Here is a 176,981-nt window from a genome sequence, read left to right on the forward strand (position 1 = left end):
GAGTAGCGAGTGACCGTATGCTGGCTTTACAAGGTCAATTCAAGTGTGGTTTCAACCCACACTCGCGCGTAGCGAGTGACAATCATCTCGAATATCTTGATAAGTCGGCATATGGTTTCAATCCACACTCGCGCGTAGCGAGTGACTCAGGTCAGCATCTGTGAGCCCGTTTAATTTTTGTTTCAATCCACACTCGCGCGTAGCGAGTGACGGTGCCGACCTTATGATCATTGACGACCCGATCAAGTTTCAATCCACACTCGCGCGTAACGAGTGACTAGAAAAGCTGCAGCTCAATGCGGATGGTGTCTGGGTTTCAATCCACACTCGCGCATAGCGAGTGACCTGCTCGATCAAGGCCGAATCATACAGTAATGTTGTTTCAATCCACACTCGCGCATAGCGAGTGACCATAAAGACGCTCTCACACCTCATCATTCAGCAGTTTCAATCCACACTCGCGCATAGCGAGTGACCAGTAGTCGCTCCTGGTTCAAACTTGCCGATATCGTTTCAATCCACACTCGCGCATAGCGAGTGACTTCTTCCGGAACATCGGGAAATGTATCTACAGGTGTTTCAATCCACACTCGCGCATAGCGAGTGACCGGGTCAACGAACCCCGCTGCTGTCTTTCCAGCGTTTCAATCCACACTCGCGCATAGCGAGTGACGTGTCAGAAATAACCTGGATACTTATAGATGGTGTTTCAATCCACACTCGCGCATAGCGAGTGACGTTGTCGCCCAGCTCCTGCAGGCGACTTGTTCCGTTTCAATCCACACTCGCGCATAGCGAGTGACTTAGTAACTAATTCCTTCGGCTCTCTAACAGGAGTTTCAATCCACACTCGCGCATAGCGAGTGACCCTATCATTCAGTGGGCTACGTGGCTATGGGGTGTTTCAATCCACACTCGCGCATAGCGAGTGACCGACAGCGTCTTGATAGATAAATATGGATCGAAAATGTTTCAATCCACACTCGCGCATAGCGAGTGACAGTTCACGAGATTTGTTCTAGGGGTACAGATGATGTTTCAATCCACACTCGCGCATAGCGAGTGACGATAAGTCATTGAGCGTATCTCTGATACCTAGTGTTTCAATCCACACTCGCGCATAGCGAGTGACAAAATCCTCTTGGGTCTGTCACAAGTGCAGAACTGTTTCAATCCACACTCGCGCATAGCGAGTGACTGTTGGACGAGGCTTACCACACGTTCGATTCCCGGTTTCAATCCACACTCGCGCATAGCGAGTGACTGACTAAATTTGTGGCTGAACTAACGAGGGAAAAGAGGTTTCAATCCACACTCGCGCATAGCGAGTGACTGCACAACCAATAAATGCTTACCACACTTGTGTTTTTTCTATCGAATCCGCGAACCTAATAAAGATGCGCTTACATATCTTCAAATATTCGAGCAAATCCAATCGTAATACTAGTGGGATCACGTTTGCGAACCACACCGGGATCAAATGTTCACTTGGGGTTCGCAGTCCTTAAATCATAATAAAGCCCTCTGGATCGTAATTTTGATTTGCACCAATATGCTCTACTTTGCCTTTCCACTTTGCCCCCAAATGATAAAATCGCAAACTATCTGTTGCAGGATCAATAGTTCTTTGCAATTCAAATTGTAATTCTGTGAATTGTTGAGGATCGATCAGACATTCAAAGACAGAATTTTGTACCCTTTGTCCATAATTTTCGCACAAACGAGCAACCTGGCGTAGCCTTTTCTGACCCGATGCTGTCTTTGTACTCACATCATAGGTTATTAGGACCATCATGACTCATCACCTACTACTTCCAAAAAAACGGAGGATAATCATCCAAATCACCTCGTAAATATCTGGCTAATAACATTGCTTGAGAATACGGCAATAGTCCTATCGGAATCCTCTCATCAAAAAAAGGATGACGTATCTCATCTCTTTTACGCTGTTGCCATTCAGTCAGTACGGTTTTTCGCGCATCATCGGTTAAAAGAATAGCTCCTGATTCCTTTTCAATGAAGCTGTCAGGTGACAATTGCTGCCGATTAATTAGCGTTAAGGCTATTCGATCAGCTAAATATACCCGAAATTCCTCCATAAGGTCTAAGGCTAAACTATTTCTTCCTGAGCGATCTCGATGTAAAAAACCAACTTGGGGGTCTAACCCTACTGATTCAATAGCATGTGTTACATCATTGGCAAGTAACGTATACAAGAATGAAAGTAACGCATTCATCCGATCAGTTGGCGGTCTCTTTACTCTGCCCGGAAATGGGAAGTACTCTTTATTTACCAGAACCTGTTCTGAAATGATTGAGAAATAATCTCGAGCCGCAAGCCCCTCAGTTCCACGTAATTGATCAAGTGTTTTACTTTTCCTGACCTCTTTTATTTGTCGTTCAAGGCTGCCGATTACCGCTGTACATTTTTCCTTGTCTATACGATCCGGGTAATCTCGTAGCGTCCTTTGAATAGATGTTTTTGCATTTGCTATTTTCGCGTACAAGAAACGTTGGGCCAGCAATAGCGATTTGTCATCCTGATCACTCCATCGATACTGTGTACGTCGCAAGTGTACATTACCTTTTGTTTCTCCTGTCATACGTGCTTTAAACTGACCATAAGGTGTCAAAAATACAAGAGAGACATTGTTATCCATGCAAAGTTGCATCGCATCTGGACTAACCCCCTTGTATCCGAATACGATAACAGATTCCAGATTTAAAATCGGCACTTGTAGCTCTTTCACACCATTTGCCCGTACAACCAGTGTTTCACCTTTTGCGCCGATACTCGCATCCTGCAAAGTCACGTATAATGTGTTTAATAGACGTCTTATTTTTCATCCCCTCCAATGTGCTGCCTGATATAGGCAGCGGCTGATTTTGCCCCAGAAGTACTTAACTTTGGTTGACAAATGGTTAAAAGCGAGCACTGTTGGCAGTGTTTCTTGTACACAGCGCGAGGCGTAATCGTTTTATCGAAATAATGGCGCATTTCCGTAACGAGCTCCTCTACACGTTGACGATGCTGGTTAGTTAGCTCGATACTCTCTCTTCTACGTTTCTCCGCGTAATAAATATTTCCAACTGGAATCTTTACATGAAGCATTTCTTCCAAACAGATCGCTTGCGCACATAATTGGACAATATCCCAATCCTCAGACTTGGGCTTACCTCTTTTATATTCAATGGGAACAACTTTCCAATATCCTTCTCGTCCGTCTAATACAACAGTCTCTTCTGATTCCTCATTGACACGCCTGAACTCTACCATATCCGCGATGCCTCGGATCTTCAATTGCTCCGACAGGACTGGCATAGAACGGACAATCCGTAAGTTCCCTCTCGTTTCGTCAAAGCCATCCTCATCGACGCGTCGATGCACATGTTGTCCTTGTGTAGTCAATACATTTTCCTGCCATTGCTGTTCAATGTGAATCAATGCCCATTGCCGCTGACAAAAAGCAAAATGTTGTATACCGGAAATCATTAAGAAATCGTCTTCAGCCTTCCACATTTACCTTACCCCAGCAATCTACAGCTTTTCGTCAATCGTTACTCCAGAAGGAGCTTGTCCAATTACAACCTCATAATCGTCAAAAGAACGGGCAAGATCAACGTCAGGTTTGCGAGAAACCTTCACCAATTGAAACAGTTTATGTGCCGGAGCATTCCCTAAAGCAGTCGCATGTTCAAAGACAGTCAGCTTTTGCGCTGCCATTTTGCCCCTGGAGGCGGATCGATCATGATCAAACATATTCACAAGCGCGATCCACAGTTCATTTAAATCTTCCTCGCTAAAATTGGTCTGATTTGCCAATGGTGCAGATACATACCCTTCCATACGATAAAGCCCATAGGGAACGATGCTCTTCCTTCCCATCGTACGCTCTTTATCCGCATCTTTTTCGTTTGTAACAGACATCCGGGTAATTGTTACTTCTTGTGGAGAAATTGGATCGATGCTTTTCGAAAAACTAAACTGGACAGGTCCACGTACTTGGCCGCAGTTCACTCCTGTAGTCATTACGGCTCCAAACGTTCGGATATCATAATATTTGTCACACATCCAACGTGTAAGTGTAAGCTGGTCACTCTTTTTCTTTGCTTCCATTTTATCTTGTTTATTTTCTTTCAACTCGATATCCGGATTGTTTAAAAAGGCTTCTTTATTTAAGTTGTTTAATACGGCTGATTCCTTTACATAAATTTCAAATGACGGTTCTCCGCCTTTGGCTAACTCTATATAATTTCTGACTTTTCTTTTCAAACACACATCAGTGACCAGACCACAACCCGTTTCAGCATCCAACCGCGGCATATTTCCGGCATCTGGATCACCATTCGGATTCCCATTCTCAACATCAAACAGCAATACAAATTCATAGCGTTTTGTCAGTGCTTTTTTTTCAGTCATTTTATCGTCCTACTTTCCTTTATATTTTGGATTATTGGTCTGCTTTTGGGGTGTACATTTCTTGACGTTGATGATAATAACCAAGCGCAAACATTCCTTGTTCCTCGAGTGTCAATCGCTTCGGAAATTGTTCAGGTAAAGCGTTCATTACTTCTGCAATGCGCTGGTCATTATTTCTCCCCCATTTTTCGTCTTTGGTTATATGGTGCTGAGACAATTTAAGTAATCGCGGAAAAACGTTTGCCGGGGTAGCTGTTGCTGCTCCCCAATATCGATCACGGATGGTAGCATTGATCCCTTGCCCTAAAGCACTCACCTGTGTTTTCTCCAGACATGCGAATAACCTGCCCAAATGATATGGAACACTCGTTGATTGTGGATTCAGAGTCATTGTCAGTTCCCCTTCCCTATTAATTTTACGAGCGCGATAATAGCGAATTAAGTAAGCCTTGATCATGGCTGCGCGAACAGTACCAATTTTGTATAATCCTTTTTTGGGATCATCGGATTCGGAACGAATACGATTCATTAATTGAGCAAATATTGATCGTGAATAAGGTTGACCAAGGATAATCGCTCGAAACATTTGGCCTTCCATGTTTGGAGGAATATTACCCCACTCGTGACCGACAGCAATTTCTCTTAGAAGTTCTTTGATAGTTGGGCTACGATCTAATCCATCAATGGACAAATCATGATAATGCCGCCACATCCTTTCACCAATTTCCCCAAGAGATCCTGTGTACCAAAAACGAACCGATAATCTGGCCGCATTTGGAGAAAGCCCTAACACATAAAATGTCGTGTTTATATCTAGATCATGAAATGTATCTCGAAATTGTTGACCTTGTCGTATTCGAACAACTGCACTTTTTACCCTTTCTCTGATACTTTCTTCATCTGCTTGTGAATGGTAAGCTTCCTCTTTGAATTCCTGAAATAAACTGGAAAGCAAATCCTGCTCATTCATTTTTGCTGATTCCGTCCAAAAGACAACTGTCGTATCATTGATCCGGACTTTATGGTTTGGGTCTGCCAAAAATCGATTGAGCACATATCCGTATGCGTCTGCTGCCTTTTGAGAGGTAGGGGCGTTATATGATTGTTCTCGTCCAAAGGAGCAAAATGACGGAATATTGAATGAAACAATGGCTGCACCAGACGATTGAGCACCTGTAACATTTTTTATGCTTGGGTGAAGGCGAGCAATTTGGTCTGTAGAAATTTGTTCTCCAGTCAGTAAACACATCTGAATTTTTGCACTATCGTCATTTACTCGTAAACCTGTGTAATAGTTTTCCCACGCTTGTTGAATCATTGGATCATCGTGAAAGAATTTCCCCGTTGGAGCAAACTTCAACACACACAAGCCGCCTGTCTTCAAAGAATCTTGTAATTCCGGGTCAGATATTAGCTGAAGTTGCTCCACTAGTTGTTCGGTAGAGAGTTCCAAAAAAGCATGCAACGCTAGAGCCTCATCTGATTCTGTCCCAGTATTCGCCAATACGTCACTCCATAATTGCTTCAGGCCATCCCGACACACTTCCCGTAAAGATATAGCAGAGCCAAACAAATACTCAGCCTTTTCACATAAAAAGTAGGGATTTACTCCAGAGCCAGCTCTTTTGTCCTGTTTCGGTACGTTGTATGTCTGTTTGTCTACCTTCCCTTTTTCATTTACATATGGAATGATCGAAACAACATGCCCCCGCTCGTCCAACTGAATCTCGAATGATACAGTCGCAGACGTATACTCATCCCGCGGCATACTGTCTCCTTCTCTTTCCAGCAGCAATTGATAATATCGATGCAACGCCTGTAAGATCATCGACTCACCTCTCTTCCAATTTTGGTATCTCAATGACACTGTCTACCATACGTGCACGGAAGAAATGCGGAACTACTTCTTTCGTCTCTCCTTTTGCATTTACGTGAAAGACTTGGTCGAGCAGTATATACCCCAAATCCTTCACACCTGGATGTACATTTTCGTATGAAACCAGACCGCCTTCCAATAATTCAAAATGTGCCTGAAATTCCCTGCATCCTAAATAGGGACGGTGGAAACATTGTCCTTGTCTCGCCCTTCGCAAGAAAACGTTATAATGCTTTTCTGGTGTATCTTCTGCACCTCTTTGCTCCGTCATTTCAAAGTGAGCTTCGATAATATACTCCACATTCTTCAATACCATGGAAGCACGCTGTTGACGCTCTTCTGTTACATAGATGGACGCTTTTTTTACAGAAGCTTTCGACTCTACTTCATTCCTGCGAATATTTTCAAAACAGATTGGATTAACCACATGAATGCGATCAATTACCCAACGAATCGCCGGCTTCCAGTGAATCGCTTCCACAATTCCACGAGCAGCAGAGGGAGTTATCACGTCATAACTTACACGCTCCACCTTCATCTCCGGACGCGTAAAGCATGCGTACTCTCCCCAAACCCGTAATCTTATGCCATAGCCCATTGAATCCACTCCTAACTAAAATAGCAAGACGTCCATTTCTGGTTCATCAGTGGCTGCCAACAGTCCCGTCTGGGGATGGTAATACCCATTTTCTAACAGAACCAAAACACCTTCCACGTTCATAAGCAATTGCTTGTTTAGGAACTCTCTATATTCATGTTGATAAATTTGAACGGTATAAGACTGTAATTGACGCATCACCTGCAACGGATAGGGACTAGTCCTTAACTGCTCAATCAATTGCAGAGCATGGGAATCATAAGGAACGACTATTGCTTTCATTTGTCCGTCAATGAACGTAAAATCTTCAGCAATGTCCCCGAATGGAATTTCCAAATTGGTATTCTTACTTCTCAGCAACTGCATAATTCGTTTCGAATCCGTTACCTGTTCCACTCTACCGTCACATATTCCGTGAATTCGTTCAAAATAATTCCGGATACTGGATAAAGACAGCGGTGATCCCTTATGGAATTTGATCGTATTCTGTGCTTCTATCACCGTTTCTTTCAGCCATCCTCTTGAGGGCATGCCGTGTTTTTCAGGATAAAATACGATTACTCTTCCAGACTCACGACGACCTTCTCGATTACAGCGACCAGCCGCCTGCGCAATGGAATCCAATCCAGCATAGGCACGTAGTACTTTAGGAAAATCAAGATCGACTCCTGCCTCTATCAACTGTGTGGATACTAATCGACAAGGCTCCTGATTTTTCAAGCGTTCAGAGACTTCTGCAATGATTGTGGAACGATGTCTTGCACAAAGTCTCCCGCTCAAATGATAGAGTCCTTCTACATTGCGTTCCGATAGTTGTTCAAACAATACCTTGGCATGTTTGCGCGTATTCACTATGCAAAGAGCTTGCTCAGCTTCCAACATCCACTCTACAATTTTGTCATCAGCAGTCACCTGATTATCGCTACCTCTTACTTCAACCTCAACGCGTTTAAATACTTCCACTAACTCAGCAGGTGTTGGCGTGTCCATTATTTCTGTTGCTTGTATTCCTAACCCAGACCAAGAAGGCTGAGTGGCTGTACAGAGAACTACAGAACATCCATACGCCGCAATCAATTCTTGTAATGCCTTCATGCAAGGCCTCATGTAACCCCGTGGGAGACTCTGAGCTTCATCAATGATAATCACAGAGTCCGCGATATTGTGAAGTTTTCGCAACTTACTGCGTTTATTGGAAAACAGTGATTCAAAAAATTGTACAGAAGTGGTTACAACGACAGGTGCGTCCCAATTTTCCGAACTAATTTTCAATCGCTGCACTTCATCTCTTCCATAGTTTTCTTCATATTCTTCCTGGTTAAAGTTGCTATGATGCTCCAACACAGAATCCTTGCCAAGAGCTGTTCGAAATTGCTCTGCGTTTTGTTCAATGATACTTGTAAAGGGGATGACGTATATGATTCTACGCTTGTCGTATGTAACCGCATGCCGCAGAGCAAAGGCAAGTGATGATAGCGTTTTACCGCCTCCTGTTGGGACCGTTAGTGAAAACAATCTTGGGGCAGTTTCTGCCTGACGCGCACATGTAGCTAATATTTGCTGTCTCATTTGGTTGATTCTTGTATTCTGGATATTTTGAAGCTTTTCGGACATATATTTTTTAAATCTTCCGTTCATCTCGGTCATAGAAATCGCTTGTCTCATATTAAGCAATTCACGGTCTTCCCGATTACAGTAATCTCTGGTGTCAATCGAATCGGCGTCAACTAAACAAGAATAAAGCATTCTTCCTAAAAAACTATAATTCCAAGCCAAATCCTCTTTACTCCACCCGGAAACAAGATTAGCTTTTTCATTAGACCAATCCCGCTCATTAATTTCTATTTCCCTCCATGAGTAAGACCAGTCCGGAATATTCTCTATTCCCAAACGGTACTTTAAGGTTCCTGCTTCATCCATTGTCCCGTAGTTTTGTAATCCACCATGATGGCCAGCTATAATATGTGCAAGTAACCTAGCCATCCTATGATCAAACTGAGTCTCCCCCAAATATTTGCGTATCACTTCACTCTGTACAATCCATTTCGCTCCTGCTGTTGAATGATCGACCCGAATATTGGCACCACGAATACGTTTTTGAAACTCGGATGAATATTTGCCAATGTCATGCAATATTCCGACTAGATAGCCCAAATACCCTGCTCCAAAAACTTCGGCCGCATGCATACTTTGTTCAGCAACACCTTCAAGATGGACCTTCAACAATTGAAATTGTTGATCATCTCTAGAGTGAGCGTAGAATTTCACTAATATCGCTCCTTTACAACCATGAAATATGCTTTACCAGTAACAACCGCATTTTTCCCTTATTTTCCCTATTTTTCTACATTATCAACTAGCTGTGTAAAAGAGTCAAACTAGGAAAGTGACAGCAGATTGAATTAAAATGAACATCCTCAAAAAAGAGACCTTCCTCAATGGAAGATCCCTTAATCGGTCAGATTGCCCTTATTAACAAGATACAACGCATACTCCAACGGCCGTCGAACCGCCGTCGCATATCGCTTGTGCTGACGCATCTGCTTGAAGATTTCTCTCCCTGGCTTCGGATTGATTTCGATAATCCAAACCCTGCCATGAACATCAATCCCCAGATCAAAGCCAAACTCCATCATCAGGCCGAAATGCTCTTCAATGCGTGTAACCGTCTTAATCGCGAGCTCCTTGCATTCCTGCACAATCCGCTCTGCCATTTCCTGACCAAATCGTGTGACCAAGAACGAAACAGCAGGCAAAGCTGTTCCTCCTCCATGCAAATTCGAGGTGGATGATTGGATCGGCCCAACCCGAATGCCCATCCCGGTCAAACACCACTGACCCTTCCCGTCCTTTTGCACAAGCATGCGAGCATCTACTGTTCGCTTGGGAACCAGTGACAATTGTAGCCCCTGTTGAAGAAAAAACTGCTCGTTTCCGCTCTTCTCATTCTTCATCCAATGCTCCAGCCGCTCGCACACCTCTGTGAGCGTCGCCAGTTTTTCACAGCTTTTGGCTTGCTGCTTGGTCCTGCCATGCAAAAGGTAACGACCTGAGCGTTTCTCCACACGCAGTATGCTTCTGCCACCTGTGCCGTTTGTCGGCTTGAGATAAACCAGACGATGATCGGCAAGCATCGTGGCAAGCGTTTTTCTGTCGTAGGGGAGTGTTTCGGGTAGCCAGCGCTGTAGCTGTGGATCTTGTATCAAAATCTGATGAACGACATATTTGTTCGAGAAGCGGTTATTCGCATAACGGAACCAGTTTTGCTTGCGAAATGGCAAATAGGCACGATGCTTGGGCAATGGATAGTAGCGATAACGGTCGATGACGATATCGGGCCAGGGAAAAGTCTCTCGTCTCCACTTCTTGCCATCTGGTACAAAACCGTTGATCCGCTTTTCTGCAAAACGGACATCTTGTGGGCTAAACAAAAAAACCTCTGCCCCCATTTCTCTTCCTGCCTCAACCAGCCTTCGCAAATAGCCGGGCTCGACAAAGCCTGATTCTCCTCGGTAGGTCAGTACGCCTATCCGTTTTCTCACCGAAAGGCCCCTCCCTCCCTTATTCGATTTTCTAGCTAGCCTCGTATAGCTTATGGTTGAAAGCAAAAAAAAGCGCCTTTGTCCTATGTAGGCAAAAGCGCATCTTTCATGCATTTTCTTATCGTTGCTATGTTTCCAAATAGTGCAGCGCTGTTCGTCCCAAGAGCTCGCCTGCGATGAGCATGGCATCCTCGTCGATATCGAAGCGGGGATGGTGGTGGGGATATGTTGCCAGTTTTTCCGGATTGCCTGCCCCTACGAACAAGTAAGCGCCGGGCACCTTTTCCAAATAGTACGAAAAGTCCTCGCCCCCCATCAACGGCTTCATCGACTCCACACGGCCAGCTCCAAACGCTGCAATGGCTGCTTCCCGTGCGATCGCTGTTTCCTTTTCATGGTTAATGACGGCTGGATATCCTCGCTCGTAGACAACTGTAGCGCTTCCTCCCATCATGGCAGCCGTCCCCTCCGCAATTTCTGTCAGGCGCTGCTCCGCACGATCGCGGACGTCTGGCAAAAAGGAGCGGACAGTCCCAGTCAAACGACAGCTATCTGCGATGATGTTCGTACTGTCTCCGCCGTGGAACGTCCCCACGGTCACGACCACACTTTCTAACGGGCTAACGTTGCGGCTGGCAATCGTTTGCAGATGACCGACGATTTGTGAACCGATCACAATAGAGTCGACAGTTTCTTCCGGAACAGCACCGTGTCCCCCTTTTCCTTTGATCTCGATGGAAAAGTCGTCCGTATTCGCCATGAGTGGACCCGCACTAATGAATACCTTTCCTACAGGGAACATCGACCAGAGATGAACACCAAAAATCGCATCGACGCCATCTACAGCACCATCCTGAACCATTTGGATAGCTCCGCCCGGATTTTCCTCCTCCGCATGCTGAAAAACAAAGCGAATTTCACCGGCAAACTGCTCACGATGTGCTGCCAAAACAGAAGCGAGTCCTAGTAGCTGGGAAGTGTGCGCATCATGCCCACACGCATGCATGACGCCAGGTACAGTCGATTTATACGGTACATCTTTTTGATCTTGAATCGGCAGCGCGTCAAAATCCGCTCGCAACGCGACGACCTTACCCGGGCGCCCACCGCGCAAAACGCCGATGACTCCTCTACCGCCAACTCCTGTGCGAACCTCATCGAAGTGAAGTCCTCTCAATATTTCGGCAATAAGGGCTGGAGTCTTCTCCTCTTGAAAGGAAAGCTCGGGATGCTGGTGCAGATGACGCCTCCAGCTAATGATTTGTGGTTCCATCTCTTTTAGCAGCTCTTTTAATTGTTCCTGCAAGGCCATGGTTCTTACTCCTCCCCCTGGATTCATCATTCTTGTCCCATCATAGCAGAATCATGGGTCAAATGGGGAGCTTGACTAATCCAGAGCGAGCATGCTACGTTTTCGCTTTTCAAAAACCGCAAAGCTCGTATAGCCTACCCGTTTCAACTGCGCTCGAGCCTCGTCCAAATGCTGACCGACTTGATCAGGCGCAGTAGCGTTAGACGCCAAGGTGATGGGCACCTCATTCTGGAACAAAATTTCCAGAAAACGATAGCTGGGCGAAAATTCACGGAGCTGACTCGCCAAACCGTAGCCTGTATTGATTTCCGTCGCAATCCCCATCCGTCCAAGAGCCCGGGCCACACGCTGATAATATGGCAATAGGGCAGTTTCATCCGGTCGCATACCAAACGCTTTGATGCCATCGATATGGGCGATAACATCGAATAATTGCGATTCGATCGCCTGCTCCAGCTTATCAAAATAAAGGCTGTACAATCCGATTAGCTCCTGTCTTCCAAAGCGTTCTTGTGCACCCTGGATCGAATAGCCCCAGCCTTCCAGAAAATGCACGGCCCCTATGCACACATCCCACGGATATTGATTGATGATAGGCCGCAGTGTCTCTTCTCCACCCGAAAAATAATCCAATTCAATCCCGACACGCAGCTCAATTCCATCCTCCGCCCAGCGAAGCCGCTCTTTTTGCAGGAAAACAACAAAGCTGTCCAGTGAATCGTTTGCGACCTGGCTTAGCCATTTGCGTTGCGCTGTTCCCAAACGATCAGAGCCGATGTGCACATGCTGTTCGTAGTACGACCGATACTCATGAAAACGATATAAGTGCTCGACCACGCAAACTTGTTGAATCCCAGCCTGTTTGGCACGTAATCGATACAATTCAAGCCAATCTCGTGAATACGGGCCTTGTTGTAGGCGTTCTGCCAACCCATTGGTCAGCATACTTGCCCATTTTCGGCTCCCCATCACTTCGGCATGCTCCACGAGGGGGCGCAATGATTCCGCTTGCTTGAGCAACCAGTCCAGCGAATACGGCCCTTCCTCCAAATGGACGTGAAAGTCTACCTTCACCCGATCACCTCCTTGGGTTTGTCCCTGCTATTTTCTATCGTTATATATGCGTTTGGTTCCATACATATGTCGAGTATTCATGGACTCAATACCTATATGCAAAGTGTAACTATTAAACATATATGTTTTGAATATTCTTCCTCAAGGAATCTACTAGTTCACTGGATATAGGTTTTGAAGTAAATACAGTAACTTCATTGGAGAATCTATTGGGTTTACTGAGTGTGAGTATTGGGAAACCTCCTTTTTATTCAAATAATTACTTTTTTATGATTCAGTTTATCCCTACCGCTTGGCAAACGAAAAACTCATACCTTTCGGTACGAGTTTTTTAGACACTCTCTCATTTATCCCCTTAAACATCTTCAATCAATAAGAATATCATTTCCCTACGAAGAACAATTACCTTAATAGTAGACTTCCTGCGGATAGTTAGAATAGAAAATGCTTAGTATACCCGCTTTTTACTATTATAAATTTCTTTTTGTGAACTAGATAAACACTCCCAAATCGTTTTTACTTTCCAATCCTCCATTTCAAATAATTGTTGTTTATTATTACTTCTTTTCAAGGATAGTTTAAAATTGCTTTTCTTAAACTCGACCTTATATTTACCTAGTCTCCAGATAAGAGTAAATAGTTGTTTTGGTGTGAAAGCACCATTTTCTTTAAAATATTTTATGAAACTATCTATTTCAAAGTTTTCGTCAACTTTTGATAACTGTACTAGTGAGTTTATCACCCCCCTAATTTTAGCGTCTGTCACCAGTTTATTTCTATCCTGGTTAACTTTTTTCTTAGCTTCTTCGTTTGATAATTTGTTTCCAGTTTTATCGATAACGCTTATTTTAAATTTGTTAATACACTCTGAGCCAATAAGTAACTTATTTTTGTTATGAATGTTGATTATTTCAAACTGATATCTAATATTAGAATGGTCACATAATTCACAAACTTCTTCAGCTATTTCTATGTCGTACATATTGCCTTCATAAATCCACTCATCTAAAGCTTTACGAAGATCATTTCGCTCTACACTTACAGAAAAGATGTTATGCCTTACTCTATGCATCCATTTCATTTAATCACCTGATTCTTTAAACTGCGCATCTAATCAATCTGAAGAATACCATTCTTCCGGAATTAATTTATTTCCATTTCTCCATTCAACTACCTCATGAACGCCTTCAATATCTCCATATATTTCGCTGTCAGCATGATCAAGTATGATACACTGCCAAGCTCCTTCGCTCTCAACAATAGCATTCGCTAATGTTTTAAATATACTTTTCACCGCAATTACATCCTCATCATCGTATTTAGGATCATATTCACTGCTTGTATCGTTTCTCTTAAGCTTTGGAAAATAGACTTGGCTTGGTTGATCAAAAATAACAAAACTAGGAACACAAGATGATTCAAGCGTTTGAAAATAATCATGCAAAGAGCACATTAATGCTATATGGAAAGATACCCAGTTAGACGCACTACCGACTTCAGCGAGAAAGTGCCAATTATTATCATTACTTAAGATAGAGATGTTTAAATCTTTAATGCTAAATTTTGGAGCTACTTTTTTATATTTATCCTCAACATCGAGTGTTTGTAAATGCTTAAGAATTCCTTTAGAGATTAAATTAATTGCTGTTTCAAGTCTTCGTTGAACAAATTCCCGATCAACTGTCTTTAGTAGTTCAAAATACTCCTCTTCAAGATCTGATATTTCCTTATGCAAATCCCCTCCATCAACAAGTTTTTCAAATGTTTCAATCGATGCTTTTAAATGCCCAAGAAAAAGAAACATATTTTTCCTACGTTGAAATTCTTCTTGTGCATTTTTATCACGAGCTACCAATAAATCAAAGCGTTTCTGTAACTTTTCTTTTTCGTCAATGAGTTTCTGTAATTCTAATTTAATTCTCTCTTCTTCCCTTGAAAATGACGTAGGCACTTCAGCTAACTTTCTCGATTGATCCTCATATTTTTTAAAAGCAGCAATAACCTTAGACATCTCCAACGTCGATTTTGGATGTTCAGAACTTCCACAAGAAGGGCAAGCAAAAGACTCAGATGTTACATTTTCTAGCCATTGCGATATATGTAATCTTTCTGCCCGTTTACGCTGAGAGTTTCCGTATTGTACAAAACCAGATTTTAAACGTTTCACATCATTCAATCTTTTTTTTGTTTGACCAATTTGTACACTTATTTGATCTTCGAGAATTTCAAGTTCTGCAATTTCACGGTTTGCAAGCTCTATATTTTCAAGTTGTGTCATGGAATATTCGGGGATATTATCAAATATTCGCTTTGCAACAGCCAATAATTCGTCAGAACTCGTCTCATCTGAAACTTCTGCTCTTAGGATTCCATATTCATTCGCCACTTTTAAATGACCAAGCATGTTAGCCATCCATGAAGCAGACACATTCTTAATCTTTTCATACTCTTTTCTCAATAAATTGAGCCTTTTTTCTACAAATTGAATACGTTGTCTTGCTGATAAAACATCAACATCTTCAGCTCCTAAAATAAATGGAAACCAATTTCTAAGTCTCTCCCTATGCTCATGTGCATGTGTTTTATAAAAGAGTATATTTTGATTAGCCACAATATCCTGGTTTTGAAAAACTAATGCCATCAAATCTCGAAATCCTAATCGAGCTTGATAACTTTCTTTGTCATCCTCACTTCCTGTTAAACTGAAATATGGAACCGATGCAATACAATTCAAAATGTTCTTAACACCATCAAGCTTTTCGTTAGGTTCGTCAATTACTGGAGGAATACTGACAATCGAACCTCGGGAAAAGTAAAAATCATTAGAAACTTTACTACCTATTGGTACCCGCCGAGCTATTAAAATCTGCTCTGATTCTGTTTGGATTACAACCCCGTACCATGATACATAATCTCGAATTACATCAATGGGAATAAAACAATCACTAGCTGCAAGACAATAATCAATAATAGGAATAATGGCAGATTTTCCTGTTCGTGATGCTCCTGTGATAACATTTACTTTTCCTAATTCAAAATGCACAATTTTTGGTGCAAATTCTTTAGATTTCGGCCAAATGATTAACTTTTGAAATTGAAATAGCATTAAAATACCACCTTAAGATAAGCTTCAATAGTAAGTAAATCATGTTTAGAAAACCAACTACCAAGTAGTTCTGCCTTTTCTCCCTCACGCTTTATTGCACTTTTAAGTGCTTTCCCTCGACCAGTTGGGATCCTTATATCACGGGGATACAATTTGCCGCTCTCCATATCCCACATTAGTAACCCCATTGAGATTGCGATATCAATTGCAGCTAGTGTATATTCACTTTTTTCTTTCACACGTTGCTGAATAGATAACAGAACATCTGTGTCTTTTGACTTTTCAAAACTTCGGGCATACGATTGCAAATCATCTCTTTTTTTGTTAATAGGTTTTAGTAAATCCTTATTAGTTAATATAGCGATTGCCAAAAAATGCAAAAGACCTATAGGGGCATCCCCGTGAGGATGACCCTTACAATAACCTTGTGTGAATCTCCAAAGTAGATAAGCACCAATTATAGGAGTATTCCATAGCTTAACCTCTTCAACTAATTTTCCCAATCTCAATTCACTCCTTATTTAGGAAATATTTTTTCCCAATTTGGATGCCACCCTAGTAATGGCTCATCTGCAAGTGCATGATAAGTACCGGGTATTGTTGATAGAGGTGGGGTCATATCCCTTATGGTTTCCAACCTTGAATTACAGTCAATCAAAAGTAATTGCCCTTGCTCAGTTTCTCCTAATCTCTTTTCTGTAATTTTGATTCTTTTTCTTTGATTTTCCCAAAATTTCATAAGTCTATCTTCAAAGTCGGAGGCTATATTTTCATCGATTATTTCATTTTCGATCCATTTTTCAAGATTTACATCTGCTCTTAGATAATCAGAAACTGCCTCAAGTATTTCCTCTTCAGAAAGTTCAATTGCTTCCAGTTGTTTTAGGTATAGTGGGCGTAATTCAACTTGTTTCTGAACTTTATCATGTTCTTTAGAATAATGCATAGTAAAGTCAATAAGCTCCCTACACCTTGAACGATCAAATAGCACTTTAAATTGCCTATCAAAATCTTCCCAACTAATAATTGATTTTTTACGGGCCGCTATATTTTCAATTATTACTTTTTGTATCCATCCATTAAGACTATCCATAATAAATTCGATTTGACCATCAGGGACATGCTTTCGTTGGATTTCAGCTCTGACTTGATCAAATCCGGCACCGTTCCCGATTTGCAATTCAAATCTTTGTATTATTTTACATAGCAACGACTCATTTTTATTTACAACGAAGTCATAATATTTCCATATTTCATGTTCCGACTTTAAATTTCCTAGTGTTTTCTTTGTGTAGTCAAGGGCCCTTTGAACTTCTGATTTATCTTGTGCTGAACTAAACTTATGAACAATACCTTGTTTTCCAGACTGATTGGAATATAAAACAAACTTAGTCCTATCTACATCAATGTCCTTACTATTAATTGCTTCCATCCAATTAAATAATGTTTTCCATAAATCTGTTGATCTATTTGTCAATGGATTACTAACTATTGATGATTTATCTTCCTCTGCTAGTAATTCTCCATTTGATTTCAATGTAGCAACATCTCCCAAAACCTCAATGCAGACAACATCCTTTGGACCACTCATAAGAAGATGATATAGTGCTCGTGGAAACTGTATTGAATAACCTAATAATTGCCCCGGTGCGTTTGATTTCATATGTTATCCTCCGTCAACCAACACAATTGATAACTTTTTTTATAATACTAACCAACTTTTCCCACATAAGTACTTCTGCAAATTAGGACTAATTCCTCTATATAACTCCATAAAAACTCCACGGCTATAGGATCTTCGAATCGTAAATCGCCCTTATTTCGGGATTTATTAGTTTTCAAACAGGCACTTGAACTTCTTATTATCTGATACCAACCTTTAACTCAATCCAATCGTCTCTTAAATTTTAAATATTCTTTCAATTTAATTCTCAATACCCCCCCTCCTCAGGGGATACCTCTGTACTCCATATCACTTAAAATTCATAGATCCATTCATATGTCACTCACCTGCAGGAAATCTGCTTTCATCTGCCACAACATTTCCAAATCTCGAGTCTATACTAGCACTAATTGAAATTGCTTAGACCGAACTTCTTTCCATTCTACAATTGCCTTACTGTGTGATAATATTCAAACGATTCACACAGCATCTCCAAGGACTTTCATAATACCTCGCTCTTTAACGTTGATGATTGTTTTTGTGTCAATAAAGAGCATGTGTAAACGCTAATCAAAAAGTTGACCATTTTGGGGCAGATGCTCATCTTCGAGTTGACCACCTAGGATGCTTCATTTCACACAAAATAGTATTTTATTTCCTGCACCAATGCTCGTCAAGGATAAATTAAACCCCTTGCTACGCAAGTCCTTGACGATCCTCGGCTCAGCAAAAACATTTGCTAATAGGTGTGAAAGTGATGAGGTGTGTTCAGTCTTCCAGGTGGGTAACTTTATGTTGAGCAAAGTGGTCAACATTTTGGCGAGCGTTCACAAGCATGTTATAAAGCTTGATTTCGTGTAATGAATTCTAACAAAGCACTGATTAAATTATCGTCATCAGAGGTGTTTTGTGCTATCTAATAAAAGCACGAACTTCCCAATCTATTCAGGAGAATTCATGCTTTTTCAAATAACATTGTATTCACTTTTAATAACCTGTTCATATGAGATATTTTTGTGAACCTGTGATAACTATTCCGTACAAACATGCTTGTTTTCACATACTCCTTTGTAAACTATAAATTTCTCTCATGGAAACCAATCAACAGATTAACTAGGTGTTGGAGAATATTTGCCTAGGGCTACTTCAAATCATCTAAAAGTTTTTGCATGGGATTATATTTCTTTATATCTGTATCAAACCATATTCCTTGTTTCGCAAGTTCACTTGTAATTAGTTTCCAAACATTACAAATGTATTCGTAAACGGTAAGATAGTCATCGATCGCTCTCTTTAATTCAAGCAACGGTGCATCTGGCATCATTACCCCTTGTTGTGCATAATTAAGTGAAGAAAAATCATGTGGATTATCTCTATGTGTAAATTGATTTCGGATATTTTTCAAATATCTATGATTCCCAGTCCATTGTCCGTTTACATATTCATTTTTCTGTCTAATATAGTGACATATCTCAATAAATTTTTGTTCAATAAAATACACACAATTATCATTAGGTTTGGTGACAATTTCATCAATTTTACATTGTACCTTACCCATAAAAGTTCGTTTGTAATCTAAGTTAAAAATTTGAAAATAATGTATCTTCTCTGTCTCAAAATCAAGTTCATAATAAAAATGATACAGATGAGCTAGAGTATCCCAAAGTGAAAATAAACGATATATACCATTTTCAATGAAATAGTAAACTGTTCGATCGTCTTGAGTAATACGAAATGGTACGAATAGTTTTTCGTTTTGATCAATAAAATCAACAGCTATTAAAAAACTCTTGCTAATACCTTCAAATAAATAATTGCATTTTTTCACCCATGTATTTGCATCATTCATTCTACTTAATACATCTAGTGACCTCACCCCATGTGGTCTTCCTATAAATTTTATTGCATCATTTAGATACAACGGAAAAGGTATTATCAACTTTAAATTTTTTCGGAGTGTAGACAATTCGATTTGGTCAATATGTATTGATCTCAAATATTCCTTTTTAGATTTTTCTTCATTTTTCATTCATTTACTCCTAACTTATAATTAATATTCTATATAATGGAATCTTATACTTTGATAAATTTAAATATTTTTAATAAATATATATTATTTTCCTGCGGTAATTACAAGTAATATTTCAGCTATAAAATATTATCAATCATTATTTTTCGAATCTTTGTTAACGTCCATTCTGCAGTTTGTCCAAACTTATTTACATTAGAGGATATGGCAGCGTAAACAAAATCATTTTCAGCGAGCATTATTTTCTTGATCTCTTCAATATTTTTAGTAGATAAATCAATAATTACAGGAAATTGGCTTGATACATCTATCAAAGTAATTTCATTCATTGGGAAATCAATTTCATCCACAAAATAAACTCCTTGTTTTGACACCAATTCTGTTCCTGGCTTCACTGTAATATCCAAATCAAACAATTGTGAAAGGGCGTTTCTTTGTTTCAAAGTCATATCATCAAAGTTTTTAACATGCTTATTTTCGGAATCATTCAATTCACTCATCGCTTTAAGTAATACCTCGTTGTACTTATCGAAAGTTATGTCTTCCTTAAAACCGAGAAATAGTTTTAGTATATCCTTAAAGGTATTCATTACATTTAAAGCTTCTATCTTCAAAAGTCCGTTGTCTTTATTTTTAAAATTATCATTAAAATGTAAGCAGTCATTACGAGTCTTACGGATATCATCCATAAGAGCAAAAGTCTCTCCCGAAATTAGTTGAAATTCATACATTAGCTTCAATCTCTCATGTTGTGTTTTTGATACCCATTGGGGCTTTCCACATTTATTTGCAAGAAACTTTGTAAAATCTTCGACAGATATTACTATCAAAGCAATGCAACTTGTGTAGAACCCAAACTCATAAAGAGATTCAGCTTCTTTCAATAACTTAATGAAATCGCTATTCTCCTCAATGAATAAAATCTCTTCAATTTCCCACTTTCTCTCAATAATTTCATTTACATTACAATCTAACCACAATTGTATTATGTTCCTGTAAGCTTCTTTATCTCTTTTTATGTATGCTAGTCTTTCATCATCCGGAAACAATTCATAATTGAATTTATTGAAATCAATATACACAGACTACACTCCTTTTCATCTTCCTAACCTTTTTGGGTTGTGAAGACTGTATTTTTACTATCTCATAAACTTTTGTATAGGAACATGGTGAAACTATGGCGAAATAAAAAGGCCACTATGGTCATTTTTGTCACGAACTCTCACCAATGCTATTTTCCAGAACCGAATTTTAATAAAAACATCCAAGATCGTAACATTGACGTGCCCCCGAAATAGATCGTCTTCTTCAGTTAAACTCTGCTATCTATCCAACAAAAAAATGCCTCAGCATCGAGGCATTTTTGTTTATCAGCTATTTTTCCGCTCATACACGTAAAACGCATGCGGATGAACGTTCTTCTCATCCACGATACCCTCACGCTTGTCCACCAAGGTGTAAGCATCGCGATCCCATGCCGGGAAAAACGTATCGCCCTCTGTTTCCAAATCGATCTCTGTAATGTACAGACGATCAACGACATCGAGGAACTGGCGATAAATTTCCGAGCCGCCAAAGATGATGACATCACCCATGGCGAGCACCTCTTCCTTCGTATGAACGACATCTACACCTTCAGGGTGAAAGTCCTGACTGCGTGTCAGAACGACATTTCTGCGGTTAGGCAGCGGCTTGCCGATCGATTCGAACGTTTTGCGTCCCATTACAATCGTTTTTCCTGTCGTTAATTCCTTCACATTTTTCAAGTCGGCAGGAAGGTGCCACGGCATGTCGCCATCTTTTCCGATGACTTGGTTGCGGGCATAGGCAACAATCAGGCTGATCATACGGCCACCTCGCCTTTGATGTGCGGGTGGGATTCGTAGCCAACGATTTCTATATCTTCGTATTTGAAGTCAAAAATCGAAGTCACATCTGGATTGAGCACGAGCTTTGGCAGTGGTTTCGGCTCGCGAGTGAGCTGTAGCTTGACCTGCTCGATATGGTTGAGATACAAATGAGCGTCCCCGATCGTATGAACAAAATCGCCCACTTCAAGCCCTGTGACATGCGCCACCATATGCGTCAGCAACGCGTAGGAAGCGATATTAAACGGCACACCCAAAAACGTGTCGCCACTGCGTTGATACAGCTGGCAGGACAGCTTGCCATTCGCTACGTAAAACTGGAACAGCAGGTGACAAGGCGGCAATGCCATCTTGTCCAATTCAGCCGGATTCCACGCGCTAACAATCAAGCGGCGGGAGTCCGGATTGCGTTTGATCTCATCAATGACCCATTGAATCTGGTCCACTGTTTTGCCGTCTCGTCCAGTAAAGGAACGCCATTGGCTTCCGTATACCGGGCCTAAATCTCCGTTTTCATCGGCCCATTCGTTCCAGATCCGTACCCCATTTTCCTGCAAGTAGCGGACATTGGTATCGCCTGATAAAAACCAGAGCAATTCGTGGATGATCGATTTCATATGCAGCTTTTTCGTCGTGACCATGGGAAAGCCTTCACTCAGGTCAAAACGCATCTGATGCCCAAAAACACTGGTCGTTCCGGTGCCTGTCCGATCCTCTTTTGTGACACCCTCATCCAAAATGCGCTGGCACAAATCCAGGTATTGTTTCATCGTCCATCTCTCCTTCCATCTCATCTATTTTACCTGACCCAGACGAAAAGGAAAGATCGGAATGTCATGATTTGACACTCCCCATGCCTAAAGGCGGGGGATTCTTGGGTAGTCACTCCTAACGGAGTGAATATTACCAAGCTATCCCTGTGTGTCCCACAGTTTAGTTGACTACGCCAACAATCGAAGTCCTTCTTGCTCAATATTGATCGCAGCGTTTTGGTCACGATCATGTTGTACGCCACAGTGCGGGCATATCCAACTGCGCAAGTTGAGACTTTTCACTTCTTTGTTGCGGTATCCACAGTTTGGAGTTGAGCAGAGCTGGCTTGAAGGAAATTGTTTTCCCACAATGGAGACCTTTCTTCCATACCATTCTGCCTTATACTCCAGCATCGCACGAAACATCGACCACGAAGCATCTGCAATGGATTTGGCTAACTTGTGATTTTTGACCATATTTTCCACTTGCAAGTCCTCCAAACAGATTACTTGGCTTTCGTTAATCAGCTTGGTTGACAGCTTATGTAGGAAATCGTTACGGGTATTTGCAATTTTTTCGTGGAGTCGAGCTACTTTGGTACGCGCCTTGTTCCGGTTGTTGCTGCCTTTTTGTCTACGAGATTGAATCCGTTGCCACTTCACCAGTTGCTTTTCATACTTGCGATAGTATTTGGGATTTGCTACCCTCTCACCAGTAGAGAGAATGGCGAAATCCTTGATTCCAAGGTCAATCCCAACTGTTCGTTCTACTTTTGGGAGTAATTTACTCTCCGTTTCACACAATACGGATACCAAGTATTTACCTGAAGGATTGCATCTAATCGTAGCCGATAGGATTCGCCCTTCCACTTCTCTGGATTTAGCAAACGATACCCATCCCAACTTAGGCAGTTTGATGCGATTCCTTTCTATTTTGATGTTCATCTTGCATGTATAGGATTGCTTTGGGTTCTTCTTGCTCTTGAATTTGGGATAGCCTTTTTTCTCTTTGAAAAACTTTTTGTAGGAGGAATCCAAATCTTTTAAGGTTGATTGCAGGGCAGTGGAGTCCACTTCTTTCAACCATTTGATTTCTTTTTTAAGTTGCGTGAGCAAAGCAGAGCAGTCGTTGTAATTCAGCGTTTTGTTTTCTTGTTCGTAAGCATCTTTTCGCTTCGCAAGAAAGTGATTGAATACAAAGCGAGTACATCCGATTGTCTTGTTGATGAGTGTTGTTTGTTCTTTGTTTGGATACAATCGGAATTTGTAGGCTCTATGCAAGTTCAATCATTCCTTTCTTTTTGAGACTCAATGTAGTTCTGAATCACATCGAGTTGCACCGTGCCAACCGTTGCTACAAAGTAGGAGTTTGTCCATAGCGAGGGAAGTCTACTTTTGAGAGAATGTTTTACGACTCGGTGGATTCCGAAATGCGGATCGCATTTAATGAGCAAATGAACATGATCAGGCATGATTTCCATTTCAACAACTTCACGTAGTTCCACTGCCTTTTCAAGAAACAACTCTTTTAATCGAATGTCTACTGGCTCTTTCAAAACCTTTTTACGATACTTCGGACAGAAAACAACGTGATATTTACAGTCAAATACGACATTGTGGTTACTTTCCACTGATCTACTCAAAACCATCACCCATGGTTAATTATACCACTTCCTTAGCACCCCCTACAGAGGATGCAGAGCAAAGTACCTTATATCCCCATAGCTAAAGCAAGGGGTTTTACGGCACGAGTAATAAATATAGAAAGCGGGATTCGTGATGGATGGCAAATCTTCTGTTCCTACAAAGCCTTTATATAAACAAATAGCAGAGCAAATCGAGCAAAGAATCAGCAGTGGTGAATTCGGTCCTGGCAGCTATTTGCCCTCGGAGCGCACACTGGCCAAAGAACTGAACGTCAACCGCTCGACCGTCGTCGCTGCGTACGATGAGCTGCAAGCAGCAGGTATGATCGAGCGCATACAAGGAAGTGGCACCATCGTCAGCCAAGATATTTGGGGACTGGCACGGACCCGCGTTCCGAACTGGCGTCATTTGACGGAATCAGGTTCGTTTCGTCCGAATTTACCGCTGATTCGCAAAATCCGTCGTGAAACACAGGAAAATGACTTGATCGATTTGGCGAGTGGTGAGCTCTCGACCGATCTCGTCCCCAATCAAACGCTCCAGCAGCTCATGACCCCCGATGACTTCCCGGCTCACCTCGGCTATGAGCACCCGCAGGGCAATTGGGCTTTGCGAGAAACATTGAGTCTCCATATGAAAACATGGCGAAGCATCGAAGCACCTGCTACCTCGATCATGATTACGTCAGGCGCGCAGCAAGCCCTTCATCTCGTCGTTCAATGCTTGTTAAAACCAGGGGATGCGGTTGCCATTGAGGAGCCGTCTTATTGTTATTCCTTGCCGCTTTTTCATTCTGCTGGCTTGCGTACGTTTTCGCTGCCTGTCGACCGGGATGGAATCGACCCGAAGCACTTGGCCCAGCTCCACCGCCAGCACCGCATCAAAATGGTTTTTCTCAATCCGAATTATCAAAACCCGACAGGGACGCTACTTTCATTGGAGCGGCGCCAGGAATTGCTCGGGTTCTCCTATGAAAAAGGGATTCCGATCATCGAGGATGATCCATACAGCCTGACCAGTTTTTCGAGAGAGCCCGTCCCAACCTTAAAATCACTGGATCAACACGGAACCGTACTCTATATCAGCTCCTTGACCAAAATCGTAGCCTCAGGTCTGCGAATCGCCTGGATCGTCGGGCCCCCTACCGTCATGGAAAGATTGGCAGATGCGAAACAACAGTTTGATTTTGGGCACAGCATTTTTCCGCAATGGCTGGCGAATCGCTTTCTCGGATCGCCTCAGTTTGCGAGTCACATCGATCTTTTGCGAACAGAGCTATCCTTGCGGCACGATCAGCTTGTCTCCTCGCTCCAAGACAAGTTCGGTGATCAAGTAGAAATGGTCGGGTCAGAGGGAGGCATTCACCTGTGGTGTAAATTTAAAGGGGAATGGAGCGGCGAACATTTTCTCACAGAATCAGTCAAACGGGGAGTAGTTTTCGTTCCGGGACATCTGTTCGGCGCAGAACAAGGGTATGTCCGCTTCACCTTTGGCAGAGCTACCCTGGTTCAGATCACGGAGGCGGTCTCACGCTTAGCAGATGCATTCACAGCAAGTGGATGGTCAAAATAATCCCCAAGTGGATGGCAACATTTTTGTGCGGTCGGTATATGATCGAAGTAAGCTACCGTATGCATCCTCGTGTATATCCGGCAGGATGACTGGGCCATACAGAAAGGACTGGCTGTTATGAGTATTTTGCCTTTCATTATTGCTATTATTGTACTTGTTCTCATAGGTCTCGTCGTTACCATAAAAATCGGTATGAACCCATCCGAATCCAAAGTGCGGGACTTTAAACAACGCTCCCGCAATCTGTTGATCATTTATGGCATGATTACCATCGCCTTGGTGATTGCATTGTCAGTCTTTCTCTACAACAACCTTTGATCCATCCCGAACGATACGTGACATAAATAAGACGCCGTCTGCCTTGTACAGGTATGACGGCGTTTTTGAATCGAAGGAGGTCCTTCGTCATGTGTTTTTAGAAGATGATACCTCTTTTACACGACTTTCCTCGCCACATTGGCGGCTTGCAGCCCACGCTGTCCATTCACGATTTCAAAAACCACCTGCTCGCCTTCCTCCAAGTTCCGGTAACCTGCCCCCGTGATCGCAGAGTAGTGTACGAATACATCAGGTCCTCCATCACGCTCAATAAACCCATAGCCCTTTTCTTTGCTGAACCATTTTACTTTCCCTTGAATCATTGTGTTTCCTCCCTGTAATCAGTGCAGCTCTTACGCTTACCCCATCATATGCGGATGCGAAGTCAGTGGATATACGGTAAAATAAATAAAGTATGAATCGTCACGCCAGAAAGGAGTGAATCACATGAAAAAAGTATGGATGATCGCATGCGCGTTGCTGCTCACTGCCTGCTCCGATCTATCAGAAGGGGTCCAAACCGCCCAGCAAGCAGTAGAAACAGGTCAACAAGCGATTGAGACAGGAAAACAGGCTGTCGAAGCGGGCAAGCAACTGGCTGAGTCTGAAGTCGCCAAACAGCTGCAAACATACCTCCAGCAAAAATACGAATCCTCTGAGGCATTGCGTAATGCCATGTTCACTGGAGATGGTCAGTTGCTCGTGAATGAATTGCAAAAAACCGAGCTTGCGAACTTCAGCTTTTATAAATCTGACATGTTTGGTGTTGAATATACAGGCACACTCTCTGCCGATGGTACTTTCAAAGTGCTCAAGCATGATTTGAACAACCAAGGTGCGGAGCCTACTGTCGTAAAGGAATTCAAAGTAACACTCGACGGAAACGGTCAGGTTCAAGTTCAGTAATTAGGAAAATATTTCAAGAAAAGCCTGCGATCCATCATCGCGGGCTTTTTCGTGTTATTAAAAAACTTTTTATTGGGTTTCTACAAAATTTTCTGTGTTTCCTTATAGATTTTTATAATTGGGCATGATAATGTGTAAGATGTTCATATAATTTTCACAAATACTAAACACAACGAGGTGATGCCAATGAATATGCTACTCGCATCTATTATTGTGTACATGGCAGGTATGCTCCTGATCGGCTATTATGCCTACAAACGTACCTCCAATCTGACAGACTACATGCTCGGCGGTCGGTCGCTCGGTCCAACTGTAACCGCTCTCAGCGCGGGTGCATCCGACATGAGTGGCTGGTTGATGATGGGCTTGCCTGGCGCCATGTTTGCCCAAGGTCTTAGCGCATCCTGGATTGCCATCGGTCTGACTCTCGGGGCTTATGCCAACTGGCTGTATGTCGCTCCCCGTCTACGTTCGTATACAGAGGTTGCCAACAACTCGATTACGATTCCTGCTTTTTTGGAAAATCGTTTCGGGGACGGGTCTCGGATGCTTCGTCTTGTCTCAGCCCTTGTTATTATGATCTTTTTTACCTTTTACGTCTCATCCGGTCTCGTCTCTGGAGGCGTGTTGTTTGAAAACACCTTCCACCTGAGCTATCAAACGGGGCTATGGATTGTTGGATTGGTCACCATTGCCTACACATTATTTGGCGGCTTCCTCGCTGTAAGCTGGACGGACGCTGTACAAGGACTCATCATGGTCATTGCGCTCATTCTCGTTCCGCTTGTGACCGTTCTTACAGCAGGCGGATTGGGAGAAACATTTACCGAGATTCACGCTGTCGATCCCTCTTTGCTCGATATTTTTAAAGGGACGAGCCTGCTCGGCATCATTTCTTTGTTTGCATGGGGTCTCGGCTATTTCGGACAACCGCACATTATCGTTCGCTTTATGGCAATCACGTCGACGAGTGAGATCAAAAAAGCGCGCAGCATCGGTATGGGCTGGATGATTTTCTCCGTCGCTGGCGCCATGCTGACAGGTCTGGTCGGTATTGCCCTATACTCCAAGCAAGGCTGGACGTTGAACGATCCTGAGACGATCTTTATCCAGCTCGGTACGATCCTGTTCCATCCACTCATTACCGGCTTTTTGCTGGCGGCGATTTTGGCGGCGATCATGAGTACGATTTCCTCTCAGCTGCTCGTCACCTCCAGCTCCTTGACCGAGGATATTTACAAAACCTTTTTCAAGCGTTCTGCAACCGACAAAGAGTTGGTCACGATTGGCCGCTTGTCCGTCTTGCTTGTATCTGTCGTCGCCTTTTTGCTCGCCTTGAATAAAAATGACACGATCCTCGATCTCGTTGGATATGCGTGGGCCGGATTCGGCGCTTCGTTTGGGCCTGTCATTCTGCTCTCCCTCTATTGGAAGCGCATGAATAAATGGGGCGCTCTCGCCGGTATGGTCGCTGGCGCACTTACCGTTATCATCTGGACTCGTTTTGATGTGCTGAAGGACTTCCTCTACGAGATGGTTCCCGGCTTTGCCATTAGTCTGCTCGCCATCGTGGTTGTCAGCCATTTGACCAGCAAGCCTTCGAATGAGGTCAGCGCTCAGTTTGATGAGTACCAAAAAAGCATGAAATAATCCTTGCCGAAAAAAGCCAAGCAGCCTATGCGCTGGACAATTGCCCTGTCCCACGCCATAGGCTGCTTTTTTCTGTTGAAACTATTTGGGACCCTCATCGGAACGAGAAGATCCGGCAAAAGCGCCAATCATAAAGAAAACCAAGCTTCTGCTAGACGACTGATTCCTTCTGCAATATCTTGTTCCTCCACTCCACCAAATCCAACGATGATTCGCGGACGTACATTCGTCGGATCATTGGCCCAGTTATGGCCGCTCGGATAAACGCGAACATCGGACGCACGTGCTAGCTCGATCAGCTCCTTTTCCGTTCGGGAAGTATCTACCTCTAGCAAAATATGCAGCCCCGCTGACTGTCCCAAAACTCGTACTTCCCGAGGCATGTAGGTCTGTATCGACCGAAGCAATGCATCGTGCTTGCGGTGATAGACGGTGCGCATTTTTCGGACATGCTTTTCCCAGTAGCCCTTTTGCATGAACAACTGCATACTCCGCTGCAAATGGCGGGAAACCGGAGAAGGATACGCCTGGAATGCTTCCAAATATCGCCCGAGCAATTGCCGCGGAAGTACCGTGTAATCCAAGCGAAGTGCTGGAGAAAATGCTTTGGAAAAATTCCCGATATAAACCACACACCCGTCCCGATCCATCCCTTGCAAGGAGGGCGTAGGGTGTACATTGTAGCGGAATTCGCCATCGTAATCATTTTCGATGATGATTCCGTTCCTTTTCTTTGCCCATTGCAACAATTGCTGGCGCTGACCGACTGGCATGACCATCCCATACGGAAATTGATGGGCAGGCGTCGTGTACACGACAGTTGCCTTGCTTTTTTCCAAGGCTTCAATGGACAGCCCGTCTTCCGCTAAAGGGATAGGCACGACCTTATAGCCGTGCTGGGAAAAGACGATTCGTGCATCTGCATAGCCAGGCTCCTCGATCGCAACCACACGATGTCGATCTGCCAAGAGCAGACATAAAAAGCTGAGAGCCTGCTGTAATCCGGTGCCGATGATGATTTGCTCAGGTCTACAAATGAGCGTGCGCGCTCTGCGCAAATATTTACTGAGCTCTTCTCGGAGCTCCCACTCTCCTTGATCATCCCCGTAAAAAGAAAAGTCCTCCGGATAGACATCCAGCGCTTCCAGCATACAAGAGCGCCATGCAGCGTAAGGAAACGACTTCGTATCGATGACAGAACCGTGAAAATTGTAGCGACAGGTGAGATGCTCCCCTTTTTTCTTTTTCAAGAGAGATGAGTACAAGGCAATCTCCTCATCCTGCTCCACTGGCTCTGACCATCTCTCGATCTCGGCAGCATAAAAGCCACTTCGCTCCCGGCTCACGATGTAGCCTTCTGCCAGTAGTTGCTGATAGGCAGCCTCAATCGTATTTTTTCCGACGCCGCTTGCTTTCATCAACTGACGGATCGACGGCATCTTGGTTCCGGACGGTATCTCTCCTGATGCAATCCGTTTGCTCAATTGCTTGTATAGCTGCTGATACAGAGGTTCCTTGCTCTGTGCATCCATGACCGGCATGTACTCCATCAGCTGCCCTCCATTCTGTTCCTATCTAACTCTTCCAAACTGTCACTATGTATAGGAGCAGTTTTCTTTTACAATGATTGTACCAGATTCACCCAAACGAAAGGAGAACAAGTCATGCGTATTCATTTGCAAGGAGAAAAGGTCGTTCTACGAGATATTCGAGCAGAAGATTTGGATACGATTTACTATTGGAAATACGAAGCAGAGGATCGGGAACATCTCGATTGGAATGGCCCCTATAAACCGCTTGATCCGTACACAAAAGAAGAGTATCGTGCCCTCCCACGCTACCAGGAGTCTCTCGCTCTTGTCGGGACAGATGCACCAAGAACCGAGCTGATCATTGAGATTGACGGCGAGCTAAAAGGCAGTGTCGGTCGCTACTGGATATCTGAGGAGACGAACTGGTGCGAAATCGGAATCGTCATTTACGACTCCCGCTACTGGCAGAATGGTTATGGTCGGGAAGCGTTTCGGATGTGGATCGACTACTTGTTTACCCACATGGATACGGTCCGTTTAGGCATTGGCACGTGGTCCGGCAACGAACGGATGATCAAGCTGGCTGCTCACATGGGAATGGTGGAAGAAGCGCGGGTACGCAAAGCAAGGATTGTTCGCGGTGAATATTACGATGCGATTAAGATGGGGATATTACGCGAGGAATGGGAGAATCGGGAATAAAAAAAGGAGGAACCATGAGGCTGGACATATGTAAACTCGACGAAGTGATCGTCATTGGGGTCCCAGAGGATTTGGATTTTGATTCTCACGACGATGATTACGCACAATTTTACAATCCTCGGCTCACTGAGATCCAGCATGTACTTGAGCCAGAAAAAATATTTGAGGTGTGGGATTCAGATGGCACGATCATCGGGAAAAGAGTCAGCCATATTGAACACATTCCAGATGGGTGCTTTGTGAAAACAATACCAGCAGGAGAATTTGCAAAGCTTCATAAAAGTCAATTGCAGTACTCACTAGATATGTTTGCTCGGACAAATTATCTCGAAGAAATGAGCTATGGATTCTCTACCAAAGTGACGAAAAAATATGGCGATAAACAAGAATTTTCCTATCGGCCGGTTCAGTATCGTCCTGATGTCGTGAATACACGTACGATTCCATCTTTAGAGAAAGAACGTTCTAAGTCGTTAAAAGAACGCTATGTTTCCATCTTTTTTGATACGGAAAGCTGTAGCTTTCGTCGATTTTTATATAAGCGATATGTTTCACAGGACAGAGGTTGTCTCTGGGAATTAGCGAGGTTCAAAAACAATGATAAGGGTATCGTCAGAGAAGGTCTTTCAAAAAATGAAGCTGCAACATTTTTACTCCAAAAAGGCGAGGTTCTCGTATTTTGGGAAGGGTACAGTACGTTTGGTAAAGAGATGATTCGTGACAAAGTAATGAAGATGGACGCAAAGCATCTGCTAGAAAACTACACGCGATTCACCTCTGACATGTACATTTTTGATGAGTCATTGACGTGGACAGTTATTTTTCAGCACGAACGAGATGAAGATGGATTCAAGCATATTTTGCTACGGGTAGAGTGATGAATGGGCTGACTCTCTATGCACTCCCCACACTTTTACCGAAAAAAGGGCAGTCCCTGGTCTGAACAAGACATAGGGACTGCCCTTTATTACTTTTAGAAAATTAATTACTCCAACTCAGCCGCTACACGACTCACTTTTGCAGCCAGCTCGTCGAGATCGACGTTCATCTCAAGAGCCGCAAACAGACCTGTGAAGTACTCGTTGATCTGATCGATGACGCGATTGCGCTCACTTGCCACCAGCTCTTGGAACAGCGTAGAAAACTGCTCATCCAATTGCTTGTTTCCGATTTCTACGTACGCGCTCACTGGTTCTTGCATGCGCTTCTCAAGCTCGTCACGCATTTTTGCTTTGCCATCCTGCTCGAAAAAGTCTTTCGTGTTTTTGAACAAGGAAACCGCTGAAGCAAATGCTGATTCGGCTACTGGCAGCTCGTTCGCAAAGGACAGTGTTTCTACCTGTCTCTGCTGATACGGTGCCAAGGTCAAACCTGCTGCGTAGCCTTGTACATCCTGTTGCCATGCCGCAACAAGTGTTGTCCCCTGCTTGTTCGTGAATTTCTCCAAGCGAAGGGTAGTGGCACGCAGCTCCTGGGCCAAGTCGTAGCTGATCGAACGCAGAAGATCAGTCAAGCATCCTTGCAGTGCTTGCTTCATGTTGCGTCCATCGTCCTTGATGACAGCCGGGTTAAATGCGAGATTAAACAGCTCATTAAAACGGAAGAACAAGCGCTGGCGAACGTAGTAGAGCAGCTCCTCGCGCTCTTTTGCCAAGTCGCGTTCGAACGAAGCGGTAGACAGCGCTTCAACAGCTGACAGAGCCTGTGTCTTGGCGTTGCTTGCTGCTTCTTTGCGCAACAGACGCTCGTCTTCCCCGGACTGTGCCATACGCATGAATTCTGTCAAGGTATCATGAGCGCGACGGATTTCACCGATTGCAGCATTCACAGCAATTTGCGTCAGCTCTTCAATCGTAAAGCGGAGGAACTCTGCTTCAAACGACGCCATTCCCGAAAACTTGAATGCTTCATCTGCTGGCATTAACGACTCGCCTTCAGCCGTATTCGTGCGCTGGCGGTATACTTTCTCCGCAGAAGCTGCCAGCTTGCCTTTTTCATGCATCCGTGCCAACAGAGCAGTCTGGCTCGATACCGGATAAATACGTGGGAGGCGAATTCCGCACGAGAGGAGGTTTTTCTCCACGTGGGTAATCACACCCTGCAATTCCTCATCGTTTGCTGCGAGGTCACAAGCATTGACGATAAAGAACATTTTGTCCATTTCAAACGTATCCTTGACCCGTCCCATTTGTAGCAAAAACTCGCGGTCAGCCTGTGAAAAGGCGTGGTTGTAATAGGTTACAAACAACACAGCATCCGCGTTTTTCATGTATTCAAACGCCACACCTGTGTGACGCGCATTGATGGAATCTGCACCAGGCGTATCAACGAGAACGATGCCCTGGTCTGTCAGCGGGCAGGAATAGAACAGCTCGATGTATTCCGCAAAACAAGCTTTTTCTTCCTTGGCTACAAAGCCTTTGAATGCCTGCATATCCACAAGCAGTTCTCCACCCAGATGAGCAGCCATTTCTGGCAAACCTTTTGTTACAGCTTTCAAAAAGGTGTAGTGAGGTTTTGCCGTAGGCGGGATTTGGGCTACGTCGATCTTGCCCAGCTCAGCTAATGCGCCATCCAGATCAGAGGCAACCAGTCCAAACACAGCGAGTGAACGGATAACATCCTGCTCAATTGCTTCGCGCTCCTTCAAGACGACACGCACAGTTCCATGCGGATGCTCATCCGTAGGCGGCATAATTTTGTTGATCGCTGCTGTCGTCGGATTCGGCGATACAGGCAACACGAGATCGCCCATCAAGGCGTTGGCAAATGAGGATTTTCCTGCGCTAAAAGCGCCAAACAGTGCAACGGTAAAACGATTGGCGGTTAGTCGATCTGCTCGATCCAGCATCGCCTGTGCCTGCGCTTGCATCCCTGGTACGGAAACGACTTCTTCACTTGCGCGTCGCAGACGCTCTGCTGCCGCAATTAGTTTGTCTCGTAGTTGATTCATGCTACTTATTCTCCTCCACGCATAATCGCCAACAGACGACCCTTGGTTTCTTCTTCTCTCGCTGCCAGTCCCGCCAGCTTTTGATGCAGCGCTGCCAATTCACGCAATGCGCCAAGACGCTCGCCTTGAGCTGCACTTTCTACGCGCACTTTCTCCTTTATCATCTCAACCACTTGTGCAATGAAGGAGAGACCCACTCGTCTGTACTCCAGCTTCATCCCGCTGGAAATATCCGCACAGTAGTTCAGGACGTACTCACTCGAAGCAGCACCCTCTTTGATGTGCTTGCTCAGGAACTCACCTGTAATCTCGATCTTGGTCGCGTGCACGCTAGCGTGATATTCTTCGTTCCGCAAATCAAACACTTGCGGCTGCTTGCCAAGCCATTCTTTGAAATGGAAGTCGAGATTTCCCGCCACTTTTTCGCGGAACTCGACGAGAAGCGCTTCTTCGCGGCGTTCGCGCTCTTCTTCTGTCTTCTTGCCTGCAAACAATAACCCCACCTTGAAGCCCGGTTTACGACTCTCCAAGTAGCTTCGTGCTGCTTCGTTCGTACTGAAATACGTCAAACGAGCATTGTCCAAAAGTACACTCAGCTCTTTTTCCATCTGCACTCGGGCATCCTCAGCACGCTGCTCTAGAGCCGCCGCTGTTGCTTCCTCCTGCTCAAGCGCTTCCTGCACAGCCGCTGCATTACGACTATCGATGCCTTCTACTTCCAGACCATCCAGCTGGGCTTCCCACTGCTGGCGTTGATCTGCCTGGCTTGTTCTTACTACTTGGATGTGTTCATCGATCAAATGCTCGGCAGCACTGCGAACGCTCGTGCCAACCAGCTTTTCACGATCAGCGATCAATTGCGAAAGCATGCCCTTAAATTCTTCATACATGTTCTCAGAATGATCTGGTTCCGCGAGCGACGTGTAAAAAATACCATCCGGATGAATGTTCCAGGTCGCGAATGCCTCCTCGACACTTTCCTTATAGCTATCGAAATCTAATTCAAAATCAATATGCTTATCAATCATGTTCACAACCAGATAAACTGGCTTGCCACGGTCCTTCAACGTCTTCGTAAAGTTGAAGTTCTCTTCGGCTTGAACATGGTTATAATCCATCATATAAATGACGACGTCAGCCAAATGCAGAGCAGATTCTGTAGCGATTTTGTGTGCAGCATCTGTTGAATCAATGCCCGGTGTATCGAGCAAGCTGGCGTATTCGTCAAGGAATGTTCCCGGATAAGAGACCTCTACGGATTCAACCGTATCTCCGTCAACAGCAAACTGCTTGAGCTTCTCCATCTCCGTATCTGGATCAAATGTAAGGACTCCGCTGTTCATGGTGAAGACGCGAGCCGCTTTTTCTCCGCCACGAATCTTCACGACATTCGCACTTGTCGGAATCGGATTGGAAGGCAACAAATTAACACCCAGAAGCGTGTTAATCATCGTTGATTTTCCTGCGGAAAAATGTCCGCAAAACGCAATATTCAGCTCAGCGTTCTTTGTTTTCGCGGCCAGTTGAATGAGCTTGAGGGGCGTGTTTTCGTCTCCCTGCGACTTCATTACTTCTGCGAGTTCTTCCCATGTATGTGCCAGTCGGGAAAAGTCCGTTTCCCGGATCAATACTTGACTGTCAAGCACTTCTATTCCACCCTTCTCCATCGTTCCTACTCTCTCTACTAATACCTGTTCATGAACTTCCTTTTTACTTCACTCTATTCTACCATGCCGAATGTATCACAGGTCACAAATGAGTTCAATTCAAAACTATGAAAGATTTAGCATTCGCCTATTCTTCCGCATAATTTTCCTCTCATCTGGAAAAAATCGCACTAACATGATATTCGCAATCTGAACGGGAGGAAACTTCAAATGATGCGCAGATTTTTGTCACAGCGTCGCAAAAAGAAAACTCCCTCTCTTATCACACAGCGCTTGCAGCAGCGAGATGATCCTGCGCTTGTACTAACGACCAGTTTGCAGCAAAACATGGAGACGTTTAAGACCGTGCTGGGCAGCCCACACGATTTATTACTTCGTTCCTTTACGATCGGCAACACCAATCATTCCTGTGCCGTGATTGCGATTGATGGATTGGCGAACTGCGATATGCTGGATACGCAAGTTCTCAGACAAATCCAGTTGATGATCTCAACTGCTTCCAAAGTAGTACCGACTGAACCAGACGAGATTGTCCGGATGCTTTATGAGGAAGTCCTTACTGTCGTTGAAATATCGAAAGCAACGGATTTGACAAAAGTACTCGAAGGCGTTCTTTCCGGGGATACAGCCATTTTTGTAGATGGAGCGACCGAAGTCATTATTGTCGACAGCAAGGGATGGAAAACTCGTGCCATAGAGGAGCCGGTCTCCGAAGGATTGGTGCGTGGTCCGCGGGATGGCTTTACGGAGAGTATCCGGGACAACACCGTTCATATACGCAGACGTATCAAAGACCCGAACTTGCGCTTTGAAGGGTCGATCATAGGCAGACGCAGCCGAACAGATGTGATCATCGCCTACATTGAAAACATCGTTGATCCAGAACTACTGAATGAAGTGAGACGGCGAATCTCTACGATCGATGTGGACGAGATAGAAGAGTCCGGTTTTATCGAGCAATGGATTGAAGATGATTTTTTATCGCCTTTTCCGCAGATTCATAACACGGAGCGTCCCGATAAAGTGAGTGGAGCGTTGTTTCAAGGTCGCATTGCGATATTGGTGGACGGGACTCCGATGGTGCTCATTTTGCCTGTGACGATTGGCTTGCTCCTGCATTCACCAGAGGATTACTACGAACGTTGGATTGTCGGTTCATTGGCTAGGCTGTTGCGGTATTTGGCAGCATTTCTGGCCGTCTATTCGCCCGCTTTCTATATCGCTCTCGTCACCTTCCACCCTGGCTTGATTCCGTCTGATCTCGCCTTCTCGATCGCGGCCACACGTGATGGGGTTCCGTTTCCGGCATTCGTAGAAGCGATCATGATGGTGACGACGATGGAGCTGCTGCAGGAAGCCGGAATACGCTTGCCGAAGCCGATCGGCCAGACTATCGGGATTGTCGGCGGTCTTGTCATCGGTGACGCAGCGGTTTCTGCGGGCATCGTCAGTCCTGTCATGGTCATCGTCGTCGCCCTCACTGCCATCGCTTCTTTTGCCATCCCTTCTTATCACCTTGCCATCGCCTTTCGGATGATTCGTTTTTTCGCCATGTTTATGGCGGCCATTTTTGGTATTTATGGTGTGGTGCTTAGCTTTATTGCCATCATGATTCATTTATCCAATCTGACCAGCATCGGGTACCCTTATTTGGCGCCTCTTGCTCCACATATGCCAAGGGATTGGAAGGATATGATTTTGCGCGCACCTGTTACCTTCTTGAAAACCCGACCAGATGCCCTTCACACGAAAGATGAAAACAGAATGAGTACAGGAGGGTCGTAAGTGAGTGCAGAAACCTTGGCGGAGAAGTTGATCAGCAAAAATCATATGGGGATTAACATTGCCTCAGTCACAATCGGCGTCGGCATCCTGACCTTTCCCCGCTCCTTAGCCAAGGCAACCGGAGCATTCGATGGATGGATTTCCGTCGTGATTAGCGGTCTTTGTGCGTGTCTGGTTGGCTGGCTGCTCGCCAAGCTCGCTGCTCGGTTTCCGAGACAAAGCTTTTTTGAATACAGCTCGATGATCGCAAGCAAACCGATCGCCTACATCTTGACCTTTCTCGTCTGTATTTACACGATGCTATTTGTCTCGTTTGAAATCAGGGCAATCGGAAACATCGCTAAGCAGTACCTGTTCTACAATACCCCGGTGGAAATGATCACGCTCTCTTTTCTCTTGATCGTTCAATATTCCGTGATTGGATCACGTATTGCCATGCTGCGGCTCAACTTGCTGTTTTTGCCTGTGGTTCTTGTCGTCATGTTCGTCGTCCTGCTGTTTACTACCCAGTTGTTTGACATCCAAAATGTTCGTCCCTTCTTTTCATCAGACTGGCGCTCACTCTTGGAAGGCTCCAGAGTAGTCGGATTGTCTTATTCCGGCTTTGAGATTATCCTTTTTTACACCATGCTGATGAAAAAGCCTCAGGAAGGGGCAAAGGCCGTGACGTTAGGTCTCTCGATCCCCATTCTGCTCTACATGACCATCTACATGTTCGCCATCGGAGTATTCTCTGCGGAGGTTGCGACGAACTTGACCTATCCAACCATCGAGTTGGCAAAAGAGGTCGAAATCCCCGGCGGCTTTTTTGAACGGGTGGAGTCCGTTTTCTTCACCATCTGGATCATGACGATCTTCAACACCTGTGCGATGTGGCTCGATATTACCGTGCTCAACTTGTCGTCCATGTTCCACAAGGTACACAAAACGATTTTGGTGCTCATTCTTTCTCCCATGATTTATTTTGTCGCGATGCTCCCACAAAACTTGGTTGATTTCTTCGCGTTTGCAGACAGCATCACTTATTTCGGAATGATCCTCGTCTATTTATGTCCGATTTTACTGCTCCTCATCGCCGTCATACGAGGTGTAAAGGGTCATGAATAGACAGCTCACTGCTTTCTGCATCTTCCTGCTTCTATCGACTTTGCTGGCTGGATGCTGGGATCAGGTTCAAATTGAGGAACGAGGATTTGTGGTAGGCGTAGCGGTTGATAAACCACGTACAAAAGAAGCCGAGCAGCAAGCCAAACAAGAGGCACCAGACAAACCTCAAGTAAAAGAGCGCTTTCTCGTCACTCATCAATTCGTCGTCCCCGGTGGTTTGATCTCCGGCGGCCAAGGAAAAGGCGGTGGTCAAAACACAGCCAATGAGGCTTACCTCAACCTCATATCCGAGGGGGATTCTCTTTTCGAGATTTCCCGGGAATTGGCTACCCGGACCAGCAGAACTCCGTTTTATCAGCATATGAAGATCCTGATCGTCTCCGAAGACGTTGCCCGTACGAAAAACGGTTTTGCCAGAGCACTCGATTTCTATCTGCGTGATCCAGATTCCAGACGAAGCAGCAAGGTATTTATCTCAAATGGCCCCGCTAAAGAAGTACTGGAAGTCAAACCGAAAACAGAGAAGCTGCCCGCTATTTACGTCAACTCGATTGGAGAAAACGTTAATAAAAATTCCCGCATGCTTCCAGAGGCTCGATTGGGCGATGTCCACGAGGACCTTCTCAGTTCGTACAGTTTTGTGGTTCCGCGTATCAGAGCCGAAGAGCAGGAGGTAAAATTAGCAGGCGCCTCTGTTTTTACCCGTGACAATCAATTGATTGGTTTTCTGGGGGAAGAAGAGACGGAGGGGCTGAATTTTCTCACGGGAAAAGTTAAGGGAGGTATGGTAAAAGGCAAGGTAAAAAACGGTCTTGTCTCGATGAACATCCAAGGGATCAAGCATACCATTGAAGTAGATTTACGTGATCGGCAACACATGAAATTTACAATAACGATCGAATGTGAAGGCACATTGGCTGAGTCTTACGCCACAATGGATTCACTGAATAACACTGCGATGAAAAAGCTTGAACAAGTGTTTGCCGAAGAAATCGAGCGAATGAGTAATGATACCATCAGGAAGGTCCATAAGCAGATGAAAGTGGATGTCATCAAGCTTGGCAACTATCTGAAGCAGAATTATTTTTCGCTATGGAAAAAGATTCGGCAGGATTGGGAATCAGGGCAGCATCTGTATGAAAAAAGCGAAATAAAAGTTCAAGCAAAAGTCTATTTACGCAATATCGGTGCAATCAACCGTACCGAACGTCAAAACAACAGGTGATCCCATGCTCAAATTTTTAGGCGTAGTTCCTCCTTATTTGACCTTCGCAGGGACGATCATGGCGTTTTTGATTCCCTATCTTTTTTTTAAAATCAATAACAAAATTCATGAGTTAGGCGATCCGCCGTGGAAGAAACGGAATAACTCCGGTTCATAAAACACCAAGCCGAAATGTACCATGTTTCGGCTTGGTGTTTCTCTCATTCTGTATCAATTGTGCGCAAATCGATTTTGTCTTTCAAAAATCCGTCAAATGTCTCAACTCGCCTGCAACTGTTTTTGTTCCACTCGAAGTCTCGTAAATTTTTTTCATCACTCACCGTTTTTCTGCTTTTCTTCTTCAAGATTTTAAATCTTTCATGCGCGGCAATCGATTTTTTGACCGACCTTTCCCATTTTCTTTTATAGATGGGACGTGTTTTTTTGACGATCTTTGAATACGCCATTCTTTCCCGTCTATGATTGAGGATGACTCGTATAACGCGGCTTTGCTTTTGGAGCATGGCTTTGCATTCCTTCAGCAGGTCTGGGCTTATATCTTTTGCGTTCATTTTTGTTTCGATGTCTTTCAGATGATCCTTTTCAAGCTGCAAGCTTTTCAAGTCATCATCCTTCATAGAAAAAGATTCCAAATAATTTTCATTTGCATATTTCAGCTCATCGTATTGCTTACCAATCTTTGCATCCCGCAACTCTTTGATAAAACAACTTCTATATTCTTCGTCAACCATTTTGTCCATCACAACAGCGGGAACTAGCTCAAAGTCCTCTGGTTGATCTGCATCCTCCATGGCTTCAAACTCGAGAAAATCTTGTCTGTTTTTCTCATACATGATGTCAATCGCTTTTCGAATACCCGCAGACTCTGCCACCAATCCGTCTTGTACACTCCCGTAGTCCGCTACCCTTTCCCTTCCTTTCCATGCTATCGGGTCTTTATTTTTCGCATGATCTGACATCAAGGCTTGATGCATGGAAAAACGAACACCTGTAACGCCCTTCGTATCCTCCAAATCACCGGGCGTATAATCTTTGTCTTCTCCTCGATTGACGGAATACCATAAATGGTATCTCGCCGTATAGTCGCTCTCCGTATAATCTAGATTACCTTCGTCCATATTTTCTGAATATTGATCATAGGACGAATCTCCTGCCGTCGGACGACCAAATTGCCCATTGTTGAGCATCTCTGCCTTGGCCTCCCATTTGAACGGTATTCTGACAGGTAGCTGAATTTCCCATGGTTTATCCGCGTCTATTTTTTTCAAGATCCCCAATTTCAAGAGCTGATCCTGGTCTACACTGAAGTTCAATTGATCGTATTTTACTTCTACCGTGTACTCGTACTTTGTTCCAATTCTCGCTTCACGAAGCATTTCCTCGATTGTATTATTGTAGGATTCTTTATTATTTTTTGTATCCTGCGGGGCTACATTCCATTCTTGATCGCCTCCTTGTCCTCTGAGGATCTGATAGCCAACCAAATGACCTCCCTCGTAGCTGGCCAATAACCCGCTAATCGCGCCTTCCCGTATGAAAATCTCTTCTTTTCCAAGATTTCCGATGGCTGTTACCACCTTTAAGCCTTCACGGTCATTTTTAGAGGCACTTTTTGTAATAAGAGCGGTAACAGAATGAGGACGGTCGCATGTATCTCCCAATTCGTTTTTTGTTTTGGCAAATATCTCTGCATTCAAATTTTTTTCCCCGAATACTTCCTTTAACATCCCCCAAAAAGTAGGAAGTCCTTTGTCTGCTTGCACATCCGTAAACTTCCCGTCATCTCCAACGGCTTCTTCAAAATCTTTTTGTTGGTATGCATCTGGATGATCCGCTTTCATTTTATTGAGATTCTCTTGTTTGAGTTTTCTTTGGATGAGTGGCATTCGAGGTTGCTTTTGATTTTGCAGGAGTTGCGTCATTGCCTTGTTTCCTACTTTTTTGGCGAGTTGTAAAACGGGTGGCATGTTTCGGTGGGAATTTTGTGGGGGAAGCACATTGTCAGATAGATTTTTGCTGCTTGGCCTCTGATTTTGATTTTCTTTTGGGAGTAACTCCCGATTATTGAACACCCTATCACCCCCTACTAGGTTAGCGTTTCTTTCATGAAAGGACTTACCCGTCAATCCGAGCAAGCCCTTTTCATCATTTCCTATTGTAGTGCCAGCAAATCAGCAAATGCTTTGGCGTACGCAGGGAGGTCAGGCGGTCTACGGGAACCTACAATGTGACCGTCTACCACGACCTCTTCATCTACCCAAATCGCTCCTGCATTCTCCATATCATCTTTAATGCCTGGCGTCGATGTCGTCGTTACCCCGCGCAAAATTTTTGCGGAGGCAAGCACCCAACCCGCATGGCAAATGTGTCCAATCGGTTTTTTCGCCTCGTGCATCGCAACCACAAACGACAGCACTTCCGGATAGCGGCGCAGCTTGTCAGGTGCCCACCCTCCTGGAACGAGTACGCCTGCATAGTCGGCAGGATTGACCTCTCCCATCGCTTTGTCAGCCTCACATGGTACACCGTACTTCCCTATATAGACGTGATTCGCCTTCGGACCGACGAAATGGACGGTAGCGCCTTCCTCTCGCAGTCTCATCACCGGATACCAGAGCTCGAGATCCTCAAATTCACTTTCGACGAAGCAAACCACTTGTTTTCCTGCAAGTCTCAACGTTCTCGCCTCCATTTCCTTCTATACTACGCTATTGTAGCAGGTACAAAAGGAAAAGACAGCAGGTACATGGATCAAGCATGCTGCCTATCTATCCTCGGTATAATAAAAAAAGTGAGAAACAGGCCTACTCACTGTTCCCCACCTTATAACGAAAACCATATGTATAGATTGCTGGTGCCGGTAGAGGGACTTGAACCCCCACGGTTTCCCTCACGATTTTGAGTCGCGCGCGTCTGCCAATTCCGCCATACCGGCCTATTCAAAAGAAAACATGGTCGGGAAGACAGGATTCGAACCTGCGACCCCTTGGTCCCAAGCCAAGTACTCTACCAAGCTGAGCTACTTCCCGATTGCCAACCATATCGGACCTTCTCTCATTCGACAATTTCCGATAAGTATCGCAACACTTACATACTATACAGGCAAATTGAACCAATAGCAATACCGGATTTTTTTGGAATATAGTCATTTTTTCCTAGTGTTTCATTTCCCTCTCCATGATGCACAGGCTTTTCCACAAGGTATTTGTCGTTTCAAGAAATCCTGCGGTAGATTAAACGGATAGTCCAGCGGATGACGCCCTACAACAATCCAGCGCCCATTCGAAAGCTTTTTCAACTGGTACACACGGAAAAATCGATCGCTTGGATCGAAGGCAAACCATACCACAAGCGTCGCACACCTGCTGCCCGAGGACAGGACCTGTGATTTTACAATTGGTGGAGCCCCTATCGTATCCCCTACCGGGATCGCGAGTCGTCCGTTTATTCGCCGCAAATCAAGATTGCCGATCACTCGATTTGCCAGACAAGGGGTCATGAATTTTTGCAGGAAACGGCGAATTTTCACCTTGGAATTGAACCGTTTTGGCAAAATGATTCCGCGATCCCCCACTCGCTTATGCGCTGAAAAGATAATCGTAAAGAATGCTTGCTCTGCCAATCGAATGACCTGCACCCATTGCTTTTTCATCTGACGTCCCTCCCCCTGTCAGATTATGCATCACGGGAAGAAAATGGTTGGACGCTTACCTATATACATAAACCGTTGCGTGCAGGGCAAATTAATACGGTGTTCTGATCACCCAAAACCGCAGGAGGTATAGCAATGCCTAGCCAAATTAACACGGACTCGCTTAAAAAAGCAGAGGTAGCCACCACGCTGGCAAAAAATATGATTACGCAAGCAATCGAGCAATCTGCTGCCAATCCACAGCTCGCCGAAGAAGCCTTGAAGCAAGCGTCTCAGGAAATTGCCCAAGCGCAAACAATGGTGTCCCAGGTCCAATCCACGCTGCAAACCCAAGCGCAAGCTCAACAAAGTCAATCCTAACCAAATGGCAGGCAGACCCGGATTAGACTGGTGGTTTGCCTGTTTTCCCCATACAATAGCAATTGAGATGATTGCTAAAAAGGTGGGGGAAATATTGCCGCAACTTCAAGGATTGAATCATTTGCTTTTCTCTGTCTCAGATCTGGAGAAATCTTTTTGTTTTTACCGGGATGTCCTGCACGCCAAACCACTAGTACGAGGTCGCAAGCTGGCTTACTTTGACTTAAATGGCTACTGGTTGGCACTGAATGAGGAACCCGACATCCCACGCAATGAAATTGCTCACTCCTATACACACATGGCCTTCACTATTACAGAAGAGTCATTTGATGAGTGGTATGCTCACTTGGAAAAGCATGGCGTGACCATTTTGCATGGACGGGATCGCTCAGAGCGGGATAAGCGCTCCATTTATTTCACCGACCCTGATGGGCATAAGTTCGAATTACATACAGGCACTCTCCAGGACCGTCTCGCTTACTACCGGGACGAAAAGCATCACATGACCTTTTTTGAATAATCGATGACATTGACCATTTCTTAATATACTTTTCACAAAATCACAATAGTTCTAAAGATTCAACTCCATACGTGAATGCTATAATCGATAAAACACTTATGGCCTATTCCCTTATGAATAGGCCCGTTTTTCGTAAACATTATGGAGGGATTTTATGTTTGGTAAGCGTGGCGCCCAAACCGTTACTGCCTCAATTCAAAAAAGCGATGTCCAAATGTCCGATCAGCTAACGGGGAAAATTCATTTTTTGCAAATGAATCAAACAGACCTTGATCGGCTGAAACAAATTGAACCACTCCTAACAGAACACCTAGAGGCCATTACAGAGCGTCATTACCACATGCTTCGCCAATACTCCCATCTTATGCAGATCGTCGAAACGCATACGACGGTTGATGGATTGGCCGTATCCTTTCGTCACTATTTGCAATCGCTTCCACACGCCAAGCTAGACGATGCCTATGTAGCCGGGCGCAAGAAAATCGGAGAGGTCCATAGCAAAATTGGACTTGCGCCAGAATGGTATACGGGCTCTTACTTGCGGGTCTATGAATATTTGATTCCCGCTATCGTCAATACCTATTCGAAACGTCCCCAGGAATTATCTTCTGTCCTGTTGGCGCTCATGAAGATCATCACGCTTGATTCGCAAATCGTCCTCCAATCGTATCAGGAGGACAATGATTACAAAGTCATTGATCGCCTGGGCGAAGTTCTGGAATTGGTGATTCAGATCGATAAATTCAAGCATGTGCTGGACACGCTTGAGGATACAACTGAGGAAGCTGGCAATGTGGGGTCTGCTGCTGAGCAGCTAAGCGAATCTGTGCAAAAAGTGGCTCAATCTGCCGTCTCTGTCGCAGAGAGTGCTTCCACGACAATCGAGCAAGCAACAATGGGCAAGGATATTATCCAAGATTCATTAACCAGCTTTCTTTCCATGGCAGATGAATTCCAAGAGATGCAAGCAAAAACCTCGCAATTAATGACATCCATTGCAGAAGTTTCTCAGGTCGTCCAAGTCATCCGCAATATTGCCGATCAAACCAATCTTCTTGCATTGAATGCGTCGATTGAGGCAGCGCGTGCCAACGAACACGGGAGAGGCTTTGCTATCGTGGCAGATGAAGTACGAAAGCTCGCCGAGCAGACCAAGCAATCCGTTCAAAGCATTACTGCCACAATCAACAATGTTCAGAATGAAGCTGTCCAGGTAAAAGAAACGGCCACTCTCATGAGCGACCATTTTAACGATAAAGTGATTCAGACACGCGATGCCATTGGGATATTAGGAGATATTGTGCAAAATATTGAGACTGTCGGGCATTCCACCGGACACATCGCCGCATTGGCACAAGAGCAGTCTGCTGCCACAGATGACATTTCAATGCGCATATCGCAAGTCCTGACGAATATGGAGCAGGTCTCTTCGCACGTCTCGAATGTGGGTAAAAACGTCTATAATGTTGGGGCTGGCATTAACAGCCTACACAAGCTGAGCATCACACAAACGAGCCACTTTAAGACCAAGCATTACTTGCGAATCGTCAAAACCGACCATCTCTTATGGAAATGGTGGCTGTACAACTTCATGCTTGGGTATCACCACATTGATGAAAAAGAACTCGTGGACCATCATCAATGCCGCTTGGGGATTTGGTATGACGAGGCCCTGAACAATCCATCCTTGAGCACCTTGCCCTCTTTCAAGCAATTAGAAGCGCCTCATCGCCAGTTCCACGAAACGGTTCGGCGGATTTACCACCTCGTCAAGCAAGGAAAACTAGAGGAAGCAGAAGCTACGTTTGATACGCTAGAAGATATCTCACAACGCATTCTCAGCGTACTGGATCAGCTCGCAAAAGAAGTATCCTAATGCTATTATCTACTTTTCTTTCGCTTGCCCGGCTGCCTTTTGGAGGCAGCTTTTTTTGTTTGGACACGATTTAACTCTGCGGGAGATAGCGGTCTAGTACGTGTGTTGGTTCGCCCGACCCTTTTTGCTTTGGCAACTGACCTGCCTGCTCTCTCTGTTGCTCTTGCTATCCCCACGCCAAACGCTTGCAATGCCCAGACAACCGGATACGAAATGGAGAGCCTCCCATTGGCTGAACCAGCAAAATTCACAGCTGCCGCGTAATTGCTCGCAGTCAGCCAAACAGAGCCGGAATCTCCCGGCAAGGAGATGGGAACCGTACTTCTGATGACTGTCTGGTTCTGAAAACGAATGGTCCCCAGTCCTCCGTAGTTCCCGTAACTGACATCAATATCGGTGTGAATCGATTCGACCGTTCCCCATGCCAGCCCCGATGAACGGCCCACCTTTTTCAATCTGCGCCCGATACCATACGAGCGAATCACACCTGGTACTCTGCCCACGGTTGCATAACGAGGGGCAAGGAGTCGATTGGAAGTAGGGATGCTAAGCGCTGCATCCATTCGATTACCTGCATTTCTCCGAAGTCGAACATACCGATACAGGCGTCCGATTCGATCTCTTCCCGAACGGCCACCGTCGGCTCCACCTGGCTGGATGGTCTCGGTATAGCCGCTCGTATTGTTACGATTCAAGACGTGATTGTTGCTCAACACGAACCGTTGGCCTCCTCGGGCAACGATTAACCCAGCCGTTCCGGATGCCCCTTGGTAACCGATGCTATATCCAGCGATCACAGGTCTGATTCTACTGCGATAATTCGTTGCAGAAGGACGTACAGCAGGATGACAATGGCACCGTCCAGAGGTTACGGTGCGAACAGGAACGGATACATGGGCTGTCGCCACTTGTCTTTTGACAAGGACGCAACTCGGGCAGCTCTTCTTCACGGCGGCACTTGCATTGACGGTATACATCACAATACAGGCGCCGCCTTTTTTGTTTTTACCGTTTGCGTAGCCAATCCCGATGCCAATTACGCCCGGCATCCGCTTCCACCTTTTGACCAAATGCTTCTTGGCCAGGAGCGCTTCCTGAAAGGTTGCCATGGCACCCCTTCCTTTCTGGAGGTAAGTTTGTTTTACATGGTCATCGTATGTAAAACTTGGCCAGCACTGTTGGACGCTTGTCATTGCGGGGAAGCCTTTTTTGCGTATTTGAAAAAGCACGTTATTCCAGCTGTAGTGCTGGGAGGAAACAGGAGAAAACGCTCAGATTCTAGGGCCACCCGCTGTGGAATTGACTGCCCGGCTCCATGAAAAAAAGCGAAACCCGCGTCCAAAGTGGTCCATTCAGGGGGTGTCTCAGAGGTGGACGCTAAGGGCTTGTTTCTCTTTTTTTCATTGCGCCTCGGTCGGCGTCCCTAAGATCTTCGCTTTTTTCTCCTGTTTCCTCTACGAGCTTTCCGTGTTTACCGATCTTTTCACGACTTAAAAGATTGAAGAATGTGATCAGTTACGACAGAGAAGAATATTTCCAGACGTAGCGACTTGTGGAGTCCTACTTAGCGGAGAAGGGATTCGCGGGCAACAGAAACGCAACCGTGCCCGTGCTACGTAGCGACTACCACTTTTGCGTTTCCCCGCGAATCCCTTCGGAGCGGACAGTCCCAACCCTCAGCGGGACGGAGCACTGAGCTTAGACTGGGAATATTCTTCTCCCCACCGCAGCTGCATATTTAGAGAGCTTGAGTTGTTGCTGTAGTGCCGGGGAGGAAACAGGAGAAAACGCTCAGATTCTAGGGCCACCCGCTGGGGGATTGACTGTCCGGCTCCATGAAAAAAAGCGAAACCCGCGTCCAAAGTCGTCCATTCAGGAGGTGTCTCAGAGGTGGACGCTAAGGGCTTGTTTCTCTTTTTTTCATTGCGCCTCGGTCGGCTTCCCTAAGATCTTTGCTTTTTTCTCCTGTTTCCTCTACGAGCTTTTCGTGTTTACCGATCTTTTCACGACTTAAAAGATTGAAGAATGTAAGAAGTTACGACAGAGAAGAATATTTCCAGACGTAGCGACTTGTGGAGTCCTACCGAGCGGAGAAGGGATTCGCGGGCAAAAGAAACGCAACCGTGTCCGTGCTACGAAGCGGCTACCACTTTTGCGTTTCCCCGCGAATCCCTTCGGAGCGGACAGTCTCACCCCCCCAGCGGGACGGAGCCTGGAGCCTAGACTGGAAATATTCTTCTCCCCACCGCAGCCACGATAAAAGAAAACCGCCACCTCCTGTCTAACCAGGAAACGACGGTTCATTATCTGATGATGTTAAGACGCTTCCGAAACAGTTACATTTGTTGGAGCAGTCTGAGATGCTTTTTTATTCGTATGAACAAGCAAGATATTCAAGATGACTGCCGTCAAGGAACCTGTCACGATACCATTTTGCAGCATCATTTTTGCCAACGTAGGCAGTTGATCGAACATCGTCGGAACCGCAGCAGAGCCTAGTCCAACAGCGATACTGCAAGCAGCGATCAGCAGATTTTCGTTTTTGCTCAGGTCAACCTGGGATAGAATATTGATACCTGATGCAACAACCATCCCGAACATAGCGATCATGGCCCCACCCAATACCGCGTTAGGAATGACCGTTGTCAAAGCAGCCAGCTTTGGCAGTAATCCGAGAACGACCAGGATTCCACCGGCACCAATCATCACATCGCGCGATTTAATGCCAGTCAAGGAAACCAGACCGACGTTTTGCGAAAAAGCCGTGTAAGGGAATGCGTTGAAAATGCCACCCAGTACGATTGCGACACCTTCTCCGCGCAATCCTTTGACAACATCATGATCCGTCACTTTTGTATTGGTCACTTTACCGAGTGCAAAGTAAACACCAGTGGACTCAGCCATACTGATGATATTGACGAGAATCATGGTAACAATGGCAACAATACTGAACTGTGGTGTACCGAAGTAAAACGGTTCAACCACGCTAAACCAAGAGGCTTCCGCAACATTCGCGAAGCTGACCATCCCCATCGTGTAAGCGACAGCCGTACCGACAATCAAGCCGAGCAGAACAGAAATCGCACGAATAAATCCGGTAAAGAAACGATTAATAAGCAAAATGATAACCAACGTTCCTAAAGCCAAAAGCAAATTGTGCGGTTGTCCAAAGTCCGGCATGCCTTGTCCGCCAGCCGCGTTGTTCATCGCAACGGGAATGAGCGACAGTCCAATGATCGTAACAACTGAACCTTGTACCACGGTTGGGAAAAAGCGCAGCAGCTTGCCAAACAGTGGAGCTGCCAAGACAACGAATATACCCGATATGATGATGGCACCGTAAGCGGTCGCTAGATTACTCGTAGACGCAATCGCAATGATCGGTCCTACTGCTGTGAACGTACAGCCTAGCACAACAGGAAGGCGAATCCCCGTATAACGTGTACCAAGAACTTGCAAGAGCGTCGCGATTCCGCATGTGAAAAGGTCAGCAGCAATCAAATAAGCGATTTGCATAGGAGTCAGATTCAAAGCACCACCGATAATCAACGGTACGACGACGGCTCCTGCATACATGGCAAGAATGTGCTGTAAGCCCAAAGTAACAATTTTATGTTTGGCTAGCATGAGTGAACCCTTACCTCCTATTGATTTTTTGATTATACGCGAGCAGGCTCTTCTTCAATAAAATGAATGCCTTCTGGTGACATCGATTCAATACGTGCCAATGATTCGATTCGTACGCCAGCTTGCTCCAAGAGACCGCGGCCCTCCTGGAAGCTTTTTTCAATAACAGCGCCCACTCCAACGAGATGAGCACCGGCATCTTTGACAATATTCGTAAGCCCTACCAGAGCAGCTCCCGTAGCCAAGAAGTCATCGACAATCAATACGCGGTCTTCTTTGGACAAATACTGACGGGAAACACTGATTTGGTACGTTTCCTGACGGGTAAAGGAATGAACAGGAGCAGAATATACTTCCTCTGTCAGCGTGACAGCTTTTTTCTTTTTCGCATAGATAAAGGGAACACCCAAAGCAAAGGAAGTTGCCATAGCAAAATGAATTCCACTTGCCTCAATCGTCACGACTTTTGTAATGTTTTCACCAGCGAACAACTCGGCAAAGCGTTGCCCGATCTTCATCGTCAATTGCGGATCTACCTGGTGGTTCAAAAACGCATCCACCTTCAAAACGGATGCCGACAGTACCTTGCCATCCTGTACGATGCGCTCTTGTAATTCTTTCATCAGTTCTTCCTCCTCAGATATCGTTCCGGCCATTTTTACTTGCGGCCTGCTGAAATATAGAAAGCCCAGAGTGGACAGTGTCACAAGCGGGCTACGTAACGAACCAACGCCAAGTGAAACTGTCCCTCTGGGCTTTTATCCCTTAGGTGTGACACATCATTCGTGCCTGCGCCGCTCGGACCAGCTTTCTTTCAACCCTATGATTGAAATAGGAAAGAAAGAGACGGAACCCTAGACGCACTTTCACTCGTAGTCAGGTGATTTACGGTCACCTGGTAGAAACGGTTGGGCCTTATTCCCAAAATTATACGAGCTACCTATCTTTTTCGAAGTGTAACAACGAGTATTGACCAAATCTATCATAACTCTCGCGTTGGTAGCAAGCGTTAATTTTTGAAAGAAAAAGGAAGCGCTTACTTGCCCGATTAAAGGAAAGAGCCCTGATTTCTCAAGGGCTCACGTACTTATCTCTTTGGTTTTTTCTCCCGCATTTGAACGTTGAGCTTCTTCCATTTATCCCTTTCAGCAGCAGCAAGCCTTGCGTCTTCTTTGCGTGCCAGATGTGCCAATTCGCGTTGGAGCTTTAGGTAACTGTCAAAGCGTGCCTTTTCCAATGACCCATCATTGATAGCAGCTTGAACAGCACAGCCGGGCTCGCGCATATGCTTGCAGTCATTGAAACGGCATGTTTCCGCAATGGACTCGATATCGTCAAAGGCACCGCGGAAGCCCTCATCTGCCTCCCAGAGCTGAAGTTCCCTCATACCCGGTGTATCGATCATGAGAGCACCACTCGGCAATCGGAACAGTTCGCGATGAGTCGTCGTATGGCGGCCACGGTCATCACCTTCACGCACGCCACTGACTTTTTGCATCTCCGCTCCGCTCAATTTATTGATCAACGTGGATTTGCCAACACCAGAGGAACCCATCAAGGCAATCGTCTGGCCCTCGCCCAAATACGGTGCGAGCTGATCCAGTCCTTCTCCCTGCTCAGCACTGACTACGTGAACAGGTACTCCGATCGCGATTGATTCTATCTCTGTCATACATGCATCCAGATCGTCACACAAATCTGCTTTGGATAGCACAATCACCGGATTGGCTCCACTTTCCCACGCAAGAATGAGATAGCGTTCAATCCTGCGCAGATTTAAATCATTGTTTAAGGAATTCACAAGGAAAACCGTATCGACGTTCGCAGCCACAATCTGCTCTTCCACTGTATCCCCAGCTACCTTGCGGGAAAACTTGCTCTTACGTGGAAGAAGTCCGTGGATCGAGGCTTTCTTTTCCTCTGGGCGGGCACTGATCACTACCCAGTCCCCGACAGCCGGAAAATCTTCTCGTCCGGTTGCCTCATAACGAAGCTTACCTGTTACCTCGCCTAGGAGCTCGCCATGCTCACTCCACAGACGATAAATACGTTTATGTTCAAGTGTGATACGTCCCACACTGAAGCCTTGCTCAGCATAAGGGGTAAAATGATTAGCAAAATACTCATTCCAGCCCATAGATTGCAATACTTGTTGATTGGTTGTTTGATTCACTGCGGATTCCCCCTGCAATTGGTTAGATATATGGCTATCAGCCAGAACCAGTCACAGTCGAATCCTCATTTGGTGAACGATATTACTGTTCGCTTGAAAGGAGGATTCCCGTGACCCCGACTACGACACTCTGAACAAATTTGATGACTACCATAAAACATCTCTCCTTTAGCAAACCTACCATTCAGGTTTGGAATCATATTTCCCAATTATTGTACCATAATGAAACAAAATGCAACAGCGTCAATCTCCCCCGCCGCCGCCTCCGCTATCTCCGCCACCACCGCTATCGCTTCCGCTGTCATAGCTATCCCAACGATCATTTGAATCATGACTTCGATGATGGTGATTGTGAGAGCTGTCTACATAGAAGGCTCCGCCCCCGCTGTCTGAAGAGGAATGAGAGCGCCCACTTCCGCCTTTTGCAGCTTTGGACGCTAAGACAAACACTACGATCAAGAACATGATGACAATGACAATGAAGAACTCCATTGTTGTCCCCGCCCTTCCTCTTTTTTGAAGTTGTTTACCTATTTAGTATAACATAGTATGGCTGGAATAGGCTGGGGGCGTGGAGGATGATTCCTTTTCATCCGGCAAAATACCCTGACACAGGTGCGATCGCCAAAATGTTTTCCAACACAAATACACGATACGCCTTCCTCCTATAACAGTATGCTTTCAAGCTCCCTTTGTTCCCATCAATATGAACCACACGAATCGTACGCCTGCTAGCCTCCCCATCCTTCTTCAAATAGATGATCTCCACTGCTTGCTGCCTCGCTGCGTACCTTCTCAACTCCTGAATCATCAGGTTCTCACCACCACAAAATGTGTCTTCTTATTGTTGAAATCATCATATCAAAAGAGAACGTCTGTTCGCAAGTTTTGATTACAAAAACCAACGATTGCCTCAACAAAAAAGCATGCGCCCTAAAAAATGGACACATGCCTTATGCTTGTTACACTTTGTATGTGACTCAGCGCCTTCTAAGCGCACGTCCGAACACAATCAGAATCGGTGCCAACAAGATAGCCGCTGCAACGAGCGAAGCGCGAATCGAAAAACGCGTCCCAATCCATCCGACAGCAGGACCACCTGCCGTTTGTCCCAAAGCATTGGACTGGCCCATCATCGACAAAACCGTCGCTCGCACATTGCTTTCAATGTTTACATTCAGCCACGTATCATACAGCGGGCTGCTCAATGACTGGATCACACCGATCAACAGCAATGCAACTAATGCCCAGCTAAAGCTAGGAGAAAAGGCAAAAGCTATCATCGCTGCAATTTTGAGCCCCGTCAACGTGAACATGCCTACAAGGACAACCCGCTCATTGTTCACATCCAGCCTTTTTTCCACAACGCCTACGACGATGAGGCCGAGCAAGCTTGCGAGTGCGGCAATGATCCCGAACCACATGGGCATCGAAATAGCAGCAAACTCTGGAAAACCAATTTCTGCGATCAAATGCGCTTCCCACAAACGGTCATACCCTTCTGAGGCTGCACCCGTAAATAGCGTCACGAACAAGATCAGCATGAGAATCGGCTGACTGCGAATCACTTTGGCACCCGAAGTCCACGTCTGAATCATTTCCTTCACGTGGGAAGCACCTTGCTCACGTTCACGAGGAATAAATCCGGTCTCCTTCATGAACAGAATCAGAAAGACGCCAAGCCCCAGATACATGAGGCCACCTATGAGGTAAGGCAAATTGGGAGCGAGTGTTGCCAATGCCACACTAAGTGCAATCCCGAGCAGATTCCCAAACAAGGAGTAGCGCTTGGCCTTCATGAAAATCGTACCGATCTTCTCTTCCCCGACCTCATCTACAATCCATGCAGTATCCGCTCCACTGATAAACGTATACCCAAGACCACTGACGACTTGCGAAAACAGCACCAAGCCGAAGACAGAAATCATCGGTATCCAAGTATCAAGCGCGGGAACGATCCCCTGCATCGCAAATCCGATTCCCAGAAAAAACATCCCGAGAATGACGGAGCGACGGCGACTGTACGTATCAGCCACTACTCCTGTTATCCCTTCAAGCACCAACACGGATAACTCCAATACCGTCCCGATCACTAGCAATTCAAACGGGTTAAAGCCCAGTGTCACAATGTAGTAAAGCGCATAGGTCGTGAACATGGTCGTATTAGCCAGGGAAGTCAAAAAACTTTTGATCATATATACTTTTGTCGCATTCATGAACATGGAAGCAGTATCCACCTTTTTTTAGGCAGATGACGCGTTCCGTTTTCACATACTGATCGTACCTCTACTGTGCAAAATGCGTCCGCGTCATGCTGCCGTTCGTATTTTTCCTTCCGTGTACTTGCTTGCTCTGAATAGTGTTTTTAACATGTGATATACACCTCCGAAAGTAATTACAGCTATTATAGAATGTTTTTAATTCCCATACAATGGAAAAAGCCGTGCAGTATGATTGGACACACTGCACAGCTTCATTAGGAAGTACTTACGCTTTTTTTCTAAACAGGCCAACGATGGAGATCAGCAACGCCAAACCAGAAAGTACCAATGGCAAGGTATTGTTGCTGCCTGCACCAGCCGCTTCCCCAGCAGGAGCGGTTGTCGGCTTTTGTACTTGTCCATGCTCATGCCCTGCTTCGCCTACACCAGCCTTAATGGTAGTGACAGACGCTGGCGAGTTGGAATCCTTGTCTCCTGTCCATTCCACAACCTCGCCGTTTGCATAGGTCTGATAAGCCTTCCAAGCCAATTGGCCCTCTTCTTTTGGGTTTGCCCCGACAAACGTGAACTCTTGGAACTCATGCGCCTTGATTCCGCCTGCTGTGGCTGTCCATACAAGCGCTGTGTTCACACCGTCTTTATCTTTTTCGAACTCGTAGGACCAGCCCGGAATCGGTTGTACGGAATTTACCTTCACACCAGCCGGGAATTCCACCTTTACTTTTGTCGTGTTGACGTCTTTTTCTACTGGGACACGCACGGTGTATTTTTCATAGGAGCCTGTAGTAGTCTCTTTCGGATAGACGTTCACATGTGCTTGTGCTGCTGTCGCCAACGTCAAAACTGCACCTGCTACCAGTACACTACTCATCCATTTTTTCATTTTCATCGTATAAATCCTCCCTAGTTTGAATCTGTTTGAATTACGGCTTGATTATTTGTCACCGCAGTTGGGTAGTTGATTTGGCTCATCCAAAGTCCGGCCAGAATAGCGATAATCCCGAATACAATCTCCCAACGCAAGTAAACGGGCTTCAAGGAATTTTTCGTCCGCCAGCGTCTGGTTTGCCTAAAGGCCAGAAGAAGCATGAGGCAGACACTTGCTATTTTTCCGTATAACAGATAACTCCATGCTGTTGCACTCTGGATAATATTCATGACATCCGTCTGCACGATGAGCATGAGAACGCCCGTCACGACGGCAAGCACTGCTGCCACCGCAACTGTCTGCAAAAAGAACTTCTTGAACGACTCCTGTCCTCGTTCAACCGCTTTAACTGTAAGTAACAAGTAGACAAGTGCCCCCATCCACACGGCGACCGTCAAAACATGCAACAGTCTCAGCAAAATCGACAGCCAGACAGGAGCAATGCCCCATGCATGACCCCCAAAAGCTTGCGCGCTGATCAATAGAACCCAAATTCCCACATACCAGCCAGACACCATATTGGGGATCGCAATCAATAACAATAGGGCAAAGGACACCAGCAGCATAATCGCAAATGGAGACTGACTGAGCAAGTTCCCATCCATCTGCCACAGTGCTTGCGTGAGTGATACAGTGGCTAACGATTCGTCATACAGGAACCACAAAAATATAAGTCCGATGATCGCCAAACTCCAGCCGATTTGTCTGCCAATCCCGATGAGCTGGGCAAGCGAAGGCAAACCATGACGCTGTGCTGCCCACGCTACCAGATACAAGCCGCCACCGACGAGAATAATTCCTTGCGCCAAATAGCGGTACATGATCAAGTAGCTTGAATCTGCTTTTTGCTCATTGGGCGGAACCACGACTGCACTTTTTTGTCCTATCGAAAACGTGAGCTTCTCTGAGATCGGATGTCCGTCCTCGGAAACGACCGTCACGATAACCGAATACGTTCCCTCAGCCAAATCGCTCGGCAGATTCGCATTCAACTGCGAGGCATCACCCGGCTGCAATGTCGGCCGCTCCAGTTTTATTTCCTTGCCATTCCAATCAAATAAACGCACGTTAACAAGATCGGGCTCCAAAGTTTCGGTAAACCGCGCAGATATTTGTCCTGGATTCGCCTTCAGTACCTCACCATTTTGTGGGGAGCTGCTCATCAAGCCAGCATGGGCGTAAGCAGTTGTCATACCCGTTGTCAGTACAAGTAAGAAGGCGAGCAAAAACACAACCGTATATTGTCTGATGTTGTATGTCACCCTGTCACCTGCTTCCTTATTTCGTCCTTAATCCTATCAGATTAGTACGAGAATCTATATGGCTCCATCGGGCTATCTGTTGTGGCAAAGTGTTGAAAACAAAAAAAGGCATGAACGGAAATTCTGTCCGATCCGTGCCTTTTCAAACTGTATTAGGATGATTTTACAATGTTTTGTGCGAGAAATTCCAGGACAAGCTTGTTGAATACCTCTGGTTGATCCATCGGTGGGATATGCGCTGAATCAGGCAGGATGACTTTTTTTGCGCCTGTAATCCGCTCACCTAACACATCGGCGATCTGTAAAAAATCAGGATAATCCCGCCCTCCTGCAATAACGAGTGTCGGGGCTTTGATTTCTTCCAAGCGCTCGATTGGTGATGGGGATAAAGTTTCCAATCCAACTCCAAACTCCGGCAGTGAAAAGGCGTGTCTGTTTATTTCTTTAAAGCGGTTACGTGCTTCGCGAGCTTGCTCATTTACCGGCTGTCCAGGACCATCAAACCACATTTGTGTCGTCATTTCCAACGCTTCCTCTGTCGTGCCACGCTGACATACTTGATTGAAGCGCTCTACATCGTAAAGCCTTTGTTCACTTCTTGGGTGACCAAACAAGCCGGATGCAACCAGAATCAAGCTGCTCACCATCTGCGGATAAGCAAGGGCGAACTCCTGCGCGACCATTCCCCCAAACGAAAGCCCAGCCACATGCGCTTTTTCGATACCAAGCCCTTGCAGAACTACTTTCACATCATCGTACAAGGTATAAGGAACGTCAGTCGCCAGTGTTTTACCGAACCCGCGGATATCAAAGCGAACGACCTTATATGTCTGTGCAAATGCTTGAAGCTGGGCATCCCAAAGCCTTGTATCCAGATTGAAGCCGTGGATCAATAAGAGCGGTTCGCCTTCCCCTGCTACTTCATAGTAAATGCGTGCGCCATTTGCTTCGAGAAAGCCGGTTTGTACAGACTGCCTGTTTTCCATTTTTTCTCACCTCCCCCTCACTATCTCACCCGGGGTTGTAGCTTGTCTATGTATTTTTGTTCCGATTACCCAATGACGCCTGTACGTAAAATCTTGATCTTTACATCGACATCAAATTTCGCCCTTTTCATGATTTCTCGCCATTCATCCTTACTCATTTTCTTTTTCCCGCTTCTTTGACTGGCTATATTGTAGATTTCCCCAAATCCTACCGGGTCTACATCTTGCTTTCTAAACTTTTCCAGTAAATGCTCCGTCTCTTTTTTAACCGCCAGCTCGATTGCTTTTTGTACCTTTTTCAACTGCTCAGGCTTGGATAAATCGATTTTTTCAGCCATTTCCTGAATCTGCGCGGACATATCGACTTTCACAGAAAATCTCGGTTTCTCCAAATCCAACACTTTTATTTTCTTTTTGCTTGAGATATGTTCAATGACAGTAAAAAGACGCTTTTTATCGAGGGAAATGTTTATTTCCAATTCCCCCTTATTGTAACGCTCCCGTAATATCTTGAGGAAAAATCCCTCCCTTGCTGTAATTTCTGCCACCAGTTTTTGATCTCGAAATAAACCAATTTGATTAATATGCAATTCATTCTCTACTCTTTCGATATAAGGCATCACGGGATCTTTCCCGATTGCATAATAATCTTTCATGAACTCATGAAGTTTCGAGGAGATCATATTCTCTCCTTCGACGTTCTGCCGTATGGCTTGATAGAGGTAAATTCCAATGTTGCTGTTCTCGGGATAGCGATGTGTCAAAATATCATACGCTCTTCCTTTGGCTACCGTTAAATAGACATTGCTTCCAATGGAGGCATCACGCGTTAAGTTTTCCACAAGAGCCAGGATTCCTTTCCGCGCTAACTCATCGTGGTAGACCACGACGCGAATTTGACCTCCTACAATGTTTTTGGAAGACTCCCTGTTCTGTGAAACGGTAAGTCCTTTGCTCGTATGCGCTGTGCCCGAAATGACAGTGACCAACTCACGTGCCTCCGGGTCAATTTGATAAAATACCGTGGTACCCAACAGCTTTCCGTCTTTACTAAGATCGTACCCTACTGCAACTGCCAGTCCCAATTTTTCTAATACGTGCTGCTCCCCACAGCCGTTCAATAACACGACCACTGCTAAGTAGTAAACGAGCAACCGTAACCTTTTCATGTCCGGACCGCCCCCTTCCGAAACAGCCGAATCACTACATAAAGCACGATGGGATAAATAAAAATGATATAGAAACCTACTCCACCGAAAATATCCGTGATGAGATTAATCGACTGGCGTGTTTCCAAAAAATTGCTAGCAAAAAACATAACACCAACAATCCCGATAAGAGCCATTCTCTCCTTGACCCCACTAATATGATGGACCCCCCGCATGGCTACCCACAGGTTCATCAGCAAATTATCCAGCATGATGAGCATCCACAGTGAGATCGACACAAACTCAAAACGCTCCAAAAACGGAAACTCTACAATTTTCATCATCATTAGCGTTGCCCAGATAAGATGCTGAAGCTGTTCCCCTTGAAAGTACAAGAGTGTAACCAGCATGACTGCCACATACAAGAAGGTGGTCATAAACAGGCCACCATGTACATATCGCGGTAGCAATTCTTTTTCCTTCACAAACGGATAGATGAACAAAATAATCTCAAATCCGATGATGGAAAAAGACATCTTCTTCGCACCGTCCATAAGCTCTACAAGATCATGATGAAAGACTGGCTGCAATAAATGAAAATCGGCGTATTGCATGGGGTAAACCAAGAGCAGTAACTGCCAAACCGTCAACCCGACAGAAAAGAGGCTAATCCCAGCCAACACCCGAATGCCACCCGTCACTCCATAAATGGCCAGGCAAAGCAAGGAGGCATTTAATATCCAGGAAGGCACTTCTGGAAACATCCATGACTGAATGATCTCGATGTACCCTCTCAAGATCGTTAAGGCAGAGCCCATGATATATACGATAAAGATGAAATTAAGAACGCGTGCTGGCCATTTTCCAAATACCGTTTGATGAATGTCATACAAATCCATGTCTTTGTATTTCGCTAAGATTTTTAGCATGAACCATGCTGCTATATGGGTCATAATGCCTGCTATAATGACCGAAATCCAGGCGTCTTGCTGCACCCTATCATAAATAAAGCGTTGGACACCCGCTATGCCGATTCCAACCTGATTGCTATGGACCATAAATAGCGCAAGCGATACGCTGATAGCCATATGGGTATTCCGACGAAAAGTGGACCGTGACATTGACATTCACATTCAACACCTAACTACTGAACTGGTCTTTTTTTCCCGGCCTCATCAGGCACACGGGTATCGTCAGGAGAACGTGTCATAGCCGGACGCTTGCCGAGAGAGTAAAAAGGGAACCTGATCAGACTGTTTTTAATATCCTGCAAGCGAAAAGGAAAAAAGGGAAGAAAAAACGGACGTCCCAGACTTGATTGACGCAGGATGTGTATCAAGAGAAAAGACGCGCCAAGCATAATACCAAAACCTCCCCATATCCCAGCTAACACGATAATCGGAAAGCGGAGGATGCGTACTGCCGTACTCATCATGTAGGAAGGAAAAGTAAAGGAAGCTAATGCACTGAGCGCCACAATCATGATCAATATGTTACTGGTAAAACCCGCTGCAACGGCTGCCTGTCCAATTACGATACCGCCGACAATCCCTATCGTTTGTCCAACTTTAAAAGGAAGTCTCGCTCCAGCCTCCCGCAAGAATTCAATAATCATCTCAAGCAGCAAAGCTTCAAACAAGGGGGGAAAAGGTACCTTGGAACGAGACTTTACGAGCGATACAAGGAGAGCAGATGGAATCATTTCATAATGGAACGTAAGTGCAGCCACATAAGTAGCAGTAAAAAACAAAGAGACAAAAAGGGCCGAGAAACGTAACAATCGAATGAAGGAAGCCATTTGCCACCGGATATAAAGATCTTCATTCGACTTAAAAAAGTCCACGAAGGAACTGGGACCGACGATAGCAAACGGGCTTCCCTCCACAAACACGGCAACCTTTCCTTCTAACAGGGCTTCACTTACATGATCAGGTCGTTCGGTTAGGATTAACTGCGGAAAAATAGAGAACGTATTGTCATCAATCAGTTGAACCAATTTTCCGCTGTCAACCACACCGTCTATATCTAGATCGCGTAAACGCTGAATGACGGTCTGAACATTTTCAGGAGCCGCCAGTTCCTCCATGTAGCATACTTCCACATTCGTCCTGCTACGTTTCCCAATCGTAATAGTTACGTTGGTAAGCAAATCGGTTGAAAGATATCCCTGTAGAACCCCTAAATTGGTTTCCAAGTCTTCTGTAAAAGAAACTTGAGGACCGAAAATCTGGGTTTCGACCTGAGCCTCTCCCAAAGAACGACTCGGTATTCTTGCTACGTAGAGAAGAAGCCCGCACGCCATTCCCTCTATTTGAAGGTAAATCCATCCCCTCACCAGATAATCGCAGACTTGTCTGTAATCCATGGTTTTGGTGACATGAGCAACAGGAACATTCCCCAAAATCGTATCAGGATCGATCTTTTCGTCAGGTAACCTTTCGAAATAAGGAAGCAAAACCTGCTGAAGAATGACCGTATCGACTAGATAGGGTAGGTAGGCTAGTAACAAGCTATTGGTTCCACAAGAAAGGGTACGAAACACCATTCGCGGATTTCGCATGTGATCCCATAATTTTTCTCGCGTCTCGCTAACGGATTCAGGAATCATGTTGGTTGTCATCTTATGTCTACCCCAATATATGGTGTCCCCTTATTATTTTTCCAATGCCCTCGCTCTATTCCCCTTTCAGGCCGAAGAGTAGCCTCGCAAACAAAATAAAAACAAAAAAACCGAGACGGAAATACTCCATCTCGGTTCGTTCACCACTATTTATCTGCCGCTCTTCATTTCAGTCCAGTAGCGGTCGTATTGCTGCAAGGTTTCTCCTACATCCACCAGCCACTCCGCACGGGCAATGTCTGCTGTATCCAGGAAGACCATCTTGTTGGCACGGTATTCTTCACTGTGCAGTGGGTATGCTTTTTCGTTCGGGTTACTGTAGCCGATAGACTCGTAGTTTTTCACACTGACCTCTGGGTCCATCAGGTAGTTGATGAACTTCTCAGCCATTTCCTTGTTCTTAGCGCCCTTTGGAATTGCCATCGTGTCTGCCCAGATCGTTGCGCCCTCTTTCGGAATGACGTACTCTACATCTGGATTTTGTGCGTGAATGAAAGCCGCGTCACCGGACCAAACCGTTCCGATCCATGCTTCTTCCGCAATCATCTTTTGCTTGATGTTGTCTGTATCGAAAGCAACAACATTCGGTACGACTTTTTTCAAATCAGCAAAGGACTTTTCCAGTTCCTCTTTGTTCGTCGTGCTATTGGAGAAGCCATTTTTGATCAGTGCCATTCCCATAACCTCACGAGGGTCATTCAGCATGATGACACGGCCCTTGTAAGCTTCGTTCCACAGATCATTCCAGCTTGTCGGGGTTTCTTTTACATATTTCTTGTTGTAAGCGATCCCGGTAATTCCCCATGTATATACGAGTGAATACTTGTTTTCTTTATCAAAAGGAGGTGTCTTGAACGTAGACACGATATTGCCCATGTTCGGGATGTTCGCTTTGTTCAGTTCTTCCAGGAGACCCAGCTGAATCATGGTACCTACCATGTAGTCGGAAGGTTGGATCAGGTCGTAACCAGATGCACCCGCTTGAATTTTTGCCAGCATTTCTTCGTTGCTGCCGTATACATCATAGTTGACCTTCACGTTGAATTTTTGCTCAAAACCTTTGATGACGTCTGGGTCGAAGTTGTCTGCCCAGCTGTAAATATTCAATACTTGTTGCTCTTGCTCAGATGACGATGAGCAGCCTACAGCAGTCACCGCAAGTACGGCGGTCAGAGCGCCGATCATCAAGGACTTGAAACGTTTCATTTTTTCCTCTCAACCTCCAAATCAGTTATGGGATTGCCTTATGAAAACTCCATGACGGTTCTAAAAGATGGATTGATTATTTTTCGAGTCTTTGCGGCGGAAAATCTCTGCCACCACAACCAACAGCACGGTGCTCACGATCAAAAGTGTCGAGAGTGCATTCACTTCTGGCGAGACGCCTCGTTTTACCAACCCATAAATGTAGAGTGGCAATGTAGTCGAATTCGGACCAGCCACGAAGAACGAAATAATGAAATCGTCCAGCGACAGGGTAAACGACATCAGGAAGCCTGCGATGATCCCTGGCATGATCAGGGGCAGCGTCACATAGCGCAATGTCTCCCATGGAGTTGCTCCCAAATCTTGAGACGCTTCTTCTAGTTCTTTGCCCATATCAGCCAAACGTCCAGAAATAATAACCATCACATAGGGCATGCTAAACGTAACATGCGCCAGGATCAGGGTCACTTTCCCCAGCTCCATCTGTACCTGACTAAATAGCACGAGCATAGCCAACCCCATCATGATCTCCGGGATGACAATCGGCAAGTACATTAACCCGTTGAAGATATTGCTCCAACGCAGGGAAAAGTGCTTGACCGCCAGAGAAGCAGCCGTACCCAATACCGTTGCAATGACGCTACTGATAACCCCAATCGTCAAACTGTTCATCAGCGCTTGCATGACCTGTCTGTTTTCAAACAAAGAAACGTACCACTTCCACGTAAAACCAGTCCACGTAGCGTTGATCCGTGAATCATTGAACGAATAAAGGACAAGGATCAAGATTGGCAGATACAAAAAGACCAACATCAGCCATGAGTATCCAGATAGTGCGTTTCGACGTAATGTTTTCATGCTGATCCCTCCTTTGTCTCGCTCGCTTTGGTAGCGCGGAAATAAAGAAGAATCAATAGCATGGATAATAGCATCAGCACGATGGACAAGGCAGATCCAAACGGCCAGTCACGGGCAGACAAAAATTGATTTTGAATGACGTTTCCGATCAGAGCCGATTTCGCTCCTCCCATGACATCCGGAACGACGAACATCCCGATGGAAGAAACAAATACGAGGATCGATCCAGTTACGACACCTGTCTTGGTCATTGGCAAAGTCACGTGCCAGAAAGCCTTCCAAGGTGTTGCACCCAGATCATACGCTGCTTCCAGCTTGCGGCGATCCATCTGCTCCAGTGACACATAAATCGGCAGTACCATGAACGGCATAAGCGTGTACACCATCCCGAGCAGAACAGAACCCGAATTGTACAGAAGCGGCAGCGGCTCCGAAATAATGCCCAGCGACTCCAGGAACGTATTGATTACGCCTTGCGAACGCAGGATGATTACCCACGCATAGGAACGGACCAAGAAATTGATCCAAAACGGAATCATCACGAGCAACAGCCATATTTGCTGAGTCGATTTTTCCAGCCGTGAAATGTAATACGCCAACGGATAACCGCACAAAATCGAAAATACAGTTGTTAAAACCGCTACGACCAACGTATCCCAAAAAATTTGGCCATACAGCGGATCGAAAATACGGATGTAATTGTTCAGCGTAAACTCATAGACAACTTGCCCGTACGTGCCTCTTTTGAGGAAAGACAGTATGGCGATCATAAGCATAGGCAGGACGAAAAGCGCACCCATCCACAAAAGGGCGGGAAGCGCGAGCAGTTTTACCGGCTTCTTGTTTAACAAGGAAGGATCACCTCGTCCGTCTGTGCCCAGCCAATGGCCACTTTATCTCCCACCTGCCAGTCCAGACCGTCACCTGCGTACTGGTGTGCCATTACGGTCATATCCTGCCCCTCAAGGCGGATAAATACCTTGCGCAAATTGCCGAGGAACACCGCGTCAGCAATGATGCCCAGCTTCTTGTGCTTGTCCTTGTCGCAGTCAACCGGGTACAACTTGATCTTTTCCGGACGTACAGCTGCATTCGTTCCGTTTTCCCGGAAAATGTTGTTTTCCCCAATAAAGGTAGCCACAAACAAGGTTTGCGGGGAGTTGTAAATCTCTGCTGGAGAAGCAATCTGTTCAATTCGTCCCTTGTTCATGACCGCGATTCGATCGGACATCGCCATCGCTTCTTCTTGGTCATGGGTAACGTAAATGAACGTTATCCCTAGGTTTTTCTGCAAGTTTTTCAGTTCAAGCTGCAAGCTTTTTCGCAATTGGTAGTCTAAAGCACCTAAAGGCTCGTCCAGAAGCAGAACGCGTGGGTTGTTAATAATCGCCCGTGCGATTGCTACACGTTGCTGTTGTCCGCCAGATAGCTGCTTTGGCGTACGTTTACGCAATTCTGTCAGTTGGACGTACTGAAGTACTTCCTCCAAACGCTTTTGTTGTTCAGCTGCGTTCACTTTTTTCATTTTCAAGCCAAACAGGATGTTTTGCTCCACGGTCATGTGTGGAAACAAAGCATATTGCTGGAACACCATGTTCATATCGCGCTGATATGGCGGCACATGGCTGAGGGGCTTTTCGTCTAGGAAAATTTCCCCGGTCGTTGGCTGCTCAAAGCCAGCAATCATTCGCAGCAGTGTCGTTTTCCCACAGCCGCTGGGGCCGAGTAACGTCAAAAACTCCCCTTCTTCAATGGAGAGAGAAAAAGAGGGGACGACGACAGTATCTGCAAATCTCTTTTCAATCGAATCCAGATGTATAATTTTTTTCATTCCGTCATCTCACCATATGTCATTATACTCACAATCTAGGTAACTATATCGTGTATGATACGATTTGTAAACAGTTTCACGAACGATTCCTCCTCAAAAACAAACAGAGCCAATGAATAAACATTCGCTCTGTTGCGTATCCTTTCTCTTTTTCTCACACAGATGTAGATTTCGATTGAGGCGTGTGCTTCTGTTTTTTAAATTTTGCCCCTAGGAAATTCGCCCCAATCACCCCGATAATAATCATCACTGCGCCAATGAGATGGTAGTATGCCAGCTGTTCCTGCAAAAAGATAACGCCTGCCACGATCGTAACCAACGTAGACAAATTGTTAAACACGCTGAGTTTGGATGCCTCCATCTTGGACAAGGCAAAGTTGGTCATAAAAGACGTCATGAGCGAGGACAGAATCCCCAAAAATACAATCGAGATGATAAATGTCGAACTGGCGAAAGGAACAAAATAGGTCGATAAAGTCCCCTCCGCACTATGGCGAATGACTGACCAGCCGTTAAAAAACAAAAATCCGAGTAACGCCACCATATACGTCATGTCTATATAATGAAAGGACTTTGTCATTTTCCTCGCCAGAACACTATACCCCGCCAAAGAAAACGCGGATAACAGGATGAGAATGGTACCGATGCTGCTCCCTGAGCCTGAGCTTACACCCAGCCCCTTCATTGCAAAAATGTACACGACACCTCCGACGGATAAAAGAGTGGACAGCTTTTGCAGCCACGTAGAAGACTCTCCCAAAAAGAATGCCGCCATGACCATGGTAAAAATCGGAACGGTTGCTTGAATAATCCCCGCTTCAGACGAAGTGGTATACACCAATCCAAACGCCTGAAGGGTAAAGAACAGAATGGGGTACAGCATGGCGAGCGGAATAATCGTGAGCATGTCTTTTGGTTTGATGGACAGCTTGATCCACCCAAACAGGATCGGGATAGAAGCAACGATAAATGCCACGGTAAAACGGTGTGCCAAAGTATCAACCGGATTGGTTACAGCGAGTGCCATTTTCAGAAACAAAAACGACAAGCCGGTAATCCCCGCATTCAGTAATGCTGCAAGAATCGCTTTTTGTTGGTCTTTCATCGTATGTATCTCTCCTACTGGGGACTTTTTACAGACGGCCGTCTTAGGTTAATAGTAATGGGGGATCAATCGTGCTACAATGCAAAAAAGGAGTAACTGTACCGATACAAATTCGGCGTAAGGGAATGTTTTTGGATGCACAAATATTTGCAGCTTCAAAATGAACTCGAAACGTTGATTGAAAGCCTCTCCTATCAAGACGGAGACCGGCTTCCCTCCATTCGGGAGCTCGCCACTCGCTACCAATGCAGCAAGAGTACCGTGATCCGCACCTTGGATGAACTCGAAAAGCGTCATCTCATCTATTCGGTCGACCGAAGCGGCTATTACGTCGTGAAAAAGCAAAGGAAGATACAGCCCGCAGATACGTCGATAATCGATTTTGCGACCTCTGCTCCCGATCCTGACCTCTTTCCTTATGTCGACTTTCAACACTGCATCAATAAAGCGATTGAAACCTATAAAAACGATCTTTTCATATACGGAACCACACAAGGCTTGCCATCACTCATTGCCGTCGTCGCCAAGCTACTTGGGAACCATCAGGTTTTTACAGACCCGGGCAATATTTTCATTACCTCCGGTGTCCAACAAGCTCTAACCTTGCTGTGCAGCCTTCCTTTTCCAAATGGCAAAAAAACGATTCTGATTGAGCAGCCCAGCTACCACCTTTTCATTGAAAGCTTGCAAGTACGCAAGCATCCTGTTGTGGGGATCAAGCGGACTGCCCAAGGAATCGATTTAGAAGAGCTAGAGTCTATTTTCCGAACGGGAGAAATCAAGTTTTTCTATACGATGCCTCGCTATCATAGCCCGCTCGGGACGTCATACAGCCGAAAGGATAAGCAGCGCATTGTGGAGCTTGCCCAGCGGTACGACGTCTATCTCGTGGAAGACGATTACATGGCAGACCTTGAGCATGACAGCAAAGCAGATCCCCTCTTTGCCTATGACCGTTTTTCTCGCACGATTTATGTAAAAAGCTATTCCAAGATTATTTTTCCCGGGCTCCGCCTGGGTGTAGCTGTTATACCTGATGCACTAAAGGATTCCTTCAACCAGTACAAACGACTCATGGATATCGACAGCTCCATGCTATCTCAAGCTGCGCTGGAAATTTACCTAAAAAGCGGAATGTTCGAGCGACACAAGCAAAAGATACGCAGTTCCTATCACCGGCGATCTAACCTGCTGATGGCGTCCTTGAACCAGTTTGCGGTGAATGAAGAGCATCTGTTCACCTTTCAGCCCCTTGCGTATCCGGGGATTCATACGCATATTGTGTTGAACGATTCTATTCCGGTCCCTGCTGTTATCAGCCAGCTCAAAAAACGCTCGATCCTTGTGGATGCTACTGACAAAAATTACTTGCTGGGCTTTCCGCAAGAAAATATGTTAAAGCTGAATGTGTCCTATGCCAAGGAAACAGTGATTGAGCAAGGGATTAACATGTTGATGGATGTGCTACGCCGCATGCACCGTTAACCTATCCGCCTTAAGTCGTAGATAAAATCCGGCGGGGGTGCGTTTTTGGACAACAATAAAATCTCGATAATGGAACAGTAACCAGAAAACGATCTACATCGTATTATCAGATACAAGGAACATGGTTTACCCGAAAGATTCTCTGGTATAAATTGTTTCAAGATGCAGGGATTGGGGTATTTCATTGTATAATTAGTGAATCCATATCAAAAAAAATTCGTTCCATAGTCGGCCAGTTTGAAGTAGAATCGCATCTATACACATACTTAATTGAGTTGATGACTGGCAGTTAACGATAGAATGACAAAGGAGAAATAGATGCTTCAGAACATTTTAGATTTCTTAATGGAATACGGCTATTTAGGAATGTTCATCCATTCTTTTGCAGACGCAGTCATCTTTCCCGTTCCTGCCTTCTTTCTTCAAGTGCCACTCAGCCTCGTTGACCCTTCGCAGGCATTGTGGATTGCTACGGTAGGCTACATCGCTTGTCTCATAGGGACTCCCGTCGGTTATTTTATCGGTAAAGTACTAGGCAAATCCGTTCTGTACAAACTCCTCAAGAAGGAATGGATTGACTCTGCCACAGAGATGTTTCAAAAGAAGGGCGAAGTCGCGATCTTCATCGGTTCGTTTACACCGATTCCATTTAAAGTATTTACAATCATGTCGGGTTGCTTGAAATTCCCATTATGGAAATTGCTCGGGTATGCCGCAATTGGACGGGCAGTCAAATTTTACGCAGTTGGACTCTTGTTCTATTTTTACGGTAAAATGGCGGAAAATATGGTCCATAACGTTTCTCTCTATATCTTTCTCACCGTGGTGCCGCTCATCTTGGTCGGGTTATGGGTGAAGAAAATTGTCGCCAAGCGCCGCCAGCTGAAAATGGAAAGTACTGGCGTCAGCAATGGCATCAATGAGAAACTCATGAATAAATAAAGAAGATCTTAAAAAGCAAAGAAACCCCAATCGGGGTTTCTTTTTTTACAACTGTTAACCTTTTTTCACTCGAATTACATCATCCTCGACATCAATGACCATTGCTGTCACATTGTCTTCTTCCATCACCAGATCCGCAATGCCATCCTCAACATATTGCTGAATCACGCGGCGCAATGGACGTGCCCCGAAGGCAGGGTTGTAGCCCAGCTCAGCCAGCTTTTCTTTTGCGGCATCTGTCACGCTGATCTCCATTCCTTGCTCAGACAGATTGCCCATGACATCTTGCAGCAGCAGATCGACGATTTTGACCAAATCCTGTTTTTCCAGATGAGCAAAGGAAATGATTGAGTCGAAGCGGTTCAGGAACTCCGGCTTGAAGTACGCTCCCAGAGAATCCAGCACGGTGGCAGGCTCGGGCGCTTGTGCTCCAAAACCAACGGAGATTTTACGCTCGATCACACCGGCATTGCTCGTCGCAATGATGACCGTCTCCTTAAAATTCACCGTACGGCCTTGACTATCTGTCAGACGGCCATCCTCCAGAATTTGCAGGAACATGTGCATTACATCCGGATGTGCTTTTTCGATCTCATCCAGCAGGATAATGCTGTATGGATTGCGGCGTACGCGCTCAGTCAGCTGACCTGCTTCCTCATGACCGACGTAGCCAGGAGGAGACCCGATCAATTTGGATACCGAGTGCTTCTCCATGTACTCGCTCATATCGAGACGGATCATGGAATCACGGGTACCAAACAGCTCTTCTGCCAGCGCTTTGGACAGCTCTGTTTTCCCTACGCCAGTTGGACCGACGAACAGGAAGGAAGCAATCGGTCTGTTTTTCGGTTTCAGACCTGCCCGACTGCGTCGAATCGCCTTCGCTACTTGTGTGACCGCCTCGGACTGGCCAATGACTTTTGCTTCCAAATGAGCTGCCAGGTTTTTCATTTTCATCTGCTCATCACTTTGCAGCTTGGTAACAGGAATCCCGGTCTTTTGCTCGATCAAGGCTTGGATGTCTGTGACGTCAACCTTAACGCGTTGTTCCTTGCCCTCGATTTGATCCAGCTTCTCTAAAATGCCCGCTTCCTCGTCTCGCAGACGGGCAGCTCGTTCGTAAGCTTCTTGCTCCGTCGCTTCCTTTTTCTCCTGATTAATTTGCGCCAGACGCTCATGTAACTCTGACGTATCCACCACGGAGGATCTCAGGTTCAAACGCGAGCCTACTTCATCCATGAGATCAATCGCCTTGTCAGGCAAGAATCGATCCTGGATGTAACGATGGGAGTATTCCACGGAGGCACGGATGACATCATCCGAGTAAGCGACTTGGTGGAATGCTTCGTATTTCGGGCGCAAACCTTTCAAAATCTCGATGGCTTGTTCTACGGTTGGTTCCTTGACCATGACTGGCTGCAGGCGGCGCTCCAGAGCAGCGTCTTTTTCAATCACGCGATACTCTTTTAATGTAGTTGCCCCAATCAGCTGCAACTCACCGCGAGCAAGAGCTGGCTTCAGGATGTTCCCTGCATCCATGGAACCTTCCGCAGAGCCTGCCCCCACCAGTAGATGAATCTCATCCACAAACAGGATGACGTTTTTGCGTTTTTGCAGCTCGGCAATCACTTGCTTCATTTTTTCCTCGAACTGTCCGCGAATTCCCGTTCCTGCAACTAGAGAGGCGACATCTAAAATGTACACCTGCTTGTTTTTCAGCTTGGTCGGTACTTGCCCTTCCGTAATGCGCAGAGCGAGGCCTTCCGCAATCGCCGTCTTCCCGACCCCTGGCTCCCCGATCAGAACCGGATTGTTTTTGTTGCGACGGTTCAAAATCTCAATGACACGCTCGATTTCTTGTTCGCGTCCAATCACAGGGTCAATCAGTCCGGCACGTGCCGCATCGTTTAGATTACGGCCCAGGTCATCGAGGATGCCCCCACCGCGTTCTGGCGCTTGTCGCTGCGGTTGACCGGAAGCTTTGCCCGGATTCATCTGGCCTTGAGCAAAGCCTTGCAGGAACTCATCCAGTCCAGAGAAGGAGGAGAAAGGACTAAAGCCCATGCCCACTCCCATTTTGTTGGTCAGCTTTGTTTTGCAATCCTGGCACAGATCGTATTTTTGTTGCTGATTTTGTACACGTATATGAACAGTCACAGTTGCTTCTCGTTGTTTGCAGATTTCACAATGCATATTCAATCCCCCCAAAAGCGTTGTTTTGGAATCCAGAAGACCTTTGACCTTTTCTGACCTTCGTTGACTTCATTATAGTTTGACCTTTTTTGACTTTCAAGAGGGATTGTATGGTTTTTTACACTTTGCTCTTTTGCAAGTAAGGAACGATTGAAAGTAACCCGATAACGGCAAAGCAAGCCCCTACCCACAATGGTGAAACAAGTCCATAGCCACTGCTGATCCCGATCCCGCCTAAGAAAGATCCAATGGCAACACCCAATGTAATAAAGGAAGTATGCACCGTGTTTACCATCGTCCCACTGCCTGCTGTATTCATGACGCGTGCAATCATGGCCGGATTCATCGCTACACCCGTCAACCCAATCAGAACAATGGACAGCACCGCGATCCATTTATTTTCGGCACCTGCGGCAAACAGAACCAATGTCGCTAGGAGTATGCTTAATCCCGTTACAAGGATTCGCATGGTAAAACGATCAGCAAGTCTGCCAATCACGATATTTCCGATCAAGGTCGCGATGCCGTAAAGGGCAAGCAAATACGGGATGCTCGCATCCGAAAATTCCGTTACTTCCGTAAGAATCGGAGTAAAATAACTAAACGCTGCGAAGGTACCGCCAATGATCAGCATACTGGTTGCATACGCGGCCCAAAGGTGTGGATTTTGAAAACTGGCAAGCTCATCCTTTGCGTTCATCCGATCTTTTTGTGTGGAAGAAGGGAGCAACCATTGAATCAAAATCCCTGATAGCAATACAACGATAGCAACAGCCCAAAAGCTCATTCTCCAGCCGAAATATTGTGCAATCACGGTTGTCAGCGGGAGTCCTACGACAGTAGCAATCATTAAGCCTGCCAAAACAATCGAAGCGGCCTTTCCCCGTGAATGAGGGGGAACCAAGCCGGCTGAAATACTGACAGAGATGCCAAACGCAGCGGATGAGGCAATACCTGTTAAGATACGCGCAAGCATCATTGACTCGTAATTCCAAGCCATTGCTCCTAACGTTTGACCAATAAAGAAGACGGCAATCAATGATAGCAACGCTTGTTTTCGGCGAATGTGCAGGAGCGTTGCCGTTAGTATCGGGCCCCCTATCACCATTGCACCCGCATACGCCGTAATGAAATACCCGATGGATGAGATCGATACGCCGAAATCATCGGCAAGGTCATTCATCATCCCTGCCACCATAAATTCAGAAGTCGTCATTGCAAAAATCGCTACCGCTAACAAATAAATCATCGACGGCATAAAGAAACCCTCCCTACTTATTATTGTAACAATCGGTACAAAAATCACTCAAAAAAAGAGCGCATTACGCGCCGAAGATAGATTCCATGGTCCCCTTCATAATTTGTTCAGCCAATGTCCGATTCTGTGTGGAAGTATTCAATACACGAAAGCCGTAGTAACTGCTTAAAAATAGGCTTGCCAAATCCACCGCAGATCGTTTTTGAGAGATTTCACCCGTTCGCAAGCCTTCCTCCATCACTTTTTCCATGGTATCCTTCAGAAGTTCAACATGCCTGGAGACGATTTCTTCAATCTTGGGATCGTCTTTTGCCCGTTCCAATCCCGCATTGATCAGCAAACATCCCTTTGGATTCGTTGATTCAAAGTCTTCCACGAATGCCCACGCTAAAAAATTTTGCAACCGTTCTTTCAAAGAATCCGGACCTTCCAATAACGCCCGCTGTTCACGAATCCCGGTATCGTGATAGTGTTCCACCACTGCAAGATACAGGTCTTGTTTGCTGCCAAACGTATTGTACAAGCTGCCTTTCCCTAGTCCAGTATCACTGCATAAATCATGCGTAGAGCAACCATTGTAGCCTTTTGACCAAAATGTTTTCATGGCCACATCTACGATGGATGTGTAATCAAAATCACGTGGTCTGCCGCGTTTGCTCACCGGAATCCTCCTTTCGTCTCCAACTGTTATGGAAATCTTACACATTATGTACCGTTTGGTCAACAAATGAAATGGTTGCAACTGTACAAAACCATGCCTATAGAAAAAGCCCATTTTGAAAATCATCTTTCAAAATAGGCTCGATCATTGATTATATCGTCTCTAAATCTGTTACTGTTTTTTCGTTTACTTGATCACCAGTATTCAGCGTCGTCTTTGGTTCAAGCAATAATACATGAACCTCTTCCTCTGCAACTGGCATATGCTCTACACCTTTTGGAACAATGAGAAATTCCCCTTCGTTTAACCAAACATCTTTATCGCGAAACTTAATAAGCAGTTTCCCTTTCACTACGAAAAACATCTCATCCTCATTTTCATGCTGATGCCAGACAAACTCTCCTTTCAATTTCACCAGCTTTACATAGGAGTCATTGATTTCGCCTGCAATTTTGGGATTCCAATACTCATGGAATAACGTAAACTTTTCAGCTACATTGACCTTCTCCATCATTTTCCCCCATTAAAAAGAATATGCTTGTACTTCATCGAAAGTAGGCAGGGATGGTTGAGCACCGTTCCTAGTAACGACAATCGCTGCTACTTTGCTAGCGAAAGTGGCCGCTTCGGTTTCGGTCATTCCTTGTGTGATCCCAACCGCAAAAGCAGCTGTAAAGGAATCGCCTGCCGCAGTTGTATCCACTGGCTCTACGCGGAACGCCGGGATATGGGTCGCTTCATCAGCGGTTATTAAGAGAGCGCCCTTTTCTCCCAACGTCACGATGACGCGCTTTGGTCCACCAGACAAAAGCTTTTTGGCTGCGGCATGCACCTCGTCTATCGTGGATACAGGCATTCCTGTGAGAATGGAAAGCTCTGTTTCATTCGGGGTTAGGGTATGTACATGGGTTAATAGCTCACTGGATAGCTCGCGTGCAGGTGCCGGATTTAAAATGACCAGCTTGCCGAGTCGGGCTGCCTCTTTGACTGTATATTCCACGACAGGCATCGGGATTTCCAGTTGAAGCAATACGACGTCACTGTCCTTTAAAATAGACAGATTGTCAGCAATATGCTCGGTGCTGACGAGTGCATTCGCTCCTGGAACAAGCACGATGTTGTTTTCCCCATCATCACTTACATTGATAAAAGCCATGCCTGTTGTACCCGAGCATTTAATCCCCTCTATGTGAACCTGCGCATCTGTTAGTCCTCCCAGCATGACCCGGCCGTTCTCATCTTCTCCTACCATTCCAATCATGGAGACATGCGCACCCAGACGAGACGCTGCTACTGCCTGATTCGCTCCCTTTCCACCCGGGATCAGCTCGAAGTGATGGCTTGCGATCGTTTCTCCTGCTTTAGGCAAATGTTGTACATGGGTTACGAGATCCATATTGATGCTTCCTACTACTGCGATTTTCACGACGAGCCCTCCTCGTTCCATCTCGAACATGATCATTCTGTCGGTTACAAAATAGTGCTTTTCATCCGAGAAGTCAACGTATTTTCTCGGAATTGTTCCTAAGACTTGGAGCATAGCACATCCATTGGATATAATGAACAAATCTTCTATCATCCGGAGGTAACCAGATGGAGCCGATTATCCAGCATCCTTGGAACATGAATGAGCAAGAGGCAATCAACTTACAGCGCCAGCTAGCCCAGCAAGTAAAAGAAGAAGATCAACTAACGGACGTATGCTATATCGCCGGGGTAGATGTCGCCTATCATGCCGAGTCTGATTTGTTAGTCGCTGGTGTCGTGATCCTCGACGCCAATTCCCTGCAAGTCGTCGAGTCTGTCGTCATTCAAGACACCGTCGAATTCCCGTATATTCCTGGCTTGTTCTCTTTTCGAGAGCTGCCTCCGTTGGTACGTGCATTCAAGGAACTCAAAACAACACCGCAGCTCGTCGTCTGCGATGGGCAAGGAATCGCTCACCCGCGAAGATTCGGACTAGCCAGTCATTTGGGCGTCCTGTTTGACATTCCTACCATTGGCTGTGGAAAGACGAGACTACTAGGTGAATACGAAGAGCCAGCACACGAAAGAGGTGCGTATTCCCCGTTGATCGATCAGGGTGAGATCATCGGTGGAGTCTTGCGCACACAACCGAATATCAAACCAATCTTCGTCTCGATCGGACACGGAATCTCTTTGCCAACTGCATGCACGTGGATCACCAAGCTCTCACCCAAATACCGTTTGCCCGAAACGACGCGGCAAGCGGATCAGCTCGTGAATAAAGTATCGGCGGAGTTAAATCGGAGCCGCTAATGAAGTGTCGGCCATACATTAACATCGTGCTCGTCCAAGACTGCTTCAATCTGATCTCCTTGGAAAACGACAATGTAGCCTCGTGGCAGAGCCATCGCTTGCAAAAGAGACGGACGTAGCTTTAGCAGTTGGAAAACGTAGTATGACTCTAGCTGGTCACTGTCTACTTCGCCTTCCACTGGCCCAAGATACCACCCGGAGTCTCCTTTTCGAACATCTTCTGCACGCTGCAAATAGACGTGTTCTTGTTCAAATGCACCTTTTGCCACCACAATTTTATCTTGGAACAAAGCAGCTTCCCCTTCTGCTCGCACGGTTTGCAAGCAGTTGTTTTGCGCCATTTGCACGACCAAGGACACAGACAGGTCAGAAGTTGTTTCGGAAAAAGGATTCGCGTCGTAGTCGGGTGCCACGATCTCCATACACCCATCCCGTTCGAAAACCAGTAGAATGGTCCAGCCTACCTGAATTTTCGCACCGTTCTTGATAGGACCCATCTCGTCTTCTACATCAGAGAATACGTCCAATAGAAAGTCTGCTTGCTTCACCAAAAACTCTCGGCAGGTCACGACAAACGTGCGGTTATGAATCTGTTTGGAGCGTTGGCAGAGTCGGTTCTCTTTCTCAGCTGACATGGACCTCTTCCTTTCTGCGTGATCGATTGCAACTATCTTCAGGATAACATGAATAGGGGAAAAGCTCCGTGTAAAAAACAAGGCATATTCCTCCTCGGTGATTCGAGTTGGAATATGCCTTGTAGACATCTTAGTATCGCTCCTTATTGCCCTTCCATGCCGATTAAAATAAACGTGATAATTGCGGTTATCGTACCAAAGACGAAATATAACCCCATAAGAATGGCCATTAACAACAAACCGGCTTTTGCCCAATTTTTACGATTCAGATTCCCATCTGAACCAAAAGCCCAGACAAACAACAAAACAATATTCGCGATCGGAATCATCATGAACAACGAGACGACTATCCAATCTTTCATTGTCATGACTTTTTCGTTTTCCGCTACGCTTCCTTCCACATACGCTTGGTGATCCATTCTATACCCTCCACGTTTTTTGCCAATCCACCGTTCTCGCTATTGTTCAACCGATGCTCCAATGAATGCCAAGATCAGAACAAAAAAGAATACGCATAAGTACAACCCGATGCAAACGCCCATAATCAGCAAGTTCGCTTTTGCCCAGTTCTTTCTATTTAGATTGCCTTCACTGCCAAATGCCCAAACAAAATACATCACAAGATTGACCACGGGCACCATCATAATTAAAAAAGTAATTAACCACTCTTTGACCGACATGACCCGCTCATTTTCAGGCACGCTCACTTGCCATTGCTGTTGATGTTGCTGCTGTTCCAATTGGAAACCTCCTTGTTCTGTCTTGATCAAATGTTCTCTACCCGCAGCGTGCGAATCAGCGCATGGGCCAAAGGTTGCCACACGAGCACTTCCTCAGACTCAAAATGAAAACTCCCGAGTAGTGCCCGCCCGTTTAGTGATGTCGCGAACAAGATTTGGTAGTAAGTTTTGTCCTCGACCGGGACGATGAATTCGCTGTAGGCAATCCTGCATCCATCCAGCTCGATAAGCTCATGATGTACGACCTGCAAGCCTGCCTGCGCCTTTTTGACTTGCGCTGTCATCGCCTGCACAAACGGTTCTACGCCGCTCATCGGCAACTGATGTGCCATATGATTCATGCCGAGCATGACCGCGCTCTCTTCCTCTTTATAGGAAATCTGCTCATGCTGAGAATTCCCTCCGCTATTTGACCCGCGTCCCCTCGGCATGAGCTGCATCGAACGGGGCAGCTGAATGCCAAGCTGCCCGTCAAAGAGGATATTCTCCGCGAATTCGAACCTGCGCCCTTCGTACTCCAGGTAGCCTTTTCGCACGCCATCCAGACACTCCTCAAGCGTCAATTGCACCTGTTGTTCTTCCATTTCAGCGAGTTGACGCCGTGTCTGGATGCTGTTCCATACATCCAAAATCTTTTCATCCCAATAGATCGTCATAGCTCCCTCCGCAGTACCTGCTCTACTTTTTGTAAAACAAATCCGTTCAAGCTTCTGCGAAGGAAGCTTTCCGCAGCATCCAGACTCACCACGATATACGGCTCCAAGATCCCTTGAACTTTAAAGAAATGATGTGCCTTTATCTTATCGGTATCTAATACAAGTCTCTTTACCGTTCCATTCAAATGAAAATCAGTCTCCATAGAAAGACAATCTACAGCAGGTACCTGCATGGCCCAGTAAACGTTGCGCAGATTGGTTTCGCTGTCAATCAAATCGACGCGCTTCCATTGTATGCTCGGATTGTATTTGGCAGTAATGGTTTTCATCCGCTCCGAAATCATCGGCAGTGGCTTTTCCAACCAATCTGTGTAGGCTTGGGCCCCATCCGTGTTGACCTCAAGAACGGATATCGGCGGGAGTTGATCAAATGTGTTTTCCTTTTGCAGCCCCAGCCCCGATGGCACGACCTTTTGAGCCATTCGACCGTCATCTGCTAGCAAATAATAATCGCGCATGTCATCCCGCCTCCTTTATTCCGTTCTCCACTCAATCTGCTGTATCTGTGTTTCACTCAATGCAAAGCGCTCACGATCCTTCTCCAAAAAAACAGCATTCCGCATATTCGCTCTATGAAAATTCGCATGATACAGACGAGAATGGCGAAAATCCGCTCCTTGCAAATCAGCATATGCAAATTGGACACCGAGTAAGCCCGGTACACGATGCAGCTCGTCCGCACTGACTCCTTGTCCCTCGGCATATGAGAAGATGGCTCCGCTCAAGTCAGCATGACGAAAATCGGCATCACAAAGAAGCGAATGGCTGAAATCAGTGCGTGGAAGCTTGCTACTGACCCACCTTGTTCCGAATAGGATACACGCACGGAACTGACTGTCTGCAAAATTACTGCCACTAAAATCGCAATAGCGCAAATCTAATGCGTCTACATTGGTTCGCGGCAAATCCATATGGGCGAATGTTTCATGGGTGCAAAACGTTCCTTTCGGTTGCCCAAGCAGGCTTCTGCTTTCCTTCTCCTCCCGCTTGATTCTCTCTTCTATGTACACCACTTCGCTGATGTCTTTGAATTCGCCCACTCGTATGTACAGACGATCCGCTTTCCTGATCTGTTGGTACTCAGGCAGCTGAATGGCCTCCGGAATCGCCACTCGGGCAAGCGCTGTGACAAACTGACCGAAAAGCTCCATTTCCTTTAGCACCATAAACTCCACATCAGTAGCTTGTATGATCCCCATGTACATTTTCCGGCGTTCGTCCAGTAGCGAAATGAGCTTGGAAGCCTCTTGCAATGCCCATGCTGCCTCGTACCGTGCATAGCATTCCACTGGCTCCCAGTACCATTGCTCCGTATAACCCTCTATCAAAAATGTGTGCGTGCCATCCAATACGGTTGTCCGAAGCAATGAGAAGTGAATAAAACCGACAGGGGGAAGCTCCTGGTTGTTCTGCATAAACTCAACATGCAGGAGCATTTGCCGAAAGGACTCCACGAACTCCCGGACGAGCTGATCCTTGTTTTGCTGGAAATAGCGCTCGAGTGCCGCTACGCTTTCAGCCAATGCTGGTAGAAAGGTGTTATCATGCAGATGCTGGAGCGCTTCCTCTTTCTTCATCGATGTAAGTGCCCCCTCTAGTTCATCTTGATTTCCGAGCCTTTCAGCTCGATCCTGTCTTCCAGTTTGATCGTATTTCCTTTTCCACTCAGCTCGATTTTATCCGCACTAATATGAAGAGAAGAAGCTGATAGCTTCATGTCCTTATCCGCTGTTATATTCACGTTCTGGCTACTCTTGATATCGATTCCACTCGTATCACTGATCGTGATTGACATATCTCCTGTCGTGATCACAATTTTGTCAGGAGCTAGCACGATTTCCTTGCCATATTTGGTACGAAACGTCTTTACAGCAGGGTCCTTCATCCTGTCTCCACCGCCACCGCCACCGCCACCTCCACCACCTGCATTGCTTTTCGGTGTGGCTTTCTTTTTGGGAGCTGGCTTGTCGTCGTCTGGGATTTCCTTGAGAACAGAGCTGATCGCGATACCGTCCTCTTCTTTTTTGCTCGGGAAATAAATCCGAATCTGGTCGTTCAGCTCTGGCATGACATACCATCCGGTTTGATCCTCGGAAGCATAAATGGTGGAATAAGGGAACCAATATGCCGTGCTCTGATCCTGCTGATCATCCATGTCCAGCTTGGCCCGCACATTATCCTTCTGGACTTGCAACACCCGGCCCTGGATGGATGCCCCGATGATGGCATGGTTATACTGCTTTTTACGCGCCAGACCTAGCCGTGGATAAAGCTTGTATGTGTGCGTGACAATACCTTCCTTCACCTCCGTGACCGCTTCTCCGACGACAAGTGGTCTGGACTTGAAGTTCACCTCATTGCCGACCTCCAGCACTCGTTCACTCTGCACTTCATAAACGGTATAGTCCTGGTCATCGATTCCCGGAACCTTGTTCTCCGCATCACTCTGGTAATCCCCGACACGCTTGTGCACCGTATAATGACTAACCGCAAGCTTTCCTTTATCTTGACCTTTTGGCAAACCGAAATAAAACTTGGGAATGTCAAAAGCCGTTGTCGGGATCAAACCTGTATAAAAACGCGATGCCATCCTCTTCAGGAACTGCCAATCGGTTTCTTCATACTGCATCACAAACGTATTCAAAGCTTTTCCGTTGGTAACTGAGTCAATAAAGTCAGCTTTGCCGTACCCGGACAGCACCGTTTTCACGAGCCCCGCATAAGTCATCGCCGGGTTTTGAAACGAACGCTTTCTCGTTTTGACATCCAACAAATACGTATGAGAAATTGCCTCCAGCGACAAGTAATAAATACCGCGAACCGCTTTGACATGGACGCGCAAAACGATGCCCTGGAACCATGTTTTCGGCTTGCCCGATTCATCCGCCAGTGCCACTCTAATCAGTGTTTGGGCATTTGTCTGGTTCACGTAGCTATCTTTTCGCTCTTCAGAAATAATCCCTGTGAGCGTCAGTCGAGCATGCTCGTTCATCTTTTTCACGACTTTCATCGTTTGCAAATGCGTAAATTCATAGGGTGAAACTTGTATATCTCCATAAGTGAGTGTTCGATTGCTCATGGTATCCCCTCCCTGCCAGATGAACCCCCTCCCCTCCGATGCTTCTAGGGAAATGGATTCACCCTTCCAAATAAGACCATTATTTTACACACAATCTTACAATCGGTATTATTTGGGATTTTTTGAATGGGTCGTTAGTCCTGAATGATAGGATTTTGAGGCAAGGAGAGGGGCTTTGTACCTTTAATACCCCTTAAAATCGTCGCAGACCCTTGAATTCGATTCCTATTTACTCATAACGGCTTCCTGCAATTAAAATGGTAGCAAACAAATTCCAGTCTACACCTTCAAGATCAGCTAACATATTATCACAATCTTCAATCCATGATTCCATCCCACTTAGAAACTCTTCAAGTGATATATTCGCCCACTCTTTTTTATTTTGCTGATAATCCTTAATCAAATGAGAAATGAATTGAACCATATCCTCTCTACTCTCAACCGTACCCGCTCTCTCTAGAATATCCATGCGAAACTCATCCTCTCCTATGTCTTTATCTTCCATTTTAGTATAGGTGCTTCAAAGGAGTTTGACGAATCGGGGAATGACAAAAAGCCCGCTGGCATGCAACGGGCTTCCTGTCTCTTATGTGAGGGGGAACATCTGTCTCGTCAATAACAGAATTCGGGCTGTCACTATTCTCGTAGACGTTCCTTATTGAATAATCTCCGAAATTGCTTGCTTCTGCTCCAAAATTTCGCTCTGTACCTGGGTCAGTTCTTTCAACAGATCAGCAGCCTCTTGCAAGGATGTCGCTGCTTGCTCCTTGTCACCAGCCTTGAATACTTCTTTTGCTTCTTTCACTGTGTTCTTCTCTTTTGCTTTCAGTTCTTTTGCTTGCTCTTTGTTCTCTTTCTTTTCTGTACGGATTGGCTTCAATTGTTGGTTCATCTCTTTAAAGGACGCTTTTTTCTCTTTTACCTGAGTCAATTCTGTTTGGATATGCGCCAGTTTTTCTTCGATGGCGGTGTGGTTTGCGGCGATTTCAGCCTTGATGCTCGCCACCTTTTCTTTATCCTTTGCTTTCTTCGCTTCTTTCAGTTCAGCAGATAGCGTCTTGTTCTCTTCGCGGAGTGGCTTTGTCTCTGCCAACGCGCTTTTCACGGTTTCACGTACTTCTGGCGTCACGTCGTCCCAAAGAATATCCCATGCTTGTTTGTTGGTCTGGGTTTGGGCTTTTCGTTTATCTTGGAGAGCTTTTTGCTCCACTTGCAATGCTTTTAGCGCTTGAACTTCAGGCAAGCTGCTCCACCCTGCTCCTTTTCCTTCTTTCTCCGCCGCAAAAGCTCCTACCGCACTCGTTGCCAACAAGCACGCTGCGATTATAGATACGGAAAGCATTTTTTTCATGTGTGAACACTCCCTGTCTCCTATTGTTTCTTGCAAACAAATCGTACCGTACGAGCGCCGGGAATGTTCGGGATAACCTCGTGAAAAGTAAGGGGAAAGTGTGGGATTTGGGGAAAACGCAAAAAGCCTGGGAAAGTCCTAGGCGGGTCTGGATTGTCACTCAGAGAAAGCTATTTGATATAACCGTTCTTGGTGTAATCTTATTTCCAGCGTTTCCAAAACAAGAAGCATGGTACAAGCCTTCCAAAATATGCTCTTTATGAAATTCCCCAACAAATATGTGGTCTTCATTCTTTTGTTCATGAGCGTATCGAACAAGGATTACTGTGGCATTCTGCACATGCTTGTTTTGCATGAACAATTGAATATTTCGGCTGAAACTTAAAATATCAACTGGTACTTTCTCTCTTTCCAACCACTCGTCAAACTCTCCAATGAATTCTTGATTCACCATTTCAAAAACGCTTGAATGTAGTGACATCAGCTTCATTATCGGAATCAAATGAAATAAACTGTATACAATCAAACGTTACATATGACATAGCCGCACCTCATACTGCTCAATTAAAATGATGAAAAGTTTACGCTATTCTTCATGATTTTATCTAAAAACTGAGCAAACGAAGATGCGATTTGTCCAACTTCTTCAAATTCAGGTTCATAACCGCATACGATTGAACCAAATTCACTCCCGAGATCTATTGCATAAACGGTATAACCATTTCTTACAGATAAGGCTAAGGGCAAATACATGTCCCAAAATTTTGTAATCTCTTGTTTCCACGAGTCATCGTCGCACGCCGATTCTAAACTTACTGTCATTATTAATCTAAATCGGTACCATCATAAGCATCTCCAAGAGACTCAAAATCCTCTTCATACCAATACCATGTTGTGCCTTCACCTTTTGACTTTATAAGTCTATTCAGTAAGTCCGTAAATGATTTGGCTATAATCGCACAACTACCTGCAATAGCATGACAATCCCAATGACTGTCATAACATTTACCTAATCTATCTTTATGAAGATCAATTGTTAGATAGTCTCCATTTCTATCATCGGCTATGATAAACCAATTAGAAGAGATATCATATTCACATAACTCTTTTACTATAACGGGATTTGCTAATTCGAATTTTTTGGGAGATACAATGTCTACACCAAAATCTTCATCTTTAAAGAATTCAATTCCCCCGCAAAGTTCATAGAACTCTTTCACGTCATCTGGTAATATGTGCGGGTATTCAATCTTAGGTAAACCTAGAGATGGATGTATAATGCAATTATCAAAACCTTTTATTTCATCGATAATTTCTTTGATATTCATTCATTACTCCCTCCATTTTTGGTCTAAATCATATAATGATTTTCTAAATTTATCTGAATAGTCTCCTTACAATGGTTTTAAAGGAAAGTTCTTCTACAATATCTCCTATTACAAGATTGAACGGATTCTCTTAAGCACCCTTCTCATAATCACTAGTTTTGTCGTCTTACCATTCTAGGTCGATGAGGTGTCCCCTATTCTACTTCATAGGTGTACATAGCTTGTAATAAATTTCCCACAAATTATGTGTGATCAATGTGAATTCTATGTTGTCCGCATGTAAGACACTGAAACAAATGTATTCCTGAATCCTCACTTACTTGGTCCAAAGTATCAATACCATAGTTTTCCTTTATTGCAAACAATTCTTCATCTCGTAAATCTATCTTCATTGCTGATAGCTCACTTTTATTCACGTATCCAATATAAGCACAAAATTCATCGCAGTGGCTTAGCCATTGTGGTTCCTGCCATGAAATGTAACCAGGGGTACGAAAAAGTAACTCCTCTAGTTTATCATCTTGAAACTGTTCGACTTCATCGTATCCTATAAAATACAAATACTCATTCGATTCATCATCATAAGTCACAGACAACAACTTATCCTTATATTCTACTGCTGCCTGTAGGACACCATTATATTGCTTAGTAACAGTTCCTTCATAAATGCACCAGGGACAAACATTGTCGACTTCGTCTATTGAATAAAATGGTCCCGTGTAAATATAATCTGTTTCTTTATTACAAATACTGCAATTTTGTGCAGGTACCTTTTTGAAGACTCCAACATCGTACGCTTTTGGTTGATACTTAAATATTGGTAGGTTATTCATATAAAATATTCCTCCCATGTAGAAAAAGGCTTATCCATCCTCATCTTTTAAGATGGGTAAGCCTTTGTAAGTTCATCAAATGAAAATAATTTTTGAGTTGTATTGAAAGGCTCTTACTGCGTTAACAAACCATTCTCTTCTAACATTTTATACCATTCATCCTCTTTTGAACCAACGGTATTTATACTTCCTCCAGATTCAACAAGCTTCAATCCAATTTCTCCATATTGTTCCCCTAGAAAATAGTTAAGTAAGAAGTTATTGAAGTCTCCATACGACTCTAAAACATAATTTTGATCTAATGGATCTCCAAATAAACACGTTACTTGACCATTTTCCTTATTAATAAACAAGGGGTACATTTCAATTTTTCCTATACAAATCCAGTCACCATCAAACCTTTGCATTTCCTCTACATAAAACTGAATATCGGCAAATTTGCGTTGACTAGAAATATTGATAACTCCTCCAATTAATCTTTCATATCGATTTGTAATTAAATAATAATCTTTTAAATGACTATTCTCGGAATTTGTGAATTGTTCTTCATTAGTATTTTTAGTAATGTCCATAAAGGTCAGACTAAATGGGTCGTCACTTAATATTTCACTAATTTTATCTATTTTTCCGATTAATAATTCGATCATATTCCTCACCTTTCGGAACATCTTTTACCTGTACTCCCAATACTCCCACCTAATCTTCTATGAGGAAACTCCCTATGAATACTTTTTCAACAAGAATCATTATTGTTCCAACTTCATGATGATGCCATATATAACCTTTAGGTGCTTTATCAGGCGTCGGTACTGGTGGATCCGAATCCTTATTCAATTTCGCTGCTGTATTTGCTCCCCTGTAATCTCTTGATCGTTTAGTAGGTGATGGAATTTTTATTGTAACTAAATCACCTGTCGCTTTTTCGAATTTGGTAAATTATTTTATCCTACCTTTTTATAGAGATTCTTTTTAATTGGTGTAAAGCATTCTTTTTAATTTCTTTTTCCTTTGATTTACTTAAGAGTTCTAATTTCACTTTAGACTCTGGCGTATTTATATCACCTAGAGCCCAAATACATTTTACGGCAAGTGCATTTGTGTAATGAAGATACTCAAATTTTGTTATTGCTGCTTTATAAAGACTTTCTACCGATGAATTTGATTGAAAATATTGAAGCAAGCCAGCAATATCCTCATGTGCCTTATGCCAAGCCTCAGTAATTAACTGGTTTAATATTTCCAAATGTCTTTCATCAAATAAATCAAATGTAAATCCTATATAAAATAGTAATCCTAGGTCATCTTTATTTTTTTCTCTACAAGTAGCTTCTAATAGTTTGTCAAAGTAGCTCGTTATTTCTATATTTCCCTTGAACAAATCCAAAAATTCTAAATCTGTTATTTCACCGCCAATAAGTTTTTTGATTAAAATTCTTAGTTCTTGATTCATTTTTCTATCCTCTCAAAACTAGTAATAAGATCATTAAAAATATCCTGCCGCGCGTATCCGTGTGATAGGACAAATAATTCTTTATTGGTTGGATGGTTATTTCTTTCGTCACCGACCACCAAAAAAATGAAACCTTGAAAGGCAAGCAGCCAATCAAGGTTCTGGATATTTCACTCAAAACAATAGAACAACCTTCATTTTAGGCAAAAAAGCTAATCCTAATCCCATTCATTAAGTGGAAATTTTAGTAACTCATTACTACATTTCGGGCATTTTTGTTTCGAAAAATCTCTTGTCCAAATCCTGCAATAAATACACCTTTTGCCGTATAATTCCGGGTGTTGTTTATTTTCCTCATCCGCTTCTGGTTCCAGTATAGCAAATACTTTTTGTCTGGTTTTTTCATATAAATGCATAATTTCGGGGGAAACATCATACGAATTGGTAGTCGAATCCCATTCACACCCTTCTATTATTTCAACTGGTCTTTCCAAATCCTCTTCTAATCTTTCAATAGATGTTTCAGGCCATTCATCAGTATGAAAAATATCTTTCTTAATCCTATCCCAATCTTTCCAACAAGTTATATTTTTTAAATCACTTTCTAATTGATGGATGTCAATTTTAATATAAAACATAATAATCACCTACCTTGGTGTTGGTGGTTCCTTAGTTCCTTCATTAGGAAGGTCGTTATTTCTTAATCTCTTTGTTAAATCTCTAAAACTTTCAATATCTTTTTCAATTCTCACTTTGATCTTCTCTGCTTTAGTTTTTACTGCAACATACAAACGGCTATTACCATCTCTAGCGACAAGTTGACCTTTAACATTTACTACACTAATTGGTGGGAAATTTTTCACCTGATCTGGCCCTTGTTTTACAACTTTGGTAATTGGGACCTTACCGTTCGGGGTGTCAAATGACTTGTTTATTGAAATTTGTGCAAAATTTACATCTTTAGGGTTAACCTCAATTACGTCATCATCAGATTTACGAGGTGCCCATTTTCCAGTCTTATTCTTATAATCATTGATTCTTTGCTGCTTTCTTCCGTAGTATCCGCCATGCGCAATTTCGTCATGCCTTTGTGAAATATTCGGGAGATTCGAACACTTCATCAACCCCAACGGATCAATGAACCCAATCGGATCCCCATTGACATAAGCAAAACGGTTAAACGTCTGCCCGTCCGTCATATCCCCTTGGAGCACATCTCGATTCAGGAACCGCTTCAACCCTGGATGGTAGTACCGCGCCCGCATGTAATACAACCCATTCGGATCGGTCATGACTCCATCTCGACCGTTGTAGCAAAACGGTTGTTTTGTCCTGCCCTCGTGTGCTTCCAGTTCCCCATACAATCCGTAGGTATAACGGTCTGTGACTCGACCATGCTCGTCGGTCAACAGAGTCGTGCTTCCGCGCGTATCCGCGTGATAGGACAAATAGTCGCCTTGCGCATCCTCACGACCAATGAGCCCCAGTCCATATACATAATACGCTTTGGCTACTCCATTTTCCTCCAGTTCCATAAGAACCTGAGTCAGGTCAGCGTTTTGATCGACCACATACCGCGTCGTCTTTCCGTTCCAAGTCATGGAGGTACGGACGTATTCGGCATCATAGGTGTAGCGAGCTTGTCCGGCACGGACGAGACGATTGCGGGCATCGTACGCATACGTTTCTGGCTGTTGCTTACCTGGGAGCAGCAGAAGGTTACCGTCCTCATCATACTGAACGTGTTGACCATCTACCGTATCCAACCGATTGTCCTTGGCGTACGTCATCGCCGTAGCAAGACTCGAACCTGAATCCCCAATCGCGGTAATATTCCCGCCCTGGTCATAGGTATAGAGAATCTTTCGTCCTGCCATAGCTCCGCTCGTCAGGCGCCGCAGGGCATCATAGGTGTACTGCTTTTCTTCCTCTTGGATGATCAGCCCGAGCTCGTTGTATACAAACCGATATTGCTGGAGCATGACACCTTGCGCATTTTGATCCCAAAGACGCAAAAGCTGTCCGGCTGCGTCATAGTGACGTTGCTCTACCGTACCGTTCGGTCGCTCTGTACGGATGAGGCGGTAATTTTCATCGTACGTATACCTTGTAATACGACCTGCCCAGTCTGTGACCGTGGTCAATTGACCTGCGAGATCGTAGGAATAGCGAACCGTCTTGCCATCTGGATAGACGAGCGTTGCCAGTCTGCCTCCCGCATCGTAGGTGTACTGGAGCGTATTCCCATACTGATCTGTGCTGGAGACGATTCGTCCCAAAAGATCGTAGGTACGTCGCTTGGTGTCTTTTCCATCTTCTTTGACACTTACAACGCGACCCTCGGCGTCGAAAGTCCTGCGAACAGTCCCCGCTTCGTCCTGCTGCTCAATGAGCTGTCCGGCTGCATCGTAGCGATAGTGCGTTTCCTGACCGCGCGCATTGGTCTTGTCGGTCAGCCATCCGCGTTTGTCATAGCGGTAGGTCGTTCCTTCTCCAGTAGCATTCCGCTCAGCTAAAAGCAAACCACTCGCATCGTAGGCGAGGGTGGTGGAATTGCCATTGGCATCCGTATAGCTCGTTAGGCGGCCTTCTCCGTCGTATTGCTGCTTGTAGACGGCTGCTTCGTTTTCCAATACCTCTGTCAGACGTGCGGCTGCATCATAGGAGAACTTGGTTTTCTGTCCAGCCGCATTCGTTGTGGCAATAACTTGATGGAGCTTGTTAAATTGGTATTGGGTTGATCGTCCGAGTCCGTCTATATGGGCAAGAATGTTTCCTGCGCCATCATAGGTGAGCCCGCTCACCTTCTGTCCGGTTGCATCATAGACAGCCGTTAAGCGCCCGGCAGCATCGTATTCATAGCGCTGGGTGTTCCCCAAAGGGTCGGTGACTGATGTCACTCTGCCCATGGCATCGCGTTCGAGACTGGTCTTCGCCCCAGTTGGATCTACCACCCCAACTATCTGCCATTCCTTGTCATACTCATAATGAGTGACTTCACCAAAGACGTTCGTGATAGATTCTACTTTTTCTGTAATCGTATATCCGATCTTCGTCGATGCTCCGCTCGGCGTAGTCTCCTCTACTCGACAATCCTGTGTATCGTAGGTGAAGGAATGCATCCTTCCGAGAGGATCTATGACACCAACAAGATTATCATTGGCATCGAATACCTGACGCAGCGAGCCCCCAAAAGCATCTGTAAAGGTTGTCATCCTACCTGTAGGGTCGAAGCCAACACGGAAGATACGCCCTTCTGGGTCTTGAGCGGAAACGAGCATTCCCTGTCCATCGTAATGATAAGTAGTTTTTGCTCCCGTAAAATCAATATAAGTGCTTCTTTGCCCGTGCTCGTTATACCCGATGGAAGAGGTGCAGCCGTCTGGTCTTGTCATGCTGACCAGTCGCTCGTGTTCATCATATTCGTAAGTCGTGACTCCGCCTTCCGCGTCTTCTTCTGTTACCATGAGGTCATTCTCGTTGTACGTATACGTCGTTGTATTGCCAAGAGGATCTGTCTCTTTTACCAGATTCCCGCGATGGTCATACGTGTAAGTGGTTGTTTCGCCCGCTCCGTTTGTTTCAGAAGTCGTTTGTCCCCACTCATTATAGGAGTATTTGGTGACCGTTCCATCCTTCTCAGTCTTCTCCAGCAACTGACCATTGTCGTCATGGACCATGACCTCGACATGCCCATTGCCGTCTGTGAAGGTCGTGACCATCATGTCAGGGCGGCTCTCGGTGTCGTAGTGAATATAACCAGGGATGCCTGCCGCGTCTGTCTGGCAGATGATGCGTCCTTCTTCGTCAAACGTATTCGTGTAGACGATGACGCCATCGGATACCAGAGATTCCAGTTGGTCATCTCCTGTATAGGACAAGTCAGTGACAACACCATTAGGATTGGTGTAGCGTGTCATCCTGCGGTCGGCATCATACGAAAAGCGAAGGGAACGAGTCCCATCGGACAATGCTGACACCAAGCCATCCGTCCCATACTCCAGTGAAAACGCTCGACGACTCCGCTCTTCTGTCAATCGATTCAGCCTGCCATGCTGATCATAGCTAAAGAGCAGCGACATCCCGGCAGCCACCGTATGGCGAAGTGCTTGTCCATTTCTGGCAAAATCGTACGTCTCTCTCGTTTCCTTGACCCACAGCGTATAGCCGTCTTGTCTTTCCCTCAGTTCGTCAAAAAAGACGTCCGCATCGCTGGACCGATATAAACCGTCCTGAACACGAGTAAAGGTATTGGCGCGGCCAGCATTCCACCAAACCGTAATTTCTTCGCGTGTCTCATCCAGGAATTCCAAGCGCATTTCGTAGTTGTGTGTCCATGCTTTGCCCAGTGCTCCCTCTTGCAAAAGCAAGGAGTTGTAATGCAGCTCAAATGTCCACGTCTCGCCTCATACAGCTTGAGGGCAGGATGAACGATAAACTGCGCTCCAGTACCGCCATGGACCGGGTCTTTGATGCAGCTTTTCGGTTTTACTTTTTTGACGTTCATCTTTCTTACCTTGCCTGGTTTCTTGTGCTTCCCTTTTTTTCTTTTCCGACCCCCGGCCATTCCCGCTACGGTTGAGAAAACATCATCCGTCGCATAATCCAATGCCTCAGATCCCGCTTCCTTGAGCACTTCTTTCACAACAGGCTTTTGCATGAACTTGCCGACCATGCTCTTCTTCAGCTTCTGCACAGCAGCAAGCTTGTCCATACTCTCCTGAATGTTCCGCGCAGCAGTAACGACCTTGCCTTTCACTGCACTTGCTGCTTTGGCAGTCGCCTTGACCGCTTTTGATACACCCAGCGCTTTGTCCGCTGCCTTGACCGCTTTCGTTGCCTTGGTCATTGCTTTTGTTGCCTTCACTGCTTTCGTCGTCAGCTTGGCCGCAGTCACTGCCGTACCCGCACCTGGAATCGCGGCTGCAAGGGACATAGCGGCACCCGCATAATCGCCACGCGCGACAGATATCCCCGCATTGACGACGTCTGCTACTTCCCCGATGACAGGGATCATCCCTACGATATCGAGTCCAAGCTGTAAGCTATCGAGGAAGCCCCATCCAGAATCCTCTTCCTCCTGCTCCTCTTCGACGACTTCCTCTTCTTCCTCCTCCTGCGGCAAATCCTCTACAACCACAGGTGCCTTCGTCAGCCCAACCATCTCAATCTTCGGCGCTTGAAGATCGACTTCCCCGTCCAAAATCATGCTGCTGGTGCTGCACATGAGGTAGATCGCTTCCTTGGCCTTGATCTCAACCTTGGTATCTGATGTAATCTCCATATCCTTTTCCGAAGAAAAAACAATGGGATGCATACTGTGAATCTCAATACCATCCTCTTCATGCAGCTTGATAAAAATATTGCCTTCCTTGCTCTCCTTCGCAGTAAGAACGAGCTCCTTGCCGCCCATCATCAGCTCTTTGCCAAAGTTGGTTCCCCAGTACTTGATGCCGGGATTGCCTGTCTTCGCCGTGCTGCCTCCCCCTTTTCGCACGGAGCTGACTGCCATGGCGCCTTCTTCATCTGGTGTGGAGAAGTACAGCTTGACGGAGTCACCCATTTGCGGCATGCAGTGAAAGCCGCTGTTGCCCTCTGCTGAATAAACCGTAGCATACGGGAACCAGCTCGCCTCTGCCTTGGGCTGCTTCGGATCAATGTCGAGATGGATTTTGACGGTATCCTTCTGGATGTCGATGATCTTGCCTTCCAGGGCAGCACCGCATATGTCATCGTTGCGGATAGGGTTTTGCCGGATGCCTGCTTCGGGCATGAGCTGATAGGTGTGAATGAGAAGGGCATGATCGATCCTCGTTGTTGACCCGGCGACGACCAGCTCTTTACCTTGGTAGTTCACGCGGTCCCCGAGCTGGAGGACCTGTCCGCTTTCTACTTCATAGGTGAGAAAATCATTTTCCGACATACCTGCTGCGTAGCCGTTTTCTGTCGTTTCCATATAGGGCGACAGCCTTTTGCTGATGGTGTAGCTCGTGTCTGTTAGTTGCTGGAAAGAAAAGTTACAAAAAAAACAGGTCAATCATGTTAGTAAATGCACATGATTGACCTATCTACCAAAATAATTTTCTTTTGTTAAAAAATTCCCGTCTTCACGTAGTCACTGCCGCTTTTGAATCATGGATCAGCGGTTTTCCCCATCTTAGGAATAATACTTTATATATCTTTCTTTTAAAGGAATCCTTTCGTCAGCAAGTAGCTCTACTTCCAGTAATCTTGTTTTATTCTCCAGCTGGGCGATGAATAATGCATAAAAGTCACCAGAAGTCGGATAAGTAAATAATCCATATCCCCTTTGTGACAGTATCCTATTTGCTTCCCTTATCTTTTCAGGTACATATTCATACTCAAAATTCCCGAGCTCTTCAAGTTCTTCTTGTGAAGCTAATTCATTTTGAAGATTGAATTCATAATCCAAAATATAATTGACGATCTCCTGATACTGCTCACCTTTATAATCAAGAAACAAAAATTTCTTTGTGGACAGTCCATATTTTAATAAGCTTTCGTGTAAATCCAGCTCTTCATGATCCCTAATAAATTCTTCTAAATCTTTGCTATCTGGGAATATCAGCTGTGCTATACCTTGACCATACATATTGACGTCCCCCGTATATTATTTATCGAAACAATACTCCATGTTTGTTCGGGATATATTCTGGGTAATTTTTACGATAAAAATTATCTATCTGGAGCAACAAAGGGTCCCATTCAGGGTATGGTTCAGGGTCTCCAAACACCATCTTCGCTTCTGGGGTATTCATCAATAGTTCTTCAAATTGTTTTGGAGCATACAAATCCATTTGTTTCCTCACATAAAGCAAGAACAAAATTTCAAAAGGATAGAATCCGTATCTGAAGTCACCAAATTCACCTAGTTGTCCTATTTCTGAGGCTAATTGTGAATGATACAACACCATTTTCCCGACCAAATTTTCGATTTCTTCCGAACTAGGTGTTGGCCATTTTTCCAACACTTCACTATAAACATCTAGATCTTCAGGTATTAAACCGCATTGTAGCCCAGCTTTCTTATACTTTTCTTTAACAGTTAAATGTAATTTTTGATTTGTTCCCATAATTGTTTTATTTCTATATTTCAAGTATAACTCAAGTAAAAACCAAGTATGCTTGTTGTCATCATTAACCTCCATTAAAGGCCCGCCGAAATGATCAACAATAAAATCAAATAATATATTTTCTTCTTTCTCCCACCCAAACATCGTGAAATGAATTAAAGATGTTAAAACTCCCTTAAAAGAGTATTCTACTATCATTTGAGGATACCGGATTTTATAAAGATCTTGCCCCATGCACTGATAAAATACTACCATTTGCATGTTTTTTAATCCTTCCACTTGACTTCCGCCATTAGCCAGCACATCGTTTTTCCATTTTGACAAGTGATATGAATAAATTGAGGCTAAATTTATTAGTAAAATATGATCCTTTTCTATGGTATTGTATTCCACTATATCAGTGATTTCACTCTTGCTATCATCATATTCCTCTTTTATATCTTCATATCGGATACCCTCTGTAAAATTTTCCTTGTATCTTTTATACGCCATTTCTAATTTTTTTGGGTTGAGCATTTTAATTCTCCTTATGGTTACTCGATTTCTTTACTCCAATCTTTTACTTTTAATTCATCTACTCCGAATCCAGTTTTGGTTATCTTAATATCTGTTTCTACTCTAATAAAATCATATTGAAGTCCTGGATTTTCTTTTTTTAATTTTTTAAATTTCCGCGCAAAATCTGCATACCTTGCATCACCACTATCAATCATATTTTGGAAATATTTTTCTCCGCCCAATTTTTGTTTATCGGAATAACTAAAGCTAGCTGAATCTGATGCTTTTGATTCAATCATTGTTAACTTAGGTGGCGGCCCTTTTGATAGGAATGCAGCATCTATACCGTTTCTCCCGACTTGGAACATTTCTGAAACGTCATCACCTAAGCCATTATCTTTCGCTACAATCTTTGTTACTTCTTCTCCAAAATCACCTTTATCATGAGGGAAATGTTTTGAATTATCGATTTTTCGCTCATACTCCTTCGCAGACTTTAAGTCGAAATTCTTACTAATATCATCTTTAGTATCTAGTTTATTGGCCAATTTGTTTCTTTTTCGGGTTAATCTCTTGAGTTCATCTTCATTTCCTTGTTTTTTCAATTTCGCTATTTCTTCATCTAAATCCTTAATTTCTTTTTCGATATCTTCAGCCTTTTTACCACCTAAACCACCTTTACTCGTCCCATCGGTTTCAGGCGGCTTTTGATTCGGCTTCTGCCCATTCGGTCCCCCATAAGTTTCGCGCCACTTCAGTTGGTTCTCCGTAGGGGCAAGCTCTACCACATCTTTTTTATTCGAGAATTTTATTGGAAACCCTTCCGCCGATTGTAACTGAGGGCCTAAACTATCCGCTAAATTCTGTAAGCCTTCTTGCATATCATCGCGCAGCTTCCTAGCCTTTTGTTTGAGCTGTTCTTTCATCTGTGTTGCCTTGTTGATGACAGCATCTTTTGCATCCATGATGCTAGCGTACAACTGCTCCTTGATTCGCTGGACGGCTTGCATCACATCCATCTCGTCTAGTGTTTTGCGGGCTGCCGTCCAGACCTTCCCTACGGTACTTTCGACGGCATTTGCTACCGTCTTCACTACATCCGCCGCTGAGTCTGCTACCTCAAGCACTTTCTGTCCCACTTTCGTTCCCTTTAGTGCTTTATGCGCTTTGGCTCCCAGCTTGGCTCCGGTTGCCGCCCAGCCTGCAAAAGGGATACACGCCGCCAGAGATAGCGCCGCTCCTGCATAGTCTCCACGTGCGAGCGAGATTCCTGCATTCGCTAAGTCCGCTATTTCTCCCAAACCCGGAATAAGTCCCACAACATCCAGCGCTAACTGTACACCATCCAGAAATCCACCCCAGCCAGACTCTTCCTCTTCCTGCTGCTCCTCTTCCTCTTCTTCCTCCTCCTGCGGCAAATCCTCCACAACCACAGGCGCCTTCGTCAGCCCCACCATCTCAATCTTCGGCGCTTGGAGATCCACTTCCCCGTCCAAAATCATGCTGCTGGTGCTGCACATAAGGTAGATCGCTTCCTTGGCCTTGATCTCAACCTTGGTGTCTGACGTAATCTCCATATCCTTTTCCGAGGAAAATACGATCGGATGCATACTGTGAATCTCGATGCCGTCCTCTTCATGCAGCTTGATAAAAATATTGCCTTCCTTGCTCTCCTTGGCAGTAAGAACGAGCTCCTTGCCGAAGTTCGCCTGTTATTTTAAACATGCAAAAAGGCTTATTCCTCCTCTATAGTTCAAGTGGAATAAGCCTTTGAAAGTTGCTAAGCGTGTTTGTCAGGTTTTTTAGTGTTTGGTTTGTTGGTTGTATTGTACGATTTTGTTGCTGGGATTGAAATCTGATTACACAAAATTTTAGGCAGACCCTGACAGACCTAGCTAACCCTAGAAATATTAAATTGAGATTTAGTTTGTCAAATCTATTAAAACGTCATTAATAAACCTCGCTTCGCTTCTGTTGCATCTTTATAGAGGATTACGAGTTCGTCATAAGCCTCTATTAATTCTGAAAAAGATGCATGATATACTAAATCATTTGACGGCAAACCATTACTTATTAGGTTTCGTTTTAATTCGAGTAGTTCGTTATACATACTAGGTACGTCTTCAGCGTATACAAATCCCAGTCCCATTCCTCCTGGATCAAGAATAAACATTTCTGATTCTAATGGACGCCCGAGAATATAATAATTAGGATCAAATTTAGTAGGTAGCTTAACTAGTGCTTCAATCAGTGCATCCCACAAATAAGATAATCCCTGTTCTTCATCTGGAGAATAGTAACATGTCATAGCAAAATCAGCTAGTTCTTGAACCTCACCATTTTCTAATTCTTGTTCCCACTCTTTATCTAGCAGTTCCCCTGTGTATACAGATCTAACAATTCCCAAATGGTTAAAAATAAACTCCTTCAATAATTTAATATTATTCGTAGTACCCGAAGTAATGATAGTCTCACTTAATTCTTTCATAAAACCATTTGTATCAAATAAATAAGCTTTATGTTCCATACCCATTTTCTATTCGATTCCCCTTTCATTTTGGCGGAGAATCTGAATTGATTTTTCTAGTTCCTTTTTGACATCACCCTTTGCGCGTCCATTCATAATAGGCTCTAACATTAAATAGGCATACTCGGGTGACAATGCTTTTGCAAATATTGCAATGATTTCTTTTGCATAAGAATCTATCTTCATTTTCAACACGTGAGTCCCTACTTCAACTAACTTTTCATTGTATTCAGGACCTAAATTCCTTAACAAGGAACTATCTTCGGCTGCTGTCCAAAGTGCCTCTAATCCTTTAATTATCACATCTTCATATTCATCTTTTTTCATTTTTGCCATCCAGAATTCACTCTTATGAACATACGCTTTCAGTGCATTAATGATAAATTGCACATCATTCATAGTTAAAACTAAGTTGCTAGAATAATTATATAACAACCCTGTCTTAACAAGAGGAAGGATATCTCCCTTGAAAAATGCTTCTTCAGTGCCATTTGGCCCTTTTTCAAGACGTATGAGAACGGACTGGAGAATTGCCTTTTCACTTATCGGAGCTTTAAAATCATCCTCTAAGATCGCTTTCTCCTTTTCTGAAAGTATAGAGACACAGCCAATATCATTAAGACTTAGCAAACTATACATTGCCTCAATTCGTATCCGTTGTGTTTGATGAGAGAGAGCTTCAAGTAGTCTCGGAATATACTTTGTATCGTGTGAAGCACCCATAGCAATTATTATCTCAACAGGTAACTCTACCCCGTTTTTATGAAAAGCTTCATTCAATTGTTCATCTGTAACAATGACCTTATAATTGTTTTCGTTATAAACCTGATACTCCATAAATTCCTCCTATACTTTATGGGATCTTAAAATCATTAGGATCATAGGTTTCACGACCAGCTGGAGCTCCTGTTTTTGGATCATATCGTTCTATTATTATCTGTTTAGGTGGTTCACCATACTTGATCTTATACGCATCAATAAACCTTCTTATTTCTTGCTTGTCTTTAGAAATTGGTCTACCCAGTGGCTTATCATCAATGATATTTCCTTTTGGTGGTCCTTGTACAGCATCGGGTATAGCTTTTTGAGTTTTCTTCGAAGGTCTGCCCTGCTTGTCTATTCTTTTTGGTACTTCAATTGTTTTTCCATCTTTATCTTTTAAAGGTTCATTAACCAAATCGTAATCGCCAGTAGCACGACGCTCATCTGCCTTTTGCTTATGGACCTTCTTACCGGTTTTAGTGCTACTAGTTTCACCAGTTATGCTTTTCTTCTCTTCACCCGTCCCCTCACCTTCTGGAGGCTTACTAGGTGGTTTCTCCGTATCTTGACCATTTCCTCCTCCCGACTTCTTATTTGTATCCCCTTTTTTCGGAACTTCCCCGGAATAATCTGAATCTCCATTTGCCACTTTCCGTAACTTCTGTTCATTCGCTTGATCCTTGTCGGGTGACCGATCCTTATGGGTTGCTTGTGGTTCTGATCTACCCGTGCCAGACCCGCTTGCAGAACCGCCAGTCTTCCTCCCCCTACGCGATCCTGCGACTCCAAATGCCACCGAAGCCACGCCACCTGTTGCCTCGTCCAGAAGTTCCATGCCCACTTCCAGCGCAACTTCTTTTCCAATCTCTATCGATTTCTGTACCGCAGGTTTTTGCATCGCCTTAGCCAGCATGCCGTCCTTCATCTTCTGGACAGCCTCCAGCTCGCTCATGTCCTCTTTTGCATTGCGCGCTGCGGTTCTTACTTTTCCTCTGCCATTTCCCGGAGATTTATTCTTCACGATCGCTTTTGCCTTTTTCGTAGAGCTTGTCGCATTTTCCGTAGCCTTGGCGACTTTCTTACCTTTCGTGATGGCCTTTTGAGCCTTCATTCCCAGCTTTGCACCCGTTGCTCCCCAACCAGCAAAAGGAATACACGCAGCCAGAGATAACGCTGCTCCTGCATAGTCTCCACGTGCAAGCGAAATACCCGCATTCGCCAAATCCGCTATTTCTCCCAGACCCGGAATGAGTCCCACCAGATCCAGTCCAAGCTGCAAGCCATCCAAAAATCCACCCCAGCCAGACTCTTCCTCTTCCTGCTGCTCCTCTTCCTCTTCTTCCTCCTCCTGCGGCAAATCCTCCACAACCACAGGCGCCTTCGTCAGCCCGACCATCTCAATCTTCGGCGCTTGAAGATCCACTTCCCCGTCCAAAATCATGCTGCTGGTGCTACACATGAGGTAGATCGCTTCCTTGGCCTTGATCTCAACCTTGGTGTCTGACGTAATCTCCATATCCTTTTCCGAGGAAAATACGATCGGATGCATACTGTGAATCTCAATGCCGTCCTCTTCATGCAGCTTGATAAAAATATTGCCTTCCTTGCTCTCCTTGGCAGTAAGAACAAGCTCCTTGCCGCCCATCATCAGCTCTTTGCCAAAGTTGGTTCCCCAGTACTTGATGCCGGGATTGCCTGTCTTCGCCGTGCTGCCCCCGCCTTTTCGCACGGAGCTGACTGCCATGGCCCCTTCTTCATCTGGTGTGGAGAAGTACAGCTTGACGGAGTCACCCATTTGCGGCATGCAGTGAAAACCGCTGTTACCCTCTGCTGAATAGACCGTAGCATACGGGAACCAGCTCGCCTCTGCCTTGGGCTGCTTCGGATCGATGTCGAGGTGGATTTTGACGGTGTCCTTCTGGATGTCGATAATCTTGCCTTCCAGGGCAGCGCCGCATATGTCATCGTTGCGGATAGGGTTTTGACGGATGCCTGCTTCGGGCATGAGTTGATAGGTGTGAATGAGAAGGGCATGTTCGATCCTCGTTGTTGACCCGGCGACGACCAGCTCTTTGCCTTGATAGTTCACGCGGTCTCCGAGCTGGAGAACCTGTCCGCTTTCTACTTCATAGGTGAGAAAATCGTTTTCCGACATACCTGCTGCGTAGCCGTTTTCTGTCGTTTCCATATAGGGAGACAGCCTTTTGCTGATGGTGTAGCTCGCGTCTGTCAGTTGAGCAGTACGTCCCTCGGGTAAGCCAAACCAGAACTTTGGCTTATCCGCGACAGCCTCGGCGACGAGAATAGAGCCGAAGCGGGAGGCCAGTCGCTTTAAAAACTCCCAATCTGTCTCCTGATACTGGATGGCAATGGTCCCAAGCGGTGCTCCGTTCGAAGCATGATCCAAATAATCCGAGCCAGGATAGTCCTTTGTGATTTCATCCAGCAGACTGGCATACGTCATTTGTTTATGCTGAAAAGAGCGCATCTTGCGCTGTCCGTCCATTCGCTGTGTGTGCGAGACCGCTTCCAGCTCCAAATGATACACGCCGTGAACAAAATTGACACTGACGGAATCCACGAGTCCTTTAAACAGCGTCTTTGTAAGCGAACCGTTTTCCACCAAATTCAGCGCGACTGTATCCTCACTCGTCGCCATCTCAATGTAGCGGTCGCTTTTTTCCTCCGGGATGATACCGGTGACGAACAGTCTGGCGTGCTCATTGACTTTCTTCACGATTCTGACATCTTGTAGGCTTTGGATTTCAAAGGGTGAGACCAACTGAATATTCTCGTATCCAGCCAGCTTCTCTGTCGTATTCATACAATCCCCCTCACTATTGCTCCTGTCCGTCGTCTTCGATGCGAATGCAGCCTCCATATATGCACATGTTCGTGCTGGTGTTTAACAGGGCGGGATGATTTTCGACGAGTACATCTGCCTTGCCATCGATCCAGGGCATGGTGACCACAGGAATGCATGGCATCGGCTTGAGTACACCGTTGTTAGCAGCAGTTGCCGCTGCAACGGTTGGATTTTTCTCGCATTTGCATTTGCCGAACGGCATGATGTTCACTTGCGGCATATAGTCATTCACGTTCATTTGTGCCTGATTGCGAATGTACACGCCATGACTGAACGGCGTTTTCAGCTTGTTCTTCTGGCTCCCGTAGTCGCACGTGAGAATTGCTCCTGCCACGACGTAGCTTTTCTTCGGAGCCGACGACGGTACAACATCGACATCTTCAATCATGGGCATGACTCATTCTCCTCCCTGCTTGCTCTGCTTTTTTCAAGCGGATACCGAAAAAGTCCCTGCGCAGCAAAGCTTCCGCCAGCCGCAAATCGATGAGGATATACGGTTCGCGAATCCCTTCGATTTGAAAGATCGTATGGCGTCCAATCTTGTCTGGATCGAGAACCAGCCTTTTGAGTGAGCCGTCCCTGTGAAACTCGCTTTGCTCGGACAGGCAGTTCACGCGCGGCAGGATCATCAGCCAGTACAAATCCTGCTTGATCCGCTCCCTGTCTACCAGCACGACGGATTTGACAAACAGCTTCGGTGCGAACTTGTGGATGATTGTCTTTAAGCGGTTGGAATAGAGCGGGATCGGTCTGTCGAGAAAATCCAGATAGTCATTTTCTTTCTTTTGCTTGATGTCGAACTGGATGACGGCCTCGTCCAACTCGTCCTGATATTCTGTGGTGAGCCACTCCTGCCGGATGACGTCAAAAACGCCCGTTGGCTCTACTGCACTCGCGATTCGCTCGTCCTGTGACAAGATGAAATAATTCATACTTTACTCCCCTCTCGCCAAATGACATGTCGCTCCTGAAGCTCATCCAACAGAATAGAATCCCTTGCCTCCTCCGAGAATACGGCTCTCTCCAGAAGCGCGCCGCTAAAATTCGCTCCGGTCAAAATCGCATCTGTAAAGTCTGCTCCGCGCAGATCGGCTCCAGTAAAATCAGTCCCGGTCAAGTCCGCCCCGACGAACAAGACACCATCAAAGCCGGGCGTCTCCCACGCATCTGGTTCCAACAAACCCCTTGGCCCGGATGCTTCACGAAAGCTAGCGCCTAGCAGATTCGCTCCGGTAAAATCCGCTCCATGAATGAGACTGTCTCCGAAATCAACCGCTTTTAGCTGGGCACGATGCCATCTCGTCCCGACCAAAACACTTTCGCGAAGGCTTGCTTTCGTTAGCTGACTGTCAGAGAGGTCCGAATAACGAAGATCAAGACCATCGAATTGCCCTTGCCCCAGATCGAGGCCAGCCAAAACCTTGTAGCCGTATTCCAGCTCTTGCTTTTCTTCCAGCCAAGCACGGATCATCCCTGAATCTTTGTGGCGAGTGTCCAGACAATACACGATCTCGCTTTGATCCAGATATTCTCCGACACGCACCTCCAACTCCGGCTCCTTGTCCACCTGTTGAAAAACTTCCAGCTGAACAGCCTGCACCATGGCATAACGGATCAGGTGAACGACATATTGATGAAACTTCTCTGCCTCCACGAGCTTGATCCGTTCGATATCGGGAAGTCTTACGTGTCCGGCATACGCTCTGGCAGCCTCGTTCCATTCGTCTGCGAGCCGATCCAAAAAGCGGAAAGCCCAGCTCGCATCATAGCTGGTTTGACACTCTACCGGATCGAAAAACCAACTGCTGTCCGTAGCTTCCAGCAAATAATGACTGCTTCCAAGAAGAAGCTCCGTCCGCAGCATGGAATAGGTCAAGTGCGCCAGTTTGCCCTTTGTCCCTTGCTCCTGCTTATCAACCACGCGTCGGCATATGGCTTCAAATGAATGAAGAAATTCTTTTGCGAGCCTCTCTTTATTCGCCTGATAGTAAGCATCCAAGGCATGCAGGCTGGCAATGGTTCTCTTCGGCACCTCGTGCTCCTTGAAATGCTGCAAGGCTTCCTCTCTCTCCATGCCAATCCCCCCTTCTTCTCACCGTTTTTGCATACACCAAACACACGGTTACCCGCGTGGCAACCATGTGTGTCAATTGGTTTTGAGCTCCTGCCCGACGATGCTTGTATTTCCGTCCATCTTGATGTTGCTCTCTTTGCAGGTGAGACTAATCTCCTCTTTCGCCGAGATAATCACCTTCGTGGCAGAGTCCATCAAAATATCCTTTTCGGAGACAACCTTGATATTTTTTTTGCTAAAAATCTGGATGCCGTCCGCGTCGGTCATTCGAATGAGGATTTCCCCGTCCTTTGCGCTAAGCAATACCTCCGACGGGCTGAACATCAGTTCTTTTCCGTTGGCTGTGCGGAAGTATTTGATATCGGGATTCCCGAGCTTGTTCGTTTCGCCCTCGTCTGAATTTTTCCGGACAGAGCTGATCGCAATCCCGTCACTTTCCTTGTTGCTCGGAAAATAGACGCGGACGTAGTCATCGAGCTCCGGCATGCAATACCAACCGCTGTTTCCTTCGGCCGTATAAACGGAAGAGTACGGGAACCAGTGCGCCTCGCTCTTGCTCTGGCTCTCATCGATATCGAGGTGGATTTTGACGTTGTCTTTTGAGACCTCAATAACTTTCCCCTGCACCGATGCCCCTACGATGAGCGAATTGTGGAGCGGCTTTTGGCTCATTCCTTTTTTGTACGCGAGCAAATACTTGTGCTTGAGCAAGCCTTTCTTCATCTCGGTATGGGCTTCATACACATACAGACTCTTCCCTTTGAAATCCACACCGTTGCCCAAATCGAGCACGCGATCCGTCTCTACCTCGTAAAAGATGTAGTCATTTTCATCCACGCCCTTGACCCCGTTTTCCGAGGAATGGCGGAATTCATTCAAATTTTTGCGCACCCGGTAGTGAAAATCGTCGAGCTTACCCTTAGAAGCACCCTCTGGCACACCGAAGCTGAACTTCGGCTTTTCAAAAACGGATGCTGGCATTAGTCCAGTCTGAAAACGCGAAGCAAGCCGCTTGAGAAATTGCCAATCCGTCTCCTGATACTGCATGGTAAAGGAGCCCAGCTTCCCACCATTAGAGGCCATGTCCATAATGTCCATGCCTGGGTATTCTCCTGCGATTGTCTTCAAAAGGGCACCGTAGGTCATGGCTTGGTTTTGAAACGAACGGCTCTTGCGTTTCACGTCGAGATTGTACGTAGGCGAGACAGCTTCGACGTACAAATAATACACGTCTCGTACGGCCTTGATGCCTATCTCCAGAACGATCCCCGCAAAAAGCGGCGTGGCGTTGCCGTCGTTATCCACCTGACTGATTTCGATCGGGGTCTGTGCTTCTGTCATTTCTACATAGCTGTCCTTCAATTCTTCTGGTACGATCCCCGTAAATGTCAGGCGAGCGTGCTCATTAATCTTTTTCGTAATCGTCAGTTCTACCAGATGCGTCAATTGATAAGGAGAGATTTGCAAATTGTTGTAGGCAATGACAGGAAGACTCATATTTTCCCTTCTCCCTTCCCATTTTCATCCGAATTGGTGGATACGAGCGACAAGGAATCCATGATTCCCCAGCCTACTGGCTTCCAATCTGACAGCTCCTGCTCCGTGCAATTGAACGTGCAGAGAAGAGCGCGTCCCTGTAGCGAGACAAAGCTGATCAGGTTGTAAATGTCTGTATCCAATGCTGGTGCAACAAATTCGAAAAATCCGACGCTGGTCCCGGCAATCTCACGTATTCCTTCCTCCTGCCAACGAGCGAGCGGCTGTGTTCTCCGCAAAACCTGCTTCATGACATCCATGAAGGCTTTTAGCTGCGCAGGAGAATCCGTCAGCTTGCTCTCGGTATAGGTAAAAGCCAGGTTAATTGAAGCTGTTTCGTTCGTAAAAATCAGGGAAGGCCTACGTTCCGATGGATACTTCAGAGCTGCTACTTCTGGACTCATGATGGAAAATGTCTTCGGGATTCGAATCTGTACGAGATCGTCGAGGACGCGCTTGTCCTCCATGGGAATTTTCTCTTCACCGACTGTAATAAATGATTTGTTCACCACATCCAGTCGATTTTTGCCCTTGGGACCAAAACGTATTGCTGCTGGCTGTGCATCCTCATCGGAAAGCTCATTTAACATGCCGATAATGCTTTCATCCATGCGCGCCATTTCCATTCACCATCCTTTCGTTAATCAACAATAACCCGCTGACGCCCGCCTGTTTTCCACTCTGTTTTTGAGGACCTTCCGCCGCTCTTGGCGTCATCCAAGATGCGTGCGAGGTATTTGAGGATCTGCAGGTTCGTGTACTCGCGGTAACCCGTCCCCATTCTGTTGCCTATATAATGAAGAACGAGCCCCCGCTCTACTCTGTCCGCATTCAAGCACTGCATGGCAAAGGCGAGATCATACGGGTGATTGGTGACCGTTTTTAGCATTTCATTCGCAAAATACCGCAGGATGTAGGGAGCAAGCGTTGGCTCGTTTCTCCCGGCATGTTCGACATGAACGACATTCCACGTATTGAATTCGGTCGCCATATCGGCTAAATCCTGATAATCACCGCGAAGCCTTGCTCCTTGCTTGAGCTTGAAGCGCCCCAACTCCCTTTCATCAGGGCGTGACTCTAACTCCGTATCGAGAGCATACGACGTCTCGTAAACGTAATAGTCGGTCAGCGAAGTCTCTTCCTGAAAGCGAATCTTGAGCACCGTCTCCATACCTGTGGCCTCATAAGTGATACGCTCTTCGCGTTCAAACAAGTAAATCCGTCCTTGATGCTTGACGATCCCTCTGCCGACAGTGAGGTGCCCCTCGCCTATCGTTACATCCATCCCGGAAATAATGCCGTCTGTATAATCTTGAAAGTATAAATCGACAAAATGTCGCGGGTAATCACGCAGATTCTCAAGCATCTCTCGCTTGAGAATTCGACCTTTATGAAAATTGGGGTAGAGATGGGAAAACACCGCTGTTCCCCCTTCCTGTTCATTTAAGCTGCCTGGTTATTTGCTCATTTCATCCCGTCAAAGAAATCCAGCTCGGACAAGTCACTCTCAAAAGCAAAGAAAACCTTTTTCCCCAATGCAAGCTGTTCATTCAGACGAGCTACTGGCACGACATGGAATCCCCACTCACTGCCGCTCGCAAAAACGAAGTATTTCGACTCCCCATTTTGAATCGAGTCAGTCTCGTCCTGCGGGATATGCGTACCGTACTTACTCGCGATGTCCTCATACAATACGGTTTTGTATTGAGCGGGTTCATCCATGTACAAGTACCGCTGGCGCAGCTGGCCGTCATTTTCCTTGAGATAAAATTCAACCTCGCTCACGCCGTAGGGACGCGAGATAGAGCCATGCACGAGACTCAGCTTTTCCTGACTGTGAATGAGCACTCTCTCTTGCTTGTTATGCGTGAAGGCGGTCACGGAATACGGGACGATCGGTGCATGATTCGTAATCTGCGCTTCGATGAAACCTGCCTTTTTGGCACTTTGATAGCGCAGTGCTCCACGCAAGCAAGACAGCTTCAGGTCTGGCACCTTGCCTGCATCCTCCGACTTTTGCCGGAACTCGATGCTGCGTCCAGGGACAAACTCTTTGAGCGCTTCACGGAAAACATCAATCCGGCACGACTGCCCAGTCAGCTTGATGATCGAGAAGTCAGCCAACCTTCCTTGTTGGTAAAAATCGTCCAAGAAGACGCGCAAAATCTCGTAAATATCGGCCTTGATCAGGTGATTGATCTCTTTGGCGTTGAAAACGACATCAGGAAAATCAAACACATCCCGGAAGCGACCATCCTCCCGTATCGACAACACCCATCGCTCGACTGCCGTCAGCTTTAGATCGGGCTCTTGACGATTTTCTGTATCGGATGTGAAGCGATTGCGCAGAATGCCGGTCTGACGGAAAAACTCTTTTTTCATATGGTCAGCGAGGTCCCACAAAAAATGAAAATTGTTGCGGACACGCTGATACTCGTCCCGGCTCTTGTTCTCGTACTCCTTGTAGCGAGTCGGCAAAATCGCCTCGGCTTCCCGATATCTCGCCTCGAAGCGTTCATAGATGGAGTCGACGCCGTATTCATCCACGTACCGGAATATTTCCGATCCAGGGATGTCGATGATCTGGTCGATGTCGGTCACTTGCCGCCCTTTTCCGTAATAGTCGGCGAAGACGATTTTCATAAATTGCATGATGCGATACGTAATGTTGTTGCCGCCAAAATTGGTGTCGCCGTTTTCATAGGTCGTATCGATATCGATGCGATAGGAGATATGTCCGTCCTCAATCCGGAAATGGCAGGATGACAGATCCGTCGTGCCTCCGCCGCAATCGATGACGAGCGCTTGATAGATTTCCCCGTCCATAAAGCTGTTTTTGTCAATTTGATCGGCAATCGTGTTAAACAGGACGGCCATTCCTTCATCGAGAGCGTGCTCTGATTCAATCCGATACTCAGGCAAAATCTCGGTGAACATCTCAAGAAACTGCGTTTTCAGTTTGACCGGACTTGTGATATGCAGATGACGAAAGCGGCATTTGAATTGATGCTCGGCCATTTGTATGACGTGAAGAAGGTACTGGCGCAGGATGTCGCTTCGTTTCACAGTCGCGGTATTTCCTTGGCTGTCCATGACCTCTTCGATCTTGTGATAGCTGTTCACCCAGCGCTTAATGCCTTGAAATACGGTCGCGTTCGTGCTGTATCCATTCTTTTTCATGTGTCGAAGTGCTTCATAGCCGATGTGAAAGCGAACGTCATGCGGGGAGGAGCAATCCGCCACGCTGACAGCCGTCGGCAGCACCTCGATCCATTCCTCGTTTTTTTGCGTCGTATCAGGGAAGGAGACGTAATTGATCGCATTCAAACGTATACGTCCATTCAACAAGTCGTTGCTGGAAGGGGAGCTGACATATTGATGGTCGAGAAAAGCACCCGCTGTCGTCGAGGAGGTACCAAAATCAATCGCGAGAATGGCATCTGTTTCTTCCAATTCCCTGATCTCGAGGTCAGTCACCGGTACTTTGTAGTAGTGGAGATTGACAGGCGGTAACGGATGGTCCTGATGATACGCCTTGTACAAATACTCCGAATCCTGCTTGCGGAAAAAGAGCAGGCTGTAGTTCTGATTGACCGTTTTTCTCAGTTGAGCATCTTGGCAAGCGTGCAGCGTAAAATGCCCGGCTCTCCTATCATCTTTTTCCTTGCGCAGATGCAGAATACCGCATAGCTCCATATGGTCATTCACCAAAAGCACATTGGATTCGGACAAGCCTTTGGAGGACTCGACGTGATAGTTGTCCAGCCTGCCAATGGCAAGACCCATGTACAAGCACATCTTCGCTGGAATTTTGATCACATCTACACCTGGCATCGGTGTGTTTAAATATTTGTGGAGTACGGCTTCGAGGCGTTCAACACCACCTGGTACAGTACTTTCAATCAGGAGGTTTTCTTCTGCACCGCGGAAACGCAGAATCGTATGCAGCAGTCCCTCCCGATCGAGATTGTTCACGACAGAGCCGACCAGCTTCTCCTTGTAACAAATATTGCGGAGCTGAAAGGTCGTCATCTCCATCAGCTCGTCCCGTGTATAGGTCGCTTCGCCTGGATGATTGCGTTGATTTCCATCCCCGCTGCTGCCCTTTTGGAGATGAAGCTTATATGAATAGGTAGACATCCCAACTCTCCTCTCTCCCGACCTTTTGTTGGGGTCAATCGGTCAAAAACCTCTAGTAAAGTGCAACATTGTCGATTTGCATCGTTTCCTCGACATCCAAAATGCCAAAATGGTTTCGCCAATAAATCTCTGTATGGAACCGAACCGGTAGAAAAATATCCTTGATTAAAGCGAGCTTGGCTTGTGCGGTTTCACTCTCCGACTGCCCGACGTAAATCAGCAGCTCATCTTTTTCTTCGCAATTGGCGTAAATGGTAGAGTGAGAGAATATTTTTCGCATCGTATCCTTGAGCAGGTACACCGCTTCACCAGTCTCATACAAGCGCAAAATATTGCCCGCGATAATCTCTCGCTCCTCTTTGGTAAAAAGTCGAATATTTTCCTGTACCCGACTGCCGAACAGCCCCGCTTCCAAGTCGCGCAATACAAAACGAATGTGGTATTCACGCTTGTTCATCCCTTGCGACAGATCAATCTCGGCCAGCAGATGGATGATGATATCAAACAAGGTATGCCGAAGCTCTGCATCGTCGGAGTAATTGGCGTCAAAAAGGTCACGGAAAATATCGTCGAAGCGATAGTACGGATTCACCTCTACCGTTTTTTCCACCGCTTTGGCGTTGATGGCCTCATGACTCAGCTCCATGTAGGGCGAATACACTTTGGCCGCTTTGAACTGGATGTCTTTATTGGCGATCCCGGCGCGTTTTGCACGAATAACCAAATCCCAGATGTAATTCAAGCCCATTCTCCTTCACACTTGTATTCCGGAAAATACATCTGCACCTCGGAAACGAGGAAGCTCATCATGTCTTGGAGAATAAAGCTGTTCGCCACGCGTCTCCGAAAGCCGAGAGCCATGATCTTTTTGTCATTTTCTACGCGCACATTATCGCTAATGAACGGATTCAAACCGTATGTAGCGGGAGGACGATTGTTTTTATCCCGAATCTCAACATTCACTAGCTCCAGCTGTTCAGCGGCTTCAAAGGAATGGACGATCCGTATAATCTCTCCTTTGGCCCGTACGGTCATCGCCTGCTTCCGCGCATAGCTCCCAATGAAGCTGTTTTTGCGACGATTGGACACTAATTCGTAATCCAGTCTTCCGATACGGGTCGTGACAGGCTGCGTAATTTTGCATACATTCCAAACTCCCGACTTCTCTTGAGGCGAGACGATCGTCAGCTCTTCCGGTGATCGCTTGATATAGCGAATCAGCTCTTCATCTCCATCCACCAAATACCCGTGCTCGCTACCCGTCTTACGTAACGACAGGACATGCTCGAAGTTCACCCGGTCAATGGCAGGTACGGGAAAGCCGATGTTTTTTAAAGCCAAGCGCTCGATGTTCCACAACGGGATGACATCCAGCTTTTTGTAAGGCTCCCACTCATCGAGGGTAATCGACATTTCCAGTATCTCTTCGTCTTCTGTAAACGTGCCCTCACAGGCAACCAGAATGACATCGAAAAACTTGCTCGCGTAAGGATGATTCACTGTTTTCCACGGCATCCCGTTCTTTTGAAACATGTTGTACAGCTTTTCCAGCTCATCCATATACACGCGACTTTGTTGGAGGCGCACCTCGATTGGATAGTGATTGCCTGCCGTGTTCAGACGACCCTTGAAGGTTCGCTTGCTCATCATCAGCTCCTGAACCTTGTCGTACTCACACTCCAAAAAGATCGTCATCATGACCGCTTCTTCCTGGTTGCTGAGCTTGACCGCCAACTCTTTGCGATCACATACCTTCTTTTCCTCATCGCCAGGAATCATCGGGTATAAATACTCGTGGATTGGGTCAAAGTCATCGCGGTGGCAGAGGGTCACATAGATGTCATGCTTATCTTCCTTGTCCTCGATCTCGGAAAAAACACGCTCCTCCAGCTTCTTCTGCATCTCCTCCTGATACTCGACCAGATTGAGGAAGACACCGTTCATGATCTGCTTGAGCAATCTGCGCTGCTCCAGCTCCTCCATTTTGTTTAAACGATCCAGTACGATCTCTTTCATGGCGTTTTCGCTGCCTCCTCCTGTGTCGGGTTGGCTGTAGCTGGTGGATTAGCTTGCGGTGGCTGAACTGGCTGAGTCGCCGGAGCTGTCGCGGCTGGCGGAGCTGCTTGATTGGTCGGCACTACTGGGGGCACCGGAACTAGCTGGTACGTTGGAGCCACTGGATTGACTGGGACTGCCTGATTGATCGGAGCTGTTTGGTTCGTCGGTGCCGTTTGATTCACCGGAGCTGTTTGATTTACCGGTGCGGTCTGATTTGCAGGAGCTGTCTGATTAACTGGTGCCCCTTGATTCAACTGAACTACCGGAGGTTGACTCCCAGCACCCGTCCCTTGCACAGGAGGCTGACCTGCTGGCGCACCTGCCGAAGACGGAGCAGCAGGAGGATTCAGCTTCTCCTCTGCTTTTGTCACCTTGCGCTCCATCGCCAAAACCTTCTCCAGCACACCAATCTCCTGATAAATTTCCTGCGCCATCGTATATGATTGGATCGCTCCCTCGAAGTCTTGTGCTGCATAGCTCTCGTCGCCTTGCTTCTCCAGCTTGTCGCCGTCGAGCGTCTTCTTTTCCTTATCGATACCCGTCTTTTTGGAAGCTACCTCGTCCAGCTTGGTACGCAGCTCCTTTTCTCCTGTTACAAAGGAAGTTTCCAACGCCAGCTTGCGCGCCTTTTGGTAGTAGGCTTCCGCACCAGCGTAATCCTGCCCCTCAAACAAGAGATCGCCTTCCTTTTTCCACTGCATGACGAGCACATACGATTGCGTCTTTTCTTTTTTCTCCAAAATCTCCGATTCGTTAAAATCATCGCGCCCTTTCATTTCTTTGAGCGCCTTGTCGTACTTATCCAATGCTTTGGTATACTGCTCATCCTTTACAGCCGTATCTCCATCCACGATCAACTGTGTGATGCGGATCTTTTTGGCCAAGAGAGTAGCCTGAATTTTGTTTTTCACGATATTTGCAGCATTTCGGGCATCGCTGTACGCCTTGAGTGCCTTCGGATAATCGCCCTCCGCAATGAAAGCGTCTCCGGCTGTTTCATGCTCAAACATCCCTGTCGCAGCATCCGCGATGCGCTCCGCTTCCTTCATCTTGAACAGCAGAGCGCCGCCACCAGCCAAGGCAAGCACGAGAAGGATGAGTGCCACCCTTTTGACGATCCGCCACTTTTTTTGCGGGTCTGTCTTGAAAATTTTGTTCGCAAAAATAGCAGCTGCCGTGTAGTTTTGAACGACATGCTCCTGCTTGCTCAAAAGCACGTCCTCCAGCGTATCGATCCAGGCTTCTGGATCTTTCGCCTCTTGTAGACCGTCCTGCATTTCGGCCGGATTCACCTTTTCCCACAGACCAGGGGTAGCAAGTAGAAAAACATCACCGTCATAGAGCGGGAGCTTCTTGGAGACAAACGGACGAAATTCATTGGGTGTCCCCAAATAGCTCAAGAGATTATGGCGCTCCTCGTGCTGATCAAGCGCGTCCTCTGCAATTTCCTCCCCGTCCACCATCTGCTGGGCAAGACTCTGATCCTTGCTCTGCCATTGCAGTCGGCCATTGCGAAACTGATACAGCCGAGTGTTACCAGCGATCCCGTACCTCACTCTGGCATAGTCCGTTACGATTACGGTCAGGCTCGCTTTTAGTCTGACGCGATGGCTCTCAGCTTGCAGGACACGATGCGCCTCCTGCAAATAGCGGCGAATGCGATAACGCGAAATGGACGGCTTCTGCAAAAAGTAGCCCAGAACGCTTTTGGCCGCCAACTCTGCACTCTCTACTTCCTGATCGTTATCCAATCCACGGGCGATTACCCAGCACGCGATATCATCCAGCTGTGCGTAGGCAAAGTAATCCTTGTTGCGAACGAAGCTGCCTGATTCGGATAGAAACCCGGTAATGAATTCACTGTTGTCCTTTCTCATTCGTACTACCCGCTCCCCCGTTACCAGCCTTTTTCCAGGATGAGAATGGTTGCGTTGTCCTGATTGGCTTTTTGCTTGCTTTCCACCGCTTCAATGATTTGGTCAGCCGCGTCATGGGCAGCGATATTTTGGAACAAAATCTGCTCCAGCTCCATCTCGGTTAACGTATCGTAAACCCCGTCACTACAGAGAATGACCTTGTCTCCCTTTTCAAGCGGAAACGGCTCACGACCAATTTCGATATTTTGAAAGTTATCGTAGCCCAAGTAGTTGATTAACTGTTTTTTCTGCGGATGCTCCAACGCCTCGTCCTTCGTAATCTCACCGGACAGAAAACGCGCCTCCAGCACCGACTCATAAATGTCTTTTTGATTGATCGGAATGAATTCTCCATTCCGGAAAACGGTAATGATACTGTCTCCAACCGCTCCCCAATACAGCTTGTCCTCAACGATTACGCCAGCGACCAGTGTTGTCCCACCCCGACTTCCTCTTAAGGCCTGCAAAATCTCCGAATTGGCAAGAAAAGCAGCCCGGGAAAAGAAGAGGGAGATATGCTTCGGGTTGTCCAGCTTAGTAAATTCACGGATAAATGTAGTCACGGCAAGCGTTGAAGCAAGTCTTCCGTTAGCCAGTCCACTGATTCCATCAGCCAAGACCGCAATCGTCCCATGAGACGATGTTGCTGTCGAAAAGTAATCATCCTGTTCTTCTCGCCTGCCGATCGTCTGTCCATTTCCGATCTGGATGACGGGATTCATTTCTTCCCGGATCAAAGCTGCACGCAGACGAAACAAAAGAGTAATGGCAATGATCACGCCAAGGACGACCAGATACGGGATTGCGCCCTGTTGAAACATGCTCATCATTCCTTGCCTTTGTTGGAGTTGTCCCACTCGAAGTGAACACCGCACAGCGGGATGAAAATAAAGGTACTCTTTCCGAGCTGGAGCACATCGTACGCAGTAAGCTCGACTGGTGTGTACACCGCTTCATTGTTATGATAGGCAAGCCCCGACGCATCACCTGGGAGCAAGTAAAAGTTGCGTTTTTTCGGATCGTAGACAATTACCGCATGATTGCGGCGAGAGATCGCGTTGTCTCCGACGATTCGGATATGCATATCCTCTGCGCGACCGATGAAGTTCTTTTCCGCCATAATGCGGTAATCTTGACCTTGTTGTGGCCCCTCAATACATACCAGCCATCCGGTAACAGGTTCAATCCCTTCTGTTTCCCCCAGATATGGCATCGTCTTATCGTCGTCCGCCACTCTCGCCAGTGCTTTGTTGTCCGGTTTCGCCCCAGGCTCGACGACCATACTACAATAAGGGCAGGTGCTTCCGTGTTTTCTGGTGCTAAACATGTGACCATTCGCGCATCTTGTCAAACTCATTCTTCTGCTCCCCCGTTTCGTTCCGTGCAAGGACGATATGTATGTGTAAAAGCGATGTTTCCCCCGTTGTTATTTCAGCAACAAGCGGGTATTGGCTATGTAAATGATGTCGCCAGCCTTCACTTTATGCGGCTGTTCAATCTCTAGCTTGCTCTTGTCACGTTTGTTCGGCTGCTTGATGCCCGTGCCGTTTTTGGAATGAATATCCTCGATGAACCAGTCCCCGGACGCTTGATTCAGAACCGCATGCTGCTTACTGATCAAGGCTGCGTATTCCGCGTCCGCCAAGTCGATGTCAACCTCGTTTTGCGCGGAGCTTTTGCCGATCAAAAGGGAGGTCTCCCCTTGGATCAACCACTCCTTCACGCTCTCTCCCTCTTCATCTAATAGAACCAGTTTGGTGACGCCATCCTCTTTCTTTGGCTCCGGTTCGTCGGGGCTTCCGAATCTGACGATAATGACCCCGAACAAAAAGAGTCCGAAGGCGATTCCTGTAAAAATTTTCAGAGCGTTGCTATCCGTATAACCAAAGACATAAATGAGTGCACTAATCACAAGAATGGAAATCAACAGCTCTATGAGCTTCACTCTGATGGACTTTTGGTACCCTTTTCTCTTCGCCACGTCTTAACCCCCAATCAACTACCTCAAAATGCTCTTGTTCAAAAATTTGTCTTTTCAGCACCGAGAAAGTTACGTGAACCTGAAGAAGGAGGAGCGCAGTGTAGGGGACCTACATGAGCACCGGACTTCAAAGGTGAACGTAAATTTCGATGCCGAATGAACTTCGAGAATGACTTCGTGATCAAAAGACGAATTTTTGAACTTCCTTGTAAGAAAAATGCTCCGAGCTTTGGGAGAATGGTGTATGTATGGACATCCATCCAAAGACAGGAGCAGGTTGCTACTACCTCTATGTCATGAAAGAGCTGTCATCCAAGCCCGATTTTTCCCTCTTATTTTTTCTTCATGCGAAAAAACTGTTCAAACATATCTGTTGTATCCAGTGGATTTTTCTTTTCGGATTTCATGGTGTTTGGGTTAACCTCACCCGTCTTCGGATGAAAACCAAAAAATCGTTCAAAGGTGCTCCCCAAATCTTCGAAGTTCACACCTGGTGCAGACTGCGCTTGCTGTTTGCTTTGTCCTTGTTTTGTGCTGCTTGTATGACTGGTCTGCTGTTGCTTCTTCTGCTGAAAAGCTTCGTAACGCGCGTCGTACGCCTCGCGCAAGGCCGGGTCTTGCAATGTCTGATAGGCCTCGGTAATTTCTTTAAAGATTCGCTCTGACTCCATGCTCCCGGCATTGACATCCGGATGATGCTGCTTTGCCAGTTGACGGTATGCTTTTTTGATGTCATTCGTGGAAGCTTGTTTGGTTAGCCCCAGAATCTCGTAATAATTTTTCATGTGCGCACCCTCTGTCTGGCAATGATTTTCGTTATTTTGTAGAGCCGTACCTCGAACACGGCTTTCGAGGTACGGCTCTTCCTACCTTACTTCTCTCAAAACCTAAACAGCGTAGCCGCCTTCGATTTTGGTGAATTCGGTTTTGTCTTTCTTTTGCTTGATGAAGATGCTGAATGTTCCTACACCCTCGGTATCGCCGAAGCTCTCGTTGTAATCTACTACGAATGCGTTCGGGAAGTAGATTTTGCGGATCACTTGATCAGCAGCGATTACTTCCAGTGTTACTTTGCGGTAGCAATCCGCTTTTTCTGCTGGTACCAAAGACCAGAGAGCCAGCTTCATGGTGTCATCCGCACTGTCACCATCTGTTGCAGTGATGATTTTGCCAGTCAGTCTCAGTGTTGCACCCACATCTGTGGAGCGCGCGTTGGAATCGTCTGGCGTGTCAGTGTCGTACTTTACTGTCTGAATGTTGTCCATGCCCAGCTCAATTGTTTCAGAACCTTCTACTTTAAGTCGAAAACCCATGGATAAAACCTCCTTGAAATGAGATCTTGCTCTCGAAATACCTGATTGGCTTCGAGGCTTATGTGTAAGGGTGCGTTTTGGGAAACACACCTCTAACCACCTGCGTAAAGTGTCAAAAAGTTTCATAAACAGCTCTCCAGGGGATCAATGCTATGCTTTGACCGGAGTCGTTCCTTTGGTGATGGTGACCTCCAGGTTTTTCACATTGCCGTTGAACACCAGATCGATATGGCACAGATTGCTCTTGTCATCGATGATGTAGCTCATGTCATCGCCGTCGTGAATAATGGAGTTCACGAAGCCTCGTGTGCCCAGCCATTTGCTTTTTTGGCTGCTCGGATTGTTACTGAAGAACTTCACGATGTTATCGTGTTTGAAATCACCTGTCTGGAAGCGGAGAATCCGCTCGATATAGGTGCTGACAAGTGTCTTGTAGATGGAATCAAAGCCGTCCTCTGCCATAGCGAGGCTGCGTGCCTTGTACACCGTAATGCGCTTGATATCTTTGCCTTGGATTTGTGCATTTTCCGAAGAGAAAACGAATCCAAAGTTTTTGCGGTTGATGGAATCTTTGATGTTGTTGGTGAAGCCGGAGATTTCTTTGGCCATTGTGGTAACGGCACGCAATCCATTTTCACCTGCTTCGATGTCAAAGCGCACACCCGGATATTCGCGGCTAACCACTTTGAAGGCTTCGCGCAAGTATTCTGGACACTGGTACGCTGCCACGACACCAGCAGCTACATAGCTGGCACCGACATAAACACCCTCGATCCACAGCTTCAGGATGTCTTCTTTTTCCTGGGACAGCTTCACGCCGTCTTCGGTTTGCAGCATTCTGCTGTCGATGACAACTCCTGATTTATCTTTGGGAATAATCGTGAAGTTCGGAATGCACGGGATTGCGAATTCACTGAATTCCTTGCGCACCAGAATTCCGCACTTGTCGATGTATTTATCAATGCCCGCTGTCGCCATGCTGTTGAAGGTGGTTTCTTCACCTGTACTGAAGCTGAAGAACACTTGTACCTTGAAGTCCTTGACGACCTGGAGCAGCATGGTGAGCGATTCCATCGTATTGCCGTCCTGTTTGACGACTTTTTCATTGCCACGGAAACGCTCGCGAGTCACTTGTGCTTTTCCGGCGGAATCCATATCAACGGATGGAACGATTCCGAACCAGATCGTATCTGTGAAGTCGTTTTTCGCGTTGACCGTGTTCAGATAGGTCTCCAGACGTGGAATGTTGCTGCTTTTCACGAGCATGTCGAGCTTCGTATTCGTGATCAGCATAGCTGGCTGCATGCCTTTGTTCTTGGTCACGTACTGATCGAAGAACATCTTCACACCCAAAATTTTCTCCACCAAAGGCTTCACCGTTTTTACGAAGTCGTCCTTTGCGTTTTTGTAGAACTCGAGATACGTATTGTAGTTCTGTACTTCTGTCTCAATGTTGACTTCGGTATGTACCGTCGGCAGTGGGCAGAAGGTGCGCACCACGAGATCTTTTACATAGGAGGATGGCGTCTCAGTAATCGACTCGTAATCCTCTTCGAAAACGTTCATCAGTCCGTTTCCGCTGTTTTCATCGAGAACCATCAGCTCGCGGCTGTCACTCTTTGGTGCCTCGATGATCTTCAGTTCTCCGTCTTCCCCAATCGTCAGCATCCCGATCTGAATCGCTTCGGATTGGTTCTCCTCTTGAGCGCCGCCCAAGAGCAGTCGTGTCTTGATATCTTCAATCGCCAGCGGCAGCATCGCCATGACGTTGTTGTAGTTTTTGCTAGCATCCTCGAACATCGTGTTCAGCTTGTCACCGAGATCGAGTTTCTTCGGATCGCCATCATCGAGCTTTTCGTAATGGCCGTACAAGTAGTGGATCTCTTTGCGCACCTGACGGATGTCATCCATCACTTTTTTCGGGGAAATCATATCGAGCAAATTCTCGAATTTGAAATCCACGTTGGTGATCCCTTGGCTGCGCTTCGTATCAATCAGGGTAAACAGCATTTTCAAGAAGTCGTTGCTCTGATCGATCTTGATCTCGGAAATCGCATCCTCTGCAATTCCGTCAGGCTTCTTCAAGGTGTACATCACTTTTTGGTTCGCTGCATTGTAGAACGAATACACGCTCGGGGAGAACTTGTCCAAAAACTCATCGAAGCTGCGCACGAGAAGATGCTCGTTGATCTCCTTGATCTTGTCGTCGCTGAGACTATCAATGCCTTTTACATCTCCAACAATGGTGATCAGGTCCAATTTTTCCGGGTTGATCTCTTCGAACAGCATGGTTCGGTTGGTCTGGTTAATAATGTCCATAAATGGCCCCTTTCTGTTGTCTGCATAACCACTTAGTCCTACTTGATAAATGATGAGTCCTACTTCACGAACAAAGATACAAAACGTGACATTTATACCAAAAACAAACAAAAAATCTTGCCTCTAAATTAAACTTTGCCCGCATTATTTGTCAACATTCCGTGGATTGTGACAAATTCCCTATACCTATACGACCATTCTCAGTATTTAGACCCATTTTATTCCACAAATCTTCCTTTTCTTGGATTCCCGTTTTATGCTGAAGACACAGAGTCTCTTTTCCTAGGTCTTCGGAAAAATAGGGATAAGCCTCGCCTTGTCCCCTCTCTTACTAGGAAAGTAGCACAAGGACTGATAGATAATTCTCCCTAGTTGCCGCTGGGGAGCATTATGCATTCACCTCATATTTACAAAAATGGGTGCAATTAACTTTTATATACATCGGCAATAGGAAACCGATTTTTTATACGAACAACCATTTATAGGTAAATCGTCCCATTTTAGTAAGTCATGAACTTTTTAAAATTTTTTTCAGAAAAAAGGTGAATGTATGTACAAAAATCGTCAGTCAACCCTCTCTCTGCCGCCACTTTTTCGAATGGTGGTCATCGGACTGCTCCTCCCCATGCTCTTCTTGTCCGCCCCTCTAACTGCTGGGGCAAATGGAACAGCAGAGGCGGGAGTAGACGCGGTCTTTGTCGTTGATACGAGTAATTCCATGAACAAAACGGACCCTGGCAAAACAGCCGCAGAGGTCATGAGTATGTTCATTGATATGAGCGAAGCCACCCGTACCCGCATTGGCTTTGTCGCCTATAACGATCGAATTGTACAAGCTCAGTCTCCGGCAAGCATGGCCGAAGCAAGAAATCGAGAACAGCTCAAGCGAACCATTCAAGGGTTGCGTTACTCTGGGTATTCCGATTTGGGACTCGGTTTGCGCAGAGGGGCAGAGATGATTGAAAAAGCAAAGGACCCGGCTCGCAAGCCATTTTTGATCCTTCTGTCAGACGGGGGAACAGATTTGCGGCAAAATGCGGGTGGCAGGAGTGTGGCAGCATCCAACAAGGACGTGGAGACAGTTATCTCGAAGGCAAAAGCGCAAGGCTATCCGATCTATACGATTGGTCTCAATAACGATGGCTCCGTCCAGAAGGAACAATTGAAAAAAATCGCAGAAGCAACAGGCGGAACTTCCTTTGTCACACAAAGTACTGATGATCTGCCTGAAATCTTCAATCAGATTTTTGCCAAGCATATTCAATCCCAGCTCGTATCCGTGGCGGCCATGACAGCTACCGGTGGCTTGCAGGAAGTGACCGTGACCATACCTAATTCCAGCATGCAGGAAGCGAACATCATCTTGTTGTCCAACAATCCGCTGCTGGAATCGCAAGTGTACTATCAATCGCAGAATGTCCATTTTATGAAATCCCAAAAATACTCGCTGATGAAAATAGAAAAGCCGAAGAAGGGTAACTATCTCGTTAAATTTAGGGGTAAACCTGGGGATTTGGTGAAGATCAATTTACTGGGGAATTACAGCTTGATGGCTGGTGTAGAGGTCAAGCCTGAACCGGTTATCAAAGGGAATCCGGCCACGTTTACTACCTATCTCCAGCATCAGGAGGGACGACTGGATGACAAGGATGTGTACGCATCCATGCAAGCAGAACTGATCGTAAACGATCTCGTGGGGAAAAAAGAAGAGAAGGTCCCGATGAAGAATCTTGGCGATAGCTTTACAGTCGACTACGTCTTCCCTCACACGGGCAAGTACGAGTGGAAAATCTTCATGAATGGCCCGGACTTTTATCGCGAAACGGCGACGAGCGTTTATGACATTACGAATATCGCGCCAGTTGCTGCCTCGGTCAATACCTTGACGATTGAGAAGGAAAACGGCGAGCAGGCTATCGATTTGGGTTCGTTCTTCATAGATGCCAATAACGACAAGCTCACCTATACCATCGTCACCGCTGATCCGGAAGAACGATTTGTCGCTACGATTCAAGACACGGCTCTAAAGCTGTCACCAGAGAAAAGCGGTACATCTGAAATCACCATCACCGCCACGGATGCAGAAGGAGCAAGCGTCACAGGCCCGCTCGTCATTACCGTGCACTCGGTATGGGATCGTTACATCACCATCGGCATGATTGTGTTGCTCGTAGCTGCGATCGGCTACGGTGTTTACCTGCTTACACGTCCCAAGCCTGCGTTTGTAGGTCGTCTGGAGGGGTATTTCCTGCACACAGCAAGCGGCAACGACATCCCTGTCAAGTTTTGGCCTCTCGCCTCCTTTGGCAAGAAGCAGCGGATCACCTTGCAGGAGCTGTTCACCAGTTTGGATGTGAATGAGCATTTGCCCGAAGCGCAAAAGATTTACCTCCAGCCGGGAAAAAATCAGACGCTGCTCTTGGTCAATCATAGTCACTGCACAGTTGAGCGGGGCAAGGAAACCATGCCCCGACATAAAAAGCTCGTCCTCCAATACAACGACAAGGTGTATGTGACCTTCGAGGATCGGATGACCGAGATCGAAATTCGCTTTAAGAAATCGTCTAGTGAGGAAGCTTCTTAAGAGAGAAGCGTGCCTTTCCCTTCCAAATCAGATGCTCTGCACGAATCGCTGTCGCAAACAGTTTGAGTGTGGGGCATCTTTTTTTCGAGTCGACGGCCAATCCCCACATAATGACATTCGCCAGCAGCAGCGGAACATCAGGGTTCCGTGTTCGAATCGCTGGCAAGGTATCCTCAATGACTCTTGCCGCCACATCAACGGGACGCTCTTTGGTCAGACAGTAATACAGCGTGGCTGCCAGGCTGTAAATATCCGAGACTACTCCTTGCTTGGATTGACCCGAGTAAAACTCAAGCGGTGAATATCCTTCAGTTGTCACAATCGGCTTGGGTTCATCACTCACGAAGTAGATCGCGGAGCCAAAATCAATCAGCATAGGTTGTCCAGCTTCTGTGACCAAGATATTTTTGGGCTTAATATCGCGATGTATGATGCCTTTTTTGTGCAAATAGTCTAATCCGTCAAAGATCGGAAGTACCGTCTGATGCAAAAATGATCCCAGATCAAGCTCGGTTTGGGCCAATACATACGCATCCAGCGTCTTCCCTTTGCAATAGTCCACGACGAGATAGCCTGTGCCATTTTCGGCAAAATGGTCGATGTATCCGATGATATTTGCATGATTCAGTTCCTTGTGCAGGGACGCCTCATGCCAAAAGCTGTCTAGCAGCCTGTCGAATTTGGTTTTTAACGATGGTCTGCGACAAATGACCTTCACGTGATCCAAATCTCGCATCGCCAATGCTTGAGGGAAAAACTCTTTGAGAATGAGTGTCCGCTTGCTTTTCAAATGGTAGACCACATACACATTCGACAGCTCACTTGTGGAAATGATCTTTTTGATCCGATAAGCTTTTTGCAGGATCGTGCCTTTTTTCAGACCTCTTTCCCGTTCTACCTGTCCCATGTCATGGCCTCCCCTATCTTTCCTCTCAAAAAATGATAACGAAAGATGGGGGATTATGGCAATATAAAGAAAAGCATGGAGAGGGGAAGAATTGATCATGGCACATTTGGAATCGTTGCTTCACGTACAAATTCCTGTAAAAAATTTGGAAGAGGGCATTGACTGGTACTGCGATCACCTTGGTTTTTCCTTGCAAGCGCGGTATCGTACTTCCGCTTTTCTCGCCCTGTCTGCGGGACCCACCTTGATGTTATGGGAAACGGATGAGCAGACGTCCACAACCTTTACCGTTGATCAGCAACCCATGCCCGTCTTTTTGTACACCACTTCGGATGTGCATGCACTCCATGATTATTTGCAGGCACATGAAGTCTCGATTACCCACTACCAAAACGATGGCTTCGGATGGGTGCTAAAGTTTTTTGACCCGAGCGGAAACATGTGGGGAGTCATTCAGAAGAACAACTAGTCAGTTGGATATGGCAAAAATAAAAAGAAGCATACCTCGACAGCGTGCTTCTTTTTGTTGTTACGTACCCTATTCAAATCATAACTTGTGAGGATTTTTCACAGCTGTTTCTTTGCTGTTGCCGCTGCTCCCATAAATACTGGCCGCGTTGATAAAACGGAAGCGCGATAAAGGTCAACAGCATAAGGATCGCGAAAATGAGAGGCCCTTGTCCAAAGCCGAGTACCTGGAGCAACACGCCACCAATCCATGCACAAACACTCTGTCCAAGGAAGGCAAAACCGCTGGCGCCGTAATATGCTCCACGCAAATGCTCGGGAGCGATCTCCCCGATCAGGATATCTCCAACGACAAAGCACAAGATTTCACCGATCGTAAACACCACCATCGACACAGAGAGCCAAAACAAATTTGTAAATAGCCCGAAACCGAACAGCCCTAATCCAAACAATAGACAGCCCAGCTTCAATGCAGTCATCGATGAGTAGCGCTTCATAAACTTGGCGAGCGGATATTGAAGCGCTAAAACGGAGATGGTATTCACTACAAATAAAAAGGAATACGCCTCTATCCGATCATGCCCAATGTACAGGGAGAGTGTCGTGTCAAGATGAGAGTAGGCACCAGCAACGAACAAATTCCCGAGCAACAAGTATAGAAATACTTTGTCTGTAAAAACAATGCGTGCCATCTGATTCATGGTGACCGGATCAGCAGCCACGTCCTTCTTCAGCTGTTCCTTGAACATGACCATAAATACCACCAACACAGCTGCATACACGGCAAAAATGATGGCGGTAACGAGGAACGGTAACAAGGAAGTGCTTCCTGCTCCCAGTTGCAAGCCGATGAACGGACCGATTGCTCCACCCAGGTTGATCGCGAAATACCTAGCGTTGAAAACAGCTGCCCGCTGATCATCCGACGTGACATCCGCCAGCAGGGCACGGGCTGTCGGCTCAAATACATTTCGAAAAAGGCCGTTGCAAGCACTTAAAACAAAGAACATCCACGTCTCCGTCGCAAAAACGTATCCAATCAATACGATGCTCCAAGCTCCCATCGCAGTGATCATCACTGGATATCTCCCCAATCGGTCTGAAAGGGCTCCCCCAGCAAAGCTGCTAATCGTTCCAACAAGCAAGCTGAGTGCGAGAATCGAACCAACGATCGCCGGATCAATTCCTTTTACCCTTCCTAAATAAATCCCTAAGAACGGAAGTGTCATAAAAAAGCCTGTACGTGACAAAAATGTACCGATAATGACACCCCATGCCACCGGATGAAATCTCATTCTCCCCATCTCTCTTTCCCATTCCCGTTTGTTATCTATCGTGTTATCTTCAGTATAGGGAACTAGAAAAAGGGGAAAAAGGGTTCGATTTGCGTGAATCCGATCACCTTTTTTAAGCATGCATTTTTATTTTCATCAGAGAAATGGGGGCCAGCATGGTTACCGTTCTGCATTTTTTAGAGCTTCGTTCGGTTTTTCATCAAGAAGAAATCGGGAAACCCTTCCCTGTCACCATCGAAAAGCTGGCTGGGATTTGGCACTGTACACCTCGCCACGCCAAGCTAATTGTCCGTAAGCTAGTCGAGCTGGATTGGATCGAATGGAAGGCTGGGCGTGGGCGCGGGAATGTTTCGGTCATGACGCTTTATGCTGATTCCGATGAGATCCTCCTCGCCGAGGTCAAGCTGCAAATAAACAAGGGCGACGTCCAAGAAGCGATGGAGCTCATGAATCGCTACGGCAAAGCTGCCGCCAAAGATCAGATCATGGATTGGCTCTCGGAAGGAATGGGGTTCTCCAGCCAACTCGCAAGCCAATCGGTATCGCACCAAGATATCTTGCGCTTTCCGGTGTACCGCAGGATTGTGACGCTGGACCCTGGTCTGGTTTACTACCACTTCGATGCACATCTGGTGGGACAAATTTTTAATACACTCGTCCAATATGATCTGAATAGTCGTTCGATTTTACCTTCCATCGCCCACTCATGGGAAAGCAGTCCAGATGCAAGAGAATGGACCTTTTATTTGAAAAAGAACGTGCTGTTTCATCACGGACGGGAACTGACTGCTCATGATGTTGTTTTTTCCCTGAATCGGCTTCGCTTGTATCCAGACACGTATGAAGCAAGCTGGATGTTTCGTGACATAGATCAGCTCATCGCCATTGACGACAGAACCGTGCGCATCCTGCTTAAAGAACCGAATTACTTGCTTCTGAGGCTGTTGGCGACGATACCCGCAAGCATTGTTCCAGAAGAAATCGTTCGGCAGGATGAGAAAGGCTTTGGAGAAAAGCCAATCGGAACAGGCCCCTTTCAACTGGTCCGCCTTACCGAGGGGATCTGTACTCTCGAGGCATTTCCTGCTCATTTTCTGGGGAGACCGCAGTTGGATCGTGTGGAAATTTTGATCTTCCCCGAGTTGGAAACGGGTCGCCTAAAAGAACCAAATTGGGCGTCTGTAATGGTGTCGCACGGTGTCCAGTCGAAAGCACAAGCTTTGAGGGAAGCAGTCATTCAAGATGGTCAGGGCTGGTGCGACACGGAGGCGTTTTTTTCCTGCTGTAATTTGCTTGTTTTTAACCAGTGGAAGAGCGGTCCACACAATCATTTCAAGTTCCGTCAAGCGCTTGATCTGCTAATTGATCGGGATCAAATGATTGCCGATTTGGGCGGTGATCGCATCTACCCGGCAAAAGGCTTCCGCACGTATCACCCTGTTTTAAGGGAGGTAAGAGCGAGAGAGAACGAGCAGCCCTGTCATGCCCAAATCATTTCCCTGCTACAAGAAAGCGACTATCAGGGAGAAACATTACGTCTCGTGACCACAGCCTACCATGAAGAAGATGCGCTATGGATTCAACAGCGCTGTGGCGAATATGGCATTCATCTGGCAGTCGATGTGAGAGAACCATGGGAATTTTCGAATCGCGATTGTTTGCCTGAACATGACTGCCAGCTATACGGCAATGTGTTTAGCAGCGATCAAATCAGCGAGCTGGAGATGTATTTGCAAAGAAATTACTTTCTCCCCGCATTTGATGAATCATTGACTTTGGCCATCAACAAGGAGATTGGCTTGACGTTTCAGGAGCCGGATCGACTTGCGCGGGAACGCCATCTCGCCAGAATCGAAGCTATGATCAAGGAAAACTATGCTGTCTTGTATCTGGTTCAGAAAAAGACACTTACGTCGTTCCATAAATCTTTACGAGGCGTGTCGATCAATTCGTCGGGGTGGCTGGACTTTCATAAAATCTGGTTTCAACCGGATGCGTTGCAACAGCAGTTTTGAAAAGGGGGTGTAGTGAAGGAAGAAGTGCATTTCCAGTCTATGCTTCGGCCTCCGCCCCGCAAGGGGTATCACTGTCCGCTTCGGAAAAAATGGCAGGAGCGCTTCAAACGTAGAAGTTTCGAGGAAGTAGTCCATGAGTGAAGCTGAAATTCCCCGCCATTTTTTCCTACGCTGGGGCGGGCTCCAGAGGCGCTTGGACTGGAAATGCACTTCTTCCCGCGCGGCTTTTTGCTCATAACATTTGAAAGGTCATTCAGGAAGGTGATCGATAAAGTTCTGAAAGGCACTCTGAGTTGATCTTTGAATGCGGGGTAAAAGCCTGAAGTTAACAAAAGCTGTACGAAAGCCCTGTCACATGTTTGGAAGGAGACCGCCCGAACGAAGTGAGGATATAGGCGACTGGAAAACATGTGGCAGGGCTTCACCCCGACCACAACCGCCCGGGGACATCTCTATTCTTTCATACTAAAAAAGCAATCCAAGAGCGACCTTGGACTGCTTTTTTCTATATAAGAAACTATTTTGACTGGTGATAAACTTCTTTACCTGCTACAAAAGTCATGGTCACGTCAAATTGTGTATTCAATACCGTAATATCCGCATCATACCCTGCCGCTAATCGTCCTTTTCGCTCGCCAAAGCCAAGGATGCTTGCTGGTGTCAAGGAAGCCATTTCTACTGCATCTGGCAAAGAGACACCGCTCAGCGTCACCATATTACCGACCGCCCGATTCAGCGTCAGGATGCTTCCTGCAAGGGTTCCATCTGCGAGCTTTGCCTGATAGTCATGGACGTGAACCTCTTGTCCCCCAAGATCGTAAGTCCCCTCGCCCATCGCGGCTGCCCGCATGGAATCGCTAACGAGCGCGAGTTTTTCCGCCGTTTTGACCCGATACAAAATCTTCATAACTGCGGGATGCACATGGATGCCATCTGCGATCAGCTCTGTGCTCAACTGCTCATGATACATCGCGGCGCCCACTACGCCCGGCTCCCGATGATGCAACCCTGTCATGGCATTGAAGCAATGTGTAAAATGGCGCACGCCCGCATCTACCGCTTCCGTCGCCTGGGCGAACGTAGCGCCTGTATGTCCAGCAGACACGATCACATCGCGCTCTTTTAACCAGGCAATCGCTTCAAGTGCTTCCGGTTGTTCTGGCGCAATCGTCACGACCTTGATCAAGCCTTCTGACAGCCCGTAAAGCTTTTGCACCGCATCGAGCTTGGGTATCGCGATGTTTTCTTCTTTTTGCGCCCCCTTGTAGCGAGGATTGATCCACGGGCCTTCCAGATGGATGCCGATCGTTTGTGCCCCTAAAAGCCCTTCCTTGCTGTTCTGTGCGATGTTTACCAGCACCTGCTCCAACTGAGCATAAGGAGCCGTCATCGTCGTTGCCAAAAAAGACGTCACTCCATGCCGCGCAAGTGCAGTCGAGATGGCCTGAAGGGATTCCGGCGTCCCGTCCATCGTGTCGTATCCGTCAATCCCATGCATGTGCATATCGACGAATCCAGGGCAAATCCAGCCATCCTCTACTGTCACCACATGATCTGGCAAAGCTTTACCATACTCATCATACTTGCCAGCATAGGTGATCGTTCCACTTCCCACGACTACGAGACCATTATGCAATTCCTGTCCATCTGCGACAAGGTTCCCCTTGAGAGCGTATTCCTGGTTCACTTTGATTTCCTCCGTTTGTAGCGTGGCGTGGCTTCATTGCCCCAGATTGCTGCAAATTCTCGTCGTCTCCGCTGCCAGCTTTTCAACGAGCTCACTCGCGCTGATTTCCTGGCTGAGTGGAGCTGCCTGCCCCGCCCACATCGACATGTACGCACGTTGCTGCTGCTTGCCCGCTGCTGCTCGAATGTCTTTCGTCAGGGCATTTTGTACCGGATAGGTCGGGAGCTCGTGATCAAGTGGGGCGAGCGTTGTCATAAACTCATTTTGAATGCCTCTTGCCCATTTTCCTGAGAAAGCACGTGTCATCACGATAGACTCATCTCTCGTCTCTAGAATGGCTTTCTTGTGCAGGGCATGTGCTCCGCTCTCCTTGCACGTCAGAAAAGCCGTTCCAAGCTGTGCCGCCTGTGCCCCGAGCGCAAGTGCTGCTGCGATCCCTCGCCCATCCATAATCCCTCCAGCCGCGATTACGGGTATCTTGACTCGATCTACGATTTGCGGGACGAGCGCCATTGTTCCAATCATATTGCTTGGTGAATCCGGCAAAAAGGACCCACGGTGCCCGCCTGCCTCACTGCCTTGAGCGGCAATCATATCGACTCCGCTTGCTTCCAATGCAATTGCTTCACGAACGGTTGTCGCTGTTCCGATGACAGTGATTCCCCGCTGCTTCAATTCTGCCAGCAAGCGATGATCCAAAACACCAAAGGTAAAGCTGAAAACGGCAGGCTGTTCCTCCAGGACGACAGCCATCTGCTCAGCAAACGGCTCTGTAAATTGCGTCACCTGCGGATTATGCGGGATGCCCAATCGATCTCGCACATCATTCATTGCCTGAGCAACGCCTTCTGCGATCGGCTGGTCAGCATCGAAATCTTCCGGGATAAACAGATTTACGCCAAACGGTTTATCCGTTAACGCCCGAATGGACTTGATCGCCTCACGAATCTGCTCAGGAGACATATAGGCTGCACCAAGCGTTCCGAGTCCCCCTGCTTCTGAGACAGCGGCTACCAAGGCAGGTGTGGTCGCTCCCCCTGCCATTGGCGCCTGAATAATCGGCCATTTCAAATGGAAACGCGAAGTGATCGAATTGTTTGTCCACATGGCTTTCCACTCCTCAACTTTTTGAACAAGCGCTTTTATTGTTTATCAGTTGATTGGTCATCGATGTGAATCCATTCAAGAAACTGAGCCAACACCCGGGCCGTTAACCCCCAGATGACACGCCCGTCCACCTCGTAAAACAAATGCTCGACTGTCCCTATTTTCCACGGATATCGCTTGCCACCCGGGATCAGATGATAAGGAAAATCCTCTTCGGGCTCGGACATGACAGTGGAAAGATACTTCGCTGGCTGTGTTGCCAATAGACGCTCGAGTGGAAGGATAAAGACCTCTCCGACCTCGTCTGGATTCGGCTTCATCTCTGGTATTCCTTCCACGTATCCAATAAAGGGCGTAATAATAGAGGAGCCTGGCCCAATCACCTGATCGAGCTCGCCTAGATAATGAATTTGATCAAGTGGAATCCCCAGCTCCTCGCTTGTTTCCCGAGCAGCCGTCGCCCAACGGGATTCGTCGCTCTCCTCAGCTCGCCCTCCCGGAAAACAAACCTCGTTCGCCTGTCTCCGCATCGTACTGGCTCTTTTTTCAAATAAAATGCCTAGCTGGTTATCAGCCATTTTGACGAGCGGAAGCAAGACGCTGTATGCGCCGCTCGTCCCACGTTCACGTTCTTGCAATCTCTTGGAGATCTCCTTGATGGCAGGAGCAAGGGAATCCTCCCCTGATTCCTGTGGCAAGTATTGCGAGACCTCGATTAAATTTTGATCCGGATCACGAAAATACACCGAACGAATTGGCCCGATGGCCCCTGTTTTTTCAACAGGACCTTCCACCAAATGGACGCCGCATGTATGGATATGCTGGATGACTTGTTCCAGTGGAAGTGATGTGATAAGACACAAATCAGCGGAGCCTGCGACTGGATGCAGTGCTTTTGGCTCCCATTCTTGTCCGATTTGATGCAAATTGATTTTTTGCTGGCCGAAGTGCAAAGCCCTCCTGCCGTCGCCAAAGGTAACTACCTTCATACCCAGGACCTTTTCGTAAAAGTGACAGGTTGCCTCGATGTCTTTTACCGTCAAAACCAAGTGGTCTAATCGATCGATCATATGCCTTTACTCCTTTTTGTCCCGATACATGCTCATGCTGTTATTATAACAAACACAAGGCGGTTGCTTCTTCTCCCCCATTGTCCTCCAACCTCTCCCTCTTTTCAATTCCCAAATTGCCTCGTCCTCACTTCGCTATATACAAAACGAGCGTCTCCCCCGTAACTCGTCGGGAAAACGCTCGCTATATTCACCATTTGCGAAACTATGCTTTTGAACGTGCTAACAAGTACAAGAAATACGGAGCACCGATAACGGCTACAACGATCCCAGTCGGAATCTCTGACGGCTGCATGATCCAGCGTCCGATCGTATCTGCCACGATGACCAGGAGCGCACCCGCCAGCGCAGATGTAGGCAAAAGCATCTCATGTTTTGGCCCCACTAGTCTTCGAGCCAAATGCGGACCGATCAGCCCGACAAAACCGATGCCTCCACTCACTGCTACGCAGGAAGCGGCAAGCCCGACAGCAGCAGCCAGCAGCTTCAATTGCTCTTTGGCAACCGGTGCACCCAAGCCTTTCGCCAACTCTTCTCCCAAATTGAGCACGTTCATGACGCGTGCTTTGTAAAAAACATAGGGAATTAAAATGGCGATCCAGGGCAAGAGCGAAAGAACGAACTTCCAGTTGGTCCCCCAGATACTACCTGCGAGCCAAGTCGCCACGAACTGGTACTTGTCCGGGCTCAGCTTCAGCGTCAAGACGATCATCGCGGCACTCATCCCAGCCGCCACGGCAATCCCCGTCAATATGATACGGGTCGGAGACAATCCCTTGTGTCTTTTATAAGACAATACGAAGATCAGCGCTGCTGTCACGCTGGCCCCAAGCAACGCCAACACTGGCAACAAAAAAACAGGTGCCGCAGACGTTGAAGGATAAAACGAAATGAACAGCATCACCATCAAGCCAGCACCAGCATTGATCCCTAAAATACCAGGTTCAGCCAACGCGTTGCGGGAAATTCCTTGAATAATACAACCGGATACGGCAAGTCCTGCCCCAATCAGGAGGGAAATGACAATCCGCGGCAAGCGGAATTCAAACAAGATCAGACTTTGTTTGTCTGTTCCAGAACCGATTAGCGTCATCAGAAGATCGCTTGGTGACAACCTTATGTAGCCTGTGTTCATACTGATGATAAACGCGATGAAAATGAGGATAGCGAGTATCGTCATAACCGCAAAGGCTCTATTTCTTTTGCGGGTTTGGTAATGGGAAACCATCTGCTGCATCATTACATCTCCCTTCTTTCTTTACGCGCCAAGTAAAGGAAGAACGGTACACCGATTAGTGCAATAAGTGCCCCTAACGGTGTCTCATACGGGGGATTTACCATTCTTGCGGCCAAATCGGCGAATACGACGAGCAAGCTGCCCAAAATGGCTGAGCAAGGAATGATCCAACGGTAATCGACCCCAACCAAAAAGCGGGTCATATGTGGAACGATCAATCCAACAAAGCCTACAGCGCCAACAACAGCGACCGCAGATCCTGCCAAAATCAGGACGATGATCATGCCTGCCAGTTTGACTAATGCCGTGCGCTGCCCCAATCCTTTTGCCACATCTTCTCCAAGACTGAGCATCGTGATGGAACGCGACAACATCATCGCCCCAATAAGAGCTGCGACAATCCACGGAAACATGACTTCAAGCTGAAACCATTTGGTTCCCGCCACACCGCCTGCATACCAGAAGGCCAAATCCTGTCCGATTTTAAAGTAAAGCGCAATCCCTTCGCTTAACGCAGACAATAGGGCGGTCAATGCGGCACCTGCCAAAACGAGGCGCACCGGAGTCAAGCCGCCTTTTGCCAATGAACCGATCCCGTAGACCATACCTGCCCCTACGCCAGCACCCAAAAAGCTGTAGAGAATCAGATACATGAACGGCAGACCCGGGAAAAAAGCGAAGCAAAGTGCCAAAACAAATCCGGCACCTGCGTTCAGACCGAGCAATCCCGAATCTGCCAACGGATTGCGTGTCATCCCTTGCATGATGGCACCTGCAACAGCGAGGCTAGCCCCAACCATTGCACCGCCGAGTAATCGCGGCAATCGAATCTCCTGAATAATTTGATGTTGGGTAATAGCAGGATTAAATTGAAAAATAGCTTCCCATACGACAGCAAAGTGGATGTCGGCTGCTCCGAATGACACAGACAAAAACATCCCCAGTATTAATGCGAAAACCCCGCCGGTCAAAATGAGCGTCGCTGCCCAAGGGCGAGAGCGAAACGCGACCGGCTTTCCGTTATTCCCCTCATTCAGGGAATGTGCGTGTTGACTCATACGTGCCACCTTTTTTCGTTAGTTTGGAGCTGAGTTGTTGGTGATATTGATTCTTATTATCATATATGAATTTTAGGCGAAGCATGAAAACAGTGTCAATGGACAATTGCGTGCTTTTCTTTGTAGATTTACGCTAATACTTTTCGGACATCGTCGACCTTTTTTCCGTTGGCGATTACACCGTGATTCATCCAGGTCATGAAATCCACCTGGTACGCCCGCTTGCTTTGGACAGCAGGAAGCGATTGCCACACGGGATGGTTGAGCTGTAGCTGTTCGGCACCTGTTTCTCCCTGATGCCATCTGTCAAAGGCGAAAAAAATATGATCAGCATCCAGCGTAGAAAGTTCTTCCCACGATACCCCTTCTCTCACCTGCTTGGCGAATTGTTTTTTTACTAGTAGGGCCGGCTCCATTTCCAAATCTTGAAACAACACCTGCGATGTGTAATTTTTCTCCACGAGGATTTGATCGGCCGAGATGCGCAAGAAGGCTACCTTCTGCCCTTTGAGACTGCGTGCCATTACATTTTTGGCAGCTCTTACTTTTTGTTCATACTGCTCGATTGAACGCTCCGCCAATTCACTTCGGCCCAACCGATCACCGAGGGTGTGCAATGTTTTTCGCCACTCCGGTCCGAACTGCCGAATCACGCATGTTAGGGCAATCCGGGCACATTGGGCATACACATCCGCCTTCCAGCCTGTACACTCCCGAAGCATAATGACATCTGGGGCTTGACTGGACAAGAGCTGCACGTCATCTGTCAGCACATCGTACGTCGGTACATCATGCAGGCCCAAGTAGTCCTGCTGTCCCCAATATGTATGCGCCCATTGAACAACGGGTCGAATGCCAAGAGCCAGCAAATAATCCTCCATATAAAGAGAGACGACTCGTAAATCATCCCGATGAATGTTGCGATATTTTCCTGGCGCGAGCCCTACCCGCTGTTTAAAACGACGACTGAAATAATACTCGCTGTTGAATCCGACGTTTTGGGCAATCTCGTTGATCCGATCACCTGTCATGAGCAGGAGTTGCTTCGCCCGATTGATCCGCAGCTGATTCATGTAATCGAGTGGTATTTCTCCCGTCATTTCCTTGAAGAGCTGCGTATATCGCCAACGTGGAACATTCGCTTCCTGTGCTAGCTGGTCTACGGTCAGCGGCTCTTGAAAGTGTTTTTCTACATATTCAATCGAACGTTCAACTGCTCTCCTCGGGTCCAACCTTGTTCTGCCTGGTACATTTTGCTGGGCCAAAACACATAGCAATTCCTCAAACCGCACGTGATTATAAAATCGTTGCAGCGCCTCCGTGGCCTCGCGATGCTTGTAAATCTCCGCAATCAATTCAACGACACGTGAAAAAGGCGTGCAAGTCAACTCCCCCATACAGAAAAAAGCCTCGGAAGCTTGTTCCTCCATCGGAGCTCTCGTGTGGACGACACGAAAAGTAAAAGAATAGTAGTCGAGAACGTGACCCGTGCAACTGATCCGAACGTTCTGACGCGGTGCTGCAATCCAGCACCGCTCCCGAGTGAACCGATATGTCGACGATTCGATTTCCAAGAACCCTTCTCCATCTGTTGCTATAATCATCATGTAGTCTTCCGGCTCTAGATAGTCCTGCCATCTTTCCACATTGACCTTTTGGATGGCCGTCATGGCAAAGAATGATGGTGGAGATAGCTTGGCCCCGGATGCTTCGTTATTCATCTCCCTCATCCTTATCGTGAGAATGATTATCATTTTTATTATAATGAGTTAACACCCCGACGACAAGCTCCACCAATAAAAAAAGAAAGCGCATCAACCGATATGACGCGCTTTCTCTAGTAAACTCGATTACTTTACAAACGCTTTGACCAAATCGTCTGCCTTCTTCATATTGGCCAGCATGGCACCAGATTGCCAATGTGTCCGCTCCATTGGGTAGACATGACCATTTTTCACAGCAGGAACGGATTTCCAGATGGGGCTCTCCAAAATCTTGAGCGCATCCTTGTTTTCTTCGGAAGTCCACGTACCGTTCGACGGGAACACAATAATATGGTCCGCATCGATAGCCGGGATGGCTTCTTCAGATAATACCACGTGGGTTTCCTGATTTTTGGCAGGCGCATACGGTGTAAGGCCCAACTCCTTATACAGCATGCCTGTGTAAACATTGCCATCTCCGAAGAGGGCTAAATTCGGCTTATTTCCCACGTTCAAACGAATGACAGCCACTGTTTCATTGCCAATTGCCTTTTCCAGCTTTGCCTTGGTATCCGCAATTTTCTCATTGTACTTTTGGATCGCTACGTCTGCTTTTTCTGGAACGCCTAACACCTCGGCGATTTTCTTGAGTCTGCCAATCGTATCGTTACGGAGCTCATCGGGCAGCTTGTATGTAGGGGCTACCTTGCTGAATTCCTCGTATTTCTTGGGATCAGCATAGCCATCCACAATGATGATATCCGGATTGACTGCAAGTAACGCTTCCATACTTCCTGTAATATCAAAAAGCGGCACGTCCAGACCGAGGTAATCCTGTTTGCCCCACGCCGGGTGATACCACTGGATAACCGGGGTCACACCCAGTGCTTTCAAAAAGTCCTCCTGATAAATTGCCGCTACCCGCTCTGGCTTTACCGGAATTTCCACATCACCATAGGCGTCCTTCACCACTTTCGTTTTCGCAGCGGTGTTCTCTGTCGATGCTTTCTGCTCAGTGGATGTTGGCTCCGCTGCTTTTTCTGCACACGCAGTTAACACGAGCATCATGATCAATAATAATGCCATCCATGCCAATCCTGCTTTCCGAACCGTTCTGACCATCTTTCTACCCTCTCTCACAACTGTTGATGATTATTCAATTGATTTTCATTCTCATCTTTTCGCATCCTGATCATATGTGTTTCCTCTCTGTATGACAATGCATTTTCTCCATTATTTTTTGTCCAAACTCCACAACTTTTCGTGTGAAATCCTTCCCTTTGTACAAAATCAATGATGCTTATCTGACGTTTGTCCATTGAGTTGGTAAGATACATCTGATAATGATTATCATTGATAGCAAACAGATTCAAACGACTACTGGAGGAAAGCGGAAATGAAACACATGCGCAACATAAGCGGAACGCTAGGAATCTTCGTACTGGCTGGCAGCTTGCTCATCGGATGCAGTCCATCTGCTTCGCAAGCAACGAGCACAGCGAGCAGCGAGGCAAGTCAGAAAAGCCAGACGCGCCCATATACGGATTATCTCGGGCATGCAAGCACCATCCCGGTCTCCCCTGCACGAATCATCTATTCCGGTGAGACCTTTGGCGATATGCTCGCGTTGGGCGTGAAGCCAATTGGGGGATTCGGGTACACCAATCAAATCTTTGAAGACCAACTGCACGATGTCGAGAATGTCGGTTTTCCCATTAATCTCGAAAAGGTCCTGGAATTACAGCCCGACCTGATCATCTATGCAAATACCGAAGAAAAAGAATATGAACAGCTAGCCAAAATCGCCCCTACCGTCATTTTTGATACATTCGCGCCATTGGAAGAGCGGATGACCCAGCTCGGTGATATTCTTGGGAAGCCGGAGGAAGCTACGAAATGGCTTGCCGATTACAAGCGCCAATCGGAGGAAATGTGGAAGAAGCTGAAGGAGTCTGGCAGCATGAAAGAAGGGGAAACCGCCTCTGTCTTTACCTATTATCCGGGGGATCGGCTGTTTGTCATGGCAAGAACAGGGCTTTCCCAAGTCCTTTACGATACAAACGGATTCAAGCCCACCGCGCCCATTCAGGGAGTACTCGATGCACAAAAAGGATTTGAGCTCATTTCCGTGGAACGTTTGCCCGAAATAGCGGGAGATCGTATCTTTATTCTGAATACGCCGAGCGAGGAAGCTGAGAAATCTACGCAGGAGTTGCTAAAATCACGCGTCTGGAAAGACCTCCCTGCTGTGAAAAACGGGTACGTCTACTTTATCGACATCGAAAAATCTAGCAGTGATGCAACAACAAGAGAGTGGCTCCTGCAAAAAATTCCTGAAATCCTAGCCAAATAATCTATCATGTCCGCCTGAATCGAACACAAGAAGCTTTTCAATCATTGTTGAAAAGCTTCTTTCTTTTGTAGACGAATGATAGAATGATAATGATTCTCACAAAAAAGGAGGAAAAAACCGATGCTTCACTCTATATCACCTCATCCTCCGCTCGGTTCCCTTCATTTTCAGTTGTGTAAAGTAGAGAGGTCGGCTAATCCTTCACCCACTCCTTTCCATACCCTACTCTTTTTCAAAAAAGGGTACGGTAGCCTCCGTATTCACGACCAAACGTTTAGACCTTTGGCAGGAAAGTGTTTCTTGCTTTCACCGTCTACTCCTTTTGCTATCGAATCCTTGTACGACAGCGCAATTGAGTGCTATCAAATCTCATTTACCGTCATCTTGTTCGATGCAGACAATAAGCCCCTACCGTACCCATACGAACTGCTTGATGGCCGTATCGAGCTGTCCGCTCACCCTTCTGCTCAGCTCTTGCGCTTATGTGATGCTTTGCTCTTGAGCAGTTCCACTTCTTCTGAATTGGACAGCTTTTGGCAGCAATTGCGGTTCCAGAAGCTGCTCGGATTTTTGCTAGAGCAAAATTTATCTTCTACCCATATGCCCAACAAGAGCAAAGAGGTGGAGAACAGCATTCGTTATATCCAGCAAAATTATCAAGAGAACATGACGGTCAAGCAGTTGGCACAACTGGCCAATGTGCCGTCGTGGCAGTACACGCTGCTCTTTCGCCAGTTGACGGGTAAAAAGCCTTTGGAATATTTGACAGCGCTGCGTATTTATCAAGCGAAAAAGCTGCTGAAAAGCTCAACCGATTCATTGCGGGACATCGCCTCGCAGGTCGGCTTCACGGATGAGTATTATTTCAATCGTCGCTTTCGAAAAACGACCGGTTACACGCCAAGGCAATATTCCAGGCTGACTCAACGCATGGAGCTCGTGCGGGACTGGACAGGGCATGAGGTAGAGATCCCCCTTCAGCCACAACGCATTATTTATATTGGGGAGACGTTTAATGATTTGCTCGCGCTCCATGTGGAAAACATCGTCGGCGGGAATTTTACCTGGATGGAACGAACGATCTATCGAGACAGAGTAAAACGCGTGCAGGATATCGCCTTTCCCGTTGATTATGACCATTTGACGACATTGAAGCCAGATCTGATCATTTTCGCGAACGCAGAAGAAGACAAATACAAGCAGATGAGCCGGATTGCCCCCACGCTCACGTTTAATTCATTTGCTTCGCTGGAGGAACGATTGCATACACTCGGAGAATGGCTGGGGAAAAAGGACGAGGCGCAAGAATGGCTCAGGAAATACCACATGAACGCTGCCACTATGTGGAATCAGCTCCGCTCCGAGATTGTGCCTGGTGAGACTGCCTCCGTCTTTATCCATGAGCATGGCGGGCGTCTGTTCGTAATGGGCACTTCAGGACTTTCCTCCGCCCTCTACCATCCGAGCGGTTTTACTCCTGTGGATAAAATTCAAGAAGTACTGCAAGCGGGCTACGGCTTTATCGAAATTCAAGAGAAGGACATCCACCTGTACGCAGGCGATCGAATCTTTATGCTACTGTCCGAAGAACCCGAATCGCGTCAGGCTACTGCCGCATTCATGCAAAGTGATAGGTGGAACAGTCTGCCTGCCGTTCAACACGGCTTTGTCTATTTTGTAGAAGCGCAAAAATGGAATGGCGGCGCTGCCCTTACCAGAGAGAGATTGCTGCATATGCTGCCTTTTTGGTTACAGCATTCTTCTTAAAGCAAACAAGCCAGCTTCCCTGTCGTGGGGAACACTGGCCTGTTTGCTACTACTCCTCTGCTACCATCCATGCTACATTTTTTGCTTGGAGTTCTTTATTCCATTCTGCTGGTGCTGCCATATCGCTGATCACGATATCGACCTCTCCCAAGTCTGCGATCTTGCACAATGTGCTGACCCCTATCTTGGAGTGGTCCGCTAGCACAATGCTTTCATTAGCATTTTCGATGAAACAACGGGCGAGTTCCGTTCGATCCGGCTCATAGCAGGTCAAGCCTTTATGGAGCAAGATGCCGTCTGCCGCGATAAACGCCTTGTCTACATAAAATTGTCTCATCATCTTCTCTGCATAGGTCCCGCTGACCCGATGATGCTTGGCACTCACTTTCCCACCCAGAAAGTAAATGTCTGCCGCAAGCATTCCATTGTTTTGGTACTCGATTAATCGATTCAGCGCCGTGATCGAGCTAGTGAGGATCGTCAAATCTTTTTTCGTCACGAGAAAGTTGATCATTTTCAGAGTCGTTGTTCCTTCATCGATGACAATGGTATCGCTGTCTTGCACCAAGTCTGCTGCCAACCGTCCAATCCGTTTCTTTTCTTCCGCTCGCAAGACTTCTCGAGCAATATGAGAAGGCTCAAAGCGCTCCACTGTCAGCTTTACTGCCCCGCCATAAACCCGCTTCAGCTTTTTCTCCGCTTCCAGCTCTTCCAAATACCTGCGGATCGACTCAGACGAGACTTGCAGCTTTTTTACCAGTTCATTGGTCCGCACCTTGCCATTGGAATTGATCAACTGCAAAATGATTTGCTTACGCTCTTCCCCGAACAACGACACGACGAATGTCCCCCTCTATCGTACTTTACGTCATTTCGATTTTCTCTCCATGGATGTAAATCTGACGTTTTGCCAGCTCGTGAAAAATCACAGCCGGATCAAATGCTTCTTCTGGTGTGATGACACCAGTAGCTTTTACGTTTCCTTTTGCGATCTGCTCAGTCGCAATCGCCAGCGGGATTCCTACGTTGCGGGTATAGGCGCGCAGCCCAGCCCAGTCAGCTACAGAGCCGTCAGATGCCGGATGTGTATGGTACAGGACGTGTCCTACTTTGCGACCGTCCTTGGTACCTGTTACCTCGACATGAAGCGAATACCCGTATAATTCCGTCTCTTTTCCCTCCCTAGAATTGTAGAGGTATTGGGAGATACAATCAAGGATTCCCACCTTTGTTTCCCCTACTGTGATGAGGTCGTTGCGTAAAAAGCCATAATCATAGAGGGCTTTGACCAGCTCCATGTTTTGCTTCGGCCATGTTCCGCGCACCTCGATCAGCTTTACCCCTTTTGGAGATAAAGCCTGTGCCAGCGTCTTCGTTTCTGCATGAGGAATGATGTACTGAATTGTTTTTCCATACGGCTCGGGAAGCTTTATTTCGCGTGGGCGAGCAAATGGCGGGACTTGAATAAATTCCCCATTTTCATAGACGACGCGCCCTGGCAAGTCTGGATCATACTCATAGGTCGTCGTCTCTGTGATCGATTTGGAAAAGGCAATCGGACGAAAGGAACCGTGGCTGACGCGGACTTCGTCGACTTCATCGAGCTGGTTTGCTGCATGCATCGCCATCATTTGGGTCAGTCCAGGTGTCATGCCAAAACCTGGCAGGCAGGTCTTCCCATGATCGCGGAAGATCGCGTCTGATGCGTTTTCTTCCCCAAAACCGTTCAAATTGATGCCATGGCAGCCAGCCTCCGCAATCGCAGCAGTAGACAGACCGTTCAGTGTGATCGTGGTTCCGTCCATAACGATGTCGTAACCGCGCATTTTTTGGACCGTATCCGCATGATCGCATACATTTACCGGAACAAAATCTACGCGTGGATCGTTCAGCCACTCGACTACCTTGCGACCTTCCTCTTCATGAAAATCGCCGATCGTGATCTGCTCAAAATCTGAATGCATCACGAGATCGAGCACGGCTTCTCGACAAATATTTCCCGCTCCACCCAAGCAAAACACCTTCATCACGATAGCCTCCTGTTATTTACTCCAGCCAGAAACGATTGTTTTCCATTGCGGTGATTAATCTCTCGATATCCTCTGGATAAACCTCTCCGATATTGCCAATCCGAAACGTGTCCGCTTGCGAGATTTTACCCGGATAGATGACGAAGCCTGCCTGCTTCAAACGTTCATACAGCTTTGCGAAGGTGAATGCCTCACTTTCGGGATAATAAAAGGAAGTGATGAAGGGCGATTGCGATTCTTTTGGCAACAGGATGCGAAAACCGATGCGCTCCATGCCTTCTGCGAGTAGCTGCTGATTTCGCTGATAACGCTCGTACCGTTTTTCCACTCCGCCCTCTGCCTCAAGCTCTATCAGTGCTTGGTAAAAGGCTCGCACGACATGAGTCGGAGAAGTATAGCGCCACTTTCCGTTTTGCTCCTCCATCGTCTTCCACTGGCTGTACAAATCGAGGGACAATGTACGGGCGATCCCATTGCATTTGATGAGCGCCGACGTTTTGGCAATGACAAAGCCGAAGCCAGGCACGCCTTGGATGCATTTGTTCGCGCTTGAGATCAAGAAGTCAATCGAGAGCTCTGCTGCATCCATTGGAATGCCACCGAAGCTGCTCATCGCATCTACGATATAGACTTTTCCGTATTTCTTGACGACTTCACCGATTTCTTTGATGGGATTGAGCATGCCCGTAGTCGTTTCTGAATGCACGACAGCCACATGCGTGATCGTTGCATCCGCCGCTAGTTTCTGCTCCAATACCTCTGCATCGGCTTTTGTCACTTCGCCAAAATTAATGACCTCCGCCGGGATTCCATGAATTTGTGCCATTTCCACGATCCGATCCCCGTATGCACCATTCGTCAGGACGAGCAGCTTGCCGTCTGCGGGAATCGCACTGCTCACCACCGCTTCCACACAAAAGGACCCGCTGCCTTGAATCAAAACGCTCGTATAATCCTCTACCTGCGTAGTTGCCAATCGGACGAGCTTTTGGCGGATTGCCTGTACCAGTTCATTGTAATCGCGATCCCACGTGCACCAGTCCCGCAGCATCGCCTCGCGGACGGTTGGGGAAGTGGTCAATGGTCCAGGTGTGAGCAACAAGTACGGATTATCGGTTGGTCTTGTCTGATTCATGGTCTCTCTCCTTCTGCATGACGCATCTCGATCTTTTTCAGCACCTCATCCAAGCATCCGATCTCCTCGATCACGTAGTGCGCACCCGCTGCCATCAGCCGTTCTGTTGCGATAGCCAGCCTTTTACCCAGCTCTTCCTGTGGCATGCTCGTCACTTCCTCCAAGGACAGACCGAGCTCGCTTCCACCCTTCAGAACGCCAACGGTCCACATTCCGGCGTTTCTGCCTTCTTTCATATCGCTCGTTGTATCACCGACCTTGACCATCTCGTTCATTGGATATACGTCCAGCAGGATCGCATTTTGATAGCACATCCATGGATATGGACGTCCAGCAGGCACTTCACTTGGGGTGATCAGTACGTCCGGCTCGTAGCCCTGTTGTTTAGCCGATGCTGCTACCACATTCATCATTTCTCTTGTGTAGCCTGTGGTCGAGCCGATTGTGAAGCCCTGCTCACGCAGACGTCCTACCAATTCAATTGCTCCCGGAACAGGAGTGGCATACTCGTGCAGCGTAGCCATCAGCATCGGTTCGAAGTCAGCGTACAATTCGTCCACATCCGCTTCATTCGGAAGTCGACCGTAACGCTCTTGCCATAGCGCTGCTACCCGCTCCATTTTGCAAAGCGCCTGGATATGATCGCGTTTGAGCATCCCCATCGGTTCGCGTGCTTCTGCTGCTGTCAGCTCGATCCCCCGTTTTTTGAACACCTGTAAAAAGACAGCTAAAGGAGCGAAACATCCGTAATCTACCATCGTTCCTGCCCAATCAAATACTACTGCTTTCATGCTTTATGCCACCTGACCTTTCTCTTGATAGGACCCTGTTGTCCGCTTGCGAAGTTTGGATGCGATCCATTCTGCACCAGCACGTGCGAGGATATTGAGGAAGACAATCAATACCGACATCGCTGCTGCCGGAGCCACATCCCCGGCGTCATCCATGTTCACGATGGAGACAGATGCCAATTTGAAATCGGCTGCGTACAGAAAAACAACCGCCGAGATCGTCACCATCGAGTTGATGAAAAAGTACACCGCCATCTCGACAATTGCCGGCATACAGACGGGAATCGTGACGCGCCACAATAGCTTTGTCTGCGGGATCCCCATGGATTCTGCCGCCTGCTCGAACTCGGGATCGAGCTTTTTCAATGCGCTCGTTGCTGTAATAAAACCAACTGCGAAAAAATGAATAACGTTCGCCAAAATCAAAATCCAGATCGTTCCGTACATACCGTGAAATGGATTCGCCGGATTATTGAAGAAGAAAATGTACGCTAGCCCAATGACCATCCCCGGCAATGCCAGCGGGAGAATCGACAGGAAGTATCCAGCTTGGCGAAGCCCCTTCCACACTTGGGACTTTTCTATGGTGTAGGCCGTAATAAACGTCACCGCCGTCCCGATCACTGCCGTCAGCAAGGCGACGAGAATGCTGTTCCACAGTGGCTCGATCCCTTCCCCAGCTACGTTGGAAAAGTCATAATGATCCAAGCCGAAAGTCAGATTGTACGGCCATACTTTGATGAAAGAAGCTAGTACCACCGCAGCCATGAGAAGCAGCAAAAATCCGCTGACGCTCAAACAAAGAATGAAGTAAAACGTGTCGCGCAAACGATTTTCCTTAATTCGATACGGTTTGGACTTGGCTGTTACAGCCGCATGCTGCTTTCGCTCAACAATCCGGTCCACGACAAACGCTACGAGCGCAGGAATGATCAATAGCAGCCCAACCGTTGCGCCCATCGTCATATTTTGCTGACCGATGACCTGCTTGTAGACGTCTGTTGCCAGTACGGAAAACTGTCCGCCGACAACCTTTGGTGCTCCGAAGTCAGTAAACGAGAGAGTAAAACAGACAAAGCAGGCGCTGACGATACCGTATTTCACACTGGGAATCGTCACTACAAAAAACTTGCGCAAATGGTTCGCTCCGAGCGTATCCGCCGCTTCGTACAATTGATAGTCGGCAAAAGCTAGGGAAACAGCGAGAATCAAATACGCTTGTGGGAAAACATAGACGATCTCCGCCAAAATAACCCCCACTGGTCCGTACAGATCGATGTCCCATTGAAACGGGAGCAATCCAAAGATCCCTGTCGTCACCAGCCCTTGATTCCCAAAAAGGTAGGTCAGGGCGATTCCGTGCATCATCGTGGGCGCAAACAGTGGCAGCAGCGCGATCGCCCGAAAGACTCGTTTTCCGCGAATCCCGCTGCGCGTCAAGGCATACGCGAATAAAAAAGCGAGTGTGACTGCAATCAGCGTGGTCATCCCAGAAATATACAAGGTGTTATTCAGCGACCCTGCCAGTGCTGGGGTGGAAAAGTACGTAACGAAATTGTCCAGGCCGATGAACTGACTGTTCTTGTTATAGAATGCTTTGGAAAACAGCTGGCCAAGTGGCAACAGGACACTCGCTGACAATCCAAGAACGACAAGGCCGATGAGCCACTTTTGCAGGGCTTTTCCATCGAAGATCGATGTCATTTCCTTCATGCTGCTCACTCCTGTTCCTCTATGGTTGGCGCATGCTCAAATGTCAGCAAATTCTCTAGCGGAAACTCCAGCCACATCTTTTTGCCTCGGGCAATTCCAAGTCTTTGTGCCTCGGCCGCTATTAAATCGATTGTCAGAAGCTCTTTTTTTATCTGACCTTCCTCTTGCCACTCCAGAAAGATTCGGTAAAAAGCACCGCGAAATTCTATTTCGGAAATAGTCGCAGGCATGGTGCATTCGGATTCTTGCTGCAAAAGCCGCACATGCTCCGGTCTGATCGCAAGTAAGCGATTCGGATCAGATTGCGCATTTTCAAAGCGACTGTACTCAAAAAAGTTGATCGCTCCGATAAAATCAGCAACAAACGGAGTCGCTGGTCTGTTATAGATCTCCTCGGGTGTACCTACCTGAACGACCTCGCCGTGATCCATGACGACGATCTTGTCTGCCATGGTCAATGCCTCATCCTGATCATGGGTAACCATCACTGTTGTCATGCCGTACTGCTCATGCAAACGCCGAATCTCCCGGCGCAGCTTTTGTCTTACCTTTGCATCCAATGCGGATAGTGGTTCATCTAAAAGCAAGATATCCGGCGATAGTGCAATCGCTCGCGCCAAGGCAATTCGCTGCTGTTGACCGCCTGAGAGCTGGCTGGGATATTTGGCGGCGGCATGAGACAAATCAACCATGTCTAGCGCCTCTTCTACTTTGGCTGCGATCTCTTTTTTCCCTAGCTTCTTTTCTTGCAGGCCAAAAGCAATGTTTTCGGCAGCCGTCAAATTGGGAAACAAGGCGTACGACTGGAACATCATCGCAATGTTTCGTTTTGCAGGAGGCAGAGAAGTAATCTCCCTGCCTCCCAGAATCATCTTGCCTGTTGTCGGCTGTTCCAATCCAGCCAGCATTCTCAGTAATGTTGTTTTACCGCAGCCACTGGGACCGAGCAGACAAACAAATTCATTCTTGTCAATTTCGATGGAAATGTGCTCCAATGCGGCAAACAAACCAAAGCGTTTACTGACCCCTTGAATGGATAGATAGGATTGTGTCATGCTGTTCTCCTCGCTGCTTACTTGGGTTCACTCTTGGTCGCGTATCGTTTTTCCCACTCCGCCAAGACGTTGTCGCGATTTTTTGCGGCTTGATTCAGGTCGAGCTTGATTAATTGCTTGATCGGATCTACTGCGTAGCCTTCCGGGAGTGTCGCGCCTTCTTGCTTGACACTGACGATGGCGAAGTTCTGATTATAAGCTTTCATGACTTCATCCGAGATAGCCCAATCCAAGAACAGCTTGGATTCTGGCTTGATTTGACTCTTTTTCATCAAGGCATTCGCCTCTACATCCCAGCCGGAGCCTTCTGTTGGAAAGACGACTTCCACTGGTGCGCCTTTTTTCTTCTCAGTAATCGAACGGTAGCCAAAGGAAATACCGATTGGATACTCTCCCGATGCGGCCATTTTCGCTGGCTTCGAGCCGGAATGCGTGTAGATCGCCATGTTTTCATGCAGCTTGTCGAGATACGCCCAGCCTTCTTTCTCTCCTTTTAATTGCATGATTCCGTTGACGGTGAGAAGCCCAGTTCCAGAAGATGCTGGATTCGGCATCACGATCAGCCCTTTGTACTCCGGTTTGATCAGGTCTTCGTATGAACGCGGGATTGGCAAATTGCGTTTTTCCAATTCCTTCGTATTGACCGCGATCGCAGTCTCCCATGCATCGATTCCTACCCAGCTAGCAGGTTCCTTGGAATCCTTAAACTCCGGGGATACCTTCTCGATACCTTTCGGCGAATAGCTTTCGAGCATGCCTTGCTGTTCGAGTACAAGCAGGCTTGTCGCTGCTGTTCCCCATACGACGTCTGCTTGTGGATTATCTTTTTCCGCCAGCAGCTTTGCTGTGATGATCCCTGTAGAATCGCGGACGATATTGACCTTTACATCTGGATATTTCGCTTTGAAGGATTCCAAATACGTTTTGATCTGGTCATCCTCCAGCGCCGTATACACTGTAATCTCACCTGAGGCGTTTGTACTTTCCTTTGTGGAGGTTTGTGTGTTTGGTTGTGACCCTGGTGCTTGTCCACATCCTGCTAAAAACGCGATTGATAGAACGGAAGCAAGTAAAGGATAATGCCATTTCTTCATGAGAACCTCTCCTCTTTGCGGAATGTTCATTTCTTGGTTCCTACGACACCAATCTTACGGGGAAAATATTAAGCGGATATGAACGCAACGTAAATTGATTGTTTTTATGTGTTTTTGGTTGTGTTTTTTTGGTTTCATAAAATACGTTTGCACAAAAAAAGACTGAGTCATCCATTCCAGTAGCAAATGGAATGTACTCAGTCTTTTATTTTTTGCCTTTGATCTACCGCAAAGCAGCCTCCACAGCCGCCTCTGCATGTATCGCAGTCGTATCAAAGACCGGAACCATGCAATCTTGGGCTGTGATCAATAGACCGATTTCCGTGCAACCGAGGATGACTGCCTCGGCGCCTTCCTTGACCAGTCGCTCAATAATCGCCTGGTATGTACGCTTAGATTCTTCGCGAATGATCCCGACACACAGCTCCTTGTAAATAATCTCATGGACGAGTGCTCGCTCTTGTTCATCCGGTAGCAATACCTCTAATCCATGAACATCACGCAGACGCCCTGTATAGAAATCCTGCTCCATCGTAAATCGCGTCGCAAGCAGTGCCACTCGTTTATGTCCGTGGTTCGTGATCGCTTGCGCTGTCGCATCCGCGATATGAAGAAAAGGCAAGCTGGTCGCTTCCTCGATGGCATACGCCAGCTTGTGCATCGTATTTGTACAAAGAACGATCAGGTCGGCTCCTGCCGCTTCGAGGCTTTTCGCCGCAAGCGCCATCCGCTCGCCGGCTTCTTCCCATCGTCCTTCTCGTTGCATTTCTTCGATCTCGGCAAAATCAACGGAATACAGGATGCTTTTTGCCGAATGCAAACCGCCCATCCGCTCCTTGACGGTTTCATTGATCAAACGGTAGTAGACCAAGGAGGACTCCCAACTCATGCCGCCAATTAATCCGATTGTTTTCATTGTTCTCTACTCTCCTTTGTCGTTAGCGTTGCTATTTGCGCTTTCCCATCCCACCTGACGAAAACGGGTCAGTAGCAGTTCTTGCGCCTTTTTCGTCCGCAACGAAGTATCCAACGGAATCACTCTTTCCAGCGCCTCCGTTTCTGTTAACAAGGTTTCTTTTACACCATCAGCATTCAACCCTAATGCTAGAGCCATCTTTTTGTAAAAAGAATAATAACTCTCTTTCTCTGCTGGGCCTAGATGTAGGGTTCCAAGGTAAGAACCATGCAGCAATTCGTGGATGGCATTCCCCACGTCTTCCACATGGACAAACGACTTGTACAAATTACCTGACCGGCTTATTTCTCTCCCAGCTTCCAGATCTGCACACATCGAAGCGACGCGTTTATCCCATTGCCCAACCGCATTGCGACCATAGATCGGACCCACTCGCACGATGACATGATTGGGATGCCGCTGGCGAATTGTAGCTTCCCCACGTATTTTGGCATTTGAATAAGCAGCTAACGGATTTCTCTCATCTAATGGCTCGGGCTGATCTTCTTCCCGATAATAGCCAGTACCTCTTCCGAAGACTCCGTCTGTGGAGATGAAGATCAATTTGCTCTCTTCCGGTAACTGAGAAAGCAGAACATCCAAGCCTTTTTCTATTAGCTCTTGTTCATCTGTTGCACTCATCAACGCCCAAATGACAACATGCGGTGAAAACTCTTGCAGTATCGCTGAAAAAGAAGGGGTGTCAGTCACGTCGACCCGAAGCAATTGATGGTCAGCTTGTGCAGAAAAGCATGTACCTATCAGATCAATGGCATTATCCCGCAAAAGCTCCTGATAGATTTGACTTCCCAAGTAGCCGCTAGCCCCCATCAACAATACGCAGCGTTTCTCCATGGCATGTCCCCCCTTCACCACTTACCAATTCCATTATGATCCAATATACCACATTATTCAGAACGGTATAACTGGCCGCATGCCGCGTTTATGTCCGATCCGAATTGAGTTCGGACCGTGACGCTTATCCCCCTTGACTTCAAGATCCGAACAAACGCTTTAATCCGCGAAGGATCGGATTGCTGATAGCTGTCTGGCGTAACTTCGGTCGAATTGAATGGAATCAGATTAACGTGGTAGAGATGTTCCCAAGATCCCCTTCCCCTTAGCAACTCGGCAACTGCTTCCGCATGCGCTGTCGAGTCGTTTACTCCACGAAGAAGAATATACGCAATATATACCTTTCTCCCTGTTTCCCTGATGTGACGATCCAATGCCATCAGTACGTCGCGGACTGGGAATCGGTCGTTGATCGGCATCAGCTCGCTTCGCTGATCGTCGAACGGCGAATGCAGCGAGAAGGTTAGATTGACCTGGGGAAACTCCCGAGTCAGCTTGTCGATCCCCGGCAACAGGCCGATCGTGGAAATCGTAATTCGTCGATGTCCTAAACCGAAGAGATACGGGTCGGTCAATATCGTCATGGCCTCAAAAATATGAGGGTTGGCGAGCGCTTCCCCCATGCCCATGAATGAGATGCTGTCTAAAGAGTGGCCGTTCAAACGAAAGTACAGCAATTGGTCGGTAATTTCGTCGGCGGTCAGATTTCGTTTCAGACCAATGGTACCGGTAGCACAAAACTTGCACCTGAATCCGCAGCCGCACTGTGTGGAAATACAATACGATTTCCACCCCCGCTCATAAGTAAGTCGTACGGCCTCGACCTGTTCGTCGCCCGGAATCGCAAACAGCACCTTGCTAACCTGTTTCGACGTGAGCTCCTTTACCGGAGCGATACTGCAAACGTTCGGCCCAAGTACCCGGTTCAACTCGTCGCGCAAAAATTTGGGTAGGATGGTCATCCGTTCGTATTCGCCGATGTTTTGCTTGAAAATGGCTTCCATAATCTGAGCATACCGATACTCGGGCTGCTTGCCTTCGGACAGTATTTGCCGAATCGTTTCATATTTCGAGGTTAGTTTCATGTCTTCTCCTTACTGCCGGAGAAACCATATAAAGCAACCGTCAATTGGCGCTATGATACGTCATTCATCTACGTGCATCTGTCGATAAATAGGTAAATCTCCGGCAACCGATTTGTTTTTTTGTGAACCGCTTCACACAGTAAGAACCGGTTCACATAATCATCTACAACCTCAATCTCCATCGCTTTCATCCTCCTGAAATGGTTTATCTCTTGTCAGAATAAAAAAGAGCTACAAGAAAGTTACCTTTCTTGTAGCTCAAAAAATACGGCACATCCAACCCATTGCAGGGTATAAAAAAAGGATATATTTTCTGAGTGAAAAGAATAAGGTAACGATCTTGCCAATAAAGAATAAGACAAATTTTGCTTTATTCTTTAAAAAAGTGGCAAGAATGATTACATTATCCTCTTCATCTCCTATCGTTAATTGTCAGCACGATTTTAACATACCAGTTTCTGCCTGACAACATCCTGGAGTCCTACTCTTCGACCTTACCTGTCAGGGCATTGATATCGTTAACATTAATTGAATAGACAAGAACCGGTTTGGCTAACTTCTCACCATTAATAAATGGGTAGATGTATCGCAGTTCAGTGGGTTTCGCCAGTAGGGCCTTGGCTGCTGCATCTATGGAGATAGCCTTCCTCTTATCCGGGAGCTTGGCGGGCTTTTGGTCGAGCACTTGAAAGTACCCGATGATTTTCCCTGTGAATCCATTCACCCTAATAACAATGCATCGTCCGTATACAAGCGGTAGTCCCTCAACAGATGGCACAAACTTTACTTCATATTTATTTGGATTCTCCTCATCAGTATTCAATATGTAGTAGAACTCCTTTTCTTCCTGTTTGAGATATGGTTGCATGAACTGAACAGCTTTCTCAAGAACCTGCTTTTCCGACCATGTTGCCTTCCCTTTTTGGGGTGGGGCGTTCGAATAGCTTGTAAATCCGATCACATCACCATCCTTCGCAACTAATAACTCCTTTTCATCAGGGGAAAAATAGATACTCTCCATCTCGTTATGGAAGCCGTTTAAGGTACTACCCTTCAAGCTCATACCAAACTCGCTTTCGTAAATCCGCACTGCCTCCTGCTCATTCGTGACCTTTAATACCTTTCCACCAGGCGTGAGGGAGATTGGTTTCCACCTCCAGTTTCCGTATTGCCGAATAGTGAGCAGCTTAGCTCCTGTTACTGCGTCTATATAACCGGAGTCTACAGAGGAGTAGACGAGATCGGTCTGATTTTCGTCATGGGTGTACATAAGTTGCAGGCTGGGTGCGATAAAGTGACTGAGCTGATCTTTCTTCATCGCCTGGGCTGGGGGGAGGAAGTCAGCTGGATTGATGTTTGTCAGCGTGTTATCTTCTGCCGAAACGTGGGTTACCTGTCCCGCACTGTTTACTGACAACCGAAACTCATCGCCAACTACCTCAATGCCATTTACATAGCGGCTATAGATGACATCGCCTACAGGAGCTCGCGTTACCTTGTACAGGCTGCGCAGTTCACCGATCAAACCCTTCATGAAGGTATCGGCACTCTTATAGGCCAGCTTGTCATCAGGATTTTCAAAATCCTGAACCTTGCTATCCCAATAAAACGTAAGCAGATTCCCGGTTTCTGCATGGATATCGGCTCTGGCAAAGATTTCATTATTTTTTTCATAACGGATTTTGTACACAGGCTGGTCTTTCGTTTCCAAGGTAATTTGTCTTGATGTGTCATCGAGCGCTGGGAAGAGCATTTGCAGCTTTTGCTCCGTTCGTTTTGCCTTTTCGCTTAACTGATTTTCCTGAAGGGGAGCGGCTGCTTGTTGGTTCCCTGTCTGATTTGCCATGACTGTGCCCGAGGCTGGTGACAGGAGCAGTGTGGCTGTTAGGAGTGCGCTACTTGCCAATACAGGATAACGCCTTTGAAAGGTTGAGGTCATACGTGTATCCTCCATCTTTTCTTGACGTTGAAGCTCACACAATAAGACGATATTTGGAAATTATTGTCACATGATAAGAAAACATATCTCACAAAAAAATTTGGTTTGAGTCAACATAGCGGAGGAGAAGAAAAAGCACAGTTCTCTTCGACTCTGACACGCCAGCTGGGGGATTGAGTGTCCGTCTCCATTTCCAAAAGGGGACCGTCGAGCCAAAGCCACCCTACGGGCGGAAGTTTCTCAAGGAAGAAGTGTTCGACAAGCTGGTCCCCTTTTGGAAGTTCCGACTGGGTAGGCGTTGTCAAGGTCTACGAGCTCTGTGCTTTTTCTTCTCACCAGCTTTGTTGGTTCATCGGTACCTTATAAAACGGTAGAATGATCATTGTGATTGTTCTTTCAAGATGTCACAACCGTTATCTCAGAACGAATAACCGCCTATCGAAAGGATACGGGCTTTCGCACACACCAAACTTATAAATTCCTATACGCTGAAAAAGGGCCCATATAAGGCCCTTTTTTCATGCTCCGAACATCCATTTCTTGTCTGCTATTTAGTCTTTGTTCAGCCGATGAAAGTGCGCAAACAACTGATCACAGTCCTCACGCTTTTCGACCTTGATCATGTTCAAAACGCTCTGATCCTTACCGGAAAAATAGTCGCGAAGATGCTTATCCGAAAAACCGTTCTCATGCGCATCCTCCGCAGTCGAGCAGTAATGAACGACCTTGATGCCAGACCAAATGATGGCACCTACACACATCGGGCAAGGCTCGCATGTCGCGTAAATTTCGCAGCCTGTCAGGTCCATCGTGCCGAGCGTCTTGCAGGCTTCACGAATGGCTACCATCTCTGCGTGCTGGGACGGGTCCATATCTGCCATCATGCGATTGCTGCATACGGCGATGATTTCGTCCCCTTTCACGACAGCTGCTCCAAAAGGTCCGCCAAGCTTGTTGTTCATGCCTTCCAGCGTTTTTTCCACTGCCAGCTTCATGTAATCCATAGACTTGCATCCTCCCTTAAGAGGCATTTATTTTACGATGTGTGTCCCTGCTTTGTTCGTAATCGCATTCTTTAAACTCTCCGGGTTCGTAATGATCACGCTTGACCCGTTTTTCTCCAAAAAGCTCAGGCTGGCCTCAATTTTTGGCAGCATGCTGCCTTTTGCGAAATGCTCTTCACGAACGTATTGCTTTGTTTCCTCTACCGTGATGCGTTCCAGCGCCTTTTGATTCGGCTTGCCGAAGTTAATGCATACCTGCGGAACACCTGTCGTAATGATCAAGGTCTGTGCATCGATTTGTTCAGCCAGCAAGCTGGTGGCAAAATCCTTGTCGATGACAGCATCAATCCCATCGTACGTATTTTCGCCCGATTTCACAACCGGAATACCACCGCCGCCAACAGCGACTACCACATATCCCGCTTCGATCAACGATTTGATTGCGTCTTTTTCCACGATGTCGATTGGCTTAGGGGATGGAACCACTCTTCTGTAACCGCGACCGGAATCCTCGATAAATACCCAGTCTGGATGCTCTTTGCGCATCTCTTTCGCTTGCTCCAGCGTGAAGAAGGAGCCGACTGGCTTCGTTGGATTTTGGAAGTTCGGATCATCCTTGCTAACTTCTACCTGTGTGATGACGCTAGCAACCTTTTTGTTGATCCCTCTTTTGGCAAATTCGTTGGTCAGTGCCTGCTGGATTTGGTAACCGATTCCGCCCTGCGTATCCGCCACGCAATTGACCAGCGGGATCGTAGGCATCCCGGACACTTCATTGGCGATTTCGCATCGTTGCAAAGCAAATCCAACCTGCGGTCCGTTGCCGTGAGTAACGACAACGTTGTACCCTTCCTGCACCATATCTGCTATATTTACTGCGGTTTCACATACGGCTTCATATTGGTCTTGAATCGTGTTGCGACCATTATCCTTAACTAATGAGTTGCCGCCGATAGCAACAATAACGAGTTTTTCCACTGGGCACTTCTCCCTTTGTTAAGATGCTTTTGCAGCTGTTTCACTCTGCGTGATCGTACTTGGTTTGTTCCATTTATAGCACAGCGCATATAAAACGCCGGATATGATCGTCCCGCTAAGGAATGCTGACTTGCTGATGTTTGCCAATAGTGGCACATTGGGCAAGAAAGAGCCGGATAGCGTAATCAAGAAGCTGACGATCAATACGCCGCATGCCACCATATTAAAGCCGTTTTTGTATTCTCCGTTTTCACCCGGTTTTACGTAGATCGCAGATAAATCTAGCCTTCTTTTTCTTTCAATGAAGAAACTGACTAGCATGATCCCCGTAATCGGACCGTACATGGAGCCGATAAAGCTATAGAACATATACAGCGCCGCCGTACCATTAACCAGCTTCCAAGGTAAAATGACAGTCCCCAATACAGCTGTCAAGATAGCTGCTGATTTCACTGTAAACATTTTCGGAAGAAGCGCTGTCATTTGCAGTCCAGATGGAAGCAAATTTCCAAACACAACATAGCTCGTCGAACCTATATTCAGTGCCAGCAACAAGATAATGACGGCAACAGGATTCCCAATTTGATCAATGGCAACGACTACATTAAAGTCTTTGATGCCAAACGCGATTTGCGTCCCAACCAACAATCCTACACACGTAATTCCAAACAAGATGTAGGATGCAATCATTCCAAGCGGCAGACCAATCATCGGAGCTTTCGGGTGTTTTGCCCTTTGCGTAAGGTCTGCGATATTTACAATCGGGCCACCCCAGTTCGATACCAATGCACTTACACATGCGATAAATACAAGCCAATTCTCCATCGGTTTGGCAGGAGCATAAGCAAAGATTGGACCAAATCCGCCAGCAACGCTGATCGCCCAAATCGCTGCACCTACGATGAAAATATAGATGATCGGTGAAGACCATTTACTAAACAGACTGAGGATTTTCATTCCACCTAAAAACAATCCAACTGTAATGACCCAGAGGATCACATAAGAAAGCATGGTCGGGAAATCTAATCCGAGAAAATCAAAGCCTGGAACCATACTCTTATAGCCAGGGAATATTTTCTCAAAAATGACATTAAAGGATTGTGCGCCAATAATTGTTTTTGTCCCAAAAAACACGACCCCAGCGATAAGCCCGCGACATATAGCAGGAATGATCGAGCCTTTTACACCAAAGGAGCTGCGCAGCAGCATCGAATAGCCAATCCCGTACTTTGTTCCCGCATAGCCATTCAACACATAGCCCGCCGAAACAATCAAGGCAGCAATCATGACTGCCCACAAGACTTGCGGAACGGATAATCCGAGGACAAAGAATCCGGCTACCGTCATGTACGACATGAGATTATGCACAGCGCCCATCCATACGGTTACGTAGTTAAAGGTGCCCCAATCTCGATTTTCGGAAGTCTTTGGCAAAATATCGTCCGCGTATCCATAGGACTTGAATTCTTCATATGATTCCTTTACGTTTGCCTGTCCCATGTTCATTCACCTTCCTCTTTCAACCCAGCTTTCGCAACCTTCTTTTGCTGCGAAAGCTGAGTCACCTAGGATGAAAAGCTATTGGCTAATCGTTTCCGTCACTGCGAGCAATGCCTTTTCAAAAGCTTCCATTGGCGGATAGGTAATACCCGCACCGATCATGCCGATACCTGCGTCTTTATGCGCGATGGCCGTGTTGATAATCGGCAGGATGCCGGTTTGGATCACCTGACGAATATCGATTCCTGTTGCGACACCTTGGAAGTCCAGGAGTGGAATCGTTACGTTTGGATTTTCTGCTGTCGTAATTTCTTTCATCGTGGTGGAGAAGCCGATCGCTTCTTCAACCGTTCCGCCTACGAGTGCAACAATCGCTGGAGCTGCCGCCATCGCGAAGCCACCAATCCCGTATGTTTCGGTGATCGCACTGTCCCCGATATCCAAGCCGGAATCCTCTGGCTTGTAGCCTGCAAACATCGGACCGATTACCTTTTGTGCTGGCCCAGTAAACCAGGTGTTTCCAGCCATACCGCTTACACGGATACCGAACTCAACGCCATTACGCGCCATCGTGGTGACAATCGTGCTATTCTCAATGCCGTGCGCTGCGTCAAGTGCGCATTTGCACAGAGCCATCCATGTCGGGCCAGAGAAGTAATCACTGCTTGCGACGAAGTCGAATACTTCGCGCTTCTGTTCTCTTGTGAAATCTGTCTCCAAAATGTACGGAGTCAGCGCTTGAATCAACAGGCTCGTACCTGCGTTGTTGCGGTTGTGGCATTCGTCACCCATGTGCAGCGCTTGCGCCAGCATGAGACGAAGATCGATTTCGCCAGCGATTTTCATTGCATCACGCAGCATTGGTCCCAATACATCGCGCATCCAGTTCAGGCGAGCGATAACACTTTCATCATTGGCACCCATGCGCAAAATTTTAGCCATTTGCTCACTCAGGTTGGTGTAAGCGACGTTGCCATACGTTTTGTTTTTGACTACATGCATGAACATCGAAGCGGATGTCACACCTGCCATGGAGCCTACGCAGTTGTGCTCGTGGCATGGAGAGAACGTGATTGCGCCGGAAGCAGCTACCTGTTCAGCTTCCTCGATGTCTTTTGCCAAGCCCTCGAATACGATTGCTCCGGTTACAGCACCTTTCATTGAGCCGCACATTTTGTCCCAAGTGATCGGCGGACCTGCGTGCAGAATCGTGGTTTTGGTCATGCCTGGTACCACATTGATCGCTTGGTCGAAGCCAACAAGCATCGGCTGGGAGTTGATGATACGCTCTACCGCCAGCTTGTTTGCCGCAGCGATTTTCTCGGCGACAGCTGCATTTTCCAGTCTGTCGAGGGCGTTGATCAGCTCAGGCTTTCCGCCGCCTGGTGGCTTCCAATCCAGATGAGACGCACTCGCATTTTGCTTGATGATATCGTCTTTGAAAAACTCGATCCCTACGTTGATCGCATGAATTTTCCCGTTAAACAGCTCGTTGATTTTGCTCATGATTATTCCCCTTTCGCAACAAATTCTCTAGCCAGAAGACCTGCGTTCGTACTGCTGCTCGCAATCGTTACACCCGCATCCATCAGCTTCTTCACTTGCTCATCAAAGTTCGGTGTATCGAGGTCTGTACCCAGCACGTAGCCCAGGATTTCCAGGTGTCTGCCTTCCTTGGCAGCACTCGCTTTTGCTTCCATAATCGCTGGCAGCATCACGCCGACAGGATCTTCGTGAGAACCGAAGCCCAAGATAAAGTCCATCAGAATGACGCCGACGGAAGGATCTTTTGCTTCCTCCAAAAATCTCGCGATGCGCGTGGAAGGATCGATCATCGGGTGCGGCTTGCCATTTGTAAAGTCGTCATCGCCCATGTCGAGGAAAGTGTGAGCCTTGCTCTCATGGATGTTTTTCAGCTTATAGTCTGCTTTCTTTTGGATATTGCTGTATACGTCTTCATACTTGTCCATCGCGAGGTACATGGCTTCGTCGCACAGCGTACCGCCGCAGAACAGCCCGCGAACGTATTTTTGTTCCGGTGTCAGCTTTGCCCGCACTTCTTCAATCAGCGGCCAGTTGAGTGCGCGCTTGTTAAGCTCGTCTTCGTTGGCACCAGCCAGCACAACTGCTTTGATGGCAGCTTCCTTGCTCGTCTTGGCAAAATGTCCGCCTGCTTCCAGAACTGGCGTTTCTTCTCCACCAATGAAGTACACAACGACAGGTTTTTTGCAGCTTTTCACTTGCGCCAACACTTTTTCCTGTACACTTGGTGCTGGTGGCTTGGAAATGAGCACGATGACCTTTGTCGCCTCATCCTCTTCCAGCGCTTTGATTCCGTCGAGCATCATGATGCCACCGACTTGCTCGGAGAGGTCGCGACCGCCTGTACCGATCAGCTGCGTGATGCCGCCGCCGAAGTCGTGAATACGCACGCTCACCTCTTGGCTTCCCGTACCAGATGCACCTACGATCCCGATGTTGCCTTTTCTCACAGCATTTCCGAAGCACAGTGCCACATTGCCGATAATCGCTGTACCGCAGTCAGGCCCCATCATCAAGAGACCTTTTTCGTGCGCGAATTGCTTGAGGGCGATTTCTTCCTCGATGCTCACGTTATCGCTGAACAACATGACATGCAGATCGTTTTCCAATGCTTTTCTCGCTTCTCTCGCTGCGAATGCACCGTTTACCGAGATGACAGCGAGGTTTGCCTCTGGAATGCTGGCTGCCGCAGAATCAATCGTGGAGTATTTGATCTCCGTTGCGGATTTGCTGCCGCCTTTTTTCTTGAACAGCTCTTCGATGGCGATGAGAGCGCTCTCGCACAGCTCGTCTGTCGCAGCCTTCACCACGATCATCAAGTCGCTCGTTTTCGCTGCTTCTAGTTCAGGTGTGAGCAAACCGACGTTTTTCAATACCTCTTTATTCATGTCGGTGCCCATCGCGATAACCGCTTGTTCGACACCTTCAATTTGATTCGCTTTTGTAGAGAGAGACATCAGGGATACCGAGTCAAAATACGTGCTTTGCTTGATTACGACTTTGGTAGACATACATTACCTCCAGCTTCTAGATTTCGTTCCAAACCACATAGGATGCCAAGCAGGATATCCGTACCCGACGACGAGCCGATCCCGATGATTTTGTCTAAAGCAGGGACAAGCTCTTCCAAGGAGCCGGATATCATGCATGAAAGCAGGTCATTTAGCGACTCTCTTACTTGTCCATGGGCTGCTTTTTTCAGCGTAATCGCACTGATTTCGTTCGTTAATGCCTGGGACGAACGGACAATTTCATCGAAAAATGGGCATGACAAACAAGAGGAAATGTTTTGCATTTTGTATACACTGCACAATCCCACTAAAAAGTCGTCACCCGATGGTGTTAACCCCGGCCCCAGTCCGATAAGACTTATCGCATGCTGAGTGGCTGACTCTATGCGTTTGTTCGCCAGATCGTCGGAAAGCATATCTGCACGCTGGATCAGCATACGGGACATCTCTTTCTCAAACGGACTGGCAGGTTGGGAGGACATCTTCATGCCCCCCGTCTTGCCGTATTCGTCTACGTAGTTTTTCGTGAACGCCACATTTCGGCGCAATACTTCTACGGCTTCTATATCACAAGGATAGGAAGGAAGGACCCCTTCCCACTTTGCTGCTTGCTGAGTCCATATTCGCAAATCCGATCCGATAACGAGCGTGCCATCTTCCGTGATGACCGGAGTATTAACGGGCAGCCCCAGCTCTGAAAAGCCTTTTACATCAATAATGAGCGTGTTCGGTGCATTGTCTAGCTGATGGTTGCCAATGGTGTACAATTCCCCGTTTTCGCTGCATTTCAGATTGATCGTGCGCTCAAAAGTACTGTGTACGGTCCCGCTAAAGTTTGCTCGTGTCAAACGCTCAAGGAAACCAGCATCGCCAGACAACGCCTGGATGTACATGGGACGCTTTACTTTGCTCCTGCTTCCAGCAAGATGTTTTCGATCTCGGTGTAGCCTTTTCTTCTCGCAAGCTCAAGCGGTGTTACGCCGTATTTATCTACCATGTGCACATTGCAGCCATGCTCAATCAACAGCCTGATGATCGTTTGTTGCTTTTCACCGCCATCACCTAAGATGATCGCTTCGATAAGTGGTGTCCAGCCCACAAAGTTCGTATGGTTTACATTGATGTCAGTCGTCGTTACGAGCTCACGTACGATGTCCACATGACCTTTTTCGGACGCTGGGGTAATCCCTACGCCACCAAAACGAGTCAACAGCTCCAGGTTTGTTCCTGCCTTGATCATCATTTTGACGAGCTCCAGCTTGCCGTTGATGCAACCGAACAAGAACGGGTTGAAGCATGTCTCATCCTGCAAATCTACATCTGCACCCGCTTCTACCAAAAACGATACCGCTTCCAATTTGTCGTTCATCGCAGCAGTCAGAATCGCTGTACGCTTTTGTCTGTTTCTTGCGTTAATATCTACGCCCTGCTCCAGATGCTTTTTCAGTGCTTCGATATTCCCCTCAGCCGCTGCCTCGAGAAATGCTTGTACTACGCTTTTGTCTGTCATAGTAAGCCCTCCATGATCTCGTGATTGAACAACCCGCCAAGATTGGCTCGGTGCTTGCTCTTTTAAAAAACAATTAGACAAGCACCACGTACTTACATCATTATTTTAGACAGGGTGGATGGAATCGTCATTGTGTATGGAAACTAAAAAAATTGAGGTTCACTTGTGCACATTGCACAATTACAGGAATCCCTTTGTGGCAAAGGAGTGAACAAGGTGCTGACCATCAAAGATTTGCTTACCATTCAATCCATAGACGGCATCAAAATCATCGCGGGAGAGCAAGGCATTAACAACGTCATCTCCATCGTCAATATCATGGAGAACCCGGATGCTTTTGACTGGCTGTCTTCTAATGAATTACTGCTCTCCACCGGATATATTTTCAAGGACAATCCCGAGCTGCAAAATACAATCATCAAGGAATTGGCGGAGATCAACTGCTCCGGGCTCTGCATTAAGATGCATCGCTATTTCGATCAAATCCCGCAAAACATGATTGATCATGCCAACAAGTACGGTCTCCCGCTTTTGGCTCTGCCTTTTGAATACACGCTGTCGAAAGTGATTGCCATTATTAACGAGAAAGCCTCCGGGCGCTACGATTTGTTGAACCGCAAAACATTGGACATGCATAACGCCCTGTTTCGCATTGCGCTGGAAGGTGGCGGACTGGATCGCATCGCCTCCGAGCTGTCTGAGACGATCAACAACCCGATCCTTATACTGGACCAGGACTGGCATCTGCTTCATTACACGGAAATCTGGCACAATCCGATTCCGCTTGACTCCTGCCTGACCTTAAGCAAAAACAGGCCTGTTTTTACCCGTGACTTCACGGAGTCCGTTCCGCGAAATATTAGCCAGATCAAAAAGTCGATCAAGCGTATCTACCATGCGAAGGATTATGAAATTAAATGCAGGATTCTACCCGTTGCTGTAGCCAATCACATCTACGGATACATCGTCGTCTGGCAAACCGTTTGGGAGCTTACCGAATTTGACTACATCGTGTTGGAGCAGGCATCCACGATCGTGGCGCTGGAGCGGATCAAGGCGAGGGAAATCGAGGAAGTGAAGCTGAAGATCAGGCAAGACTTTTTCGATGACTTGCTCACAGGTAAAATTACGTCCTCTGACTCGCTGCAAACCTTGTGTGATTTGCACGGACTGCAATCGAGCTACATGTATTTTTGTATGGTCATGAATATTGAGCCGATTGAGCTGGAAAATTTGGAGGATATCATCGATCGCAAATACGAGCTGGATCGGATCGCAAAAAAATGTGTCGACCTCGTCTATGACAATTCGAGTAAAGCTCCTGGGGAAATCACCTGCTTTTATCGGAACAATCGGATCATTATCCTCATCGGACAGAATGATCAAAAACCCGTGGTGTCTGCAAGTGAAGCCAAGCAATTCGCGAATGAGCTGTACAGCGCTCTCGTGGATAAAATCAAGAAAACCTTGTTCTTTATTGGGGTCGGACGTCAGTATAAAAACATCGCTTCGCTTCATAAGAGCTTTACCGAAGCACATGAAGCGATCCGCCTGATGCAAAAGTTCAACAGCAAGGGCGACGTTTCTCATTTCGATGATTACTCCGTCTATCATTTCCTGGGTTCCAACATTAAGGACATTGAACTAGAAGACTTCTTTTTGAAGCGTCTGGGGAAGCTGTACGAGCATGATCAAGAGTTCGGTACGAGCCTCATGGTGACCTTGGACAATTACTTTTTGTACAATCAAAACGTCAGTGAAGCGGCGAAAGCGATGTTCATTCACCGCAATACGTTTATTTACCGGATCGAGAAGATCAAGGAGATTTTGAACATGGACTTGAAAAACTCGGAGGAGATGCTTCAAATCCAGCTGGCGCTCAAGATCGGCAAGCTTTTGCATAAGGAGTAAAGCTCGAAAGAGCTTGGTCGACTTGCTGTAGTGGTCGGGAGGAAGGCGTGCCACATGTTTTCCAGTCGCCTTTTTCCTCACTTTGTTCGGGCGGTCTCCTTCCAAACATGTGACACACCTTCCCGTACAGCTGATGGGGTACTCGTTTCGAACTGCTTTGGGAGTGGGGCTTGCCGAAGATTTCGTTTGAATACAAAAAGAGCCTCTTTAAAGAGGCTCTTTTCTCTTAGTTGCTACTGTTTAGTTATGAATATATTTTTCAAAGACTTTACCAAAATCTTTGACGACATACTTGTATCGGATGTCCTCCAGCCAATCGAAAGTGTATTGGTTGATGGACTTGAATTGTGAAGCTACGTCTGCTTGCTGGCCAGTTACGCGACCCAGTGTGCTTTGGGCAACGTGGAGGCTTTCTTTTGCATGTTGGAGCGCAAGTTCGTTATCGTGCATAGTCGAGGCGATCTTCACAAGTGCTTTGTAGAGGTCTTTTAATTCCTCCAAATGCTTTTTGTTTACATCGATCGAGTAGTGCTCATTGCCCATCGTGAACTTGATTTCTACATCCAAATCGACGGTTCCGGCTGTTTCCAGATACACGTTAGAGATCGGGTGTGTATGGTAGGAATAGCGGCGCAGCATGCGTTTTTTACTGGTTGCACTCGTTCCATCCAGATGAACTAGTCCCAGATTGGTGAAGCAATACTCGTCGGACTTTGATTTGATCAAAAAATAGATTTTCTCATGGTCCTCATGCATGATGTAATCATCAGCTTCCACCTTGTCGTAATCCGCTGGTTTTACCACAATTCCCACATTGCTCAAGCCGAGCGCGTCTGCTGCAAGCTTTCCAAACATTGATGAAACAACTCCCCTCGATATGTACGGTATAACCTTTACCATTTATACGTCCATGAGGAGGCTTAGTTGCAAACAACACTGTGCTTCATCAAGTTTTTTGAGGAGGCCTGCGAGAACATCACCGGTCAGCATGATCAGACTTCTCATAAGATCCAGCTGGAGCATTACAGCCAGGTCGTCTTTTCTTCCGCTGCTACCCGACTGGTTTCCGGAGCATCTGCCTCTGGATAGCCAATGAATAGCGTGCCCACAACCTTTTTATTTTCAGGCGATCCGAGGAATTGCAGCAAGCGCTCGTCGCGAACCAAGCCGACTCCTCTCGTGCGCCATACCATGCCCAGTCCCAGTTCCTTCGCTGCCAGCCACATGGAGTGAATCGCGCAGCAAACCGCGTATTCATTATCCTCTGAGGATGCTTCATCCCCTGGGATCACATCAGCGGTAGCAACAATGACGAGCGGTGTTTTTTCCAGGACAGCCAAGGAATCCTGCACGAGATTCGGCTTAGTCGGAAAACGCTCCAGCAAAAATTCCTTCGCGATTTCCTCGAACCGTAGCTTCGCTTCTCCTCTGATCACGTAAAAATGCCACGGTTGACGCAAGCGGTCGTTCGGGGCTAACACTGCGCAATCTAGCAACGCTTGGATTTTTTCGGTTTCTACTTCTTTTGGAATATAATTACGTACGGCTCTTCTGTTTTTGAGTGCCTCTAGTACGGACATGCTGGTTCCTCCTCGGTTTACCATTTTCATTCGAATCCCAATTATTATATCGTATAGGCACCCATCAACGGGAATGAATCGCTAAATGTGCCTGGTGTTCGTCTTCTTTTGCCACGTAAATATCATACTGCTTATGATCTTGTTCTTGGGGCAACATCTCCATGTCTCCCCCTAAATGACGAACTGCATGAGAATGAATGCGTGTGCGAAAACGAATGCCATGAGCACTTAGCTTGTTTACCACGCGAATGTATCCTTCATGACCAAACGCAGTGTGGATCAAGCACTTGTACTTGGAAAAAAGGGTGAGAAAAAAATCCATCATCCGCTCCACTCCCCTTCTTTTTTGTAGTATATTCCTATTATTGCGGAAAAGAGAGGGGCATTCTCCTATGAATCGAAAGAAAGTGTTCACGGGTTCGCCTTGGGAACCTGTCGTGGGCTATTGCCGTGCAATTCGAGTCGGCGACCGTATTGAAGTGGCTGGCACTACTGCCATGAAGGACGGGGAAGTCGTTGGTTTGGACGATGCCTATGAACAAACACGGTTCATCCTGGAGACGATTGAAAAAGCATTGCGAGAATTAGATGCTGATTTGTCTCATGTGGTCAGAACACGGATGTTTGTAACGGATATCAGCAAGTGGGAAGAGATCGGAAAAGCACATGGAGAGTTTTTTCGCGAGATTCAGCCTGTCGCTACGATGGTTGAGGTCAAGGCATTGATTGACCCGCGTCTGCTCGTTGAAATTGAAGTGGAAGCCATTGTTTAGCACGCTGGTTAGTTGGAAGCGGACCGACGACTTTTCCTGTCGATCCGCTTTTTGCTTTTTCTACGATTGTGTGAGCTCCTCAGGGATATCAAGCCCTGCCTTCTCTGCTTCTTCGAGGTGATGTTTCGCCAGAAGCTCGTCCGCATATTGTGCTTCGTTCCGGTAAATCCTTGCCAGCTCGATATGCGCATGCGGGTAATCTCTTTCCAAAGCAGCATGAAAATATGTGATGGCGGCGTCGATATTTTTGGCTGTACCATACCCATTACTGTAGAAAATCCCCAAATTATAGGCACTGAAATCGCTTCCTGCTTCGTAATCCTGCTGATAATAATGCAGAGCCTTTTCGTAATTCCCTTTTGAATCATGCAAATAGCCAAGCCAATCAAAAACCGGAGAGCCTAATACCTCTCCCTGTTCATAATGCCAGAGAGCTTTGTCCAAATCTTGCGGCACCAGCTCCCCGTCATAATAGGTGGCACCAAGATTGTTGTGAGCCAGCGCATGACCGTATTCTGCTGCCTTGCCCATCCAGTACATAGCCTGATCGGCATCAGGCTCCGTGCCTATCCCGTGTCGATAGCAACAGCCTAATCCATTCATAGCATGGTGGTTGCCTGCCGCTGCCCCTAACTCATACCAGTAAAAAGCTTTATCAGCATCCTCGAAGCCTTCCAGACTGTAATACATATGAGCAAGGTTGTTCATGGAGGGGGCATAGCCCTTTTCAGCCGCAAGCGTATCGTACAGAATGGCTTTCTCATAATCACCTGCTTCATACGCTTCCATGCCCAAGTTGTACAAAGTTTCCACCGGCGTGTACTGATCTATGCTGTCACCATCGGATTGCTCCCCTTTGGCATAGGCCAGCAGTCGCTTGCGAACCTCGGCATCAAAATAATAGCTGTAATAACGATCGCAGGCTTCCTCCAGAACAAGCGTTTTATCTGCCCTCGACAGGCCGTACTCGCTTACTAAATAAACGTCGTGACCCTTGAAGGCATAAGCAAAACCCTCGACCAGTGCCTTTTTCACCACCAGATCGAATTCGAAATCACTCCATCGCTTTTTCGGCGATAAGGCAATGCTCCATAATCCATTTCTCTTCAAAGCATACGCATCCTGATGCAGCCAAAAAATGTTCTCATAATCGTCTAAGGGGAATAACCACGCTGGTTGATCGGCATCTCCATGAAAAACACCTAGCTTTCCATCTTTTTTCGCCAGCACCTGATTGCCCTGTCCAGCCTCCGTATACACCTGTAAATCAATCAGCTCATCATATTCGCACGGCAGCAAAAGGCTCTCCTGCTGCTTACCATAAGCGGCGTACTTCTTCCCCTTGCGCAGAACGAGCAGATTCGGAAAATGGGTTTGCCGATTCAGTTTATCGAAGCCGATTGCGCCGACAGTGCCATCTTTTTTGTATAAGGTGCTATGACTTGCATCCTTATGTGGTTTGACAAGGATAAGCCCTTCGTCGATCCGTTCCACCGCCGCCAGAGGGAATTCCCCGACGTATTTCCAATATTCGTTAAAGATTTTCCGATTCTTCCTGCCTTTGACCGCCGTATGGTAAAAGCCGTCCCCGCACTTGAAAGCTTCTTCATGCTCAAAATCTATCGTTACAGAACCAGCTTCCCCCAGCACACCCCATTTTCCGTCTTTCTTTGCCGTATAAAATCCTTGGTAATCAAGCAGTTCTAACTCTTCATAGTGGGGAGGGACAATCGTTTGGCCCTCCAGATTGATCAGACCATATCGACCATTTCGTTTGACAATGGCACAAGCAGAGCCGTATTCAAAATCGTAGGCATCCTCCCACTCTAATGGAATGACGATTCTCCCGGATTTATGTACATAGCCGTATTTGCCATCTCGGGCAACCACGGCGAGATCTTCGGAAGCGAAATCGTAAAAGGCATCGAACTGAGGGGCGAGCAATACGTTTCCCTCTGCGTCTTTGAGACCTAGCAAGCCAGCTTCCTCAAAAATCTCCACGTCAGGTTGTTCTTCATAAGGCTGCCAGATGTGTCCCCAGCCGTATTGGTAGTCCTCATAATTGAGCAGCTCGGCAAAAGAACGAAAGCCCGGGTTCACGTCCATCAATTCGGAGTAGTTCAGCAGTGAGATGTCATCGTTATCCATTGCCTTTGTCATGATCTCGTTGTTATGGGCAATATTGGCGCGCAGGGTTTCCGCCTGCTCGTCATGAGGGATGTCATCCATATTGAATACGTCCCAGGCATCGATGTGAAAATACGGAAGCGTTCGTTTTTCCAGATAGCTTAGAAGCTGATTTCTCGCTTCCGAGAATGCTTCTTTGTTACCAATTAACCCTTCCTGTCTCTCCAGGAAATTGTAAAACCGCTTCACGTTTTCGATGCCTGTCTTCGCGTCGTAATAGAGTCCGGAATTGTCCGGTTCGGTATGGTTGTTGTAATTATTTCCGGCGATTATTCCACCTTCTATGAAGAGCGGCTGCAAGAGTAGGGGGACCTCATAGCCCCATTCCACCATCATCGTGTCGTTGTCTTGCGCTTGAGAAGGCTCACTGACGTTATATACATAGACTCTGTGTGACATGTCTTCTCTCCCTTTGATTTCCAATTGCTTCTGACAACATTGTAAGCAAATCTAGCAGGGCAAAACAATCCGACGGATGGGCTATCCAATGAAAAAGGCTGACTAGCAAAAATCATGCTGGTCAGCCCTTTCTACTTTTTAGATTACAGGTCAATGAGAGGAATACTCCCACCTACACTAACGGGCTCGATCGCCTTGCCCGCCGACCGCACCAATGTAAAGTACTCATAGCAGCCAATGACACCAAAGTCCCCATCGATCACACCCGGGTAAGCGCGATTCACGGAATACTCCTGACTTAAGTGAGCCTTCAGCGCCTCCCCTTTTTGTATCCGATAGCCCGAAATATCGACCTTGCCTGTAATCGGAACCGCTGGCTTTGGACCATGATCCGGGCAATGATCGTAGTAGTGCGGGATCGAAACATAGTACAGATCAGGATATTCTGCCTGCGTCAAGCTCGCTTCCGCTTGTTTGACGGCTCGCGTCGTTGCCTCGCACGTGACGATATGATCGGGATGGCCCGTTACCCCGTCCGGCGGAAACGTAACGACGACATTCGGCTTCCATTCCTCGATCGCTTCCCGAATCTTACCCACCAGCTCATCCAGATCGGCATTTTGCAAGGAACCATCCGGGTACCGGAACAATTCCAGACGACTGATTCCCAGCACTTCTGCCGCTGTTTTCAGCTCTAGCTCTCGATGTTTTGCCAGCTTTTCTCTACAATCGATATCGAATGGACCGCTGCGTCCTTTGCAGCCGGAGGTAATGCACAAATAACACGTTTCGTGTCCGGCGTCCTTGCACTTTGCCAACGTTCCCCCGCAGGCAAAAGACTCATCGTCCGGATGGGGGAAAACAACCATTACTTTTTTCATTTCTGACACCTCACTCGCCGTCCGATTGGCGTTCTAGATAAGCCAATCCTTTTGCTATGACACCGTAAATCGGATCGTTTTGCGCATTTTCGATGACGACCTGAGAAGCGTACTCTCGGACGTGCTCTACGACAATCTCTCGCACGCGATCATCGTTTTGCAAAACGCCTCCCTGCATAATCATCTGAAACGGCTTGGCTTTCATTTGCAACGTATCAATGACCGCCCGGGCAGCATCGAAAAGCTCTTCGCCTGCGATCTGCAAGATAGCAACTGCCACCTTATCTCCTGCGAATGCAGCCTGACTGACCAACGGCGACAGCTCTCCTACCTTCTCGACGGAATAATGCTCACTGTACGTCCAGTTAAACAACTCATCTACGCGTCCCAGTCCAACGTGCGGGAGGAGCAGCTCCTTCAATGCAGTCGGCTCGCCGCGGCCATCTGCTGCTTTTAATACCGCCATAATCGCTTGCTTGCCGATCCAGTAGCCGCTGCCCTCGTCACCAACCCGATGCCCCCAGCCTCCTGCTCGCGCCGTTTCCTGTTCATCATTTACACCAAAGGCAATCGAGCCAGTGCCTGCGATAACCAGAATGCCGGGGTTGCCTCCGGTCGCACCGAGCAAGGCCGCAAACCCGTCGTTTTCCACAATTAGCTGCTGGACGCGAATACCGAGCTGGTGCAGCACCTTGTTCACCATCCGCGAGATCACCTGTCGATCATACTCCGTGTCCAGGCCAGCGATCCCGAACACCGCGCACTCGATTTCCCATTCGATTCGTCCATCCGGGGTCGGAGTGCCGCTCATAAAGGGGGCGACGGTTTGACGAGCGATCGCATCGGCCAGAGCTTGGCTGATCGCTGCAACCAACTCACGAGCTGCCGCTTCCTCCCCGATCCCTTGATAATTGCATGAACCGGAGCGTCCTGCACCGATTTCCTTTCTGGAGCGGTCCACCAGTACCGCCAGACACTTGGTGCCCCCTCCGTCCACTGCCAGAAGAGGTATTCGCACCACTGCCATTACCCCACACTCCATTCAGCTGTCATCTGATCAAGCCCTTTCATCACATTCGCATTCGCCTGCTTTTTCTGTGTCAGCCATTCTGTTTCCTGCTGGAGTACCGCTTGGCGAACGGCGATCATGCGCTTCATTTCCTCTGGATTTGGTCCACCAGGAAGCTTGCGGATCATTACGAAATGAACGGGGTCAAGCGCCAGTCTGAGTTCTTCTGCTGTGAGCGACAGCTCCCGCCCGATTACTTCCACGGCGGCACGGTTTACCAGCTCCAAGCTGATTTGGTTTGCAGCGAGCTGCTCGCTCATCGCTTCTTTTACCACACGACTCACGATGTGATGAGATTTGCGGAACGAAAGCTGATCCGTGCGTACCAATGTATCCGCGAGCTCAGTGACGGTCGCAAAGCTGCCCTTTGCACGCTCCAAGAGGACGTCCTTGTTCACTTCCATCGTCCCCACAACGCTCGCCATCAAGCGATACATCTGCTCGAGCACTCCCATGCTCCGCCACGCGTATGGCTGCATGTCATCCTCGGTATCCACGATATCGCCAAAAGGCGTATTGTGCATCATCGTAAGCACTGTCGTCGCATTGCCTGCCGCACTGGACAACAGCGAGCGCATATGCTCAAAGGAAACCGGATTGCGCTTTTGCGGCATGATGGAGCTGATCTGCACGTACGGACTTGCGACTTTTAACCCCGCGAATTCCTGTGTGCACCAGAGCAGCATATCTTGAACCGTACGCCCCAAATTAATGGCTGCTAATTGTACAGCTGTCGCTACTTCCCCTAAATAATCCGCGCCGCAGACTGCATCATAAGAATTTTCCACCAACTCATCAAATCCGAGCAATTCTCGCATCCGCTCCCGACTGATCGCAAAGCCAGAAGTCGTCAATGCCGCTGCCCCCATGGGTGAGCGATTGACCGTGTGATAGGCTTGAATCAGTCGCTTGATATCACGACTAAGCATGTCAGTAGCCGCCATGATGTAATGCGCCATTGTCGTTGGCTGAGCCTGCTGTGTATGTGTGTAGCCAATCATAATCGTATCCACATGCTCATTTGCAAAGAGGAGCAAATGCTCTTTCAGATAGAGGGCAGAAGTCAAGGTCACCAACAATTTTTCGCGCAGCACCATGCGGTATATGGTTATCCCCATATCGTTGCGGCTGCGAGCCAGATGCAGATTTCCTGCCACATCAGGAGCCAGTTCCAGCAAACGGCTCTCTACCTGAAAGAACAAATCTTCAAACTGCCCGGTGTAATGCGATTGGCGCAGCTCTTCCATTTCGATTCCACACAGTGCACCAGCAATTCTTTTGGCCTCATCGTCTGTGAGCAATTCTTGTTCACGAAGCATGATCAAATGTGCCTTGTTGATCGCCATCATCGGATGCAGCAAATGGTGCTTTGCTTCATTGAATGCAGGCTCCAAAACCGCCTCCACGTATGTCTTGCCAGGGAAACTGGCTCCCTCCTGTTGAAAAATTCGCTCTCTGTAATTCATCTTTCTTGCATCTCCTTCCTACCCATTCGTAAGCTGCTTCTATTTTTGCGTCTGATTTTCTTTTAGGAGGGAGGCGACCGCCGAACGATCGCCTTCCCTTCTACTATGATTACTGCTGTGGGCTGATCATGTTGACAAACAATCGGATCGCACCTGGTACGAGTGACGGAATTTCGCGATACCACACAAGCGAGCTGTAGGTATATGTTCCTTTTCCATACTTGGCAGTGAGGTACGTACCCGTAAATTCCTTCTCGCCTTCGTCGCCATTCGAGATTAGCTCGGTGTATTCCTTGCCCCACTCGGATGGATTGTAAGCGGAACGATCCTGAATCCAGTTGTCCCAATCTTTCTCCGTGATTTTGTTTGGCGAGTGAAACAAGGCATGATCAGGCGCCAATACTGTCACTTTGGAGTTTTCATCTGTGACACGCCATTGAATCAGCGGAGCACCGATTTTGATCGGATAAGGAGCCAGCTCCGGCTTCCATTTATCCTCTGGCTTGTGATATTGCACGACCAGATTACCGCCGTTTTCCACGTATTTGAGCAAGCGTGCATTCGAAGGAATCAGCTCAGGTCGGAAACCATAAGCTCGAATGCCCAGCACGATCGTATCGTATTGATCCAGATCGCCAGACTCAATGTCTTTTGCCGACAGATTGGTCACATTGACTCCCAATTGGGACAAATACTGATCGATATTGTCAAAGCCACTGGATACGTAACCGACCTTCAATCCTTCCGGCACCTTCAGGTCAAATGCCTGGATGGCAAGTGTCGCTGGTTGGACAAAGTAAGTCGTGCCGATATGCGGGTAACGGATGACCTGGGCCCCGTGTCGGCTCTCTTTTCCACTGCCTGACGCTACGGCTGTCACCGTATACTTATCCGGTTGGACCGAAGCGTCTGCTTTGATCGTAAAGGCAACAGACTTCGTTTCTCCCTTGGCCTCAAAGGCGAGCGGTGCTGCTTGTGGCTCCACGCTCCAGCCTTTTGGTACATCGAGAGAGATGGCTGTTTTCGCTGCACCTGGATTGTAGTTTTTCACTGTAACCTTGACCGGGATTGGCTCCTCTGGCTTCTGCGTATTCAAAACCGTCGCATTTGGACTCAGCACCATAGAAAAAGATGGAAGAACTGCAATGGCATCTGCTGGTGTCACATGGCTATTCGCCGTCGCGCCTGCAAAGCTGTAGCTGACGTCTGCTGTAATGGCAGGAGCGGCATACGGTTGGAACAGAGCGGCATCAGAAGGAACTGTGACATCAAATGTCGTTTTCACCGTCTGACTGTAGCCCAGCGATGAAAAGCTGGTGGTCGATTGCGGCTTGGCTTGCCAGCCTTTTGGTACATTCAGCGTGAGATTGATCTTCCCGACTTTTGCTTGGCCGCCGTTGTAAGCCGTGACCGTTACTTTCGTGGTTTGGCCTGCTACCAGTTCAGTTGTGTCAGGCTTTACTTTCGTTACGAGCGAGAGCGCTTCGGCACTGGCTTTGTTCAGTTGGGATTTCTTCACTCCCAAACGATGGCGCAAGTCTGTTTTCGTGTCAGTTGGCAGGGAGGAGGCTTCGACTACTGCCGTCGCTTTTTCTACATCCGTCAGCATCTCATGCGCTTCCTTGGCTACTGACGCAAAGCTTGGGTACGCAGCAATGACCTCTGCGGCATCCTTTTGCAGCTTTTTCAGTTCACCCGCGACTTTTTCCCCGCCAGACTGGCTGGCAACGTCCTTGGCTAAATCGTCAAATGAATAGGCAATTCCCTCAAAAAAGTCTGCTTCCTTGTCTTTTGTCTCTACGATGGATTGATCGAGCTTGTAATAATTGAAGCTTGGCCCTTCGTCATAGTGGCGTCCCATGCCCTGGCTCTTATGCATGAAACGGGATTCTTCGCCGAGCTGGACGTAAGAGGCACCATAAATTTCGTCATAGTCGCCAACAGGCACCTTGACCGAGTAATCCTGTTCCTTTGCAGGCAGATACAGCTTCTTCACCTGCCAAGGAGCCAAGCCTTCCTTTGCATGCTGTGGAAAAACGTTTGGATCTGCGGCATCCTTGAATGCCCGCACCGTAATGACATTAATCGCGCGATGATGACCGTGAGTCGAAGGTTCGTTCAAAAATGCGGGAATCACGACATCGGGTCTCAGTGTCCGGATACGACGGATGAGCTTTTCATACGCGACATCCTCGCCCCATTTTTGCAAGGTTTCATCCGGGCTTTTGGAAAAGCCGAAGTCAAAAATAGGATCATTGATTTTTTCACTGAGGTTCTCCAGATGGATGTTCGTGATTTTGGAAGCTTCCTGCAATTCGCGGGTACGAATGATCCCCAGCGCATTACCCAGCTCGCTGCCTATCTCGTTCTGTCCTCCCTCGCCTCGGTTCGCAATGACACTGGATGTGTCCACCCCTTTGCCAAGCGACAAGTACGCGAGCATTGAACTGTGCTCATCGTCCGGATGTGCTCCAGTGTTCATCGCACTGGCAATCGTGGTGAGCGGCTTGATGGCTTTCCACAGGTCGACAACCCCGCGGTCTGCATGGGCTGTCTCGGGTGCTACCGGCATAATCAGACTCGTGGCCAGCACCGCAGCAGTCGTAATCGTGTACAGCTTGGCAAGTTTCCCCTTACTCAATGAACGTTCCTCCATTCCATTTTCAGATTGATGTCTATATCAATCATGGCGGTCTGTACGTTTGCATTTCATTGATGTAGCCATGGATCGACCCACGTTGGCCCGGAGTGGATGGGGCATTACTGCTTCTGACTGATCATGTTGACGAACAAGCGAAAAGCGCCAGGGACTAGCTGTGGAATCTCGCGGAACCAGGCAAGCGAGCTGTAGGTGTACGTCCCTTTTCCATAGTGCGCCGTGAGGAAAATGCCGCGGAACTCCGGTTCTCCCGGATCACTTGTCGCAATCAGCTCTGTATACTCGCTCCCCCAGCGAGAAGGATTGTAGATGGAGCGCTCCTGCACCCATCCATCCCAATCCGCTTGGGTAATCACGTTTGGCTCCTGGAGCATCGGATGGTCAGGGGCCAGCATACGGACGTCTGATTGCTCATTGGTCACCCGCCAATCGATCAGCGACTCGCCGATAAAAATGGGGTATGGCGCCAAGTGCGGCTTCCATTTGTCCTCCGGCTTATGATATTGAACGACGAGATTTCCGCCGTTTTCTACATAGTGCAAAAGACGCTGGTTGCTCTCGATTAATTCGCGACGGAATCCATATGCACGAATACCGAGAACAATCGTGTCGTAGCGGGACAAATCGCCCGATTGTATTTCGTTTGCGTCCAGATTGAGGCAATTCACCCCAACCGCGCGCAAGTATTTATCCATATTGTCAAAGCCGCTGGATACGTAGCCGATCCGCTGGTTTTTTGGGATGGCCAGATCAAAGGCTTGAACAGTCAGCGTAGCGGGCCGGATGAAATACGTACGACCGACATGCGGGTATTCAATGACCTGCACATCCTGTGCTATCTCTGTCACACCATCTGTCCCCACGACCGAAGCGCTAATCTGATATTTGCCATTCGTCACCTGGGGTGTGGTATGAACAGTAAAAGCGATTGTTTTCGTCTCGCTGCGAAAAGAAAACGGAACATCGACAAAGGCTGGCTCCGCTGTCCAGCCTGCCGGGACAATGAGAGCGACCTTGGCTGTAGAGCTTCCCGGACGGTACTGTTTCAGTGTTACCTTAACCGGGATCGTCTCATCCGTATGCAGCGTGTTTCGCACGACATCTGACGGGGTCAGCGTCACCGCATACGGTGGAAGCACAGCTACACGGCTTTCCGGCTCCACACGAATTGTACTGGCTGTCTCGAAGGCGAAATAGAGCACCTCGACATCGAGCACGGGCGGCTTGTAAGGATGGAACAGCTCCGTCTGTGCAGGAATGGATACCTCAAATACGGTGCACACCGTCTGATTGTAAGCAAGTCGTGGAAACGCAGTTGGGGTCAGCGGTTTCGCCGTCCATCCAGCAGGGACACGCATACGCAGTTGCACATGCTCAACCTCCAGCGAGCCGCCGTTGTACGCCGTTACGGTAACCGTTGTCGTCTGGCCTGCCACCCACTCGCCCGTCTCCGGCTTGATTTTCACGACCAAAGACAGAGCCTCCGCACTCGCACGGTTGAGCTGCGCTTCCTTGAGTCCTAGCCGATACATCAAATCCAGCTTTGTTTCTTCATCAAGTGGAGCCTTGCGCACTTCTTGTTGTGCAGTCGCAAGCAAAGCCTTCATGCGGTGAACCCTTTGTGCCACTTCAGCAAATCGCGGGTAGGCATTCAGTACATCTGTTGCCGCATCGTGCATACGGTGCAGCACTTCCGCGAGTTCTTTCCCGCCTTTTGCAGCAATACCCTGCGCCAGATCAGCAAAACTGACGGGCAATCCGGAAAAAAAGTCGCGCTCTTTTTCCGGTGCTGGGAAAACTGATGCATCCAAGCGGTAGTAATTGTAGGTCGGGCCCTCATCGTAATGAACACCCATACCCTGGGTCTTATGCATAAACCTCGATCGCTCACCAAGCTGCACATAGGATGAGCCGTAGATTTGGTCGTATTCCCCGACGGGTACCGCGACGTGATAATCATCATTGTCCATGATAGGCAAATACAGCTTTTTCATTTGCCACGGCAAAAGTCCAGCCTGCCTATGCGCAGGAAAGATCTGTGGATCGGCTGCTTCGTGGAAAGCGCGCTGTGTCAGTAACGTAATCGCCCGGTGATGTCCGTGTGTCGTCGGTTCATTTTCAAAGCAGGCGATGACGACATCGGGGCGTAGCTCCCTGATTTTTCGAATTAATCGCTCGTACACGACCTCTTCGCCCCATTTACGGAAGGTTTCTTCGGCGCATTTGGAGAACCCGAAATCATGAATGGGATCATCCAGCTCTTCGCTTAAGATACCCAGCGTCACATTGCTAAGAGAGGAGGCTTCTTCCAGCTCGCGCGTGCGGATAATCCCCAGCGCGGTACCTTGCTCGCAGCCGATTTCGTTTTGGCCGCCTTCCCCTCTCGTCGCGATCACACTCGTGGTATACACGCCTCTCCCCAGCGCCAAATAGGCAAGCATCGCACTGTGCTCATCGTCCGGATGGGCACCTGTATTCATGGCACTGGCAATGGTAGCAAGCGGCTTAATCGCTTTCCACAGATCGAGCAGTCCATGTTCCCCCTGCATGGTGCGAACAGATGCGGGAATAGGCGGGCAGGGCAGTTTGGTCGGCTGTACGATCGGTGATTTCTTGTCCATCGATTCACTGACATCCACGTGAAGCTCCCCCTTTTTCAAGAAAGCATCCAGCTTTACACGGCAGTTCCCGCTTTATCTCCGGTCAGTTTTCTGGAGATGAACAACACGATGATGATGACCACGATTTGCAAGACACCATAGGCGCAAGCGGTGCCGAATTCATTACTGTACATGCGTTGGAATACCGCGACAGACAATGGCGTTGTCTTCGGTGTGAAGATCAGAATCGAAGCCACGAACTCCCCGATACACTGGACGAATGCCAAAAGCGTACCTGCGAGAATTCCCCCCCATGCCATCGGGAACACGACACGTCTGAAGCTGTACCACCAGGAAGCACCGAGATTTCGCGCAGCCTCCTCGACAGATGGGTCCATCTGCATCAAAGTTGCATTGGTAGAGCGAAACACAAGTGGCAGATGTCGGACAAAATACGCCAATGGGATAATCCAGAATGTTCCGATCAAAACCTGTCCAAAGCTAAATGCATTCGGCTCACTGAACGCAGCAATCAGGTTGATCGCTACAACTGTCCCTGGCAATGCCCATGGCAGCATGATCAATACATCAAGAAGCGTTTTCCCGCGAAACTTGAGACGAACCATGGCATATGCCGCAGCTACACCGAAAATGACGATCCCGACTACCGCGATAGCAGACAACTGCAAGCTATTCAGAATCGGACGCCATGTCTTGCTATCCGTGAACAAATCCATGTAATGCGACAAGGTATACTCAGGAGGTAATATTTGCACCGTCCAGGTACCATCCACTGAGAAGGAAATGAGTACCAATACGAGAATTGGCAGCATCAGAATGATTGTACCGATAAAAGACAGCACAATCGTGGTGTAGCGTCCCGCTTTGCTCTTGATCTCGGTACGGTGCACGCTTACCCCTTTGCTCAAGTTCTGGTAGTTGCGCGCGCCTTGGTACCAACGCATGATCAAAAGAAAAGCCACAGAAACAATCGAAAGAATCGTAGACTGTGTCGCAGCCATGTCCAAATCTCCATTGGTGCGAGACAGATAGATTTGCATCGTCATCGTCCGGTCAATGCCGAAAATGAGCGGTGCCGTATAAGAAGCCATCGAAATCATGAAAACCAACAGAGAAGACGCGACCATGGCTGGCGTGAGCATCGGCAAAATAATGCGCCGCCAAACGGTAAAGCGATTCGCTCCAAGACTGGCTGCCGCTTCTTCCAAGGACGGGTCGAGTCCCTTGATTGCTGCTGTAGCGGTCATGAAGAAGTAGGTGTACATCGTAAACGTATGAACGACGACCACACCCCACATCCCTTTTAACGAGAAAGGAACCTGGGCTAGCCCGAACAGCTCTTTGATTGCCCGTGGAACGATTCCACTTTCTCCGTACAAAAAGGTAAACGAGAGAACACCAATGAGTGGAGGCAACGCCATCGGAACCAAAGCCAGCACAGAAAGAATTTTTCGTCCGGGAAACTCATAGCGCTCCAATAAAAACGCCATCGTAACGCCGACGATTCCGCACGTAATGACACTCAGAACCGATATGTAGATACTGTTCCACAACGCTTCCAGGTTGGCGGTATGCTCCAGACTGAAGAAGCGAATGTAGTTTTTCCACGTAATTTCCTCATCGATTTTGATACTCGCAACGAACGTTTCGAACAATGGATAAACGACATAAGCCAACAATATTAAAAAGAGTGGCGATACCAGCACGTAGACGAAGGCGGGTGAAGCGGTGATGGACTTTCGTCTGGCTGCTGTCGGCGCTTGCTGCAACTCTGCTCTCAAAAGCTTCTTCCCCCTTATCCGGCAAAATAAATGCTCTCTTTCGGTATATGTAGGCCGATGGCATCGCCGCGCTGTTTAATCGGTCGTCCTAGGTTGATGGACATGCTGCGCAGGCTCTCCGTTCCTACCTCCGTGACGTAATTGACACACGCCCCTGTAAATTCAGACATGACAACAGAGCCTGTCACTACATTTTGTCCCTCGTTGCCTGTACTCTCCAGAACGGATTCAGGACGAATGGACATGGTTACTTTCTCCCCAACTGACAGCTGTGCACGTGGAGAAGCATTTCCCTTCAATCCACTGAGCATTTGTCCAGAAGCCGTGCGAACCAGCACTTCATCGCCGTCAAACCCTGCAACGGTCCCTTCCCACAGATTCGTTTCGCCGATAAAAGAAGCGACAAAACGGTTTACAGGACGATGGTAAATCTCATGCGGTGTTCCGATCTGCTGCACTTCTCCGCTCTGCATGACCATGATTCGATCTGACATCGACATCGCTTCTGCCTGATCGTGCGTGACGTAAATCGTCGTAATCCCCAGCTCCAGCTGGAGTCTCTTGATCTCGAAGCGCGTCTCTTCACGAAGCTTCGCATCCAGATTGGACAGCGGCTCATCCAACAGCAGAATCTGCGGCTCGATGACCAGCGCCCGTGCCAGTGCTACCCGTTGTTGTTGTCCTCCAGAAAGCTGATCAATGCGGCGTTCGCCATAGCCTTCCAGACGGACCAGCTTCATGATTCGTTCTACACGCTCTTTTGCATCTGTTTTGTTCACTTTCCGAACCTGCAAGCCAAACGCGATATTTTCAAAAACAGTCATGTGCGGGAACAACGCGTAGTTTTGGAATACCATCCCGGTATTGCGCTTATGGGGAGGAAGAGATGTAACCTCCTGTGATCCAAAGCGGATATGGCCTTCCGTTGGATAATAAAAGCCGGCAATCATGCGAAGAGTAGTCGTTTTGCCGCAGCCACTCGGACCGAGAAAAGTAAAAAACTCTCCAGATTCGATATGAATGTGAACATCTTCGACCCCTTTTGCCTGACCAAACCTTTTGTAAACGTGATCAAGTGTTACGCTGCTCATCGGGTTGTGTTTCCTCCTTCATCGCAAGTCATTTCAAGCTGACGACCGTTTTCAAACAACTTCTATAAGTGACTAGACGGAAAGGACAACGCCTTCCCGCCTAGCTGCTTGGAAAAATCTTTCTTACTTCTTGCCTTTCCCCTTGATGTTTTCATCCCAATGCTGCATCCACTCTTTTTCTTTTGCAGCCATGACAGCCCAATCGATTTCCATTGGCTTCAGCTCGAGATTTTTCATGAAGTCTGGCAACTGGTCCTTGCTGATGTCTGTACGAGATGGGAATTGGAAGCGTTCCTTCGCCAATTGGGCAGCTATTTCAGGACTCATCAGGAATTCCATGAACTTTTTCGCTCCATCCAGGTTCTTCGCGCCTTTTACGAGAGCCACGCCGTCTACGAGAATCGGTGCCCCGCTCTTCGGATAAATGAAGTCATACGGATGGTTGTTCTTTTTGCTTTGGATCAGAACGTCCTGGAGGTTCCACAAGGAGATGACGCCCTCTTGACGATCCAGCTTCAGATACAGATTTGTCGGGTCTTGCGTGTACTCTTTTGTGTTGGCATCGAGCTTGGTCAGCCATTCAAAACCTTTTTCAGGAGTATCCGCCCCTTGACGGAAGATCATTGCGGAATAAATGGTACGCATTGTGCCGGACTGCAGTACGTTTCGAATCACGATCTTGTCTTTGAATTTCGGATCGATCAATTCGTCCCAATCTTGCGGCGCTTCTTCTGGCTTCATCACCTGCGAGTTGTACATGATGACCTCTGGCAAAAGCATTTCGCCGTACCAGCGATCTTGCGAATCTTTGTACAAATCTGGAACCTTGTCTGCAAAAGTCGGCTTGTATGGCTCCAGCAGATCTTCATTGGCCGCTGTTGCTAGAGCAGATTGGGTACCGCCCCACCAGAAGTCAGCCTGCGGGTTCGCCTTCTCTGCACGAACGCGCTCCAAAATTTGTTGGGCACCCATTTCGAGTGTTTCCACTTCAATGTTCGGGTACTTTTCTTTGAATTTTGGCAACACGATTTCAAAAATGTTTTTGTCCCGTCCGGTGTAAATCACCAGTCTTTGTGGGTCACCCGATGAATCAGCAGGTTGAGCAGCCGTGCCAGATTGGCCACCTGCGTTGTTGTCGGCAGGCTTTGCTTCCTGTCCTCCAGTGCCGCACGCAGCTACAGTCAGAGCCAAGGAGCTGACAAAAACGCCCTTCATCCATGTTTTCAGCTTGCTAGTTGTCTTCTTCAAAACGAACTCCCCCTTTTGTTCTTCTCACTCTTTGTCAAGCAGTCGTGTGAAAGGAAACGCTTCCAAAACACTGTGGACAGCACCAATTAAACCAGCTCGCTCCCCCAGACTTGCTTTTTCAAGATTAGGCACCTCGGGCACCCATTCTCTCAGCCATTCGTGAATTTGCTTCACCCCTTCACCATCGACGTGGACCATCTCCCCGCTCAGGATCAATATTTCCGGGTTCAAAATACTGATGATGTTCGCCATTCCGTACGCCCAATGTCGATACACATCTGCAAGAAGCTTCTTTGCTTCCGGATTATGTTTGGCGTGCCGGATCAGCTCTTCTATGACACTCGACCCTTCCTGAAGGTCAGAGAGAAATCCCTTAGCCTGCTCTTGGATGCCCGGAATCGAATAATGCGTCTCAAACACGCCTGACGCGCCATTCGGTCGATTATGTACCGGGCCGATCATCATGAAGCCGATTTCTCCTGCTGCCTCACGACTCCCCCGATAAAACTGTCCATCCAAAATGATCCCGGCCCCAATCCCCGTTCCTACGTACATGTAGACGACGTTGGTATGGCCGACTCCTGCTCCACGAACGTACTCGCCCAGTGTCATCATATTCACGTCATTGTCGATAATGACGGGCAGTCCGAGTCGCGCTTCGATGGTTTGTTGAATCGGTGAGCCCATCCAGCCTGTGCTAGGTGAAAAGCTGACGGTTCCACTGCCACGCTGTGTGACCCCTTGCAAACCGACGCCCATTCCGAGCAGGCGCTCTCGCGGGATGCCGCTTTCACGCAGCAAACGATCCAGTCCAGCTGCCAAATCTTCGATGACGGTTTCGCCATTCGCTGGTTGTGCCAGCCGTTTTCGATAGCGAGCCAAGAATTCGCCTTTCATATCTGCGATGGCCATATCCAAGGTAGAGCCTTCAAAAATCGCGCCAGCTATGGCGTACGCCTGGTAGTTGTACTCCAACAAAATCGGCTTGCGGCCGCCTTTGGAATCACCCATTCCTACTTCTTGCAGGAGTCCTTCCTGGATCATTTCATCTACGAGGGCGGAAACACATGGACGGCTGAGCTGTGTCTGTTTGGAGATATCCGCGCGGGAAATCTGCCCGTGCAAGACGACCTGCTGCAATACTTCTTCTTTATTCAGTTTTTTCACGAGTTTGCTATTACCTGTTTTTTTGGGAACTTGCACGCGTCATCGATCACCGCCACACAGTTAGTTAACATTACTAACAAAGATAACCAAATTATAGACACGGCGACCATCAATAGTCAAACAATTTACATTTGTCTTTCAGATATTTTTTGTATTTTTTAGTGTATATATTCAATGTTAAAAAATACTAAAAAATACGGTCGTCACGCTGTTGTGGTGGGGAGGAAACAGGAGAAAACACTCAGATTCTTGTCCCACCCGCTGTGGGATTCACTGCCCGACTCCATGCAAAAAGCGAAACCGCGTCCAAAGTGGTTCTTTCAGGATGTTTTTTCAGAGGTGGACGCTTAAGAGCGTGTTTCGCTTTTTGCATTACGTCTCGGTCGGTGTACCAAAGATCTTCGCTGTTTTCTCCTGTTTCCTCTACGAGCTTTTCGTGCTTAAACGGGGTTTAAAAGCCTTAAAAAAACGAAGAACGTATTCAGTA

At 46.9% G+C, this 176,981-nt stretch carries 151 protein-coding genes, 2 tRNA genes, 1 CRISPR repeat array and 1 riboswitch (1 of these 155 only partly in view); of the genes, 23 read left to right on the plus strand and 130 right to left on the minus strand.

The features are described from left to right. Positions 1–1,333: direct repeats of the CRISPR family, unit length 32 nt; unit sequence GTTTCAATCCACACTCGCGCATAGCGAGTGAC (it extends 85 nt beyond the left edge of the window). Between the two features lie 171 nt (positions 1,334–1,504). From cas2 to tnpA, 20 genes are all read right to left on the minus strand, one after another. Continuing rightward, a complete protein-coding gene (gene cas2, locus HP570_RS21405) occupies positions 1,505–1,795 on the minus strand; it encodes a CRISPR-associated endonuclease Cas2 (protein ID WP_047071600.1) in 291 nt (96 codons plus the stop codon). A 13-nt stretch (positions 1,796–1,808) separates the two neighbouring features. After that, positions 1,809–2,840 (minus strand): type I-C CRISPR-associated endonuclease Cas1c, encoded by a 1,032-nt coding sequence (cas1c, locus tag HP570_RS21410; protein ID WP_173627165.1) that lies wholly within the window; start codon positions 2,838–2,840, stop codon positions 1,809–1,811. Then, the gene (cas4, locus tag HP570_RS21415) at positions 2,837–3,520 is read right to left on the minus strand and encodes a CRISPR-associated protein Cas4 (RefSeq protein ID WP_087346075.1); all 684 of its coding nucleotides are present in this window, start codon (positions 3,518–3,520) and stop codon (positions 2,837–2,839) included. The genes cas1c and cas4 overlap by 4 nt, the downstream gene beginning before the upstream one ends. An 18-nt stretch (positions 3,521–3,538) precedes the next feature. Next, positions 3,539–4,420, minus strand: coding sequence for a type I-C CRISPR-associated protein Cas7/Csd2 (gene cas7c / locus HP570_RS21420; RefSeq protein ID WP_173627067.1), 882 nt, complete (start codon positions 4,418–4,420; stop codon positions 3,539–3,541). Between the two features lie 31 nt (positions 4,421–4,451). Beyond that, positions 4,452–6,248 carry a type I-C CRISPR-associated protein Cas8c/Csd1 gene (cas8c, locus tag HP570_RS21425; RefSeq protein ID WP_256436271.1) on the minus strand — a complete coding sequence of 599 codons (1,797 nt, stop codon included), beginning with the start codon at positions 6,246–6,248 and terminating at the stop codon, positions 4,452–4,454. A 4-nt stretch (positions 6,249–6,252) separates the two neighbouring features. After that, a complete protein-coding gene (gene cas5c / locus HP570_RS21430) occupies positions 6,253–6,894 on the minus strand; it encodes a type I-C CRISPR-associated protein Cas5c (protein ID WP_173627069.1) in 642 nt (213 codons plus the stop codon). 15 nt (positions 6,895–6,909) lie between these two features. Continuing rightward, positions 6,910–9,162, minus strand: a complete 2,253-nt coding sequence (gene cas3, locus HP570_RS21435) for a CRISPR-associated helicase Cas3' (RefSeq protein WP_173627070.1) — start codon at positions 9,160–9,162, stop codon at positions 6,910–6,912. A gap of 182 nt (positions 9,163–9,344) precedes the next feature. After that, complete coding sequence (locus HP570_RS21440) at positions 9,345–10,436, minus strand: YheC/YheD family endospore coat-associated protein (RefSeq protein WP_173627071.1); 1,092 nt, start codon at positions 10,434–10,436, stop codon at positions 9,345–9,347. 127 nt (positions 10,437–10,563) lie between these two features. Then, on the minus strand, positions 10,564–11,748 hold the full coding sequence (locus HP570_RS21445; protein ID WP_173627072.1) for a M20 metallopeptidase family protein: 1,185 nt from the start codon (positions 11,746–11,748) through the stop codon (positions 10,564–10,566). Between the two features lie 75 nt (positions 11,749–11,823). Beyond that, positions 11,824–12,822 carry a histidinol phosphate phosphatase domain-containing protein gene (locus tag HP570_RS21450; protein ID WP_173627073.1) on the minus strand — a complete coding sequence of 333 codons (999 nt, stop codon included), beginning with the start codon at positions 12,820–12,822 and terminating at the stop codon, positions 11,824–11,826. Positions 12,823–13,270: 448 nt separating this feature from the next. Beyond that, positions 13,271–13,903, minus strand: coding sequence for a hypothetical protein (locus HP570_RS21455; RefSeq protein WP_173627074.1), 633 nt, complete (start codon positions 13,901–13,903; stop codon positions 13,271–13,273). A gap of 33 nt (positions 13,904–13,936) precedes the next feature. Beyond that, complete coding sequence (locus tag HP570_RS21460) at positions 13,937–15,928, minus strand: DUF3732 domain-containing protein (protein WP_173627075.1); 1,992 nt, start codon at positions 15,926–15,928, stop codon at positions 13,937–13,939. Further along, positions 15,928–16,431: a three component ABC system middle component gene (locus tag HP570_RS21465; RefSeq protein ID WP_173627076.1), complete on the minus strand. Its 504-nt coding sequence runs from the start codon at positions 16,429–16,431 to the stop codon at positions 15,928–15,930. Before HP570_RS21465 ends, HP570_RS21460 begins: the two co-directional genes overlap by 1 nt. A 14-nt stretch (positions 16,432–16,445) precedes the next feature. Continuing rightward, on the minus strand, positions 16,446–17,591 hold the full coding sequence (locus tag HP570_RS21470) for an ABC-three component system protein (protein ID WP_173627077.1): 1,146 nt from the start codon (positions 17,589–17,591) through the stop codon (positions 16,446–16,448). A gap of 1,141 nt (positions 17,592–18,732) precedes the next feature. Then, a complete protein-coding gene (locus HP570_RS21475; RefSeq protein WP_173627078.1) occupies positions 18,733–19,620 on the minus strand; it encodes a Cthe_2314 family HEPN domain-containing protein in 888 nt (295 codons plus the stop codon). Between the two features lie 119 nt (positions 19,621–19,739). Continuing rightward, positions 19,740–20,702, minus strand: a complete 963-nt coding sequence (locus tag HP570_RS21480; RefSeq protein WP_173627079.1) for a hypothetical protein — start codon at positions 20,700–20,702, stop codon at positions 19,740–19,742. Between the two features lie 288 nt (positions 20,703–20,990). Beyond that, entirely contained in the window at positions 20,991–21,467 is a 477-nt protein-coding gene (locus HP570_RS21485) for a dihydrofolate reductase (protein ID WP_015892627.1), read from the minus strand. Continuing rightward, positions 21,464–22,258 (minus strand): thymidylate synthase, encoded by a 795-nt coding sequence (locus HP570_RS21490; RefSeq protein WP_087346046.1) that lies wholly within the window; start codon positions 22,256–22,258, stop codon positions 21,464–21,466. The genes HP570_RS21485 and HP570_RS21490 overlap by 4 nt, the downstream gene beginning before the upstream one ends. A gap of 171 nt (positions 22,259–22,429) precedes the next feature. Beyond that, entirely contained in the window at positions 22,430–23,521 is a 1,092-nt protein-coding gene (tnpB, locus tag HP570_RS21495; RefSeq protein ID WP_173627080.1) for an IS200/IS605 family element RNA-guided endonuclease TnpB, read from the minus strand. Between the two features lie 2 nt (positions 23,522–23,523). Next, positions 23,524–23,883 carry an IS200/IS605 family transposase gene (tnpA, locus tag HP570_RS21500; protein ID WP_375138861.1) on the minus strand — a complete coding sequence of 120 codons (360 nt, stop codon included), beginning with the start codon at positions 23,881–23,883 and terminating at the stop codon, positions 23,524–23,526. 136 nt (positions 23,884–24,019) lie between these two features. Between tnpA and pdxR (HP570_RS21505) the strand changes: the two genes are divergently transcribed. Further along, the gene (gene pdxR, locus HP570_RS21505) at positions 24,020–25,459 is read left to right on the plus strand and encodes a MocR-like pyridoxine biosynthesis transcription factor PdxR (RefSeq protein WP_173627081.1); all 1,440 of its coding nucleotides are present in this window, start codon (positions 24,020–24,022) and stop codon (positions 25,457–25,459) included. A gap of 117 nt (positions 25,460–25,576) precedes the next feature. Beyond that, the gene (locus tag HP570_RS21510; RefSeq protein WP_015892632.1) at positions 25,577–25,777 is read left to right on the plus strand and encodes a hypothetical protein; all 201 of its coding nucleotides are present in this window, start codon (positions 25,577–25,579) and stop codon (positions 25,775–25,777) included. Positions 25,778–25,893: 116 nt separating this feature from the next. Here the strand turns inward: HP570_RS21510 and HP570_RS21515 are convergent, their stop codons facing one another. Continuing rightward, a complete protein-coding gene (locus HP570_RS21515) occupies positions 25,894–26,100 on the minus strand; it encodes a cold-shock protein (RefSeq protein ID WP_015892633.1) in 207 nt (68 codons plus the stop codon). 124 nt (positions 26,101–26,224) lie between these two features. On the opposite strand from HP570_RS21515, the gene HP570_RS21520 reads away from it, so the two are divergent. Together HP570_RS21520 and putP are read left to right on the plus strand one after the other, a co-directional pair. Beyond that, positions 26,225–26,683, plus strand: coding sequence for a hypothetical protein (locus HP570_RS21520; protein ID WP_173627082.1), 459 nt, complete (start codon positions 26,225–26,227; stop codon positions 26,681–26,683). A gap of 186 nt (positions 26,684–26,869) precedes the next feature. Beyond that, positions 26,870–28,333, plus strand: a complete 1,464-nt coding sequence (gene putP, locus HP570_RS21525; protein ID WP_173627083.1) for a sodium/proline symporter PutP — start codon at positions 26,870–26,872, stop codon at positions 28,331–28,333. 128 nt (positions 28,334–28,461) lie between these two features. Here the strand turns inward: putP and pdxR (HP570_RS21530) are convergent, their stop codons facing one another. After that, positions 28,462–29,883 carry a MocR-like pyridoxine biosynthesis transcription factor PdxR gene (gene pdxR / locus HP570_RS21530; RefSeq protein WP_173627084.1) on the minus strand — a complete coding sequence of 474 codons (1,422 nt, stop codon included), beginning with the start codon at positions 29,881–29,883 and terminating at the stop codon, positions 28,462–28,464. 114 nt (positions 29,884–29,997) lie between these two features. Between pdxR (HP570_RS21530) and HP570_RS21535 the strand changes: the two genes are divergently transcribed. Both HP570_RS21535 and HP570_RS21540 read left to right on the plus strand, forming a co-directional pair. Next, positions 29,998–30,567 carry a GNAT family N-acetyltransferase gene (locus tag HP570_RS21535; protein ID WP_173627085.1) on the plus strand — a complete coding sequence of 190 codons (570 nt, stop codon included), beginning with the start codon at positions 29,998–30,000 and terminating at the stop codon, positions 30,565–30,567. A 14-nt stretch (positions 30,568–30,581) separates the two neighbouring features. Further along, positions 30,582–31,445 carry a hypothetical protein gene (locus HP570_RS21540; protein WP_173627086.1) on the plus strand — a complete coding sequence of 288 codons (864 nt, stop codon included), beginning with the start codon at positions 30,582–30,584 and terminating at the stop codon, positions 31,443–31,445. A gap of 107 nt (positions 31,446–31,552) precedes the next feature. On the opposite strand, the gene HP570_RS21545 is transcribed toward HP570_RS21540, so the two are convergent. Both HP570_RS21545 and HP570_RS21550 read right to left on the minus strand, forming a co-directional pair. Continuing rightward, positions 31,553–33,520, minus strand: coding sequence for a dynamin family protein (locus tag HP570_RS21545; protein ID WP_173606338.1), 1,968 nt, complete (start codon positions 33,518–33,520; stop codon positions 31,553–31,555). Between the two features lie 5 nt (positions 33,521–33,525). Then, positions 33,526–35,187, minus strand: a complete 1,662-nt coding sequence (locus HP570_RS21550) for a dynamin family protein (protein WP_087346015.1) — start codon at positions 35,185–35,187, stop codon at positions 33,526–33,528. A 210-nt stretch (positions 35,188–35,397) separates the two neighbouring features. Here HP570_RS21550 and HP570_RS21555 point away from each other — a divergent pair, with 210 nt between their 5' ends. From HP570_RS21555 to HP570_RS21570, 4 genes are read left to right on the plus strand one after another with little or no spacing between them, the layout of a single operon-like run. Next, positions 35,398–36,972: a spore germination protein gene (locus HP570_RS21555; RefSeq protein WP_173627087.1), complete on the plus strand. Its 1,575-nt coding sequence runs from the start codon at positions 35,398–35,400 to the stop codon at positions 36,970–36,972. Beyond that, positions 36,973–38,079 (plus strand): GerAB/ArcD/ProY family transporter, encoded by a 1,107-nt coding sequence (locus tag HP570_RS21560; protein WP_173627088.1) that lies wholly within the window; start codon positions 36,973–36,975, stop codon positions 38,077–38,079. Beyond that, complete coding sequence (locus HP570_RS21565; protein WP_173627089.1) at positions 38,072–39,304, plus strand: Ger(x)C family spore germination protein; 1,233 nt, start codon at positions 38,072–38,074, stop codon at positions 39,302–39,304. Before HP570_RS21560 ends, HP570_RS21565 begins: the two co-directional genes overlap by 8 nt. 4 nt (positions 39,305–39,308) lie before the next feature. After that, positions 39,309–39,461 (plus strand): hypothetical protein, encoded by a 153-nt coding sequence (locus HP570_RS21570; protein ID WP_016743138.1) that lies wholly within the window; start codon positions 39,309–39,311, stop codon positions 39,459–39,461. A gap of 43 nt (positions 39,462–39,504) precedes the next feature. Here the strand turns inward: HP570_RS21570 and HP570_RS21575 are convergent, their stop codons facing one another. The 5 genes from HP570_RS21575 to HP570_RS21595 form a co-directional block, all read right to left on the minus strand. Then, on the minus strand, positions 39,505–41,376 hold the full coding sequence (locus tag HP570_RS21575) for a hypothetical protein (RefSeq protein WP_173627090.1): 1,872 nt from the start codon (positions 41,374–41,376) through the stop codon (positions 39,505–39,507). Between the two features lie 80 nt (positions 41,377–41,456). Continuing rightward, the gene (locus HP570_RS21580; protein WP_064201036.1) at positions 41,457–41,981 is read right to left on the minus strand and encodes a type 1 glutamine amidotransferase domain-containing protein; all 525 of its coding nucleotides are present in this window, start codon (positions 41,979–41,981) and stop codon (positions 41,457–41,459) included. A gap of 175 nt (positions 41,982–42,156) precedes the next feature. Further along, positions 42,157–42,239 (minus strand) — tRNA-Leu (locus HP570_RS21585). 17 nt (positions 42,240–42,256) lie between these two features. Then, positions 42,257–42,333, minus strand: a tRNA-Pro gene (locus HP570_RS21590). Positions 42,334–42,467: 134 nt separating this feature from the next. Continuing rightward, positions 42,468–42,956, minus strand: a complete 489-nt coding sequence (locus HP570_RS21595; RefSeq protein WP_041749571.1) for a hypothetical protein — start codon at positions 42,954–42,956, stop codon at positions 42,468–42,470. Positions 42,957–43,091: 135 nt separating this feature from the next. Between HP570_RS21595 and HP570_RS21600 the strand changes: the two genes are divergently transcribed. From HP570_RS21600 to HP570_RS21610, 3 genes are all read left to right on the plus strand, one after another. Next, on the plus strand, positions 43,092–43,316 hold the full coding sequence (locus tag HP570_RS21600; RefSeq protein WP_007722024.1) for a hypothetical protein: 225 nt from the start codon (positions 43,092–43,094) through the stop codon (positions 43,314–43,316). A 67-nt stretch (positions 43,317–43,383) separates the two neighbouring features. Next, entirely contained in the window at positions 43,384–43,836 is a 453-nt protein-coding gene (fosB, locus tag HP570_RS21605; RefSeq protein WP_173627091.1) for a metallothiol transferase FosB, read from the plus strand. Positions 43,837–43,990: 154 nt separating this feature from the next. Further along, complete coding sequence (locus HP570_RS21610) at positions 43,991–45,712, plus strand: protoglobin domain-containing protein (protein ID WP_173627092.1); 1,722 nt, start codon at positions 43,991–43,993, stop codon at positions 45,710–45,712. Between the two features lie 5 nt (positions 45,713–45,717). Here HP570_RS21610 and HP570_RS21615 read toward each other — a convergent pair whose 3' ends face one another. The 18 genes from HP570_RS21615 to HP570_RS21700 all read right to left on the minus strand — a co-directional run bounded on the left by HP570_RS21615 (position 45,718) and on the right by HP570_RS21700 (position 65,678). Then, positions 45,718–46,821, minus strand: coding sequence for a chymotrypsin family serine protease (locus HP570_RS21615; RefSeq protein ID WP_173627093.1), 1,104 nt, complete (start codon positions 46,819–46,821; stop codon positions 45,718–45,720). A 1,207-nt stretch (positions 46,822–48,028) separates the two neighbouring features. Next, the gene (locus HP570_RS21620) at positions 48,029–49,339 is read right to left on the minus strand and encodes a nucleobase:cation symporter-2 family protein (protein WP_173627094.1); all 1,311 of its coding nucleotides are present in this window, start codon (positions 49,337–49,339) and stop codon (positions 48,029–48,031) included. 32 nt (positions 49,340–49,371) lie between these two features. Continuing rightward, complete coding sequence (locus HP570_RS21625; RefSeq protein WP_015892653.1) at positions 49,372–49,962, minus strand: xanthine phosphoribosyltransferase; 591 nt, start codon at positions 49,960–49,962, stop codon at positions 49,372–49,374. A gap of 230 nt (positions 49,963–50,192) precedes the next feature. Further along, positions 50,193–50,294, minus strand: a riboswitch (purine riboswitch). A 132-nt stretch (positions 50,295–50,426) separates the two neighbouring features. Further along, complete coding sequence (gene rsgA / locus HP570_RS21630; RefSeq protein WP_173607120.1) at positions 50,427–51,512, minus strand: ribosome small subunit-dependent GTPase A; 1,086 nt, start codon at positions 51,510–51,512, stop codon at positions 50,427–50,429. Between the two features lie 243 nt (positions 51,513–51,755). Then, a complete protein-coding gene (locus tag HP570_RS21635) occupies positions 51,756–52,004 on the minus strand; it encodes a hypothetical protein (protein ID WP_064201031.1) in 249 nt (82 codons plus the stop codon). A 97-nt stretch (positions 52,005–52,101) separates the two neighbouring features. After that, the gene (locus HP570_RS21640; RefSeq protein WP_015892656.1) at positions 52,102–52,323 is read right to left on the minus strand and encodes a WYL domain-containing protein; all 222 of its coding nucleotides are present in this window, start codon (positions 52,321–52,323) and stop codon (positions 52,102–52,104) included. A 169-nt stretch (positions 52,324–52,492) separates the two neighbouring features. After that, positions 52,493–53,734 carry an MFS transporter gene (locus HP570_RS21645; protein ID WP_173627095.1) on the minus strand — a complete coding sequence of 414 codons (1,242 nt, stop codon included), beginning with the start codon at positions 53,732–53,734 and terminating at the stop codon, positions 52,493–52,495. Positions 53,735–53,999: 265 nt separating this feature from the next. Continuing rightward, positions 54,000–54,623 carry a YcnI family copper-binding membrane protein gene (locus tag HP570_RS21650; RefSeq protein ID WP_173627096.1) on the minus strand — a complete coding sequence of 208 codons (624 nt, stop codon included), beginning with the start codon at positions 54,621–54,623 and terminating at the stop codon, positions 54,000–54,002. A gap of 14 nt (positions 54,624–54,637) precedes the next feature. Then, entirely contained in the window at positions 54,638–55,924 is a 1,287-nt protein-coding gene (locus HP570_RS21655) for a copper resistance CopC/CopD family protein (RefSeq protein ID WP_173627097.1), read from the minus strand. Positions 55,925–56,076: 152 nt separating this feature from the next. Then, positions 56,077–56,910: an alpha/beta fold hydrolase gene (locus HP570_RS21660; RefSeq protein WP_173627098.1), complete on the minus strand. Its 834-nt coding sequence runs from the start codon at positions 56,908–56,910 to the stop codon at positions 56,077–56,079. Positions 56,911–56,975: 65 nt separating this feature from the next. Next, entirely contained in the window at positions 56,976–58,079 is a 1,104-nt protein-coding gene (locus tag HP570_RS21665) for a Ger(x)C family spore germination protein (RefSeq protein WP_173627099.1), read from the minus strand. After that, entirely contained in the window at positions 58,076–59,185 is a 1,110-nt protein-coding gene (locus HP570_RS21670) for a GerAB/ArcD/ProY family transporter (RefSeq protein ID WP_254495410.1), read from the minus strand. The genes HP570_RS21665 and HP570_RS21670 overlap by 4 nt, the downstream gene beginning before the upstream one ends. 17 nt (positions 59,186–59,202) lie before the next feature. Then, positions 59,203–60,678, minus strand: coding sequence for a spore germination protein (locus HP570_RS21675; RefSeq protein ID WP_173627100.1), 1,476 nt, complete (start codon positions 60,676–60,678; stop codon positions 59,203–59,205). Between the two features lie 150 nt (positions 60,679–60,828). Next, entirely contained in the window at positions 60,829–61,884 is a 1,056-nt protein-coding gene (locus HP570_RS21680) for an ABC transporter substrate-binding protein (protein WP_015892665.1), read from the minus strand. 60 nt (positions 61,885–61,944) lie between these two features. After that, the gene (locus tag HP570_RS21685) at positions 61,945–62,742 is read right to left on the minus strand and encodes an ABC transporter permease (RefSeq protein ID WP_015892666.1); all 798 of its coding nucleotides are present in this window, start codon (positions 62,740–62,742) and stop codon (positions 61,945–61,947) included. After that, entirely contained in the window at positions 62,739–63,542 is an 804-nt protein-coding gene (locus HP570_RS21690; protein WP_050763866.1) for an ABC transporter permease, read from the minus strand. The genes HP570_RS21685 and HP570_RS21690 overlap by 4 nt, the downstream gene beginning before the upstream one ends. Before the next feature lie 44 nt (positions 63,543–63,586). Then, positions 63,587–64,573, minus strand: coding sequence for an ABC transporter ATP-binding protein (locus HP570_RS21695; protein WP_173627101.1), 987 nt, complete (start codon positions 64,571–64,573; stop codon positions 63,587–63,589). 154 nt (positions 64,574–64,727) lie between these two features. Further along, positions 64,728–65,678, minus strand: coding sequence for a DMT family transporter (locus tag HP570_RS21700; RefSeq protein ID WP_173627102.1), 951 nt, complete (start codon positions 65,676–65,678; stop codon positions 64,728–64,730). Positions 65,679–65,813: 135 nt separating this feature from the next. Here HP570_RS21700 and HP570_RS21705 point away from each other — a divergent pair, with 135 nt between their 5' ends. Further along, complete coding sequence (locus tag HP570_RS21705) at positions 65,814–67,163, plus strand: aminotransferase-like domain-containing protein (protein WP_173627103.1); 1,350 nt, start codon at positions 65,814–65,816, stop codon at positions 67,161–67,163. A 318-nt stretch (positions 67,164–67,481) separates the two neighbouring features. Then, a complete protein-coding gene (locus HP570_RS21710) occupies positions 67,482–68,105 on the plus strand; it encodes a YqaA family protein (RefSeq protein WP_087345963.1) in 624 nt (207 codons plus the stop codon). A gap of 54 nt (positions 68,106–68,159) precedes the next feature. Here HP570_RS21710 and HP570_RS21715 read toward each other — a convergent pair whose 3' ends face one another. From HP570_RS21715 to rbsK, 5 genes are all read right to left on the minus strand, one after another. Then, positions 68,160–70,298 carry an ATP-dependent Clp protease ATP-binding subunit gene (locus HP570_RS21715; RefSeq protein WP_173627104.1) on the minus strand — a complete coding sequence of 713 codons (2,139 nt, stop codon included), beginning with the start codon at positions 70,296–70,298 and terminating at the stop codon, positions 68,160–68,162. Positions 70,299–70,416: 118 nt separating this feature from the next. Then, positions 70,417–71,556, minus strand: a complete 1,140-nt coding sequence (locus HP570_RS21720) for an MFS transporter (RefSeq protein ID WP_173627105.1) — start codon at positions 71,554–71,556, stop codon at positions 70,417–70,419. Positions 71,557–71,620: 64 nt separating this feature from the next. Then, positions 71,621–72,217, minus strand: a complete 597-nt coding sequence (locus HP570_RS21725) for a TetR/AcrR family transcriptional regulator (RefSeq protein ID WP_173627106.1) — start codon at positions 72,215–72,217, stop codon at positions 71,621–71,623. Positions 72,218–72,368: 151 nt separating this feature from the next. Then, entirely contained in the window at positions 72,369–72,731 is a 363-nt protein-coding gene (locus tag HP570_RS21730; RefSeq protein WP_217364761.1) for a cupin domain-containing protein, read from the minus strand. Between the two features lie 9 nt (positions 72,732–72,740). Next, positions 72,741–73,643, minus strand: a complete 903-nt coding sequence (gene rbsK, locus HP570_RS21735) for a ribokinase (protein WP_015892676.1) — start codon at positions 73,641–73,643, stop codon at positions 72,741–72,743. 167 nt (positions 73,644–73,810) lie between these two features. Here rbsK and nfi point away from each other — a divergent pair, with 167 nt between their 5' ends. Further along, positions 73,811–74,497, plus strand: coding sequence for a deoxyribonuclease V (nfi, locus tag HP570_RS21740; RefSeq protein WP_173627108.1), 687 nt, complete (start codon positions 73,811–73,813; stop codon positions 74,495–74,497). Here nfi and HP570_RS21745 read toward each other — a convergent pair. From HP570_RS21745 to HP570_RS21945, 38 genes are all read right to left on the minus strand, one after another. Continuing rightward, on the minus strand, positions 74,494–75,132 hold the full coding sequence (locus tag HP570_RS21745) for an immunity protein Imm33 domain-containing protein (RefSeq protein WP_173627109.1): 639 nt from the start codon (positions 75,130–75,132) through the stop codon (positions 74,494–74,496). The genes nfi and HP570_RS21745 overlap by 4 nt on opposite strands. 143 nt (positions 75,133–75,275) lie before the next feature. Beyond that, positions 75,276–75,551: a hypothetical protein gene (locus HP570_RS21750; RefSeq protein ID WP_041749578.1), complete on the minus strand. Its 276-nt coding sequence runs from the start codon at positions 75,549–75,551 to the stop codon at positions 75,276–75,278. 39 nt (positions 75,552–75,590) lie between these two features. Continuing rightward, positions 75,591–75,872: a hypothetical protein gene (locus tag HP570_RS21755; protein ID WP_041749579.1), complete on the minus strand. Its 282-nt coding sequence runs from the start codon at positions 75,870–75,872 to the stop codon at positions 75,591–75,593. Positions 75,873–75,898: 26 nt separating this feature from the next. After that, positions 75,899–76,528: a hypothetical protein gene (locus HP570_RS21760; protein ID WP_173627110.1), complete on the minus strand. Its 630-nt coding sequence runs from the start codon at positions 76,526–76,528 to the stop codon at positions 75,899–75,901. Next, entirely contained in the window at positions 76,525–77,046 is a 522-nt protein-coding gene (locus tag HP570_RS21765) for an imm11 family protein (protein ID WP_173627111.1), read from the minus strand. The genes HP570_RS21760 and HP570_RS21765 overlap by 4 nt, the downstream gene beginning before the upstream one ends. A 15-nt stretch (positions 77,047–77,061) precedes the next feature. Further along, a complete protein-coding gene (locus HP570_RS21770; RefSeq protein WP_173627112.1) occupies positions 77,062–78,165 on the minus strand; it encodes a pentapeptide repeat-containing protein in 1,104 nt (367 codons plus the stop codon). A gap of 17 nt (positions 78,166–78,182) precedes the next feature. Next, complete coding sequence (locus HP570_RS21775; RefSeq protein ID WP_173627113.1) at positions 78,183–79,667, minus strand: contractile injection system protein, VgrG/Pvc8 family; 1,485 nt, start codon at positions 79,665–79,667, stop codon at positions 78,183–78,185. A 229-nt stretch (positions 79,668–79,896) separates the two neighbouring features. Further along, a complete protein-coding gene (locus HP570_RS21780) occupies positions 79,897–80,136 on the minus strand; it encodes a DUF7660 family protein (protein WP_047071494.1) in 240 nt (79 codons plus the stop codon). Positions 80,137–80,322: 186 nt separating this feature from the next. Then, on the minus strand, positions 80,323–81,018 hold the full coding sequence (locus tag HP570_RS21785) for a hypothetical protein (protein WP_173627114.1): 696 nt from the start codon (positions 81,016–81,018) through the stop codon (positions 80,323–80,325). Between the two features lie 160 nt (positions 81,019–81,178). Further along, complete coding sequence (locus HP570_RS21790) at positions 81,179–81,508, minus strand: hypothetical protein (RefSeq protein ID WP_173627115.1); 330 nt, start codon at positions 81,506–81,508, stop codon at positions 81,179–81,181. A 334-nt stretch (positions 81,509–81,842) separates the two neighbouring features. Continuing rightward, positions 81,843–82,346 carry an SMI1/KNR4 family protein gene (locus HP570_RS21795; RefSeq protein ID WP_173607143.1) on the minus strand — a complete coding sequence of 168 codons (504 nt, stop codon included), beginning with the start codon at positions 82,344–82,346 and terminating at the stop codon, positions 81,843–81,845. Positions 82,347–82,588: 242 nt separating this feature from the next. After that, positions 82,589–83,179 (minus strand): CbrC family protein, encoded by a 591-nt coding sequence (locus HP570_RS21800; protein ID WP_173627116.1) that lies wholly within the window; start codon positions 83,177–83,179, stop codon positions 82,589–82,591. A gap of 113 nt (positions 83,180–83,292) precedes the next feature. Then, on the minus strand, positions 83,293–83,826 hold the full coding sequence (locus tag HP570_RS21805) for a hypothetical protein (protein WP_173627117.1): 534 nt from the start codon (positions 83,824–83,826) through the stop codon (positions 83,293–83,295). Positions 83,827–84,125: 299 nt separating this feature from the next. Next, positions 84,126–84,629 (minus strand): HEAT repeat domain-containing protein, encoded by a 504-nt coding sequence (locus HP570_RS21815; protein ID WP_173627118.1) that lies wholly within the window; start codon positions 84,627–84,629, stop codon positions 84,126–84,128. A 218-nt stretch (positions 84,630–84,847) separates the two neighbouring features. Continuing rightward, positions 84,848–85,267 carry a hypothetical protein gene (locus HP570_RS21820; RefSeq protein WP_173607148.1) on the minus strand — a complete coding sequence of 140 codons (420 nt, stop codon included), beginning with the start codon at positions 85,265–85,267 and terminating at the stop codon, positions 84,848–84,850. Positions 85,268–85,276: 9 nt separating this feature from the next. Continuing rightward, positions 85,277–88,999 (minus strand): RHS repeat-associated core domain-containing protein, encoded by a 3,723-nt coding sequence (locus tag HP570_RS21825; RefSeq protein ID WP_309139208.1) that lies wholly within the window; start codon positions 88,997–88,999, stop codon positions 85,277–85,279. A gap of 1,787 nt (positions 89,000–90,786) precedes the next feature. Continuing rightward, positions 90,787–91,242: a DUF6630 family protein gene (locus tag HP570_RS21835; protein ID WP_069848054.1), complete on the minus strand. Its 456-nt coding sequence runs from the start codon at positions 91,240–91,242 to the stop codon at positions 90,787–90,789. A gap of 22 nt (positions 91,243–91,264) precedes the next feature. Continuing rightward, positions 91,265–92,239 carry a hypothetical protein gene (locus HP570_RS21840; protein WP_173607605.1) on the minus strand — a complete coding sequence of 325 codons (975 nt, stop codon included), beginning with the start codon at positions 92,237–92,239 and terminating at the stop codon, positions 91,265–91,267. A gap of 17 nt (positions 92,240–92,256) precedes the next feature. After that, positions 92,257–93,831, minus strand: coding sequence for a hypothetical protein (locus HP570_RS29705; protein ID WP_254495412.1), 1,575 nt, complete (start codon positions 93,829–93,831; stop codon positions 92,257–92,259). Positions 93,832–94,160: 329 nt separating this feature from the next. Next, positions 94,161–94,754, minus strand: a complete 594-nt coding sequence (locus tag HP570_RS21855; protein ID WP_054974813.1) for a hypothetical protein — start codon at positions 94,752–94,754, stop codon at positions 94,161–94,163. Positions 94,755–94,757: 3 nt separating this feature from the next. Beyond that, a complete protein-coding gene (locus HP570_RS21860) occupies positions 94,758–95,585 on the minus strand; it encodes a hypothetical protein (RefSeq protein ID WP_173627120.1) in 828 nt (275 codons plus the stop codon). A gap of 16 nt (positions 95,586–95,601) precedes the next feature. After that, entirely contained in the window at positions 95,602–98,334 is a 2,733-nt protein-coding gene (locus HP570_RS21865) for a contractile injection system protein, VgrG/Pvc8 family (protein ID WP_254495413.1), read from the minus strand. 13 nt (positions 98,335–98,347) lie between these two features. Beyond that, positions 98,348–98,770, minus strand: coding sequence for a DUF4280 domain-containing protein (locus HP570_RS21870; RefSeq protein ID WP_015892706.1), 423 nt, complete (start codon positions 98,768–98,770; stop codon positions 98,348–98,350). Further along, positions 98,757–99,308, minus strand: coding sequence for an imm11 family protein (locus HP570_RS21875; protein WP_173606924.1), 552 nt, complete (start codon positions 99,306–99,308; stop codon positions 98,757–98,759). The genes HP570_RS21870 and HP570_RS21875 overlap by 14 nt, the downstream gene beginning before the upstream one ends. After that, positions 99,305–100,450 carry a pentapeptide repeat-containing protein gene (locus HP570_RS21880; RefSeq protein ID WP_173627121.1) on the minus strand — a complete coding sequence of 382 codons (1,146 nt, stop codon included), beginning with the start codon at positions 100,448–100,450 and terminating at the stop codon, positions 99,305–99,307. The genes HP570_RS21875 and HP570_RS21880 overlap by 4 nt, the downstream gene beginning before the upstream one ends. A 72-nt stretch (positions 100,451–100,522) precedes the next feature. Then, a complete protein-coding gene (locus HP570_RS21885) occupies positions 100,523–101,947 on the minus strand; it encodes a contractile injection system protein, VgrG/Pvc8 family (protein ID WP_173627122.1) in 1,425 nt (474 codons plus the stop codon). Further along, a complete protein-coding gene (locus HP570_RS21890) occupies positions 101,944–102,606 on the minus strand; it encodes a hypothetical protein (protein ID WP_254457175.1) in 663 nt (220 codons plus the stop codon). Before HP570_RS21890 ends, HP570_RS21885 begins: the two co-directional genes overlap by 4 nt. A gap of 20 nt (positions 102,607–102,626) precedes the next feature. After that, on the minus strand, positions 102,627–103,406 hold the full coding sequence (locus tag HP570_RS21895; protein WP_173627123.1) for a DNA and RNA helicase: 780 nt from the start codon (positions 103,404–103,406) through the stop codon (positions 102,627–102,629). A gap of 44 nt (positions 103,407–103,450) precedes the next feature. Beyond that, positions 103,451–106,126: an acetate and sugar kinases/Hsc70/actin family protein gene (locus HP570_RS21900; protein WP_173627124.1), complete on the minus strand. Its 2,676-nt coding sequence runs from the start codon at positions 106,124–106,126 to the stop codon at positions 103,451–103,453. A 52-nt stretch (positions 106,127–106,178) separates the two neighbouring features. Then, positions 106,179–106,874, minus strand: a complete 696-nt coding sequence (locus HP570_RS21905; RefSeq protein ID WP_173606930.1) for an iron-dependent peroxidase — start codon at positions 106,872–106,874, stop codon at positions 106,179–106,181. Beyond that, entirely contained in the window at positions 106,865–108,142 is a 1,278-nt protein-coding gene (locus tag HP570_RS21910; protein ID WP_173627125.1) for a normocyte-binding protein, read from the minus strand. The genes HP570_RS21905 and HP570_RS21910 overlap by 10 nt, the downstream gene beginning before the upstream one ends. Continuing rightward, positions 108,139–110,061, minus strand: coding sequence for a PP2C family protein-serine/threonine phosphatase (locus HP570_RS21915; RefSeq protein WP_173627126.1), 1,923 nt, complete (start codon positions 110,059–110,061; stop codon positions 108,139–108,141). The genes HP570_RS21910 and HP570_RS21915 overlap by 4 nt, the downstream gene beginning before the upstream one ends. A 20-nt stretch (positions 110,062–110,081) precedes the next feature. Then, positions 110,082–110,921 carry a PP2C family protein-serine/threonine phosphatase gene (locus tag HP570_RS21920; RefSeq protein ID WP_015892716.1) on the minus strand — a complete coding sequence of 280 codons (840 nt, stop codon included), beginning with the start codon at positions 110,919–110,921 and terminating at the stop codon, positions 110,082–110,084. 5 nt (positions 110,922–110,926) lie between these two features. Then, positions 110,927–111,457 (minus strand): FHA domain-containing protein, encoded by a 531-nt coding sequence (locus HP570_RS21925; protein ID WP_015892717.1) that lies wholly within the window; start codon positions 111,455–111,457, stop codon positions 110,927–110,929. A 69-nt stretch (positions 111,458–111,526) separates the two neighbouring features. Continuing rightward, complete coding sequence (locus tag HP570_RS21930; RefSeq protein WP_173627127.1) at positions 111,527–112,081, minus strand: FHA domain-containing protein; 555 nt, start codon at positions 112,079–112,081, stop codon at positions 111,527–111,529. 332 nt (positions 112,082–112,413) lie between these two features. After that, a complete protein-coding gene (locus HP570_RS21935) occupies positions 112,414–112,866 on the minus strand; it encodes a J domain-containing protein (RefSeq protein WP_015892719.1) in 453 nt (150 codons plus the stop codon). Between the two features lie 102 nt (positions 112,867–112,968). Next, on the minus strand, positions 112,969–113,394 hold the full coding sequence (locus tag HP570_RS21940) for a hypothetical protein (RefSeq protein WP_015892720.1): 426 nt from the start codon (positions 113,392–113,394) through the stop codon (positions 112,969–112,971). A gap of 150 nt (positions 113,395–113,544) precedes the next feature. Beyond that, a complete protein-coding gene (locus HP570_RS21945) occupies positions 113,545–115,713 on the minus strand; it encodes a hypothetical protein (protein WP_064202745.1) in 2,169 nt (722 codons plus the stop codon). A 550-nt stretch (positions 115,714–116,263) separates the two neighbouring features. Between HP570_RS21945 and HP570_RS21950 the strand changes: the two genes are divergently transcribed. Continuing rightward, entirely contained in the window at positions 116,264–118,297 is a 2,034-nt protein-coding gene (locus HP570_RS21950) for a VWA domain-containing protein (protein WP_173627128.1), read from the plus strand. On the opposite strand, the gene HP570_RS21955 is transcribed toward HP570_RS21950, so the two are convergent. Next, on the minus strand, positions 118,278–119,204 hold the full coding sequence (locus HP570_RS21955) for a serine/threonine protein kinase (RefSeq protein ID WP_173627129.1): 927 nt from the start codon (positions 119,202–119,204) through the stop codon (positions 118,278–118,280). The genes HP570_RS21950 and HP570_RS21955 overlap by 20 nt on opposite strands. A gap of 97 nt (positions 119,205–119,301) precedes the next feature. On the opposite strand from HP570_RS21955, the gene HP570_RS21960 reads away from it, so the two are divergent. After that, complete coding sequence (locus HP570_RS21960) at positions 119,302–119,673, plus strand: VOC family protein (protein WP_173627130.1); 372 nt, start codon at positions 119,302–119,304, stop codon at positions 119,671–119,673. A gap of 73 nt (positions 119,674–119,746) precedes the next feature. On the opposite strand, the gene HP570_RS21965 is transcribed toward HP570_RS21960, so the two are convergent. After that, entirely contained in the window at positions 119,747–120,967 is a 1,221-nt protein-coding gene (locus tag HP570_RS21965) for an MDR family MFS transporter (protein WP_173627131.1), read from the minus strand. Positions 120,968–121,122: 155 nt separating this feature from the next. Here HP570_RS21965 and HP570_RS21970 point away from each other — a divergent pair, with 155 nt between their 5' ends. Next, positions 121,123–122,982: an SgrR family transcriptional regulator gene (locus HP570_RS21970; RefSeq protein WP_173627132.1), complete on the plus strand. Its 1,860-nt coding sequence runs from the start codon at positions 121,123–121,125 to the stop codon at positions 122,980–122,982. A gap of 517 nt (positions 122,983–123,499) precedes the next feature. Here the strand turns inward: HP570_RS21970 and nagA are convergent. From nagA to HP570_RS22005, 7 genes are all read right to left on the minus strand, one after another. Then, on the minus strand, positions 123,500–124,669 hold the full coding sequence (gene nagA, locus HP570_RS21975; RefSeq protein WP_173627133.1) for an N-acetylglucosamine-6-phosphate deacetylase: 1,170 nt from the start codon (positions 124,667–124,669) through the stop codon (positions 123,500–123,502). Between the two features lie 33 nt (positions 124,670–124,702). After that, the gene (locus HP570_RS21980; protein WP_173627134.1) at positions 124,703–125,776 is read right to left on the minus strand and encodes an NAD(P)H-dependent flavin oxidoreductase; all 1,074 of its coding nucleotides are present in this window, start codon (positions 125,774–125,776) and stop codon (positions 124,703–124,705) included. Positions 125,777–125,811: 35 nt separating this feature from the next. Beyond that, positions 125,812–126,846 (minus strand): VOC family protein, encoded by a 1,035-nt coding sequence (locus HP570_RS21985; RefSeq protein WP_173627135.1) that lies wholly within the window; start codon positions 126,844–126,846, stop codon positions 125,812–125,814. Between the two features lie 205 nt (positions 126,847–127,051). Next, positions 127,052–128,083 (minus strand): FecCD family ABC transporter permease, encoded by a 1,032-nt coding sequence (locus HP570_RS21990; protein WP_172141692.1) that lies wholly within the window; start codon positions 128,081–128,083, stop codon positions 127,052–127,054. Positions 128,084–128,085: 2 nt separating this feature from the next. Continuing rightward, positions 128,086–129,141: a FecCD family ABC transporter permease gene (locus HP570_RS21995; protein ID WP_015892731.1), complete on the minus strand. Its 1,056-nt coding sequence runs from the start codon at positions 129,139–129,141 to the stop codon at positions 128,086–128,088. A gap of 128 nt (positions 129,142–129,269) precedes the next feature. After that, entirely contained in the window at positions 129,270–130,862 is a 1,593-nt protein-coding gene (locus HP570_RS22000) for an AraC family transcriptional regulator (RefSeq protein WP_173627136.1), read from the minus strand. A 129-nt stretch (positions 130,863–130,991) separates the two neighbouring features. Continuing rightward, positions 130,992–131,966, minus strand: a complete 975-nt coding sequence (locus HP570_RS22005) for an ABC transporter substrate-binding protein (RefSeq protein ID WP_173627137.1) — start codon at positions 131,964–131,966, stop codon at positions 130,992–130,994. Between the two features lie 274 nt (positions 131,967–132,240). Here HP570_RS22005 and HP570_RS22010 point away from each other — a divergent pair, with 274 nt between their 5' ends. Beyond that, positions 132,241–133,197, plus strand: a complete 957-nt coding sequence (locus HP570_RS22010; protein WP_173627138.1) for an ABC transporter substrate-binding protein — start codon at positions 132,241–132,243, stop codon at positions 133,195–133,197. A 300-nt stretch (positions 133,198–133,497) separates the two neighbouring features. After that, positions 133,498–134,964, plus strand: coding sequence for an AraC family transcriptional regulator (locus HP570_RS22015; protein WP_254495414.1), 1,467 nt, complete (start codon positions 133,498–133,500; stop codon positions 134,962–134,964). Positions 134,965–135,013: 49 nt separating this feature from the next. Here HP570_RS22015 and HP570_RS22020 read toward each other — a convergent pair whose 3' ends face one another. The 18 genes from HP570_RS22020 to HP570_RS22105 all read right to left on the minus strand — a co-directional run bounded on the left by HP570_RS22020 (position 135,014) and on the right by HP570_RS22105 (position 155,661). Continuing rightward, positions 135,014–135,802, minus strand: coding sequence for a DeoR/GlpR family DNA-binding transcription regulator (locus HP570_RS22020; protein WP_173627140.1), 789 nt, complete (start codon positions 135,800–135,802; stop codon positions 135,014–135,016). A gap of 25 nt (positions 135,803–135,827) precedes the next feature. Beyond that, positions 135,828–136,991, minus strand: coding sequence for a saccharopine dehydrogenase family protein (locus tag HP570_RS22025; RefSeq protein WP_173627168.1), 1,164 nt, complete (start codon positions 136,989–136,991; stop codon positions 135,828–135,830). Positions 136,992–137,010: 19 nt separating this feature from the next. Beyond that, the gene (gene phnW / locus HP570_RS22030; RefSeq protein WP_173627141.1) at positions 137,011–138,129 is read right to left on the minus strand and encodes a 2-aminoethylphosphonate--pyruvate transaminase; all 1,119 of its coding nucleotides are present in this window, start codon (positions 138,127–138,129) and stop codon (positions 137,011–137,013) included. Then, on the minus strand, positions 138,126–138,920 hold the full coding sequence (gene phnX / locus HP570_RS22035; RefSeq protein WP_173627142.1) for a phosphonoacetaldehyde hydrolase: 795 nt from the start codon (positions 138,918–138,920) through the stop codon (positions 138,126–138,128). Before phnX ends, phnW begins: the two co-directional genes overlap by 4 nt. Before the next feature lie 3 nt (positions 138,921–138,923). After that, entirely contained in the window at positions 138,924–140,633 is a 1,710-nt protein-coding gene (locus HP570_RS22040; RefSeq protein WP_173627143.1) for a putative 2-aminoethylphosphonate ABC transporter permease subunit, read from the minus strand. A 5-nt stretch (positions 140,634–140,638) separates the two neighbouring features. Continuing rightward, positions 140,639–141,688: a putative 2-aminoethylphosphonate ABC transporter ATP-binding protein gene (locus HP570_RS22045; RefSeq protein WP_142498619.1), complete on the minus strand. Its 1,050-nt coding sequence runs from the start codon at positions 141,686–141,688 to the stop codon at positions 140,639–140,641. A gap of 17 nt (positions 141,689–141,705) precedes the next feature. Next, positions 141,706–142,782 carry a putative 2-aminoethylphosphonate ABC transporter substrate-binding protein gene (locus HP570_RS22050; RefSeq protein WP_173627144.1) on the minus strand — a complete coding sequence of 359 codons (1,077 nt, stop codon included), beginning with the start codon at positions 142,780–142,782 and terminating at the stop codon, positions 141,706–141,708. A 223-nt stretch (positions 142,783–143,005) separates the two neighbouring features. Continuing rightward, positions 143,006–143,698 carry an aspartate/glutamate racemase family protein gene (locus HP570_RS22055; protein ID WP_173627145.1) on the minus strand — a complete coding sequence of 231 codons (693 nt, stop codon included), beginning with the start codon at positions 143,696–143,698 and terminating at the stop codon, positions 143,006–143,008. A 6-nt stretch (positions 143,699–143,704) separates the two neighbouring features. Continuing rightward, the gene (locus HP570_RS22060; protein ID WP_173627146.1) at positions 143,705–144,592 is read right to left on the minus strand and encodes a sugar nucleotide-binding protein; all 888 of its coding nucleotides are present in this window, start codon (positions 144,590–144,592) and stop codon (positions 143,705–143,707) included. A gap of 53 nt (positions 144,593–144,645) precedes the next feature. Next, positions 144,646–145,677, minus strand: coding sequence for a Cfr family 23S rRNA (adenine(2503)-C(8))-methyltransferase (locus HP570_RS22065; RefSeq protein WP_173627147.1), 1,032 nt, complete (start codon positions 145,675–145,677; stop codon positions 144,646–144,648). Positions 145,678–146,158: 481 nt separating this feature from the next. After that, positions 146,159–147,616: a YcdB/YcdC domain-containing protein gene (locus HP570_RS22070; RefSeq protein ID WP_173627148.1), complete on the minus strand. Its 1,458-nt coding sequence runs from the start codon at positions 147,614–147,616 to the stop codon at positions 146,159–146,161. Positions 147,617–148,167: 551 nt separating this feature from the next. Then, positions 148,168–148,620: a nucleoside deaminase gene (locus HP570_RS22075; RefSeq protein ID WP_173627149.1), complete on the minus strand. Its 453-nt coding sequence runs from the start codon at positions 148,618–148,620 to the stop codon at positions 148,168–148,170. Between the two features lie 27 nt (positions 148,621–148,647). Next, positions 148,648–149,598 (minus strand): carbamate kinase, encoded by a 951-nt coding sequence (gene arcC / locus HP570_RS22080; protein ID WP_173627150.1) that lies wholly within the window; start codon positions 149,596–149,598, stop codon positions 148,648–148,650. 18 nt (positions 149,599–149,616) lie between these two features. Further along, positions 149,617–151,098: a cytosine permease gene (locus HP570_RS22085; protein ID WP_173627169.1), complete on the minus strand. Its 1,482-nt coding sequence runs from the start codon at positions 151,096–151,098 to the stop codon at positions 149,617–149,619. Between the two features lie 78 nt (positions 151,099–151,176). Continuing rightward, positions 151,177–152,604, minus strand: a complete 1,428-nt coding sequence (locus tag HP570_RS22090; RefSeq protein ID WP_173627151.1) for a YlbE family protein — start codon at positions 152,602–152,604, stop codon at positions 151,177–151,179. 2 nt (positions 152,605–152,606) lie between these two features. Beyond that, positions 152,607–154,151 carry an acyl-CoA synthetase FdrA gene (fdrA, locus tag HP570_RS22095; protein ID WP_173627152.1) on the minus strand — a complete coding sequence of 515 codons (1,545 nt, stop codon included), beginning with the start codon at positions 154,149–154,151 and terminating at the stop codon, positions 152,607–152,609. Continuing rightward, entirely contained in the window at positions 154,133–155,044 is a 912-nt protein-coding gene (locus tag HP570_RS22100; protein WP_173627153.1) for an oxamate carbamoyltransferase subunit AllH family protein, read from the minus strand. The genes fdrA and HP570_RS22100 overlap by 19 nt, the downstream gene beginning before the upstream one ends. Positions 155,045–155,052: 8 nt before the next feature. Then, positions 155,053–155,661: an ankyrin repeat domain-containing protein gene (locus tag HP570_RS22105; protein WP_015892753.1), complete on the minus strand. Its 609-nt coding sequence runs from the start codon at positions 155,659–155,661 to the stop codon at positions 155,053–155,055. A 216-nt stretch (positions 155,662–155,877) separates the two neighbouring features. Between HP570_RS22105 and HP570_RS22110 the strand changes: the two genes are divergently transcribed. Then, complete coding sequence (locus HP570_RS22110; RefSeq protein ID WP_016743222.1) at positions 155,878–157,572, plus strand: PucR family transcriptional regulator; 1,695 nt, start codon at positions 155,878–155,880, stop codon at positions 157,570–157,572. A 240-nt stretch (positions 157,573–157,812) separates the two neighbouring features. Here the strand turns inward: HP570_RS22110 and HP570_RS22115 are convergent, their stop codons facing one another. The 3 genes from HP570_RS22115 to HP570_RS22125 all read right to left on the minus strand — a co-directional run bounded on the left by HP570_RS22115 (position 157,813) and on the right by HP570_RS22125 (position 159,477). Continuing rightward, positions 157,813–158,427, minus strand: a complete 615-nt coding sequence (locus HP570_RS22115) for a PH domain-containing protein (RefSeq protein ID WP_173627154.1) — start codon at positions 158,425–158,427, stop codon at positions 157,813–157,815. A 167-nt stretch (positions 158,428–158,594) separates the two neighbouring features. Beyond that, complete coding sequence (locus tag HP570_RS22120) at positions 158,595–159,152, minus strand: nitroreductase family protein (RefSeq protein WP_173627155.1); 558 nt, start codon at positions 159,150–159,152, stop codon at positions 158,595–158,597. Positions 159,153–159,216: 64 nt separating this feature from the next. After that, positions 159,217–159,477, minus strand: a complete 261-nt coding sequence (locus HP570_RS22125) for a hypothetical protein (RefSeq protein ID WP_254495415.1) — start codon at positions 159,475–159,477, stop codon at positions 159,217–159,219. Between the two features lie 67 nt (positions 159,478–159,544). Between HP570_RS22125 and HP570_RS22130 the strand changes: the two genes are divergently transcribed. Continuing rightward, the gene (locus tag HP570_RS22130; protein WP_087345846.1) at positions 159,545–159,925 is read left to right on the plus strand and encodes a RidA family protein; all 381 of its coding nucleotides are present in this window, start codon (positions 159,545–159,547) and stop codon (positions 159,923–159,925) included. A 60-nt stretch (positions 159,926–159,985) separates the two neighbouring features. Here HP570_RS22130 and HP570_RS22135 read toward each other — a convergent pair whose 3' ends face one another. The 10 genes from HP570_RS22135 to HP570_RS22180 all read right to left on the minus strand — a co-directional run bounded on the left by HP570_RS22135 (position 159,986) and on the right by HP570_RS22180 (position 176,530). Continuing rightward, positions 159,986–162,511, minus strand: a complete 2,526-nt coding sequence (locus HP570_RS22135) for an SEL1-like repeat protein (RefSeq protein WP_173627156.1) — start codon at positions 162,509–162,511, stop codon at positions 159,986–159,988. A gap of 143 nt (positions 162,512–162,654) precedes the next feature. After that, the gene (locus HP570_RS22140) at positions 162,655–163,392 is read right to left on the minus strand and encodes a PIG-L deacetylase family protein (protein WP_064202698.1); all 738 of its coding nucleotides are present in this window, start codon (positions 163,390–163,392) and stop codon (positions 162,655–162,657) included. Positions 163,393–163,402: 10 nt separating this feature from the next. Next, positions 163,403–164,419, minus strand: a complete 1,017-nt coding sequence (locus tag HP570_RS22145; RefSeq protein ID WP_173627157.1) for an N-acetylglucosamine kinase — start codon at positions 164,417–164,419, stop codon at positions 163,403–163,405. Beyond that, positions 164,419–165,927 carry an argininosuccinate lyase gene (gene argH / locus HP570_RS22150; protein WP_087345837.1) on the minus strand — a complete coding sequence of 503 codons (1,509 nt, stop codon included), beginning with the start codon at positions 165,925–165,927 and terminating at the stop codon, positions 164,419–164,421. The genes HP570_RS22145 and argH overlap by 1 nt, the downstream gene beginning before the upstream one ends. Positions 165,928–166,036: 109 nt before the next feature. After that, positions 166,037–168,568, minus strand: a complete 2,532-nt coding sequence (locus tag HP570_RS22155) for an NEW3 domain-containing protein (RefSeq protein ID WP_173627158.1) — start codon at positions 168,566–168,568, stop codon at positions 166,037–166,039. 119 nt (positions 168,569–168,687) lie between these two features. Continuing rightward, positions 168,688–171,207, minus strand: coding sequence for a PIG-L family deacetylase (locus tag HP570_RS22160; protein ID WP_217364779.1), 2,520 nt, complete (start codon positions 171,205–171,207; stop codon positions 168,688–168,690). Between the two features lie 53 nt (positions 171,208–171,260). Then, entirely contained in the window at positions 171,261–172,988 is a 1,728-nt protein-coding gene (locus HP570_RS22165) for an ABC transporter permease (protein WP_016742976.1), read from the minus strand. A gap of 14 nt (positions 172,989–173,002) precedes the next feature. Then, entirely contained in the window at positions 173,003–174,079 is a 1,077-nt protein-coding gene (locus HP570_RS22170) for an ABC transporter ATP-binding protein (protein WP_015892768.1), read from the minus strand. Between the two features lie 123 nt (positions 174,080–174,202). Beyond that, positions 174,203–175,327, minus strand: a complete 1,125-nt coding sequence (locus HP570_RS22175; RefSeq protein ID WP_173627160.1) for an extracellular solute-binding protein — start codon at positions 175,325–175,327, stop codon at positions 174,203–174,205. A gap of 24 nt (positions 175,328–175,351) precedes the next feature. Further along, entirely contained in the window at positions 175,352–176,530 is a 1,179-nt protein-coding gene (locus HP570_RS22180; protein WP_172143178.1) for an ROK family protein, read from the minus strand. Positions 176,531–176,981: the final 451 nt, after the last annotated feature.

The sequence above is a fragment of the Brevibacillus sp. RS1.1 genome (genome assembly GCF_013284365.1).
Taxonomy (GTDB): domain Bacteria; phylum Bacillota; class Bacilli; order Brevibacillales; family Brevibacillaceae; genus Brevibacillus; species Brevibacillus brevis_D.

Excerpts from the sequence above, each read along its gene's own strand:
- cas2 (WP_047071600.1), bottom strand. The coding sequence starts at position 1,795 with ATGATGGTCCTAATAACCTATGATGTGAGTACAAAGACAGCATCGGGT.
- cas4 (WP_087346075.1), bottom strand. The coding sequence starts at position 3,520 with ATGTGGAAGGCTGAAGACGATTTCTTAATGATTTCCGGTATACAACAT.
- cas7c (WP_173627067.1), bottom strand. The coding sequence starts at position 4,420 with ATGACTGAAAAAAAAGCACTGACAAAACGCTATGAATTTGTATTGCTG.
- cas8c (WP_256436271.1), bottom strand. The coding sequence starts at position 6,248 with ATGATCTTACAGGCGTTGCATCGATATTATCAATTGCTGCTGGAAAGA.
- cas5c (WP_173627069.1), bottom strand. The coding sequence starts at position 6,894 with ATGGGCTATGGCATAAGATTACGGGTTTGGGGAGAGTACGCATGCTTT.
- HP570_RS21445 (WP_173627072.1), bottom strand. The coding sequence starts at position 11,748 with ATGGCCTTGCAGGAACAATTAAAAGAGCTGCTAAAAGAGATGGAACCA.
- HP570_RS21455 (WP_173627074.1), bottom strand. The coding sequence starts at position 13,903 with ATGAAATGGATGCATAGAGTAAGGCATAACATCTTTTCTGTAAGTGTA.
- HP570_RS21460 (WP_173627075.1), bottom strand. The coding sequence starts at position 15,928 with ATGCTATTTCAATTTCAAAAGTTAATCATTTGGCCGAAATCTAAAGAA.
- HP570_RS21470 (WP_173627077.1), bottom strand. The coding sequence starts at position 17,591 with ATGAAATCAAACGCACCGGGGCAATTATTAGGTTATTCAATACAGTTT.
- HP570_RS21475 (WP_173627078.1), bottom strand. The coding sequence starts at position 19,620 with ATGAAAAATGAAGAAAAATCTAAAAAGGAATATTTGAGATCAATACAT.
- HP570_RS21485 (WP_015892627.1), bottom strand. The coding sequence starts at position 21,467 with ATGATCAGCCTGATTGTTGCCTATGCCCGCAACCAAGTCATCGGAAAA.
- HP570_RS21490 (WP_087346046.1), bottom strand. The coding sequence starts at position 22,258 with ATGAAACAATACCTGGATTTGTGCCAGCGCATTTTGGATGAGGGTGTC.
- pdxR (WP_173627081.1), top strand. The coding sequence starts at position 24,020 with ATGGATGGCAAATCTTCTGTTCCTACAAAGCCTTTATATAAACAAATA.
- HP570_RS21510 (WP_015892632.1), top strand. The coding sequence starts at position 25,577 with ATGAGTATTTTGCCTTTCATTATTGCTATTATTGTACTTGTTCTCATA.
- HP570_RS21515 (WP_015892633.1), bottom strand. The coding sequence starts at position 26,100 with ATGATTCAAGGGAAAGTAAAATGGTTCAGCAAAGAAAAGGGCTATGGG.
- HP570_RS21520 (WP_173627082.1), top strand. The coding sequence starts at position 26,225 with ATGAAAAAAGTATGGATGATCGCATGCGCGTTGCTGCTCACTGCCTGC.
- putP (WP_173627083.1), top strand. The coding sequence starts at position 26,870 with ATGAATATGCTACTCGCATCTATTATTGTGTACATGGCAGGTATGCTC.
- pdxR (WP_173627084.1), bottom strand. The coding sequence starts at position 29,883 with ATGGAGTACATGCCGGTCATGGATGCACAGAGCAAGGAACCTCTGTAT.
- HP570_RS21535 (WP_173627085.1), top strand. The coding sequence starts at position 29,998 with ATGCGTATTCATTTGCAAGGAGAAAAGGTCGTTCTACGAGATATTCGA.
- HP570_RS21540 (WP_173627086.1), top strand. The coding sequence starts at position 30,582 with ATGAGGCTGGACATATGTAAACTCGACGAAGTGATCGTCATTGGGGTC.
- HP570_RS21545 (WP_173606338.1), bottom strand. The coding sequence starts at position 33,520 with ATGAATCAACTACGAGACAAACTAATTGCGGCAGCAGAGCGTCTGCGA.
- HP570_RS21550 (WP_087346015.1), bottom strand. The coding sequence starts at position 35,187 with ATGGAGAAGGGTGGAATAGAAGTGCTTGACAGTCAAGTATTGATCCGG.
- HP570_RS21555 (WP_173627087.1), top strand. The coding sequence starts at position 35,398 with ATGATGCGCAGATTTTTGTCACAGCGTCGCAAAAAGAAAACTCCCTCT.
- HP570_RS21565 (WP_173627089.1), top strand. The coding sequence starts at position 38,072 with ATGAATAGACAGCTCACTGCTTTCTGCATCTTCCTGCTTCTATCGACT.
- HP570_RS21570 (WP_016743138.1), top strand. The coding sequence starts at position 39,309 with ATGCTCAAATTTTTAGGCGTAGTTCCTCCTTATTTGACCTTCGCAGGG.
- HP570_RS21595 (WP_041749571.1), bottom strand. The coding sequence starts at position 42,956 with ATGAAAAAGCAATGGGTGCAGGTCATTCGATTGGCAGAGCAAGCATTC.
- HP570_RS21600 (WP_007722024.1), top strand. The coding sequence starts at position 43,092 with ATGCCTAGCCAAATTAACACGGACTCGCTTAAAAAAGCAGAGGTAGCC.
- fosB (WP_173627091.1), top strand. The coding sequence starts at position 43,384 with ATGATTGCTAAAAAGGTGGGGGAAATATTGCCGCAACTTCAAGGATTG.
- HP570_RS21610 (WP_173627092.1), top strand. The coding sequence starts at position 43,991 with ATGTTTGGTAAGCGTGGCGCCCAAACCGTTACTGCCTCAATTCAAAAA.
- HP570_RS21615 (WP_173627093.1), bottom strand. The coding sequence starts at position 46,821 with ATGGCAACCTTTCAGGAAGCGCTCCTGGCCAAGAAGCATTTGGTCAAA.
- HP570_RS21620 (WP_173627094.1), bottom strand. The coding sequence starts at position 49,339 with ATGCTAGCCAAACATAAAATTGTTACTTTGGGCTTACAGCACATTCTT.
- HP570_RS21625 (WP_015892653.1), bottom strand. The coding sequence starts at position 49,962 with ATGAAAGAATTACAAGAGCGCATCGTACAGGATGGCAAGGTACTGTCG.
- HP570_RS21635 (WP_064201031.1), bottom strand. The coding sequence starts at position 52,004 with ATGGAGTTCTTCATTGTCATTGTCATCATGTTCTTGATCGTAGTGTTT.
- HP570_RS21640 (WP_015892656.1), bottom strand. The coding sequence starts at position 52,323 with ATGATTCAGGAGTTGAGAAGGTACGCAGCGAGGCAGCAAGCAGTGGAG.
- HP570_RS21645 (WP_173627095.1), bottom strand. The coding sequence starts at position 53,734 with ATGTTCATGAATGCGACAAAAGTATATATGATCAAAAGTTTTTTGACT.
- HP570_RS21650 (WP_173627096.1), bottom strand. The coding sequence starts at position 54,623 with ATGAAAATGAAAAAATGGATGAGTAGTGTACTGGTAGCAGGTGCAGTT.
- HP570_RS21660 (WP_173627098.1), bottom strand. The coding sequence starts at position 56,910 with ATGGAAAACAGGCAGTCTGTACAAACCGGCTTTCTCGAAGCAAATGGC.
- HP570_RS21665 (WP_173627099.1), bottom strand. The coding sequence starts at position 58,079 with ATGAAAAGGTTACGGTTGCTCGTTTACTACTTAGCAGTGGTCGTGTTA.
- HP570_RS21670 (WP_254495410.1), bottom strand. The coding sequence starts at position 59,185 with ATGTCAATGTCACGGTCCACTTTTCGTCGGAATACCCATATGGCTATC.
- HP570_RS21675 (WP_173627100.1), bottom strand. The coding sequence starts at position 60,678 with ATGACAACCAACATGATTCCTGAATCCGTTAGCGAGACGCGAGAAAAA.
- HP570_RS21680 (WP_015892665.1), bottom strand. The coding sequence starts at position 61,884 with ATGAAACGTTTCAAGTCCTTGATGATCGGCGCTCTGACCGCCGTACTT.
- HP570_RS21685 (WP_015892666.1), bottom strand. The coding sequence starts at position 62,742 with ATGAAAACATTACGTCGAAACGCACTATCTGGATACTCATGGCTGATG.
- HP570_RS21690 (WP_050763866.1), bottom strand. The coding sequence starts at position 63,542 with ATGGGTGCGCTTTTCGTCCTGCCTATGCTTATGATCGCCATACTGTCT.
- HP570_RS21695 (WP_173627101.1), bottom strand. The coding sequence starts at position 64,573 with ATGAAAAAAATTATACATCTGGATTCGATTGAAAAGAGATTTGCAGAT.
- HP570_RS21700 (WP_173627102.1), bottom strand. The coding sequence starts at position 65,678 with ATGAAAGACCAACAAAAAGCGATTCTTGCAGCATTACTGAATGCGGGG.
- HP570_RS21705 (WP_173627103.1), top strand. The coding sequence starts at position 65,814 with ATGCACAAATATTTGCAGCTTCAAAATGAACTCGAAACGTTGATTGAA.
- HP570_RS21710 (WP_087345963.1), top strand. The coding sequence starts at position 67,482 with ATGCTTCAGAACATTTTAGATTTCTTAATGGAATACGGCTATTTAGGA.
- HP570_RS21715 (WP_173627104.1), bottom strand. The coding sequence starts at position 70,298 with ATGCATTGTGAAATCTGCAAACAACGAGAAGCAACTGTGACTGTTCAT.
- HP570_RS21720 (WP_173627105.1), bottom strand. The coding sequence starts at position 71,556 with ATGCCGTCGATGATTTATTTGTTAGCGGTAGCGATTTTTGCAATGACG.
- HP570_RS21730 (WP_217364761.1), bottom strand. The coding sequence starts at position 72,731 with ATGATGGAGAAGGTCAATGTAGCTGAAAAGTTTACGTTATTCCATGAG.
- nfi (WP_173627108.1), top strand. The coding sequence starts at position 73,811 with ATGGAGCCGATTATCCAGCATCCTTGGAACATGAATGAGCAAGAGGCA.
- HP570_RS21745 (WP_173627109.1), bottom strand. The coding sequence starts at position 75,132 with ATGTCAGCTGAGAAAGAGAACCGACTCTGCCAACGCTCCAAACAGATT.
- HP570_RS21750 (WP_041749578.1), bottom strand. The coding sequence starts at position 75,551 with ATGGATCACCAAGCGTATGTGGAAGGAAGCGTAGCGGAAAACGAAAAA.
- HP570_RS21760 (WP_173627110.1), bottom strand. The coding sequence starts at position 76,528 with ATGACGATCTATTGGGATGAAAAGATTTTGGATGTATGGAACAGCATC.
- HP570_RS21765 (WP_173627111.1), bottom strand. The coding sequence starts at position 77,046 with ATGCGCGATTATTATTTGCTAGCAGATGACGGTCGAATGGCTCAAAAG.
- HP570_RS21770 (WP_173627112.1), bottom strand. The coding sequence starts at position 78,165 with ATGAAGAAAGAGGAAGCGCTCCAGCATCTGCATGATAACACCTTTCTA.
- HP570_RS21775 (WP_173627113.1), bottom strand. The coding sequence starts at position 79,667 with ATGAGCAATCGAACACTCACTTATGGAGATATACAAGTTTCACCCTAT.
- HP570_RS21780 (WP_047071494.1), bottom strand. The coding sequence starts at position 80,136 with ATGGATATTCTAGAGAGAGCGGGTACGGTTGAGAGTAGAGAGGATATG.
- HP570_RS21785 (WP_173627114.1), bottom strand. The coding sequence starts at position 81,018 with ATGAAAAAAATGCTTTCCGTATCTATAATCGCAGCGTGCTTGTTGGCA.
- HP570_RS21790 (WP_173627115.1), bottom strand. The coding sequence starts at position 81,508 with ATGAAGCTGATGTCACTACATTCAAGCGTTTTTGAAATGGTGAATCAA.
- HP570_RS21795 (WP_173607143.1), bottom strand. The coding sequence starts at position 82,346 with ATGAATATCAAAGAAATTATCGATGAAATAAAAGGTTTTGATAATTGC.
- HP570_RS21800 (WP_173627116.1), bottom strand. The coding sequence starts at position 83,179 with ATGAATAACCTACCAATATTTAAGTATCAACCAAAAGCGTACGATGTT.
- HP570_RS21805 (WP_173627117.1), bottom strand. The coding sequence starts at position 83,826 with ATGATCGAATTATTAATCGGAAAAATAGATAAAATTAGTGAAATATTA.
- HP570_RS21815 (WP_173627118.1), bottom strand. The coding sequence starts at position 84,629 with ATGAATCAAGAACTAAGAATTTTAATCAAAAAACTTATTGGCGGTGAA.
- HP570_RS21820 (WP_173607148.1), bottom strand. The coding sequence starts at position 85,267 with ATGTTTTATATTAAAATTGACATCCATCAATTAGAAAGTGATTTAAAA.
- HP570_RS21835 (WP_069848054.1), bottom strand. The coding sequence starts at position 91,242 with ATGTATGGTCAAGGTATAGCACAGCTGATATTCCCAGATAGCAAAGAT.
- HP570_RS21840 (WP_173607605.1), bottom strand. The coding sequence starts at position 92,239 with ATGCTCAACCCAAAAAAATTAGAAATGGCGTATAAAAGATACAAGGAA.
- HP570_RS29705 (WP_254495412.1), bottom strand. The coding sequence starts at position 93,831 with ATGCATCCGATCGTATTTTCCTCGGAAAAGGATATGGAGATTACGTCA.
- HP570_RS21855 (WP_054974813.1), bottom strand. The coding sequence starts at position 94,754 with ATGGGTATGGAACATAAAGCTTATTTATTTGATACAAATGGTTTTATG.
- HP570_RS21860 (WP_173627120.1), bottom strand. The coding sequence starts at position 95,585 with ATGGAGTATCAGGTTTATAACGAAAACAATTATAAGGTCATTGTTACA.
- HP570_RS21865 (WP_254495413.1), bottom strand. The coding sequence starts at position 98,334 with ATGAATACGACAGAGAAGCTGGCTGGATACGAGAATATTCAGTTGGTC.
- HP570_RS21870 (WP_015892706.1), bottom strand. The coding sequence starts at position 98,770 with ATGCCCATGATTGAAGATGTCGATGTTGTACCGTCGTCGGCTCCGAAG.
- HP570_RS21875 (WP_173606924.1), bottom strand. The coding sequence starts at position 99,308 with ATGAATTATTTCATCTTGTCACAGGACGAGCGAATCGCGAGTGCAGTA.
- HP570_RS21880 (WP_173627121.1), bottom strand. The coding sequence starts at position 100,450 with ATGGAGAGAGAGGAAGCCTTGCAGCATTTCAAGGAGCACGAGGTGCCG.
- HP570_RS21885 (WP_173627122.1), bottom strand. The coding sequence starts at position 101,947 with ATGAGTCTTCCTGTCATTGCCTACAACAATTTGCAAATCTCTCCTTAT.
- HP570_RS21890 (WP_254457175.1), bottom strand. The coding sequence starts at position 102,606 with ATGGCGCGCATGGATGAAAGCATTATCGGCATGTTAAATGAGCTTTCC.
- HP570_RS21900 (WP_173627124.1), bottom strand. The coding sequence starts at position 106,126 with ATGTCTACCTATTCATATAAGCTTCATCTCCAAAAGGGCAGCAGCGGG.
- HP570_RS21905 (WP_173606930.1), bottom strand. The coding sequence starts at position 106,874 with ATGGGCTTGAATTACATCTGGGATTTGGTTATTCGTGCAAAACGCGCC.
- HP570_RS21910 (WP_173627125.1), bottom strand. The coding sequence starts at position 108,142 with ATGAAAGAGATCGTACTGGATCGTTTAAACAAAATGGAGGAGCTGGAG.
- HP570_RS21915 (WP_173627126.1), bottom strand. The coding sequence starts at position 110,061 with ATGAGAAAGGACAACAGTGAATTCATTACCGGGTTTCTATCCGAATCA.
- HP570_RS21920 (WP_015892716.1), bottom strand. The coding sequence starts at position 110,921 with ATGTTTCAACAGGGCGCAATCCCGTATCTGGTCGTCCTTGGCGTGATC.
- HP570_RS21925 (WP_015892717.1), bottom strand. The coding sequence starts at position 111,457 with ATGAGTTTGACAAGATGCGCGAATGGTCACATGTTTAGCACCAGAAAA.
- HP570_RS21935 (WP_015892719.1), bottom strand. The coding sequence starts at position 112,866 with ATGAAAAATTATTACGAGATTCTGGGGCTAACCAAACAAGCTTCCACG.
- HP570_RS21940 (WP_015892720.1), bottom strand. The coding sequence starts at position 113,394 with ATGGGTTTTCGACTTAAAGTAGAAGGTTCTGAAACAATTGAGCTGGGC.
- HP570_RS21945 (WP_064202745.1), bottom strand. The coding sequence starts at position 115,713 with ATGGACATTATTAACCAGACCAACCGAACCATGCTGTTCGAAGAGATC.
- HP570_RS21950 (WP_173627128.1), top strand. The coding sequence starts at position 116,264 with ATGTACAAAAATCGTCAGTCAACCCTCTCTCTGCCGCCACTTTTTCGA.
- HP570_RS21955 (WP_173627129.1), bottom strand. The coding sequence starts at position 119,204 with ATGGGACAGGTAGAACGGGAAAGAGGTCTGAAAAAAGGCACGATCCTG.
- HP570_RS21960 (WP_173627130.1), top strand. The coding sequence starts at position 119,302 with ATGGCACATTTGGAATCGTTGCTTCACGTACAAATTCCTGTAAAAAAT.
- HP570_RS21965 (WP_173627131.1), bottom strand. The coding sequence starts at position 120,967 with ATGAGATTTCATCCGGTGGCATGGGGTGTCATTATCGGTACATTTTTG.
- HP570_RS21970 (WP_173627132.1), top strand. The coding sequence starts at position 121,123 with ATGGTTACCGTTCTGCATTTTTTAGAGCTTCGTTCGGTTTTTCATCAA.
- HP570_RS21980 (WP_173627134.1), bottom strand. The coding sequence starts at position 125,776 with ATGTGGACAAACAATTCGATCACTTCGCGTTTCCATTTGAAATGGCCG.
- HP570_RS21985 (WP_173627135.1), bottom strand. The coding sequence starts at position 126,846 with ATGATCGATCGATTAGACCACTTGGTTTTGACGGTAAAAGACATCGAG.
- HP570_RS21990 (WP_172141692.1), bottom strand. The coding sequence starts at position 128,083 with ATGCAGCAGATGGTTTCCCATTACCAAACCCGCAAAAGAAATAGAGCC.
- HP570_RS21995 (WP_015892731.1), bottom strand. The coding sequence starts at position 129,141 with ATGAGTCAACACGCACATTCCCTGAATGAGGGGAATAACGGAAAGCCG.
- HP570_RS22000 (WP_173627136.1), bottom strand. The coding sequence starts at position 130,862 with ATGAATAACGAAGCATCCGGGGCCAAGCTATCTCCACCATCATTCTTT.
- HP570_RS22005 (WP_173627137.1), bottom strand. The coding sequence starts at position 131,966 with ATGGTCAGAACGGTTCGGAAAGCAGGATTGGCATGGATGGCATTATTA.
- HP570_RS22010 (WP_173627138.1), top strand. The coding sequence starts at position 132,241 with ATGAAACACATGCGCAACATAAGCGGAACGCTAGGAATCTTCGTACTG.
- HP570_RS22025 (WP_173627168.1), bottom strand. The coding sequence starts at position 136,991 with ATGAAGGTGTTTTGCTTGGGTGGAGCGGGAAATATTTGTCGAGAAGCC.
- phnW (WP_173627141.1), bottom strand. The coding sequence starts at position 138,129 with ATGAATCAGACAAGACCAACCGATAATCCGTACTTGTTGCTCACACCT.
- phnX (WP_173627142.1), bottom strand. The coding sequence starts at position 138,920 with ATGAAAGCAGTAGTATTTGATTGGGCAGGAACGATGGTAGATTACGGA.
- HP570_RS22040 (WP_173627143.1), bottom strand. The coding sequence starts at position 140,633 with ATGAAGGAAATGACATCGATCTTCGATGGAAAAGCCCTGCAAAAGTGG.
- HP570_RS22045 (WP_142498619.1), bottom strand. The coding sequence starts at position 141,688 with ATGACACAATCCTATCTATCCATTCAAGGGGTCAGTAAACGCTTTGGT.
- HP570_RS22050 (WP_173627144.1), bottom strand. The coding sequence starts at position 142,782 with ATGAAGAAATGGCATTATCCTTTACTTGCTTCCGTTCTATCAATCGCG.
- HP570_RS22055 (WP_173627145.1), bottom strand. The coding sequence starts at position 143,698 with ATGAAAACAATCGGATTAATTGGCGGCATGAGTTGGGAGTCCTCCTTG.
- HP570_RS22060 (WP_173627146.1), bottom strand. The coding sequence starts at position 144,592 with ATGGAGAAACGCTGCGTATTGTTGATGGGGGCTAGCGGCTACTTGGGA.
- HP570_RS22065 (WP_173627147.1), bottom strand. The coding sequence starts at position 145,677 with ATGAAACTAACCTCGAAATATGAAACGATTCGGCAAATACTGTCCGAA.
- HP570_RS22070 (WP_173627148.1), bottom strand. The coding sequence starts at position 147,616 with ATGACCTCAACCTTTCAAAGGCGTTATCCTGTATTGGCAAGTAGCGCA.
- HP570_RS22075 (WP_173627149.1), bottom strand. The coding sequence starts at position 148,620 with ATGGATTACATGAAGCTGGCAGTGGAAAAAACGCTGGAAGGCATGAAC.
- HP570_RS22085 (WP_173627169.1), bottom strand. The coding sequence starts at position 151,098 with ATGGGACAGGCAAACGTAAAGGAATCATATGAAGAATTCAAGTCCTAT.
- HP570_RS22090 (WP_173627151.1), bottom strand. The coding sequence starts at position 152,604 with ATGAGCAAAATCAACGAGCTGTTTAACGGGAAAATTCATGCGATCAAC.
- fdrA (WP_173627152.1), bottom strand. The coding sequence starts at position 154,151 with ATGTCTACCAAAGTCGTAATCAAGCAAAGCACGTATTTTGACTCGGTA.
- HP570_RS22100 (WP_173627153.1), bottom strand. The coding sequence starts at position 155,044 with ATGTACATCCAGGCGTTGTCTGGCGATGCTGGTTTCCTTGAGCGTTTG.
- HP570_RS22105 (WP_015892753.1), bottom strand. The coding sequence starts at position 155,661 with ATGACAGACAAAAGCGTAGTACAAGCATTTCTCGAGGCAGCGGCTGAG.
- HP570_RS22115 (WP_173627154.1), bottom strand. The coding sequence starts at position 158,427 with ATGTTTGGAAAGCTTGCAGCAGACGCGCTCGGCTTGAGCAATGTGGGA.
- HP570_RS22120 (WP_173627155.1), bottom strand. The coding sequence starts at position 159,152 with ATGTCCGTACTAGAGGCACTCAAAAACAGAAGAGCCGTACGTAATTAT.
- HP570_RS22125 (WP_254495415.1), bottom strand. The coding sequence starts at position 159,477 with ATGATGGATTTTTTTCTCACCCTTTTTTCCAAGTACAAGTGCTTGATC.
- HP570_RS22130 (WP_087345846.1), top strand. The coding sequence starts at position 159,545 with ATGAATCGAAAGAAAGTGTTCACGGGTTCGCCTTGGGAACCTGTCGTG.
- HP570_RS22135 (WP_173627156.1), bottom strand. The coding sequence starts at position 162,511 with ATGTCACACAGAGTCTATGTATATAACGTCAGTGAGCCTTCTCAAGCG.
- HP570_RS22140 (WP_064202698.1), bottom strand. The coding sequence starts at position 163,392 with ATGAAAAAAGTAATGGTTGTTTTCCCCCATCCGGACGATGAGTCTTTT.
- HP570_RS22145 (WP_173627157.1), bottom strand. The coding sequence starts at position 164,419 with ATGGCAGTGGTGCGAATACCTCTTCTGGCAGTGGACGGAGGGGGCACC.
- argH (WP_087345837.1), bottom strand. The coding sequence starts at position 165,927 with ATGAATTACAGAGAGCGAATTTTTCAACAGGAGGGAGCCAGTTTCCCT.
- HP570_RS22160 (WP_217364779.1), bottom strand. The coding sequence starts at position 171,207 with ATGGACAAGAAATCACCGATCGTACAGCCGACCAAACTGCCCTGCCCG.
- HP570_RS22170 (WP_015892768.1), bottom strand. The coding sequence starts at position 174,079 with ATGAGCAGCGTAACACTTGATCACGTTTACAAAAGGTTTGGTCAGGCA.